General features: G+C 62.6%; 190 protein-coding genes, 3 tRNA genes and 3 pseudogenes (2 of these 196 only partly in view). 99 read left to right on the top strand and 97 right to left on the bottom strand.

Annotated elements, in window-relative coordinates; translation table 11 throughout:
• Window positions 1–1,289 carry the 5' end (the start) of a TonB-dependent receptor gene (locus tag V6M87_RS08200; RefSeq protein ID WP_332876122.1) on the bottom strand. Its footprint begins 1,573 nt before the window's first position, so the window shows 1,289 of its 2,862 coding nt (coding positions 1–1,289); its start codon is at window positions 1,287–1,289; the stop codon falls past the left edge of the window.
• A 504-nt stretch (window positions 1,290–1,793) separates the two neighbouring features.
• Between V6M87_RS08200 and V6M87_RS08205 the strand changes: the two genes are divergently transcribed.
• The gene (locus V6M87_RS08205; protein WP_332876123.1) at window positions 1,794–3,644 is read left to right on the top strand and encodes a glycoside hydrolase family 13 protein; all 1,851 of its coding nucleotides are present in this window, start codon (window positions 1,794–1,796) and stop codon (window positions 3,642–3,644) included.
• A 230-nt stretch (window positions 3,645–3,874) separates the two neighbouring features.
• On the top strand, window positions 3,875–4,615 hold the full coding sequence (fnr, locus tag V6M87_RS08210) for a fumarate/nitrate reduction transcriptional regulator Fnr (protein WP_332876124.1): 741 nt from the start codon (window positions 3,875–3,877) through the stop codon (window positions 4,613–4,615).
• On the opposite strand, the gene hemN is transcribed toward fnr, so the two are convergent.
• From hemN to V6M87_RS08225, 3 genes are all read right to left on the bottom strand, one after another.
• The gene (gene hemN / locus V6M87_RS08215) at window positions 4,612–5,997 is read right to left on the bottom strand and encodes an oxygen-independent coproporphyrinogen III oxidase (RefSeq protein WP_332876125.1); all 1,386 of its coding nucleotides are present in this window, start codon (window positions 5,995–5,997) and stop codon (window positions 4,612–4,614) included. The two genes, fnr and hemN, sit on opposite strands and share 4 nt — an antisense overlap.
• A 144-nt stretch (window positions 5,998–6,141) precedes the next feature.
• Entirely contained in the window at window positions 6,142–6,336 is a 195-nt protein-coding gene (locus tag V6M87_RS08220; protein WP_332876126.1) for a YqaE/Pmp3 family membrane protein, read from the bottom strand.
• Between the two features lie 43 nt (window positions 6,337–6,379).
• Complete coding sequence (locus V6M87_RS08225) at window positions 6,380–7,105, bottom strand: haloacid dehalogenase type II (RefSeq protein WP_332876127.1); 726 nt, start codon at window positions 7,103–7,105, stop codon at window positions 6,380–6,382.
• Window positions 7,106–7,247: 142 nt separating this feature from the next.
• Between V6M87_RS08225 and V6M87_RS08230 the strand changes: the two genes are divergently transcribed.
• Window positions 7,248–8,420 (top strand): tetratricopeptide repeat protein, encoded by a 1,173-nt coding sequence (locus V6M87_RS08230; RefSeq protein ID WP_332876128.1) that lies wholly within the window; start codon window positions 7,248–7,250, stop codon window positions 8,418–8,420.
• On the opposite strand, the gene V6M87_RS08235 is transcribed toward V6M87_RS08230, so the two are convergent.
• Together V6M87_RS08235 and V6M87_RS08240 are read right to left on the bottom strand one after the other, a co-directional pair.
• Entirely contained in the window at window positions 8,392–8,925 is a 534-nt protein-coding gene (locus tag V6M87_RS08235; protein WP_332876129.1) for a GNAT family N-acetyltransferase, read from the bottom strand. The two genes, V6M87_RS08230 and V6M87_RS08235, sit on opposite strands and share 29 nt — an antisense overlap.
• Window positions 8,922–10,217, bottom strand: coding sequence for an amidohydrolase family protein (locus tag V6M87_RS08240; protein ID WP_332876130.1), 1,296 nt, complete (start codon window positions 10,215–10,217; stop codon window positions 8,922–8,924). The genes V6M87_RS08235 and V6M87_RS08240 overlap by 4 nt, the downstream gene beginning before the upstream one ends.
• A gap of 164 nt (window positions 10,218–10,381) precedes the next feature.
• Between V6M87_RS08240 and V6M87_RS08245 the strand changes: the two genes are divergently transcribed.
• The 4 genes from V6M87_RS08245 (at window position 10,382) to V6M87_RS08260 (ending at window position 16,991) form a co-directional block, all read left to right on the top strand.
• Entirely contained in the window at window positions 10,382–11,104 is a 723-nt protein-coding gene (locus V6M87_RS08245; protein ID WP_332876131.1) for a phasin family protein, read from the top strand.
• A gap of 90 nt (window positions 11,105–11,194) precedes the next feature.
• On the top strand, window positions 11,195–12,946 hold the full coding sequence (locus tag V6M87_RS08250) for an ABC transporter ATP-binding protein (protein ID WP_332876132.1): 1,752 nt from the start codon (window positions 11,195–11,197) through the stop codon (window positions 12,944–12,946).
• Complete coding sequence (locus V6M87_RS08255) at window positions 12,936–14,729, top strand: ABC transporter ATP-binding protein (protein ID WP_332876133.1); 1,794 nt, start codon at window positions 12,936–12,938, stop codon at window positions 14,727–14,729. Before V6M87_RS08250 ends, V6M87_RS08255 begins: the two co-directional genes overlap by 11 nt.
• A 183-nt stretch (window positions 14,730–14,912) precedes the next feature.
• Window positions 14,913–16,991, top strand: a complete 2,079-nt coding sequence (locus tag V6M87_RS08260; protein ID WP_332876134.1) for a tetratricopeptide repeat-containing diguanylate cyclase — start codon at window positions 14,913–14,915, stop codon at window positions 16,989–16,991.
• Window positions 16,992–17,257: 266 nt separating this feature from the next.
• On the opposite strand, the gene V6M87_RS08265 is transcribed toward V6M87_RS08260, so the two are convergent.
• The 6 genes from V6M87_RS08265 to V6M87_RS08290 form a co-directional block, all read right to left on the bottom strand.
• Window positions 17,258–17,587, bottom strand: a complete 330-nt coding sequence (locus tag V6M87_RS08265; protein ID WP_332876135.1) for a hypothetical protein — start codon at window positions 17,585–17,587, stop codon at window positions 17,258–17,260.
• Window positions 17,588–17,656: 69 nt separating this feature from the next.
• Window positions 17,657–18,589 carry a hypothetical protein gene (locus tag V6M87_RS08270; protein ID WP_332876136.1) on the bottom strand — a complete coding sequence of 311 codons (933 nt, stop codon included), beginning with the start codon at window positions 18,587–18,589 and terminating at the stop codon, window positions 17,657–17,659.
• Between the two features lie 12 nt (window positions 18,590–18,601).
• Window positions 18,602–22,219, bottom strand: a complete 3,618-nt coding sequence (locus V6M87_RS08275) for a tubulin-like doman-containing protein (RefSeq protein WP_332876137.1) — start codon at window positions 22,217–22,219, stop codon at window positions 18,602–18,604.
• A gap of 22 nt (window positions 22,220–22,241) precedes the next feature.
• A complete protein-coding gene (locus V6M87_RS08280) occupies window positions 22,242–22,703 on the bottom strand; it encodes a hypothetical protein (RefSeq protein WP_332876138.1) in 462 nt (153 codons plus the stop codon).
• 23 nt (window positions 22,704–22,726) lie between these two features.
• Window positions 22,727–24,211: a hypothetical protein gene (locus tag V6M87_RS08285; protein WP_332876139.1), complete on the bottom strand. Its 1,485-nt coding sequence runs from the start codon at window positions 24,209–24,211 to the stop codon at window positions 22,727–22,729.
• Window positions 24,208–25,686, bottom strand: coding sequence for a hypothetical protein (locus V6M87_RS08290; protein WP_332876140.1), 1,479 nt, complete (start codon window positions 25,684–25,686; stop codon window positions 24,208–24,210). The genes V6M87_RS08285 and V6M87_RS08290 overlap by 4 nt, the downstream gene beginning before the upstream one ends.
• 270 nt (window positions 25,687–25,956) lie before the next feature.
• Here V6M87_RS08290 and V6M87_RS08295 point away from each other — a divergent pair, with 270 nt between their 5' ends.
• The 4 genes and pseudogenes from V6M87_RS08295 to V6M87_RS08310 all read left to right on the top strand — a co-directional run bounded on the left by V6M87_RS08295 (window position 25,957) and on the right by V6M87_RS08310 (window position 33,484).
• The gene (locus tag V6M87_RS08295) at window positions 25,957–26,982 is read left to right on the top strand and encodes a hypothetical protein (RefSeq protein ID WP_332876141.1); all 1,026 of its coding nucleotides are present in this window, start codon (window positions 25,957–25,959) and stop codon (window positions 26,980–26,982) included.
• Window positions 26,983–27,296: 314 nt separating this feature from the next.
• Window positions 27,297–29,183 (top strand): hypothetical protein, encoded by a 1,887-nt coding sequence (locus tag V6M87_RS08300; RefSeq protein WP_332876142.1) that lies wholly within the window; start codon window positions 27,297–27,299, stop codon window positions 29,181–29,183.
• A gap of 66 nt (window positions 29,184–29,249) precedes the next feature.
• A complete protein-coding gene (locus V6M87_RS08305) occupies window positions 29,250–32,606 on the top strand; it encodes a hybrid sensor histidine kinase/response regulator (RefSeq protein ID WP_332876143.1) in 3,357 nt (1,118 codons plus the stop codon).
• A pseudogene (locus tag V6M87_RS08310) lies at window positions 32,581–33,484 on the top strand (response regulator). Before V6M87_RS08305 ends, V6M87_RS08310 begins: the two are co-directional and overlap by 26 nt.
• Window positions 33,485–33,522: 38 nt before the next feature.
• Here the strand turns inward: V6M87_RS08310 and urtE are convergent.
• The 5 genes from urtE to urtA all read right to left on the bottom strand — a co-directional run bounded on the left by urtE (window position 33,523) and on the right by urtA (window position 39,120).
• The gene (urtE, locus tag V6M87_RS08315; protein ID WP_332876144.1) at window positions 33,523–34,221 is read right to left on the bottom strand and encodes an urea ABC transporter ATP-binding subunit UrtE; all 699 of its coding nucleotides are present in this window, start codon (window positions 34,219–34,221) and stop codon (window positions 33,523–33,525) included.
• A gap of 15 nt (window positions 34,222–34,236) precedes the next feature.
• Window positions 34,237–35,025, bottom strand: coding sequence for an urea ABC transporter ATP-binding protein UrtD (gene urtD, locus V6M87_RS08320; RefSeq protein WP_332876145.1), 789 nt, complete (start codon window positions 35,023–35,025; stop codon window positions 34,237–34,239).
• The gene (gene urtC / locus V6M87_RS08325) at window positions 35,022–36,077 is read right to left on the bottom strand and encodes an urea ABC transporter permease subunit UrtC (protein WP_332876316.1); all 1,056 of its coding nucleotides are present in this window, start codon (window positions 36,075–36,077) and stop codon (window positions 35,022–35,024) included. Before urtC ends, urtD begins: the two co-directional genes overlap by 4 nt.
• Window positions 36,078–36,130: 53 nt before the next feature.
• Window positions 36,131–37,738, bottom strand: coding sequence for an urea ABC transporter permease subunit UrtB (gene urtB, locus V6M87_RS08330; protein WP_332876146.1), 1,608 nt, complete (start codon window positions 37,736–37,738; stop codon window positions 36,131–36,133).
• Between the two features lie 125 nt (window positions 37,739–37,863).
• A complete protein-coding gene (gene urtA / locus V6M87_RS08335; protein ID WP_332876147.1) occupies window positions 37,864–39,120 on the bottom strand; it encodes an urea ABC transporter substrate-binding protein in 1,257 nt (418 codons plus the stop codon).
• Between the two features lie 248 nt (window positions 39,121–39,368).
• On the opposite strand from urtA, the gene V6M87_RS08340 reads away from it, so the two are divergent.
• Together V6M87_RS08340 and V6M87_RS08345 are read left to right on the top strand one after the other, a co-directional pair.
• Window positions 39,369–40,208 carry a phytanoyl-CoA dioxygenase family protein gene (locus V6M87_RS08340; RefSeq protein WP_332876148.1) on the top strand — a complete coding sequence of 280 codons (840 nt, stop codon included), beginning with the start codon at window positions 39,369–39,371 and terminating at the stop codon, window positions 40,206–40,208.
• A gap of 985 nt (window positions 40,209–41,193) precedes the next feature.
• On the top strand, window positions 41,194–42,048 hold the full coding sequence (locus V6M87_RS08345) for a DUF3592 domain-containing protein (protein WP_332876149.1): 855 nt from the start codon (window positions 41,194–41,196) through the stop codon (window positions 42,046–42,048).
• Window positions 42,049–42,297: 249 nt separating this feature from the next.
• Here V6M87_RS08345 and V6M87_RS08350 read toward each other — a convergent pair whose 3' ends face one another.
• Both V6M87_RS08350 and V6M87_RS08355 read right to left on the bottom strand, forming a co-directional pair.
• The gene (locus V6M87_RS08350; RefSeq protein WP_332876150.1) at window positions 42,298–43,068 is read right to left on the bottom strand and encodes a class I SAM-dependent methyltransferase; all 771 of its coding nucleotides are present in this window, start codon (window positions 43,066–43,068) and stop codon (window positions 42,298–42,300) included.
• 172 nt (window positions 43,069–43,240) lie between these two features.
• A complete protein-coding gene (locus V6M87_RS08355) occupies window positions 43,241–44,371 on the bottom strand; it encodes an HD-GYP domain-containing protein (protein ID WP_332876151.1) in 1,131 nt (376 codons plus the stop codon).
• A gap of 159 nt (window positions 44,372–44,530) precedes the next feature.
• Here V6M87_RS08355 and V6M87_RS08360 point away from each other — a divergent pair, with 159 nt between their 5' ends.
• From V6M87_RS08360 to V6M87_RS08380, 5 genes are all read left to right on the top strand, one after another.
• A complete protein-coding gene (locus tag V6M87_RS08360; RefSeq protein WP_332876152.1) occupies window positions 44,531–46,918 on the top strand; it encodes a M1 family metallopeptidase in 2,388 nt (795 codons plus the stop codon).
• Window positions 46,919–47,122: 204 nt separating this feature from the next.
• Window positions 47,123–49,468: a M1 family metallopeptidase gene (locus V6M87_RS08365; RefSeq protein WP_332876153.1), complete on the top strand. Its 2,346-nt coding sequence runs from the start codon at window positions 47,123–47,125 to the stop codon at window positions 49,466–49,468.
• A complete protein-coding gene (locus V6M87_RS08370) occupies window positions 49,465–49,947 on the top strand; it encodes a DUF6702 family protein (protein ID WP_332876154.1) in 483 nt (160 codons plus the stop codon). The genes V6M87_RS08365 and V6M87_RS08370 overlap by 4 nt, the downstream gene beginning before the upstream one ends.
• A gap of 2 nt (window positions 49,948–49,949) precedes the next feature.
• Complete coding sequence (locus V6M87_RS08375; protein ID WP_332876155.1) at window positions 49,950–51,986, top strand: TonB-dependent receptor; 2,037 nt, start codon at window positions 49,950–49,952, stop codon at window positions 51,984–51,986.
• An 8-nt stretch (window positions 51,987–51,994) separates the two neighbouring features.
• Entirely contained in the window at window positions 51,995–52,729 is a 735-nt protein-coding gene (locus V6M87_RS08380; RefSeq protein WP_332876156.1) for a 2OG-Fe dioxygenase family protein, read from the top strand.
• Window positions 52,730–53,014: 285 nt separating this feature from the next.
• On the opposite strand, the gene V6M87_RS08385 is transcribed toward V6M87_RS08380, so the two are convergent.
• Together V6M87_RS08385 and V6M87_RS08390 are read right to left on the bottom strand one after the other, a co-directional pair.
• Window positions 53,015–54,253, bottom strand: a complete 1,239-nt coding sequence (locus tag V6M87_RS08385) for a DUF1501 domain-containing protein (protein ID WP_332876157.1) — start codon at window positions 54,251–54,253, stop codon at window positions 53,015–53,017.
• A gap of 13 nt (window positions 54,254–54,266) precedes the next feature.
• A complete protein-coding gene (locus V6M87_RS08390) occupies window positions 54,267–55,736 on the bottom strand; it encodes a DUF1800 domain-containing protein (RefSeq protein ID WP_332876158.1) in 1,470 nt (489 codons plus the stop codon).
• A 194-nt stretch (window positions 55,737–55,930) separates the two neighbouring features.
• On the opposite strand from V6M87_RS08390, the gene V6M87_RS08395 reads away from it, so the two are divergent.
• Both V6M87_RS08395 and V6M87_RS08400 read left to right on the top strand, forming a co-directional pair.
• A complete protein-coding gene (locus V6M87_RS08395) occupies window positions 55,931–57,064 on the top strand; it encodes an efflux RND transporter periplasmic adaptor subunit (protein WP_332876159.1) in 1,134 nt (377 codons plus the stop codon).
• A 19-nt stretch (window positions 57,065–57,083) separates the two neighbouring features.
• On the top strand, window positions 57,084–60,206 hold the full coding sequence (locus V6M87_RS08400; protein ID WP_332876160.1) for an efflux RND transporter permease subunit: 3,123 nt from the start codon (window positions 57,084–57,086) through the stop codon (window positions 60,204–60,206).
• Window positions 60,207–60,226: 20 nt separating this feature from the next.
• On the opposite strand, the gene V6M87_RS08405 is transcribed toward V6M87_RS08400, so the two are convergent.
• The 6 genes and pseudogenes from V6M87_RS08405 to V6M87_RS08425 all read right to left on the bottom strand — a co-directional run bounded on the left by V6M87_RS08405 (window position 60,227) and on the right by V6M87_RS08425 (window position 66,866).
• Window positions 60,227–62,716 carry a sensor domain-containing phosphodiesterase gene (locus V6M87_RS08405; RefSeq protein WP_332876161.1) on the bottom strand — a complete coding sequence of 830 codons (2,490 nt, stop codon included), beginning with the start codon at window positions 62,714–62,716 and terminating at the stop codon, window positions 60,227–60,229.
• Between the two features lie 230 nt (window positions 62,717–62,946).
• Window positions 62,947–63,156, bottom strand: a pseudogene (locus tag V6M87_RS27235) (hypothetical protein); the annotation flags it as partial.
• Between the two features lie 282 nt (window positions 63,157–63,438).
• The gene (locus V6M87_RS08410; protein ID WP_332876162.1) at window positions 63,439–64,353 is read right to left on the bottom strand and encodes a hypothetical protein; all 915 of its coding nucleotides are present in this window, start codon (window positions 64,351–64,353) and stop codon (window positions 63,439–63,441) included.
• 83 nt (window positions 64,354–64,436) lie between these two features.
• Window positions 64,437–65,003 carry a hypothetical protein gene (locus V6M87_RS08415; protein WP_332876163.1) on the bottom strand — a complete coding sequence of 189 codons (567 nt, stop codon included), beginning with the start codon at window positions 65,001–65,003 and terminating at the stop codon, window positions 64,437–64,439.
• Between the two features lie 128 nt (window positions 65,004–65,131).
• Window positions 65,132–65,875 carry a hypothetical protein gene (locus V6M87_RS08420; RefSeq protein WP_332876164.1) on the bottom strand — a complete coding sequence of 248 codons (744 nt, stop codon included), beginning with the start codon at window positions 65,873–65,875 and terminating at the stop codon, window positions 65,132–65,134.
• A gap of 46 nt (window positions 65,876–65,921) precedes the next feature.
• Window positions 65,922–66,866, bottom strand: a complete 945-nt coding sequence (locus V6M87_RS08425) for a LysR family transcriptional regulator (RefSeq protein ID WP_332876165.1) — start codon at window positions 66,864–66,866, stop codon at window positions 65,922–65,924.
• A 99-nt stretch (window positions 66,867–66,965) separates the two neighbouring features.
• Between V6M87_RS08425 and V6M87_RS08430 the strand changes: the two genes are divergently transcribed.
• The gene (locus tag V6M87_RS08430; RefSeq protein WP_332876166.1) at window positions 66,966–67,619 is read left to right on the top strand and encodes an NAD(P)-dependent oxidoreductase; all 654 of its coding nucleotides are present in this window, start codon (window positions 66,966–66,968) and stop codon (window positions 67,617–67,619) included.
• Window positions 67,620–67,666: 47 nt separating this feature from the next.
• On the opposite strand, the gene V6M87_RS08435 is transcribed toward V6M87_RS08430, so the two are convergent.
• Entirely contained in the window at window positions 67,667–68,716 is a 1,050-nt protein-coding gene (locus V6M87_RS08435; RefSeq protein ID WP_332876167.1) for an NAD(P)-dependent alcohol dehydrogenase, read from the bottom strand.
• A gap of 160 nt (window positions 68,717–68,876) precedes the next feature.
• Here V6M87_RS08435 and V6M87_RS08440 point away from each other — a divergent pair, with 160 nt between their 5' ends.
• The 5 genes from V6M87_RS08440 to V6M87_RS08460 are packed head-to-tail and all read left to right on the top strand — an operon-like array spanning window position 68,877 to window position 76,207.
• On the top strand, window positions 68,877–70,256 hold the full coding sequence (locus tag V6M87_RS08440; RefSeq protein ID WP_332876168.1) for an SWIM zinc finger family protein: 1,380 nt from the start codon (window positions 68,877–68,879) through the stop codon (window positions 70,254–70,256).
• Window positions 70,253–71,803: a DUF5691 domain-containing protein gene (locus V6M87_RS08445; protein ID WP_332876169.1), complete on the top strand. Its 1,551-nt coding sequence runs from the start codon at window positions 70,253–70,255 to the stop codon at window positions 71,801–71,803. Before V6M87_RS08440 ends, V6M87_RS08445 begins: the two co-directional genes overlap by 4 nt.
• Window positions 71,800–72,885, top strand: a complete 1,086-nt coding sequence (locus V6M87_RS08450; protein WP_332876170.1) for an ATP-binding protein — start codon at window positions 71,800–71,802, stop codon at window positions 72,883–72,885. The genes V6M87_RS08445 and V6M87_RS08450 overlap by 4 nt, the downstream gene beginning before the upstream one ends.
• Complete coding sequence (locus V6M87_RS08455) at window positions 72,882–75,077, top strand: DUF5682 family protein (protein WP_332876171.1); 2,196 nt, start codon at window positions 72,882–72,884, stop codon at window positions 75,075–75,077. The genes V6M87_RS08450 and V6M87_RS08455 overlap by 4 nt, the downstream gene beginning before the upstream one ends.
• A complete protein-coding gene (locus V6M87_RS08460) occupies window positions 75,074–76,207 on the top strand; it encodes a VWA domain-containing protein (protein ID WP_332876172.1) in 1,134 nt (377 codons plus the stop codon). Before V6M87_RS08455 ends, V6M87_RS08460 begins: the two co-directional genes overlap by 4 nt.
• A gap of 72 nt (window positions 76,208–76,279) precedes the next feature.
• Here V6M87_RS08460 and V6M87_RS08465 read toward each other — a convergent pair whose 3' ends face one another.
• The 10 genes from V6M87_RS08465 to pepN all read right to left on the bottom strand — a co-directional run bounded on the left by V6M87_RS08465 (window position 76,280) and on the right by pepN (window position 88,509).
• The gene (locus V6M87_RS08465) at window positions 76,280–79,438 is read right to left on the bottom strand and encodes a type I restriction endonuclease subunit R (protein WP_332876173.1); all 3,159 of its coding nucleotides are present in this window, start codon (window positions 79,436–79,438) and stop codon (window positions 76,280–76,282) included.
• Window positions 79,439–79,739: 301 nt separating this feature from the next.
• Window positions 79,740–81,059: a restriction endonuclease subunit S gene (locus V6M87_RS08470; protein ID WP_332876174.1), complete on the bottom strand. Its 1,320-nt coding sequence runs from the start codon at window positions 81,057–81,059 to the stop codon at window positions 79,740–79,742.
• On the bottom strand, window positions 81,049–82,614 hold the full coding sequence (locus V6M87_RS08475; RefSeq protein WP_332876175.1) for a class I SAM-dependent DNA methyltransferase: 1,566 nt from the start codon (window positions 82,612–82,614) through the stop codon (window positions 81,049–81,051). Before V6M87_RS08475 ends, V6M87_RS08470 begins: the two co-directional genes overlap by 11 nt.
• 130 nt (window positions 82,615–82,744) lie before the next feature.
• Window positions 82,745–82,897, bottom strand: a complete 153-nt coding sequence (locus V6M87_RS08480; RefSeq protein ID WP_332876176.1) for a hypothetical protein — start codon at window positions 82,895–82,897, stop codon at window positions 82,745–82,747.
• A gap of 15 nt (window positions 82,898–82,912) precedes the next feature.
• The gene (locus tag V6M87_RS08485; protein ID WP_332876177.1) at window positions 82,913–83,290 is read right to left on the bottom strand and encodes a hypothetical protein; all 378 of its coding nucleotides are present in this window, start codon (window positions 83,288–83,290) and stop codon (window positions 82,913–82,915) included.
• Window positions 83,291–83,300: 10 nt separating this feature from the next.
• On the bottom strand, window positions 83,301–83,759 hold the full coding sequence (locus tag V6M87_RS08490; RefSeq protein ID WP_332876178.1) for a hypothetical protein: 459 nt from the start codon (window positions 83,757–83,759) through the stop codon (window positions 83,301–83,303).
• A gap of 10 nt (window positions 83,760–83,769) precedes the next feature.
• On the bottom strand, window positions 83,770–84,261 hold the full coding sequence (locus V6M87_RS08495) for an Hcp family type VI secretion system effector (RefSeq protein WP_332876179.1): 492 nt from the start codon (window positions 84,259–84,261) through the stop codon (window positions 83,770–83,772).
• A 289-nt stretch (window positions 84,262–84,550) separates the two neighbouring features.
• Window positions 84,551–84,626, bottom strand: a tRNA-Thr gene (locus V6M87_RS08500).
• 210 nt (window positions 84,627–84,836) lie between these two features.
• Window positions 84,837–85,841, bottom strand: a complete 1,005-nt coding sequence (locus tag V6M87_RS08505) for a class 1 fructose-bisphosphatase (protein WP_332876180.1) — start codon at window positions 85,839–85,841, stop codon at window positions 84,837–84,839.
• Between the two features lie 22 nt (window positions 85,842–85,863).
• Window positions 85,864–88,509 (bottom strand): aminopeptidase N, encoded by a 2,646-nt coding sequence (gene pepN, locus V6M87_RS08510; RefSeq protein ID WP_332876181.1) that lies wholly within the window; start codon window positions 88,507–88,509, stop codon window positions 85,864–85,866.
• Between the two features lie 194 nt (window positions 88,510–88,703).
• On the opposite strand from pepN, the gene V6M87_RS08515 reads away from it, so the two are divergent.
• Entirely contained in the window at window positions 88,704–89,339 is a 636-nt protein-coding gene (locus V6M87_RS08515; RefSeq protein WP_332876182.1) for a DUF4136 domain-containing protein, read from the top strand.
• Window positions 89,340–89,513: 174 nt separating this feature from the next.
• Here the strand turns inward: V6M87_RS08515 and V6M87_RS08520 are convergent, their stop codons facing one another.
• Genes V6M87_RS08520 through V6M87_RS08530 form a run of 3 tightly spaced genes read right to left on the bottom strand, consistent with a single transcriptional unit; the run spans window position 89,514 to window position 91,585 of the window.
• Window positions 89,514–89,660: a hypothetical protein gene (locus tag V6M87_RS08520; protein ID WP_332876183.1), complete on the bottom strand. Its 147-nt coding sequence runs from the start codon at window positions 89,658–89,660 to the stop codon at window positions 89,514–89,516.
• Window positions 89,657–90,643 carry a quinone oxidoreductase family protein gene (locus V6M87_RS08525; protein WP_332876184.1) on the bottom strand — a complete coding sequence of 329 codons (987 nt, stop codon included), beginning with the start codon at window positions 90,641–90,643 and terminating at the stop codon, window positions 89,657–89,659. Before V6M87_RS08525 ends, V6M87_RS08520 begins: the two co-directional genes overlap by 4 nt.
• A 9-nt stretch (window positions 90,644–90,652) precedes the next feature.
• Entirely contained in the window at window positions 90,653–91,585 is a 933-nt protein-coding gene (locus V6M87_RS08530) for a DMT family transporter (RefSeq protein WP_332876185.1), read from the bottom strand.
• 119 nt (window positions 91,586–91,704) lie between these two features.
• On the opposite strand from V6M87_RS08530, the gene V6M87_RS08535 reads away from it, so the two are divergent.
• Window positions 91,705–92,430: a YebC/PmpR family DNA-binding transcriptional regulator gene (locus V6M87_RS08535; RefSeq protein WP_332876186.1), complete on the top strand. Its 726-nt coding sequence runs from the start codon at window positions 91,705–91,707 to the stop codon at window positions 92,428–92,430.
• Window positions 92,431–92,443: 13 nt separating this feature from the next.
• Entirely contained in the window at window positions 92,444–93,712 is a 1,269-nt protein-coding gene (gene purD, locus V6M87_RS08540) for a phosphoribosylamine--glycine ligase (protein WP_332876187.1), read from the top strand.
• 64 nt (window positions 93,713–93,776) lie between these two features.
• Here the strand turns inward: purD and V6M87_RS08545 are convergent, their stop codons facing one another.
• A complete protein-coding gene (locus V6M87_RS08545) occupies window positions 93,777–94,070 on the bottom strand; it encodes a GIY-YIG nuclease family protein (RefSeq protein WP_332876188.1) in 294 nt (97 codons plus the stop codon).
• Between the two features lie 185 nt (window positions 94,071–94,255).
• On the opposite strand from V6M87_RS08545, the gene hemF reads away from it, so the two are divergent.
• From hemF to V6M87_RS08590, 9 genes are all read left to right on the top strand, one after another.
• Window positions 94,256–95,158 (top strand): oxygen-dependent coproporphyrinogen oxidase, encoded by a 903-nt coding sequence (gene hemF, locus V6M87_RS08550; protein ID WP_332876189.1) that lies wholly within the window; start codon window positions 94,256–94,258, stop codon window positions 95,156–95,158.
• Window positions 95,155–95,802, top strand: coding sequence for a nicotinate-nucleotide adenylyltransferase (locus V6M87_RS08555; RefSeq protein WP_332876190.1), 648 nt, complete (start codon window positions 95,155–95,157; stop codon window positions 95,800–95,802). The genes hemF and V6M87_RS08555 overlap by 4 nt, the downstream gene beginning before the upstream one ends.
• Window positions 95,802–96,485, top strand: a complete 684-nt coding sequence (gene rsfS / locus V6M87_RS08560; protein ID WP_332876191.1) for a ribosome silencing factor — start codon at window positions 95,802–95,804, stop codon at window positions 96,483–96,485. Before V6M87_RS08555 ends, rsfS begins: the two co-directional genes overlap by 1 nt.
• Window positions 96,486–96,491: 6 nt before the next feature.
• Window positions 96,492–96,962, top strand: a complete 471-nt coding sequence (rlmH, locus tag V6M87_RS08565) for a 23S rRNA (pseudouridine(1915)-N(3))-methyltransferase RlmH (RefSeq protein WP_332876192.1) — start codon at window positions 96,492–96,494, stop codon at window positions 96,960–96,962.
• A gap of 17 nt (window positions 96,963–96,979) precedes the next feature.
• A complete protein-coding gene (locus V6M87_RS08570) occupies window positions 96,980–97,597 on the top strand; it encodes a Maf family protein (protein WP_332876193.1) in 618 nt (205 codons plus the stop codon).
• Window positions 97,598–97,657: 60 nt separating this feature from the next.
• On the top strand, window positions 97,658–99,121 hold the full coding sequence (rng, locus tag V6M87_RS08575) for a ribonuclease G (RefSeq protein WP_332876194.1): 1,464 nt from the start codon (window positions 97,658–97,660) through the stop codon (window positions 99,119–99,121).
• A 52-nt stretch (window positions 99,122–99,173) separates the two neighbouring features.
• Window positions 99,174–99,749, top strand: a complete 576-nt coding sequence (locus V6M87_RS08580; RefSeq protein WP_332876195.1) for a YdcF family protein — start codon at window positions 99,174–99,176, stop codon at window positions 99,747–99,749.
• A gap of 9 nt (window positions 99,750–99,758) precedes the next feature.
• Window positions 99,759–100,760 (top strand): ImmA/IrrE family metallo-endopeptidase, encoded by a 1,002-nt coding sequence (locus V6M87_RS08585; protein WP_332876196.1) that lies wholly within the window; start codon window positions 99,759–99,761, stop codon window positions 100,758–100,760.
• 173 nt (window positions 100,761–100,933) lie between these two features.
• Complete coding sequence (locus V6M87_RS08590) at window positions 100,934–101,596, top strand: DUF4124 domain-containing protein (RefSeq protein WP_332876197.1); 663 nt, start codon at window positions 100,934–100,936, stop codon at window positions 101,594–101,596.
• A gap of 30 nt (window positions 101,597–101,626) precedes the next feature.
• Here the strand turns inward: V6M87_RS08590 and V6M87_RS08595 are convergent, their stop codons facing one another.
• Entirely contained in the window at window positions 101,627–102,844 is a 1,218-nt protein-coding gene (locus V6M87_RS08595) for a YeeE/YedE family protein (RefSeq protein ID WP_332876198.1), read from the bottom strand.
• Window positions 102,845–102,944: 100 nt separating this feature from the next.
• Between V6M87_RS08595 and V6M87_RS08600 the strand changes: the two genes are divergently transcribed.
• The 3 genes from V6M87_RS08600 (at window position 102,945) to V6M87_RS08610 (ending at window position 105,149) form a co-directional block, all read left to right on the top strand.
• Complete coding sequence (locus V6M87_RS08600; RefSeq protein ID WP_332876199.1) at window positions 102,945–103,604, top strand: hypothetical protein; 660 nt, start codon at window positions 102,945–102,947, stop codon at window positions 103,602–103,604.
• A gap of 191 nt (window positions 103,605–103,795) precedes the next feature.
• Window positions 103,796–104,677, top strand: a complete 882-nt coding sequence (locus tag V6M87_RS08605) for an ice-binding family protein (RefSeq protein ID WP_332876200.1) — start codon at window positions 103,796–103,798, stop codon at window positions 104,675–104,677.
• A 49-nt stretch (window positions 104,678–104,726) separates the two neighbouring features.
• A complete protein-coding gene (locus V6M87_RS08610) occupies window positions 104,727–105,149 on the top strand; it encodes a lysozyme inhibitor LprI family protein (RefSeq protein WP_332876201.1) in 423 nt (140 codons plus the stop codon).
• Between the two features lie 64 nt (window positions 105,150–105,213).
• On the opposite strand, the gene V6M87_RS08615 is transcribed toward V6M87_RS08610, so the two are convergent.
• A complete protein-coding gene (locus tag V6M87_RS08615) occupies window positions 105,214–106,866 on the bottom strand; it encodes a M28 family metallopeptidase (RefSeq protein ID WP_332876202.1) in 1,653 nt (550 codons plus the stop codon).
• 117 nt (window positions 106,867–106,983) lie between these two features.
• Between V6M87_RS08615 and V6M87_RS08620 the strand changes: the two genes are divergently transcribed.
• The 7 genes from V6M87_RS08620 to V6M87_RS08650 all read left to right on the top strand — a co-directional run bounded on the left by V6M87_RS08620 (window position 106,984) and on the right by V6M87_RS08650 (window position 114,520).
• Window positions 106,984–108,243 (top strand): O-antigen ligase family protein, encoded by a 1,260-nt coding sequence (locus V6M87_RS08620; RefSeq protein WP_332876203.1) that lies wholly within the window; start codon window positions 106,984–106,986, stop codon window positions 108,241–108,243.
• Window positions 108,240–109,343 (top strand): glycosyltransferase family 9 protein, encoded by a 1,104-nt coding sequence (locus tag V6M87_RS08625; RefSeq protein ID WP_332876204.1) that lies wholly within the window; start codon window positions 108,240–108,242, stop codon window positions 109,341–109,343. The genes V6M87_RS08620 and V6M87_RS08625 overlap by 4 nt, the downstream gene beginning before the upstream one ends.
• Window positions 109,340–110,320: a glycosyltransferase family 8 protein gene (locus V6M87_RS08630; RefSeq protein ID WP_332876205.1), complete on the top strand. Its 981-nt coding sequence runs from the start codon at window positions 109,340–109,342 to the stop codon at window positions 110,318–110,320. The genes V6M87_RS08625 and V6M87_RS08630 overlap by 4 nt, the downstream gene beginning before the upstream one ends.
• Before the next feature lie 92 nt (window positions 110,321–110,412).
• The gene (locus tag V6M87_RS08635) at window positions 110,413–111,210 is read left to right on the top strand and encodes a sensor histidine kinase (protein WP_332876206.1); all 798 of its coding nucleotides are present in this window, start codon (window positions 110,413–110,415) and stop codon (window positions 111,208–111,210) included.
• 100 nt (window positions 111,211–111,310) lie between these two features.
• Window positions 111,311–111,730: a hypothetical protein gene (locus V6M87_RS08640; protein ID WP_332876207.1), complete on the top strand. Its 420-nt coding sequence runs from the start codon at window positions 111,311–111,313 to the stop codon at window positions 111,728–111,730.
• Complete coding sequence (locus tag V6M87_RS08645) at window positions 111,727–113,181, top strand: ATPase domain-containing protein (protein ID WP_332876208.1); 1,455 nt, start codon at window positions 111,727–111,729, stop codon at window positions 113,179–113,181. Before V6M87_RS08640 ends, V6M87_RS08645 begins: the two co-directional genes overlap by 4 nt.
• Window positions 113,168–114,520 carry a class I adenylate-forming enzyme family protein gene (locus tag V6M87_RS08650; RefSeq protein WP_332876209.1) on the top strand — a complete coding sequence of 451 codons (1,353 nt, stop codon included), beginning with the start codon at window positions 113,168–113,170 and terminating at the stop codon, window positions 114,518–114,520. The genes V6M87_RS08645 and V6M87_RS08650 overlap by 14 nt, the downstream gene beginning before the upstream one ends.
• Here the strand turns inward: V6M87_RS08650 and msbA are convergent.
• Together msbA and dnaE are read right to left on the bottom strand one after the other, a co-directional pair.
• The gene (gene msbA / locus V6M87_RS08655) at window positions 114,500–116,275 is read right to left on the bottom strand and encodes a lipid A export permease/ATP-binding protein MsbA (protein WP_332876210.1); all 1,776 of its coding nucleotides are present in this window, start codon (window positions 116,273–116,275) and stop codon (window positions 114,500–114,502) included. The two genes, V6M87_RS08650 and msbA, sit on opposite strands and share 21 nt — an antisense overlap.
• 82 nt (window positions 116,276–116,357) lie before the next feature.
• Window positions 116,358–119,867 carry a DNA polymerase III subunit alpha gene (gene dnaE, locus V6M87_RS08660; protein ID WP_332876211.1) on the bottom strand — a complete coding sequence of 1,170 codons (3,510 nt, stop codon included), beginning with the start codon at window positions 119,865–119,867 and terminating at the stop codon, window positions 116,358–116,360.
• Between the two features lie 86 nt (window positions 119,868–119,953).
• Here dnaE and V6M87_RS08665 point away from each other — a divergent pair, with 86 nt between their 5' ends.
• The 3 genes from V6M87_RS08665 to V6M87_RS08675 are packed head-to-tail and all read left to right on the top strand — an operon-like array spanning window position 119,954 to window position 123,985.
• Complete coding sequence (locus tag V6M87_RS08665) at window positions 119,954–121,333, top strand: glycosyltransferase family 4 protein (RefSeq protein ID WP_332876212.1); 1,380 nt, start codon at window positions 119,954–119,956, stop codon at window positions 121,331–121,333.
• 58 nt (window positions 121,334–121,391) lie between these two features.
• Window positions 121,392–122,276, top strand: coding sequence for a sulfurtransferase (locus tag V6M87_RS08670; protein ID WP_332876213.1), 885 nt, complete (start codon window positions 121,392–121,394; stop codon window positions 122,274–122,276).
• 17 nt (window positions 122,277–122,293) lie between these two features.
• Window positions 122,294–123,985 carry a hypothetical protein gene (locus V6M87_RS08675; protein ID WP_332876214.1) on the top strand — a complete coding sequence of 564 codons (1,692 nt, stop codon included), beginning with the start codon at window positions 122,294–122,296 and terminating at the stop codon, window positions 123,983–123,985.
• Window positions 123,986–123,997: 12 nt separating this feature from the next.
• On the opposite strand, the gene V6M87_RS08680 is transcribed toward V6M87_RS08675, so the two are convergent.
• Genes V6M87_RS08680 through V6M87_RS08700 form a run of 5 tightly spaced genes read right to left on the bottom strand, consistent with a single transcriptional unit; the run spans window position 123,998 to window position 132,291 of the window.
• Entirely contained in the window at window positions 123,998–125,443 is a 1,446-nt protein-coding gene (locus V6M87_RS08680; RefSeq protein WP_332876215.1) for a glycosyltransferase family 4 protein, read from the bottom strand.
• Window positions 125,440–128,664, bottom strand: coding sequence for a glycosyltransferase (locus V6M87_RS08685; RefSeq protein ID WP_332876216.1), 3,225 nt, complete (start codon window positions 128,662–128,664; stop codon window positions 125,440–125,442). The genes V6M87_RS08680 and V6M87_RS08685 overlap by 4 nt, the downstream gene beginning before the upstream one ends.
• Complete coding sequence (locus tag V6M87_RS08690; protein ID WP_332876217.1) at window positions 128,664–130,124, bottom strand: FkbM family methyltransferase; 1,461 nt, start codon at window positions 130,122–130,124, stop codon at window positions 128,664–128,666. The genes V6M87_RS08685 and V6M87_RS08690 overlap by 1 nt, the downstream gene beginning before the upstream one ends.
• Window positions 130,121–131,371, bottom strand: a complete 1,251-nt coding sequence (locus V6M87_RS08695) for an ABC transporter ATP-binding protein (protein ID WP_332876218.1) — start codon at window positions 131,369–131,371, stop codon at window positions 130,121–130,123. The genes V6M87_RS08690 and V6M87_RS08695 overlap by 4 nt, the downstream gene beginning before the upstream one ends.
• Window positions 131,368–132,291, bottom strand: a complete 924-nt coding sequence (locus tag V6M87_RS08700; RefSeq protein WP_332876219.1) for an ABC transporter permease — start codon at window positions 132,289–132,291, stop codon at window positions 131,368–131,370. The genes V6M87_RS08695 and V6M87_RS08700 overlap by 4 nt, the downstream gene beginning before the upstream one ends.
• 226 nt (window positions 132,292–132,517) lie before the next feature.
• On the opposite strand from V6M87_RS08700, the gene V6M87_RS08705 reads away from it, so the two are divergent.
• From V6M87_RS08705 to V6M87_RS08715, 3 genes are all read left to right on the top strand, one after another.
• Entirely contained in the window at window positions 132,518–134,842 is a 2,325-nt protein-coding gene (locus V6M87_RS08705; RefSeq protein ID WP_332876220.1) for a glycosyltransferase family 4 protein, read from the top strand.
• A 288-nt stretch (window positions 134,843–135,130) separates the two neighbouring features.
• Window positions 135,131–136,141: a glycosyltransferase family 2 protein gene (locus V6M87_RS08710; protein ID WP_332876221.1), complete on the top strand. Its 1,011-nt coding sequence runs from the start codon at window positions 135,131–135,133 to the stop codon at window positions 136,139–136,141.
• The gene (locus V6M87_RS08715; RefSeq protein ID WP_332876222.1) at window positions 136,138–136,518 is read left to right on the top strand and encodes a GtrA family protein; all 381 of its coding nucleotides are present in this window, start codon (window positions 136,138–136,140) and stop codon (window positions 136,516–136,518) included. Before V6M87_RS08710 ends, V6M87_RS08715 begins: the two co-directional genes overlap by 4 nt.
• Window positions 136,519–136,567: 49 nt before the next feature.
• On the opposite strand, the gene V6M87_RS08720 is transcribed toward V6M87_RS08715, so the two are convergent.
• Window positions 136,568–138,106 carry a DEAD/DEAH box helicase gene (locus tag V6M87_RS08720; protein WP_332876223.1) on the bottom strand — a complete coding sequence of 513 codons (1,539 nt, stop codon included), beginning with the start codon at window positions 138,104–138,106 and terminating at the stop codon, window positions 136,568–136,570.
• A 384-nt stretch (window positions 138,107–138,490) separates the two neighbouring features.
• On the opposite strand from V6M87_RS08720, the gene V6M87_RS08725 reads away from it, so the two are divergent.
• Entirely contained in the window at window positions 138,491–139,192 is a 702-nt protein-coding gene (locus V6M87_RS08725; RefSeq protein ID WP_332876224.1) for an EF-hand domain-containing protein, read from the top strand.
• Between the two features lie 28 nt (window positions 139,193–139,220).
• Here V6M87_RS08725 and V6M87_RS08730 read toward each other — a convergent pair whose 3' ends face one another.
• The 4 genes from V6M87_RS08730 to V6M87_RS08745 form a co-directional block, all read right to left on the bottom strand.
• A complete protein-coding gene (locus V6M87_RS08730; RefSeq protein ID WP_332876225.1) occupies window positions 139,221–139,997 on the bottom strand; it encodes a hypothetical protein in 777 nt (258 codons plus the stop codon).
• Between the two features lie 127 nt (window positions 139,998–140,124).
• Window positions 140,125–140,742 carry an LON peptidase substrate-binding domain-containing protein gene (locus V6M87_RS08735; protein WP_332876226.1) on the bottom strand — a complete coding sequence of 206 codons (618 nt, stop codon included), beginning with the start codon at window positions 140,740–140,742 and terminating at the stop codon, window positions 140,125–140,127.
• Window positions 140,743–140,802: 60 nt separating this feature from the next.
• A complete protein-coding gene (locus V6M87_RS08740) occupies window positions 140,803–141,174 on the bottom strand; it encodes a cupredoxin domain-containing protein (RefSeq protein WP_332876227.1) in 372 nt (123 codons plus the stop codon).
• Window positions 141,175–141,224: 50 nt separating this feature from the next.
• On the bottom strand, window positions 141,225–141,671 hold the full coding sequence (locus V6M87_RS08745; RefSeq protein WP_332876228.1) for a glycine zipper 2TM domain-containing protein: 447 nt from the start codon (window positions 141,669–141,671) through the stop codon (window positions 141,225–141,227).
• 446 nt (window positions 141,672–142,117) lie between these two features.
• Between V6M87_RS08745 and V6M87_RS08750 the strand changes: the two genes are divergently transcribed.
• The 5 genes from V6M87_RS08750 (at window position 142,118) to V6M87_RS08770 (ending at window position 147,337) form a co-directional block, all read left to right on the top strand.
• Window positions 142,118–142,660 (top strand): RidA family protein, encoded by a 543-nt coding sequence (locus V6M87_RS08750; protein ID WP_332876229.1) that lies wholly within the window; start codon window positions 142,118–142,120, stop codon window positions 142,658–142,660.
• A 114-nt stretch (window positions 142,661–142,774) separates the two neighbouring features.
• Window positions 142,775–145,246 (top strand): TonB-dependent receptor plug domain-containing protein, encoded by a 2,472-nt coding sequence (locus V6M87_RS08755; protein WP_332876230.1) that lies wholly within the window; start codon window positions 142,775–142,777, stop codon window positions 145,244–145,246.
• Between the two features lie 107 nt (window positions 145,247–145,353).
• On the top strand, window positions 145,354–145,959 hold the full coding sequence (locus tag V6M87_RS08760; protein WP_332876231.1) for a TetR/AcrR family transcriptional regulator: 606 nt from the start codon (window positions 145,354–145,356) through the stop codon (window positions 145,957–145,959).
• A gap of 88 nt (window positions 145,960–146,047) precedes the next feature.
• Complete coding sequence (locus V6M87_RS08765) at window positions 146,048–146,728, top strand: type 1 glutamine amidotransferase domain-containing protein (RefSeq protein ID WP_332876232.1); 681 nt, start codon at window positions 146,048–146,050, stop codon at window positions 146,726–146,728.
• A 51-nt stretch (window positions 146,729–146,779) separates the two neighbouring features.
• A complete protein-coding gene (locus V6M87_RS08770) occupies window positions 146,780–147,337 on the top strand; it encodes a cysteine hydrolase family protein (protein WP_332876233.1) in 558 nt (185 codons plus the stop codon).
• On the opposite strand, the gene V6M87_RS08775 is transcribed toward V6M87_RS08770, so the two are convergent.
• The 3 genes from V6M87_RS08775 to V6M87_RS08785 form a co-directional block, all read right to left on the bottom strand.
• The gene (locus V6M87_RS08775) at window positions 147,334–147,690 is read right to left on the bottom strand and encodes a hypothetical protein (protein ID WP_332876234.1); all 357 of its coding nucleotides are present in this window, start codon (window positions 147,688–147,690) and stop codon (window positions 147,334–147,336) included. The genes V6M87_RS08770 and V6M87_RS08775 overlap by 4 nt on opposite strands.
• A gap of 171 nt (window positions 147,691–147,861) precedes the next feature.
• A complete protein-coding gene (locus V6M87_RS08780) occupies window positions 147,862–148,266 on the bottom strand; it encodes a c-type cytochrome (protein WP_332876235.1) in 405 nt (134 codons plus the stop codon).
• Complete coding sequence (locus V6M87_RS08785) at window positions 148,263–149,891, bottom strand: flavin monoamine oxidase family protein (RefSeq protein WP_332876236.1); 1,629 nt, start codon at window positions 149,889–149,891, stop codon at window positions 148,263–148,265. The genes V6M87_RS08780 and V6M87_RS08785 overlap by 4 nt, the downstream gene beginning before the upstream one ends.
• A gap of 276 nt (window positions 149,892–150,167) precedes the next feature.
• Between V6M87_RS08785 and V6M87_RS08790 the strand changes: the two genes are divergently transcribed.
• The 7 genes from V6M87_RS08790 (at window position 150,168) to V6M87_RS08820 (ending at window position 157,218) form a co-directional block, all read left to right on the top strand.
• Window positions 150,168–151,952, top strand: a complete 1,785-nt coding sequence (locus V6M87_RS08790; RefSeq protein WP_332876237.1) for a thiamine pyrophosphate-requiring protein — start codon at window positions 150,168–150,170, stop codon at window positions 151,950–151,952.
• 174 nt (window positions 151,953–152,126) lie between these two features.
• Window positions 152,127–152,861 (top strand): SDR family NAD(P)-dependent oxidoreductase, encoded by a 735-nt coding sequence (locus tag V6M87_RS08795; RefSeq protein ID WP_332876238.1) that lies wholly within the window; start codon window positions 152,127–152,129, stop codon window positions 152,859–152,861.
• 139 nt (window positions 152,862–153,000) lie between these two features.
• Window positions 153,001–153,609, top strand: a complete 609-nt coding sequence (locus V6M87_RS08800; RefSeq protein WP_332876239.1) for an OmpW/AlkL family protein — start codon at window positions 153,001–153,003, stop codon at window positions 153,607–153,609.
• Between the two features lie 75 nt (window positions 153,610–153,684).
• Complete coding sequence (locus tag V6M87_RS08805; protein ID WP_332876240.1) at window positions 153,685–154,338, top strand: type VI secretion system-associated FHA domain protein; 654 nt, start codon at window positions 153,685–153,687, stop codon at window positions 154,336–154,338.
• Window positions 154,339–154,382: 44 nt separating this feature from the next.
• The gene (locus V6M87_RS08810; protein WP_332876241.1) at window positions 154,383–155,114 is read left to right on the top strand and encodes a PP2C family protein-serine/threonine phosphatase; all 732 of its coding nucleotides are present in this window, start codon (window positions 154,383–154,385) and stop codon (window positions 155,112–155,114) included.
• Entirely contained in the window at window positions 155,111–156,757 is a 1,647-nt protein-coding gene (locus V6M87_RS08815; protein ID WP_332876242.1) for a serine/threonine-protein kinase, read from the top strand. The genes V6M87_RS08810 and V6M87_RS08815 overlap by 4 nt, the downstream gene beginning before the upstream one ends.
• A gap of 14 nt (window positions 156,758–156,771) precedes the next feature.
• Window positions 156,772–157,218, top strand: a complete 447-nt coding sequence (locus V6M87_RS08820) for a TssQ family T6SS-associated lipoprotein (protein ID WP_332876243.1) — start codon at window positions 156,772–156,774, stop codon at window positions 157,216–157,218.
• A 287-nt stretch (window positions 157,219–157,505) separates the two neighbouring features.
• Here the strand turns inward: V6M87_RS08820 and V6M87_RS08825 are convergent, their stop codons facing one another.
• The gene (locus V6M87_RS08825; RefSeq protein WP_332876244.1) at window positions 157,506–158,444 is read right to left on the bottom strand and encodes a sugar kinase; all 939 of its coding nucleotides are present in this window, start codon (window positions 158,442–158,444) and stop codon (window positions 157,506–157,508) included.
• Between the two features lie 471 nt (window positions 158,445–158,915).
• Between V6M87_RS08825 and V6M87_RS08830 the strand changes: the two genes are divergently transcribed.
• Entirely contained in the window at window positions 158,916–159,467 is a 552-nt protein-coding gene (locus V6M87_RS08830; RefSeq protein WP_332876245.1) for a hypothetical protein, read from the top strand.
• A gap of 850 nt (window positions 159,468–160,317) precedes the next feature.
• Here V6M87_RS08830 and V6M87_RS08835 read toward each other — a convergent pair.
• The 6 genes from V6M87_RS08835 to rpsU form a co-directional block, all read right to left on the bottom strand.
• Complete coding sequence (locus V6M87_RS08835; protein WP_332876246.1) at window positions 160,318–161,172, bottom strand: Crp/Fnr family transcriptional regulator; 855 nt, start codon at window positions 161,170–161,172, stop codon at window positions 160,318–160,320.
• Between the two features lie 470 nt (window positions 161,173–161,642).
• Window positions 161,643–161,721 (bottom strand) — tRNA-Ile (locus tag V6M87_RS08840).
• A gap of 137 nt (window positions 161,722–161,858) precedes the next feature.
• Window positions 161,859–164,066 carry an RNA polymerase sigma factor RpoD gene (gene rpoD / locus V6M87_RS08845; protein ID WP_442920566.1) on the bottom strand — a complete coding sequence of 736 codons (2,208 nt, stop codon included), beginning with the start codon at window positions 164,064–164,066 and terminating at the stop codon, window positions 161,859–161,861.
• 292 nt (window positions 164,067–164,358) lie between these two features.
• A complete protein-coding gene (gene dnaG, locus V6M87_RS08850; RefSeq protein WP_332876248.1) occupies window positions 164,359–166,155 on the bottom strand; it encodes a DNA primase in 1,797 nt (598 codons plus the stop codon).
• A gap of 98 nt (window positions 166,156–166,253) precedes the next feature.
• Window positions 166,254–166,703 (bottom strand): GatB/YqeY domain-containing protein, encoded by a 450-nt coding sequence (locus V6M87_RS08855; RefSeq protein WP_332876249.1) that lies wholly within the window; start codon window positions 166,701–166,703, stop codon window positions 166,254–166,256.
• A 129-nt stretch (window positions 166,704–166,832) separates the two neighbouring features.
• Window positions 166,833–167,045, bottom strand: coding sequence for a 30S ribosomal protein S21 (gene rpsU / locus V6M87_RS08860; protein ID WP_008451879.1), 213 nt, complete (start codon window positions 167,043–167,045; stop codon window positions 166,833–166,835).
• A 316-nt stretch (window positions 167,046–167,361) separates the two neighbouring features.
• Here rpsU and V6M87_RS08865 point away from each other — a divergent pair, with 316 nt between their 5' ends.
• Together V6M87_RS08865 and V6M87_RS08870 are read left to right on the top strand one after the other, a co-directional pair.
• A complete protein-coding gene (locus V6M87_RS08865) occupies window positions 167,362–167,829 on the top strand; it encodes a cache domain-containing protein (RefSeq protein WP_332876251.1) in 468 nt (155 codons plus the stop codon).
• A 79-nt stretch (window positions 167,830–167,908) separates the two neighbouring features.
• Window positions 167,909–169,441 (top strand): methyl-accepting chemotaxis protein, encoded by a 1,533-nt coding sequence (locus V6M87_RS08870; protein WP_332876252.1) that lies wholly within the window; start codon window positions 167,909–167,911, stop codon window positions 169,439–169,441.
• Between the two features lie 37 nt (window positions 169,442–169,478).
• Here the strand turns inward: V6M87_RS08870 and V6M87_RS08875 are convergent, their stop codons facing one another.
• Both V6M87_RS08875 and ybiB read right to left on the bottom strand, forming a co-directional pair.
• Window positions 169,479–170,690, bottom strand: coding sequence for an NAD(P)/FAD-dependent oxidoreductase (locus tag V6M87_RS08875; RefSeq protein WP_332876253.1), 1,212 nt, complete (start codon window positions 170,688–170,690; stop codon window positions 169,479–169,481).
• A 50-nt stretch (window positions 170,691–170,740) separates the two neighbouring features.
• On the bottom strand, window positions 170,741–171,715 hold the full coding sequence (ybiB, locus tag V6M87_RS08880; RefSeq protein WP_332876254.1) for a DNA-binding protein YbiB: 975 nt from the start codon (window positions 171,713–171,715) through the stop codon (window positions 170,741–170,743).
• 104 nt (window positions 171,716–171,819) lie between these two features.
• On the opposite strand from ybiB, the gene V6M87_RS08885 reads away from it, so the two are divergent.
• From V6M87_RS08885 to V6M87_RS08895, 3 genes are all read left to right on the top strand, one after another.
• On the top strand, window positions 171,820–172,878 hold the full coding sequence (locus V6M87_RS08885) for a 3-deoxy-7-phosphoheptulonate synthase (protein ID WP_332876317.1): 1,059 nt from the start codon (window positions 171,820–171,822) through the stop codon (window positions 172,876–172,878).
• 177 nt (window positions 172,879–173,055) lie between these two features.
• Window positions 173,056–174,102: a tRNA (adenosine(37)-N6)-threonylcarbamoyltransferase complex transferase subunit TsaD gene (tsaD, locus tag V6M87_RS08890; protein ID WP_332876255.1), complete on the top strand. Its 1,047-nt coding sequence runs from the start codon at window positions 173,056–173,058 to the stop codon at window positions 174,100–174,102.
• Between the two features lie 67 nt (window positions 174,103–174,169).
• Entirely contained in the window at window positions 174,170–175,018 is an 849-nt protein-coding gene (locus V6M87_RS08895; protein WP_332876256.1) for an endonuclease/exonuclease/phosphatase family protein, read from the top strand.
• Here V6M87_RS08895 and V6M87_RS08900 read toward each other — a convergent pair.
• The 3 genes from V6M87_RS08900 to ybaK all read right to left on the bottom strand — a co-directional run bounded on the left by V6M87_RS08900 (window position 175,015) and on the right by ybaK (window position 176,919).
• Complete coding sequence (locus V6M87_RS08900; protein ID WP_332876257.1) at window positions 175,015–175,674, bottom strand: DsbA family oxidoreductase; 660 nt, start codon at window positions 175,672–175,674, stop codon at window positions 175,015–175,017. The two genes, V6M87_RS08895 and V6M87_RS08900, sit on opposite strands and share 4 nt — an antisense overlap.
• Window positions 175,675–175,730: 56 nt before the next feature.
• Window positions 175,731–176,357 (bottom strand): glycerol-3-phosphate 1-O-acyltransferase PlsY, encoded by a 627-nt coding sequence (gene plsY, locus V6M87_RS08905; protein ID WP_332876258.1) that lies wholly within the window; start codon window positions 176,355–176,357, stop codon window positions 175,731–175,733.
• Between the two features lie 70 nt (window positions 176,358–176,427).
• On the bottom strand, window positions 176,428–176,919 hold the full coding sequence (ybaK, locus tag V6M87_RS08910) for a Cys-tRNA(Pro) deacylase (RefSeq protein ID WP_332876259.1): 492 nt from the start codon (window positions 176,917–176,919) through the stop codon (window positions 176,428–176,430).
• 39 nt (window positions 176,920–176,958) lie between these two features.
• Between ybaK and V6M87_RS08915 the strand changes: the two genes are divergently transcribed.
• On the top strand, window positions 176,959–177,933 hold the full coding sequence (locus V6M87_RS08915; protein ID WP_332876260.1) for an endonuclease/exonuclease/phosphatase family protein: 975 nt from the start codon (window positions 176,959–176,961) through the stop codon (window positions 177,931–177,933).
• On the opposite strand, the gene V6M87_RS08920 is transcribed toward V6M87_RS08915, so the two are convergent.
• Entirely contained in the window at window positions 177,914–180,061 is a 2,148-nt protein-coding gene (locus tag V6M87_RS08920) for a putative bifunctional diguanylate cyclase/phosphodiesterase (RefSeq protein WP_332876261.1), read from the bottom strand. The two genes, V6M87_RS08915 and V6M87_RS08920, sit on opposite strands and share 20 nt — an antisense overlap.
• Before the next feature lie 277 nt (window positions 180,062–180,338).
• Here V6M87_RS08920 and V6M87_RS08925 point away from each other — a divergent pair, with 277 nt between their 5' ends.
• Both V6M87_RS08925 and V6M87_RS08930 read left to right on the top strand, forming a co-directional pair.
• Window positions 180,339–181,550 (top strand): efflux RND transporter periplasmic adaptor subunit, encoded by a 1,212-nt coding sequence (locus V6M87_RS08925; protein ID WP_332876262.1) that lies wholly within the window; start codon window positions 180,339–180,341, stop codon window positions 181,548–181,550.
• 4 nt (window positions 181,551–181,554) lie between these two features.
• Entirely contained in the window at window positions 181,555–184,668 is a 3,114-nt protein-coding gene (locus V6M87_RS08930; RefSeq protein ID WP_332876263.1) for an efflux RND transporter permease subunit, read from the top strand.
• 69 nt (window positions 184,669–184,737) lie between these two features.
• On the opposite strand, the gene V6M87_RS08935 is transcribed toward V6M87_RS08930, so the two are convergent.
• The 4 genes from V6M87_RS08935 to V6M87_RS08950 form a co-directional block, all read right to left on the bottom strand.
• Window positions 184,738–184,932: a hypothetical protein gene (locus V6M87_RS08935; protein ID WP_332876264.1), complete on the bottom strand. Its 195-nt coding sequence runs from the start codon at window positions 184,930–184,932 to the stop codon at window positions 184,738–184,740.
• A gap of 78 nt (window positions 184,933–185,010) precedes the next feature.
• Window positions 185,011–185,916, bottom strand: a complete 906-nt coding sequence (gene xerD / locus V6M87_RS08940) for a site-specific tyrosine recombinase XerD (RefSeq protein WP_332876265.1) — start codon at window positions 185,914–185,916, stop codon at window positions 185,011–185,013.
• Entirely contained in the window at window positions 185,889–186,413 is a 525-nt protein-coding gene (locus V6M87_RS08945; RefSeq protein WP_332876266.1) for a methylated-DNA--[protein]-cysteine S-methyltransferase, read from the bottom strand. The genes xerD and V6M87_RS08945 overlap by 28 nt, the downstream gene beginning before the upstream one ends.
• 440 nt (window positions 186,414–186,853) lie before the next feature.
• A complete protein-coding gene (locus tag V6M87_RS08950; protein WP_332876267.1) occupies window positions 186,854–187,858 on the bottom strand; it encodes a TRAP transporter substrate-binding protein in 1,005 nt (334 codons plus the stop codon).
• A 128-nt stretch (window positions 187,859–187,986) separates the two neighbouring features.
• On the opposite strand from V6M87_RS08950, the gene V6M87_RS08955 reads away from it, so the two are divergent.
• Window positions 187,987–189,993 (top strand): two-component system sensor histidine kinase NtrB, encoded by a 2,007-nt coding sequence (locus V6M87_RS08955; RefSeq protein WP_332876268.1) that lies wholly within the window; start codon window positions 187,987–187,989, stop codon window positions 189,991–189,993.
• 9 nt (window positions 189,994–190,002) lie between these two features.
• On the opposite strand, the gene V6M87_RS08960 is transcribed toward V6M87_RS08955, so the two are convergent.
• On the bottom strand, window positions 190,003–191,001 hold the full coding sequence (locus V6M87_RS08960; protein WP_332876269.1) for a DctP family TRAP transporter solute-binding subunit: 999 nt from the start codon (window positions 190,999–191,001) through the stop codon (window positions 190,003–190,005).
• Window positions 191,002–191,147: 146 nt separating this feature from the next.
• On the opposite strand from V6M87_RS08960, the gene V6M87_RS08965 reads away from it, so the two are divergent.
• Window positions 191,148–191,732, top strand: coding sequence for a response regulator transcription factor (locus V6M87_RS08965; RefSeq protein WP_332876270.1), 585 nt, complete (start codon window positions 191,148–191,150; stop codon window positions 191,730–191,732).
• A 10-nt stretch (window positions 191,733–191,742) separates the two neighbouring features.
• On the opposite strand, the gene V6M87_RS08970 is transcribed toward V6M87_RS08965, so the two are convergent.
• Window positions 191,743–192,735 (bottom strand): DctP family TRAP transporter solute-binding subunit, encoded by a 993-nt coding sequence (locus tag V6M87_RS08970; protein WP_332876271.1) that lies wholly within the window; start codon window positions 192,733–192,735, stop codon window positions 191,743–191,745.
• Window positions 192,736–192,958: 223 nt separating this feature from the next.
• Between V6M87_RS08970 and V6M87_RS08975 the strand changes: the two genes are divergently transcribed.
• Window positions 192,959–193,339: a DUF3052 family protein gene (locus V6M87_RS08975; protein WP_332876272.1), complete on the top strand. Its 381-nt coding sequence runs from the start codon at window positions 192,959–192,961 to the stop codon at window positions 193,337–193,339.
• A 108-nt stretch (window positions 193,340–193,447) separates the two neighbouring features.
• Window positions 193,448–194,293, top strand: a complete 846-nt coding sequence (locus V6M87_RS08980; protein WP_332876273.1) for an alpha/beta fold hydrolase — start codon at window positions 193,448–193,450, stop codon at window positions 194,291–194,293.
• On the opposite strand, the gene V6M87_RS08985 is transcribed toward V6M87_RS08980, so the two are convergent.
• Window positions 194,290–195,045, bottom strand: coding sequence for an SDR family NAD(P)-dependent oxidoreductase (locus tag V6M87_RS08985; RefSeq protein WP_332876274.1), 756 nt, complete (start codon window positions 195,043–195,045; stop codon window positions 194,290–194,292). The genes V6M87_RS08980 and V6M87_RS08985 overlap by 4 nt on opposite strands.
• 145 nt (window positions 195,046–195,190) lie before the next feature.
• On the opposite strand from V6M87_RS08985, the gene V6M87_RS08990 reads away from it, so the two are divergent.
• A complete protein-coding gene (locus V6M87_RS08990) occupies window positions 195,191–196,063 on the top strand; it encodes an AraC family transcriptional regulator (protein ID WP_332876275.1) in 873 nt (290 codons plus the stop codon).
• On the opposite strand, the gene V6M87_RS08995 is transcribed toward V6M87_RS08990, so the two are convergent.
• Complete coding sequence (locus V6M87_RS08995) at window positions 196,060–196,833, bottom strand: SDR family oxidoreductase (RefSeq protein ID WP_332876276.1); 774 nt, start codon at window positions 196,831–196,833, stop codon at window positions 196,060–196,062. The two genes, V6M87_RS08990 and V6M87_RS08995, sit on opposite strands and share 4 nt — an antisense overlap.
• Window positions 196,834–196,932: 99 nt before the next feature.
• On the opposite strand from V6M87_RS08995, the gene V6M87_RS09000 reads away from it, so the two are divergent.
• Window positions 196,933–197,841, top strand: a complete 909-nt coding sequence (locus V6M87_RS09000; RefSeq protein WP_332876277.1) for an AraC family transcriptional regulator — start codon at window positions 196,933–196,935, stop codon at window positions 197,839–197,841.
• On the opposite strand, the gene queG is transcribed toward V6M87_RS09000, so the two are convergent.
• Window positions 197,829–198,908, bottom strand: a complete 1,080-nt coding sequence (queG, locus tag V6M87_RS09005; RefSeq protein ID WP_332876278.1) for a tRNA epoxyqueuosine(34) reductase QueG — start codon at window positions 198,906–198,908, stop codon at window positions 197,829–197,831. The two genes, V6M87_RS09000 and queG, sit on opposite strands and share 13 nt — an antisense overlap.
• 41 nt (window positions 198,909–198,949) lie before the next feature.
• On the opposite strand from queG, the gene tsaE reads away from it, so the two are divergent.
• From tsaE to V6M87_RS09020, 3 genes are read left to right on the top strand one after another with little or no spacing between them, the layout of a single operon-like run.
• Complete coding sequence (tsaE, locus tag V6M87_RS09010) at window positions 198,950–199,453, top strand: tRNA (adenosine(37)-N6)-threonylcarbamoyltransferase complex ATPase subunit type 1 TsaE (protein WP_332876279.1); 504 nt, start codon at window positions 198,950–198,952, stop codon at window positions 199,451–199,453.
• Window positions 199,399–200,805, top strand: a complete 1,407-nt coding sequence (locus V6M87_RS09015) for an N-acetylmuramoyl-L-alanine amidase (protein ID WP_332876280.1) — start codon at window positions 199,399–199,401, stop codon at window positions 200,803–200,805. Before tsaE ends, V6M87_RS09015 begins: the two co-directional genes overlap by 55 nt.
• The gene (locus V6M87_RS09020) at window positions 200,802–201,590 is read left to right on the top strand and encodes a D-hexose-6-phosphate mutarotase (protein ID WP_332876281.1); all 789 of its coding nucleotides are present in this window, start codon (window positions 200,802–200,804) and stop codon (window positions 201,588–201,590) included. The genes V6M87_RS09015 and V6M87_RS09020 overlap by 4 nt, the downstream gene beginning before the upstream one ends.
• Before the next feature lie 176 nt (window positions 201,591–201,766).
• Here V6M87_RS09020 and V6M87_RS09025 read toward each other — a convergent pair whose 3' ends face one another.
• Together V6M87_RS09025 and V6M87_RS09030 are read right to left on the bottom strand one after the other, a co-directional pair.
• Entirely contained in the window at window positions 201,767–202,834 is a 1,068-nt protein-coding gene (locus V6M87_RS09025) for a carbonic anhydrase (protein WP_332876282.1), read from the bottom strand.
• Window positions 202,835–202,928: 94 nt separating this feature from the next.
• Complete coding sequence (locus V6M87_RS09030; RefSeq protein WP_332876283.1) at window positions 202,929–203,570, bottom strand: VTT domain-containing protein; 642 nt, start codon at window positions 203,568–203,570, stop codon at window positions 202,929–202,931.
• Window positions 203,571–203,710: 140 nt separating this feature from the next.
• On the opposite strand from V6M87_RS09030, the gene V6M87_RS09035 reads away from it, so the two are divergent.
• From V6M87_RS09035 to V6M87_RS09060, 6 genes are all read left to right on the top strand, one after another.
• Window positions 203,711–204,610, top strand: coding sequence for a peptidylprolyl isomerase (locus V6M87_RS09035; RefSeq protein ID WP_332876284.1), 900 nt, complete (start codon window positions 203,711–203,713; stop codon window positions 204,608–204,610).
• 156 nt (window positions 204,611–204,766) lie between these two features.
• Window positions 204,767–206,626: a DNA mismatch repair endonuclease MutL gene (gene mutL / locus V6M87_RS09040; protein WP_332876285.1), complete on the top strand. Its 1,860-nt coding sequence runs from the start codon at window positions 204,767–204,769 to the stop codon at window positions 206,624–206,626.
• A complete protein-coding gene (gene miaA, locus V6M87_RS09045; RefSeq protein WP_332876286.1) occupies window positions 206,626–207,579 on the top strand; it encodes a tRNA (adenosine(37)-N6)-dimethylallyltransferase MiaA in 954 nt (317 codons plus the stop codon). Before mutL ends, miaA begins: the two co-directional genes overlap by 1 nt.
• 81 nt (window positions 207,580–207,660) lie before the next feature.
• A tRNA-Met gene (locus tag V6M87_RS09050) sits at window positions 207,661–207,737 on the top strand.
• 165 nt (window positions 207,738–207,902) lie between these two features.
• The gene (locus V6M87_RS09055) at window positions 207,903–209,231 is read left to right on the top strand and encodes a tyrosine-type recombinase/integrase (protein WP_332876287.1); all 1,329 of its coding nucleotides are present in this window, start codon (window positions 207,903–207,905) and stop codon (window positions 209,229–209,231) included.
• A gap of 136 nt (window positions 209,232–209,367) precedes the next feature.
• Window positions 209,368–209,613 carry a hypothetical protein gene (locus V6M87_RS09060; RefSeq protein ID WP_332876288.1) on the top strand — a complete coding sequence of 82 codons (246 nt, stop codon included), beginning with the start codon at window positions 209,368–209,370 and terminating at the stop codon, window positions 209,611–209,613.
• Between the two features lie 50 nt (window positions 209,614–209,663).
• On the opposite strand, the gene V6M87_RS09065 is transcribed toward V6M87_RS09060, so the two are convergent.
• From V6M87_RS09065 to V6M87_RS09080, 4 genes and pseudogenes are all read right to left on the bottom strand, one after another.
• On the bottom strand, window positions 209,664–210,233 hold the full coding sequence (locus V6M87_RS09065; RefSeq protein ID WP_332876318.1) for a DNA-primase RepB domain-containing protein: 570 nt from the start codon (window positions 210,231–210,233) through the stop codon (window positions 209,664–209,666).
• A gap of 5 nt (window positions 210,234–210,238) precedes the next feature.
• The gene (locus V6M87_RS09070; protein ID WP_332876319.1) at window positions 210,239–210,736 is read right to left on the bottom strand and encodes an IncQ-type mobilization protein MobB; all 498 of its coding nucleotides are present in this window, start codon (window positions 210,734–210,736) and stop codon (window positions 210,239–210,241) included.
• A 328-nt stretch (window positions 210,737–211,064) separates the two neighbouring features.
• Window positions 211,065–211,478 (bottom strand): annotated as a pseudogene (locus V6M87_RS27240) (relaxase/mobilization nuclease domain-containing protein); the annotation flags it as partial.
• Window positions 211,468–211,860 (bottom strand): plasmid mobilization protein, encoded by a 393-nt coding sequence (locus tag V6M87_RS09080; protein WP_332876289.1) that lies wholly within the window; start codon window positions 211,858–211,860, stop codon window positions 211,468–211,470. The gene V6M87_RS09080 and the pseudogene V6M87_RS27240, both read right to left, overlap by 11 nt.
• An 834-nt stretch (window positions 211,861–212,694) precedes the next feature.
• Here V6M87_RS09080 and V6M87_RS09085 point away from each other — a divergent pair.
• From V6M87_RS09085 to V6M87_RS09105, 5 genes are all read left to right on the top strand, one after another.
• Window positions 212,695–213,891, top strand: coding sequence for an SIR2 family protein (locus V6M87_RS09085; RefSeq protein WP_332876290.1), 1,197 nt, complete (start codon window positions 212,695–212,697; stop codon window positions 213,889–213,891).
• A complete protein-coding gene (locus V6M87_RS09090; protein WP_332876291.1) occupies window positions 213,881–215,638 on the top strand; it encodes an ATP-binding protein in 1,758 nt (585 codons plus the stop codon). Before V6M87_RS09085 ends, V6M87_RS09090 begins: the two co-directional genes overlap by 11 nt.
• Window positions 215,639–215,647: 9 nt before the next feature.
• Window positions 215,648–215,860, top strand: a complete 213-nt coding sequence (locus V6M87_RS09095; protein ID WP_332876292.1) for a KTSC domain-containing protein — start codon at window positions 215,648–215,650, stop codon at window positions 215,858–215,860.
• Window positions 215,861–216,012: 152 nt separating this feature from the next.
• The gene (locus V6M87_RS09100; protein WP_332876293.1) at window positions 216,013–216,732 is read left to right on the top strand and encodes a hypothetical protein; all 720 of its coding nucleotides are present in this window, start codon (window positions 216,013–216,015) and stop codon (window positions 216,730–216,732) included.
• A gap of 936 nt (window positions 216,733–217,668) precedes the next feature.
• Entirely contained in the window at window positions 217,669–217,992 is a 324-nt protein-coding gene (locus V6M87_RS09105) for a DUF3761 domain-containing protein (protein WP_332876320.1), read from the top strand.
• Window positions 217,993–218,308: 316 nt separating this feature from the next.
• On the opposite strand, the gene V6M87_RS09110 is transcribed toward V6M87_RS09105, so the two are convergent.
• Both V6M87_RS09110 and V6M87_RS09115 read right to left on the bottom strand, forming a co-directional pair.
• Window positions 218,309–219,928, bottom strand: coding sequence for a sensor domain-containing diguanylate cyclase (locus tag V6M87_RS09110; RefSeq protein ID WP_332876294.1), 1,620 nt, complete (start codon window positions 219,926–219,928; stop codon window positions 218,309–218,311).
• Window positions 219,929–220,381: 453 nt separating this feature from the next.
• Window positions 220,382–221,221: a transposase gene (locus V6M87_RS09115; protein ID WP_332876295.1), complete on the bottom strand. Its 840-nt coding sequence runs from the start codon at window positions 221,219–221,221 to the stop codon at window positions 220,382–220,384.
• A 312-nt stretch (window positions 221,222–221,533) separates the two neighbouring features.
• Between V6M87_RS09115 and V6M87_RS09120 the strand changes: the two genes are divergently transcribed.
• Window positions 221,534–221,815: a Rap1a/Tai family immunity protein gene (locus V6M87_RS09120; RefSeq protein ID WP_332876296.1), complete on the top strand. Its 282-nt coding sequence runs from the start codon at window positions 221,534–221,536 to the stop codon at window positions 221,813–221,815.
• The gene (locus V6M87_RS09125; RefSeq protein WP_332876297.1) at window positions 221,812–222,276 is read left to right on the top strand and encodes a T6SS effector amidase Tae4 family protein; all 465 of its coding nucleotides are present in this window, start codon (window positions 221,812–221,814) and stop codon (window positions 222,274–222,276) included. Before V6M87_RS09120 ends, V6M87_RS09125 begins: the two co-directional genes overlap by 4 nt.
• 467 nt (window positions 222,277–222,743) lie before the next feature.
• Here the strand turns inward: V6M87_RS09125 and V6M87_RS09130 are convergent, their stop codons facing one another.
• Both V6M87_RS09130 and V6M87_RS09135 read right to left on the bottom strand, forming a co-directional pair.
• Complete coding sequence (locus V6M87_RS09130; RefSeq protein ID WP_332876298.1) at window positions 222,744–223,166, bottom strand: hypothetical protein; 423 nt, start codon at window positions 223,164–223,166, stop codon at window positions 222,744–222,746.
• Window positions 223,167–223,195: 29 nt separating this feature from the next.
• On the bottom strand, window positions 223,196–223,492 hold the full coding sequence (locus V6M87_RS09135) for a hypothetical protein (protein ID WP_332876299.1): 297 nt from the start codon (window positions 223,490–223,492) through the stop codon (window positions 223,196–223,198).
• 299 nt (window positions 223,493–223,791) lie between these two features.
• On the opposite strand from V6M87_RS09135, the gene V6M87_RS09140 reads away from it, so the two are divergent.
• A complete protein-coding gene (locus V6M87_RS09140) occupies window positions 223,792–224,370 on the top strand; it encodes a cupin domain-containing protein (protein WP_332876300.1) in 579 nt (192 codons plus the stop codon).
• A 161-nt stretch (window positions 224,371–224,531) separates the two neighbouring features.
• Here the strand turns inward: V6M87_RS09140 and V6M87_RS09145 are convergent, their stop codons facing one another.
• The 6 genes from V6M87_RS09145 to V6M87_RS09170 form a co-directional block, all read right to left on the bottom strand.
• Window positions 224,532–225,680 carry a Gfo/Idh/MocA family protein gene (locus V6M87_RS09145; RefSeq protein WP_332876301.1) on the bottom strand — a complete coding sequence of 383 codons (1,149 nt, stop codon included), beginning with the start codon at window positions 225,678–225,680 and terminating at the stop codon, window positions 224,532–224,534.
• Between the two features lie 29 nt (window positions 225,681–225,709).
• Window positions 225,710–226,765: a sugar phosphate isomerase/epimerase family protein gene (locus V6M87_RS09150; protein WP_332876302.1), complete on the bottom strand. Its 1,056-nt coding sequence runs from the start codon at window positions 226,763–226,765 to the stop codon at window positions 225,710–225,712.
• 227 nt (window positions 226,766–226,992) lie between these two features.
• Window positions 226,993–227,946 carry a substrate-binding domain-containing protein gene (locus V6M87_RS09155; RefSeq protein ID WP_332876303.1) on the bottom strand — a complete coding sequence of 318 codons (954 nt, stop codon included), beginning with the start codon at window positions 227,944–227,946 and terminating at the stop codon, window positions 226,993–226,995.
• Window positions 227,947–228,002: 56 nt separating this feature from the next.
• On the bottom strand, window positions 228,003–228,947 hold the full coding sequence (locus V6M87_RS09160; RefSeq protein ID WP_332876321.1) for an ABC transporter permease: 945 nt from the start codon (window positions 228,945–228,947) through the stop codon (window positions 228,003–228,005).
• Between the two features lie 52 nt (window positions 228,948–228,999).
• Window positions 229,000–230,487, bottom strand: a complete 1,488-nt coding sequence (locus V6M87_RS09165) for a sugar ABC transporter ATP-binding protein (RefSeq protein ID WP_332876322.1) — start codon at window positions 230,485–230,487, stop codon at window positions 229,000–229,002.
• A gap of 28 nt (window positions 230,488–230,515) precedes the next feature.
• Window positions 230,516–230,686, bottom strand: the 3' portion of a protein-coding gene (locus tag V6M87_RS09170) for a LacI family DNA-binding transcriptional regulator (protein ID WP_332876304.1). Its footprint extends 858 nt past the window's final position; only the last 171 of its 1,029 coding nucleotides appear in the window; its start codon lies beyond the right edge, outside the window; the stop codon is at window positions 230,516–230,518.

Consider the following 230,686-nt stretch of genomic DNA (forward strand, 5'->3'; position numbering starts at 1 on the left):
CCGTTGCGCACGGCGGTGTTGTACGACAGGTCGACGCTGGCAGTCCAGTCGTCGTTCAATTTCAGCTTGTTGTTCCAGCCGACCGACTTGGAGGTATCCGAGAAGCTCGTTGCCTCGTTGCGCACCACGGCGCGCACATTATTGAAGCTGCCGGAGGTGGCAACGCCATTGACGACGGTCGCGTTGATCAACTCACCCGGCTTGTCGAATGCGTTGTTGGTCGTGTCGTTCAGCGGCACCTGGATGCCGTGGGTTGCCTTGTCGTTGTCGAACTTCGAATAGAACAGGTCGAGCGTGCTCGAGAAGTTTTTGTTCGGACGGAACTGGAGCACGGCCATCGCGCCATCGCGCTTCTGGCTTTCGACGTCGGTGAAGGCGTTGAAGCCGTTGTACGGCACCTGGACGGTGTTATCGACGCCGTTGGTCTGGCCCAGGCTGACGCCATTGACCGACTTGACCGTGCCATTGCCCCACGATTCGAAGCGGGTGCGCTCGCCTGACTTGCTGTCCAGGCGTGCGAAACCGAGCGCCACACCAATGGTGCGGTCGGCGAACTGGTCGATGTACGACAGGCTGTAACGCTTGCCGTCGCCATTTTGGGTCAGGCCCAGGCTGTTCTTTTCCTTGCGCGCGTTGACGGCGATGGTGCGCTTCGAGAAATCGAGCGGACGCACCGTCTGCATGTCGACGGTGCCCGACAAGCCCTGGCCGACCAAAGCACCGTCAGGGGTTTTGTAGATGACCACGCTTGAGAGCAGCTCGGACGGGTACTGGTCGAATTCGACGCCGCGGCTGTCGCCGGTCGACACCTGTTCGCGGCCGTTGAGCAGCGCGGTCGAGAAGTCGGGCGACATGCCGCGAATCGAGATGGCCGATGCACGGCCGGCGGTACGCTGGGCGGTCACGCCTGGCAGGCGCGCGATCGATTCGGCGATGCTCGAATCGGGCAGCTTGCCGATGTCTTCGGCCGAAATGGCTTCGACGATGGAGTCGTTGTTTTTCTTGACGGAGATGGCTGCCTCGATACCGCGGCGGATACCGGTCACTTTCACCGTCTGGATGGCTGGCTCGGTCGCGGCATTCGCCTGCGACGTGGTGTCAGCCTGATTCAAACCTGGATTCTGTACTGCGGTTTGCTCGGTCGGCGCGGCTGGTGCGGCCACTTCCGTCTCGGCGTAAGCGCTGCTGGCGAACGCGGCCAGGATGGCGGCGCCGGCGGCGACTGGATGCAACCGGAAGGCGATGCTATTGGACGCGCTTGCGACGCGCTTGCTTGCGAAAATTTTCATGTGTCCCCTCAATTATCTGAACCATTAATTGCCCGCAACTACAGCTCTTGAGCCTACAACACGGGTGCATGCAAACGCTCTAAAAGACGTTCTATTAGGAATTTTGTACTAAAACTAGATGCACTGTCAACGTGACTCGCACCAAGTCGACGCAGCATGGCATTTTCATCCGTTTCAGCCAGAATTCGACCAAATCTCGTTGTAAATCAGTCACAATTACCTTCATTTTGACTTGTAGGCTGACTACATTTCACTGTGTTGCACCATTCCCGGAGGGTAAATGCACCGATTTAGGGCGTATTTATGCCCGCAAGTCACAATACCTGGCTAAACATGCAGGTGTAGCTAGACTAAAATTGCCGATCTTGTCCGCTGCGCTACCGATCGGTTATTCTTGCGCCCATCCAGCCAGTTGGGGCACGTTTTTCGACTTGCCACACCGCATTTTCGTAGTCTGACTACAGTATCGACTGACCTTCCTAATCACATAAAATGGAGACAACCATGAAGACTTTTGCCCTCGCGATGTTGCTGGTAATAACGGCCTTGCAGCCGCAGGCCGTCCTTGCCGCACCTGCCATCGAGCACCTCGAGCCGCCGTTCTGGTGGGCCGGCATGGCCAGCAACAAGCTGCAATTGATGGTGCACGGCGCGCGTATCGCCGAGCTGCAACCGACGCTCAATTACCCCGGCGTGCGCATCGCCGGCGTGACCCGCGTGGCCAATCCGAATTACCTGTTCATCGACCTGGACATGGACAAGGATGCGGCGGCTGGCGCCTTCGACATCGCCTTCAAGGGCAATGGCCGCACGGCGCAATACCGCTACCAGCTGCGCCAGCGCGCGCCAGGTTCAAGCCAGCGCCACGGCTTCGACAGTAGCGACGTGATTTACCTGCTCATGCCCGACCGCTTCGCCAACGGCGACCCGTCCAACGACACGGTGGCCGGCATGGCCGACAAGGGCAACCGCCAGCTCGGATACGGTCGCCACGGCGGCGACATCCAGGGCATGATCGACCGTCTCGGCTACATCAAGGACATGGGCTTCACCCAGCTGTGGCCAACCCCGCTGGTGGTTAACGACATGCCGAACGCGTCCTATCACGGCTACGCGGCCACCGACCACTACAAGATCGATCCGCGCTACGGCAGCAATGACGACTATCTGCGCCTGTCAAACAGCGCACGCACGCAAGGCATTGGCCTGATCCAGGACGTGGTGCTGTCGCACATCGGCATTGGCCACTGGTGGATGAAGGACAAGCCGACGCCGGACTGGGTCAACCACGGGGCCAAATTCGTCGCCACGCAACACCATCACACCGCGGTGCAGGACCCGTACGCATCGACCGAGGACAAGGAGAACTTCACCACCGGCTGGTTTGCACCGGGCATGCCCGACCTGAACCAGACCAATCCGCTGGTGGCCAATTACCTCATCCAGAACAATATCTGGTGGATCGAAAACGCTGGCTTGTCGGGCCTGCGCATCGACACCTTCGGCTACTCCGACGGCGCCTTTTTGACCGACTACACGCGGCGCGTGATGGCCGAGTACCCGAACATCAACCTGGTCGGCGAAGAGTGGCACAAGCAGCCGGCCGTGGTGGCGCACTGGCAGAAGGGCAAAGTCAATCCGGACGGGTACGTCAGCTCGATGCCGAGCATGATGGACTTCCCGATGACCGAAGCGATGCGCGACGGCCTGGCCGACGCCAATGGCGGCAACGTCTTCTCGAATGTCTACGAGACGCTGTCGCTCGATTACCTGTACCCGAATCCGGGCAATCTGGTTGTCTTCGCCGGCAACCACGATACCTCGCGCATCTACAGCGTGGTGGGTGAAGACATGGGCAAGTACAAGATGGACATTGTGTTCCTGATGACCATGCCGCGCATTCCGCAGTTCTACAGCGGCGACGAAATCCTCATGACCAGTTCGACCAAGGAACGCAACGACTCGAGCTACCGCACCGATTTCCCGGGCGGCTGGAAGGGCGACAGCATCGACGCTTTCAGCGGCCGCAACCTCGGCGCCAAAGAAGCCGAAGCGCAGGCCTTTGTCAAAAAGCTGGTCAACTGGCGCAAGACGCAGCCGCTGATCCATCACGGGAAAATGATGCATTACGGGGCCGAAGAAAACACCTACGTTTACTTCCGCTATGACGGCAAGAAGAAGGTGATGGTCGCCTTCAACAACAACCCCGGCGAGAAGGTACTCAAGGCTGAGCGCTTCCGCGAGATGCTCGCTGGCGTCAGCGGCGGGGTCGATGTGTTGACCGGCGCGCGCTTTGATTTGCGGACCGAGGTGAAATTGCCGGCGCGGTCGGCGGTGGTGCTGGAGTTGAACTGAACGACGCCGGGTTGGTGCTGCAAATTCAGCATGGATCCCGGCCTGCGCCGGGATGACGTTTTCAAGGCCAGCGCTCTCAGATACGTCATTCCCGCGCAGGCGGGAACCCATACCACTTCGACAAAATCGATAACGCTCGCGCGGCAGCGCCGCAAAGCGCCGCCGCGCCGTCTACCGCTAAAATGCCCGTTTCGCACCATGAGCCAGCACGAAGCAGTAGAATCGGCGCCATGACAACTTCCCCCCTCCCCGCCATCAAAGCCGGCTGCGCCACCTGCAGCATGCACCAGCTGTGCCTGCCCATGGGCCTGTCCGACAACGACATGGCCCGCCTCGACCAGGTCATCGGCCGCCGCCGCCGCATCGCCAGCGGCGAACGCCTGTACCAGATGGATGCGCCATTCAAGTCGCTGTACGCGATCCGCTTCGGCCATTTCAAGACCTCCCAGATCAACGCCGCCGGCGGCCAGCAGATCACCGGCTTCCAGATGGCCGGCGAACTGCTCGGCATGGACGCCATCAGCAGCGAACGGCACCAGTGCGACGCGGTGGCGCTGGAAGACAGCGAAGTATGCGAGATTCCCTTCGATACGCTCGAAGGCCTGTTTGGCGAGATGCCGAATCTGCTGCGCCACTTCCACCGCATGATGAGCGGCGAAATCACGCGCGAGCAGAACGTCATGCTGCTGCTGGGGAATATGCGCGCCGAGCAGCGCTTCGCGGTGTTTCTCACCAACCTGGCGGCCCGCTACGCCGCGCGCGGCTACTCCTCGACCCAGTTCGAGCTGCGCATGTCGCGCGAAGACATCGGCAATTACCTGGGCCTGACCATCGAAAGCGTCAGCCGCCTGCTGTCACGCTTCAAGACGCTCGGCCTGCTGGCAGTGACCAAGCGCGCCATCACCCTGCGCGAACCGGCGCGCCTGCAGGCGCTCGCGGCCGGCACGGAGCAGTGCAGCCCACTCGTTTAGACCGTGGCGGAATGGCGCTGGCCAGACTCGAGGTAGCGGTCGAACACCATGCAGATATTCCGGATTAACAGGCGCCCTTTCGGCGTGACCGTGATCCAGTCGGGCGTAACCGTGGCCAGGCCGTCGGCCTCGAGGTCGGCCAGCGCCGCCAGCTCCTGCGCGAAATAATCGGCAAAGGCGATCGGAAACGCCTGCTCGAAGGCGGCCACCGACAGCTCAAAATGGCACATCAAACTCCCGATCAGGGAGCGCCGCAGCGCGTCGTCCATGGACAGCGTCACGCCCCGTTCGATGGGCAGCGTGCTGGCGTCGATGCCGGCATAGTAGGCCGTCAGGTGCTTGGCGTTCTGGCTGTAGGTGGCGCCCACGGCGCCGATGGCGGACACGCCGAACGCGACGATGTCGGCGTCGGCATGCGTCGAATAGCCCTGGAAGTTGCGGTGCAGCCGGCCCTGGCGCTGCGCCACCGCCAGCTCGTCGTCCGGCTTGGCGAAATGGTCCATGCCGATATACACATACCCCGCCGTAGCCAGCCGTTCGATGGCCAGGCCCAGCATGGCCAGCTTGGCGTCGGCGCCGGGCATGTCAGCGTCCTGCAGCATGCGCTGCGCCTTGAACAGGTGCGGCATGTGGGCGTAGTGGTACAGCGCGATGCGGTCCGGGTCGGCCGCGATCACCCGCTCGAGCGTGGTCGCCATCGTCGCAAGCGTCTGCAGCGGCAGGCCGTAGATCAGGTCGATGTTCACCGAGCGGTAGCCAAATGCCCGGGCGGCGTCGATGATCGCCTGGGTCTGCACCTCGGGCTGGATGCGGTTCACGGCGCGCTGCACCCGCTCGTCATAATCCTGCACGCCCAGGCTCAAACGATTGAAGCCTTGCCGGCGCAGGCTGGCAATGCGCTCCACCGTGACCGTACGCGGATCGATTTCGATGGCATATTCGCCCACCGCGTCGGGCGCGAATTGAAAGTGGCTGCGCAGGTGCGCCATCAGCTCGTCCATTTGCGCGTCCGACAGATAGGTCGGCGTGCCGCCGCCCAGGTGCAGCTGGTCGACGCGGTTCATGCCGTCGTAGAGTGCCGCCTGCATGGTGATTTCACGCTTCAGGTAATCGAGGTAGACGGCGGCCTTGTCGCGCTCGCGCGTGACGATCTTGTTGCAGGCGCAGTAGTAGCAGATCGACGCGCAGAACGGGATGTGCACGTACAGCGACAGCGGCGTGCCGCTCTGGCGCGTGCGGCGGTGGGCCACGGCGGCGAGATAGTCGCGGTAGCCGAACCCGTTCTGGAAGCGGTCGGCGGTGGGGTACGAGGTGTAGCGCGGACCGGGGCGGCCGAGTTTGCGCAGCAGCGGCGCATCGAACGTGGGAGAAACTAAAGACATGGACACTTCCTGCTGATGGACCGCCCGGGCTTGAGCAAGATCCTGTTGCAGGGAGTGTAGAAAGACGGCTCTTTAAAATCTTTGCGCTGCATCAAATATGCCCCAGCCAGCTGTGATAGCGGCGGAGGCAGATGCTGGGGCAAATCAACCGCGCTGGCGCATCGCCTCGTCGATTTTTTTGTCAGTGTTGTACTGACTGAGTGCATACACGGCCCAGATGGCGGCCGGCAGCCAGCCGATCACGGTGATTTGCAGGATCAGGCAGATGACGCCGGCGATGGGGCGGCCGATCGTGAAGAAGGTAAGCCAGGGCAGGATGAGAGCGATAAGCAGGCGCATGAAAACTCCTTGAGGGGTGAATTAACGTCCATGATACGTGAGCTCAGCAGCCAAGTGCATGCGCCACGTCCAGCATGCTTTCGGCGACGACATCCCACGCGTGGTCGGGCGCCAGGTCGGTGCTTTGCTGCGGCCCGTGCTCGTGCGGCCGGCGCAGGAAAATGGTGCGCAGGCCGAGGGCGCGCGCAGCGAGCAGGTCGTTGTTGTGGGCCGCCACCATGCACACTTCGGTGGGGGCCAGGCCAGCCGCCTCGCAGGACGCCAGGTACACCGCCGGCTGCGGCTTGTAGGCATGGGCGATTTCGGCGCCAAGGATGACGTCCCACGGCAAGCGGCCGTAGCGCGCCAGGCGCAGCATGCCGGCGATGTGGCCGTTCGAGAAGGGCGCGATGGCGAAGCGCTGCTTGAGGCGCAGCAGCCCTTCGACCGCGTCGGGCCACGGGTCGAGCCGCTCCCAGCAGCGGTTCAGATCTTCCAGCGCGATGAAGGGGATATCTTCTGCCCTCACGCCATGCTGCTGCAGCACCGTTTGCAGGTTTTCGAGGGTGAGGATATCGAGCTTGACCCAGGGCCGGCGGTGGCTGCGCACTTCTTCCATGGCCGGCTGGTAGCCGGCGCGCCAGGCGTCGGCAAAGGCCAGCGGATCGGCTGCGATGCCGTGCTTGCGCAGGAACGGCTCGCAAGCACGAGCGACGCTGGTGCGCCAGTCGACGACGGTGCCGAAAACGTCGAAGCCGAGCATGCCGATGTGTTCAAATGAAGCGCTCATGAAAGTGCCCCTTCCGGTTGACGACGATGCCGGTATCCTACACCGATGGCATGCTGCCGTCCTTTTACCTGCGCGTGACAATTGGAGAGACACCGGCGCATGCGCGCGCGGTACGATGGCTTTTTAATTCCGAGCGGACACTATGCGAATTGCGACACTTGCCTTGACCCTGGCCTTGGCCACACCATCGGCCTGGAGCGCCACACCCTGCGTCGATGTCTGCCTGGCGCTGGTCGATGAAGGTACTCTGCTGTCCTATCAAGGCAAGAAGCAGCAGGCCTACGAAAAATTCAAGGCGGCCATCGCAGCGGCGCCTGAAGCCACCTGGCCGCTGGTGTCGGCCGCCACCATGCTGATCGACATGTCCTGGCACAGCGAGCAAGCGCAGGCTGGCAAGCTGCGTGATCAGGCCGAAGCGCTGACGCGCCAGGCGCTGCGCCTGGAACCGGCCAACCCCATGACCCAGGACGTCCTGCGCCAGATTCTCGACGGGCCGGTAGTCACAGCGCACGTGCCGCCTCCCGCGGCTCGCGCGGCGATGCAGCAGGCCGAAGTGCTGTTCACGCAACGCCAGTTCGACGCAGCGCGCGCGCAATACGAGGCGGTGATGGCGCTCGACCCGCTCTGGGAGCTGGCCTGGATCGGCGCGGGCGACTGCTATTTCGCGCAGCAGGACTGGGCGCACGCCGAGGCGCAGTTCCGCCGCGCGACCGAGATCGCGCCAGAAAATGCCCAAGGGTGGCGCTTCCTGGCCGACAGTCTCGCCCGGCAGGGCAAGCGCGAGCCGGCTGCACAGGCGCTGTACCGCGCCGTCATGGCCAATCCGGCCGACCGCAATACCTGGAACCACCTGGCCAGCCTGCGCGCGGCGCAGCAAAGGCCGCTGCGCTCCCTGCACCTGGAACGTGGCAGCCACGTGTCGGTGGGGGCGGACGGCAAATACAAGGTGAACCTGGATAACACGGGGGTGCGCAAGGACAGTGCGCCGGATCTGGCGTTTGCGCTGTCGCTGGCGCTGGCCGAAGTGAATGCGCGCACTGCCGACAGCGGGAAAGTCAAAACGGTGTATGCGATCGAACTGGAAGCGTGGCGCACGGCCCTCAAAATTGCGGACCAAGCCAGTGCAGCATCAGGCAAGACCCTGACCGATCCGGCGCTGCTGCAAATGCAGGCCATGCAGCGCGACGGCCAGCTGGAACCGGCCTTGCTGGTGCTGAGCTATCGGCCACCTTACCGGGCCGCGTTCGACACATGGCTGGCCGCCCATCCCGACGGCGTGAAAGATTTTATTGACCGCTACGGCCTGCAGCCATAATCGCACCCAGTTCGGCCAGATACACATTGCTGTCGGTCGTGTACGGCGCGATGGTCTGCACGCCCTGGTACCGCAGGCCGCATTTTTCCAGCAGGCGGATCGACGCAATATTGTCCAGCGACGTGATGGCCATGATGCGCGCCATCCCGAGTGCCTGCGCATGCTGCAGCACCGCGCAGGCGGCTTCCCAGGCGTAGCCGTTGCCGCAGTGGGCGGCGAGGAAGGCGTAGCCGATGTCCGGCTCGGGCAGCGCATCACGCTTGATCAAGCCGCTCATGCCGATGGGCGCGCCGTTCAATTCGACCACGTACATCGAATGGCCGCGCGCGGCCTGCATGGCGATGGGGCCATCCTGCAGCGACTGGCGGGCGGCGTCGACGGTGCGGACGTTGCGGTCCGCGATGTGGGTGATGAAGCCGGGGTCGTTGAGCAGTGCGAGGTAGAACGGCGCGTCGTCCAGGGTCGCGGTGCGCAGGATAAGCCTTGCGGTTTCAGCGATCTTCATTGGCGCGCCTCTGGCACGCGGCGCCCCAGCCGGAAATCGACACTGCCCGGCCGCCCCGGCAAATTGAGCGTCGCGGCCGCGCGCGGCGCCTCGCTGATCACGACACCGCGCCGCACCACGGCGCGACGGGCGGCGCGCAGCCGGATCGCCTCCACCGTGCTGCCCGCATCGAGCAGCACGAAATCGGCGTGGCAGCCCACCGACAAGCCATAACCCTGCAGGCCGAGGATGCGCGCGGGCGTCTCCGTCACGGCCAGGAAGCATGCATGCATCGCGGCCTGCCCGGTCATCTGCGCCACGTGCAGTCCCATGTGCGCCACTTCCAGCATGTCGCCGGAGCCGAGCCCGTACCACGGGTCCATCACGCAGTCGTGCCCGAAGGCGACGTCGACGCCGGCCGCCATGAGTTCCGGCACGCGGGTCATGCCGCGCCGCTTCGGATAGGTGTCGTGGCGGCCCTGCAGCGTGATGTTGATGAGCGGGTTGGCAATCGCCGCGACACCCGCTTCGGCGATCAGCGGCAGCAGTTTGCTCACATAATAATTGTCCATCGAGTGCATCGAGGTCAGGTGCGAGCCGGTGACGCGTCCGTGCAGGCCGAGGCGCTGGGTCTCGTACGCCAGTGTTTCGATATGGCGCGACATGGGGTCGTCCGATTCGTCGCAATGCATGTCGACCATCAGTCCCCGTTCAGCCGCGAATTCGCACAGCAGCCGCACCGATTCGGCGCCCTGCGCCATGGTGCGCTCGAAATGGGGAATCCCGCCGACCACGTCGACACCCATCGCAATGGCCCGCTTCAGGTTGGCGAACGCGTTGCGGCTGCGCAGGATGCCGTCCTGGGGAAAAGCCACTAGTTGCAGGTCGATGTACGGCGCCACCTGGCGTTTCACGTCGAGCAGCGCTTCGACCGCCAGCAGGCGGTCGTCGCAGATGTCGACGTGGGTGCGGATGGCAAGCAGGCCGCGCGCGGCGGCCCAGTCGCAGTACTGCAGCGCGCGTTCGACCAGCGCCTGCTGCGTCAGGTCGGGTTTCAGCTCGCCCCACAGCGCGATCCCTTCGAGCAGCGTGCCGGACGCGTTCACGCGCGGCAGGCCGTAGCTGAGGGTGGCGTCCATGTGGAAGTGGGCGTCGACGAAGGGCGGCGTGACCAGGTCGCCGGCGGCGTCGATTTCACGCGCGCCGGTGACGGCCAGGCGCACGCCGACGGCGGCGATGCGGCCGTGCTGCACCGCGATATCGATGTGCTGGGTGCCATCGGGCAGCGTGGCGTTGCGAATGACGAGGTCCATGCGTACTCCTGTCTAGAGGTGAAGTGATTGTAGCGCCGCTTGCAGCGTTTTAGTGCCGCAATGGAAGAAGTTAGCGGCAAGATTCCTCTTTCCATCATTGCCGTTCCTCGCTACACTTCCCATCATATATTGCAGCGCGCCATACACCACTGAGAGGAAGAAGCATGACATTTCCAGACAAGTTATCCGACGCGGGAAAAGAACAGCTCGCAAAACAGATCGATTATTTTCAGGCCTTCAGCGCGCGCGCCTTCGAGAACGCCGAGCGCATCCTGGCCCTGAATCTCCAGACCACGCGCGCCGCGCTCGACCACACCGCCGGCGCCGTGCGCCAGCTGGCTGACGTGCGCGATCCACGCGACCTGATGGTATTGACCAGCCAGACCCAGACGCAGGTCGAGGCCGCCATGGCCTACAGCCGCAAGCTGTTCGAGATCGCCAACCAGCCAGCAGTGGCGCCGGCCGCTGCACCGGCGCCCGCGCCCGAGGAACACATCGTGACGGCGGCACCGGTCATGGTCAGCGAACCGGTGGCAGAAGCCGCACCGGCGCCAATCGCCGCGACGCTGGACGAGCCGGCCGAACCGGCCGCCGCCCCGTCCGCGTCCGCCATCCTGCCCAGCACGCACCCGCTTGGCGAAGCGGACCCTGAACCGGCGCCGGCCATTGCGGCCCGTGCCAGGCCAATCGCCAGGGCGGCCAGCAAGGTCGCCGCCGCACCGGTCGAGGCGCCCCACCCGGCCGCGTCACCGATGCCGGAAGCCGGGCCGATCGCCATGCCGGCCATCGCGCCGGTCGATGCCGTGGCGGCGCCCCTCGAAGCGGCCGCCGCGCCGCAGCCGAAACGCGCCGGCGGCAGCGCGGCCAAGGGCAGCCGAAAACGCTAGCCCGGCGGCGTCATCCACTTAAACAGGGTAAATTAGCGGGCTTCGGCCCGCTTTTTTCATCGCGGGCAGCCCCATTTCAAGGATGTTGTAATGAGTTTATCGCGCCTGATCGGCGGATTTGTGCGCCGCCATAGTCGCGCCTATGTGTCATCGGCCTTCATGCTGGTCGGCGTGGCCGTCTGCACTGTCTGGGTTCCGCGTACTGTCGGCGCCACCATCGATGGCCTGGCTGCCCACGCCCTCGACCGCGACGCCCTGTTGCTGAAACTGGCCGAGCTGGTCGCGCTCGGCGTGGCGATCTACGTGCTGCGCGTCGGCTGGCGCCTGCGCCTGTATGGCGCCGCCTACCAACTCGGGGTCGAGTTGCGCACGCGCCTGTACGCGCGCCTGACCGCCCAGGGTCCCGCCTTTTATCAGCAGCAGCGCACCGGCGACCTGATGGCGCTGGCCACCAACGACGTCGACGCCATCGAAATGGCCGCCGGCGAAGCGATGCTGGCCGGCTTCGACGGCCTGCTCACGCTGGTCATGGTGCTGGCCATCATGGTGCTGGGCGTCGACTGGCGCCTGGCCGCCGTCGCCCTGCTGCCGTTTCCGCTGATGGCGGGCGCGTTCTGGTACATCTCGCGCCACATCCACGTGGCCGCCACCGATTCGCTGACGCGCTTCTCGAAATTGAACGACCATGTCCAGGAAGCCCTGTCGGGCGTGCGCACCTTGCGCGCACTGGGGCTGGAAGAGCGCAGCAGCAAACAGTTCAGCGAACTGGCCGCACGCGCCGCCGACAGTTCGCTGAGCGCGCAAAAATGGGAAGCCGCGTACGAACCGGCAGTGGGCCTGACCCTCACCGCCGCCAGCGCCCTGACGCTGGGCCTGGGCGGCTACCTGATCTGGCAGCAGCAGCTGACCATCGGTGCGCTCACCAGCTTTACCATGTACCTGGGCCAGCTGATCTGGCCGATGTTTGCGTGCGGCTGGGTGCTGTCGCTGATCCAGCGCGGCAAGGCAGCCCTGCAACGCCTGCAGCCGCTGCTCGACGCGCCGCTGTCGGTCGATGACCACGGCGCCCTCACGCGCCTGGCAGACGGCCCGCTGGCGCTGCACGCGGTGCGCTATGCCTATGCAGGGCAAAGCCGCCCGGCTCTGGATAACGTCAGCATCAGCTTGCCACCGGGCCGCACGCTCGGACTGGTCGGCCCCACCGGGTCGGGCAAGTCGACGCTGCTGCGCGTGCTGCTGCGACAGGCCACCCCGCAAGCGGGCGACGCCACCTGGGGCGGGCAGCCGCTGGCCGCCTACACGCTCGAAACACTGCGCGCGGCGATCAGCTGGGTGCCGCAGGAATCGTTTCTGTTCTCGGCCACGATCGCCGAGAACATCGCCCTGGCCCGACCCGACGCCACGCGCGCGCAGATCGAGCAGGCCGCGCACATGGCCGCCATTCATGACGACATCCTGCGCTTCCCGGCCGGCTACGACACCGCGGTCGGCGAGAAGGGTGTGACCCTGTCCGGCGGCCAGCGCCAGCGCGTGGCGATTGCCCGCTCGCTGCTGGCCGAATCGACGCTGCTGCTGATGGACGACGCGCTCTCGGCGGTCGACACCGGCACCGAAACCCGCATCCTCGACCACCTGGCCGAACTGCGGCGCGCGCGTCCAGGGCTGTCGGCCATCATCGCCAGCCACCGCCTCTCGTCGGTCGTCAATGCCGATCTGATCGTGGTGCTGAAGGACGGCCACATCGTCGAATCGGGCAGCCACGACGACTTGCTCGCCAAGGACGGCTGGTACGCCAGCCAATGGCGCTATCAACAACTGGAGGCCAGCCTCGATGCCATCTGAACCAAAACCCGCCATCACCCCGATGCGCCAGGCAACCAGCCTGCTCACGCGCGCCGCCCGTCCCGATGCGCGTCACCTCGGCTGGGCCACCTTCTGGCTGGTCATTGCCGCCGGCCTGGAAGTACTCGGCCCCTTGCTCGGCAAGGCGCTGATCGACGACCACCTGCTGCCGCGCCACCTCGACTGGCAGCGCATGGGGCTGCTGCTGGGCGGCCTGCTGGTATCGGGCTGGATCGCGTCCTGGCTGCGCTACCTGCAGCTGGTGCGCCTGTCCGGTCTGGCCATGCGATCGGTGCAGCGCCTGCGCGAATGGGTGTTCGGCCACGTGCTGCGCCTGCCGATGTCGTTTTTTGATCGCGCCATCACGGGTCAGCTGGTCAGCCGCGTCACCAACGACACGGAGGCGGTCAAGACGCTGTACATCCAGGTATTGTTCGTGATCCTCGACAGCAGCATCGTCCTGGTCGGCACCATGATCGCGATGGCGTGGCTGGACTGGCGCCTGATGCTGATCGTGCTGTGCCTGGTACCGGCGGTGGTCGGCATCGTCTGGCTGTACCAGCGCCTGTCCGCGCCGGCCGTCACGCGCGCGCGCGCACTGCGCAGCGAAATCAATGGCCAGATGGCCGAATCGATCGGCGGAATGAGCGTGCTGCAGGCGAACAATGCGGCCGGCCGCTTTGGCGCGCGCTTCGGCGCCACCAACGACAAGCACTACACGGCGCGCCTGGCCGAGCTGCGCGCGAATGCGTTTTTATTGCGGCCAGCGCTCGACATGCTCAACGTCGTTCTGCTGGCGGTTGTCCTGTTCAGTTTTGGCCTGCGCGAGATGAGCGCCATCGAGGTGGGCGTGCTGTACGCCTTCGTCAGCTACATCGCCCGCGTGGTCGAACCGATGATCCAGATTACGATGCAGTTCAGCGGCTTGCAACAGGCCGTGGTGGCCACCGCGCGCGTGGCAACGCTGCTCGACGAACCCGGTGCAACTGAACACGGCGTCAGCCGTCACTTTGATGCCGAGCCCGCCCCCGCAGCGCGGGCGCCAGCGGATGCGCCGGCCGTCTCCATGCACGACGTCGTGTTTGGCTATGTGCCCGGCCAGCCGGTCCTGCACGGCCTGTCGCTCGACATCGCCCAGGGCGCGTTCATCGGTATCGTCGGCCACACCGGCAGCGGCAAGTCCACCCTGCTGTCGCTGCTGCTGCGCTACTACGACGCCGACAGCGGCAGCATTGCGATCCTGGGCGAGCCGCTCGCGACGATCGGCAATGCGCGCTTCCGCAACGAGGTGGGCCTGGTGCCGCAAGACCCGTTTTTACTGGCCGCCAGCGCGCGCGAAAACATCGACATGGGGCGTGGCCTCTCCGACGCGCAGATCGAAACTGCCGCGCGCGCGGCGCATGCCCATGATTTCATCGTGGCGCTGGAACAGGGTTATGCCACCGAGCTGGGCGAAGGTGGCTCGCGCCTGTCCACCGGCCAGAAGCAGCTGATGGCGATCGCCCGCGCCCTGGCCGGCGCTGCGCGCATCCTGCTGCTCGACGAGGCGACATCGCACATCGACAGCCAAACCGAGCAGATCGTGCAGGAGGCCTTGAGCGAACTGCGCGGACGGGTGACGGTGATCGCCATCGCGCACCGCCTGTCGACCATCCGCGACGCCGATCGCATTATTGTGCTCAACCATGGTCGCATCGCCGAGTCAGGACCGCACGACACGCTGATGCAAATCGATGATGGCATCTACCAGCGCTTATATATGTTGCAACAGTTAGCGGCTTGAATCAGCAGGTCGCTGCGCGCTGCACAGACAAATCACAATGTTGATGTTACTTACGCTTAATATTTAATAGGGATAAGATTAGTTTTTGTATCCAAAACCACACAATCTGATATTTCCCTGCTGCAACTCACTATAATGGAACGGACGCGCAGGACCATCCTGCCCTGCCATGGCCAAACAAATATGCGCACAGTCCCGCCCCGTCATTCACGTGTTCGCTGCAGCAATGTGCTGGCGGCGGCGCTATGCCTGGCGTGCGCGCTGAGCGCTGGCACGGCCCTTGCGCAAACCTTTTCACTGGCGGCGCGGCTGGAAGAATTGCGCGAGCTGGGCCGGTTTGTGCCGGACAAGGCGCTCGATACCCTGCTGCAGATGGAGCCGAAAGCGCGCGCGGCGCCCTTGCCGGAAAAGGCGGAATTCCTGTCGCAGGTGTGCCAGGCGCGCCTGAAAATCGGCCAGCACCAGCAGGCGCTGGCCGTTTGCGATGAACTGATCGCGTTGGCGCGTCAGCTCAACAACGACGTCGCGCTGGCCAAGGGTTTGCTGAGCAAGAGCTACGTCGTGTACGCGATGGGCGAGCAGACCGCCTCGCACCAGCTGGCGTGGGAAAGCGAAAAAATCGCTGCCGGTACCAAAGACGCGGGCCTCAAGCTGCGGGCGGCGATCACGGCAGGCGAGGCGTACGCCGAGGAAGGCAACTTCCCGATGGCCTTGACCCGCCTCGATGCCGCCGCCAACCAGGCGCGCCAGGACGGCCAGCCGGTGAATATGGTCATGGCGCTCAATGCCCTGGCCAGGCTGTACGGCAGAATGCGCGAATACGACAAGGGTTTTTCCACGCTGGCCGAAGCGATGCCGTTTGCCGAAATGAGCGATTCGCCGGGCCGCGTGGCCACCTTGCGCAGCGCCGAGTATGGCCTGGCGATCGATTCGGGCCAGCCGGCGCGCGCGGTCGCCGCACTACTGGAGGCGCTAAAGCTCGAGCGCAAGATCGGCGCGAGCGCAATGGTCGCCTACACCTTGTCGGATCTGTCGGACAGCTACCTGAAAGCCCACGATTATCCACGCGCCCTGCGCTACGCCGGCCAGGTCGTCACCGAGGCGCGCGCCATCGGCGACTTTCGGCTGGAAGCGACCGCGCGCGTGAATGTCGGCCAGGCCTACCTGGGCATGGGCAAGCTGGCCGAGGGCAAGCGCAGTTTCGAGGCCGGCCTGGCGGTGTTCGAAAAATCGGGCAACAAGCCGGACTTGCAGGGAGTACTGGTCGAATATGGCGCCGCGCTGGAGCGCGTGGGCGACCTGCAAGGCTCGGTGGAGGCCTACCACCGCGAACGCGCGCTGTCGAACGAGATGTTCGAACGGCGCCGCCAAAAGGCGATGATGGAGCTGCAGGCGCAGTACGAGGGCGACCGCAAGGAGCGCCAGATCGAACTGCTGCGCAGGGAAAATCAGGTGAAGAGCACGGAGCTCGAGAACCGCAACCTGCAACAGCGTATCTGGTGGCTGCTTGCGGCAGTGTTCGGCATGGGCGCGGCGATCGTCGGCACCTTGTACACCAAGATCCGCCACGCCAATTTCCAGTTACATCTGAAGAACCTGGAACTGAAGCAGCAAAGCGTGCGCGATCCGCTGACGGCCTTGTACAACCGGCGCCATTTCCAGGATTTCATGCGCGGCTTCGCGTCCAGTGAAAAACGCGGCGCCGGCGCCTCGGGCGAAGAAATGGTCGGCGCCCTGTTCCTGCTCGACGTGGACCACTTCAAGCAGATCAACGACGCCCACGGCCACGCCGCCGGCGACGCCGTGCTGAAAATGATTGCGCTGGCGTTGCAGGACATCCTGCGCGAGACGGACATGATCGTGCGCTGGGGCGGCGAAGAGTTCCTGGCGTTTTTGCCAGCCGTCCCGCGTTCGAGCCTGGAAGAGGTAGCGCGCCGCGTGCTGACCGGGATTGCCAGCTTGAGCGTCGAGTACCAGGGCGAGCCGCTGTCGGCGCATGTCTCGATCGGCTTTTCACCCTTCCCGCTGGCGCCAGGCGGCGTGGCGCTGCCATGGGAGCGCGCGGTGAACCTGGTCGACATGGCGCTGTACATGGCCAAGTCGCATGGGCGCAACCGGGCCTATGGCGTGAACGGCTTTGCCAATTTCGACCAGACCACGATGGAAGAGATCGAGGAAAACCTGGAGCAGGCGTGGCGGGCGGGGTATGTGGATTTGTCGGTGGTGCTGGGCGGGTGGCCGGAGTTGCGGGCGGCTAGCTAAGGACAGAGATGCAAGGCATCAGCCCGCGCCGCTTTTCACCGTTCGCTTAAAAACGTCATCCCGGCGAAGGCCGGGACCCATAACCCGTTAGCAGAACTCAGGTTCAGGCGCGGCGCAGCCGCAAAACCCGATGCGTCATTGGAATCACGGCTCCGCCGCGCAATGTGACTGGTACTGTTGGCGTGGTATGGGTCCCGGCCTGCGCCGGGATGACGGTCTTTAGGATGACGGTGAGAAGAAAATCACTGTTTATCCAGCACCCAATCCTACTGCGCCGCCTTCTGGATTTTCTCGCCCGCCCGCTCGACCTTCTTGCCCACTTCATTGGTCGCATCGTTCAAGCCCTGGCGCGCATCGTCGGTCGCTTCGGCGATATCGCGTTTCGCCTGCTCGCCCGCTTCGGCCATCTTGCGCTTGGCTTCTTCGGCCTTGTCGATCGGTGCATGCAGCGACTTGGCGACCCTGGCGCCGGCGTCGTCGACCGCTTTGCCGGCTTGCTGCGCCGGACCCGGGGCGCCGTTGTCCTGTTTCGGCTGGCATCCGGCCAGCGCCACCAGCGCCAGCAGCGCGGCCAATAAGGTTGTCATGTTGCGCATGCTAATCTCCTTCGGTTTATGTTGCCGACCAGCATACACCGAGTCGTGCGCGCACGGTGTGTCCAACTGTTACAGCCCCTGGTACAGGCGCTCGGCCTTGGCTTTGAGCGCCTTGCAGTCGCGGTTGCCCGCATCGACCATGGCGACACAGGTATCCATCTTGTCGATCGCGCCCTTGTAGTTGCTGCGGCTGATGTCGCGTTCGGCCTCCGCCATCAGCGCACGGGCCGATTCCTGCGCGCTTTCACGATCGGGCACGCGCGCCGGCACCGGCGTGGCTGCCAGTGCCTCGCGTTTGGCCGCTTCAATGCGACCTTTCACCGCTGCTGTCTCCATGTCCTCGCCCCAGCGCCGCGTGAACGTCGCCAGGCGCGTACGGGCGCGCTCGGGCGCGGACGATGCCAGCGCTGCGTCAATCGCGCTGCTGGCGTCGACCCAGGCCTTTTCACGCAGCCGCTTGCGCTCGCAGGCGCTGGCCGCCGTGTTCAAGGCCGTCTGCAAGCGCTGCAGCTGGGCCGGCGTGGCGCGCGTACCGCGCAGGGCGATCAGTTCCGACTGCGCCTGCTTGCCGTTGCACGCCTGCGCCGTCGCGATGGCCGCGTCAATCCGGCTGTCGAGTTTGTGCGCGGCCGGCCGGGCCACGACCCAAGCCAGGTACAGCAAAGCCAGCCCGGCCAGCCACCATATCCAGTGCAGCGGCTGGCGCTGCGGCGGCGCTGCCGCGCTCACCACCTTGACCACCGGCGGCGAGCCCACGGCGTGAGCTGCGGCTTGCACTGGCGGCGCCACGACAGGTGTCGGCCGGGCCGTTTCTGCCACGGGTTCCGGCAGGCTGACCGGCACCGGCACCGCTTTCACGGTAGATACCGGCGGCACTGGCGGCACCGGCCGCACCAGGCCCGCCTGCTGGGGCGTGCCGCAGTACGGGCAGAATGCCACCAGCCGCGGCAAAAGATGGCCGCAGGCGGGGTTGCTGCACTGGTAGGTGATTTGCTCTTGCACTGTCAAACTTTCTTAATCTGGATCGGGAATGGCGTCGTCGGGGTCGGGAATGGCAGCGCCGAACAGCGCGGCCAGCGCCGCCATGTCGCCCGCATGCTGCCACTTGCCGGTCTTTGGATCCCAGCGCATGTCCCACACGCGGGTATCGAACGCGATCTCGCCGCGCGCGGCCTGTGCGGCCAGTTCGGCTAGCGTGAACGGTCCGCGCTGGGCGCCCGCGACAAAGGTCTTGAAACGCTGCTCGACTGGCGCCAGCGCCACCGGTGCGGCGCGCCGTTCGAGTACCTCGGCCGCGCGCGCGTCGCTGGCCAGGAACTCGGGACGGAACACGCGCTTGTCGACTGGCCGCTCGACTTCCCAGTGATAGGCGTCGTTCGACGAATCGGGCACGCTGTCGGTCCACTGCGCCAGGCTGGCCAGTGCAGCGTCGACCTGCGGCGCGCCCAGCTCGGGCGAAAGCATGGCGGCGCGGCGCGACCATTGCTCGTACAGGCGCCGCGCCGTGATGTTCGGCAGCGACGGCGACGGCAGCTGCGCCCCGGTTTCGTCCGCCTCCAGGCGCGGCTCGTAGACGCGCAGCTGGTAGTGCCGCATCAGCGCCGCCAGCAACAGCAGCTGGTTCGGCCCGATGGCGGTAAGGCGCTGGCGCACCGCGCCAATCACCTGCTCGCGGTAATACGGCGGCAGCCCGTTGGAACGGATCGCGTACTCGTTCCCGATCTGCAGCCACTCGCCCGATCCCGGTTCGACTTCGAACAGGTACTGGCCGCGCGGCTGGAAACTCGCTTCGCGGTCGCCCAGGTCCGGCCGGCGTTTGATGACGCCCAGCGCGATCGCCCGCAGGAACCATTCGTAATCGTCGGCCAGGCGACCCAGTTCATCCATCGACGGGGAAATCGGATGGCGAAAACGCGTGGCGTCGAAGTGCAAATGGGTGGGAATGCGCGGGTTTTCGATCTGGTACGAGGTGCGCCAGGTGGGCAAGCCGCGCAGCACCGTCATCGGGTAGCCGGACAGTTCGATGTAGCAGACCGCCCGACCCGCGACGCCCGTGTTGACGATGGAAACCTGGTCGCCGTGGAACGAGCCGGTCGGCGCGGCGGCGCGCAGTTCCGCTTCCAGCCGGCGCCAGGCCTGCACGTCGCCGACGCCAATAAAACACTTGAACTGGTCGGCGCGCGGCGTGAACTCGGCCGAGAAGCGCGCATTCACCCACGGCATGGCGCTCTTGATCCATTCGGCGAAGACGCGCTGGCGCTCGGGCGCGGCCATGGTCGAGAGCACTTCCAGCAGCGGATCGACCGGTTCTGCCAATTCGTCCACGGACAACTGGGTCTGCGCGCGGCGGAATAGTTTGAGCAGCAAATCGCTGCGTAGCCTGTCGTCGGCCAGTTGCGGGAACAGGCGCGCCGAGCCGCCGAATTCGAGCAGCACTTCTTCGCTCCAGGCGCTGACATCACCCGTCAAACGCGCCGGCGCGGGCAGCACGTCGCTGGCCAGCTTGATGTAGGTGGCGTGATCCTGGCGCGCTTCGGCGCGCAGCTGGCTGATGCGGGTATCGACCGCGCCCAGCATGGATTGCACGAAGCGGCGACCCTCCTGGAATTCGCCGGCCACGCCGCTCCACTGCGCGTTGCCGTATTCATCAAGCGACTGCGGGTCGCCCAGCCAGGCCGACATCGTGCGCATCACGTCGATCGATTGTCCCGCCGCCACCGCCAGCAAGTGAAAGCGCAGGTAGTCGGCGATGTCGCGCTTTAAATGGCCCATCACCTCCCTGGCCTGCGCATCCTTGCCGAACAGGCGGTTGGCCGCCTGGCCCAGATTGCCCAGCGACTCCTCCACCTGGCGCGTGCGCAGTGCATCGCGAATGTCGCGGTACCTCTTGCTGTTGCGCTCCGCATGCACCAGGTCGCGCTGCTGCAGGCGCGCCTTGATTTGCTCCAGCAGCGACAGCACGAATTCCAGGCCGCCCTGCTTGCGGTCGTCCAGCAGCGCGTACAGGCGCGCACGCAAGGTGATCTTCAGGCGCGCCGTCAGTTCGGTGGTGTGGCGCTTGATGCGGTCTTCGCTGGTTTCGGCCACGGCGCCGGCTTCGCGGATGGCGTCGCGTTCCAGTTGCGGCAGCAGTTCGGCCACCTTTTCGCGCCACACCTTGACGTCGTAGGCGGCCATGATGCGGTCCATCTCGAGCTGCACCTTGCTCTCCACCCGTTCGAGCAGCGAGCGGCTGTCCTTGTCCAGCAGGAGCTGGTCGGTCAGGGCAAATTCCTGGAACGGCGTGATGTCGACCGTGCCCTTGCGGAAGTCGGGGAAGGCATCGAAGGCGTGTTCGTTCAGCGCCATCTGCTCGCGCATGAAGGCATCGCGTTCGCCGTCGCCGGCGCGGCGCGCGGCCGTGCCGTCGGCGCCCACCAGGCCGAAGAACGCTTTCACCATCAGCGCGGCCAGTTCATAGGCACGGATATCGTCGCGCAGGCTTTGCTGGGTGTCGAGCACCGACTGGCCGAACGCCGAATAGACTTTCGAGTACGACAGGCGCATGTCGCCGAAGCGCTGCTCCGGCACCTTGGGGTTGTACGGCCCCAGTTTGTGCTGCTGCTGGTTGACGGCCACCGAGCGCTTGCGATTGGCAAAATCGGCCGAGGCAAAATCTTCAAACAGCGTGTCGGCCACCATTTGATAGATGTCCTTCATGTCGGCGGTGGCCTTGTTGGCCAGATTGGCGTTGTCGACAAAATACACGTCGTCGAAGGGCGCGCCTTTGCCGACCACACTGTCCGGGTCCATCCAGCGTACTTGCGCATTCATGTCGCGCATGGCCGTTTCCAGCTCCATCAGCGTGGCGTAGGCATTCGCTTCGGTGCGTTCCTTGTTCGCTTTCGCAAACCCGGACGGCAGGAACATCATCAGGTCGACCTGGCTGTCCGACACCTCCTGGCGCGCGATGGCTTTCGCGATCCAGCCCAGGTCGATGGCCGTGCCTGCGCCGGTGCCGCCGGCGCAGGACGCGATGACGACGATACGGTATTTCGAGGTGTCGACCTGCAGGCCCAGGCGCTGGTAATTTTCTTTTCTCTCGATGCCGGCATTGCTGCCCAGTGCATTCAAGGCGCCCTTGATGCGGCCGCGCAGTTTCGGGTATTTGTCGAACAAATACAAGCGCGCCAGCGCGCGGATCTGGCCGGCGCCCTTGCTCGGGTCGATGCCCAGCGAGCGCAGTTTTTTGGGACGCAGCGGCATCCACTTTTCGATCAGCGGAAAACGCGCCAGGCTGTCGTCGGAGTCGTGGTATTGCGGCAGGTCGAGCGGTTCGACCAGGCGCTCTTCGTCGGTCAGGCGCACCAGCTCATACCAGGGATCGGTTTTTTGCGACTTGCCCTCGTCGATGATGGCGTGGCTGTCGAGGTCGAAATGCAGGAAGCGCGCGACCGGAAAATCGGCAATCGATTCCACCCTGGTCGGGTTGTGGCGGTTCCACACGGCGGACAGGATGCGGCGGCGGATGCGCAGCATGACTTCCATGCCGGTGCCGCCGGCGCCGATGAACAGCGTCGGGCGCAGGTCGACCTTGAGTTCGGCCTGAGCGCCGTTCGCTGTCAAGCTTGCCGCGTTGGGGAAATCTGCCATGTGGGTTCTCTTTCGGGTTTGGTTAGCGGCGGCCGGTGAACAGCGCCGCAATCAGGGCGATCACGCCCACGACGACCAGCGGGCCGGCCACGGCAAAGGTCAAAAATTTGCTGGCATTGACCAGCGCCAGCACAGCGGCCGAGGAGATGAAACCGAGACCCAGAAACAGCAGCCAACCCGCGCTGCCGGCCGACGACGGCGCCACGCGGCGCACCACCAGGTGGTGCACATACGCGTTGCGAATGAAGAAGAACACGACCAGCAGCACGATGAAGACGGCGCCGCCGATGGCCAGGTCGCGCGCCGACGTGTCGGTCACGGGTGCGCCGGCCACCGGTGCAATCTCGACCGGCTCGACCGCGGTTGGCGGCAGCGTTTTCGGCAGCGTATCCTGCGGCACACCGGGTGCGTCGGCCGGCAGCTTGAAGCCTGGATCGCCGGTGGGCGCGGCCGGCGCGGCGGGGGTGGATTGGGTGGCTTGCATCGTGTATTCCTTGTAGCGCGAGATTAGCGGCCGAGACGGACCTGCGCACCTTCGCGCAAGTCGATCAGCTGGTGGCCGAACAGGGTGGTTTTCAGTTGGGCGACCTGCTGGCCCGCCTTGTCGTAAATGGCTTGCGTAGTGCCGGCGCGTCCCTGCATGGTGCGCAGTTCACCTTCGACGGTCACAAAGGCCTTGCGTGGGCGGCCGTACAACGTGGCTGCCGCGGCAGCGCCGCCCAGCAAGGCCAGTGCCGCCGCGCCCAGCGCCAGCAGCGGCGCCATGCCGTAGTGGACCCGCACTTCCAGCGGCAGCACGGCGCTGGAGGCCTGAATATTCGCAGGCGGCGTAAAAATGTCCGGCAGCGGATCGCCCGGGAACAGTTCGGCCATGCGCTGGCGGAAGGCCTGCGACAAGATGAGTTTTTGCCCGCTCAGATTGAGCTCGATGCGGCCCGGCAGCACGTACGCCGCCCCCGCCGATTGCAGGGCGGCCAGCGACCAGTTCCCCGGCAATGCCTTGACCGGCAATGTCATTGTGGAGGGCAGCGGTTGCGACTTGCCAGGCGCAAGATCATTCACCTGCGTCGCGCCCAGCGCAATCGGCCGGTTTTCGCCACCCACGTGGGAGCTGGCCGTCAGCACGGCGCTGCTGATCGTGTACGGATACATGCGGTTTTCCAGTTGCCAGACGATGCTGGCGGTGGGCGCGCGCAGCGCCGCGTCGACATCGACGCGCAGCACGCCGCCAGGGCCCATCGAGAACGTCACGCCCTGCGCCCCTTCGACCTTGCGCGGTTTCAGGCCCACGGTATCGCGGTCGAGCGGTTTCAAACGCGCCGGCGGCTCGGTGATGACCTGTTGAATACGCCCGGTCGCCAGCAAGCGCTCGAGTTCACGCGCGCCCTCGGGCCGCACGCCAAAGGCATACACCATCAAGCCGCTGGCGCGGTAGTGCTTGTCCTGCACCGGCATTTTGAGCGGGAAAGCGAGCGCCCTGGCGATGGCGCCACCCTGGTGAATCAGCGTATAAAACTCGCGGTTGCGCGTGGCCGTGGCCTGGTCGTTGTTCGGGCTGTTACGGTTGTTGGTGAACAGCCAGACGATGCCGGGTTTGCCGGCCAGCGCGGTGACGATGGCCGCGTTGACCGCTTCGCCCAGGTCGGTGTCGGCCAGCGCAGCACTATTCGGCTTGTGCGCGACCTCCAGCGCGGCCAGCGCCGCAGCGGTGCGGGTTTTGACGGTGGCATCGGCCTTGAACGACAGCAGCGCTCTGGGCGACGGCGCGCCGGGCAGGCTCTGGTTGAACGAGGCCAGCACCACGGCGTCGCCGGGACTGGCGACCGCGCCCACCAGGGCCGTGACCAGCGGCTTGAAGGGTGACGCGGCATCGCTGTAAAACGGCGCCATCCAGCCGGAGTTCTGGACCAGGAACACCTGCGGCAGCGCGTGCGCGGTCGATGCGCACGCTGCCAGCGCCAGCGTCGCGGCGAAGTGGCCGAGGCGCCTCACGATGCGTCTTCCAGGCGCCAGCCGCGGATGCGGTTCCAGTCCGGATGGTGTAGCCACAGCGCGCCATCGTAGACCAACGCAGTGCATTCCTGCGGCCGCGCCAGACGGGCGATATCGTCGAGAATGACGTTGCGCCGGCCGATCCATTCGACGGTGGTACGCGCGATCACGCGCGTGGCCAGCGCATCTTCGGCGCGGCCGGTGTACTGGTGCAGGCGCAGCACCAGACCGCTCGGCTGGCTGCGGTGGTCGTTCAGCGCGCGCAGCAGCGGCAGCACCAGCGAATCGTCTTCGTGCGGGTCGTCGACGCGGGCGTCGGACCACGGCTCGTCGACCACCGCATGGCCGCGCCGGAACAGCAGGCTGGCGAAGCCGAGCCGGGCGCCGTCGAGGGCTTCCTGCTCCGGCGTGACGGTGCCCAGTTCCAGGAAGGTATAGGCCTGGCCGTCATGGCCGAGCTGCCACAGGCGGCCGTCGCGGCTCTGGGTGGGGCCACCCAGTTCCAGGCGCGGCTGCCATGGCGCCGGCCATGGCAGGTACTGCGGCGCCTGGCCCGGTTGCCAGATCAGCTGGCCGTCGCGGTGCAGCCAGTACAGGTGGCCGTCGTACGAAAATGGCGCGGTCCAGCCGGACGCCGGGGCGCCGGCGCAGGGGTAGTCGCGGGCCTGAGTGAAATCGGCCTCAACGCTCCACAGGCGCGTGACGCCGTCGCGGCCGACGAACAGCACGCCGATGTGGCGCCGCAGTGCGCCGGGTGCGCTGGCCAGTGTGGCATCGAACAGCATCTCGGTGCGCCAGGTTTCGGCAATGGGATTGAAGAACAGCCGGCGCAGGCCGTGCGCGGTCGGCACGATGGCCACTTCGCCGCGGCTCGGGTGCAGTGCGGGCAACCACGCATAGCCGGACGCGCTAAAGTCGAGGCCGGACGCTGGTTCTTCCGCCACCAGCACATGCCACTGCTGCGCCGCCGGATCGAAATACTGCAGCACGCCGCGCTTGGGCGCAAGCGCGAGCAGGCGCTGCTGCGCAAAGCCGAACGTGGCAGCGGCGAACACGCAATGGGCGTTCGGTGGCGGCGCCATCGACAGTTCCGCGCGCCCCACGCTTGGGGCGGCCGGGCGCCGCTCCAGGCTGTCGCCCAGTGGCAGGCGCGTGACAGGCAGACCGTGCGGCAACTGGCGCGGCAAAAACGGGTCGGCGGCGGCGCCCCACCAGTCGGCGTGCGGCGCGGCTGCGTCTGGCTGTTGCAAGGGGTTGCCGCAAGCGGGGCAATAGGCAAACCCTTCCGGATAGATGGACGCGCAATGGCAGGCGCCCGGCAAGGACGCGCCCAGCAAGCCGGCCACATCGCGCACGCGCGCCAACGCCGGCCCCTGCCAGTCGATGCGGCCCAGCCCGTCGCTACCAGTCAGCGCAAACTGGCCGTTGTTGTCTTCCAGCCAGTTGCTGGCTGCCGTATCCCACTTGTATGCCATTCTTTGCCCATCGTTGATATATGTATGTGACTTGCCATTTTTTTAGTGCGTCACATTGTTGCAAATCAAATCATAGCGCGCACCATGCGTCAACGGTGCCCCGATTGACATGGTAGCGTCTGGCAAGCCTTCGGGGAGCGACGCTTGCACCTCTTACTCTGCGGCGGGGCCGACCGCCGCGTTTGCGCCACATTAAATGAACCAAGCTTGCGCGGGCGCATGCCGAGCGGCACGTATAATTGCGCCCTCCCCGCACGTTTCCTTCAGACCATGTCCAACGACCTCCCCCAGCACGCCATCGACGCCGCCACCAGCCACCTGCGCGACGTGCTGGATATCGCCATCGAACACGGCCCGGAACAAAGGGCGCTGGTGGTGTTCGATGCCCGCACAGGCTTGTCGCGCGCCTTGACGCAGGCGTACCGCGCCAACCTGCCGGATGCGCAGTTCGTCGATTTCGACACGATGGCGCATGACGACGTGCTGGCGGCCTTCAAGTCCATGGCAGCCGGCGACCTGGTGGTGCTGGTCCAGTCGACCAATTTCCGTCTGGAGGCGTTCCGGATTCGCGTGGAGCTGTTCAAGCTGGGCCTGAAAGTGATCGAGCACGTGCACCTGTCGCGCATGCCGGGCGTTCAGGGCGAGCACTATATCGAAGCGCTGGCCTACGATCCGGCCTATTACCGCGGCGTCGGCCAGAAGCTCAAGTCACGCATTGATGCGGCGCCCGGCGCGGTGGTGCATGGCGGCGGCGAACAACTGGTGTTTGGCTCGCCGCTCGAATTGGCCAAACTCAATATCGGCGACTACAGCGCGATGAATAACGTCGGCGGCCAGTTCCCCATCGGCGAAGTGTTCACCGAAGCGCAGGACCTGGAAGCCGTCAACGGGCGCGTGCAGGTCCACGTCTTCGGCGACACGTCTTACCTGGTCAACCGCCCGGAGACACCGATCACGCTGGTGGTGGAACGGGGCCGCGTGGTCGACGCCATCGGCAGCACGCCAGCGTTCGACCAGGTGCTGGCCAATATCCGCGCCGAGGAAGGCGAAGTCTGGCTGCGCGAACTGGGCTTCGGCATGAACCGCGCTTTTACGCGCGCGCGCCGCGTCGACGATATCGGTACCTATGAACGCATGTGCGGCATCCACCTGTCGCTGGGCGCCAAACACGGCGTCTATCAAAAGCCTGGCTTCAAGCGTAAGGACGCGCGCTTTCACATCGATGTGTTTGCCGTGACGGACGCCGTGTACCTGGGCGATGAGCAGGTGTATGCGGATGGGACCTGGACGGTCTGACCATCAGCCTGACGATCGCATCGCTCGTACGCGCTATGCGTTGAAGTCATGCAGCGTTGCTGCACGCTCAACTGGTCTTTGCGCAGCATCCGGCTTGGCCCCGCCCTCCTTCACGACCTGCATCAGGCTCCGCCCCACGTCGATGCGCATGATGCGATTCCATCGATCGTCATAGGAAGTTGACAGCACGGGCACAAGCGCGCCGCAAACGTGCGCATGATCAGGAACAAGTGCGGCGCCTTCCCGCCCCCCCTTTCTGGCGTAGCCTTGAAAACGTGAGCTATCCAGGGCTTGAACCACCGTCGAGGCGCGCCATGAGCGAAACAACGACCCCTCCTGAAGACCGCTACTGCGACCTGATCATGAAGGGCGGTATCAGCAGCGGCATTGTGTATCCCAAAGCGGTAGCGCTGCTGGCGCGGCGCTACCGGTTCCGCAGCATTGGCGGCACCTCGGCCGGCGCCATGGCTGCCGCGTTGACGGCAGCGGCGGAACTGAATCGACGACAAAACCATACGCTTGCGGGCTTCGACATGCTGTCCGCTCTGCCCGAAGACCTGCAAGGCATTCCCGGAAGCAAGCACAGCGCACTGCTTGAACTCTTCCAGGCGCAGACCAGGACCCGACGCCTGTTTTCGGTACTGCTTTGGGCACTGAATCGCGAAGGGACCGGGCGCAGGATCGGCGCATCACTCGTCGGACTCGTCCTGCAATATTGGCCGGCAACGGTGGCAAGCCTGGCGCTGGCAGGTTTGATTGGTCACTGCGTAGAATGGGTCGCAGGCATCCTCACATTGCTCTTGGCATTGCTTTCAACCATTGGCATCTGGGTCTACGTCGACCTTGTATGCGGCATGGTCAAAAACGGCTTCGGCCTGTGCTCGGGAATGCCGGCCGGCACTGGCAAGCCCGCCTTGACCCCGTGGCTGCATGAACAGATCCAGCGCATTGCCGGACTGAAACCGGGGGATGCTCCGCTCACCTTCGGACAACTCTGGAGTGCCGATGGTTTTCCACCGGCTTGGCTAGAAATTCCACCGCCACCAATGACGCGTTCGATCGACTTGCAAGTGTTTTCAACGAACCTCGGACTCGGCCGGCCATGCATTTTGCCGCTGTCCTCCAACGATCCACCAGACGGCCCGGCACGCGAACGCCTGTACTTCAATGCGGCAGAACTGGCACATTACCTCCCGGAAGAGGTGCTGAATTTTTTGACGATTACAGGCGCCGCCTACCAACCCACACCAGGCGCCGAACGGATAGATCCGCTTGAAGCCGACGCCCTGCGGCTTGGCTTGCGGGAACTACCCAAGCCAAAAGAATTCCCGGTCTTGCTTGCAGCAAGGATGAGCCTGAGTTTTCCGTTCCTGCTGTCGGCCATTCCGTTGTGGTCCATCGAGAGGAAGACCGGTATGGCGCGCGGGGCATTTCGCCGCTGCTGGTTCTCGGACGGTGGCATCAGTTCCAACTTCCCGATTCACCTGTTCGACAGCTTGCTGCCGATGTGGCCAACCTTCGGGATCAACCTGGAAGACTACGACCAGGACACTGGTAATGAAACGCCGCCACCGCCGCACCTTCAGGAGCGGGAAGAACAGTGGCAAAATTTCGATGAGCAATCAAGCGGAAGATCGCGGCTTGGCGGCTTTCTTGTGTCGATCGTCCACGCGATGCAGAACTGGAATGACAACGTGCTGGCGCACATGCCTGGCGTGCGCGACCGCATCGTGCAAGTGCCCTTAATGTCCGATGAAGGCGGACTGAACCTGGATATGCCGCGCGAGAAAATGAACCGGGTCAGCAAACGCGGGCAAAAAGCCGCTGCATGCATACTTCAGCATTTCGACGCCGCCGACCCGCGCAAGTCGCCTGCGCCGGGATGGGACGCCCAGCGCCTGGTGCGGCTGGCAGTTTTGCTGCAAGCGATCGAGGCCCGGATTCCGGGCCTGGCGCAGGCACTCGATCCGTTGCTCCCCTATGTGACCGATTACATCACCCTGATCAACCGCGCAGAGCCCGATCTGGACGCAAACAACCTAGCACGCGCGAAGCAAGTGTCCGGATTGACGCTGCAACAGATCCGGGACATTCGCCGCGCTTGGCGAACATGGCGGCGGCTGGCAAGGAGCGGCGCAAAACTGCACAACGCGCGTGACGCCGGAGCAAATCCGGAGCTGCGCGTCAGGCCACCGTTGTAACCGTTACCTGCCGATCGGCGTCCGCCATGCCTGCCTTCAGGCTCGATTCTTGCTTGAAATTCAGACATGTATACCAATGCCGCCACGCGCGAACCCACCCAACGCATCGTCAAGATCCGGCGCGACTACAACACCTTTGTCGCCGACGAAACGATCGAAGACTATGCCTTGCGCTTCACGCCGCGCGCCTTCCGCAAATGGTCGATCTTTCGTGTTGCCAACACAGCGTTCGGCGCGACCTCGTTCCTGGTGCTCGAAGCCATTGGCGGCACCATCGCCGTCAACTACGGTTTTACCAATGCGTTCTGGGCGATTGTCGCCATCGGGCTGATCATCTTCCTCACCGGCCTGCCGATCAGCTACTACGCGGCGCAGTATGGCCTCGACATGGACTTGCTCACGCGCGGCGCCGGCTTCGGCTACATCGGCTCGACCATCTCGTCCTTCGTCTACGCCTCGTTCACCTTCATCCTGTTCGCGCTGGAGGCGGCCATCATGGCCTATGCGCTGGAACTGTATTTTAATTTGCCGCTATCGCTCGGCTACCTGGTCAGCGCCCTGGTCGTCATCCCGCTGGTGACCCACGGCGTGACCCTGATCAGCCGCATCCAGATGCTCACCCAGCCGGTCTGGCTGGTGTTACTGGCCTTGCCCTTCATCGCCATCCTGATAAAACAGCCGCAGTTGTTCGCGCAACTGGGACAGTTCGGCGGCGGCAGCGGCACCCACCACGGTTTCGATGTGCTGCAATTCGGCGCCGCCACCGCGGTCGGCGTCGCCCTCATCACGCAGATCGGCGAGCAGGTCGACTTCCTGCGCTTCATGCCGGAGCGTACCAGCACCAACCGCGTGCGCTGGCACCTGGGCGTGCTGGCCGCAGGCCCCGGCTGGATCGTGCTCGGCATGGGCAAGCTGCTCGGCGGCGCGCTGTTGGCGCTGCTCGCCATCGAAGGCGGCGCCACGCTGGCGCAGGCGGTGAACCCGAATCAGATGTATTTGGCCGGCTTTCGCCAGGTGTTCGACTACCCTGCGCTGGCCATGCTGGCCACTGCAGTCTTCGTCATCGTCTCGCAGGTCAAGATCAACATGACCAATGCGTATGCCGGCTCGCTCGCCTGGTCGAACTTCTTTGCGCGGCTGACGCACAGCCATCCGGGCCGCGTGGTGTGGGCCGTCTTCAATGCGTTGATCGCCGTGCTGCTGATGGAGCTCGACGTGTTCCAGGCCATCGAGCAGGTGCTGGGCCTTTATTCGAACATCGCCATCGCATGGATCACGGCGGTGGTGGCCGACCTGGTGATCAACAAGCCGCTGGGCCTGTCCCCGAAGGGCATCGAGTTCCGCCGCGCCTACCTGTACGACATCAACCCGGTCGGCGTGGGCGCCATGCTGCTGGCCTCGACGCTGTCGATTGCCGCATTTGGCGGCGTGTTCGGCGCGCATGCGCAAGCCTTTTCCGCCTTCATCGCTCTGGGCACCGCACTGCTGGCGTCCCCGCTGATCGCCTGGATCACGCGCGGCAAATACTACCTGGCGCGGCCCGCCCACGGCTGGCCGAAGGGCGCCACGACCAGCACCTGCTGCATCTGCGAGAAAGAGTACGAGCTCGATGACATGGCGCACTGCCCGGCCTATCAGGGCCCCATCTGCTCGCTGTGCTGCTGCCTCGATGCGCGCTGCGACGACGCTTGCAAGCCGCACGCGCGCCTGTCGACCCAGTGGGAAAACGCTACCCGCGCGCTGCTGCCGGAAACACTGTGGCCGTACATGAGCAGCAGGCTGGCCCACTACCTGCTGCTGATGCTGGCCACCAGCACCTTTTTCGGCATCCTGCTCGGCCTTTTGTATGCGCACGAACAGAGTGTCACCGGGACGGTCCTGCTGCCGGCGCTGCGGGTCGCCTTCATCAAGGTATTTGGCGCCCTGGTGCTGGCCAGCGGTATTGTCGCCTGGTGGCTGGTGCTGACCGGCGAAAGCCGCCGCGTGGCGCAGGAAGAATCGAACCGACAAACCGGCCTGCTGACGCGCGAGATCGAACTGCACGCATCGACCGACGCCCAGCTCCAGCAAGCCAAGCAACAGGCCGACCACGCCAACCAGGCCAAGAGCCGCTACCTGGCCGCCATCAGCCACGAGATTCGCACGCCGCTGAACAGCATTCTCGGCTACGCCCAGCTGCTCGACAACGATCCGGCGATTCCCGTGCACCGCCAGCAGGCGATCCGCGTGATTCGCGGCAGCGGCGAGCACCTGCTGTCGCTGATCGAAGGCTCGCTCGACATCGCGCGCATCGAAGGCGGAAAATTCAGCTTCGACATCCGCGCCATCGCCTTCCCTGCCTTCCTCAGCCAGATCGCGCGCATGTTCGAACAGCAGGCGCAGGGCAAGGGACTCGATTTCCTGTATGAAGCCGACGCCTTGCCGGAGGTCGTGCGCGCCGACAGCAAGCGCCTCGGCCAGATCCTCATGAACCTGCTTGGCAACGCCGTCAAATTCACCGAGCGTGGCGGCGTCGCGCTGCGCGTGCGCTACGCGCGCGAGATGGCCACCTTCGAAGTGCGCGACAGCGGACCGGGTATCTTGCCGGACGAGGCCGAGCGCATTTTTGAGCCCTACGCGCGCGGCAGCGCCGGCCATGACACCGGCGGCACCGGCCTGGGCCTGCCGATCAGCCGCATGCTGGTGCAGCTGATGGGTGGCGAATTGACGCTTGCGACGACCCCTGCCGGCACCACGTTCACGGTGCGCTTGCAGCTGCCGCGCGTGCACGCGCCCGCGCACGTGGCGCACGCCTTTGCGCCAACCGGCTACAGCGGCCGGCGCCGGCGCATTTTGGTGGTCGACAACGAGCGCGTCGACCGCACGCTGCTGGTCGACATCCTGACCCAGGTCGGCTTTGAAACTCAGGAGGCCAAGACCGGGCTGGACGCCCTGCTGCGCTACACCGACTGGCAACCTGACCTGATCCTGATGGACCTGGCCATGCCGGAAATGGATGGCTGGGAAGCGGCCCGCATCCTGCGCCACGAACGCCAGGCGAGCGTGCCGATCCTGATCGTCTCGGCGAATGGCTATGATAAAACGCTGGAAAACCCGGCCGGCATCGCAGCCGCCGACTTCATCATCAAGCCGGTCAACCTGGCCGAACTGCTGGAACGGATCGGCGTGCGGCTGGCGCTTGACTGGACGGTGGTGGTCCCGATGCAGGTTGCGCCGCCGGTGCTGGTGTTCCCGCCGTCCGCGCAGCTGGACACGCTGCGCGAACATCTCGCGCTGGGCTACGTGCGCGGCGTGAAGAACGCACTCGACACGCTCGCGCCACACTACCCCGTGTTCGCCGACGCACTGCGCCAACTGGTCGCCAAATTTGACCTCGACGCAATGACTGCGTTTCTCGATGCAGGAGCCCAACATGATCAATAAACCGTTCGACCGCCATGCCGGCGGTGTCGTGCTGATCGTCGACGATATTCCCGAAAACCTGGCCGTGCTGCACGATGCGCTGGACGAATCGGGCTACACCGTACTGGTCGCCAACAATGGCCTTGCCGCGCTGGAGCGCGCGCGCCAGGCCGTGCCCGACGTGATCCTGTTAGACGCCGTCATGCCCGGCATGGACGGTTTCGACGTGTGCCGCCGCCTGCGCGCCGACAGCGCCACGCGCGCCATTCCGATCATCTTCATGACGGGTCTGACCGAAACCGAGCACGTGGTGGCGGCATTTTCCGCCGGCGGCACCGATTACGTGACCAAGCCGCGCGCGCATCGCCGCCCACGTGAGCACGGCGCGGCTGATGAACCAGGCGCGCAGCGCACTCGACGCCTTCGGCAACGCGGTGCTGGCGGTGACGCCGGACGATGGCCGCATCATCTGGCAAACGCCGCTGGCGCGCCAGTGGTTGCAGCAGTATTTCGGCAACGATGTCGACGCCGTCACGCCGGCGCCGCTGGCGGCCTGGCTGGCTGGCGCGACCGAAGCGCCCCTGACGATCATCCGCGGCGCCGCACGCCTGACGTTCACCGCGCCGGACCGGCGTGGCGGCGACCAGTGGATGATCGTGCTGCGCGAAGAATCGGATACGGCGCGGGTGAAGGCCTTGATGGCGCTGTTCAGGGTCACGCAGCGCGAAGCGGAGGTGCTGCACTGGGTCATCCAGGGCAAGACCAACCGCGACATCGCCGACATCCTCGGCATGAGCCCACGCACCGTGAACAAGCACCTGGAACACGTGTTCGAGAAACTGGGGGTGGAGACCAGGACGGCGGCGGCGACGCTGGCGACGAACCGCTTGCGGATGTAGCCTTCAACAACGGTTTTTAAGATATTGGCGCTAAGCGCTCACACCGCCAGATGCCTTCTCACATGCTCCCCATCCATCTCGTCCGCCGTCCCGCTGGCCACCACCTCCCCGCGCGACAGCACCACGAATTTGTCGGCCAGCACCCGCGCAAAATCGAAATACTGCTCGCACAGCAGGATGCCAATATCGCCGCGCTGGCGCAGCATCTGGATCACGCGCTCGATATCCTTGATGATCGACGGCTGAATGCCTTCGGTCGGCTCGTCCAGGATGATCAGTTCCGGCCGCTGCAGCAGCGCCCGCGCAATCGCCAGTTGCTGTTGCTGCCCACCCGACAAATCGCCGCCACGCCGTCCCAGCATCTGTTTGAGCACCGGGAACAGATCGTAGACTTCGCCGCTGATCTGCGCCGCCTCGCGGCCCGACAAGGTCGCCATGCCCATCGTCAGGTTCTCTTGCACCGTCAGGCGCGCGAAGATATCGCGGCCCTGCGGCACGTAGGCGATGCCGCGCGCCGCGCGCCGGTGCGGCTTGAGTTTCGTGATGTCGCGGCCGTTCCAGACCACGCTGCCGCGCGCCACCGGCAGCACACCCATCAGGCATTTCAGCAGCGTAGTTTTGCCCACGCCATTGCGGCCCAGCAGCGCCACGCACTCCCCTTTTGCCACCGACAGCGAGACGCCGCGCAGGATGTGCGCCGCGCCGTAGAACTGATTGACCTGTTCGACCTGCAGCATGTTATCTCCCCCGAATTACCTACCCAAATAAACTTCGATGACACGCTCATGCGCCTGCACTTCGTCCATGCGGCCCTCGGCCAGTACCGACCCCTCGTGCAGCACCGTCACCTTGCCCTGCTGCGCGATCTCGGTAACGAAGCCCATATCGTGTTCGACCACCACGATCGAGTGCTTGCCGCGCAATTCATTCAACAGTTCGGCAGTGCGCGCCGTCTCGGCGTCGGACATGCCGGCCACCGGTTCGTCCAGTAGAATCAGCTGCGGCTCCTGCACCAGCAGCATGCCGATCTCCAGCCACTGCTTCTGGCCGTGCGAAAGCAAGCCGGCCGGGCGGTACTCCTGGCCGCCGAGCCGGATCAGGCGCACGATGGCGGCAATGCGGTCCTGCTGTTCGGACGTCAAACGCGCAAACAGCGTGGGGCGCACGCGCTTGTCCATTTTCATGGCCAGCTCGAGATTCTCGAACACCGTGTGCTGCTCGAACACGGTGGGACGCTGGAACTTACGGCCGATGCCGGCGTGGGCGATGGCGTATTCCGTCATCGAGGCCAGGTCGTGCGACTGGCCGAACCAGGCGCTGCCCGACGTCGGCCGCGTCTTGCCGGTGATGACGTCCATCATCGTCGTCTTGCCGGCGCCGTTCGGGCCGATGATGCAACGCAGTTCGCCCACCGAGATGTCCAGATTGAGCTTGTTCAGTGCCCGGAAACCGTCGAAGCTGACGGTGATGTCTTCCAGGTAAAGGATGGCGCCATGCGTGGTATCGACCCCGGGGCGCTTGTTGACCATGCTGTCGCTCATGCCGTTTCCTCCTCGCTGACCGGTGCACGCCGCAGGCGCGCCAGTGCCGGCAGCACGCCCAGAATCCCCTGTCGCATGAACAGCGTGACGAGGATGAACAACAGGCCGAGCGCGAACAGCCACAGTTCCGGGAAGGCCGCCGTCAGCCAGCTTTTCAGGCCATTGACGACGAAGGCGCCGATGATTGGCCCGACCAGGGTGCCGCGCCCGCCGATGGCCACCCAGATGACCATCTCGATCGAGTTGGCCGGCGACATTTCGGACGGGTTGATGATGCCCACCTGCGGCACGTACAGCGCGCCGGCAATCGCACACAGCACCGCCGACAGGGTCCACACGAACAGCTTGAACGAGAGCGGGTTGTAGCCGATGAACATCAGGCGCGACTCGGCGTCGCGCACGCCCTGCAGCACGCGCCCGAGTTTCGAACCGACGATCCAGCGGCACAGCAGCAGCGCGCCGAGCAGCGCCGCCAGCGTGGCGAGATACAGCGCGGCGCGGGTTTCCGGCGCCGTGATGGCATGGCCCAGGATGCGCTTGAAATCGGTAAAACCGTTGTTGCCGCCGAAGCCGGTGTCGTTGCGGAAGAATAGCAGCATGAAGGCGTAGGTCATGGCCTGGGTGATGATGGAAAAGTAGACCCCCTTGATGCGCGAGCGGAACGCAAAATAGCCAAAGATGAAGGCGAGCAGCCCCGGCACCAGCACCACCAGCAGCAGGCAGTACGCGAAGTGATCGGTGAATGCCCAGTACCACGGGTAATCCTTCCAGTCGAGGAAAACCATGAAGTCGGGCAGCCGGCTGCCGTAGCTGCCCTCGCTACCGATGGCGCGCATCAAATACATGCCGTGGGCGTAGGCGCCCAGTGCGAAAAACACGCCGTGGCCGAGCGACAGGATGCCGGTGTAGCCCCATACCAGGTCGAGCGCCAGCGCGGCCAGCGCGTAGCACATGAATTTGCCGACCAGGCCCAGGAGATAGCCGGACACGTGCAGCGGGTGGCCGTCCGGCAGCGCCAGGTTCAGCAACGGCAGCAGCGCCGCACCCAGCATGCAGACGGCCAGCACGATCCAGCCGCGCCGGGTGAACAGAAAGGGTGTGTGATTCAATCGACGCTCCTGCCCTTCAGCGCGAACAGGCCTTGCGGGCGGCGCTGAATAAAAATGATGATGACGACCAGGATGCAGATCTTGGCCATCACGGCGCCGGCCACCGGTTCGAGGAATTTATTCAGTTCTCCCAGCCCCAACGCCCCGATCACGGTACCGGCCAGCTGGCCGACGCCGCCCAGCACCACCACCATGAACGAGTCGACGATGTAGGACTGGCCCAGATCAGGACCCACGTTGCCGAGCTGCGACAGCGCCACGCCACCGAGGCCGGCGATGCCGGAACCGAGCCCGAAGGTCAGCATGTCGATGCGGCCGGTGGGCACGCCGACGCAATCGGCCATGCGGCGGTTCTGCATGACGGCGCGCACGAACAGACCAAGGCGGGTTTTATTCAGGATCAGCCAGACCGCGCCGACCACCAGGAAGGCGAAGGCGATGATCACGATGCGGTTGTACGGCAACACCAGCGAACCGAGCACCGTCATCCCGCCCGACATCCAGGCGGGATTGCCCACTTCGACGTTCTGCGCGCCGAAGATCGTGCGCACGGCTTGCTGCAGCATCAGGCTGATGCCCCATGTGGCCAGCAGGGTTTCCAGCGGACGCCCATACAGCCAGCGGATCACGCTGCGCTCGAGTACCACGCCGACGCCAAACGCCACCAGGAAGGCGGCCGGCAGTGCGGCCACCAAATACCAGTCGGCGGCGCCCGGCCAGTAATGACGGAACAGCGACTGGCACAGATAGGTGGTGTAGGCGCCGATCATCAACAGCTCGCCGTGCGCCATGTTGATGATGCCCATCAGGCCGAAGGTGATGGCCAGCCCGAGCGCGGTGAGCAGCAGCACGCTGCCCAGCGAAATCCCGTAGAACAGGTTGGCGATGATGTCGTTGCGGGTGGCGCGGCCCTCGATGGCAGCCAGCGTGGTGGCGGCCGCGGCACGCAGGGAAGCATCGGCTTCGACATAGCTGCCATCAGGGTTCTTGGCCAGCATCGCCTGCAATTGCGGGCGCAAGGCCGGCGTGCCGTCGGCGGCCAGCGCCATCACGGCTGCCTTGCGCCGGGTGGGATCCGTCACCTGCAGGTCGGCGCTGGCGACCAGCTGGCGCAAAATGGTTTGAATGTCCGGGTCCTGCTCGGCTGCCAGCGCACGGCGCAGCAGCGGGGCCTGGGCGGGGTCTGGCCGCGCCGCCTGCAGTGCTGTGGCCGCGGCCAGGCGTTGATCACGTTCCGGCGCCAGCAGCGCCAGGCCGGACAAGGCCGCCTGGACCGCACCGCGCAGGCGGTTGTTGACGACGATGCCATCAAGGCCGTCGGGCAGCGCCAGCGTTTTGTCCGTGGCCGGATCGATGGCCTGGCCGTCGTGGACGATCAGGACCTGGCCAGTGGAGGTGGCCATCAGTTCGTCGTCGAGCAGCGCCTGCAGCACCTTGCGGGCATCGTTGGTGCCGACGGCGGCAATGCGGGCGACGGCGTCGACGCGGGCCTCGGCGTCGTCGCCGGACAAGGGCTGCAGCAGCGCGGGGTCGATGGCGGCGTGGGCCAGTGCGGGGAGGCACAGGGCCAAGGCAGTCAGGAGGCGTACGAACAGGTGCTTCATTATTTACCTTGTTGGCTCTCGAACGTCATTCCCGCGCAGGAGGGAACCCATAACCCGTTCGCCGAATCGTTGACGTTCGCGCTACTGCGACGGTGCTATGGATCCCCGCCTGCGCGGGGACTGCATCACAACTTCTGCTTCCCCTCATTGCCCTTGATATACGGGCTCCAGGGCTGCGCCCGAATCGGTTCCTTGCTCTTCCAGACCACGTTGAACTGGCCATCGGCCTTGATCTCGCCAATCATCACCGGCTTGTGCAAATGGTGGTTGGTCGCATCCATCGTGAGGGTGTAGCCCGACGGCGCCTTGAACGCTTGCCCGGCCATCGCCGCGATCACCTTGTCGGTGTCGGTCGATTTGGCCTTCTCCACCGCCTGTGCCCACATGTGGATGCCGACATAGGTCGCTTCCATCGGGTCGTTGGTGACGGCCGTGGCGGCGTTCGGCAGCTTCTTCGCGACCGCATACGCCTTCCACTTCTTCACGAACTCGGCATTGGTCGGGTTCTTGACGGACTCGAAGTAATTCCATGCGGCAAGGTGGCCCACCAGCGGCTTGGTGTCGACGCCGCGCAGCTCTTCTTCGCCCACCGAGAACGCCACCACCGGCACATCGGTCGCCTTCAGGCCGGCGTTGCCCAGTTCCTTGTAGAACGGGACGTTGGAGTCGCCGTTGATGGTCGAGATCACGGCGGTCTTACCGCCGCTTGAAAACTTCTTGATGTTGGCGACAATGGTCTGGTAGTCGGCGTGGCCGAACGGCGTGTACAGTTCCTGGATGTCGGCATCCTTGATGCCCTTGGTGGCCAGATAGGCGCGCAGGATCTTGTTGGTGGTGCGCGGATAGACGTAGTCGGTCCCGAGCAGCACGAAGCGTTTCGCGCCGCCGCCATCTTTGCTCATCACGTATTCGAGCGCCGGAATGGCCTGCTGGTTGGGCGCGGCGCCGGTATAGAACACGTTCTTTTCCAGCTCCTCGCCTTCGTACTGGACCGGGTAAAACAGCAGGCCGTTGAGCTCCTTGACGACGGGCAGCACCGATTTGCGCGACACCGAGGTCCAGCAGCCAAACACGGCGACGGCCTTGTTCCTGGCGATCAGCTCACGCGCCTTTTCGGCGAACAGCGGCCAGTTCGAGGCCGGATCGACGATCACCGGTTCGAGCTTCTTGCCCAGCACGCCGCCCTTGGCATTGATCTCGTCGATCGCCATCAGCGCCACGTCTTTCAACGAGGTTTCGGAAATCGCCATCGTGCCGGACAGCGAATGGAGGATGCCGACCTTGATGGTATCGGCGGCGTAAGCCGGCAAGCCGCTGGCCAGCAGCGCGGCGCCGGCGGCGATACGGGTGGCGCAAGTGAGGAAGGTGCGACGGTTCGACATGATGGCCTCGTGGTGGACGGTGGAAGGGTTCAATTCAATACTGGCGCTGCAGCGTGGCCAGTGCGTGTTGCCATCATCACCACCCGCGACCGCGCTGAACATACGTCAGCTTACGTAGTGGCGCGTTTGGCACAGCCCATCGACTGCCCCCTATCCCTGCCGTTGCAGCGCCGCTGCGGCGCTGGCAGTACGATCCGCGCGCCTTCTGACGTACAATTGCGCACTCGTTCACCCCACTTCGCCCCACCATGCTGACACCAGAACAGCGCGCCGCCTGGCAGCGCGACGGCTACATCATTCTTCCCGATTTCAAAAGCCCGGAAGACATCGCCGGCCTGCGCGCGCGCGCAGAACAGATCGTCGACGACTTCGACCCGAGTCAATCGCGCACCATTTTCACCACGCGCGACCAGGAAGCGGCCAGCGACGCCTGGTTCCTCGGCTCGGACAACAGCGTGCGCTGCTTTTTCGAAGAAGAGGCGTTCGGCCCGGACGGCCAGCTCAAGCAGGCCAAGGCGCTGTCGATCAACAAGATCGGCCACGCGATGCACGACCTCGATCCGGTCTTCGCCGCGTTCACGCGCGACCCGAAACTGGCCGAGCTGGCCGGCGACCTCGATTTGATCGATCCGAAAGTCTGGCAGGCCCAGTATATTTTCAAGCAGCCCGGCATCGGCGGCGAAGTGCGCTGGCACCAGGACGCAACGTTTTTCGACTCGACGCCGATCAGCGTGACCACCTTCTGGTTCGCGCTGGAAGACGCGACGGTGGACAACGGCTGCCTGTGGGCCGAGCCGGGCGGCCATCGCGGCCCCCTGCGCGAGCGCTTCGTGCGCACCGGCGACGTGATCTCAATGGAAAAGCTCGACACGACGCCGTGGCCGGATGACAGCGTGGCCGTCGCCTTGCCCGCCAAGGCCGGCACGCTGATCTGCTTTCACGGCTTGCTGCCGCACTACAGCGCGCCGAACCGCTCGCCGCTGTCGCGGCACGCATTCACGCTGCATGCCACCAATGGCACAACAGAATATTCCGAGAAGAACTGGATCCAGCGAACGCACGACTTCCCTGTGCGAGGCTTCATCTGACCGAACGGCGTTATCTGGTCGCACTAACGGCGCGCGTTTAAAAAAAGTCGTGCTCGCATTCAAGGCCGTTTTCAGCTCGAATTAATTGTATGTGAGGCAGCGCCCATGCTCGCGCTATCTGCAGATGCGCTTGCAATCGACGGCGCAGGCTTGCATTCCATGGTGGGCCGCCGTGCTGGCTGCAGATACCATAAGGCCATGGATATCGTCTCGCCGGCGTGTAGAAATCGGACGACCATGTTTCGAATGTGGCGTATCAGCCCATGCGAGACGCGAAAAGCGTCCCGGTGGCACAGCCTCGCGTGGTTGTACCTGTACCGTACGATCGTTCACAGGCAACTTCCGCTTTCGGCCAAAAGCGGACGTTCAGAAACGTCTGCATTAACGTACAACATCGACTCAGACTGACTCGTTAATGAATATTTATCCCTGCGAATCGAGCATCTTGATTTCGAACGATAGCGGCTCTCTCTCCTATGTCTCGATCGAGCCGTGGGGGGAGGAAGTCACACTTCAAAAAGGTGACCAACTTCGCATAGTTGGGCGTGGGCCAAAAAAAGTGGGCGTTATGAAATTGAGTTATGAGGGAAGCGCGTTGGTGGTTGAGGGTTGGCCCGGCTCGACACTAAGCTTCACGCTTAACGATGAGGTGCTCAATACTGCATCTAAAGTCATTTCGTGCCTCTGACAGCGGCAGGATGCCGATCGGCAAGCAGCTCATCACATTTGCACCAGCGCGACAGTGTGAACGTCTGCAATGGGTCGAAATCGGCCAGTCGCCATCCTCGGCTTCGTGGCCCGCGCCACCGCGCTACACGCGACCTTCTGGATGCTCGCTGGTTTGCTAGTACTGATGCAGCTCTGTGCGCGATGTTGACGTCTCGGCACAACACCGGCACCGATGTGGGACGTGATGCTGGCGTGACTTATTATTGCATTCATGCAATTATCGATTGCGTCGTTTCCGCCACCCGAGTCAGGTTTCATGCCATCCATTTCGAATCCACCGTCCCTGAGGGCGAAGGTCGTCTACGCCGTGTTATGTACAGTGGCGGCGGGCGTGTTGTTCATCGTGCAGGCCAACCGGACCAGGAACGGATATCTGTATGCAAGCGGCAGCGTCGAAGCGTATATCGGCGTGTTCGGTGCCATGGCATTCGCCTCTGGCATGGTCGGTATCTTTGCGCTTGGTTTGCTGGCTTTCAGGCGCATCAGGCCCGGTATTATCTGTCTGGCGTGCGCGATCGGGCTAATAGGGGCTGCGCAGTACGGCCGCGTTCCGTGCGCACCGGTAGCCGGGCTGGCGGGTTACCAGTGCGTCGTTCCCGGAACATCCATATGGAAGGGCAAGAGCATGGGCCGCGGGCACATTTCCAGGGAAGTGCAGTACGAGCGGATGACCGTGGTCATGCAGATCCTGTTCGGGCTTGGTGGCGCGACGACCATCTGGGCCATATTTCTTTGCCGCCAGGCGCGCCGCAGCCAGGATTGGCCAATGGTTCCCGGACTTGTCACCCACGCAAAGGTCAACCGCCGTGCCGCCCCGAGCGGCGAACCCGCCTGGATGGCGCGCTGGAACTGGCACGTTTGCTTCCTCTACAGTGTCGATGGGCAGGCGTACCAGGGAACGCGGGTTTATCTGGGGATGGATGTGCCGATTGGCGTGGCGCGCAATATCGTCGCGAAATTTCCCGCTGGGTCGGCGGTGAACGTGTATTACAACCCAGCGCACCATGGCCGCGCCTTGCTCATTTCCGGCATGAATAAATACACCTGGTTTGCATTTTTGCCGGGCCTCTTTTTTGGGATACTCGCAGTTGGATTCTGGCACGTGCGATGACGTGCGCCTGAAACAGACGATCAGCGAAGTCAAACCAGGGTCAGGTCTGGCATTCGTACACGAGCCCTGCAATTACGATCACACCGCAGGTTTTACGCTTCGTCCGGGATGACGAAGTTCGCCCTAAGGTTGAGTTCGTGTCGGAATGGCAGACCTGACCCCGGTTTAGGCATTCAGCGGCGGGAGGTGCGATGCCACTTCAGCCTTCGGGCCGCTACGCATCGATAGCAACGGCAAGAAAATCTGCGCTCAGGGCTTGCGAAACACGATTGCATGCTGGATCGGCAGCGATTCGATGCTGCGTTCCCACTTCAGGCCATGCGCCGTGGCTTCACGCCGTACCTGCTGCTCGCTCATCTTGTGCAGCGGCTTGATGGCGACTGCCGGATCCTCGGCCCGATATTCGACGAAGACGACGCGCCCGCCCGGCTTCAGGGCGCCGACGATGCTGTCGAGGACTTCCGCGGGATAGGCAAGCTCGTGATAGACATCGACCATGATTGCCAGGTCGACGCTGGCCGGCGGCAGTTTGACGGTGGTTTCGCTGCCCAGCACCGAGACCACGTTGCGCACGCCGCGCTTTGCCATCTGGCTGTCGAGCATGCTGATCATTTCCGGCTGCACGTCGACTGCATACACACGTCCGCCGGGCCCGACCTGTTGCGCCAGCTGCCAGGTGTAGTAGCCGGTGCCGGCGCCGATGTCGGCCACCGTCATGCCGGGCGCCAGCGCCAGTTCCCGCAGAAGCAATTCCGGCCGCTCCTCGCGTGCGCGGCTTTCGCGCTCGAGCCATTGCGCGCCCTGCCACCCCATCACGCCGGCAATCTCCCGACCCATGTAGCGCTTGCCGATGCCATCCGGGCTGGGTACGCTGCGTTCATAGCGCGTAGCCGCCGCCGCTGCCTGTGCCATGGCATCGATACTGGCGGATGACAGCAGCGTCAGAGCCGACAGGCAGGCCAGCAGGATGGGTAGCGTACGGTGGGGATGGCAGGTGCGGCAATTGCTCAAGCGGTGCATGATTGGTTTCCGGAAGAAGTCGCTGCCTGCAATGGCGCCTGCAGGCTTGCCGTGAATGGAAACGGTCAGTGTAGCGGCGTTGGCTGTTCGACGTGCGTTGGCGTGCCTATCATGCGCGCTATTGACAAGGGCGCTGCGGGCGCAGCGGGCGGCGTCGGTTCCAGGGCGCGCGTCAGCGCACCAGCTGCCTGCGCTCCCCGAACGGCAAGGGCTCGGGGGCCGCGATGTTTTCATAGCCCCCGGCCGCAATCGTCCGGAATTCGTTTTCCACCACCAGCAGCGCGTCGACGATGGCCGGATCGAAGTGTTCGCCACTGCCCTGACGGATCAGCTCGACCGCGGTTTCATGGGTGAAGGTCGGCTTGTAGACACGCGACGAAATGAGCGCGTCGTACACATCGGCGACCGCCATCAGGCGTGCCGACAGCGGAATCGCGGTGCCGGCCAGGCCGTCCGGATAGCCCGACCCATTCCATTTTTCCTGGTGCGAACCGGCGATTTCCTCGGCATAGCGCAAAAACCGGGTGTCGCCGCCGATGGCTTGCGCCACGCAGGCGATCGCATCGCGGCCATACACCGTGTGCTGCTTCATGACGTCGAATTCGTCGACCGTCAGGCGGCCCGGCTTGTTCAAAATGGCATCAGGCACGCGCAGCTTGCCGATATCGTGCAGCGGCACCGCCTGCGCCATCAGCGCGATGTCGATGTCACCCAGTTCAGCGCGGTAATTGCCGTGAAAGCGCAGCTCGCGCGCCAGCGCAGTGAAGTAGCGCTGGGTACGGCGCACGTGGCGCGCCGTGTCGCCGTCACTCGCTTCGGCCAGGCAGGCGATGGCCATGATGGCCGCATCACGCACTTCAACCACTTGCTTGGTGCGTTCGGCAACAAGGCGGTTCACCCGGCCCGATTCATCTTTGGAAGCGTTGCGTAAACGCCTCAATTCTATGTGCGTGGCTGCGCGCGCGAGCAACAATTCGGGCAAAACCGGTTTGCGCAGCACATCGGCCGCGCCCTCTTCCAGCGCGCGGCGCCCGCCAAACGTTTCGGCCGAGCTGCTCAGCATGAGCACCGGGATATCGACCGTCATGAAACTGTTACGCATTTCCTGCAACACGGCATAGCCATCCATGTCCGGCAAGGACTCGTCGAGCAGCACCAGTGAAGGGCGTGGCAGCTCTTCCATCTTCTGGAATGCCCCTTCACCGCTTGCCGCCATGCGCACCGTGTAGTGGGCGCGCAGCAAGTCTTTCATGGCCATCAAGTTTTCGGACGCACTGTCCACGATCAAAATAATTGGCTTCATGTCCATACCGGAAAACGCATTCATTCATTTGCTTATGGAAACGGTGAACATGATAGCGTGCCGTGCATGTTTCAGGTTTTTTACAAAGCCAAAAAACAATTGCATATGAACAAGCATTAAAATGTTTTTTCCATTACTGCATGTTTAGACTGGGTAAAGATGACTCGTTTGATATTTCGCGCTTCCTTCGGCCTGGCCGCCCTCGGGCTGGCCGTCTCCGCGTTGGCCGCCGAACCGGCCAACACCGGTTTCGACGACAAATTCCGCCAACTGGAAGAAATGCTACCGACGCCCACCACGATCCGCACCGCCTCGGGCGCGCCGGGCGCCGCCTACTGGCAGCAACGAGCCGACTACAGCATCCGCGCCACGCTCGACGAGAGCCGCCGCACGCTGAGCGGGTCTGAAACCATCACCTACCATAACAATTCCCCGGACGCCCTGTCCTACCTGTGGGTGCAGCTGGATCAGAACATCTACAAGCCGAACTCGGATACGCGCCTGACGGCCACCGTGCCGTCGCGTGAAGCCTGGGCGAATGCCAAGGATGCCGACGCCGGCCTGAAATTCGACGGCTTGCGCTCGACCCTCGAAGGCCAGGCCTTCGAAGGCGGCTTCAATATCGGCGCGGTGAAAGATGGCAGCGGCCGACCGCTACGCTACGTCATCAACCGCACGATGATGCGCATCGACCTGCCGCAGCCCTTGAAAGCCGGCGCCCGCGTGGCGTTTTCGATCGAGTGGAACTACAAGATCAACGAGCAGAAGGTGCTGGGCGGCCGTGCCGGCTATGAACAGTTCGACGACAAGAACGACCTGTTCGAAATCGCCCAGTGGTTCCCGCGCATGGCGGCCTATTACGATACCTACGGCTGGCAGCACAAACAATTCCTCGGCTCCGGCGAATTCACGCTGGAGTTCGGCGACTACGACGTGCAGATCACGGTCCCGGCCGACCACATCGTCGCCTCCACCGGCGACCTGCTCAACCCGGATGCCGTCCTGAGCGCCACCCAGCGCGAACGCCTGCGCCAGGCCAAAACCGCCAAGGCGCCGGTCATCATCGTCACCCAGGCCGAGGCGGAAGCCGCCGAAAAAGTACGCAGCACTGCCTTGAAAACCTGGCACTTCCGCGCGAAAAACGTGCGCGACTTTGCCTTTGCCTCGAGCCGCAAGTTCATCTGGGACGCGCAGGGCTACAAGAAGGACAGCACCGACGTGATGGCCATGTCCTTCTACCCGAAGGAAGGCAACCCGCTGTGGGAAAAGTATTCGACCCAGGCGATCATCCACACCATCGACCAGTACAACAAGTACTCCTTCGACTACCCGTACCCGACCGCGATTTCCGTGAACGGCCCGGTGGGCGGCATGGAATACCCGATGATTTCGTTTAACGGCCCGCGCCCGGTGAAAGACAAGAAGACCGGCGCAATCACGTACTCGAAGCAGTCGAAATATGGCCTGATCAGCGTCGTGATCCACGAGGTAGGTCACAATTACTTCCCGATGATCGTCAATTCCGACGAGCGCCAATGGAGCTGGATGGACGAAGGCCTGAACAGTTTTGTCCAGTACCTGGCCGAGCAGGCGTGGGAAGAGCACTACCCGCAATCGCGCGGCGAGCCACGTTCCATCACCGGCTACATGCGTTCGAGGAACCAGGTACCGATCATGACCAACTCGGAGTCGGTGCTGCAGTTCGGTTCGAATGCCTACGCCAAGCCGACCGCCGCCCTGATCGTGCTGCGCGAAACAGTGCTGGGCCGCGAACTGTTCGACTTCGCCTTCCGCGAATACGCGCAGCGCTGGAAATTCAAGCGCCCGACCCCGGCCGACTTTTTCCGCACGATGGAAGACGCCTCCGGCACGGACCTTGACTGGTTCTGGCGCGGCTGGTTCTACACGATCGATAACGTCGACGTCAGCATCGACGGCATCACCGAGATGAACCTCAGCAGCAAGAACCCGGAAGTCGAGCAGGCGTGGAAAAAGGCGCAGCGCGATGCGCAGCCGATCTCGATCACCGACCAGCGCAACAAGGGCACGCTGCCGCGCCGCCTCGACGCGCATCCTGAGCTGAAAGATTTTTATAACGAGCACGACGAATTCACGGTCACCAACAAGGACCGCAACAAGTACAACGAGTCGATCAGCGAACTGGAAGACTGGCAGAAAGCGCTTCTGGCGCAGGGAAAACACCTGTACCTGGTCGATTTATCCAACGTCGGCGGGCTGGTAACGCCGCTGGTGCTGGAGATCACGCTGGCCAGCGGCAAAAAAACCATCGAGCGCATCCCGGCCGAAGTGTGGCGCTATTCGTCGAAGAAGATCACCAAACTGATCGTCACCGACGAGCCGATGACGGGCCTGACGCAAGACCCGTACTGGGAAACCGCCGACACCGACACCAGCAACAACAGCTGGCCGCGCAAGGTCACGCCATCGCGCGTGGAACTGTTCAAGGGCCGTGCACCGGGCGGCGAGGACATGATGCGCGACTTCGGCACCAAGCTGAAACCAGCCGGCGAGAAGCCTGCTGAGTAAATACAACAAGCTAAACCGTTATTACCATTAACCTCAAGACCGTCACCCCGGCGCAGGCCGGGGCCCATACTGAACCTGCAGCACCTTACTCTCAACTCAGCATAGGCCCCGACTTTCGTCGGGGTGACGGCTCACAGGGCTGTAGCAACCGCCGGCAGCCGCGCCATCAGCGCCGCTGCCGGTTCTCATTTTGATCGACACCGCATGAAACTGACCACCCTCGCCGCCCTCTGCCTCGTCGCCGCCAGCGCCAACGCCGCCACCATCGCCGACGACAAGTTCCGCCAGCTCGAAGAATTGCTGCCCACGCCGACGACCATTCGCACCGCATCCGGCGCGCCCGGTCACGCCTACTGGCAGCAGCGCGCCGACTACAAGATGCGCGCCACGCTCGACGAAAGCGCGCGCGCCATCACCGGTTCGGGCACCGTCACGTATCACAACAATTCGCCCGACACCCTCTCATACCTTTGGGTGCAGCTGGACCAGAACATGTTCCGCGCCGACTCGGACAACCGCACCATCGCCACGCAACCCTCGCGCGACGCCTGGGCCCAGGCCAAAGGCGAAGCGGACGGCCTGAAGTTCGAGGCGCTGCGCTACATGCTCGAGACGCGCACCTTCGACGGCGGCGTCACCATCGACAGCCTCACATCAGGCGGGCGTCCGTTAAGACACATGATCAACCGCACCATGATGCGGATCGATCTCGATCGGCCTTTGAAGCCGGGCGCCACGTTTTCGTTCGACGTTTCGTGGCGCTTCAAGGTGCCGGAAACGACGGTGCTGGGCCGCCGCATGGGCTTCGAGCGTTTCAAGGACGGCAACGACATCTTCGAAATCGCCCAGTGGTTCCCGCGCATGGCGGCCTATTACGATACCTACGGCTGGCAAAACAAGCAGTACCTGGGCAGCGGCGAATTCACGCTCGAATTCGGCGACTACGACGTCGCGCTGACGGTCCCGGCCGACCACATCGTGGCCGCGACGGGCGAGTTGCAGAACGCCGGCGCGGTGCTGACCAGCACGCAGCTCGAGCGCCTCGCGCGGGCAAAGACGGCGACGGCACCGGTCGTCATCGTCACGCAACAAGAAGCGGAGGCTGCCGAAAAAGGTCGCAGCAGCGCCACCAGGACCTGGCATTTCAAGGCGAAGAACGTGCGCGACTTTGCCTTCGCCTCGAGCCGCAAATTCATCTGGGACGCCCAGGGCTACAAGAAGGACAGCACCGACACGGTGGCGATGTCCTACTACCCCAAGGAAGCCAATCCGCTGTGGGGTCAGTACTCGACCCAGGCGGTGGTGCACACCATCGACCAGTACAACAAGTATTCGCTCGACTACCCGTATCCGGTGGCCATCTCCGTCAACGGCCCGGTGGGCGGCATGGAATACCCGATGCTGTCGTTTAACGGCCGCCGTCCGACCAAGGACGAAAAGAGCGGCGCGCTGACGTATTCGAAGGCCACCAAATATGGTCTGATCAGCGTGATCATCCACGAAGTCGGCCACAACTATTTTCCGATGATCGTCAACTCGGACGAGCGCCAGTGGACCTGGATGGATGAAGGCCTGAACAGCTTTTTGCAGTACCTGGCCGAACAGGCATGGGAAGAGCACTACCCGTCCAATCGCGGCGACCCGAAGAACATCACGGCCTACATGCGCTCAAGCGACCAGCAGCCGATCATGACGAATGGCGAATCGGTCACCCAGGTTGGCCCCAACGCCTACGGCAAGCCGGCCACGGCGCTGAACGTGCTGCGCGAAACGGTCCTCGGGCGCGAGCTGTTCGACTTCGCCTTCCGCGAATACGCGCAGCGCTGGAAGTTCAAGCGCCCGACCCCGGCCGACCTGTTCCGCACGATGGAAGACGCCTCCGGCACCGACCTCGACTGGTTCTGGCGCGGCTGGTTCTACACGACCGACGCGGTCGACATCAGCATCGACGGCATCACGGAAATGCACATCGGCGCGAAAGATCCGGACCTCGACCAGGCGTGGAAAAAAGCCCAGCGCGATGCGGAACCGGTGTCGATCACCGACCAGCGCAACCAGGGCACGCTGGCGCGCCGCGTCGACGCGCACCCCGAGCTGAAGGATTTTTATAACCAAAACGACGACTTCACGGTGACCAACAAGGCGCGCAACAAGGCGGCGGATGAGGTCGCGGACCTGGAAGACTGGCAGAAAGCGCTGCTGAAACAGGGCAAGCACCTGTACCTGGTCGATATCTCGAACAAGGGCGGGCTGGTGTCGCCGCTGATCCTGGAAATCCAGCTGGCCAGCGGCAAGAAGCAGATTGAACGCATCCCGGCCGAAATCTGGCGCCACGATGCGCGTAAAGTGACGAAACTGCTGGTGCTCGACGATGCCATGACGGGCCTGCTGCAGGACCCGTTCCTGGAGACGGCCGATATCGACACCAGCAACAACGGCTGGCCGCGCAAGGTGGCGCCATCGCGGGTCGAACTGTTTAAAACGCGCACCCCGGACGACATGATGAAAGACTACGCCACGCCCATCAAAGCTGTGAAGGACGCCAAGTGAAGCTGCGTGCGCTATTGCTCGCGCTGGCACTGTGCTGCGCCGCGCCGGCGTGGGCGCACCGCTTCCACGTCGGCATCGCCGAGATCAGTTACAACGAGCGCACCGGCAGCACGGAGGTGGTCCACACCTATATGTCGCATGACGTGGAGGCGCTGCTGTCGAATCTGTACCAACGCCAGTTCGACATGGGCGACCCGGACGATCAGGCCGTGTTCCGCCAGTACGTGGAAAAGCAGTTCTGGCTCACCGGCGGCGGCAAGCGCCTGCCGTTGACGTGGGTCGGCATGACGGCGGACACGGAGAACATCACGGTATTCCAGGAGCTGCCGGCCACGCCGCTGGCGCAGGTGACGGCCATCCACCATGCCGTCATGAGCGATTTTTTAAGTGACCAGGTCAACACCGTCAACATCAAGGATGGCGCGAGCGCTCGTACGCTGACGTTCGACCGCAACCATCCAGACCAACCCATTCGTTAATCATGTTTAAGCTACACCCGCTGCACCTCGCTGTCCTCCTCGTTTGCAATGCCGCCCATGCCGACGATCCGATGATCCAGCGCGTGCTGGTCGAAGGCTCGCGCAACAGCCAGCTTGGCCTGGTCGATTCAGCCAGCGCCGGCAGCATCGACCAGAAGGCGCTGGCCGCGCGCACCGTCTACCGGCCCGGCGACGTGATCGAAGCCGTGCCGGGCCTGGTGGTCAGCCAGCACAGCGGCGAAGGCAAGGCCAACCAGTTTTATCTGCGCGGCTTTAACCTCGACCACGGCACCGACCTGGCCACCTTCGTCGACGACATGCCGGTCAACCAGCGCAGCCACGCCCACGGCCAGGGCTGGACCGACCTGAATTTCCTGATGCCGGAACTGGTGTCGAAACTCGATTACCAGAAAGGACCGTATTCGGCGCGCAGCGGCGACTTCGCCTCGGCCGGCGCGGCGCAAGTGGGCTATGTCAACCGGCTGGTGCGCGATGTGTTCTCGGTAACGGCCGGGCAGGACGGCTTTGGCCGCGTGGCACTGGCCGGTTCGCCGCAGCTCGGCACCGGCACGCTGTTATATGCGATCGAGGTCATGCACAACGACGGCCCCTTCACCAACGCGCAGGATTTCCGCAAGGCGAACGCGGTGCTGCGCTACAGCCAGGGCTATGCGAATAATGGCTGGAGCGTCACGGCGATGGGCTACCAGAGCAGCTGGAACGCCACTGACCAGATTCCCGAACGCGCGGTTGACAGCGGTGCGCTGGGCCGCTTCGATGCGGTCGATCCGACCGATGGCGGCGCCACAAAACGCTTCAGTTTATCCAGCGTCTGGCGCCGCACGGACGCCGAATCGGCATCGAAGGTGAGTGCCTATATTGTCCGCAACCAGCTGGCGCTGTACTCCAACTTCACCTACTACCTCGACGATCCGGTCAACGGCGACCAGTTCGCCCAACCCGACCGGCGCGTCACCACCGGCTTCAACGCGGGCCATACCTGGCATCGGCACCTGGGTGAACGCAGCTCCGACTGGACCGTCGGCGCCGAGGTCCAGAACGACAATATCTTCAATGGCCTGTACAGCACGCGCGCGCGCCAGACCATATCAACAACGCGCGCCGACCATATTCTCGAAACCAGTGCCAGCCTCTACCTGGAAAACCTGACGCGCTGGGCCGACTGGCTGCGCACCACCGCCGGCGTGCGCACCAACCAGTACCGCTTCGACGTGCAAAGCAGTCTGGCGGCGAACACGGGCAGCACGCGCGACCATATCACCAGCCCGTCGCTGAACATCGCGCTGGGGCCGTGGCGTGCCACCGAACTGTATGCCAACATCGGCAACGGCTTTCACAGCAACGACGCGCGCGGCACGAACACGACCATCGATCCGAAAACCGGCGACGCGACCGCGCGCGTGCCGGGCCTGGTGCGCGCGCAGGGGATGGAACTGGGCCTGCGCACCGAGATCGTGCCAAAGATGCAGACGGCCGTCTCGCTGTACCGGCTCGACTTCGATTCGGAACTGACTTTTGTCGGCGACGCCGGCACCACCGAGGCCGGGCGCCCGAGCCGGCGCACGGGCATCGAGGTTTCGAACTACTACAAGGCGGCCAGATGGCTGTCGATCGACGTCGATGCGGCGTTCTCCCGCGCGCGCTCGCGCGACCGCGACCCGGCCGGCCAGCACATTCCCGGCGCGGTGGAAGGGGTGGGCCAGCTGGCGTTCACGGTCGACAAGGTGGGCCCGTGGTCGGGCGCGCTGCGGCTGCGCTATTTCGGGCCACGCCCGCTGATCGAGGACAACGCGGTACGCTCGCATGCCAGCCTGACCTTCAACGGTCGCATCGGCTACAAATGGTCGAACGACGTGCGCATCGAACTGGAGGGTTTTAACCTGACCGACCGGCGCGATTCCGCCATCGATTATTATTACGCCTCGCGTTTGAAGGGAGAAGCGCTTGCGGTGGAAGATATTCACTTTCACCCGATCGAGCGGCGTTCGCTGCGCCTGACCCTGATGCGCAATTTTTAGGCATATCCATGACAATACCCGCACTGCCCACCACCGCGCCGGCGCAGCTGGCCGAGGCCCTGCGCGCCGACGGCTACGCAGTCGTGCGCCCGCAGGATGTGGCCCTGATGGCCGGCTGCACCCTCGACGATCTGAACGCACTGGCGCCGAGCTGGGACCGGCTCGAACTCGACCATTATCTGAAGGACGGCGGGCGCTACCGGCGCCGGCGTCACTCCTGCTTCGTACAGACCGGCGCGGCCCTGGCGCCGGCGCCACACCGGGCGCACTGGCAACCGATCGAGTACAACGCGCTGCACGGCGGCATGCGCCGCATGTTCGAGCCGGTCGAGCCGGCAATCGTCGCGCAACCGGCCTGGACGCAGTTGCTATGCGCGCTGGGCGACGTGTGTTCACAGGTGAAAGCGGCGCCAAGCTGGTTCGTCGAAGCGCACCAGTTCCGCATCGACACGGCGGACGGCATCGGCCGGCCGACGCCGGAAGGCGCGCATCGGGATGGCGTGGATTTCGTCGCCGTGCTGCTGGTGGGCCGCACCGGCATCAAGGGCGGCGAGACACGCGTGTTCGAGGCCGATGGGCCGCGCGGGCAGCGCTTTACGATGCTGGCGCCGTGGACGCTGTTGTTGCTGGACGATGCGGCGGTGATTCATGAGTCGACGCCGATTCAGCCCCTTAGCGAGGGGGGGCATCGGGATACACTGGTGCTGACCTGGCGGGCGGGGTCGTTTCAGGGTGACGATTAACATCGCGTGTGGTCATACTCAGTATGCGTCCCGACTTGCGTCGGGATGACGTTTTAACGCCGGTTGCCTAAAAACGTCACCCCGGCGAAGGCCGGGGCCCATAACCCGTCAGCACAAGCCCGACCAGAATCCCACACAAAAAAATGCCCGCTGCACCTAGAAGGTGAGCGGGCTTGAAGTCCAATTTTTTTTGAAAACTGGAGGAGACAGGTCCAATATAGACCGATTTATGGTGCAGTGCAATACGGTACAACTACGGTACATCTACGGTATTACAACAGTAGTTCAGCCCTGGATGAGCTCAAACCCCAGCGTTTTATGCGGCAGTGCGGGAAACAGCTTCACCAGCTGCTTGTCCCCCAGTCTCAGATGCTTTTCAGCAATCTGCGCCAGCACGGCCCGGAAGTCGGTCGTCACCGGCAAATCGCGCCCCTCGTTGAGCGCAGCATCGCCGACACCGGCCCATTCACCCAGCACTTTCCCGCCGCTGACGCCGCCCCCGAGCACCCACATCACGTTGCCATGTCCGTGATCGGTGCCGCCGTTGCCGTTCTCGCGCGCGGTGCGGCCGAATTCCGACATGACGACGATGGTGGTGTCCTGAAACAGGGGACCGAGTCGCTGCGCCAGCAGCGCCAGGCCCTGCGCCAGCGGCGCCAGGCGCCTGGCCAGCTGGCCGGTGGCGCCGCCCTGGCTGGCGTGGGTATCCCAGCCGCCCAGCGCGACGAACCCCAGCTGGATCCTGGCGTCGTTGCGCATCAACTGGGCCAGGCGCGCGGCGTCGTCGGGAAAGCCGTTCGGCAGCGGCGCGCCGTTGTCGGCGGCCTGCATTTCCTGCTTGTCGGCAGCGCTCATCACGTCGCGGTGGGCGGCCCTGCCATCGGCATACATTTTGGCCACCCGCGAGTCGCCGGCATACAACTGGTCGAAGGCGGCGCCGACGACCGGCTTGTCCAGCACATTCGCCTTGACGCCGGCCGCGCCGTTGGCCAGGTTCATGGCGGCGGCGGAACCCTGCAAGATGCGCGGCATGACCGGGCCGATCGACAACGCCCGGATCGTCGCCGGCGCCCCCGGTAACTGGCTCACCATGCGATTCATCCAGCCATCCGGCGTGTTCTTGCGGCCCGGCGTGGCTGACTCCATGTAGTCCTGCGCATCGAAATGGGAGCGGGTCGGATCGGGCGAACCGCTGGCGTGGATGAAGGCGAGTTTCTTTTGCTGCCAGAGCGGCGTCAAGGGCGCCAGCGCCGGATGCAGGCCGAAGTAGCCATCCAGGTCGATGGCGCCATTTTCAAGGCCGGGCAGGCCCAGGCCGATGGTCGGGCGCAGGCGCGCATAGTTGGCGTCGCCGACCGGGGCGACCACGTTCAGGCCATCGACCGCGCCGCGCAGCATCACCACGATCAGCTTGCTTTTGGTGGGACGGGCGTCGGCATTCGTTGCAGCCCAGGCGGACCGCCCCACGGGCACGACCAGCGCCGCGCTGGCGGCCAGCGCGTTGAGAAAGCTTCTGCGTTCCATCGTCATGTTCCTCTTAATACTGCATGAAGTCGGGGCTGCCGAGCAGCATCGAGGCGCGCAATGGCGCCGCCGTTTGCGCGACGATGTCCCGGGTGCGCTGCGACATCGTGCTGCCCAGCGTGGCGTCGAGCAGGGCCGCATCGAGCGGCACCGGCGGCACGGTCGACTGCCCGAGCCTGCCGCCGGCCAGCGCCGTGGCAAAGGCAATGCGGCGCGACAGCGCGTCGGGATTGAGCCACGCTTGCTGGGTGTTGGCATAGCCGTTCGGCGTCTGGCAACCGTACAGCGGCATGCCCAGCTGGCTCATCGCAGACAGCAGCGGCTGGACATTGACGACCGGCGTGGCGGCCGCGCGCGCCGCCGACAGCACGAAGTGGTACGGCGTCTTGAACTTGGCGCCCATGGCATGCGGGGACATGAACTCGGCGCTGTAGAACAGGGTCCGCAGCACGGTGCGGATGTCGCCGCCACTGTCCTGCCAGCTACGCGCCATGCGCTCGACCAACTCGGGCGGCGGCGCGTCCTGCACGAAATACTGGGCCAGTTGATAACTGATGTGGTGCGCCGTGGCCGGATGCATGGCCAGCACGTCGAGCGCCTGCTCGCCTTCGTTCTGCCCATCCGCGGCGATGTCCCGTCCCAGCCACCTCTTGGCGCCCTTGTCGTGGCGGCGCGCATCGAAGCGGAAGGTTTCATTGGTCTCGATGAGGCGGCGCTGGTCGAACGTCCAGCCGGTGAGCATGCGCGCCAGCGCGGTCACGTCCTGCTGGCTGTAGCCGGCATCCACGCCCAGCGTGTGCAGTTCCATCAGCTCGCGCGCGTAATTTTCATTCAGCCCCACCTGCTTGCCGTTCGGCTTCTGGTCCGGGGCCGACGACACCGCGTTATCCAGGTAGTACAACATGGCGGGATGTTTCGCGGTGGCGCCGAGCAGATCGCGGAAACTGCCCATGGCATGCGGGCGGATTGCATCTCGCTCATAGCTGGCCACCAGTGCACGGTCATTGCCCTTGCCGATGAACACATTGAAATGGTTGAACCAGAAGTCCACCATCACCTCTTCCAGCTGGCGCGGGCTGTCCAGGGCGCGCAGCACGCGCGCGTCCAGCGTATCGCGCGTGATTGTTTCATTCACCGCGCGCCGCTGCGCCTTCGACGCTTCCGATTCATCTTTTGCCTGCTTGTTCGCTGCGACGTGCTCGGCCAGCACCACGCCGGCCGGGCGGTTGACCGTGGCGATGGCGTCCAGGCGTGCCTGCAGCGGCGCCGGCAACGCCAGCGCCGCCGGTTCGAGCTGCTGGTCGATATAGCGCCGTACGCCCATCGCGGCCACCCGGTCGATGTCGCCGGGACGGGGGCCGAAACCGAGGCGGTTGAGAACGTGCGCAGCTTGCTGTTCGGTCGTGGCCGAGGTGACGGCTGACGCGGTAGTGGCATGCAGCAGAGCGGCGCCAGACAGCACCAATACGGAAAAAAGTTTCATGTAACCCTCCAGGACACCCATCTTTATACGCCTGCCGGGCCCGCACGACACAGGAAACCCCGTTTGTGTGGTGAGCAAATGTAACCGAGGAGGTCTTCCAACAATGGCAGATTTGCTACAGCAGGTGCAGCAGGTTTGCTAAACTCTCCGCTTGACTGCCGCCTTTGTACGCACTGCCTACCCGGATCCAGAACATGACTCGACCAGACTTCCTGCCCGTCCCTGCCCTGCTGGGCGCCATCGCATTCGGCGCGGCCTTGCTGTCCGCCAGCGTGCACGCCGCCGACAAGGACAAGGCCGCCGCACCGACGCGCCCCGCGCTGACCGTCACCAGCGTCCAGGCCACGTCGAGCAGCCTGCCGCTGCAGCTGACGGCCAACGGCAATGTGGCCGCGTGGCAGGAAGCGATCATCGGTAGCGAGTCAAACGGTTTACGCCTGGCCGAGGTGCGCGTGAACGTCGGCGACGTCGTCAAGCAGGGCGATGTGCTGGCGGTGTTCTCAAGCGATACGGTCGACGCCGACGTGGCGCAAAGCCAGGCTGCGCTGCTGGAGGCGCAGGCGAATGCTGTTGAAGCCATCGCCAACGCCAAACGCGCGCGCAACCTGGGCGACTCGGGCGCGCTGAGCCAGCAGGAAATCACACGCTACATGACGGCCGAAGGCGCGGCCAATGCGCGCATCGCGTCGGCCAAAGCCAGCCTCAGGGCGCAGCAGCTGCGCCTGAAATACACCAGGGTGGTGGCGCCAGACAGCGGCGTGATCTCGGCGCGCAGCGCCACCGTCGGCAGCGTGGTCGGCGTGGGCGCCGAACTGTTCCGCATGATCCGCCAGGGCCGCCTCGAATGGCGCGCCGAAGTCACGGCCACGGAACTGACCCGCATCAAGCCGGGCGCCAAGGTGCTGGTGAAAGCGGCCAACGGCAGCGAATTGACGGGCAAGGTGCGCATGATCGCGCCCACCGTCGACCTGCAGACGCGCACCGCACTGGTCTACGTCGACCTGCCGACCTCGCTGTCGGCCAGCGCGCCGTTCAAGGCCGGCATGTACGCCAGCGGCCAGTTCGACATGGGCGTCTCGAACGCCGTGACACTGCCGCAGCAGGCCGTCGTGATTCGCGACGGTTTCAGTTATGTGTTCCGCCTGAATGCGGACAGCCGCGTCAGCCAGGTGAAAGTGGTCACCGGCCGGCGCCTGCTGGACCGCATCGAAGTCGTCAAGGGCCTCACGCCGAATGCCACCATCGTGGTGTCCGGCGCCGGCTTCCTGAATGACGGCGACCTGGTCAAAAATGTCGCCGCGCCGTTGCCGGCCGTGGCCAGCCGCTAAGACACCCGAGGATACGACCATGAATTTTTCCGCCCTCTCGATCAAGAACCCGATCCCGGCGATCATGCTGTTCGTGCTGCTCACGCTGGCCGGCCTGCTGGCCTACAAGATGAACGAGGTACAGGACTTCCCCGACATCGAACTGCCCATCGTGACGGTCAGCGCAGTACTCGACGGCGCCGCGCCGGCCCAGCTGGAAACCGAAGTCGCACGCAAGATCGAAGACTCGGTCGCCACCCTGCAAGGCGTGAAGAACATCTATACCAAGGTGCTTGACGGCGCCGCCACCGTCACGGTGGAATTCATCCTCGAGAAGGATTTGTCGGATGCCGTGAACGACGTGCGCGACGCGGTCGCGCGCGTAAAAGCCGATTTGCCGGCCGAGATGCGTGACCCGAGCGTGACCAAGGCGACCACCGCGGGGCGCGTCGTGATGACCTTCACGGCCGCCGCGGCGCCGGCCAAAACCGGCGGCGTGGCGCTGGACGACCAGGAAATCAGCTGGTTCGTCGACAATGCAGTCTCGAAACGCCTGCTCAGCGTGCCCGGTGTGGGCGCGGTGAAACGCGTCGGTGGCGTCTCGCGCGAAGTGCGCATCGAGCTCGACGACGCGCGCATGGCAGCCTTGAAAGTGTCGGCGCTGGACGTGTCGCGCCAGTTGCGCAATGTACAGCGCGAGGAACCAGGTGGACGCGGCGACGTCAGCGGCGCCGAGCAGTCGGTGCGCACCATTGCCACCGTGCAGACGGCGCAGGAACTGGGCCGCCTCGATATTCCGCTCCTTGATGGGCGCCACGTGCGCCTCGACCAGGTCGCGACAGTGACCGACACCGTGGCCGAGCCGCGCGCGATTGCCGAGCAGGATGGCAAGCGCGTGGTGGCCATCGAAGTGTTCCGCACGCGCGGCGCCAGTGAACTGAAAGTGGCCGCCGGTTCGCGCGCGGCACTCGACGAGCTGCGCCTGAGCCACCCGAACATCGTCATCAAGGAAGTGATCGACAACGCCGCGCCGGTGCAGGAAAACTTCGACGTGTCGATGGAGATGCTGTACGAAGGCGCGATCCTGGCCGTGCTGGTGGTGTTCTGGTTCCTGCGCGACTGGCGCGCCACGCTGGTGGCCGCTGCCGCCCTGCCCTTGTCGGCCATCCCGGCGTTCCTGGGGCAGTACCTGTTTGGCTACACGCTCAACACGGTCACGCTGCTTTCGCTGGCGCTGGTGGTCGGCGTGCTGGTCGATGACGCCATCGTCGAGATCGAGAATATTTCGCGCCATCTGCGCATGGGTAAAACGCCGATGCAGGCCGCGCTGGAAGCGGCCGACGAAATCGGGATGGCCGTGATCGCCACCACCTTTTCTCTGGTGGCGGTGTTCCTGCCGACCGCCTTCATGGGCGGCATTCCGGGCAAATTTTTCAAGCAGTTCGGCTGGACCGCGGTGCTGGCAATTCTCGCCTCGCTGCTGGTAGCGCGCCTGCTCACGCCGATGATGGCGGCGTATATCATGAAACCTTCCAAGCACGGCGAAGAGAAGGATGGCTGGCTGATGCAGCGCTACATGGCATCCATGCGCTGGTGCCTGCAGCACCGCCTGGTCACCGTGATTGCGGCGGGGGTCTTTTTCGTCGCGTCGATCGGCCTGGTGTTCCTGCTGCCAACCGGTTTCGTGCCGGCCAACGACCGCGGCCAGACCCAGATCACGGCCGAGCTGCCGCCCGGTTCCACGCTGGCGGAAACCAGCTTTGTGGCCGAACAGGTGCGGCGCGAAGCGATGAAGGTGTCGGGCGTGACCAGCATTTTCAGCTCGATCGGCGGCGGCTCGTCCGGTGACGCGTTCGCCCCGGGCGCCGCGGCCGAGGCGCGCCGCGCCGTGCTGACCGTGACCACACTGCACCGCAGCAAGCGCAGTACTTCGCTCGAATCGATCGAATCGGCCATCCGCACGCGCCTCGAACAGGTGCCCGGTGCGCGTTTCTCGGTGGGCCCGCCCGACACCGGCGTCAAGATGCAGCTGGTGCTGCGCAGCGAAGACCCGGCCGCGCTCAATCTCGCCTCGCAAGCCGTGCTGCGCGATCTGCGCACCTTGAAAGGCGTTGGCAATGTCAACTCGACCGCTGCACTGGTGCGCCCGGAAATCATCGTGCGGCCCGATTTTGCCAAAGCCGCCGAACTGGGCGTGACGGCTGCATCGATCGGCGAGACGGTGCGCGTGGCCACGGCCGGCGACTACGACCTGGCCTTGACCAAGATGAACCTGACCGAGCGCCAGGTGCCGATCCGCGTCAAGCTGCCCGATGCCGTGCGCGCCGACCTCGACGCGATCGGCCGCCTGACCGTCCCGGGCCGCAACGGTCCGGTGATGCTGGCCAACGTCGCCTCGGTGACGATGGAAAGCGGCCCGGCCCAGATCGACCGCCTGAACCGTTCGCGCAATGTGACCTTCGACGTCGAGCTGTCGGGCCGCTCGCTCGGCGAAGTCAACACCGAGGCGCGCGCGCTGCCGTCGGTGGCGAACCTGCCGCCGTCCGTCAAAATCGCCGAACTCGGCGACGCGCAGGAGATGGCCAGCCTGTTTGCCAGCTTCGGCATCGCCATGCTGATTGGCGTGATCTGCATCTACTGCGTGCTGGTGCTGCTGTTCACCGACTTCATGCAGCCGATCACCATCCTCGCGGCGCTGCCGCTGTCGATCGGCGGCGCCTTCGTGGCGCTGCTGGTGACCGGCCGGGCGCTGTCGATGCCGTCGATGATCGGTCTGATCATGCTGATGGGGATCGTGACGAAAAACTCGATCCTGCTGGTCGACTATGCGATTCTGGCGAGGAAAGAAGGCATGAGCCGGTTCGACGCGCTGGTCGACGCCTGCCACAAACGCAGCCGCCCGATTTTGATGACGACGATTGCGATGGGCGCCGGCATGTTGCCGCTGGCGCTGGGCATTGCCGGCGACCCGAGCTTCCGCTCGCCGATGGCCATTGCCGTGATCGGCGGCTTGATCACCTCGACCTTGCTCAGCTTGCTGGTGGTGCCGGCGGTGTTTACCTACATCGACGACCTGGAGCACTGGCTGGGACGGATGGTGGGGAAAATGCGCGGTAAGGGACATGCGTCGGGCGTGGCGCCCAAGCCGGCGCTGGTGGAGTAATCCAGCGACAGGCGCCCGCTTCACCCCGCCAGCCGCAACTCGATCCGTTCGATGACATGCCGCACGTCGTCGGGCGGGACCGGCGGGCTGAAATAATAACCCTGGCCGACATGGCATCCATGGTCAAACAGCCAGTTCATCTGTTCGCGCGTTTCCACGCCTTCGGCCACGAGCGTCATGTTCAGCGCCACGCCCATGGCGATGATGGCCTGGGTCAGCTTCTCGGCATTCTTGTCCAGCAAAATATTCTGGGTAAACGATTTATCGATTTTCAGGCATTGCAAGGGTAACTGGCGCAAATAGCTCAAGGACGAAAAGCCGGTGCCGAAATCGTCCAGCGAGGTGGCAAAGCCGTGTTTGTTCAGCCCCTTCAGGACGGCCTGGGTGGTTTCGAGCTCGCGCATGAGGCAGGACTCCGTGACCTCGATCTCCAGTGCAGCGGGGGTGACCCGGTACTCTTCGATCAACTGGCTCAGATACGTGATCAGGTTGGGCGACAGGATATCGGCGATCGACAGGTTGATCGCGATCGGGAACGGCGCCATGCCCGCCTTCTGCCAGCGCGCCCATTCCGCAATGGCGTTGCGCATGACCCAGCGATCGATGCGAATGATCTGGTCACTGCGCTCCGCAACCGGGATGAACGCGTCAGGACTGCTCTGCCCGCGGGTCGGATGGTTCCAGCGCAGCAGCGCCTCCAGGCCGACCACTTTACGGCTGAGCAGATCGACCTTGGGTTGGTACACCAGCGCCAACTGGTTGCGGTCGACCGCCTCTTCCAGGTCGCGCTCGAGCAGGAAATAGTCGAGGTGGTCCGACGCCATTGCCAGTTCGAACACGGCGCTGCGCGAGCGGCCGCGCGATTTGGCCTCGCACAGCGCCAGGTGGGCATGGCGCAGCAATTCGCTCAGGGTGGTGCCATGGCCGGGAGGAATGGCGATGCCGACAGAGACGCCCAGGCGTAACTGGTGCTCCCTAACTTCAAAGGGGGCGGCGACGGCCTGGTGAAGGCGCTCGGAACAGATCAGGCTGGTGGCCGGGCTGGGATGCGGGATCTGCAGCAGCAGCAGGAACTCGTCGCCGCCAACCCGGGCCAGCAGATCGAATGCACGCGTGACTGCCTTCAGTCGCAGCGCCAGCTGCTGCAGTACCTGGTCGCCAACTTCGTGGCCGTAGGTATCGTTGATATGTTTGAAGTGGTCCAGGTCCAGCAACATCAGCGCGCAGTGAAACGCGTCTTCGTTCAGAAGGCGCGTGATCTCCTCTTCCATGGCTTGCCGATTGTAGAGGCCGGTAAGGTGATCATGCTGCGCGCGCCAATGCAGCTTTTGCTGGAGCCTGCGGGTCAGGTGCAGTCGCTGCACGTCGCTCACCAGGCGCAGCAGGTTTTGCAAGGCCTCGGCCTCGACCTGGGTCCAGGGCAGGGAATAGCCTCGCACCGATTGCTGCCACTCGGCAAATGAACGCCGGGGTTCCAGGCGCACCTGGCCATTCGGCAACACCTGCACATCGTCCTTGTCCGGCTTGCCACCCCAGCGTACTTCCTGCACATGTTCAGGGCGGCACATGAAGGCAAATATCGGCTCCTGTTCCGACCGTTGTGACAGCAAGATGCCGGCGCTGTCCGGCAGGCTGGCAAGGGCCGTGGTTTCCGACACCAGCAAGTCGTCCCACATCAGCACGACCGGATCGGGGCTGTCGTCGTCGAGCCGCGCGCGCATCTCGTCGAGTACCGCGAGCGCGCTGCCCTGCACGCGTCCAGGTCCGCCAAGATAAGACAGGCGGCCTGCGCGCACACCGAAATTGGTGGCGCCAAAGGCCTGCAGCAGTTTCGGCGTCCAGGCATCGAGTACGCCTGGCAAGTCGTTGCCCTGAATCATGGCCTGATGAAATTCGTTAAGCAAGTGATCCAGTGTCAGGCGATGCATCATGGCGTCCATGCCAGAGAGCGCCTCGATGCGCATATTCGTGATTTCCCCCAGCAAGCCACATACCTGACGCAAGCTCTCGCGGATTTGATGGGGCGGCGTCTTGGGCGTATTGTGGTGGCAGGCGATCAAGCCCCACAGCCTGGCGTCGCACACGATCGACATGGTCAGGGTGGCGCGCACGTCCATATTCTGCAGGTAAGCCAGATGGACCTCCGAGGGGCCGCGCAGCATGCAGTGGCTCTGGTCGAGTACCGTCCCGTCGGGCAAGGTCGGGGGCAGCAGCCGGTCCATGGGCGCCGCGACATCGGCCAGCACGCGCAGCTTGTTGGTCAGGTAGAGCTGGCGCGCCTGCGCGGGAATGTCAGAGGCAGGAAAGCGCAGCCCGAGGAATTTTGGGCTGGTCTGCGCAGAGGTGCGTTCGGCCACCACTTCGCCCGCGCCATCGGGCAAAAAACGGTACACCATGACGCGGTCGAACGACGTGAATGCCTGCACCAGCTGCGCGCATTCGTCGAAGAAGGCGCCGAGATTGCGGGCATGGCGCAAACGCGATAACACCTCGCCGAAATCGGCGAACATCTGGCTTTCGCGGGCCGATTCTTCGCTGCTCGCTTCGACCGGCAGCCACTCGAGCAGGGCCAGGCCGCCGCGCCGGTGCGCAAGGCATTCCCATCCGCCGCAGCCGGCTGTGGCACGGCTGCGCCGGTGCGTTCGAAGCGCAGGCGCCAGGGCAGAACCAGTGGCACAGCCTCCTCCCAGGCAGCGATTGCAGATGCACCGGCGTTGTCCGGGGTAGCCACCCAATCAGACACCGGCTGGCCGATGAGCGACCCGGCGTCCTGCAAGCCGGGCCAGTGGCGCACGATGCCTTCGGAAACCTGTACCAGAAGCCCGCTGGCGATCTCGACCACCATCAGGAAGCCATACGATTGTACGGTGCCCAACAGGTGAATCGGCTCCAGCGCGCACGATTGTTCAAGCTCTTTGGTGATCAAGCCGTTCAGGGGAGATTGATCCATGGTCCTTTGCCTCGCGTTGCGAGTACGCCCCTGCCCTGCTTGTTCAATGGCGCCGCGTAGTCGAAGCGAATTAGACCGGCGCCATTCTCGATAGTTCCAATAGGCGTCCCCGTCAGGCAAAAAGAAAAAGCCGTCCAGTTTGCACTGGACGGCTTCGGGCACTGCAGGCGGCGCACCGGTCCTGCCGTCAAATCAATGCACGAACAGGGCGATCAGGATAATGATCGGGATCGGCACGCCGACCATCCACAAAAGAATCGAACGCATCATCAGCTCCTTGAATTAATGGTGAAGTGGACGGGCGTGGGCCACGCCGTCACGCAGGCGCCCGCCGAACGTGGCAGCCAGGCTGGCCACGAACGCGCCCAGCAGCAGCGACACGGTCAGCCACAGCGCGGCGGTGGCAGCGGCCTTGCGGGCCTTGTCGGCCGCCTCTTTTGCCGCGGCCCTGGCTTTGACAGCGGCAGCACTCATGCGGGCATACACCTCGTCGACCCGCTTTTCGGCGTCAGGCGGGGCCATGCCGGTACGCGCTGCCACAGTTTGCGCCAGGTAGCCGCGGTCGTCGGCCGCCAGGCTGCCATTGGCCACGCTGGTGGCGAAGATACGGGCGGCTTCGGCACGCGGGTTGGCGTTCGCTTCGGCCAGCGGCTTGTCGCTGCGCATCAGCATGTCGGTGTAGTACTCGCCCGGATTCAGGTTCATACCCGTGTCGCCATTCGTTGCCGCAGTGGTGCCGACTGCGGCGCCAACGGTCGCAACCGTTTTGAATGCGCCGGACAGGGTCGAGCCGAGCGCACTGCCGAACAGGGCGGCGGTCAGCAAGGTAGCGACGGCCCAGGCCAGCAAACCGTGCGCCGTATCGCGGAAAAACACCTCGTCGTTGTGGACGCTGGCCCATTTCACGCGCAGGCGACCGGCCATGTAGCCGCCAATGCCGGACGCGATGATCGAGGTCAGCGATATCCAGAGGATGGCCGACACGCCCATGACCACGGCGCTGTGGTCTTCATATGGCGACAAGGTCGAAAAGCCGAGACCGGTGCCCAGCAGGGCCAGGATCAGCGACAGCGCGGCAGCCGACGCGGCACCGGCAAAAATGGCAGCCCAGGAGACCCCGGAGCGCCGCGTTTCGCCAGTGTCGTCGGCGCCCAGCGTCGCCGGATAGCCGGTGCTGTTGGGAGTTGCAGTAGTCATGATTTTCCCTGAAATATTTTTGTGATGGCGAAAAAAGAGCCGGTCCGCTTTTGGCTGACCGGCGTCTTCAATGCACTGCAGGATTACTTGCGGCCGCCCAGCAGCTTGGCCAGGATGAAGCCGGCGCCCACGGCCAGCGCGACCGCGGTGCCCGGGCTGGTGCGCACATAGTCGCGGCCGGTGGCGGTCAGGTTGCCGTAGGCGTCGCGCAGCTGTACGGTCTTGTCATTGAACGAACCGCTGGCGCCGGACAGGGCGCCGGAAATCTTGTCGACGCCGGCGTGGGCGCTGTTGGCCAGCTTGTCGACCAGCGGCTGGACGGTGCCGGCTGCCTTGTCGATCGTGCTGTGCACGTCATCGGCGTTCTTCGGCAGGTCGCGGGTCAGATTGCTGACCGTGTCCTTGGCGCTTTCCTTGGCATTGTCGATGGCTTTGCCGGCATCGGCTGCCAGATCTTTCGAGCCAGCCTTCATATCGGCGGCCGCTTTGCTGGCATCGTTCGACAGATCCCTGGCGGCATTGCCAACGCTACCTGAGCTGTTACCCTGATTGCCCGAGCGGCCTTGATTCAGGTCCTTGCCCATATTCGATCCGGCGCCTTCACGGCCAATGTCGCGTCCGGTACCTTCGTTTGGTTTTTGGCTGTCCATGATGTATTCCTTATAAAATTTTGGCTAAGGAATGCTGCTGGAGAGCAGGCATCCCGATTTGTTTGCATCGTGATACAAAAAATATAACAAAGCGGGAGGGAGGACTGTGCGCTGACTAACAGAATTCGCTAGCGCAGAAGGTGGCGGAAGGTCGGCTCGATATTCTTAGCATGCAGGAAGGCAACGATGTCTTCCAGGGTCGCATCCTTGAGCAGCAAGTCGGCGGGTGCGCCTGGCGCGGCCGGCGTGCTGCGGGCGGGCGCAGCAGGCGCCGGCGACTGCTTCTGGCGCAACACGGCCAGGGCTGCGTCGAACTGGGCCGCATCGATGCTGTGCAAGCCCTCTAGGAAGGCCACCTGCCCGCTTAGCGGCGGCGCCATCTCCAGGCCCGATTCGTCGGCAAACGACGCGCCCATGCCGGGATGGATGAAGGCCGCCCATTTGCCTGATTCCGGGTTCAGGCACGGCGGCAGCGCCACCAGCGTGGAAGCGGCATCCAGCGCCACTTTCACGTCCGAAAAATAGGCCTGGCGCAGCAAGGCGACAAATTCCTGCGCCAGCGCCGGCGCCACCGGGTTGGCCAGCGACAGCCACAAGCCATAGCCATCGGTGCCCGACACGCTGACCGCCGGCGCCGGCAAGTCCAGTTCGCTTTGCAGCGCATTCGCGACGTCGCACAGCAAGGTCCAGTGCGCGGCCTCGTCGCCGCTGCGCATCTTGCGAAATGGAATGACGATGGCGCGCACCGCGCCATCGGCGCCGGCCAGGTCGACCGCATCGACAGCGCTGCCGTCGATGCGCTGGGCAAGCCCGTCGATGGCGGCGCCCGGTGCGAGGTAGAGGCGAATCAGTTCCTTGATCAGTTTATGCATGGCGTCTTTCGAAAGCGTTGGCAGGCACGATACGATACATCGCGCCTCAGCGCAGAACATTTTCCCGGCGCGCCGGCCCGAGGGTCGAAAAATAGCGTTTAAAAGCGTCCATGGCCACGGCCACCTTGACCGGCTCGCCTTCGCGCCGCTGCGTCACCGCATTCACCGGCAGCGCGCCGAACTGCCATTGCGGCAGCACCTGCACCAGTACGCCGCGCGCGAGCAGTGGCAGCACGTCGGCGTGGCCCAGGCGCGCCAGGCCCAGGCCCTGCTCGCACATCTGCTGCAAGGACAGCTGGTTATTGCTGGCGATGCGCACGCGCACCTGCACCCGCTGCGTGGTCCCGGCCGCGTCCGTCACGTCCAACGGCATCAACGGCGCCGCGTCGGTCGCCCCGGCGTCCAGCGTGTGGCGCGCATTGGCCAGCCAGTGGTGGTGGGCGAGGTCGAACGGCACGGCCGGCACGCCGTGGCGCTCGAGGTAACCGGGCGCGGCGCAGACGATCCATTCGAAGTCGCACAGCGGCCGCGCCACCGCGGTGGAATCGGCCAGCTGGCCAACCCGGATGGCAATGTCGATGCGCGCGTCGATCAGGTCGATCAAGGCATCGTCGACCAGCAAACAAACTCGCAACTGCGGCGCCTCGGCCAGCAGCGGCGCCAGCGCCGCGGCAATGTGGACAGCAAAGCCCACGGGAGCAGCAATGCGCAGTTCGCCCGAAGGCGCGTCGCGCGCCAGCGCCAGCGCATCGGCGGCGGCAGCCGCCGCCTGCAACAGGCGCAGGCAATGTGGGTAGCAACGCTCGCCCGCTTCGGTGAGGGTCAGCTTTCTGGTCGACCTGTGCAGCAGCGTGACGCCGGCGTGCAGTTCGAGCGCGCGGATGGTCTGGCTGACCGCCGACGGCGTCATCCCGAGGCGGCGCGCGGCCGCGCTCATGGAGCCGGCCGCGACCGTCTCGGCAAACACGGCGAACGGTTTGAACGTATTCATTATGAAGCCTGACTTAAAAGTAATAGCGATTTTACGGGGCTTATCGCCGCAGCTGTTACCCGCTATTGTGGTGCACCACTTATACCTCAAGGAAATAACATGAAGATTGCCCTGATTGGCGCCACCGGTTTCGTCGGCGCCGCCGTACTGACCGAACTGCTGCAACGCGGCCACAGCGTCACCGCGCTGGTGCGCGACCCGGCCAAAGTGCTGCCACCGGGTGTAACCGGCGTGCGCGCCGACGCGTATGACGCCGCCAGCATCGCCGCCGGCGTGCGCGGTACCGACGCCGTCATCTCCGCCTTCAATCCCGGCTGGACTGCCCCGGACCTGTACAACACCTTCCTGCATGGCAGCGCCGCCATCGAGCGTGGCGTGGAAGCGTCCGGCGTGAAGCGCTTGCTGGTCGTCGGCGGGGCCGGCAGCCTGTTCGTGGCACCCGGCGTGCAGCTGGTCGATACGCCCAACTTCACCGACCACGTGCCGGCCAACGTGGTGCCGGGCGCCCTCGCCGCGCGCGACGCCCTCACGCGCCTGCGCGCCAACACGGTGCTGGACTGGACCTTCCTCAGCCCCGCCGCGATGCTGGCGCCGGGCGCGCGCACTGGCGCTTACCGTGTCGGCGGCGAAGAAGTGCTGATGGACGGCCCGGCGCCGGCCGGCATTTCGGTGGCCGACCTGGCCGTGGCGATCGTCGACGAAATCGAGCAGCCGCAGCATGTGAAAGCGCGCTTCACGGTGGCGTCAAAATAAAAAAAAAGGGAACGCCGCGGCGTTCCCTTTTTATCTCGTGGCGAAGCTTATTTCGCCAGCGACTTCATGTCGATCACGAAGCGATAACGCACATCGCTTTTCACCACGCGCTCGAAGGCTTCGTTGATCGCCTGGATGTCGATCACTTCAATATCGGCGGTAATGTCATGCTTGCCGCAGAAATCGAGCATCTCCTGGGTTTCCTTGATCGAGCCGATCATCGATCCGGCCAGGGTGCGGCGCGAGCCGATCAGGTTGAAGGCACTCACCGGCGGCGTGGCCGCATCGGGCACACCGACCAGCGTCATGACGCCATCGATTTTCAGCAGCTGCAGATAATCGTTCCAGTCGACCGCTGCGCCCACCGTGTTGATGATCAGGTCGAACTGGCCCTGCAGCTTGGTGAAGGTGTCCTTGTCGTTGGTGGCGTAGTAATGCGCCGCGCCGAAGCGCAGGCCGTCTTCCTGTTTCGACAGCGACTGGCTCAGTACCGTCACGTCCGCGCCCATGGCGTGGGCGATTTTCACGCCCATGTGGCCGAGGCCACCGAGGCCGATGATGGCGACTTTCTTGCCCGGACCGGCTTTCCAGTGGTGCAGCGGCGAATACAGCGTGATGCCTGCGCACAGCAGCGGCGCGGCCTTGTCGAGCGGCAGATTGGCCGGAATCGACAGCACATAGCCTTCCTTGACGACGATATGGTCCGAATAGCCGCCGAAGGTCGGCGTGACGCCATCGGCTTCGACGCTGTTGTAGGTCTGAACCAGGCCTGGCATGTACTGCTCCAGGTCTTCGTGGCGGTGCTCGCACTTGGTGCACGAATCGACGAAGCAGCCGACGCCGACGGCGTCGCCCACCTTGAACTTGGTGACGTTCGCGCCGACTTCGGTCACGAGGCCGGCGATTTCATGGCCAGGCACCATCGGGAACATGCCGCCGCCCCATTCGTCACGGGCCTGGTGGATATCGGAGTGGCACACGCCACAAAATTTGATGTCGATGGCGACGTCGTCGGCATTCAATGCGCGGCGTTCGAAGGTGAAAGGGGCGAGTTTTTCTTTGGCGGCAGTGGCCGCGTATCCGCGTACGAGAGTCATGGTGGGTTCCAAAAAGGGAGAAGTGAAAGGCAGCCGCGAGGGGCGCTGCGACCGAAGCGGCTTGGTTGCTGAGTATATAGCGAAATCAAAAACGCTGAATCGGGACGCCCAGAAACAAGCGCGCCGCTGCGCCGATAAAACTGTTGGTAATGTTTCCTGAATGCTAGAATCAGCCATCTTCTTTCGCCTGTTCGCGATGACACTTTCGGCCGACCAAATTCTTGCACTGGCACCCGATGCAGCCTCCGCCAAAGCGGGCAGCGCGCAATCGGGCGCAGCGAAATGGTCGGGCCTGGGCGGGCACGCGCAAGCGCTGTGGGGCCTGTGCCAGGGCAGCGGCAAGGAGCCCTACCGCGCCCAGATCGACCTGGCCGGCCCTTCTTTCAAATGCACCTGCCCGAGCCGCAAATTCCCCTGCAAGCATGGCCTCGGCCTGTACTTGCTGTACGCGCGCGACGCGCAAGCGTTTACCGACACCACCGCGCCGGCATGGGTCAACGACTGGCTGCAAAGCCGGGCCCAGCGCAGCGAACAGAAGGCGGCCAAGGTCGAACTGGCAACCCCGGAAGACGCCGCCGCGAAAGAGCAGCGCCAGCAAAAAACCCAGGACAAGCGCGCGTCGAGCGTCGAAGGCGGCCTGGCCATCCTCGACATCTGGCTGGCCGACCTGGCGCAAAGCGGCCTGGCAGGCCTGCGCAGCAAGCCGGCGCAGGACTGGGAAGCGATGGCTGCACGCCTGGTCGATACCCAGGCTGGTGGCCTGGCTGCGCGCCTGCGCCGCGCCGGCATGCGCATCTACGCGTCAAGCAGCAGCGGCTGGGAAACGGCCGTAGCGCGCGAGCTGGCGCAAATCGCCTTGCTCAGCCAAAGCTATCGGCGCCTGACCACCCTGCCCGCGTTGCTGCAACAGGATGTCAAAAGCGCGATCGGCTGGACCGTGAACCAGGACGATGTGCTGCTGGCGCCTGGCGTGCAGGATCACTGGCAGGTGTTCGGCAACCATACCGATCTGGACGCCCGCATCGGCCGCCGTGCCTGCTATCTGCGCGGGCGCGCTACCGGACGCTGGGCCATGCTGCTGCAATTCTCCGCTGGCGGACAGGCACTGCCACCACCGCTGCTGCCGGGCGCCGTCTACCAGGGCACACTGCATTTCTATCCCGGCGCGGCGCCCCTGCGCGTGGTGTTCGGCAGCGACGTGCAGATGACGCCTGCGACCAGCATGCCGCACAGCGAAACGCGTGATACCGGCACCCTGCTGACCGGGTACGCCGAGGCGCTGGCCGCCAACCCCTTCCTTGAGGCCTTTCCGATGCAGTTCGACGGCGCGGTGCCGCAGTTCGACGCGGGCCGCTGGTCGCTGCGCAGCGCCGCCGGTGCGCTTATTCCGCTGCAGGACGGGTTTCGCCATGGCTGGCAGCTGCTCGCCGTGGCGGGCGGCGCGCCTGCGAATGTGTTCGGTGTCTGGGACGGCATCGCCCTGCTGCCGCTGTCGATCGCATGCGGCGCGCGCCTGTACATTCTGGACGGCGCGCCATGAGTTTTTCGCCGGTCCTGCACAAGGCACTGCTGGCCGGCGCCGCCCGCGTGCCGCTGGGGGACGACAGCGTCGATGCGGCCCTGCACGGCGTGCTGGCCAATGCACCAGCGCCACTGCGCCTGTGGCACCTGGTCGCCGCGACCGACCTGTGGCAGCGCGCCGGCCTGACACCGCAGCATTCGCAGGCGCAGGCCGCGCCCTGCCCGCCCGGCCCCACCTGTCCACGCGCCGCCGAGCGGGTCCTGCAACTGATTTTAGCCGGCATGCACAGCGAGCAGCTGCCGCACTGGCTGGCACTCGCGCGCCAGCACGACATGAAGGTGCCGCATGGCTTGCTGGTGCCCCTGCTGGAACTGGGCATGCAAAAGCCGGCAGTGCGCGCCGACCTCGCGCCGCTGCTGGGCCAGCGCGGGCACTGGCTGGTGGCGCAGCACCCGGACTGGTCGGCCCAATACGGCGTGGCGGCCGACCTGGCCGCGCCCGAAACGCACTGGCAACTCGGTACGCTGGCCCAGCGCTGCGCCGCGTTGCTGGCCATGCGTCGGAGCGATCCGGCTGCGGCGCTGGCCACCTTGGCATCCGCCTGGGCCAGCGAGCCGCCGGAACAGCGCGTGGCGTTCCTGGCGGTGCTCTCCACCGGACTGGGACTGGCGGACGAAGCTTTCCTCGAGGGCGTGCTGGACGACAAACGCAAGGAAGTGCGCACCCTGGCGCAGCAGTTGCTGGCGGCCCTGCCGGGTTCCCAACTGGTGGAGCGCTGCAAAACACGCCTGGCAGGGATATTCCGTCATGCGCCGCCGGAACTGCTCCTGACGCTGCCGGACGCCTGCGACAAGGCGATGAAGCGCGATGGCATCGGCGTCGACGCGCAGCGCGGGCTGGGCGAAAAAGCCGGCTGGCTGTTCGACCTGATGCGTTCTGTGCCACCCGCGCACTGGCGCGCTGCCTGGCAGCTGGCACCAGAGGACGTCGTGGCGCTCTGCGCCCGGCACGAATTCAGTGTAGCGCTGCTCGGCGGCCTGGTGCAGGCTTGCGCCCGCACGCTGGGTGACCTGCCCACGCGCGAGGCGATCGAATGGTACGTACTGCTGGCCAGCGCCGAACTGCCCGCGGCAACCCGCATGATCAGTGCCGCCGTGCTGGCGCGCGACATGCAGCGCCTGCCGCTGCCCGACCAGGAGCGCATCGTGCTGCGCTGGCTGGCCGCGCCCGGCAATGCGCTGCGCGCCGACGCGCCCGCGCTGGAATGGGCCGAACGACGCGCCGGCGCCACCGCCGATCCGCTGCCGCTGGACCTGTCGCTGCGCATGCTGGCCGGCGCGCAGCACGCGATGCGCGCGGTCGCGCAGCCGGGCTATGAAGCACAACACGGTTTCAGGATATTGGGCCGCACACTCAACCCGGCCGTTCTCGCCACTGCGCAGGCCAACTGGCCCGCACCCGACTGGGAACACTGGCCGCGCTGGCGCGACCCGGTCGACCAGCTGGTCGATACGCTGCAATTTCGCTTAACGATGCACGCCGGTTTTTTGGAGATGGATGAATGAACACCACGAACGTCATGCGGCAGCACGCCGAGCAGCAGTACGCACACGAATTGGCCGCGTTGAAGGAAATCGACACGCGCCAGCGCCCGCCCAACTGGGAACTGTCGCCGTGGGCGGTGGCCATCTATCTGCTCGGCGGGACGCTCGATAACGGTGTCGAGATCACGCCCAAGTACATCGGCAAGCGCCGCATCATCGAGATTGCCATCGCCACGCTGGCCACCGACCGCGCGCTGCTGCTGCTCGGCGTGCCGGGGACGGCAAAATCGTGGGTCTCGGAGCACCTGGCCGCGGCCATCAGCGGCAACTCGACGCTGGTGGTGCAAGGCACTGCCGGCACGGCCGAAGAAACCATCCGCTACGGCTGGAACTACGCGCAGTTGCTGGCCAAGGGACCGAGCCTGGAGGCAGTCGTGCCGAGTCCCGTGATGCGCGCCATGCGGACCGGTAAAATCGCCCGCATCGAAGAATTGACGCGCATCCCGGCCGAAGTGCAGGACAGTTTCATCAGCCTGCTGTCGGAAAAAATCCTGCCGATTCCGGAACTCGACGACTACGTGCAGGCCGCCAAAGGCTTCAATGTGATCGCCACCGCGAATGACCGCGACCGCGGCGTGAATGAATTATCGAGCGCGCTGAAACGGCGCTTCAACACGGTGGTGCTGCCGCTGCCCGACAGCGCCGACGAAGAAGTGACCATCGTCGAGACGCGCGTGGCGAGCCTGGGGCGCGCGCTGGAACTGCCGGCCGAAAAACCGGCACTGGCGGAAATCCGCCGCATCGTCACCATCTTCCGCGAACTGCGCGCCGGCCAGACCGATGACGGCAAGATCAAGCTGAAGTCGCCCTCGGCCAGCATGAGCACCGCCGAAGCGATCTCCGTCGTCACCAACGGCATGGCGCTGGCCGCCCACTTTGGCGACGGCACGCTGCGCGGCGCCGACATGGCGTCCTCCCTGATCGGCGCGGTGGTGAAGGACCCGGTGCAGGACCGCCTCGTGATGCTGGAATACCTGGAAACCGTGGTCAAGGAACGCGACGGCTGGAAGGACCTGTACCGCGCCTGCCGCGACGTGTTGTGACGGTCCACTTCTTCGGCATCCGGCATCACGGGCCGGGGTGTGCGCGCAGCGTGGCGCAGGCGCTCGATCAACTAAGGCCAAGCCTGATCCTGATCGAAGGCCCGCCCGAAGCCGACGCCCTGCTGGCGCTCGCTGCGCTGGACACGATGCGCCCGCCGGTGGCGTTGCTGGTGTACGCGCCTGCATTGCCGCAGCATGCGGTGTATTACCCGTTCGCCGAATTTTCGCCCGAGTGGCAGGCAATCCGGCACGGCCAGGCGCACGCGGTGCCGACGCGCTTCATCGACCTGCCGCTGGCGCACGTGCTGGCCGGCGAGATGACAGTCGAAGAAGCTGTGGACCAGCCTGCACCGCGGCGCGGCGACGCGCTCGCCGGGCTGGCACAGGCGGCCGGCTTCTCCGACACCGAAACGTGGTGGGATCACCTGGTCGAACAGCGCGACGACAGCCTGGAACTGTTCGCAGCCATCGAAGAAATGATGACGGTGGCGCGCGCCGACATCAATGAACAGCTCGATCCACACGAAGCGCGGCGCGAGGCCCACATGCGCCAGATGATCCGGGCCGGCATCAAGGAAGGCCACCAGAACATCGCCGTCATCTGCGGCGCCTGGCATGTGCCGTCGCTGCGCACAATGCCGGCCGCAAAACACGACAAGGATCTGCTGGCCGGTCTGCCAAAAGCCAAAGTGGCGGCGACCTGGACGCCGTGGAGCTACGGGCGCCTCAGTTTCACCAGCGGCTACGGCGCCGGCGTGCAGGCGCCCGGCTGGTACCACCACCTGTGGCACACACCGCACAAGGCATCCGTGTATTGGCTGACCGATTGCGTGCGCCTGCTGAGAAAACACGGGCTCGATGCGTCGTCGGCGCACGTGATCGAAGCACTGCGCCTGGCCGACACGCTGGCCAGCCTGCGCGAGCGCTCGCGTGCCGGCTTGACCGAACTGCTCGACGCGCTGCAAAGCACGCTGTTTGGCGACAGCGATGCACCGCTGCGCCTGATCGAACGCGAACTGCTGGTCAACGACCGCCTCGGCAGCGTGCCGGACGAGACCCCGACCTTGCCGCTGACGCAGGACGTGCGGGCGCTGCAAAAACGCTATCGCATGGCGCCGCGCGCCGACCAGGTCGAACTCGATCTCGACTTGCGCCAGCCGCTGCATCTCGAAAAGAGCATCTTCCTGCATCGGCTGGCGCTGCTCGGTATCCGTTGGGGCCGGACCCGTGCCGTGCGCGGCAAGAGCGGAAGCTTTCACGAACATTGGCTGCTGGCGTGGGAACCCGACTTTGAACTCAAGCTGATCGAAGCGAACGTCTGGGGCGCGACGCTTGAACTGGCGTGCGAAGCGAGCCTGTGCCACCAGGCGCAGCAGGGCCAGCACCTGCCCGCCTTGACCGCGCTGGTCGAAGCGATGCTGCTGGCCGACGTGCGCCGCGCCGTGCCCGTGCTGATGGCGCGCATGCAGGCGCTGGCCGCCGGCACCCAGGACGCGGGCCTGCTGCTGGCCGCGCTGGCGCCGCTGGCCAATGTCCTGCGCTACGGCAGCGTGCGCGGCACCGACACGGCCAGCGTGGGCGCGGTGCTGGACGGCCTGGTGCTGCGCGCCTGCATCGCCCTGCCGGTGGCCGCACGCGGCATCAACGAAGAAGCCGCGCAGGTGCTGCTGGGGCAATGCATCCAGGCCGACGGCGCCATCCATCTGCTGCAGGTGGACGCGCACCAGGCGGCGTGGCACGCCGCGCTGGCGCAGTGTGCGGCGTCAAACCAGGTGCATCCACTCATTGCCGGGCGCGCCGTGCGCCTGCTGTTCGAGCAGGACGCGTGGAGCGTCGAACAAAGTGCGAGCGCCCTGTCGCTCGCATGCAGCAACCCGGTCGATCCGCTGGCCACGGCGGCGTGGCTGGAGGGCTTTTTGCGCGGCAGCGGCTTGCTGCTGGTGGTGAACGACCCGCTCTGGCACATCTTGAATGGCTGGGTCGCGACGCTGCCCGAGGACGCCTTCACCGAACTGCTGCCACTGCTGCGCCGCACCTTCGCCACGTTCGAAGCGCCCGAGCGGCGCCAGCTGGGCGAACGGGTCGCCAGCGGCGAAGTCGTGCTGGCCGCAGCGGCGGCGCACGATATCGATCCGGCACGGGCCGCGCTGGTGCTGCCAGTGCTGGCACTGCTACTGGGAGAGACGGCATGAATACCGACCAATTGCAGCGGCGCTGGCGCCTGATGCTGGGCAGCGACGCCGACAACCTGGCCTTGGCGCCGGCCGACGCAGCGCTGGAACGCACGCTGGGCGCGCTGTACGACAAGCAGGAAGGACGCGGCGGCTTGCAGGGCTCGGCCCCGAACGTGGCGCGCTGGCTGGGCGACATCCGCGAATATTTTCCGGCCAGCGTGGTGCAGGTGATGCAGAAAGATGCGATGGAACGGCTGGGCCTCGAGCAGATGCTGCTTGAACCCGAGATGCTGCGCAGCGTGCAGCCGGATATCCACCTGGTCGCCACGCTGCTGTCGCTGAACCGCCTGATGCCGGGTAAAACCAGGGAGACCGCGCGCCAGGTCGTGCGCACCGTGGTCGAACAGCTCGAGCGCAAGCTGGCCAACCCGCTGCGCCAGGCAATTAGTGGCAGCTTGAACCGGGCGGCGCGCAACCACCGCCCGCGCCACAATGAAATCGACTGGCTGCGCACCATCCGCGCCAACCTGCGTCATTACCAGGTGGACTACCAGAGCATCATCGCCGAGCGCCGCATCGGCTTTGCGCGCAAAAGCCAGAGCCTGCGCGACATCGTGCTGTGCGTCGACCAGAGCGGTTCGATGGCGCCGTCGGTGGTCTACGCCAGCATGTTCGCGGCAGTCCTGGCCAGTATCAAGGCGGTCAGCACGCAGGTGGTGGTGTTCGATACGGCGGTGGTCGACCTGACGCCGCTGCTGGCCGATCCGGTCGATGTCCTGTTCGGTACCCAGCTCGGCGGCGGCACCGACATCGACCGCGCGCTGGCCTATTGCCAGGGCCTGGTGACGCGGCCGCAAGAGACGATTTTCGTGCTGATCAGCGATTTGTACGAGGGCGGGAATGCGGCGCAGATGCTGTCACGGGCGGCGGCGCTGGTCGAGAGCGGCGTGCAGATGATTGCGCTGCTGGCGCTGGACGACAACGGCGCGCCCAGCTACGACCATCGCCATGCGGCGCACTTCGCCAGCCTGGGGATTCCGTGTTTTGCCTGCACCCCCGACAAATTCCCGGACCTGATGGCGGCGGCGATCAGGAAGCAGGACATGGGCGCGTGGGCGGCGCGCAACGAGATTGCGCTGGCGGGGTAGCTCGGGCGCGAAATGCGCGACCAACACTGCGTGTGAGGGACCTGGCGCCTGTTTTGTCCCTCTCCTTAATTTCTAAGCCCACTCCGCGCTCAGCGTCTCAGCCTGCTGCATAACCAAAGCAACGGCCGCCTCTTCCTTCACGGGAGGATATTTGTACTTGCGCAAGATTCGCTTCACCAACAGCCTCAGCTTGGCCCGCACGCTGTCGCGCACTGCCCAGTCCACGCTGACGTTATTGCGCAGGCTCTCGGCCAGCTCATGGGCGATCTTCTTGAGCGTCTCGTCCCCCAGCTCGCGCACTGACTCCTCATTGTTGGCGAGCGCATCATAAAAGGCCAGCTCGTCCGCATTCAGCCCGGCGTTCGCACCCCGCTCAGCCTCCTCCTTGAACTTCTTCGCCATTGCGATCAGCTCTTCCATGACCTGGGCTGTCTCGATTGATCGATTCTGGTATCGCTTGATCACGTTGGTCAGCATCTCGCTGAACTTGTTGTTCTGCACGACGTTGGTGGCGAACCGGGCCTTGATTTCACCTTCCAGCAGGCGCTCAAGCAATTCAACCGCCAGGTTACGCTCGGGCAGGTTGCGCACCTCGTTGAGGAAATCGTCATCGAGGATACCGATGTTCGGCTTTTCGAGGCCCGCCGCATTGAAGATGTCCACGACCTCATTAGACACCAGCGCCGATCCGATGATTTGCCTCACAGCCAGATCGCGCTCCTCGTCCGTGCGCTTCTTGCTGCTGATGTCCCTCTTGGTCAGCAGTACCTTGACGGCCTGGAAGAACGCGACCTCGTCGCGCACCGCTTTCGCCTCGTCGAGTGTGCAGCACAGCGTGAACGCCTTCGACATGGCCAGCGCGGTATCACCAAATCGTTTTTTGCCGTCTTTCAAGCCAAGGACATGGTTGGCTGCCTTGGCCAGCATGCCATGCCCGCCCGTCAGGAAGTCGCTGTAATCGATCTGGTGGAGCATGGCGCGCAACACGTCCAACTTCTCCTCCAGTACCGCGTATGCCTCGTACGCATCGACTGTGGGGCGTCCGCGGCCCTTGCTGGCGGTGTACTCCTTGAGCGCCTGTTTCAGGTCGCTGGCGATGCCGATGTAGTCCACCACCAGGCCGCCTTGCTTGTCGCGGAAAACGCGGTTGACGCGCGCGATTGCCTGCATCAGGTTGTGGCCCTTCATCGGCTTGTCCACATACATGGTGTGCACGCATGGCGCATCGAAGCCGGTCAGCCACATGTCGCGCACGATTACCAGGCGCATCGGATCATCGGGATCTTTGAAGCGCTTCTCCATGCGCTTCTTAACTTGCTTCGAATAGATGTGCGGCTGCAGGAGAGGCTTGTCGCTGGCCGAACCTGTCATGACCACCTTGATCACGCCCTTCTCAGGATCGTCGTCATGCCAGTCGGGCCGAAGCGCGATGATGGCGTTGTACAGGTGCGCGCAAATGTCGCGACTCATGGCGACGACCATCGCCTTGCCCGACTGCGCCTTGTCACGTTCCTCAAAATGCTGGACCAGATCAGCCGCGACCTGCTTGATGCGCGGTTCGGAGCCGACGACTTTTTCCAGCGCGGCCCAGCGGCTCTTTAGCAGCGCCTTTTGATCATCCTCCTCGTCCTCGGCCAGTTCGTCCACCTCGTCGTCGATGCCATCGAGCGATTCCTCTCTCAGCCCGAGTTTGGCGAGACGTGACTCGTAGTAGATCGCGACCGTCGCGCCATCGTCACGGGCCTGCTGCATGTCGTAGATGTGGATGTAGTCACCGAAGACCGCGCGCGTGTCCCGGTCCTCGCTCGACACTGGCGTGCCGGTAAACGCGACGAAAGTGGCATTCGGCAGCGCATCGCGCAGGTTCTGCGCGTAACCAACCTGATATCGCTCCAGATACTGGGCCGGCGCTTCTGCCGCTTCCACGAGCGATGCCGGACTCGTTCCAGTGCCAGGCACGAGCGGCTTCACCTTGCGGGATTTCAGCTTCGCCTCAAAACCATACTGGGTGCGATGCGCCTCGTCGGCGATCACGACAATGTTATGCCGGTCGGACAGGAGAGGAAAGGTGTCCTCGTCCTCGCCAGGCATGAATTTCTGGATCGTGGCAAACACGATGCCGCCTGACGGCCTGTTGGCAAGCTTGGCGCGCAGATCCTGCCTCGTCAAAGCTTGCACCGGCTGCTCGCGCAGCAGATCCTGCGACAGCGAGAAAACGCCGAACAATTGGCCATCAAGGTCGTTGCGGTCGGTGATGACGACAATGGTCGGATTCTCCATCGCTGCTTCGCGCATGACGCGCGCCGCGAAACAGGTCATGGTGATGCTCTTGCCCGACCCTTGCGTGTGCCACACCACGCCACCCTTCTGGGTGCCGCCAGGGCGCGAGGCGGCGACCACCTGCATGATCGCAGCGCGCACGGCATGGAACTGGTGATAGCCGGCGACCTTCTTGATCAGCGTGCCATCATCTTCAAACAGCACAAAGAAGCGCAGGAAGTCGAGCAGGTAGACCGGCGCCAGGACGCCGCGCACGAGTGTCTCAAGCTCGTTGAACTGCCCCAATGGGTCGAGCTCAACGCCGTCGATGGTTCGCCACGCCATGTACCGCTCGGCGTTACTTGACAGCGATCCCATGCGGGCCTCGGTGCCGTCCGCAATCACCAGCACCTCGTTGTACTGGAACACGTCCGGGATCTGCGCCTTGTAGGTCTCGATCTGGTCGTACGCCTTCCAGATGTCGGCGTTCTCATCGGCCGGATTCTTCAGTTCCAGCAGCACCAACGGCAGGCCATTGACGAACAAAATGACGTCTGGTCGGCGCGTATGCTTCGGCCCTTTGATTGAAAACTGATTCACAGCCAGCCACTCGTTCGCGGCTACCTCGGCGTAATCGATCAGGCGGACAAAGTCGCCGCGACTCTCGCCGTCTTTCTCATATTCGACCGCAACACCGTTGACCAGCAGACGATGGAAAAGTCTGTTCGCTGACAACAACACGGGCGTATCCAGGTTCAAGACCTGCTGCAGGGCGTCCTCGCGGGCGGAAAACGGTATGTGTGGATTGAGCCGACTGATGGCATCCCGCAATCGTTCGACGAGAACGACCTGGATGTAATTACTGCGCTCGGGGGAACCGCCGTCAACGGCAATGTCCGGGCCATATACATGGCTGTAGCCAGTGTCGATCAGCCATGCCAGCGTTTCTTGTTCGAGTTGGTCTTCAGTCATTGGCTCGCCCGGATCTGTCGATCCAATCGACACGTTGCGTCGATATGTTTAAAAAAGCAGTAAAAATCGACACGTTTATCGGATGTGTCGATCGCATCAACCTGTTGCTATCGAACCAACTCAGCCAGCAACGCGTCATTAATGTAGTACTTCTCCCGCCCGATTTTGTGCTCTCGCAAGACGCCCAGGCCCGCCAGCACTTCGGCGTTACTGGACAGAGAACCCATGCGGGCCTCGGTGCCGTCCGGGATCAACAGAACCTCGTTGTACCTATATAGCGTGATGCTTCGGGTAAAACACCTTACGCAGCTTTTTTTAAAATGTCGCCGTCTTCTCGTAGGCGCAACTGACCAGAGATCAAACGTGGGAGAAGAGTATCGCGAATCGCGACAAGGGATTGGCAGCGCGCTTGGTTGTCATGAATTTTGGCCCAAATTGGCTTTACAAGGACCTCAAACGCTAACTTGATATCATCAGGCGGATTTAGCACCGCATAGCTTGGAAAGTACTTCAACGCAAGCCGATTTACAGTTGCGCCTTGGATTGTGTGTTTCGCCAGGAGACGTTGGAATGGGGCAGCAATAAACTGATGGAACCAAAAATGGCCATACCCGTTGGTTGCACAAGGTCGAACTAATGCCAACCTACGACCTAGACAGCAACGTGTTGCGGGTGGGATCAGCGCGAAGAAACCAAGAGTCGCCTCGTAACTGAAGACAATATCGCCATGGCGGGGTTCGATCCTGCGAGTCCATTGACTCCATTGGTCTTCATGGATATGTCGAACCTCGCCAAGCTCCAGGCCAGTTCCAGTTAGGTTCCTGATGCCCAAGAAAATCGGCCCCGTATTAGCTTCCGGTGGCGTTGCATGGGGGCCATCGTAGACGCCTTCTACTACTTGCTCGATAGTGGCCGAGCGCCACCCCCGGGGAACCAACCCAAGCGCCGAGGTTTCAAAGCTATCAGGGAACAGCGCCGCCGTCGCCCCATCCATTCCATCGGGTACGCGCCCATCCTGTCTGCCGCCGACAGGATCGAAGTCTACGAACCACGACTTGAATATAGCTTGGGCGATGGATTCAAGGGTGGCGTTGGTTTCGCGCAGAAGCGCAATGCGGTCATCGACGGCTTTAAGTATTCCGACTATCTCCCGCTGAACGCGAAGTGGAGGGATCCGAATCGGAAAATTTCCAAACTCGATTAGTGGGATGCGATCTACCGTGCTTCCATGAATCGTTCGCTGTCGAATGACATCTTGAAATTCAGGGGCTAGAAATGCGTACAGAACATATTCAGGGATTGCCAGTGTCGGATTGATCCGCATTAATGCCATTCGGCGACCAAGGCAGCATCGAAGCCCTGCTGGGACAATTGCTGCCTGCCCTAACCTTGTTTCGTACGAAAAAACTACATCGCCCTCTTGAGGCGTCACGCGCTTAGTCCACTTGACGAAATCATCCTCGGACAAGAATTCGGTGGATGAAAAATTCAATCGTCCACTATTGAGGTTTGAGATTCCCAAGAAGACTGGGCCTTTATTGGTCTTCTTGGGAGTTGCATGTGGCCCATCGAAGATGGTACAGATGGAAGAAACAGAGACAATCGGCCATTCAGAACTCATACCCCAGCCCCCCCAGATTCTGGCGTATCAGCTGATCCAGCTCGGCGCCTTTGGACATCTGCTCGCCCAGGGCCTCAGTTAGCTTCTGCATTTTCTCGGCAAAGCCTTCATCGTCGTCCTCGACAGCTTCAGCACCGACATAGCGTCCCGGCGTTAGCACATAGCCATGTTCGGCGATCTCTGCCAACCTGACGCTGCGGCAGAAACCGGCAACATCCTGATATTCGCCCGAGTCCGCTTCGCCGCGCCATGACGCCACAGTGCCGGCAATCTTGTCGATCACTTCCTCAGTGAATTCGCACTGCACGCGGCTGATCATGCTGCCCAGCTTGCGCGCGTCGATGAACAAGACCTCGCCTTGGCGGGCGCGCTTTTCCTTGACCAGGAACCACAGGCAGGCCGGGATTTGCGTATTAAAGAAGAGTTGACCAGGCAGCGCGATCATGACTTCGACCTTGTCCGCATCGACCATGGCGCGGCGGATATCGCCCTCGCTGTTCTGGCTGGACGACATCGAGCCGTTTGCCAGCACGATGCCGGCGCGCCCCGTGGACTTGAGGTGGTACAGCATGTGCTGGAGCCATGCGTAATTGGCATTGCCCAGCGGCGGCGTGCCGTAAACCCAGCGCGGGTCGCCCTCAAGGCTGCCATGCCACCAGTCCGAAATGTTGAAGGGCGGGTTGGCCAGCACGAAGTCGGCGCGCAGGTCGGCGTGCTGGTCGCGCACAAATGTATCGGCCGGCTCCTTCCCGAAGTTGAAGTCGATGCCCCGAATTGCCAGGTTCATCGCGGCCAGTCGCCACGTCGTGGGATTGGCTTCCTGCCCGTAGATGGACACATCGCCGATTTTGCCGCCGTGTGCCTCGATGAAGCGCTCGGACTGGACGAACATGCCGCCCGAGCCGCAGCAGGGGTCGTACACCTTGCCGTGGTGTGGCGCCAGCACCGCGACCAGGGTCTTGACGATGGACGCTGGCGTGTAGAACTGGCCGCCGCGCTTGCCCTCTGCGCTGGCGAACTGGCCAAGGAAATACTCGTACACCTGCCCGAGCAGATCGCGCGCGTGGTTTTTGGCGGTGTCGCCCGACTCGCCAAAGCCGATGGTCGAGATCAGATCGACCAGCTCGCCGAGCTTGCCATCCGGGAGCTGCACCCGCGCGTAGCGCTTGTCGAGGATGCCCTTGAGCTTGGGGTTCTCGGCCTCGATCAGCGACAAGGCATCGTCGATGCGCTTGCCGATATCGGCCTGCTTGGCTTGCGCCCGCAGCGTCTCCCAGCGTGCCGCCTCGGGCACCCAGAAGACGTTGACTTCCTTGTAGTAGTCGCGGTCCTCCAGTTCGTCGGCCAGCATCTCGGCATCGACATCATGGAGGAAATAATCGTCCGCAGCATCGCCAAAACGCCGCGTCAGCTCATCGCGGCGGGTCTGGAAGGTGTCGGATATGTACTTGACGAAGATGAGGCCCAGCACGATGTGCTTGTATTCGGCGGCGTCCATGTTGGCGCGCAGCTTGTCGGCTGTGGCCCAGAGGGTTTTCTTGATGTCTTCAATCATGGGGATGCGGTCATGGGATTCTGTATGAGCGTGATCTTATCCCATGTTGGACGTTTCTAAAATGCAAACCTTTCCAATGACGGTAGTGCGTTGTACGGCGACGCGGCGTTTAACCGGCGCTGGGTGGGAATCAGGGCGCCATCCCGTGCGCCAGACTGACCAATTTTTCGCGGTCCGGTGGCGACATCCGGTGGAACACCACCAGCAGCCATGCGGCCTTATCATCCTTCCTGTGGAAGTAGAACTCCGTTACGTTGAGCACTTTGGCGATGCGCTCTACCATCGACGCTTGACTGATCTAGCAGGTTGCACCTGCCATGCTTTTTCCTTTCAGTAGGTCTATGCCAAAGTGACAGGTGTACGGGTCCTTTTCATCTTTGTCATAGGAACAGTCAACGTCACCTCGCTCCCGCTGACGCATTCCCAGTGTCGTGCCGCAAGCCAATTTCAGGTCCGGCCCGATGGCATCGAACATCTCCTTCGCAAGCTGGCCCTGGATAGCGAATGACAGGCGCCGCTCCGTTCGTTTCGGCGGCTGGCTGTCGCCCAGTTGGCCGGAATACATGAGGTAGTGAACCGTGTACGGGGCGAAAGTTCCATCCCAGGGCTTTGATGCTGCAAGTGCCACCAACGAACACAACATCGTCACCATCAGGATGACTACACGGGTCTTCATGATTAGCTCCTTAAAATTGGACGTGGAAGTGGTCGTTGTGCTTGTCCAGGGTGCGTGCGCCGGGAACCCGCGTATCGTTGAAGAAGATGACGAGCCTGCCCGGTGCACAGGTGTGGAAAAGCTCGATCAACAGGGCAGTGGCTTCGCGGTCGTAGTCGGGACTGACATACGTTACGCCGGTATGGTGCCCGTCCTTGCGCAATGGCCGAACGTCCATTTCCAGTCCCTTACGGTGGGACTTGTGACCGAAGTCCAGACCACCAGCTACGCTGATGTTGCCAACACCGAACTTGCGGCGTTCGATCAGCGCCCACTCCCTTTCGACGGCAAGCAGTAGCGTCATCATGGTGGGATGGGCGTACTGGGCAGCACCATCAGGCGGCGTGCCGTAGACGTAGTAACCGGCCCCTTCCGGTGCCTGCGGCAGCATGAATAACCCGCGTGAGTCTTCTGGTAGCGGTGCGTACATGATGCGCCCTTCAAGCGATGCGGTTGGTGGACAAGTCCCAGCCGCCTTGCGTATTGCCGCCAGCGCCACCACCGATCTTTTGTTGGCAGTACTTCCATTTCACTTTGCTGAACTTTAGCGAGAACGAGTCGTGTAAGCCGCTGCCTTCGTGCACCACTTGATCCATGCTTCCGATCAGGACGTTTTCCAGTTCAATTTCGTAGTACTTCACTGGCACGCCGTTGCCGTCAGCACGCATGAATTCAAGTTTGGCCTTTGGGATCGTCTTACCCGATGAACAGGTTTGCATGAGTACAGGTGATGCAAGGTCTGCAAGCTTCGTCAGTGCGATGCTCTTGTGTTCACAGCGTTCGGCGGTGTGTCCGCCGGCAGTGGAAGCTGTGGCACTTTTGGGCTGCTTCACACCCAACTGCATAGACGTGCATTCGATCCAGCCTTGGTGGGAAGAATCGGCGGATTCGCCTTTGATGCCGTCGATAGAAAGATAAACGTCGATTGCCATGATTGCCCCTATCGGTGTGGTCGAAAGGGTAAGTGTTGAGCGACTTAGATCGCGGCGGCTTGGGCAGCCTCAAGCGGACTGAAAAGACGGTAGTAAATCACACTTGGGACGACTTGAATAAAAAATGCCGGCGCCTTGCCGGTTTCGTGGGTGGCTAAACCCCGAAGTATTCGCAACTTTGTGTGCTTGCATCGGTTAACAGTAAAACACCATGCAACAACAAAAAACCCGCGCCTCCTATGGGAAGAGCGGGTTTTAGTGTGTCTCGAATCATCGTGACACCATGTACTGGTGCCGCTTGCCGGAATCGAACTGGCGACCTTTTCATTACGAATGAACTGCTCTACCAACTGAGCTAAAGCGGCGACGAGCCGTATTCTAGCAAAGAATCGGTGAAACTTGCTAGTACGAATCGCGGTCGGTGCGGTTTTTGTTGGACGGCCGTCCCCGCGCAGGCGCGGATCGTTACAACGCATGCGATTGCCGCACCCGCAAACGTGCTATTGGCCCCCGCCTGCGCGGGGGTGACGGTTTTTAGGGCTGCGGCATCAGCATGCAGCAGAGGTAGGTGTGACTTACCCTTGCGTGTGATACCCCGTCACCACATCCACTTCCGCCTTCGACCCCAAAAACACCGGCACGCGCTGGTGCAGCTTGTGCGGGACAATGTCGAGGATGCGCTGCTTGCCATCGGTGGCAGCGCCGCCGGCCTGTTCGACGATCATGGCCATCGGATTGGCTTCGTACATCAGGCGCAGCTTGCCCGGCATGGCAGTGTCGCGCGTATCGGCCGGGTACATGAACACGCCGCCGCGCGAGAGGATGCGGTGCACGTCGGCGACCATCGAGGCCACCCAGCGCATATTGAAATCTTTTCCGCGCGGGCCGGTGCTACCTGCCAGCATTTCGTCGACGTAACGCGTGACCGGCGGATACCAGTGGCGGCTGTTCGACATATTGATGGCGAACTCTTTGGTCGTCTCGGGGATCTGCATATTGCGCTGCGTGAGCACCCACGAACCCATTTCACGGTCCAGCGTGAAGCAATTGACGCCGTTGCCGGTGGTGAGCACCAGCATCGTCTGCGGGCCGTACACGGCGTAACCGGCGGCGACCTGCTCGCTGCCTGGCTGCATGAAGTCGGCTTCGCTCGGCTCGCCCATGCCTTCCGGCGCCTTCAGCACCGAGAAAATGGTGCCGATCGAAACGTTGACGTCGATGTTCGACGAGCCGTCGAGCGGGTCGAACAGCAGCATGTACTCGCCCTTCGGATAGCGGTTCGGGATCGGGTGGATCGATTCCATTTCTTCCGACGCCATGGCGGCCAGGTGGCCGCCCCACTCGTTCGCTTCCAGCAGGATTTCGTTGGAGATGATGTCGAGCTTCTTCTGCACTTCGCCCTGGATGTTTTCCGTGTTGGCGGTGCCGAGCACATCGCCCAGCGCGCCCTTGCCTACCGCGTGGCTGATGGTCTTGCAGGCGCGCGCGACCACTTCGATCAAGAGGCGCAGTTCGGCCGGAATGCTGTTGTTTTTACGTTGTTCTTCCACCAGGTACTGCGTGAGGCTGACGCGTTTCATGAACTTCCTTTGTAATAACTAATTAGTTGGCGAGTGCTTTGGAAATCACTTCGCGCACATCGTTCGACAGTTTCTTGCGGCCGGCAACTTGCTGCAGCGCTTTTTTCATGTGCGCCTGGAAGGCCGGCGCATAGCGGCGCCAGCGGTCCATCGCGCGCGCGAGTCGGCTGGCCACTTGCGGATTCAAAGCGTCGAGCGCGATGACCTGCTCGGCCCAGAACACATAGCCGCTGCCGTCCGCCGCGTGGAACTGCACCGGGTTGGCGGCACAGAACGTCGACACCAGGCTGCGTGCGCGGTTCGGGTTGCGCAGGCTGAAGGCCGGATGCGTCATCAAGGCGCGCACCGCTTTCAGGTCTGTTTTCGGCGACGAGGCCTGCATCGAAAACCATTTGTCGACGACCAGTGCCTCGTTAGAGAAATCGTCGTAGAACGCGGCCAGCGCCACGGCGGCGCCCGCAGCCTCGGCGTGTACCAGCGCGCTCAGGGCGGCGCTGCGGTCGGTCATATTGGTGGCGTTGTCGCACTGCGTTTGCGCCAGCGCGATGGCTTGCGCATCGTGCGCGGCGCACAGGTAAGCCAGCGCCAGGTTTTTCAGCGCCCGGCGGCCGCTCGATACGGCGTCCGGGCTGTACGCGCCTGGGGTCTGGTTGGCGTCGTACTGCGCCATCAGTTCTTCACGCAAGCGCGCGCCGATGGTGGCGCGCACGAATTGCCGCGCCGTGTGGATGGCTTGCGGGTCGACGCTGTCCATCTGCTCGGCCATCATGGTTTCCGATGGCAACACGATGGCTTGCTCGCGGAAGGCGGCGTCGAGCGATGCGTCCGTCAACATCTTGCGCAGACCTTCAATGAAGACCTCGTCCAGGGTCAATTCTTCGCCGGCAATAACAGCGCGCGTGAGCCGCAGCAGGCGCGTCATGGCCAGACGCTGGCCGGCTTCCCAGCGGTTGACCGGGTCGCTGTCGTGGCTGAACAGGTGCAGCAGGGCTGCGTCGCTGTAGTTATATTCGAGCACGATCGGCGCGGAAAAATCGCGCAGGATCGACGGGGTCGGCTCTTCCTTAATGCCTTCAAACACGAAGCTTTGCGCCGCTTGCGTCAATTCCAGCACAGCCGTGGTGCCTGCCCTGGCGCCATTCAGGGTTAAGGACATGTCCTGGCCTGCAGCATTGAGCAAGCCGACCGCGACGGGGATATGGAAGGGCAGCTTGGTCGGCTGGCCGGGCGTGGCCGGGCACGACTGCGCCAGCGTGATGGTGTAGGTCTGCGCGGCCGCATCGTACGCCGTTTCTGCTTGCACGATCGGGGTGCCAGCCTGGCTGTACCAACGCTCGAACTGGACGAAGTCGCGCTGGTTGGCGTCGGCCATGGCGGCGCGGAAGTCATCGCACTCCACAGCTTGCCCATCGTGGCGCTGGAAGTACAAATCCATGCCCTTGCGGAAGCCATCGCGGCCCACCAGGGTTTGGTACATGCGCACGACTTCGGCGCCCTTCTCGTACACGGTGACCGTATAAAAATTGTTAATTTCGACGAAGGAATCGGGACGCACCGGGTGCGCCATCGGGCCGGCGTCTTCCGGGAACTGGGCCTGGCGCAAGGTGCGCACCTGGTCGATGCGGCCGACCGCGCGGCCGCTGCTTGTACCGATCATGTCGGCGGAGAATTCCTGGTCGCGGAACACCGTCAGACCTTCTTTCAGCGACAACTGGAACCAGTCGCGGCAGGTGACGCGGTTGCCGGTCCAGTTATGGAAATATTCGTGGCCCACCACCGCTTCGATGCCGGCGAAGTCGACGTCGGTGGCGACGCGCGGATTGGCCAGCACGTATTTGGTGTTGAAGATGTTCAGGCCCTTGTTTTCCATCGCGCCCATATTGAAGTCGCCGACAGCGACGATCATGAAGCGGTCCAGGTCCAGTTCCAGGCCAAAACGCTGTTCGTCCCAGCGGATGCTGTTTTTCAGCGACTGCATGGCGTAGTCGGTTTTATCCAGGTTGCCGTCTTCCACCCAGACTTGCAGCAGCGCATCGCGGCCGTCGGCGAGGCGGAACGTTTCTTCCTGGCAGACCAGTTTGGCCGCCACCAGCGCGAACAGATACGAGGGCTTCTTGAACGGGTCTTCCCACTTGGCGTAATGGCGGCCGTCGGGCAAATCGCCCTCGTCCACCAGGTTGCCGTTCGACAGCAGCACCGGGTACTGCGCCTTGTTGGCGCGCAGCATGACGGTGTAGGTCGCCATCACGTCCGGGCGGTCCGGGAAATACGTGATGCTTCTGAAACCTTCGGCTTCGCATTGCGTGAAAAAGTTGCCGTTCGAGCGGTACAGGCCGCTGAGCGAGGTATTCAGCTCGGGCGCGCACAGCGTCTCGATTTCCAGCGTGACTTCTTCGGGCGCGTCCGGGATGCGCAGCATATTCCCGTCGATGCGGTAAGCACGCTTCGGCAGCACCGCACCGTTCATGCGGATAGCGACCAGGTTCAGCTTGTCGCCATACAGCTCGATCTCGCGCTGGGCACTGGCAGGATTCCTGCGCATGCTCAGGCGGCTGGCGACGATGGTGCGCAGCGGGTCGAGGTCGAAGCCCAGTTCGACGGTATCGACCAGGTAGCTTGGCGGCGTGTAGTCCTGGCGGTAGATGGTCTGGGGTGTGTCTGTACGCATGAGAGTGTCCGCATCGACAAGGGAGAAGGTCCCATTTTACCAAGTGACGGGGCGCGCGCTGACGTTTCCTACCAATTTCACACCGTGTATCGCACTGTACGTCGGGTGAGAAGGTGTAAGCGAACGAGCAAGAATTCCTCCCAGGTAGTAATCTGAGCATAGGCAAGTACCGTCCATAGAAGGAGTAAGCGACCATGAAACGCGTTATACGAAACTTGATGATCACCGGCGCCGCGGCGCTGACGCTGGTGCTGGGCGGTTGCGCCACCACCGTGCGCAGCGACGTGACCACCTTCCAGCAATGGCCTGCGCAAATGCAGGACAAGAGTTACAGCTTCACAGCGCCGTCGGCGCAGGACGACACGCTGGAATTGCGTGCGTACCAGAACCTGGTGCGTGGCGAACTGACCAAACTGGGCTTCAGGGAAGCGACCGGGGCGCCTGCCCTGCACGTTTCCATGCGCTTCATGACCACCGATATTCCGGTGCAAGTCGTCGAGCCCGCCTTTCCCGGCTTCTACCCCTACGGCGGCTTCTACGGCCCACGCCGCTTTGGCGGCTTCTACGGCGGCCCGTTCTTCGGCAACCCGTATTTCGGCGGCTATGGCATGCCGGCGTATGACGTCCGTGAAGAACACCGTTACCAGCGCCAGCTGCAAATCCTGATTGCCTCCAGCACCGGGCAACCCCTGTTCGACGTCACGGTGAGAAATACCAGCCGGTCGGCGTCGACGCCAGCCATGATGCCGGCCCTGGTGCAGAGCGCGTTCGAAGGCTTCCCGGGCCCGAACGGCGCCGTGCGCAGAATCGAATTAAAGCAGAACAGCTAAGTGCCTATCCCAGTAGTGCGGAGTCGCTGCTGCCGCGCCTGACAAGCGTGGACTGCGTTGCTCGTCGTAGCATGGCTAGCCATGCGTCCTCCTCTCGCCTTGCCCACACTCGCCATGCATCGCGGACGCGCATGTCGGCATCCGCTTCCTCCTACCTACTGGGATAGGCACTAATTACGAGTAGTACGCTTCCGACCCCACCGTAATCAACACCACCAGCAACACCGCCAGCACCAGCACGATCAGCAGCCGCCCGAACCGGGGGCTGCTCGTCGTTTCTGGCTCGCCTGGCCCATCGTTGTCGTCGCTGAACTCTCTCATGACGCTACACCCGGCAGCAAAATCGTGGAGCCGGTCGTTTTACGTGCTTCCAGCGCCCGGTGTGCATCGGCTGCCTGCGCCAGCGGGAAACGCTGCCCAATGTTAATTTTTACGGCACCACTAGCCACGATGTCGAACAGGTCCTGCGCCGTCGCTTCCAGTTCTGCGCGCGTGGCCGTGTAGCTGACCAGCGTCGGGCGCGTGATGTACAGCGAGCCGCGCGAGACCAGTTCGGTCAGCGAGAACGGCGGCACCGGCCCGGACGCATTGCCGAAGCTGACCATGGTGCCGCGCGGCGCCAGGCAATCGAGCGAACCGATGAAGGTGTCCTTGCCGATGGAATCGAACACCACCGGCACCTTCGCGCCCCCGGTAATTTCCTTGACCCGTTCCACGAAGTTCTCCGTGTTGTAGTTGATGACGTGCGCCGCACCATGCGCCAGTGCCAGCTCGGCTTTCTCGTTGGACCCCACGGTGCCGATCAGGTTCACCCCCAATGCACGCGCCCATTGACATGCAATCAGGCCGACGCCGCCCGCTGCCGCGTGAAACAGGATGGTGTCGCCCGCCTTCACGGGATACGTGCGTTTCAACAGGTACTGGACCGTCATGCCCTGCAACATCATCGCAGCAGCTGTGTCGAAATCGATGGCGTCCGGCAAGCGCAGCAGGATATCGGCCGGCATCACCCGCACTTCGCTGTAGGACCCGTTCGGGCGCGCGGCATAGGCCACGCGGTCGCCTATGGCCACGTGCGTGACGCCCTCGCCCACCGCCTCGACCACGCCGGCCGCTTCCTGGCCCAGGCCGCTTGGCAGATCGAGCGGATACAGGCCGGTGCGAAAATAAACGTCGATGAAATTGATGCCGATGGCGTGGTGGCGCACGCGCGCCTGGCCCGGGCCCGGTTCGCCCACTTCCACGTCGACGTACTCGAGTACTTCAGGTCCGCCGGTGCGGGAAAACTGGATTGCCTTGGACATCGTGATCTCCTATTTTTTAAGTGACAGCATATAACTACCGGCCAGGACCAGCGCAGTGCCGGCCAGTTGCACCGCGGTGATCGGCTCGCCGAGGATCAGCGCGCCCAGGAACAGTGTCGAAATCGGCCCGACCATGCCGGCCTGCGACGCGGTCGGCGCACCGATGCGCTGCACGGCCATCATGGTCATGAAGACCGGGACGACGGTACAAAAGATGCCGTTGGCCAGCGACAGCCAGTACACCGGCGCCGGCTGGACCAGCATGCTCACTGGCCGCAGCAGTAAAAACTGGCCGATGCAGGCGACGCTCGAGACGCACATTGCGTAAGACACCAGCCGCAGCGAGCCGATCCGGCGCACCAGTTCGCCCGAGCCGAGCAAATAGATCGAATACGAAATGGCCGAACACAGCACGAAGGTGGCGCCGAGGACGGTCGAGCCTGCCCCGCCATGCAAATCGTGCAGGAACACGAACACAATGCCGCAGTAGGACAGGCCCAGCGCCATCCATTCAAGCCGGCTGATGCGGCGCTTGAAAAACACCGCAGTAATGAGGAGCACGAAACTGGGCGTGAGGAACAGGATCAGCCGTTCCAGGCCGACCGAAATGTATTGCAGCCCGAGGAAATCGAAGTAGCTCGACAGGTAGTAACCGACCAGGCCGAGGCCGACCAGGCGCCAGCGGTCGGCCTGGGACAGCGGCGGGCCAACGCGCATCTGCCACAGCGCGACGATGGCGAACACCGGCAGCGAAAACAGCATGCGAAAACCGAGCAGGGTGACGGCGTCGATCTGGTAGCGGTAGAGCAGCTTGGCGACGACCGCCTTCATGGAAAACAGCACGGCGCCGATGATGGCGATGGCCAGGCCCTGCACCAGGGCGGGCCGGCTGAGGGCGTGGTAGGGGTCGGCGTGCGGCACGGCACTTGCAATTTTGGTCATCAAGCGATTGTAATTGGAATCGTCGCGGCTGGCTTGCGAGGGTAATGCGTAGCAATTTTGAAATGAGGCCTATGATAAAATGTCGGCCACTCGTGCATACCGTCTAAGGAATTTCAGTCATGGCTGGACACAGCAAATGGGCCAATATCAAGCATAAAAAGGCCGCTACCGATGCCAAACGCGGCAAGATCTGGACGCGTCTGATCAAGGAAATCACGGTCGCAGCCCGAATGGGCGGCGGCGACGTCGACGCCAACCCGCGCCTGCGCCTGGCAGTCGACAAGGCAGCCGACGCGAATATGCCGAAGGAAAACGTGACACGCGCCGTGCAGCGCGGCTCCGGCACGCTGGACGGCGTCAACTATGAAGAAGTACGCTACGAAGGCTACGGCATCGGCGGCGCGGCGATCATCGTCGACTGCATGACCGACAACCGGGTCCGTACCGTGGCCGAAGTGCGCCACGCCTTCAACAAGAACGGTGGCAATATGGGCAACGAAGGCTCGGTGGCCTTCATGTTCCAGCATTGCGGCCAGTTCCTGTTCGCGCCCGGCGTGAATGAAGACAAGTTGATGGAAGCGGCGCTCGAAGCCGGCGCCGACGACGTGGTGCAGGATGAAGAAGGCGGCTTCGAAGTGCTGTGCGACCCGTTCGCGTTTTCCAACGTCAAGGACGCGCTGGAGAAAGCCGGATTCAAGGCCGAAGTGGCCGAGATCATCTGGAAGCCGGCGGCGGAAACCGTGTTCACGGGCGAAGACGCCGTCAAAATGCAGAAAATCCTCGACGCGCTGGAAAACCTGGACGATGTCCAGGCAGTGTTTACCAACGCCCTGATTGAAGATTAACGCGGAAAACCCCATGAAAATCCTGGTAGTCGGCGCTGGCGGCCGTGAACATGCCCTGGCCTGGAAACTGGCCCAATCGGAACGCATCCAGATGGTCTACGTTGCCCCTGGCAACGCCGGCACCGCGCGCGATACGCGCCTGGTCAACGTCGACATCACCGATCCGGCGCAACTGGCCGACTTCGCCCAGGCCGAACACATCGCGCTGACGCTGGTCGGCCCGGAAGTGCCGCTGGCAGCGGGCATCGTCAACATCTTCCGCGGCCGCGGCCTGAAAATTTTCGGTCCGACCAAAGAAGCGGCGCAACTCGAAAGTTCAAAAGACTTCGCCAAGGCGTTCATGGAGCGCCATGGCATTCCGACCGCGAAGTACCAGACTTTTTCGGACGCGGCCCCGGCCCACGCCTACATCGACGCGATGGGTGCGCCGATCGTCATCAAGGCCGACGGCCTGGCTGCCGGCAAGGGCGTCGTGGTTGCCGTGTCGCTGGAAGAAGCGCACGGCGCGGTCGACCACATGCTGGCCGATAACGCCTTCGGCGACGCCGGTGCACGCATCGTCATCGAAGAGTTTTTGACCGGCGAGGAAGCCAGCTTCATCGTCATGTGCGACGGCAAACATGTGCTGCCGCTGGCCACCAGCCAGGACCACAAGCGTTTGAAGGACCACGATGAAGGCCCGAACACGGGCGGCATGGGCGCGTATTCGCCGGCTGCCATCGTCACGCCGGAAATGCATGCACGCGTGATGCGCGAGATTATCAACCCGACCATCGCGGGCATGGCGCGCGACGGCATCATTTTCACGGGCTTTTTGTATGCCGGCCTGATGATCGATGCGGCGGGCAATCCGCGCACGCTGGAATTTAACTGCCGCATGGGCGACCCGGAAACCCAGCCGATCATGGCGCGCTTGAAAAGCGATCTGGTCGGGGTGCTGGAACATGCCTGCAACGGCACGCTCGACACCGTGGAACTGGAGTGGGATCGGCGCACGGCCGTGGGCGTGGTGATGGCCGCGGCCGGGTATCCCGATGCGCCGGTCAAGGGCGCGGTCATCGACGGCATTCCGGCCGAGACGGCGGAATCGATGGTGTTTCATGCCGGGACCACGCAGGCGGGCGGGCAGTTGCTGACCAATGGCGGGCGGGTCTTGTGCGTGGTGGGGCTGGGCGACAGCGTCAAGATGGCGCAGAAGCAGGCGTATGAGGTGGTCGAGCAGATTCACTTCGATGGGGCGCAGTACCGGCATGATATTGGCTGGCGTGGGATCAAGCAGTAAAAACAATTAGTACCGCCGCCCTCCAGACCGTCATACCGGCGAAAGCCGGTACCCATACTGAGCATCACCCACAGATATCAGAAAACAAATCGCGCCAGTGCGGATTTGTTTTCTGGATCAGTTCAATTTTCCAGGCGCGCTGCCATTCCTTCAGCTGCTTTTCGCGCGTGATCGCAGCCATGATGTAGCCGTGCATTTCATACCAAACGAGCTGCTTGACGTTGTACTGCTTGGTGAAACCGCTGACAAAACCCTCGCGGTGCTCCCAAACGCGTTTGATCAGGTCGGACGTGACGCCGATGTACAGCGTTCCGTATGGTCGGCTGGCAAGCAGGTAGACGTAGCTGTATTTGTCCATCGAGCGATGATGGGCTTGCGCTGATTGGCGCGGATGCGCTGGCGCAAACGCGTTCCGACACTCAGTATGGGTACCGGCTTGCGCCGGTATGACGGATCTGGCGGTAGTGGTGATAAATACGACCCGGTTCTGTCATCTGTCCGTAGTGTACAATCCACCCTCAATTTTTCCCCCTTCATTCCCGAATGTCCTCCCCCTCCCCATCCACCGTCAAAACCTGGCTCCTGGCCCTGCAAGAACGCATCGTCAGCGCGCTCGAGCAGGCTGACGGCCAGCCGTTTTTGCGCGATGCCTGGGAACGCCCCGAAGGCGGCGGTGGCGTATCGCGACTGATCGAGGAAGGCAATGTCATCGAACGCGGCGGCGTGAATTTCTCGCACGTGATGGGCGCGGCCCTGCCCCCGTCGGCCACCGCGGCACGCCCGGAGATGGCCGGCCGCGCCTGGGTCGCGATGGGTGTCTCGCTGGTGCTGCACCCGCGTAATCCGTACGCCCCGACAGTGCACATGAACGTGCGCTTTTTTGAAGCGGTCGCCGAGGGACAAGACCCGGTCTGGTGGTTCGGCGGCGGCATGGACCTGACACCCTATTATGGCAACGCGGATGACGCGCGCCACTTTCACCAGACCTGCGCCAACGCCGTCGGCCCCGACCTGCACCCACGCTTCAAGTCCTGGTGCGACGACTACTTCACGCTCAAGCACCGCAAGGAGCCGCGCGGCGTGGGCGGCATCTTTTTCGATGACTTCCATGAAGGCGGTTTCGATGCAGCCTTCGCCATGGTGCAGCAAGTGGGCGACAGTTTTATCGACGCCTACTTGCCGATCCTGCAGGCGCGCAAGGACACCCCGTACGGCGAACGCGAACGCGATTTCCAGTGCTACCGGCGCGGGCGCTACGTTGAGTTCAATCTGGTCTGGGACCGCGGCACGCTGTTCGGCCTGCAGTCGGGCGGGCGCACGGAAGCGATTCTGATGTCGATGCCGCCGCTGGTGAAATGGCGCTACGACTGGCACCCGGCAGCGGGCACGCCGGAAGCGGCGCTGTACACCGACTTCCTGATCCACAAAGACTGGCTGAGCGCGTGAGGAAGTGCATTGCCCTGCTCGGCGGCAGTTTCGATCCGGTCCACCTCGGCCACCTTGCACTGGCCGACACCTTCGTCCAGCTGTTACAGGCCGATGAACTGCGCGTGATTCCCGCACGGCCGTGGCAAAAATCGACCCTGCAGGCCAGCGATGCGCAGCGCATCGACATGCTGCAACTTGCCTTCGCGGCCAGCCGTGTACCTGTGGTGATCGACACCCAGGAACTCGAGCGCGATGGCCCAACCTATACCGTCGATACGCTGCGCGCGCTGCGCGCCGAACTGGGAGACGACGTTTCGCTCGTGTTCCTGATCGGCGCCGACCAGCTGCAGCGGCTCGACACCTGGCGCGACTGGCACGCGCTATTTGAACTGGCGAATCTTGGCGTGGCTGCGCGCCCGGGATTTAGCCTCGCCGACGCTGCTCTGCCCCCTGCCGTGGTGCAGGAACTGGCGCTGCGTCGTGCGTCCCCGGAGCAGCTGCGCGCCACACCGTGCGGCCTTGTCAGCGTCGCGCCATCACTGGCTGTGGACGTCTCCGCCACCGAGATCCGGTCGGCGCTATGCCAGGAGGATAAGACAAATGCGCTTCTTCCTTCGGTAGTGCTAGACTACATTCAACAACATCATCTATACAAGAACTAATGGATATCAAAAAACTGCAAACGCTCGTCGTCGACGCGCTCGAAGACGTCAAGGGCCAGGACATTCAGGTGTTCGACACCGTTCACCTGACCAGCCTGTTCGACCGCATCGCTGTCGTGTCGGGTACCTCGAACCGCCAGACCAAGGCGCTGGCCGCATCGGTACGTGACAAGGTCAAGCTGGCCGGCGGCGACGTCATCGGCATGGAAGGCGAGGACACCGGTGAGTGGGTGCTGGTCGACCTGGGCGACATGATCGTCCACATCATGCAACCGGCCATTCGCCAGTACTACCGCCTCGAAGAAATCTGGGGCGACAAGCCGGTGAAACTGGGCGCCGCCAAGCGCAAGTCGACCCCGGAAGGCGAAGACGTCGCACTGGCCAAACCGAAGTCGAAGCACCTGGCCTCGACCCAGCCGGCGCCGGAAGTGAAACCTGTGCGCGAAACGAAGGCACCGGCCGCGAAAAAAGCTGCCGCCAAAACACCGGCCGCGAAGAAGCCTGCTGCTTCGAAAGCGATCGGCAAGGTCGTCAAGGTTGCACCATCGAAAACCGAAGTGGCAGCCGTCGCCGCGCTCAAGTCGCTGCCGCCGAAACGCGTGCGCGCAGCTGCTGCACCGGCCGACGCCGTGCCAGTCAAGAAGGTCATCAAGCGCAACGTCAAGAAGACCGACGAAGAGTAAGCGTCCATGCAGCTCATCATCGCAGCGGTGGGCCACAAGATGCCGGCCTGGATCGAAACCGGGTTTTCCGAGTACACCAAGCGCATGCCACCCGAGCTGCGCATCGTGCTCAAGGAAATCAAGCCGGTCGACCGGTCCGGCAGCAAGACCGCCGCCACCGCCATGGCGCTCGAACGTGAGCGTATCGAGCAAGCGCTGCCGAAAAACGTGCGCATCATCGCGCTCGACGAACGCGGCAAGGATTTGACCAGCGTGGGCCTGGCCCAGCAGCTCGAGACATGGCAGCAGGAGGGACGCGACACTGCGTTCCTGATCGGCGGGGCCGACGGGCTCGATCCCGCACTGAAGGCAAAAGCCGAAGGGCTGATTCGTATCTCCAGCATGACACTGCCGCATGGGGTAGTGCGTGTGATGCTGGCCGAACAACTGTACCGCGCCTGGTCGATCACCCAGAATCATCCTTACCACCGCGTCTGACGTCACACTCCCCTATCGTGAAACTGCTCGACCGAAAAATCTACCTCGCCTCAAAAAGCCCGCGCCGGCGCGAACTGCTGCGCCAGGTCGGCATCGATTTTGAATTGCTCATGTTGCGCAACGATCCAAGCCGCGGCGTGGACGTGACCGAAGACGTCAACGCCCAGGAAAGTCCGGAAAATTACGTGGCCCGGGTAGCGCTCGAAAAAGGCGCCTTCGCCTGGAACATGGTGATGACGCGGCGCCTGACGCCGCGCCCGGTGCTCAGCGCCGACACCACCGTCACGATGGATGGCGTCATCCTCGGCAAACCAGCAGGACAAAAGGAAGCGGTGGCGATGCTCGAACAGCTGTCGGGCCGCACGCACGAGGTGCTGACGGCCGTGGCCGTGCACTACAAGGACATGGCCGAGCAGATCACGCAGGTGTCGAAAGTGCGCTTTGCCACCCTGTCGCCGGCCGCCATCCGCGCCTACTGCGCCACCTCCGAGCCCTACGACAAGGCCGGCGGCTACGGCATCCAGGGCCTGGCGGCCCTGTTCGTCGAGCATATCGAGGGCAGCCACTCCGGCATCATGGGCTTGCCGCTGTTCGAAACGGCGCAGCTGTTGCGCCGCGCCGGCGTCCCGATATAGCGCTCACTGCCCGGCGTTGAACGGGTATCATGTCAGCCTGAACAACCTAGCTGGCGCCTCATGAACGAAGACATCCTGATCAATATCACCCCGCAGGAAACGCGCGTCGCGCTGATCCTGCAGGGCGCAGTGCAGGAGTTGCACATCGAGCGCACGCTCACGCGTGGCCTGGCCGGGAATGTCTACTCGGGCAAGGTCGTGCGGGTGTTGCCGGGCATGCAGTCGGCCTTCATCGACATCGGCCTGGAACGCGCCGCCTTTTTGCACGTGGCCGATATCTGGGAAGCGCGCACCCATGACGGCACCGCCAGCACGCCGGCACCCATTGAAAAAATCCTGTTCGACGGCCAGGTGCTGACGGTGCAGGTGATCAAGGACCCGATCGGCACCAAGGGTGCACGCCTGTCGACGCAGATCTCGATTGCCGGGCGCATGCTGGTCTACCTGCCGCAAGACAAACACATCGGCATCTCGCAGAAAATCGAAAAGGAAGCCGAGCGCGAACGCCTGCGCACGCGCCTGCAAAGCCTGTTACCAGCGGAAGAAAAAGGCGGCTACATCGTGCGCACGATGGCCGAGGAAGCTAGCGACGCCGACATTGCCGCCGACGTCGACTACCTGCGCAAAACCTGGAGTGCCATCGTCCACGGCGCCCGCACCCGTCCCGCCACCAGCCTGCTGTACCAGGATCTGAACCTGGCCCAGCGCGTGCTGCGCGACTTCGTGCACGACGAAACGGCCACCATCCAGGTCGACTCGCGCGAGAACCACGCCATGCTGGTGGAATTCGCCAAAACGTACACCCCGAGTGTACTGGCGCGCCTGCAGCACTACACCGGCGAGCGCCCGCTGTTCGACCTGTATGGCGTGGAAGAAGAGATCCTGCGCGCGCTGGGCCGGCGCGTCGACCTGAAATCGGGCGGCTACCTGATCGTCGACCAGACCGAGGCCATGACCACCATCGACGTGAACACGGGCGGTTTTGTGGGCGGGCGCAATTTCGCCGACACGATTTTCAAAACCAACCTGGAAGCGGCGCATGCCATCGCGCGCCAGCTACGCCTGCGTAACCTGGGCGGCATCATCATCCTCGACTTCATCGACATGGACAACAACGAGCACAAGAACACCGTGCTGGCCGAGTTGAAGAAGACGCTCTCGCGCGACCGCACCAAGGTCTCGGTGAGTAATTTCTCGGCCCTGGGCCTGGTCGAGATGACGAGGAAGCGCACGCGCGAGTCGCTCGCCCACATCCTGTGCGAACCGTGCCCGGCCTGCAGCGGCAAGGGCCAGGTCAAGACCTCGCGCACGATCTGCTACGAAATCCTGCGTGAACTGATGCGCGAAGCGAAGCAGTTCAACCCGCGCGAGTTTCGCATCCTGGCCTCGCAGGAAGTGGTCGATCTGTTCCTTGAAGAAGAGTCGCAGCACCTGGCCATGCTGGGCGACTTCGTGGGCAAACGGATTTCGCTGCAGGTCGAGACCGGCTATCACCAGGAACAGTACGACATCATTTTGATGTGATGTGTATTCGCGCAGGGTATCAATATGGCATGCTTGAAGAGGATCGCCTGACATGCGCCTGATCGTCAGAAGCGGCCTGGTACTGCTACTGGCGCTGGCCGCAGCGACCGCCCTGCTGGTTGGCGCCGGCTTGCGCGACGACGTCCAGGTCAGTGACGTCGGCGTCGTACTCGGCTCGAAAGTCATGCCCGACGGCACGCCCTCGGCGCGCCTGCGGGCCCGCCTCGACCGGGCCGCCGACCTGTACGGGCAAGGCATGTTTGCGCATCTGATCGTCAGCGGTGGAACCGGCGTCGAACGCTTCAGCGAAGCCCGGGTCATGGCGCGCTACCTCGCTGAACAGCGCGGGGTCCCAGCCGCAGCCATCCTGCTCGATGAGCATGGCGACGACACCGACGCGACAGCCCGCAACAGCGCTGCCATCATGCGCGCGCACGGCTTCGCCAGTGCGCTGGTCGTCACCCAGTATTTCCACATTCCGCGCAGCCGGTATGCGCTGCGGCGGGCGAATATCGCCACTGTGCACGCCGCGCATGCGCATTTCTTCGAGGCGCGCGACATCTATTCGACGGCGCGGGAAATCGTCGCACTGCCGGCGTACTGGATCAACAGCCTGCGCACAAGCTAGGCGACACCCATGCGCACATCGCTGTTCACCGAATTCAAGGAAGGCACAGCGCTGGCGCGTACCGATTTGGCGCTGACCAGACAACTGCTGCGGCATTACCAGACCAGCACATTGCTGCCGGCCCGGCGCGGCCTGTGTCGCTCGACCTGCGTCGTGCTGGCCTGGAACATCCAGCAAGCCCGCGTCGTCTTCCCGCACGATCCGGCACTGATCCGCGGCGTCATCTCGGGCGCCCCCTGCGCCAACGCACTCGCCGCCTGGGGCGACCAGCAACGGCACTGGATCGTCGTCACCGAAGGACTCATGCGTGCGCTGCACGACGCTGCCGAAGCGCATGCGGCGCGCCTGCTGGCCGCCTTTCCCGCAGCGTTTGCCTCGGTTCCCGGCCAGCGCCTGCTCGCGGCGACACCGCTGCAAGGCTTCGACACCATGCTCGGCGCCTTGCTGTACTTCGGCGCCATGTCGTTCGTGGCATCGCACGAACTCGGGCATCACCTGGCCGGGCACGGCGCCTATTTCAGTGGCCAGGCGCACAAGGGCCGCTGGGACGTTCCCCAGGCCCTCGAGCGCCAGGCCGATGCGATCGGGGTGGCGGCGGCCCTCCTGTCGGTCAGCAAACTAATGCGGCGACTGTTCACGGCCGCGGGCCTGCCGCCGTCCGGGCGCCAGCAGCAGCAGGCGCTCATCGCCATCGTCTTCACCGCTGGGGTGCTCACCAGCGCCGCGCGGCTGCTGCCGGCGGGCTTCGATTTCAACGGGGCGCATTCGCCCAACGCCTACCGCATGCTCAGGATTGCCGCAACCTTGCTGCGGCCGCTGCGCTCCCTGCTGCTGCTCGATGATGCCACACGCAAATCGATCCGGCGCCAGTGCCTGGAAGCCGTGCTCGGCCCGGCCCAGCATGTACGCGGCATGCAGCAGGCGCTGCACGCCCCGGCCTTCCAGGCCTACACCTCGCAGCTCGATGCCGGCTTTCGGCTGTTCAAGGACAACCTGCCCGAGCCGTCCTGAGCCTGGCAACCGCGTCACGCTGCGCTTCTGACTCAGCCATTGACGAGAGACAATATTGCCCACGCGCATCTGCATAAACGCTATGCTGTGCATGCCCGGCGTTCTGCAGCAGAACCTGTCTTTGCAGTGCGCACCGACGGCAGCTTCACCATCGACCTTACAAGGAGCGTCCATTGAAATCCAGTCCGGCCAGGTATGTCATCGCTATCAGCTTGTGCACGCTCGCGCTTCAGGCCAATGGGCAGATTTCAAAATGTATTGATCCGAAAAGCGGGGCGACGACGTATTCCAACACGGGTTGCGCCACGCACGAACAAATAACCACCATCAGGACCGCCCCCGCGCCGACGCAAGCGGCACCCGCCGCCGCACCTGTAGCCGCACCTGTAGCGGCATCTGTTGCGGCAAGCCCCGCCAATTTGCCACCTGTGCTGCCGGACAAAGCAGCGACAGATCGCCTTGTCCAGGCTGAGCTGGCCCGATTGTCCAGAGAAGCGGACGCGGCGCGCAACAAGGCGAGCTCGTTCGAGTGCGAGCAGGCAAAAAGGGCACTGGCTGTTCGGCGAAGTCGGGTGACCAGATTCCAGTCCGATGCCCGGGAGCCTGCCATCGATGTCGACGGCGCCTGTGGGTACGAGCGAGCGCCGAATGCGCGACCTGAGCCGGTTGCGGGCGCCGATGCGGCGCGCAGCGGCGACCAGGCCCAGCTGGTCAATTGTGATCCGGCCGGGTGTTGGGACACGCGTGGTCGTCGTTATCCACGCGCCGGAAACGTACTGCAACGGCCATTTGGCGGCGTCTGCAATCTCGAGGGCAAGAAATGGAACTGCCGTTGATTCATAGCACCAAATAAATGTGCCAAAGGCTCAGCAGGCGGTGGGCCGCGCATGTTCGACTTCGAGGCCGAACAGCGGCCGCAAACGCGTGCCCAGCACATTGCCGATGAATGCGGCGACCAGCCACAGCCAGCCGTGCAGGCTGCCCGACACGATGCCGCTGAAGAAGGCGCCGATATTGCAGCCGTACGCCAGGCGCGCGCCGAAGCCCAGCATCAGGCCGCCCAGCACGGCAGCGAACAGCGAGCGCATCGGCACGCGCCACACCGGCGCATAGCGGCCGGCCAGCGCGGCGGCCAGCATGGCGCCGAGCACGATGCCGATGTCCATCACCGACGTCACATCCTGCGCAATGGGCGCGGCCAGCGCAGCCGCATTGGCCTTGGTCGACCAGTAGGCCCATTTGGCGGTATCGATGCCGAACACCGATGCCGCCTTCGCACCCCACAGCGCAAACGCGGACGTCACGCCCCACGGCCGGCCCGACAGCGCCATGGTGGTGAAATTGAGGACCACCAGCGCGAGGGCGCCGGCCACCAGCGGCCACGGGCCGTGCAGCCAGCGCGAGCCGTGGGCCGGCCGCAGTTGCGCGTTGAAGAGTTTGCCGTGACGGCGCTTCTCGACCAGCACCGTGAGCGCGGCGATCGCAGCAAACACGACCCAGTTCAGCGCCAGTGCCGGGGCCAGGCCCAGATCCTTGACCAGGGAAATCGGTTCCAGATGGGGCAGCGCGGCCCAGAACGGCATGTAGGCGGTACCAATCAGGGAACCGACCACGAAGGCGATCAGGGTGACAATCATGCGCGTGCTGCCGCCGCCCACCGTGTACAAGGTGCCGGAGGCGCAACCGCCGCCGAGCTGCATGCCGATGCCGAAGATGAAGGCGCCCACGATCACGGAGGTGCCGGCGGGCTGGATCAAGCCTGCCACGGGCGTGCCGAACAGCGTGCCGGCGGACAGCGCCGGGAAAAACAGCGCCACGCCGACCGCCAGCATCAGCATTTGCGTACGTAAGCCCTGGCCGCGCCCGTCGGAAATGAAGACCCGCCAGGCCGAGGTGAAGCCGAAGGCCGCGTGATACAGTGACACGCCGAGCAGCGCACCGACGACATATAAAGCGCTCCGGCGCGCACCGGCAACCTGGGCCAGATACCATGCGCCGCATACAAGGAACAGGAGTGCGACGCCAAGCGGGGTTGGATTCATGCCCGCGAACGGGCGCTGGGACAGCGATGCTGAAGTGGACATGTGGGAGGCTGACCGAAAGTAGATAGCCAGCCATTCTGGCCTCTTTTACGCATTCCTGTCGCTCACCCTGGCAGACACCCTCAATTCGCTACAAGGCTTCATGAAAAATCGCCTGCTGTTTGCCGCCACACTGGCCGCCGCCCTCCTCCTCGGCTGGTACGCCGCCCGTTATGCCGACCGCACGCGCGACGCCCAAGCGCAGCAACTTCAGTCGCTGGTTACGACCACGCAACAGGAACTGGCAGGCCACACCAGTTACACCTCTTACCTCACGGCGGGCAAGCAGACGCTGGGCGGACAAGTGAAGCTGCTGACCGCGACCTTGGTGCGCGAAGAAGGCCTCACGCAAATCATCCACCGCACCATCCTGCCGCACCTGGGTTCCAGCGGGACCGTCGCCATCTGGTACGCGGCCGAATATGCCTTCGGTTTCGATTTGCGGCCCGACCAGTTCGAGCTGCGCGCCACGTCGTCCGGCATCGAAGTGCGCGTCAAAAAGCCGGCGCTGGTGGCGACGCCGGCGGTCTCGAAGCTGACCTATAAAGTGCTCGAAGGCGGCGTCCTGGTCGACGAAAAAGCTGCCGTACTCAAACTGTACGAAGAGGCTGCCGGACGCGCCCGGCGTCAGGGCGCCGCGATGGCGAGCGACCCGGCGGTGGTGGCGCTGTGCGAGAAAAAGCTGCTCGAATTTTTGTATGGCTTTATCGAACAACAGCCGGGTGTCAAAGTGGTGCCGCGCATTACCGTGGTCTATCGCTAGCGCCGGCATCGCGGTGGCGCTGCGCATGGGCCGATTCACCACGAATATAATTTCCTTTGAGAATTTTCTCAATTAATTCATGGACTTGGACGAATTCACCTGCCGCGTCATCTACACTAATGCTTACTCGGGCGTGAAAATTCCATCAAGAATGATTGTGTGTCCTGAATAAATTCTGGTGCAGGATACCTATGTTCGCTGTTCATCAAACCGCTGTGCCGGCCACGCTGGCGCGCGCCAGCGCCGGGCGCAAGATCGCAATTGCATGCCTGCTGGCACTCGGATGTTCCAACGCCGCCTGGGCTACGCCCATCCTGGGGGCTGCACAATCGTTCACCGTGCTGGGCGGATCCACCGTGACCAACACCGGGCTGACCACGGTGAACGGCGACGTCGGTGTGGCGCCCGGCACGGCGCTGACGGGTTTCGGGTCGGCCACGCTGCTCGGCACGCTCCACAGCGATGACGCTGCCGCGACGCTGGCGCACGGCGACGCGCTTGCCGCCAACAACTACCTGGCCAGCCTGGCGTTCACGCGCGACCTGTCCGGCCTCGACCTGGGTGGCATGACGCTCGGCGCCGGCATCTACCGCATCGCCTCGAGCGCCCAGTTGACCGGGACGCTGGTACTGGATGCGCAAAACATGGCCAACGCGCTGTTTGTCTTCCAGATCGGCACCACCCTGACCACGGCCACCGCCGCGGCCGTGAACGTCATCAACGGCAGCGCGGACACCGGCGTGTTTTTCGGCGTCGGCACCTCCGCCGTGCTCGGCGCGGGCAGCATGTTTGCCGGCAATATCATTGCGAACGACAGCATCACCCTGAGCGCCGCAGCGTCGCTCTTGTGCGGCCGCGCGCTGGCCCTGAACGGCGCGGTGACGCTCGACACCAACCGGGTCTCGAACGATTGCAGCGCGGGCGGCGCGCTCGGCACCACCAGCCTCGACTATGGCAGCGAAGGCTTTGCCGGTATCGCCGCCGGGCAGGATCTGCCGGAGCCGGCCAGCGCGCTGCTGCTGCCACTCGGGCTGGCGGCGCTCGCGTACGGCCGCAGGCGCCGGGGGGCGTAAGACAGAGGCCGCCTATTCCTGGCGTGATCAAGAATCGAAAGGATGCAGTATGCGCATCATCGCTCTGATTGTTTTAGGCGCTGTTCTTGCACAGATGCCTGCTTCATTTGCTGCCGGTGCTGCCAAACGTGACGAATGTGCAGCAGGTTCCCAAGCCGAGATGCGCCGCTGCCTCGAAAAGACATCACTGGCAAGTGCAGCGACACTCGCCGCCGCCGAAAAAGCCGCGCTCTCGGCACTCTCACGTTGGGACGAAGATGACAAATATCGCCAAGCCGCAGCCGCTGCGCTGAACAAATTGTCCAAATCATTTTCAGGATTTCGACAAGTGCAGTGCGATTTCGTCTCCGCGCTTGGCGGAGGCGCAATCGGCAATGCCCTCGCGCTGCGCAGGCTGAGATGCATCAGCGACTTGAACCAGCGGCAAGCCGAGATGCTGCGTCTTGCAACGTCGGATCTGCCAGAAAAATAGCAAATGGGGGGCGCTCAGGCCCCCTGGCGGCCGATCGACGATCGTCGGCCGCCGCCATCGTGCATCACTTGTTGCGCTTCTCAGCGCTCGCGTCGCGCGCCTTTCTGAACTCCGAATCGGCCGACCAGTTCGGCCACGCAGCCGAATTGGCCAGATTCAGTCCCAGCTCATACAGCATCGCCACATCGCGCGCCATGCCGCCGAAGGTCCACCTGGGATCGAACTGGTCGGCAGGCTGATGATAGGCGACGGCCGTGTAGCGGTTCTTGTCGCCCTGCCCCGCCGCCACGCCACCGTCGATCCAGTCGTTGCCGGAACCGAAAGAGATCGCCGGCACGCCGCGCTTGGCCAGCGAGAAATGGTCGGAGCGGAAGAATTTTCCGGCTTCCGGTTGCGGGTCGGGCGTGTAGGTCAGGCCGCGCGCCCTGGCTTTGGCGCTGAGCAGATCCAGCAAGTCCAGTCTGGCGTTGCCCGAAATGGTGAAATTGCGCGCCGGGCCCTGCGGGCTGAGCGCATCCATATTGATCAGGCCGACGGTCTGGTCGAGCGGATACAGGGGATTGCTGGCGTAGTATTCCGACCCCAATAAACCTTTTTCTTCTGCCGTCACGGCCAGGAACAGCACGCTGCGCTTGGGCGCCGGATGCGCACCATACGCGCGGCCCAGCGCCAGCAAGGCGGCCAGGCCGGTGCCGTTGTCGACTGCGCCGTTGTAGATGGCGTGACCGGTGGCGTCGGGCTGGCCGATGCCGAGGTGGTCCCAGTGGGCGCTGTACATCACGTACTGGTCAGGATGCGCGCTGCCACGGCGCAGCGCCGCCACGTTCTTCGATTTGATGACGCGGGCATCGACCGCAAAGCTGGCCGAGAACGTCACGCCAGGCAGCGCCAGCGGCTGGAAGGCGCGCAGCTGTGCCTGTCTTTTTGCGGCGGCGAAGTCCAGCCCGGCGCGCTGGAACAGGCCCGCCGCAGCGTCAGCCTGGATCCAGGCTTCGAGCAGGCTGTGGGCCGAGGCCGGATCCTGGCGCGCGATGTCGTACATGACGTTGGTATTTGAGTTCTTGACCGTCGCCCAGCCGTACGAGGCCGGCGCCGTTTCGTGGACGATGAGGGTGCCCAGCGCACCGCGGCGTGCCATTTCCTCATATTTATAGGTCCAGCGGCCGTAATAGGTCATGGCCTTGCCGCCGAAGTCGCCCTCGCCGCCCTCGACATCGGGGTCGTTGATCAGCACCACGGCGATCTTGCCCTTCAAATCGACACCCTTGAAGTCGTCCCAGTCGCGCTCCGGCGCCGTGACGCCGTAGCCGACGAACACCAGCGGCGCGTTCTCAATGGCCACCTGGCGCGCGCCGTTCATGGCGGCGCGCACGGCGATCTCGCTGCCCTGGGTCCAGCTTTGCGTGGTCTTGCCGTCGCCCACCGACATTGCCATCGGTCCGGTGATCTCGAACCGTCCCAGCGGCACGTCCTGGGTCCACGCGCGCTTGCCCTTGACCAGGTCGCCCGCCGGCTGCAGGCCGGCCGCCTTGAACTGGGCGACCAGGTAGGCGATGGTTTTCGTTTCGCCGGGCGTGGCGACGGCGCGCCCTTCATAGGCATCGGACGAGAGAACCTGCACATCCTGCGCCAGCCGTCTGGCATCGAAAGCAGGGGCATCGGCCGCGTGCGCAGTGGCCACGGCGGTGAGTAACACAAGCGCGGAAGGTTTCAACAAGGCGTCTCCATCGAGATGAAATAGTGAGCAGAAATAGTACTGCCTTTTTCCAGCATCCGGCGAAATGGATGGGCTCCTTGCGCAGAGGCGGGGGGCGCCAGCGTATGGTTTACAATCGTGCCTCCTTCAACCCGCCTGCATGCTTTCCGCTTGGTCGCCTACACCTCATTTGCCGTCTTTATTTCATTCGCCCTGGCGCTGGTGCTTACCAGCGGCTCTTCATATGGCGCCGCGTTGCTGTTCCTGGCTGGCGCCGTGCTGCTGTGGAAACGGCCGGCCCTGCACCTGACCCGCGACGACCGCGTGCTGTGCTGGGTGTTCGCCGGCTACTTCCTGCTGCACACGCTGGACAACGGCCTGCAGCATGCCGCTCTGCGCGACTACGATGCGCCGGCGCGCTTCCTGTTTGCCGTGCCGGTGTTACTGGTGCTGTGCGCCTGGCCGGCCCGCGCCGCCGCCTTATGGAGCGGCGTGGCCCTGGGCGGCATCGGCGCCGGCATCTTTGCCGCCGTTCACCACACCGAGGTACGCCAGCTGACCCTGGGCGGACTGACCAATCCTATCCAGTTCGGCAACATCGCGATCCTGCTGGGCATGCTGGCGCTGGCCGGTATTGGCTGGGCACTGCAGCAGCCGCGCCGCTGGTGGTGGCTGACCCTGCTGGCGCTGGGTGCGGCCGGCGGGATCGTCGGCAGTATTCTCAGCAGCAGCCGCGGTAGCTGGCTGGCCCTGCCCTTCTGCCTGTGCATCATCATCGTCCACTACGCCTTGACGCATCGGCGGCGCGTGCTGTTTGCCAGCGTGGGCGCCGCGCTGATCCTGCTCGGCGGCCTGTACGCACAACCCGATTCCGCAGTACGCCAGCGCAGCCAGGAGGCCCACCAGCAACTGCAGGCTTACCTCAACGGACGCAGTGCGGACAGCACCGGCACCTCGATCGGCCAGCGCCTGGAAATGTGGCGCGCCGGCGTGACCATGATCCCGGGCCACCTGCTGCTGGGTGTGGGCAAGGCGGGCTACATGGCACGCAAGCAGGCCCTGATCGACGCCGGCCGCGCCAATCCCCTCATCGCCCAGCACACCCACCTGCACAACGATTTTCTCGATGCCCTCGTCAAGCGCGGCCTGCCCGGCTTGCTGGCCACGCTGGTGGTGCTGTTCACGCCCCTGTGGCTGTTCGGCCGCCACCTGAACGGCCCACGGGCAGTGCAGCCCTACGCGCTGGCCGGGGTGCTGCTGGTCACCAGCTACCTTGCCTTCGGCCTGACCCAGGCATTTTTTACGCACAATAATGGCGTCATGGTGTTCGCATTCTGGACCGCGATGCTGTGGACCTTGCTGCGCCTCCACCTTCCTTCTGCAACCCGCGCGCCATGAACCACCTGCCACTGATCCCTGCACCACTGTTGCGCACCTCCAACAAGATCCTGTTCATCGCGCACCTGGCGCTGGGCGATTTCACCTACCTGCAAAACTGCTTCGCCGCCTTCAAGCGCGCCTACCCGCACCTGGAAGTGCACATCTGGGTCGACGAAGTGCGCCGCACCACCGACGCAAGACGATGGCCGCAGCTGGAAAAATACGCGCTGTACGACTGGCTGGCGGCCTGCCCGTTTTTCAGCAAGGTCTACAGCAAAACCTACAGCCCGCAATTGTTCGACGCGTCGCTGCAGGAAGCGCGCGCCGAGCAATACCCGATCGTCGTCTCGCTGGCCACCTTGCGCCCGCACATGTACGCCGGCATCGCGCGCGCCATTGCGCCAGCCGGCTTCGTGGTGGGCATGCGCGCGCCCTTCAGCGTGCTGGCCCCGCACCACCTGCTGGCCTGGCGCAAGCTCGATGCGACCCTGTCGCCCAATCCGTTGCACGGCGTGCCGGGCCACCACATCAGCGATGTGTATGCCGACTGGTTCCACACCCTGAGCGGCATGCAGATCTCACCAGAGCAGCGGCTGCCGTTCGTGCTGGTGCCCGACGCCTGGCAGCTTGACGCGCGCACGCGCCTGGCAGACTGGGGATTCGCCGGCAAGGGCCCAGTGGTGTTCGTCAACCCGTTCGCCAAGACCAAAAAACGCTGCTGGCCGCTGGAACGGGTGGCCGCGCTGATCGCGGCCATGCAGCAGCGCGCCGAATGGGCCGAGGCCTGCTTCATCGTCAACGCCATGCCGCATGAACTGGAGAACGCGCGCGCGGTCGTGTCGTCGTTTGGCCTCGCGCGCACGCAGTTTTTCAGCGCCACGGATAATTTTTTCCAGCTGCCGGCGATGCTGGCCGAGTGCGACCTGATCGTCTCGGTGGAAACGGCCGTGATGCACCTGGCCAATGCCGTGCACGTGCCGGTGGTGGCGCTGATGCGCCAGAAGAACCCGGAGTGGGTACCGGTCGACCGCGCCCACAGCACCGTGATCACGGCCGCGCATCGGCGCGACTGGGTCAAGGAAATCCAGGTGCAAGCCGTGCTGGACGCGCTGCCATGATGCTGTCCGCCGCCCGCATCGCCCCAGCGCCGTCGAACGGGCGACCGACCTTTCACATCGCGTTTTGCGCGGACGACAATTACTGCCGGCCGATGGGCGCGACCATCGCTTCGCTGATCGCCAACAACCCGGGCCAGCATTTCACCTTCCACCTGCTGGCCATTGCCCTGTCCGAGGACAACCAGGCGCGCTTCCGGCGCGTGGCAGAGATGGGCGCCGCCACCCACATCCACCTGCTCGACGCCGCCCAGTTCGCGCCGTTTGCCAGCTTCCTCGGCCACTCGCACTACTCGCTGTCGATCTTCACCCGCCTGGTGATTCCCGACATGCTGGCCGGCGTGGCCGACCGGGTGTTGTACCTGGACGCCGACATCCTCTGCCTGGGCGGGCTGGATGAATTGTTCGACATCGATTTCGACGGCAAGCTGGCCGTGGTGGTGCCGGACGCGCCCATCACCACGCGCCGCCGCGTCGCCGCCCTGGGCTTGCCGCACAATGAATACTTCAATGCCGGCGTCATGCTGATCAATGTGGCGCCGTGGCTGGCCGCGGGCGCCACCGCGCAGGCGGTCGACACGCTGGTCAACTCGACACTCGACCTGCGCTTCAATGACCAGGATGCGCTGAACATCGTGCTCAACGGCCGCGCGCGCTACGTCGACCAACGCTACAACACGCTGTACGACCTGATCCACGACCTGCAGGTCAAGCGCACCACCCTGCGCGACCTGAATGGCGCGCGGCTGGTGCACTTCGCCGGCTCCGTCAAACCGTGGGCGGCCTGGAGCGGGCACGCCGCGGCGGCGCTGTTCGCCGCTTACCTGGTGCAGTCGCCGTGGGGCGACCTGGCGCTCGACGCCGCGCCGAAAAACACCAAGGAAATGCGCATGCACTCGCGCTTCCTGCTGCGCCAGGGAAAACCCCTGCAAAGTCTCGCCTGGTATGTGCGCTACCTGCGCAAGCGCCGCCGCAAATAGCACCCTGAAACCGCACCTGGCGCGGTATGACGCGCATCCGAATTGACTTATACTGGAGCCGCACTTCCCTCGCAGTCTGACCGGAGCGGAACATGAATTCGACCAGTACATTCAATCAGGAAGTGGCATGGGCGGCGGCGCAGTTGCGGCAGGACCAGACCGACGTCAACGAAGCACTGGTGCAAAAAATCTTCCAGTGCGAACGCGCCGAGGAAGCGCTCCGGGTGTCGGAAGGCAAGCTGCATGCGCTGCTCGCGCACCAGCTGAGCAATCGCGAAGACGAACGGCGCCGCATCGCCATGGAAATCCACGATACCCTTGGACAAAACCTGCTGGCCCTGCGCCTGGATGTGGCAGCGCTGTACCAGCACACCTCCGCGCGCCAGGCCCGCCTGCACGACAGGGTGGGCGCCGCCTTGCACAATCTCGACGACACCATTTACTCGGTGCGACAACTGATCGCCCACCTGCGGCCGTTCCAGCTCGAACTGGGCTTGCAGGCCGCGCTGGAGTGGGAAATCAATAAATTCCAGCGCGATCACGGTGTCGCCTGCAAGGTGGTGGGCCTGGAAGCGTTGCACGCGCTTGCCATGGACGAGGTCCAGCTGCTGACGCTGTACCGGGTGCTGCAGGAATGCCTGGCCAATATTGCCCGTCACGCCAGTGCGAGCGCGGTCAGCATCACCGCTGTGGCTATTAAAAAGATACTGAACATCACAATAAGCGATAACGGTATCGGTATTGACCCGGCCAATCCCCCCCCGCCCGCGTTCGGATTGATGGGCATGCGCGAGCGCTTGCGCGATGCTGGTGGCGGGTTTTGTCTCGCGCCGGCGGCGCCGCATGGCACCACGGTCACCATCACCATTCCCTTGTTCGCACAGAAATAAATTACACCGAAAGTAACGCTCGGCTAAAATGTCAGCTTGCTAATATGGATGGCGAGCAATGTGACGTGCGAGAATTTGGAACCAGGCTGAAAGTGCCTTCATGACAATCAAGGATGAGCTGCTGCTGTCGTTGATGGGGCATGCCACGGCCAGCCGAAGCCCGGCGCTGGCCGATCAGATCAGCTTGTGCTGGCTAAAGATCGTGCGCAAGTTCAGCCCCCTGATCGGCGCCAACAGCGTGCGCCTCATTTTCGAGCGCAGCCTGGAAAACAATCTGGCCATCTTCGACTGGCTGCCGGCGCTGGTGTTGCCATCGCAGCCAGACACGGCGGTCGAGCGCCTGCGCACCAGCATGACGGGCCGGCCGTCGAGCGACATCCTGGCCGCCCACCGCGCCATCCTGATTACTTTTATCGATTTGATGACGACGCTGATCGGCGCGCGCCTGACCATTCAATTCCTGCAAGCGGCATTCCCTGTCGATGGCGCAGGCAGCAATACTGAGGAGAACCCCGGATGACCGACAAACTGGACCTGACACTGCTCGCCACGGGCGTGCCGGGACTCGACACCATTTTGGGCGGCGGCTTGCCCGAGCTGTCGTTCAACATCATTGGCGGCGCTCCCGGCAGCGGCAAGACCACATTTTGCCAGCAAATCATGTTTGCGCTGGCGTCGCCAAGCTGCAAGGCACTGTTTTTCACGGCCATGGGCGAGCCGCCGGTCAAAATGCTGCGCTACCAGCAGCAATTCGAATTCTTCGATTTCGACAAGGTCGGCACCGCCATCAACTTCATCAGCCTGGCGCCCGCCGTCGAGACGGGCAACTACGATGCCGTGCTGACCCAGATCCGCGAAGAAGTACGCGCCCATTCGCCCTCGCTGGTGTTCATCGATTCCTTCCGCTCCTTTGTCCAGGGCGCCAAGGGCGACCAGACCCAGGTGGCGGCACTGCAGCTGTTCGTCCAGCAGCTGGTCACGCACATGACCGGCTGGAACGCCACCACCTTCCTGATCGGTGAATACCTGGCCAACGAAGCCGACCAGAATCCCATTTTCACGGTGGCCGACGGCATCATCTGGCTGAACCAGGATGTGCAGCGCAACGCCATGGCGCGCAAGATCCAGATCATCAAGATGCGCGGCCGGCGCCAGCGGGCCGGCCTGCACGCCTTCCGCATGACCAATGCCGGTATCGAGGTGTTCCCGCGCGTGCTGGCGGCCAGCGAACCGACCGGCAGTGGCCTGGTGTCGCGCGCGCCGGCGGGACGCATCTCGATGGGCTTGCCGGTACTCGACGAGATGCTGGGCGGCGGCTTGCCTGCCGGCTATTCCGTGCTGGTGGTGGGACCGAGCGGCTCCGGCAAATCGATGCTGGCCACCGCATTCGTGGCCGAAGGCGTGCGCCAGAATGAAACCGCGGTCATCGCCCTGTTTGAAAAGACGCCAAGCCAGATGCTCAACAACCAGCTCGACCTGCTGGTGCAGTCCGGCAAGGTCGCGGTGCTGAACATGCGCACGCTCGACCTGTCGGTGGACGAAACGCTGCACGAGCTGGAAACCATGATCGACAGCATCGGCGCGACGCGGGTGGTGATCGATTCGCTGTCCGGTTTCGAGCTGGCGCTCTCGCCCGAATACCGCGAAGACTTCCGCGAGTCGCTCTACCGCATGACCACGGTGCTGAGCGAAAAAGGCGTGTCCCTGTTGATGGCCAGCGAACTGGAAGACCGCGCCAACGAGTTGCGCTTCAGCCCGCAGGGCAGCGCCTTCCTGGTCGACGCCATCATCATGCAGCGTTACGTGGAGTCGGACGCGCAGCTGCACACGGTCATTTCCGTCATCAAGGTGCGCGGCAGCCAGCACAGCCGCCAGTTGCGCGAATTCCGTATCACCGACGCCGGCATCGAGATCGAGGCGGGGCCGGCGCGCTTCAGGAACATGCTGCGCATGGGTGATGGCGCCAGCTGAGGACACCCTTGGCAGTTTGCTGCAACGGGGTGCACCCGACGCCACGGCATTAATCGACGGCGCTGTCACCTGGACCTACGCCGACCTGCGCGCCGAAGTGGCCACGCAGGCCGCGCTGCTGCTGGCCGCGGGTGTGCGGCCGGGCGACCGCGTGATGGTCGTCAGCGAAAATTGCGCGGCGCAGGTGGCGCTGCTGTTCGCCATCGCCGGCGTCAACGCCTGGATCGTCAACCTCAACGCGCGCCTGACCAGCGGCGAACTGGCCACCATCGAGGCGCATTGCGGCGCGCGCCTGGTCGTCACCATCGACGCCGGGGTGGCCAGGTTCGGCGCGCGCAATCCCGATTGCGTGCCCGAGCCTGACCGCACCATCGCCGCGCTGATCTATACCACCGGCACCACTGGCGCGCCCAAGGGCGTGCTGCTCACGCACGCCAATCTGCTGTTCGTGGCCAAGGCGTCGAGCACCCTACGCGCGGTGGTTGCCAGCGACCGCGCGTACGGCGTGCTGCCGATCTCGCACGTGTACGGCTTCACCTCGGTGCTGCTGGGGACCTTGTATGCGGGCGCCTGCGTGGTGTTGGCGGCGCGCTTTGCGCCCGCCGCCCTGCTGGCCGCGCTGCCGCAATTGACGATCCTGCAGGGCGTGCCGGCCATGTATGCGCGCCTGCTCGAGGCCTGCGCGGACGCGCGCATCGCCTCGGGGCTGCGTTTTATTTACGCCGGCGGCGCGCCGCTCGACCCGGATCTGAAAGCGCGCGTCGAACGGGCATTCGGTTTGCCTCTGCATAACGGTTACGGTTTGACCGAGACCGCGCCCACCATCAGCCAGACGCGGCTCGATGCGCCGCGTGCCGATGCATCGGTCGGCTTCGCGATTCCCGGCGTGCAGGTAAAGCTGATGGGGGCCGCGAGCGAACTGTGGGTGCGAGGGCCAAATGTCATGCGCGGCTATTACAAGGGACCGCCAGCGGTCGATGCCGACGGCTGGTTCAACACGGGCGACATGGCGCGCATCGACGTCGATGGCGCCATCTTCATCACCGGGCGCACCAAGGAACTCATCATTCGCGGCGGCTTTAATGTCTTTCCGCTGGAAGTGGAAACGGCCATCAATGCGCACCCCGAGGTCGCCCTGTCGGCGGTGCTGGGACGGCCGCTGGCCGATGGCGACCAGGAAGTGGTGGCCTACGTGCAGCCGCGCACGGGCTGTGTGCCGGAGCTGGCCGACTGGCTTGCTGCGCGCCTGGCGCCCTATAAACGGCCGGCGCGCATCGTCCTGGTGGATGCATTGCCGGCCGCGCCCAATGGCAAAGTCTTAAAGCATCGGCTTGATTAAGGCCGGCGTGGCGACGCCCGGCGTGGCGACGCCCGGCGTCTCGGCAAATTGCAGGCGGTACAGATTGGCGTACATGCCGCCGGCGGCCAGCAGTGCGTCGTGCGTGCCCTGCTCGACGATGCGGCCATGTTCCAGCACCACGATGCGGTCGGCCCGTTCGATGGTCGACAGGCGGTGCGCGATGACCAGCGTGGTGCGGCCGGCCATCAAGGTATCGAGCGCGGCCTGGACGGCGCGTTCCGATTCATTGTCGAGTGCGGAAGTCGCTTCGTCGAGGATCAGGATCGGCGCATCCTTGTAGATGGCACGCGCGATCGCCACGCGCTGGCGCTGGCCACCCGACAGGCGCATGCCGTTTTCACCGATCGGCGCCTGCAGGCCTTCGGGCAGGTTGGCCACCACGTCCGTCAAATGCGCCGCCTTTACCGCATTCGCCAGCCGGGCCTGGTCGATTGTCTTCACCCCGTAGGCGATGTTCGCCGCCAGCGTGTCGTCGAACAGGATCACGTTCTGGCTGACCATGGCCAGTTGCTCGCGCAGGCTGGTCAAGGCGATGTCCTGGTACGCCACGCCGTCGAGCAGCACAGTGCCGGCTTGCGGATCGTAGAAGCGCGTTACCAGGTTCACAAAAGTCGACTTGCCGCCGCCGGACATGCCGACCAGCGCCACCGTCTGGCCGGGTTGCACGTCCAGCGTGACGCCATTCAAGGCCGGCGCATGCGTGCCGGGATAGCTGAACGTGACGTCCTGCAATTGCAGGTGGCCCTTGCTGCGGCCCAGTACCCGGGTACCGGTGTCGGCTTCGACGGGCGAGTCGATCATCGCGAACACGGTTTCGGCTGCGGCCATCCCGCGCTGCATCGGGCCGTTCACCTCCGACAGAGACTTCAAGGGGGTCAGCAGCATCAGCATCATTGCCACGAATGCAGAGAACTCGCCTGCGGTCATGTCGGCCTGGATGGCCAGCACGATCACCACCGACAGCGCGATGGCCGTGGCGATTTGCGTGATCGGGGTGGTGGCGGCAAAGGCCACGGTCATGCGCTGCGAGAAGCCGCGCAGGGCTTCGCTGCGCGCACCAAAGCGGCGCAGCTCATACTGTTCCCCCGAAAAAACGCGGATCACCTGGTGGCCGCGCGCGGCCTCGTCGACGACCTGCGTCATTTCCTGAGTCACGCGCTGGTTCTCCCGGTTCAGGTTGCGCAGGCGCTTGGTAGTGGCGCGCACGATCACGGCGGTGAGCGGCACCACCACCAGGGCGACCAATGTCAGCTTCCAGTTCATCAACAAGAGGCCGACCAGCAACCCGGCAACGACCAGCACATCCCGTACGTAGGCCACGAACACGGAATTGATCATGTCGACCACTTGGCGCACATCGCCGATCACGGTGTTGATGACCTTGCCGGTCGACTCTTCGTGAAAACGCGCGACAGGTAAGCGCAGCAGGCGCGCGAATGCGAGCGCGCGCAGGTCATTCAGGACGCGGCTCATGACCCAGTTGTTGAAGTAGGCGGTGGCAAACGTACAAATGCCGCGCACGACAAAAATCGTGACCAGCACGCCCGGAACCAGCCACAGGCTGAAATCGACGCGATTCGGGCCGACGCCTTTGTCGAGCAGCAGTTCCAGCGCGTGTGACAGCGCCGGCTGCGTGGCGGCGGTGCCGGCCATGGCCAGCAGCGAAAAAAAGGCGCGGGTGCGGTAGGGTTTGACGAGGGCCAGCAGGCGTTTGATGATGGTGCTATTTTCCAAGGTGTGCTTTCATGGTGCGGTGCGTGCAGTTACCTGCGACCGAAAAACCGTCATCCCCGCCTGCACGGGGATGACGTATTAACTAGTATTCGACAGCGACGTCTTTGGCCCCCAGCTGCTGCTCCAGCGCCAGCTGCAACGCCTCCGACGGCGCCACCCGCCAGGCGTCGCCCAGCTGCAGCTTGCATTCGACACCCTGCGGTTTGATCCGCAGCGACACCGGTAAACCATCCGGGTGCACATACGGCTGCAGCACCGCCGCCAGTTTCGCGTCGCTCACATCGCATGACATCGCCATCTCCAGCTTGTGCCCGTACTGGATGCGCGAGGCGGCCAGGTCGAACACTTTTTCGGCCGTGATGCGCAAGCCGCCATTGAACCGGTCTTCCGACACCTTGCCCACCACCAGCAGGAATTCGTCTTCCTTGAAGATGTTTTTATGGGCGTCGAACACCTCGTTGTAGACGGTCACTTCGACCACCGCCGTCTTGTCGTCCAGCGACACGATGACGATCTTGCCGCGCTGGGTCATCTGGGTGCGCACGCCCATGATCACGCCGCACAGCATGCGCGGCTCGCGCGACGGGTCGAGGTCGCACAGCTTGGTACGTGCGAACCTGCGTACCTCGGTCGCGTAGGAATCGAACATGTGGCCGGACAAATAAAAGCCCAGCGCGATTTTTTCTTCCGACAGTTTTTGCTTGTCGGTCCACGGCGTGGCTTTCACGTACTCGGGCGGCGCCACCATGTCGCTGTCGTCGCCACCGAACAGGCTGACCTGGTTGGCCGACGCCAGCGCCTGGTCGGCCACTTCCACCGCGAACGATACCGAGGCCAGCAAAATGGCGCGGTCGACCTTGAAACAGTCCATGGCGCCGGCGCGGATCAGCGACTCGATGGTGCGGCGGTTGATCTGCTTCTTGTCGACCCGCTTGCAGAAGTCGAACAAATCCGTGAACGGGCCGCCGGCGGTGCGCGCGGCGACGATCGCTTCGATCGCGCCCTGCCCCGAACCTTTTACGGCACCGAGGCCATAGCGGATATTCGTGACGCGTTTTCCCGTGACAGACGGCGCCGGGCCTTCCGGCGTAAACCGGTACTGCGACTCGTTGATATTCGGCGGCAGCAGGGTCAGATTGCAGACGTCGATGCTGTCTTCGACCAGGATTTTGATCTTGTCGGTGTCTTCCATCGCCAGCGACATATTTGCTGCCATGAACGCGGCCGTGTGGTGCACTTTCAGGTAAGCCGTGTGGTACGACAGCAGCGCGTAGGCGGCAGCGTGCGATTTATTGAAACCGTAGCCGGCGAATTTTTCCATCAAGTCGAAAATCTCGTCGGCCTTCTGCACCGTCAGGCCGCCTTCGGCCGCGCCCTTGCGGAAAATTTCGCGGTGCTCGGCCATTTCTTCGGCCTTCTTTTTACCCATCGCGCGGCGCAGCATGTCGGCGCCGCCGAGCGAATAGCCGCCGATGATCTGCGCCATCTGCATCACCTGCTCCTGGTACACCATGATGCCGTAGGTTTCGGACAGGATGCCCTCGGTGCGCGGATCGGGATAGTCGAATTTTTCGCCGTGCTTGCGCTTGCAGAAGTCGGGGATCAGGTCCATCGGCCCCGGACGATACAAGGCGACGAGCGCAATGATGTCTTCAAAACGGTCGGGCCGCGCGTCTTTCAGCATGCCCTGCATACCGCGCGACTCGAGCTGGAAGATGGCGACGGTTTTCGCCTTGGTCAGCAAATCGTACGACGCTTTATCGGTCAGCGAAAGCGTGGCCAGGTCAAAATTGGCCTGCTCCGGATCGAGCGCGCGGATGTAGTTCACGGCGCGGTCGAGAATGGTCAGTGTGGTCAAACCCAAAAAGTCGAATTTCACCAGGCCGACGGCTTCCACGTCGTCCTTGTCGTACTGCGACACCACGCCGGCGTCGCCGCCCTGCGTATAGAGCGGGCAGAAGTCGGTCAGCTGGCCCGGTGCGATGAGCACGCCGCCGGCGTGCATGCCGATGTTGCGGGTGATGCCCTCGACCTGCTGCGCCAGCTCGAGCAGCTGCTTGACCTCTTCCTCGTTTTCCAGGCGCTCCTTGAGCAGCGGCTCTTCCTCGATGGCTTCGGCAATCGAGACCTGTTTGCCCGGCTTGAACGGAATCAGTTTTGAAATACCGTCGCAGAAGTTGTAGCCGAAATCGAGCACCCGGCCGACGTCGCGGATGGCGCCCTTGGCGGCCATGGTTCCGAAGGTGGCGATCTGCGACACGGCGTCGCGGCCGTACAGATCCTTCACGTGCTGGATCACGCGGTCGCGGTTTTCCTGGCAAAAGTCGATATCGAAGTCGGGCATCGAGACGCGTTCGGGATTCAAAAAACGCTCGAACAGCAGGTTGTAGCGCAAGGGATCAAGGTCGGTGATCAACAGGCAGTAGGCCACCAGCGACCCGGCGCCCGACCCCCGGCCCGGACCGACCGGCACGCCGTTGTCCTTGGCCCACTGGATGAATTCGGCCACGATCAGGAAGTATCCCGGGAACTTCATGTTGTTGATGGTATCGGTCTCGAAGCGCAGCCGTTCGGCGTAGCGCGGGCGCGCCTGTTCGCGCTTGACCGGGTCCGGATACAGGTGCTCGAGGCGAATCTCCAGCCCTTTTTCGGACTCTGCCACCAGAAAATCTTCGATGGTCATGCCGGGCGGCGTCGGGAAGTCGGGCAATTGCGGTTTACCCAGCGTGAGGATGACGTTGCAGCGCTTGGCGATTTGGACCGAATTGGCCAGCGCGCCCGGCAGGTCGGCGAACAACTCTCCCATCTCGGCCTGGGATTTGAAGCACATCTCTTCGTTGAACTTGCGCACGCGCTTGGCATTGGCCAGCATCTCGCCCTCGGCGATGCAGGTGCGCGCTTCGTGGGCGATGAATTCGCCCTTGGTCAAAAACTGCACAGGATGGGTCGCCACCACTGGCAAGCCCAGGCGGCCGGCCAGCGCCACCGAATGGCGCACCTGCGCTTCCTGGTTCGGCTGCCCGGCGCGCTGCACTTCAATATAAAAGTGATTCGGGAAGATGCGCGCCCAGCGCAGCGCGGCTTTCTCCGCGCGCACCACGTCGCCCTGGTCGATGGCCGCGCCTATGTCGCCGAACTGGGCGCCGGAGAGCACGATCAGGCCATTCGCCTGGTCGTGGTCGGGGTGCAGTTTCGAGCTGCTGGTGGCCAGGCCTTCGAGCCATTCGACGCGCATTTCGGCGCGGCCCTTGTACTGATTGGTCAGCCAGGCTTTCGACAGCAAGTCACACAACTGTAAATACCCGGTGTGGTTCTTGGCCAACAGCAGCAGGCGGTACGGTTTTTCGCGGTTGTCGTCGTTGCTGATCCAGGCATCGACGCCGATGATGGGTTTCACACCCTTGCCGCGCGCGGCCTTGTAGAAACGCACCATGCAGAACAGATTGGCCAGGTCGGTGACGGCCAGCGCCCCCTGCTTGTCCTTCGCGGCAGCGGCCACCACGTCGTCGATGCGCACCAGGCCGTCGACGATGGAGTATTCGGAGTGCACGCGCAGGTGCGTAAAAGTCGGGGAAAGTGTCGAGGCGGTCATGGCGCCATTTTAACCCGCCACGCGGTCGCGGGCCGAGGACGGCCGCGAAGTCGGAATGGCGCGACGGACCACCTTATAATAGCGCCATGCTCCAATCTCCGGCCAGACGGCACCTGAAGGACCTGGCCACACGCGCCAAAAACAGTAACGCCGCACGCCGCGTGGTCATGCCACTGCTGGTGCGCTTTCCCACGCTGCCAGGACGCATCCTGACACTGGCGCAGCGCTTGCTCGGCCACCGTGCGCACCGGGACTGGGTAACGGCATGCGCAGCCAGTCGGCCACCCTTGGGCCAGCGCCAGTTGCTGGTCGATATTTCCGCTGTGGCCCAGAACGATATCAAGACCGGCATCCAGCGCGTGGTGCGAAGCATCCTGCTGGCCCTGATCAAACATCCCCCCGCCGGCTTTTGCGTGGAGCCGGTGTATGCCAGCGGTGTGCAGCGGCGCTACCGCTATGCGCGTGGTTTTACCCATGCATTGCTAGGGTTGGAAGGCACGGCGGCGGCCGATACCCCGATCGCCTACCAGGGCGGGGACAGTTACCTGGGGCTCGACCTGGCCGTCTTCAGCACCATGAACAACCGGGACATGCTCGACGACATGCGCAGCAAGGGCGTGGCCGTCCATTTCGTGGTGTACGACATCCTGCCGCTGCTGCAACCCGAGGTCTTCCTGTACGGCTCCCCCAAGTATTTCGGCAGCTACATCCTGGCCATTGCGCGGCATGCCGACGGCATCGTTTGCATTTCGCGTGCCGTGGCGGACGAACTGGCGGCCTGGCTCGAGGTCCACGCTGCGGCGCGCACGACGCCCTTGAAAATTGGCTACTTCCACCTGGGTGCCGATCTGGCTGCCAGCGCGCCATCGTCGGGCTTGCCGGCCGACGCGGCGCAGGTACTGGCGTCGATGAAAGCGCGCCCGTCGCTGCTGATGGTCGGCACCCTCGAACCCCGCAAGTCGCACGCGCAGGCGCTGGCCGCGTTCGAGCTGCTGTGGCGCGACGGCGTCGATGTCAACCTGGTTATCGTTGGTAAGCAGGGATGGGCGGTCGATGCCGTCGCGGCGGCACTGCGCGCGCATCCAGAACTTGGCAAAAAGCTGTTCTGGCTTGCGGGCGCGTCCGACCAGATGCTGACCGACGTGTACAGCCATGCTTCCGCCCTGCTGGCGGCGTCGACCGGCGAAGGTTTCGGCCTGCCCTTGATCGAAGCGGCGCAGCACGGCGTGCCGATCCTCGCGCGCGGCCTGCCCGTATTTCGCGAAGTGAGCGGCGCGCATGCATTCTATTTCGACGGAACCGACGCGGCGCAGCTGGCCACCGCGGTCAAGGCATGGCTGGATCTGCACCGGCAAGGGCTGGCGCCCTCCTCTGCCGGCCTGCCGTGGCTGACCTGGTCGCAGAGCGCGCAGCAGTTGGTCGACACCGTCGTGCATGCGCATTGGTATCGCCAGTTGCCAAAGTAATTTCTGGCAAGCCTCGCGGCTTATAATAGCGGTTGACCCGCTTCTGCTTTCAACTACCATGCATACCAGTCCTCACCAGCCCATCGCGGCCAGCTTCGTCAACATCGCCGCGTACAAATTCATTACTTTCGACGACACCGAAGCGATGCGCCCGCAGTTCCAGGCGCTGTGCGCCGAGCTGTCATTGAAAGGCACGATCCTGCTCACGCCGGAAGGCATCAACCTGTTTTTGTCCGGCACGCGCGCCAACATCGACAGTTTCATGGCCTGGCTGCGCAGCGATCCCCGCTTTACCGACATCGAAGTGAAGGAAAGTTTTTCGGCCGAACAGTCGCACAAGCGGATGCTGGTGAAGATCAAAAAAGAAATCATCACGATGCGCATGCCGCTCATCAAACCGGAGCTGGGCCGCGCCCCGGCAGTCGCGCCGCTGACGCTCAAGCGCTGGCTCGACCAGGGCCATGACGACAACGGCAAGCCGGTGGTCATGGTCGACACGCGCAACGATTTTGAAGTCGACGTCGGCACGTTCGATAACGTCGTCGATTACCGCATCAGCAAATTCACCGAATTCCCTGACGTGATCGCGGCGCACAAAGAAGATTTCGCCGGCAAGACCGTGGTCACCTTTTGCACTGGCGGCATCCGCTGCGAAAAGGCCGCCATCCACATGCAGGAAACCGGCTACGACAATGTGTACCAGCTCGAGGGCGGCATCCTGAAGTATTTTGAAGACGTCGGCGCCGCCCACTACACGGGCGACTGCTTCGTGTTCGATTACCGCACCGCGCTCAATCCCAAGCTCGAACCGACCGTGACGACGCAATGCTTCGCCTGTCGCGCCGTGGTCACCCCGCGCGAGCAACTCTCGCCGCTGTACGTGTACGAAGTATCCTGCCCCCATTGCGCATCAACGCCGGCTGACGCGCCCGTACCCCGATAGGAAAGGTCCATCCATCCATGCAACGTTTTCGCGCGCCCTTGATCGGCGCATGGCGGCGCCTCGACCAGCCCGGCGCAATGCGCCTGGCCATGTTCCTCGTGCCCCTGCTGCTCGGCCTGTCATCGGTCGTCATGCGGCAGGATGACAACTGGGATCTGCGCAACTATCACCTGTACAACCCATTCGCGCTGCTCAACGGCAAAATCGGCTTCGACCTGGCCCCCGGCCAGTGGCAAAGTTATTTCAATCCGACCATCGACCTGCCCTACTACGGCATGATCCGCACCCTCCCCGGCCGGCTGGTCGGGTTCCTGATGGGTCTGCTGCACGGCCTGAACTTCATCCTGCTGGTGCAAATCATCCGGCACCTGTTCGCGCAGGACAGCCGCACCGGTTACCGCCTGCCCATCCTGCTCGGCGTGGCCGGTATCTTCGGCAGTGCCTTCCTGTCCGAGCTGGGCAACACCATGGGCGACAATCTGACCGCGCTGTTCGTGCTCGGGTCCGTGCTGATCGTCCTGCGCGGCTGGCCGGCAGTCAGCGGCCAGGCACCTGGCCAGGGCAAGACGCTGCTGTGGGCCGGCCTCGTGATGGGGCTCGGCACCGGCCTGAAACTGACCAATGCCACCTACGCGCTGGGCCTGTGCCTGACGCTGATGCTGATCCCCGGCGCGTTCGGTGCGCGTTTGAAACGCGCCTTCACCTTCGGCCCCGCCGTGTTGGTCGGCATCGCCATCACCAGCGGCTGGTGGTTCTGGCTGATGTGGACCCAATTCGGCAATCCCCTGTTCCCGCAATTTAACAATATCTTCCACAGCCCGATGGCGGCGCCTATCGGCATCGGCGACACCCACTGGCTGCCGCAAGGCTGGCTCGAATACCTGCTGTGGCCCTTCAAGTTTGCGGCCAATCCAAAGCGCGTCACGGAAATTGGCCTGACGCTGTTGATCTGGCCGATGCTGTACGTCGGGTTTCTGCTGCAAACGTTCAACCTGGCGCAAGCGCGTCCGGCCGAGCAGGTCAACGATGGGGATAGCGCGTTGCTGCAGCGCCAGCGCCTTCTGTTGTCTTTTTTTGCCATTTCCTACCTGCTTTGGATGTGCTTGTTCAGCATCTACCGCTACCTGATTCCCCTCGAATTGCTGGCGCCAGTGGTTCTGTTGCTGCTGGCCCAGCGCCTGATGCCAGCGCCGCTGGCGCGGCGCGCGGTCAGCGTGCTGTTAGCCATTGTGGTGGTGTCGACCATTCCGGCCGCTTCATGGGGACGTGCGCCGTTCAGCGCCAACAGTTATGCAATGGTGGGGCCGGTGATTGCCGATCCCGAACAAAGCATGGTGTTCACCGTCCACGGCGACCCGCCGATGGGCTGGCTGGTGACGCTGTTCCCGGTGCGCCTGGCGTTCGTCGCGCTCGGTTCCGGCTTCCCCGAATCGGACGCCTTTAAGGCGCGGGTCGCCGCCATGATCGCGGCGCGCAGCGGACCGTTGTACGTGATGGTCCAGGCCGCAAAAGGCAGTGCCGATCCACAAGCCGAACAAGCGCTACGCGACGCCGCACCGGCTACCAATGCGCGCGTCGTCGTCACGGCCGCCGAAGTACTGGGTCGCTACGGTCTTGCGGTCGACCCGGCCAGCTGCCGCAGCCATGCCGCTTTCCGCGGCAAGAACCACAACGATTTCCAGTTCTGCGTGGTGACGCCCGTACGCTGATCCAGCGCCGGATTAGCGGCCCGGTCCGGCTTGTGCGCGCTGCTGCAAGGCCTCGGCCGCAGCGACCAGCGTGGCGCCGGTCGCATGCCAGCTCGGCGCCCGATACTGATCGCGGATGGCGGCGCTGCGCTGCGCCACCGCGTCGGGGTTGGCGATATACCACTGCAGGCGCTCGGCCCAGCGCGGTACATCCCATGGATCGATGTATTCGACCAGGTCGCCCCCCACTTCGGGCAGCGACGCCGCATTCGAGACCAGGCAGAATTTACCGTAAGCGAGGCTTTCCGCCACCGGCAAACCCCAGCCTTCATACAGCGATGGGTAGACCGTGAAATAGGCGTGCCGGTACAACAGCGCCAGGTCGCCATCGGACACATGGTTCAGAATGCGCAGGCATGACCGGATCCTCGGGTCACGTGCCAGGTCGGCCATCAGCTCGGCCTGGCCCCAGCCCGCCATGCCGACAAAGACCAGCACCGGCAAGTCCTGCACGCCGGCATCGACCAGGCGGGTATAGGCGCGGTAGACGGTTTCGTGGTTCTTGCGCCGCTCGATGGTCGAGACGAACAGGATATATTGCTGGCCGAGCAATTCGGCGACCGCGGGCGCCACCGGCGCCTGTGCCGGCGCCACCGGCCCGATCTCGCAGCCCAGGCGTACCAGGCTCAGCTCCGGTAGCGCTACCTGGCATTCCTCCAGATAGGCGCGCAGATCCTGGCGCGAATACGCCGAGATGCACACCACCTCGTCGGCGCAGCGGGCGACATCGAGGAAATAGCCGGGAAACTTGCGCGCCACGTCGGCAACGCAGAGATGCGGAAGGCGAATCGGGATGATGTCGTAGCACATCAACAGGATGTGCAGGTCGAGCGCTTGCCGCAATGTATACAGGTAGGGCAAATCCTTCTGGTCCCAGTCGAGTCCCAGAGACACCACCACGTCACCACGCCCGAACAACAAATCAGGCTTGACCAGCGCCGGCGCTGGTGCCGCAGCAGGTGCGCTTGCCGGCAGCGGTGGCCGGCCACGCACGAACAGCATGGCGGCACTGCCCACGGCCCGGAGCGACGCGCGCAGCGCGCGCGCGCCATCCATGCGCACGCGCGCAAATTGCAGCAGCGGTTGCTGCAATTCGCGCGGCAAGCGGGCGACGGCGCGCAGCACGTTGCCACGCCAGCCTGGTTGCGGCGCCATCTGCTCTGGCGCCGGCAGGCCAGCCGCCGCGGCCGCAAGACTGGCAGGATGCACGCCGCCGGCGTCGATGCGTTCGAGTGCGAACTGGAGTTCCTCCGGCCCCACCTCGAAGTAGGCCTTGTAAGCCAGGTCGAAGCGGCAGAAACGGATGGCACCGTCGCGCCGGGCCAGGAACTGGCGTGCAGTTTCGGCCTCGACGCGCACGATGCCCAGCGCCGGCCGGTGCCAGCCGCGCACCGTGGTGACATCGAGCCAGATGGTCATGGCTGCAGCGTGCCGCTGTCGAGCAGCTCACGCACCGCTTGCGGGACGCCGGCCAGGCATGCCTCCCAGGTCAGACTGTGGCGCAGTGGCGACGGCACCGCGCTGTGAGCAGGCGCTTGCAGTGCCGCCTTGATCGCCTGCTGGAACGCTTCCTGGGTTTCGGCCACCGTGACTTCGGGCAGGTCGGCAAAATGTTCGAAACCACGCAGCGCAGTGCGGGTACAAATCACCGGCCGTGCGGAATACAGGGCCTCGGCGGTCTTGATGTTGGAGCCGCCCCCCGCGCCGATCGGCAGCAGGAAGACATGGGCCAGCGACTTGACCGCGGCCAGGTCGGCGTCGTCGAGCACGCCCAGGATCTGCAGGCGCGACATGTTGAAAGCGCCCAGCGGCGATTTGCGCAGCGCCCGCTCCAGGTGCGGTCCGACGCCGCCGGCCACGACCAGCTTCGAGTCTTTCGGGATGCAGGCCAGAGAATCGCCGATCGCGTCGAGGAAGCCGGTAAAGTTGGGCGGATGGGCGCTGGCAATGAAGATCGGCCATGGCCTGGACGGCAAGCGCTTGCGCCACTTGTCGAGGTGGGCCGGATCCGCACGCCATGGGCTGATGCCGTTCGGCGCGTGCAGCGCGCGCAGCGCACCGTATTCACGCAACACGGCAGCGTCATCGACCGTGACACCCAGCGACAGCACTGCCTCGCGGGTCAGGTCGCGCTCGATGGCGTCCATGTCTGCGACCATCTGGTCGATCAGCGAGTCACTGAACTGGCCAGCCAGCATGGCCCGTTTCATGGGCGCTTCAATATTGTTGGTGCTGTTGACCAGCAAGGCGCCGCGGCATTGCGCAGACTGGCGGCGCAGCGCCGCGGCCAGCGGGTACAGCCATGGCTGTTCGAGCTGGATCACATCGACCGGACCGGGCAACTGATCGATCACCTGGCGCAGGATGCGTTCGTGCGAGACAGAAAACGGCCCCATCAAAAAATCCGACAGGATCGGCATCGGCGTGTTCAGGTAGTTCCTGTATGGGCTGTCGGCCGGAAAGGCCACATCGAAGCGGCCAAGATCGGCCGCCTCGTAGGCTTCGGCCTGGTAAAACGCCACGCTGTGCACCTCGAAGCCGGCGCTCTTGTACGCCCGCGCCATTGCAGCGGCACGCAGCTGGCCACCATGGCGCGGGCGCCGGATCGGAAATGGCACCAGCAACAACACCCGCGGAGGGCGCGGCACGGGTGCAGCCGGCGCCACCAGATGCGCGGCGGCGCCGGGCAGCGCCAGCGTCACCTGCATCAACTGGTGCGCACTCTCCGCCCACGTCAGCCGTGGCAGAGCGCTAGACGATGGCACGGCTTGATCGGCCAGCAGCGCCAGCCAGTGCGTCAGTGCAGCGGCCAGATCGGCTGGCGCGAAACCGGAAAAATAATGCAGGTGCTCGCCACCGACTTCGCGAAATACCGGCAAATCGCGCGCGATGACCGGCACCTGGCGCCGCGCCGCCTCGATCAGCGGCAATCCAAAACCCTCGCCGGCAGAGGCGGCAATGAGTCCGTCGGCAGCGCCATACACCAGCTGCAGGTATTCGTCGCTGATGCCTTCCAGCCAGAACAGGCGCCGGCCGGCCTCGGGGTGGCGCCGCAGGCGCCGCACCAGCGCGTCGACCATCCAGCCCTCCTTGCCGACGATGACGAGATTGGCCTCGGTGCCATCGCGCCAGAGTTGCTCGAATGCAGACACGGTCTGCTCATGATGCTTGCGTGGCTCGACCGTCCCGACCATCAGCAGTGTCGGCCGCTGCGCCAGTTGCGCCAGCACCTGCGCGGCGTCGGCGGGCAGACCCGACGACGGAACCGAATTGTCCACATCGGAACCCAGATGAAACCAGCCGACCTGGCGCGGCACCAGGCTGGCCGGAAGATGTTGGCTTTGCCAGTCGAGCAGTTCGCGTGCAACCGCGCGCGAAATGCAGAGCGCCCCATCGAAGGCGCTGATACAGCGCAGCCACTCGGCATGGCTGGCGTCGGTATTTGGCGGAAAGTGCTGCGGCATCAACACCGGCAGCAAGTCGTACACCACCATGCAGACGCGCACGCCATCAAGCCGCAATGACTGAAGAAAGGGCATGACGTCGGGCAAAATGTGGGGCAGCAGGTCGAGTCCCAGAAACACGTCGCCGCGCTGGTGATCGATGGGCGCATCAGGAGCGCGCGCGGCGGTGCCGAGCAACGTTGCCGTGTACGCGTGCGCGTAGCGATACATGCCGTCGCGGGCGTTGCCGTACACGGCGCAGACCTCGTATCCGGCCGGGGGCGTGCGCAACAGTTCGCGCAGGATGCTGCGGGTAACCCGCTGCACGCCGGTGCGCGCGTCGCGCTGCACCAGTTCGGAAATGTCGACGAACAGCTGACGTGGCGCGGACGCGTCCGGAAACCGGCTAAGCGTCTGCGCCCAGTGCGCGGCCTCTGCTGCGTCGCCGGCGGCCACCATGGCAATGCGTGCGCGCCCGACCAGGCGCGCCAGCAATTGCGCCGCAGAGTGGCCCGGTGGCACGCCGGCCGGCAGCATCACCCCGGCGCAGGCCGCCAGCGCCTGCTGCGCCATGCGATCCCATCCGTGACCGGACTGCGGCTGTCCCGGATCGCGTTGCAGTGCAGTGACCTCGACACCGAGCAAGGCGCGCGCTTCCTGCACCGGACCGGCGTCGAGCGCGAGTACCAGCGCCGCGCGTTCCAGCTGAGCCAGCTGTTCGAGATAAAAATCGGACAAGCCGGGCACCGCGCCCAGGAGTGCGGGATCGCGCAGGGGGCGCAGGTCGTGCAGCACGACCACGACCGGCTGCGCCATGACGAAGCTGCCGATACTGGTCACGGCGTCATCGGCGAAGCCTTCGAACATGTTCGCCAACAGCACCACATCCGGCGCCTGCGCCGCCAGGAAGGCCTCACGCACGTCAGCGGCCATGGCACGGCGATGGCTGCGCCCGTTGCGCTGCGCGACCCCCTCCATGCCGGGCCAGACGCGCACATTTTGCGCTGGCAGCAAGCCGTCGAAGGCGGCGCGCAGGCCGTCGATGGTATGCGGAAAAGCGCCATTTAACGCAATGATGACCTCGTCGTCGCTGCCGCGCTGACGGGCCAGCGCTTGCGCCAGGGCGAGCGCGTGGCGGCCAGCCTGATGAAAACGGTGCTCGGTCTGGGCAGCCTGGAGGTCGATCACAATACGCATTATGGGACTTTCGCGTCGAAAACTTTCTGCATATCAGCCAGGATCGCCGCGGCACGAGGCGACAATTCGCGCGCGCGCCGTTGCGGCAAGCTTGCCGGACCATGTTCGGCCGATGCACTGCCCGGCGCCCCGCCCTGCGTGCCCGCCGCGCCACCGCCCGGGGTGCCGAGCAAGCGGCGCGCGCGCGGTGCCAGTCCGGGCACCAGCCGCAGCACGGCAAGGCCCGCGGATTTCACCAGCGGCTGGCGCACGGCAACACGCAGTACCCTGCGCACAAAACCCTTGAGCGCGGAGGCCTTGAGCACGGAGTCCTTGCGCGGCGCCTTGGCCCGCACGTGGGGAGGCGACTGGCTCAATTCCTCGGTTTTGGCTTTGCAGGCAGCGAGCTGACCTTCCATCCAGGTAATGTGCGCAAGCAGGCGTGCTTCCTCGTGCACAGCATCGTCATGATTTCGCCGCAACAACTCGATCTCCAGCGCCGACTCGCGCTGTTTTCCTTCGGCTTCGACCAAGTCCTGTCCAATGCTGCTGATGTCGCGCCATGCAGAATCGAGTTCACTACGGGCATTGTCGCGTTCGGCGATTGCCGTGTTGCGTTCGTCCCGCGCAAGGTCGCGTTCCTGGACGGCAGTCTCCCGCTCGGCCACATCGCTGGCGCGCTGGGCCGCAGCACGCTCGTGCAAGGCAGCAAGCTCGGCCTGGGCGGCACGCTGCATGACATCGCGCTCGAGGTCGTGGGCAATCATCACGCCACGGCATAATTCCGAGCTGGCCAGGCCGCTCAGGCGAACTGCATCAAAAACATTCGGCGGACTGGTAAATGCCGCCAGCAATTCTGCATGCTCGTTGGCGACATAGAACCGGTTCAGTCCATCGAACCAGGCAAACGTATAATTTGCCGTGAGCAAAATCGGATCCCAGCCCGCGAAATCGGTTTCGGCACTCGCGGGGACGGTCGCCTCGATGACCATGATCCACGGCCGCAACAACTGGCTATCCCAGCCCCGCAATACCTGTTCTTCAAAACCTTCCACGTCGATCTTCAGCCAGTGGACGTCCTTGCCTTCGAGATTGCGCAACGCCGAGCGCAAGGTCAGCACCGGCACCGTGACCGTGCTGTGCGCGGCGCTGTGCTGCTGCTGGTGGAGCGCTGAGTAGCGATCGACCGCGGTGCTCAGGCCGGTATCGGCGAACACATTCAGTTCCAGCACGCCTTCGGTCTGTGCCAGCGCGACCTGGAGCACCGTTTCACCCGGCCGGTCGGCGCGCAGCAGACTGGCATACTCGGCCACCGGCTCGATGTGGATGCCGCGCCAGCCGTGTTCATAAAATGCCTTGCTGACCGAGTCGACCACTGGATGCTGGGCGCCCACGTCGACGTAGGTGCCGTTCGGAATATGCTTGAGCGCGCGCCAAAGCATGACGTCTTCAAAATTCTGGGCGTACGAAACAAAACTCATGCTGCTGCTCCACCGGGATGCCGGGTAATGTCGAACTGCGCATCGAGCGCATTGGTGCCAAGGAAGAAATCGCGGGTCGTGTTGAGTACGTCGAAGACCAGCAAATTGTCGATCCATTCATAGTTGTCGCTCAAGTGCGTGTCACCGCTGACCAGCGCCGGCGACACGGAGTACGAGCCCGGACCGAGCGTGCAGATGAAGCGCAAGTCGTAGACCACCTGCTCGCCCGGCGTCACGCCTTCCTGGATCTGGTGGGTATGCCAGGTATTGCTTCCCCACACCACGTGGCCTTGCTTGTCTCGAATCATGTATCCCAGCACCAGCTGGGGCGTGGCTTGATGCACGGTCGCGACCAGCCGCAGGCGCAAGGCCTGGCCAACTTGCGCCAGGGCAATCTCGGCGCCGGTGACGTCATCATACAGGCGCAAGGTATCGACCCGCACTTCGCCGGTCCCGCTCCTGGTCAGCATCCAGCCGTTGCTGGCGCGACGCTGCTCCACCGACAACTGGGCATTTTCTTTCTGGGCAATCAGGGCATTGTAGAAATCGACGATCTCGTCAGGCAAACCGTCCTTCAGGATGCGGCCATTGTCGATCAGGATCACGCGATCGCACAGGGTGCGGATGTCGGTCGGGCTATGGCTGACGAACATGATCGACACGCCGTCTTCCTTGAACTGGCGGATCCGGTCGAAGCTCTTGTGCTGAAAATAGCTGTCGCCGACAGACAGGGCTTCATCGACGATCAGCAGGTCGGGCCGGAACGCTGTTGCTACGCTGAAGGCTACGCGCATCTGCATGCCGCTCGAGTAGGTGCGTACCGGCTGGTCGAAGTATTCGCCGACCTCGGCAAATGCTTCGATTTCCGGCATGACGCGCTCGATTTCGGCGCGTCCATATCCCATCAGGCCGGCCGAATGGAAGGCGTTTTGACGACCGGTCATGTCGGGCGTAAATCCCATGCCGAGTTCAAGGATGGCCGAGACGCGGCCACGCATGTGCACCGCGCCCTCGGTGGCCTGTACCGTACCGGTGATGAGCTTGAGCAAGGTGCTCTTGCCGGCGCCATTCTGGCCAATGATACCCACCGCTTCGCCGGGACCGACGGAAAAGCTGATGTCGCGCAGCACCCAATGTTCTTCCAGCGGCGCGACGGACGGCGAAAACCAGGAACGGAAGCGGCGTAGTTCACCGCCCCATTGGCGGTATGACTTGCCCAGTTTGCTCACCTGCAGTTCACCGCTCATAATTGATCGACCATTTCCGGGCTTGCCTTGCGAAATAAAATAAGCGAAAACGCCGACAGCAGGACGCCGACCAGCAGGGTACCCCCAAGCGCGGCCCAGTCCGGCGCGCGATTGTAGAGCAGGACATCCTGGTATCCGGTGATGATCGGGATGAGGATATTAAATTTCATCCAGACGCGGTACTGTTCAGGAATGATATGCACCATGTAGACCACCGGCGTAAACCAGTAGACGAACTGCATCACCACGGGCACCACTTGGCCAATGTCGCGCATGAACACGTTCAGCACGCCCACGGTCAGGCCAAAGCCGATGGCCAGGATGATGGTGGTGAGCATCAATGCCGGCAGATACAACAGGGCCAGGCCGGGCATATGGCCGAGCAATCCGAAAATGACGAGGATGGCGACGAACAGCAGAATATTGTTGACCAGCGCGCTGCCGATCACGATCAGGGGCAAGGCGATTTTGGGAAATGCAAGCTTCTTGAGGATGTTGCCGTTGTCGATGAACAGGGTCAGGCAGCGATTCACAATTTCGGCAAACAGCGTCCAGCCCAGCGTGCCGGACATCAGGTAAATCGCATACCCGTAACGGTTGTCGATGCCTTCGAGCTTGGCAGAGAGCACCGCCGAGAGCACGAACGCAAAAATGACGACCTGGGCCAGGGGATTGAGAATCATCCAGAGCCCTCCCAGGCGGCTGCGGATGAACTTCGCGCGCAATTCAGTGTGGACCGACGAGAGAATGAAAAATCGGAAGCGCCAAGCGCTCAAAAGCATGCCAAACATGTTCACATTTCTTTCATAAACGTCGTACTGGCGTCCACCGTGCAGACGCAGGTCGTCGGGCACCACAAACGTTGATAGTCGCACAACACACCGCCCAGTGCGGCCGGGGCAAGGCACCATCCGGCGCATTTTTATTACATCGACAACTTGTTATTATCGTGCGCCGCCAAGGCGACGGATTATACATTGCCGCTCAGTTCGAAGGGTATCGCGCCCGGGCCTGCAACTTGCCGATGCTATAATCTTGCATGGATCGAACGCGCGATTTACGCGGTGCGCAACGGTCCCGATGCGCTCCCTTTCACTGCCAATATCCAGCCGCAGCAGCGCCATTTGGCTATACCAGAAATCGACAATGCGTATTCTGATCGACTTGCAGGGCGCTCAATCCGAAAGCCGTTTCCGCGGGATCGGCCGCTATTCCCTCGCACTCGCACTGGGCGTTGCGCGCAATGCCGGCGAACATGAAATCTGGATCGTCCTCAATGGCGGGCTGCCGGGTTCGATTGCCGACCTGCGCGCGGCCTTTGACCCACTGGTGCCACCGGAACGCATCCGCGTATTCGACATTGCCGCACCAAGCGCCGAAATCGATCCTGCCAACAGCGTGCGCTGCCGCGCGTCGGAACTGCTGCGAGAACACTTTATCGAGCAACTGGCGCCGGACGCCGTGCTCGTCACCAGCCTGTTCGAAGGTTACATCGACGATGCCGTGGTCTCGGCCGGCAGGTTTGCCGGTGCCGCGCACACTGCCGTGGTGCTGTATGACCTGATTCCTTTTCTGAATCCCGCCGCCTACCTCGGTACGCCGGCCCAGCGCGACCACTACGCCGGCAAGATCGCATCGCTCAAGCGTGCCGGCCTGTTACTCGCCATTTCCGATTACACCCGCCAGGAAGCGATCGGGGCGCTCGGACTGGCCCCGGAGCGCGTCGTTGCCATTTCGACGGCGGTGGATGACAGCTTTATCCCGGCCGCGCCTGGCCCGGATCTGGCGCCACTGCTTGCGCGCCTGGGCATTACGCGGCCATCGATTCTGTATGCGCCGGGCGGCTTCGACAGCCGTAAAAACCTGGATGGCCTGATCATTGCCTACAGCTTGCTGACGCCAGAATTGCGGGCCTGCCACCAGCTGGTCATCGTCAGCCGACTGGGCAGCCACGACGCCCAGGTTCTGCGCAAACTGGCAAACAAACATGGCCTGCAGCCGGATGAACTGATCCTCACCGGCTATGTCAGCGATGTCGACCTGATCGCGCTGTATCGCTCGACCGCGTTGTTTGTGTTCCCGTCAAAGCATGAAGGCTTCGGCTTGCCGGCGCTGGAAGCGATGTCTTGTGGCGCGCTTGTGATCGGCGGCGACAACACCAGCATTCCCGAGGTGATTGGTTGCCGCGAAGCGCTATTCAATGCAGCGTCGCCAGCATCGATTGCGGCCAAGATCATCGACGTGCTGGAACAGCCCGTCCTGCGCGAACGGTTGCGCGAACACGGGCGCCAGCAAGTGGCAAAGTTTTCGTGGGATGCAACGGCATGCAAGGCCTTGCGTGCCATCGAGGCACATGCCGCCCGCGCCGAGGTGGCGCCGCGGGCACGGCGCCACCTCGGCGTGGTCGCAGCGCCGTCCGGCAGCCGCTTCTGGCAGCTGGCGCCGGCCTTGCTGGACGCGTTCGATGTCGCATTTATTTTACCGATCGGCGACAGCGCGGTAGCGCCAGAGCTGGCAGGCTACACCTTCCATCCGCCGGCCTGGTTACTGGAGCATGGCCACAGCCTCGACCAGCTCATCTATGTGTTCGACCGGCACACGCCGCAGGAAGTGGCCGGCGCCCTGTTCCAGCGCATGCCCGGCATCGTGCTGCTTGACGGGTTCAGCGCGATCGCCGCGCCAGGCCAGCCCGGCACCGCACAAGGTCAATTCCGTGCCCACGGCTATCGTGCGCTCGCCGGCGCCGCGTCGCGCAACCCAATCGACGATCCCGACAAGCTGGCACTGCTCGCCACTGCCACCCAGGTCATCACGACGTCGCAGGAAATGTATGCCCAGGCGCTGCACGCGTACGGCGCCGCCGCGGTACATGATTGGGAAGTCTTGCCGGCGGACCAAGGCGCGTCTGCACTGATCGTCGCACTCGATCGCGCCGACGAGCGCGCCCGCCATGGCCGGCGCGCGTTGCTGCACGCACTGGCAGACGTGCCTGGCCTGGAAGCCGATCCGGCCGCCTTGTCCGACATCGCGCTGGCGCTGGCGCGCACGCCCGCGGCCATGCATCAGCGCCAGCTGATGATCGATCTGAGCGCGTGCCGTACAGACAGTGCACCGCCCGGACTGCAAGCCTGGTTGCTGGCGCTGATCGCGCACAGCGGTGCCGGTATCCGGGTCGAGCCGGTGTTCCTGGAACAGGACAGTGAAGGCGGCCAGCTGCGCTATGCACGCACGTTGACGACAGCGCTGCTGGCGCCAGGCGTGGCAGCGCCGGCCGCCGACGCACTGGTGGACTGGGCGGCAGGGGATGTGTTGTTAGATCCGCTGCCGGACTTGCACACCGGCGCTGACGGCGATCTGCGTGCACAGTGGCATGCATTTTTGCGTGGTCGCGGTGTGCGCGTTGACAACACCGTCGGATTCACGGCGCGCGATCCGGCCCAGCTTCTGGCCTGGTTCTCCGGACCAGCTTGACCCCACCAAGCGTTAGGGAGTGCCCGATTTTTGCGCGGCCGCCGGACAGGGCCGCGCTTTTCTGCTGCGCTGCCTCCGCTCGCAAGACCTGCGGTTTGCCGGCACTCAGTTAAAATGTTGGCTGAGTAAAATTTTTTTCGGTCACTATCGTCTAAATAATTCCGGTCACACCGATGTTCTGACCAGAAAGGCGCGCGCTGTCCTGCCATGAATCGGACATGCACCGCCTTGTGCGGCCCGGACCGGGCTGTCAAACCGGCGCCACACCTACCATCCAGGAGCTTGAGCATGCCAACCCAACACGCCGATCCGGCGCCGATCTCTACTGTTCGACCTGGCCGCTTCGGTTCGCTTGACGTGGTGGTCATCCTGCCTTGTTACAACGAGGAGGCCGCCATCGCGACCGTCGTCGCCGATTTCCGTAAGGCTCTGCCGGAAGCGCGCATTTATGTCTACGATAATAACTCGAAGGACCGCACGGCGGCGGTGGCCGCCGCAGCGGGCGCCATCGTCCGGACCGAAACGCTGCAAGGCAAAGGCAATGTGGTGCGGCGCATGTTTGCCGATATCGACGCCGATATTTACCTGATGTGTGACGGTGATATTACCTACGACGCGGCCAGCGCGCCCGCACTCGTGGACAAGCTCATCAACGAAAACCTCGACATGGTCGTCGGCTGCCGCGTCGACCAGGAAGTGGCCGCCTACCGCGCGGGCCACCGTTTCGGCAATGCCCTGTTCACCGGCTTCGTCGCGAACCTGTTCGGCAACCGCTTCACCGATATTCTGTCCGGCTACCGCGTCTTCTCGCGCCGCTACGTGAAATCGTTCCCGGCGCTGTCAAACGGTTTCGAGATCGAGACGGAGTTGACCGTGCACGCGCTGCAACTGCGCATGCCGATCGGCGAAATGAATACGCCATACGGTGCGCGCGTGGAAGGCTCGACCAGCAAACTGTCGACTTACCGCGATGGCTACCGCATCATGATCATGATCCTCAAGCTGTTCAAGAACGAACGCCCACTGGTATTCTTCGGCCTGATTTTTGCCACCTTCGCCCTGCTGTCGGTAGGCTTGTCGGTGCCCTTGATCATCACCTACCTGCACACCGGACTGGTGCCGCGCCTGCCCACTGCCGTGCTGGCCACCAGCACCATGCTGCTTGGCTTTTTGTCCATGACCTGTGGCCTCATTCTCGACACCGTCACGCACGGCCGCCGCGAGATCAAGCGCCTCGCTTACTTGACAGTGTCGTCCACCAGCGCACAAGTCGAGCGCAACGGCAACGCACGACCTTGAACCAGTTTCAGCGGTTTTTATCGGTGGGTGCGCTCGGCTTCGTCGTCGACTTCTCGATCCTCTACCTGGCCGTCAATGTGGGCGGCCTCGGCCCGGTCGGTGGGCGCGTGCTGTCGTTCCTGATCGCCGCCAGCGTGACCTGGAAGGCCAACCGACATTTCACATTTGCCGCATCGCAGGCCGACGCCACGCGGCAATGGATACGTTATCTCTGCACGACGGCGATCGGCGGCGCCATCAACATCGGCATCTACCGGCTCTGGCTGATGTTCACAGCGCATGACAACCTGAACCTGTTTGCCGCGGTCGTGGCCGGATCGGCAGTGGCGCTGATCTTCAACTTCGGGCTGTCCAAGTACGTCGTGTTCAAACGCTGAGCACATGCCTGGCGCATGCGGCCGCGCCGCGACGGCCTACCGAAACAAATCAGGTGAGCGATTTCGGTTGTCCGCCAAGCAGCACGGCAACCTGGTGCCGCGCTGTTTTTGGCGCGGCCGAACCTGGCAAGGACGCGACCGCAGTCGGTGCGACCGCGGGCTCATAGGGTTTCAGGAACCACGGGTCGACTTTCTCGCGGCGCGGAAACGGTGCGCTGGAACGCGCATAGCGATCAGGGCGCTCGCTGCTGTCGGTGCGCTCCGGGCGCGCAGCACGCTCGGCAGGTCGATCGCTGCCCTCGCCCTCGGGCCGGCGCGGGCGCGCTGCGACCGAGCGCTCGCCCGTATCGCGCGGCGGACGCGCCGCTGCGGCCGGCTGGAACCCCGTCAATTCACCGCGCGTGATGGTCTGCTTGATGAGTTTTTCGATATCCACCAGCAGGCGCTCGTCTTTATCCGAATACACAGATAAGGCATCGCCCGAGGCACCGGCGCGGCCGGTGCGGCCAATCCGGTGCACATAGTCTTCGGCGTTGTAGGGCAAATCGTAATTGATCACGCACGGCAGGTCGGTAATGTCGAGCCCGCGCGCGGCCACATCGGTGGCCACCAGCACTTCGATTTCGCCGCGCTTGAAGGCGTCCAGCGCCGCCATGCGCTCCTGCTGCGTTTTGTCGCCGTGAATCGCCGACGCCTTGATGCCGCTCTGCTCGAGGAAGCGCGACAGTTTCGAGGCGCCGATCTTGGTGTTCGAAAAGACGATGACCTGCTTCAAGCCGCGCTGGCGAATCAGGTGCTCGACAACGGCATCTTTCTGGCTGTCGGCAATTTTATAGACGATCTGCGTGACCTTGTCGGCGGTGGCATTGCTGCGCGCCACTTCAATGGTCACCGGGTCGTTCAGGAAGGTGGCGGCCAGGCGCTTGATTTCCGGCGAGAAGGTGGCCGAGAACATCAAGTTCTGGCGCTGCTTCGGCAGCATATTGATGATGCGTTGCAAATCTGGCAAGAACCCCATATCGAGCATGCGGTCGGCTTCGTCCATGACCAGCATCTGCACCTGGCCCAGGCTGACGTTTTTCTGTTCGACGTGGTCGAGCAGGCGGCCTGGCGTGGCAATGACGATCTCGATGCCGCCGCGCAGCAGCACGGTTTGCGGCTTCATGTCCATGCCGCCGAACACGACGGTCGTGCGCAGCGGCGTGTGTTTCGCGTAGGCCTTGACGTTTTCGGCCACCTGCACCGCCAGCTCGCGCGTGGGCGTGAGGATCAGCGCGCGCACCGGGTGGCGCGCCGGCGACATGCTGGCGCTGGCGTGCTCCAGCAGCAACTGGATAATCGGCAGCGAGAAGCCGGCTGTTTTGCCGGTGCCAGTCTGCGCGGCGCCCATGACATCGCGGCCTTGCAGCACGATCGGAATGGCTTGTTCCTGGATCGGGGTCGGATGCACATAACCCTGGTCGGTCAGCGCGCGCAGGATTTCCGGCGCCAGGCCGAAATCGGCAAAGCGCACGGGCGCCGCAGCGGACGCCACCTCGGCGGCAACGGTGGCAGCGCCGGTATCGGGTTGGATCGGTGTTTCTGACATGGTTGCCTTCCGGGCGAATGATGGGGTTCAGCGCTACAGCCGGGCGCGCGGCCAGCCCCGCCGATAGAGGCGAAACGGAACGCGAATGTGACGGGGACCGAGCCGCCGCCAGGGCAAGGCCCGCGGCCGGCTCATTGCCTGGCGTCGCAAAAAAAAGCGGACGCACGGACGTAGACGCACTAATAGTCCATGAAGGTTACCCTAAATCGATGCCCCTGTATATGGCGGACGTGTTTCAGCCGAACGGCGCTGCCATCCGGAGCGCCTGTTGCGCAAGAAAATCTCACGCTTGCCGTCGCTTTACACGGCTTTACATCTGGCACCCTGTTGCTGTCCGGTATCTCGCCGATAACAGTACCAGACCCCACTGCAAAGGAACACATCATGGTTGCATCGATTAGCAGCAGCACCGTCAGCAATTGGTCGGATTCGCTGTTCAACAAGCTCGATACGAAGAAACAAGGCTACGTCGACCAGTCCGACCTGGCGGCCGCGCTCGGCACCGACGAAACCGGCTCGACCACCAACAGCGACGACGCCGCCACCATGCTCAAGCAGTTCGACGGCGATAGCGATGGCAAGATCACCAAGAGCGAACTGTCGAGCGCGATCAGCAAGGTCGCCGATGAACTGAACGCACAGTTCGACAGCAGCCGCGTCGACAAGTCGCAAGTTGCGGCGGCCGGTGCCGCCGGCGTTGCCGACACCGACGACGCCAGCAGCACAGACGAAGACGACAGCACCGTGTCTGCCACGGCTTCGGCCAGTACGGCCAGCAGCACCAAGGCTGCGCCGGCCGCTGGCGGCGGTACGGCAACAGCGGCCAGCAGCACCGAGTCGACCAACAAGTATGTGCAAGCGGCCGACACCGACACCAGCGGCGACGTCAGCGATGACGAAGCAGCGGCCTACAAGAAATTGATGGCCAAGCAAGCGGAGGCCAAGGCCGGTCCGAAGCCAAGCGAAGCGGCCGACAGCGACAAGGACCTGGCGCGCGCGCTGGACATGCTCAAGCAGTATGTCGACAACAGCGGCGCAGCCGGTAGCACCAGCTCCGCCACCAGCACCGTCGATACCAGCGCCTGAGCTGGCACCTGCGCTGGCACCTGAACGATCAGCGCTGCCACCCCAGGCGCAGCGCGATCTGTTCACCGCGGGAGTCGAGCACCCCGCCGACGATGCGCGCGTCGATCGCCTGGACCACTTCGGTCGGCGTGGCGTTAAAAATCAGGCGCGCCGAGCCAGGCGCGCGCTGGGGCGTCTGCACCAGCAGCGCCAGCTGCCAGCGCTTGGCGTTGCGGCACGCCAGGCCGGCGGCCCGGTCCAGTTGAAAGCTGCGGCAATAGTTGCCGTCTTTCGCAACAAAACTCAAGCCCATCCTGACCGGCCCATCCTGGGACAGATTCGCCAACTGTTTCGACAGCGCTGTATCGAGCGCGCCGGATGCGACCAGGGCGCCGTCGATGCCGCCGACCTGGGCCAGCGTGACGGTATCGTCCGACGCCAGCAGCGCGCTCGCGCCCAGCACGCCGCCCAGCGCCAACGCCGCCGTCAGGCTGGCCCAGCGGTGCCAGCGGCGCGGCACGCGCGGTGGCATGACCGGCAACATCTGGCTGGGTAAAGTGGGCAGCGTGTGACGCGCCGCCCGTTCGGCAGCCATGTCGATGACCTTCGGTCTTGCGGCGCCGGCGCCGCCGCCCACGCTGCGCAACAGGGGCGCTTCCTTGGCGCCACCGCCAAATGCACCCACCTGGGCGCGCACCGCCTGGTGGCGCGCCAGGCGCGCGGCCACCTGCGGATCGGCCAACACAGCGCGCGCCACTTCGCTGCGCACGGGCTCGGCCAGTTCGCCGTCGGCGTAGGCGATCAAGACTTCGTCCGAAAAGCTCATGGTGTGGTCCTCGATTGATCGGATGGCGCACGCTGCACAAAACAGCGATTGTCCACGTCAATCCATATAATATCACCGCCCAAGCAGCCCTTGCTCACCGTCGTTCCTGCTAATTCATCAGGCCAGTTCAAGAGGTCAGCATCCCGTGCTCGTCGAGCACATCGTGCAGCAGCTCGAGGCGAATCAGGGGGTTATCGAGCATCAGCATCTGCTGTTTCTGGCTGTCGGGCAAGGGCAGCAATTCGCACCAGCGGTTCGACACCCAACTGCAATCGTCGAGCTGGAACGGCGGCAGCACGGGCCAGCGGTGGCGCGGTACATCGGTGAGCGTCGCCAGCACGCGTTCGAGCGCTTCTGCGGCACCGCGCAATTCGGTCGGGACAGGCACGGCGCGGTCGTGTTCGACCAGTTCCGCTTCGCCCATCCACAAGCCATTCGCGCGCTGCACGGTGGAATGCAGCTCGAAGCGCGCGCCGCCGCGGCACACCACCTGCAGCAGGTTGGCGCTCGAGCCGGTGGTGTCGATCACGGTCGCCAGCGTACCGGCCTCCTCGAACCGCTCGCGCGCCTCGGGCGTGCGGACTTCGCCGCCTTTGGTCAGCAGCACCACGCCAAACGGCGATTCGTCGGCAATGCAGCGCGCAATCATGTCGAGATAGCGGACCTCGAAGATTTGCAGAGGCAGCAAGCCGCCCGGAAACAGGACCGTGCTGAGGGGAAACAGGGGGATGGATATTCTCGCCATGGCGTCGATGATGCCAGAATCGCCGCCCCAATGGCGGCACGATTGCCGCACAAGGGCGGTTCAGGAAGACAAGGGCGCGATGGTGGGGAGGTAGCGCAAGGCGTCAACCAGCCCGGCGAAGCGCCAGCGCAGGCGGTCGAAGCCGGGGTCGGGCGGCACCACCACCTGCACGATCAGCTGCCCAGCTGGATGGTTGCTGCAGGCGAAACCAAATTCTCCCGCCTGCTCGAACGGCAGGCGCACGGCGCGTCCCGGCAACACCCGCAACGGCCCGAAGACCTGCGCCGCCGGGCTGCCGTTATGCAGCACCAGCACGTCCTGCACGCCCAGGGTCAGGCGCAGGACCGACGGGACCACACCAGTACCCAGTTCCAGCAGCTTTTCACGGGTGGTATCACGCAACGGCGACAGGCATGCCCACAGGAACAGCATTAGCAACGCCAGCAGCAACCAGGCCGCCGGCCGGCGCGCCCAGCTGCTGCTTATCGACGCACCAGGCGATCGTTGTCGATGCGCACCTTGGCGCCATTGCGGTAGCTGCCCTGGTTGGTGAACGTGCGGATCGAACCATCGCTCATGCGCACGCGGGTTTCGGTGACCATTTTGGTGTTGCGGCTGCGTTCAATGTTATTGCCCGCGTACCCGCCGGCTGCCGCGCCCGCCACCGTGGCCAGCGTACGGCCATTGCCGCTGCCGACCTGGTTGCCCAGCAAGCCGCCAACCACCGCCCCGCCGACCGCGCCCAGGCCGCTGGCTTTCTGCGCCTGTTCTACCGTGCGGCTCGATACGACGGTGCCGCAATCGCGACAGCCATGGTCGCGCGGCTGCGCCTGGACGGCCATTGGCGCACTGCCCATGGAGGTGACAAAAGCGGCGATCAGCAAAGCGGACTTGCGCGAGGTCGCCTGGAATGGGGTAGCAAATTTCATGTTAGGCCTCTGTTCTTGTATATACCGCAAGGCGGCGAACGACCAGCATAGCCGGAATCGACTTTTCGCGCGGCACGGATCCGTATCAGGTGCAAGGAGTTGTAACAAGAACCACGTTCCGGTTCACCCGCTGCTTTACCTTTGGTTACGCTCCATCTACCTGAAATCGCCATTATGGTGCGGTATTTACACCGCATGGTGCATTTTCGGCATCGGAACGGGCCATGGTGCAGACGCACCATCTGCGCGCCGCGTCCTGTTTGTGACACGCCGATGACATTCCCCCTCGTGAGAACTGGTTTAGACAGATTCATCGACCCTGCCGCCAGCAGCTGTAGGGACACTGGCATACCTCTTGCTTTATAGACATTTGACGGCACCACATCTGAAGGTGCCGTGCGGTGAAGCTCTGTTGTTCCGATCAAGTTCGACTTCAAGGAATCCGTATGCGTATGTCCGCTCTGCTGAAACAGCTCTTCGCAACCGCACTGTTTGCGGCCCCTTTCGTGTCACCTGTGTTGCATGCGCAAGAAATCAGGCGCACCGGTGTGCCAGGCTCCACCTTCCCGATCTCCCTCACCGTCGCCGTGCCTGCCAACACGCGCCTGGTGTTTGTCAGCGGCACGCTGGCCGACGTGGCCAATCCGGACGCCCCGAAAGGGTCGATCGAAGCGTATGGCAACACCCAGACCCAGACCACGTCGATCCTGCAAAAGATCGACAAGCTGCTGGCCGCCGAGGGCATGAGCCTGGCCGATGTCGTGAAGGTCAACGTGTTCATGGTGGGCGACCCGAAACTGGACGGCAAGATGGATTTCGCCGGCCTGAACGCGGCCTATGGCCAGTTCTTCGGTAGCAGCGCACAACCGAACAAGGCGGTCCGCACCGCCCTGCAGGTGGCCGGACTGCCGATGCCCGGCGGGCTGATCGAGATCGAGGCGACTGCGGCCAAGGTCATGGCGCCTGCGCCAAAAACGCCTAAAAAATAAAGGCTGGCCGGTGTAAGCCGGCGTTTCACACAACGAGAAGACCAACCCGCCCAGCGTGGCGGGAGGAACCGCTGCATCCAAAATTTAACGATGTCCATCCCAAGGAGCTTCACCATGCCTACCGCGAACCTTCGCCGCACCGCACTCTCACTGGCTGTGGCCAGTGCCTGCATCGCCCTGCTTCATGCAGCCCCGGCGATGGCACAGGAACTGGCCATGGCCGCTGCCGCCCCGGCCGATCTGAACGAAACCAAAATGACCTCGGTGATCGTGACCGGTACCCGCACCTCCGGCCTGCGCGCCATCGACAGCGCCTCGCCCGTGCAGGTGCTCGATTCGACCTCGCTGGAACGCACCGGCCAGCCCGACCTGATCCAGGCCATGGCGCAGAACCTGCCGTCGTTCACGGCCCAGGCGTTCGGCGGCGATGCCGCCGCGCTGACGCTGTCGGCGCGCCTGCGCGGCCTGTCGCCGAACGACACCCTGGTGCTGGTCAATGGCAAGCGTCGCCACACCACCGCCAACCTGGCCGTGCTGGGCGGCCCTTACCAGGGCGGCGCCGCAGCCGACCTGAACTTCATTCCCGTGGCAGCCATCGACCACATCGAAGTGCTGCAGGACGGCGCTGCCGCCCAGTACGGCACCGACGCGATTGCCGGCGTGGTCAACATCATCCTCAAGAAAGACACCGGCACCAGCACCATCACCGGTTCCGGCGGCAAATATTTCGACGGCGGCGGCCGTACCGGCGACGTGTCCTTCAACACCGGCTTCGCACCAACCGACAAAAGTTTCGTGAACCTGTCGCTGGAGCAGAAATACCATGGCCACAGTGACCGCGGCGCCATCGACCCGCGCGTTGTCGACGCCGCCAACCTGGCCGCCATGCCGATCCTGAAAACGGTGCCGGGCTACCCGTATGTCAACAAAATTTCGGGCGATGCGGCGTACCACCTGACCATCGCGTCGATGAACGCCGGCATCGACCTGACGCCGGACTGGTCGCTCTACAGCGTGGCCACCTACGGCAAGAAAAAGGCCGAAGCGTACGAAAACTACCGCATGCCGAACCGCCTGCCGAAGCTCTATCCGCTGGGTTTCAATCCGAAGGAAGCCATCGATGAAGATGACTACCAGTTCACCATCGGCGCCAACGGCAAGCTGGCCGACTGGAACCTCGATCTGTCCTCCACCTACGGCAAGGACAAGGTCGACATCATGAATATACAGAGCGGCAACGTGTCGCTCTACAACGATACCGGCAGCACGCCGACGAATTTCCACAATGGCCAGTTCGTCGCATCGCAATGGACCAGCAACGTCGACCTGTCGCGCGGTTTCGACATCGGCTGGGCCACGCCGTTGAACGTCGCGTTCGGCTACGAGCACCGCGAAGACACCTATGAAATCGGCGCCGGCGACGCCGCCTCGCGCTACAAGGAAGGTTCGCAAGCCTATCCGGGCTTCCTGTTGACCGATGCCGGCCACCACAGCCGCAACAACAATGCCGCGTATGCCAACCTGGCCGGTTCGCCGGTTGCCGGGCTGAAACTCGACGCGGCCGTGCGCTACGAGCGCTTCAGCGACTTCGGCAGCACCACCGTGGGCAAGCTGACCGGCCGCTACGACTTTTCGCCGGTCGTCGCCGTGCGCAGCACCATCAGTAATGGCTTCCGCGCGCCGACGATGGCCGAGCAGTACTACTCGGCCACCAACGTGTCGCCCACCTCGGCCTTCGTGCAACTGGCCCCGAACTCGGTGGGCGCAGCGCTGGTTGGCGTGAACGGCCTGAAGCCGGAAAAATCGCGCAACTACAGCGCCGGCCTGGTGCTGCACCCGGCCAACGACGTCGCCCTGACGTTCGACGCCTACCAGATCGAAATCCGCGACCGCATCGTCGGCTCCGGCGCCATCTACGGTTCGGGCGGCTCGACCAATTCGCCTGCCGTGGTTGCCGCCATCCGCGCCAACGGCAACGTTCTCGACCCGACCGTCACGCAGACCGGCATCAACATCTTCTCGAATGCGGTCGATACACGCACGCGCGGCATGGAAGCGGTGTTCACCACCAACTCCGACTTCGGCGCCAACGGCCGCGTGGCATGGTCAGCAGCGGCCAGCTACAACACGACGTCGGTCATCAAGATCAACCAGGCCCCAACCCAGTTGCAACCGCAAACCCTGCTCGACCAGGCCGCCATTTCCGACCTGGAAACGGCGTCGCCGAAGTTCCGCCTGAACCTGGGCGCGCTGTGGAAAATGGGCATGTGGTCGGTCAACCTGCGTGAATCGTTCTATGGTTCGGCGTCGGAATACGGCACCGAAGACGGCGGCGAGTACTTCGAAACCAAAATCAAGTCGAAAGCGACCACCGACCTGGAAGTGTCGGCCCGCCTGACCAAGGCATTGACCTTCTCGATCGGCGCCAACAACCTGTTCAATCAGTATCCGGACAAGGTCAACGCGCAACTGGTGGCAGCGCAGCGCGCGGCACTCGATAACGCGGCAGTCACGCAGTATCCGAGCTTCTCGCCGATCGGCATCAATGGCGGTTACTACTATGCACGGGCCAGCTACACGTTTTAATTGACCCGCGCTGTTGCATCGCCAGAAAGGCTGCTCGATGAGCGGCCTTTTTTTCGCCTGAACGCAGGGAACTAGACGACTGGTCTAGTTTGGTGTAAAGTGGCGCCATGGCCAAAGCATATCCATCCGAAACCTCCGACGTCCGCGCGAACATCCTTGCGGCGGGCCAGCGCATCATGTCCGGCAAGGGTTTCTCGGCCGTGGGATTGAACGAAATCCTGGCGGCGGCCAGTGTGCCCAAGGGCTCGTTTTACCATTATTTTGGTTCCAAGGACGCGTTCGGTGTAGCGCTGCTGGACAGCTATTTTGCTGCTTATCTCGCCGAGATGGACGAGGTGCTGGGGCAGTCCGGCGTGGCAGTGGCGCAGCGCCTGATGCAGTATTTCGACAGCTGGCAGGCGAACCAGTCTTTTGCCGATTGCCAGGGCAAGTGCCTGGCAGTGAAACTGGCGGCGGAAGTGGCCGACCTGTCCGAAGCGATGCGCCTGGCGATCGACCACGGGACAGCGGGCATCGTTACCCGGCTGACGGCGGCGCTGGAGGCGGGCGTGCGCGACGGTTCGCTGGCCATCGATGGCAATGCGGCGCAGCTTGCTGCTACCTTGTACCAGCAGTGGCTGGGCGCCAGCGTGATGGTCAAGATCATGCGCAGTACCGCGCCGTTCGACGCGGCCCTGGCAGTCACGCGCCGGCTTTTGCACTTGCAGCACTGATTTTTTCGGCACGCCATCCGGCGCGCTTTTTTGGGCCACGTTTTAGACGACCGGTCTATTTATTTTGAATAATTGAGGAGCACTACCCATGAAAATCCTGATGATCCTGACGTCCCACGACCAACTCGGCAGCACCGGCCGTAAGACCGGCTTCTGGCTGGAAGAGCTGGCAGCACCCTACTACGCGTTCAAGGACGCTGGCGCCGAGATCGTGCTGGCGTCGCCATTGGGCGGCCAGCCGCCGCTCGATCCGAAGAGCGACGAGCCGTCCTCGCAAACCGAGGCCACGGTACGTTTCAAGGCCGACGCCGCAGCCAATGTTCAGCTGGCCAACACGGTGCGTCTCGACAGCGTGTCGCAAGCCGATTTCGACACCGTGTTTTATCCGGGTGGCCACGGCCCGCTGTGGGATCTGGCCGAAGATGCGTCCTCGATCGCGCTGATCGAAGCGTTCCTGGCGGCGCACAAGCCGGTGGCGCTGGTGTGCCACGCACCGGGTGTGCTGCGCCACGTAAAAAATCCGGATGGCTCGCCGCTGGTGCAGGGCAAGCAGGTTACCGGATTCACGAATAGCGAAGAAGAAGCGGTCGGCTTGACGGACATCGTGCCGTTCCTGGTGGAAGATGAACTGAAGGCCAAGGGCGGCATTTTTTCGCGCACCGATGACTGGGGCGTGCATGTCGTCACCGACGGTTTGCTGACCACTGGCCAGAACCCTGGGTCGTCGACGGCGGCGGCAGAAAAACTGTTGCAGCAATTGCAGAAATAAATAAAAAAGGCAGCCTGAACCGGCTGCTTTTTTTCGCATAAAATTGATGCCATGCAAAACACGGCACTCATCCTCATCGACATGCAACACGGTATGCAGACCTGGCGGCCTGCATACCGCAACAACCCGGGCGCAGAGGCGCAGATGGCGGCGCTGCTGCACGCCTGGCGCGGCGCTGGCCTGCCGGTGGTGCACGTGCGCCACATCAGCCGTGATCCCACTTCCGTATTCGCACCCGGTCAGCCCGGCGCGGCATTCCAACCCGCGTTCGCGCCATTGCCGCTTGAACACGTCGTCGAAAAAAATGTCCCCGATGCATTCATCCAGAGTGGCCTGGAGCGCTGGTTGCACGTGCGCGCCATTCGCGATGTCGTCATCGTCGGCGTGGCCACCAACAACTCGGTCGAATCGACCGCCCGCTCGGCCGGCAACCTGGGGTTGATTGCAACCGTGGTGGCCGATGCGACCTACGCGTACGCCCAGGCCGACTATGCCGGCGTCGAGCGCAGCGCGGAAGACGTGCACTCGATGTCGCTGTCGAATTTGAACGGTGAATATGCCACAGTGCGCAGCAGCGCGGACGTGCTGCGGGCGTTAAAACAAGGCTAGTCGCCGTGCACGACGCCATCCCAGCCTGGCGGCGCCGCGTTGCCGGGCCAGCGCGCATCGACCTGCGGCATCTTCGCGCACAGGGATGCCATCACAAACCAACCGCTCGGCACGGCCCGACACTCCCAGCGCAGCTGACCGCGGTGGCCGATCTGGTCCCAGGCCACACCGACGTCGGTTGGCGCCGGCAAGCGGGTGCGTGCGCGATCCGGCGCGCTAAATGACGATCCATCGCTTGCCTGCGCAGTCCATGGCGCGACGACAGCGTGCGCATCCGTCGCAACGGGCGGCGACGCACCCGCCATGCCAGCAACCAGCGCCAGCGCGCCCAGGCTTTTCATCCGTACTGACATGCCCATCCAGCTTACTCCACACGCCGAAAATACCAAAAAACATTGCCCAAAAATTAGGGTCAGAGTCAAATTAATCAGCAATTTTATGAAATCGAAGCGTTCGCGATTCACAAAATTACCAAACAATTCTACTCTGACCCTAATTGTTGGGTAAGAACTTTGGGGCAATGATTAGTGGATGATGGTGGCTTTTTCGTGCATCGCCGGTGCGATGCTGGCGGTGCTGCGGACGGTGGTGACGTCGGCGGGGGTGACGGCGGCGGCCTTGTTGCCCCAGGCGGCGCGGACGTAGGTGATGATCGTTGCCAGTTTTTCATCGTCCAGCGACCCGCCAAATGCCGGCATGCCTGCACGACCTTTGAGGATCGTGGCGATGACAATGGTTGGATCGCCCTGGGCGAAGACATTGCCTTTCAAGGCAGGAAACGCGCCGGGGATGCCGAGGCCGGTGGCCTGGTGGCAGGCGGCGCAGTTTTTGGCGAACAAGGTCTTGCCGTCCAGCGCTTGCGCCTGCACGACCGATGCAGCCAGCGTCAAGGCCAGCGCGGTCAGCGTCAGTTTTAACGTCGGGTTCATGCTGCGGCTCCCTGCGTGCTCAGGCGTTGGTGGATGCGCTCCATCTGCTGCCACGCCGATTCGATGGCGCCGGCTTGCCAGCCGCCCAGGTAGCTCATGTGCTCGCCTGCCAGCAAGGTGCGCTGCTCGCCTTCGACCAGCACCGGATAGGCTTGCGCGCGCGCCTCCTCGCTCCATTCGGCCCAGCCGCCCATATTGTATTTGACCAGGTGCCACGCCACCGAGAACGAGGATTCGTAGTTCTTCCGATACGCGCCCGGGAAGATCTTTTCGCCCGCCGCCACGGCATACTCGGCCCGTTCGGCCGGCGACAAGGCCGACAGTTCGGCCGCATCGGCGCCAAAGCTATAGTAGCCGAGCAAGGTGCCCTTCTTGCCTTGCCAATTCCCGGAAGGCAGCGAGATCAGGTTGATGCCCTTGGTATCGGTATAGACGTGGCCGCCATAGATCTGGTCATCCTCTTCCCAGAAGCGACGCCCCATCTGCAGGCCGATCTTGCACACCGGCGCGTATGCCGCGGCGGCCAGTGCCGTCTTGAACTTGGGTGAGAAATCGGCGTCGACCATGCGCAGCACGGACAGCGGCATGGCGCACAGGCAGAAGTCGCCCTTGACCACCGACATGGCGCCCGTATGCGTATCCTTGACGGTGACTTCCACCCCATTCGGCAGGTTGCGCAACTTCTGCACTTCGCTGTGATATTTGATCATCTTGCCGACGCGCTTCTCGAACGCCTTGGCGATCGCATCCATGCCGCCGACCGGCTGCAACATCGTCGATTGCTGCGTGAATTCGTGCACCGAATGATAGAAATGGCCCAGTTTCGATTCCAGCAAGCCGGAAAACGCCAGCGGATCGGACGGCACCCCCGGGCCAGGCTGCATGCCCGCCCCCGGATTCACCTTGAAGCCGCGCCCCTCGGTACCGCGATACGTCAAATCCTTTTTCGACAGGTAACCTTCACCGACCAGGTAATCGATCAGCAAATCCTTGTCGGTCGCATTCACCTGCTGGTCCATGACGCCACTTTTCAGGCTCTTGGCCAGCAACTCGTCGACGTAGCCGCGCATGTCGGCCTTGACTTCGAACTGGCGCAGGCGCTTGCCTTTCAATGGTCCGGCGGCATTGTCGTTGTAGATGTAGGCCGCATCGTTATCGTTATTAAACAGTTCCAGCGGCACACCGAAGGCGCTGGTGTAGTGCAAGGTCGAGCGATGGTTGAACGGAATGCGCCACGGGCCAAAATTGATGTACTGGCCGCGGTCGAAATTGCACACCTGCTTCGCGCCGCCCAGTTCTTCCAGCACGGTGCCGCTGCGCGCCGTCTGGCAGCGACCGCCGGCGAAATCGCGCGCTTCCAGCACTTTGCAGGTGTAGCCCAGTTTGCTTAATTCATAGGCCGCCGTCATGCCAGCCAGGCCCGCGCCGAGGATGACCACGGTTTTACCTTTGCCACTGCCGGAAAGCATCGGCGGTGCATCGCGGGTCGACGCGATGTCCATGCCCCAGGCTTTCATACTGGCCAATAAGAACCCGCTGCCGCCGACGGCGAGCGCTTTACCGAGGAAATCACGGCGGGTGGGAATACCTGAAGAGTGAAGCGGAATGGCGGGCGTCTTGATCATGATTACCTGGACGAAGTGAAGGAAGGTTCAAGTATTCGTTCAGCAAGACGCATGCCATGGCTTGTTGCCCGGGCACACCCCGGCCTGCACTGTGGCGGTGCGGTTTTTTCGTCAGAAAATGGTGCAAACTGCATAACGATATGAAAAACGCGACATTCGCATGCTGCGCTTCATCTGGCGCCGCGCTGCTGTGTTTACCCGGCCTGCGGTGCGCCGCCTCCAAGTGCCTGAATGCTAAGGTGGGCCAAACGATCAACACGCGGATGAGGCAAACAAATGGGTCAAACAGTCGGTGATTTTTTTGTCGGGCGCCTGCTTGAATGGGGCGTGCGCCGCATCTACGGCTATCCGGGCGACGGCATCAACGGGGTCATCGGCGCGCTCGACCGGCTGGAAGGCAAAATCGAATTCATCCAGGTGCGCCATGAAGAAATGGCGGCCTTCATGGCGGCCGCGCACGCCAAGTTCACGGGAGAATTGGGCGTGTGCCTGTCCACCGGCGGCCCCGGCGCCACCCACATGCTGACCGGCCTGTACGACGCCAAGCTCGACCACATGCCGGTGCTGGCCATCTGCGGCCAGGCCGCGCGCAGCATCCGCGGCGCCCACTACCAGCAAGAAATCAACCTCGACCGCGCGTTTGCCGACGTGGCCGAATATGTCCAGGAAGTGGCCGTGCCCAGCCAGGTGCGGCACGTGCTCGACCGCGCCATTCGCATTGCCGTGTCGCGGCGCGGCGTGGGCGTGGTGATCCTGCCCAACGACTTGCAGGAACTGCCGTACGAAGATCCGCCGCGCGAGCATGGCAGCGTCTTTTCCGGCACCGGCTACAGCCTGCCCAAAATCGTGCCGTTCGAGGCCGACCTGCAGCGCGCCGCAGACGTTCTCAACGCGGGCACGAAAGTCGCGATCCTGGTCGGCGCCGGCGCGCAGAACGCGCTCAGCGAAATCATCGGTGTGGCGAACAAGCTGCAGGCGGGCCTGGCCAAGGCGCTGCTGGGCAAGGCGGCCGTGCCCGACGACATTGCCTGGGTTACCGGTTCGATCGGCATTCTCGGCACCAGGGCCAGCTGGGACATGATGAACGCGTGCGATACCTTGCTGATGATCGGCACCGCCTTCCCGTACGCCGAATTCCTGCCCAAGGAAGGCCAGGCGCGCTGCGTGCAGATCGACATCGATGCGGCCATGCTCAGCATCCGCTATCCGGCCGAGGTCAACCTGCACGGCGACAGCGCGCTGACGCTGGCCGCCCTGCTGCCCCTGCTCGAACAAAAAACCGATGCCACCTGGCGCGACCAGATCGTCGCCTCCATGCTCGACTGGTGGAAAGTCGCCGAAGCGCGCGCCATGCAGCACGCCAACCCGATCAATCCGCAGCGCGTGGCATGGGAACTGTCGCCGCGCCTGCCGGCCAACGCCATCATCACCAGCGACTCCGGCTCGTGCGCCAACTGGTACGCGCGCGACGTCAAAATCCGGCGCGGCATGCTGTGCTCACTTTCCGGCGGCCTGGCCTCGATGGGCGCGGCCGTGCCCTACGCCATCGCCGCCAAGTTCGCGCACCCGGCGCGCAGCGTGGTCGGCATGGTAGGCGACGGCGCCATGCAGATGAGTAATATGGCCGAGATGATCACGGTGGCCAAGTACTGGCAAGGCTGGGAAAATCCCACCCTGATCATCTGCGTGTTCAACAACGAAGACCTGAACCAGGTAACGTGGGAACAGCGCATCATGGAAGGCAATCCGAAATTCGAGGCGTCGCAGCGCATCCCGAATGTGCCGTATCACCAGTTTGCCGAAATGATCGGCCTGGTCGGCATCTATTGCGACAAGGACGAGGACGTGGCCTCGGCGTGGGAGCGCGCGTTTGCCGCCGGGCGCCCGGTCATCCTCGAATTCAAGACCGACCCGGAAGTACCGCCGCTGCCCTCGCACATCACCTTCGAGCAGGCGAAACAGTTCATGACCAGCGCGCTCAAGGGCGACCCGAGCGAAGGGTCAATGCTGCTGGGCGCGGCCAAGCAACTGCTGAGCAGCATCTTGCCGCATAAATCCTAGCTTTCCCACGTATCAAGCTGGCCCGCCAGAGGCCCGGTTTGTTGCATCACACTGATATGCGCCCATGCCTGCATGTGCCAGGCATGGGCGGCACTGTCCTACATGTTGCCGGCGCGAAAGACGATGTTGCGATGATGAAGCGCGCAGTATGCTGGTATTTTTCCAGGAGGCAATATGTCGCGTCAATTCAAATCACTGTCGGGCCAGGTCATCGTCATTACCGGCGCCACCAGCTGCATCGGTCTGAGCACGGCGCGCATGTTGGCCAAACGCGGCGCCGCGCTGGTGCTGGCGGCCAGCCATGTCAGCACGCTCGACCGCCTGGCCGGTGAAATCCGCCAGGACGGCGGGAGCGTGCTGGCCGTGCCCGTCGATGTCACCGCCCTCGACCAGGTGCAAGCGCTCGGTCACAGCGCGATCCGGTATTTTGGCCGCATCGATACCTGGATCAACGCCGGCATGGCGATGGACGACCTCGACGACGTCAAGCCGGCCCCGGTCGCGGCACGCCTGTTCAGCGCCCACTACTGGGGCGCCAACCACGGCGCGCGCGTGGCGCGCAACCTGATGGCGCAGCAAGGCGGCAAGATCATCAACCTCGACTCCGATGCCTGCGCCCGCCATGGCGTCAAGGGTTTGACCGATACACTACGTGCCGATCTCGAAACCGATGGCGTGCCGATCGCAGTCACGCTGGTGCACGCCGCCGGCCGCAACGACATGCACAACGCGCCGCGCCTGGTGGCCGAAGCGATCCTGCGCGCGGCGCAACATGCGCAACGCGACATCGTGGTCAGTGGCGCGACCCCCATGCCGGCGCGTGGCGTCAGCACCAGCACGCCCGGCTTGCTCGAACGGGTGCGGGAAATACTCGCGCTGCGCCATACGCACAAAGCCTCGCACACCTGATGTGACCCGCCGCGCTAGCCGGGCTGGCGCGGCCCTAAAATGGCACTTGTCCGGGGTACTTGATCCACATCAATGATTTTTATGATGTGAATCAATAAACTTCTCTTCGTTAAATACCAAAACGAAGAAAGGCAACACCATGAACAAGTCCATCCTGGCCCTCCTGATCGCATCTTTTAGTTTGTCCGGCGCCGCCATGGCGCAGGAGTCGCCCTGGTTGGTGCGCGTGCGCGCCGTGCACATCGATCCGGCCGACAAGTCCGACCCGGTCGGCGGCGTGGGCGCCAGTGACCGCCTGCACGTGAGCGACAAATGGATCCCCGACGTCGACATCTCCTACTTCTTCACCCCGAACTGGGCGGCGGAACTGGTCCTGACGTATCCGCAAAAGCACACCGTGACGCTGGACGGCGCCAGCATCGGCACCTTCAAGCACCTGCCGCCGACGCTGACGGCGCAGTACCACTTCCTGCCCGGCGCGAAGGTCAACCCTTACCTGGGCGCCGGCGTGAATTACACCCTGATCTCGAAAGTGCAGCTGCTCAATGGCGCAGCCCGCCTGGAACATGACAGCCTCGGCCTGGCACTGCAGGCCGGCTTCGATGTCCGTATTGACAAGCATTGGTCGTTCAATGCCGACATCAAGAAGTTGCAGTTGCGTAGCGATGTCATGATTGGCGGCGCCCGCGCCAGCCGCGTCAAGGTCGATCCGGTGTTGTTGGGCTTTGGCTTTGGTTACGGTTTCTAACATCAAAAAAGTGCGCAGCGGCAACAACTCTGGCATCATTGGTTTAAGTAAATACCAAAGCCAATGGTGCCCATCATGTCCAGTCCAGAACTCTCCGCCGTCCCCACCCCTGATGAATCAGCCTCGCCGCTGCTGCAGCTAAAGCTAGCCTTCCTGCGGGGCGCGGGCTTGCGCAGTGCGGCGATGGCATCCGAGCTGACGCCGGAAACCATGGAATTACTGGGCAAGTTGCTGGCCTCTTCGTTACAGGGGACCATCGACTTGCTGGCGCTGCGCTCCCTGGTGAAGCAGGAAGTGAATGCCGATGTGACCACCGTGTTGGTGCGCAACAACAATCCCCTCAAGTTTTTTACGGACAGCCAAACCGTCCTGACGCAGATGATGCGCAAGAAAATGCCAGGCTTCATGGAGCCGCTGGAAGCGCTGGAGGATGCCCAGAGCGACCTCCACGCGCACCAGCACGGCATGACGGCGGGCGCGCGCGCGTGCCTGGTCGCCACCCTCGAACCACTGGCCGGCGAGCAGGTCAGTGCGGTACTGCCGCCGCCCGGCTTCGCCGACAAGCTGCTGCCGCACCGGCGCGGCCTGGTGCAATGGCACGAATACCTGCGCCGCCACCGCGCCGCTGTCATCGGCATCGACGCGCAGCTGCATGGCCCCGCCTTCCTCGCAGCATACGACGCCGCCGTCGTCAAATCGTTGGCCGGCAGCCGAAAGCGCGCCGCGTGAGCGGCGCGGTGCGTCTGTCGTGGGCAGAAGTCAATGATATCGGTATGCGTGCCGAAAACCAGGACGTCGTCGGGATCGCGCGCAGCGGCGCGCTGTCCTGCTTTGTGGTGGCTGACGGCACCGGCGGCCACACCGGCGGCGGCGTCGCGTCGCGGCTGGTCGTCGATGCCCTGCTGGACGCTTTTTGCAAGGCGCCCGGGTGCGACACCGATTTTCTGCTCGCCTGCGTCGACGCGGCCAGCAGCAGCGTCGCCCAAGCGCGCGGCGCCGACCCGGCCCTGGCCGATATGAGTTCCACGATGGCCGCCGTGGTGATCGACGCCGCCGCCGCGCGCGCCGTGTGGGCGCACCTGGGCGACAGCCGCGTCTACCTGTTCCGTGCCAACCTGCTGCACAGCGTGACGATCGACCACAGCATGGCGCGCCAGCTGATCAACAGCGGCTATGGCGGCGGCGGTACGGTCGACGTGCGCGACCACCCCCAGCGCCACATCCTGCTGGCCGCCATCGGCGCCGAAAACGAGACGCAGGCCGGCACCAGCAATGGCGCCGTGGCGCTGCAGCCGGGCGACGCCCTGCTGCTGTGCAGTGACGGCCTGTGGGAATGGATCGCGGAAGCCCAGATGGAAACGGCGCTGTCGATCACCACCGGCGTCGAAGACTGGCTGAGGGGCATGTGCGCCCTCGCCGCCCGGGCCGCGACCGCGTCGACCAATGAACGCGACAATTTTTCTGCCTGTGCGATTCGCGTGCATGCAGTCGAGGAGCAGGCATGAAGACGGCAGGCACGCGACCCAACACGCACGCGCCGGATCTGGCGCACGCATCGGAAAACTGCCTGCCGATTGGCACGCGCCTGAAGGACTTCGAAATCGTCGGCGTGCTGGGCGAAGGCGGTTTCGGCATTGTCTATCTGGCGTTCGATCGCGCCCTGCGGCGCACCATCGCCATCAAGGAATTCATGCCGTCGGTGCTGGCCATGCGCGGCGCCGACGGCGCCGTCATCCCCAGGGCCGAGCGCCACAAGAACACCTTCCGCAGCGGCCTGAAAAGCTTCATCAACGAGGCGCGTCTGCTGGCGCAATTCGACCATCCGGGGCTGGTGAAAATCCACCGCTACTGGGAACAGAACGGCACCGCCTATACGGCGATGCAGTACTACGAAGGCCGCACCATCAAGGACATCGTGTCCCACAGCCCTGAGCTGATCAACCAGGCCTGGTGCCTGAAGATGCTGGCCCAGGTGCTGCAGGCACTCGAGATACTGGGCACGATGCAGATCGTGCACCGCGACGTTTCGCCCGACAACATCATCGTGCAGGACAACGGCGAAGCAGTGCTGCTCGACTTCGGCTCGGCACGCGAAATTATCGGCGACATGACGCGTGCCGTCACCGTCATCCTCAAGCCCGGTTATGCGCCGGTCGAACAGTATGCCAACGACACCTCGCTGGAACAGGGCGCGTACACCGACATTTATGCACTGTGCGCCGTGGTCTATTTTGCGATTACGCGCAAGGCCCCGTCGAGTTCGATCGCGCGCATGGTGCAGGACCCGATGGTGCCGCTCGCGAAGCTGGCGCCAGGTGGCTACAAGCATGCCTTCCTGGCCGCCATCGACCAGGGCCTGGCGGTGCTGGCAGAAGAGCGTCCGCGTTCGATTGCCGCGTTCCGCACCCTGCTCGGCATCGCTCCCGTCGACGTGACGGCGCTGCGCCCGGCCGCCGCGACCAAGCGCTTCGCGCCGGCGCCTGCGGCTGGGGCAGCGCTTGCGCCAGGCGTGGTGACTGCGCCGCCGGTGGTAAAAAAGACCCAGCGCAAGACGCTGATCGTGCCGAAAACGTCGCCGTTTGCCCCGGAAGTGGTGCTCACGCCGACCCGTTCGCACAAGCTGGCGCGCCTGGGCGCGCTGGTCGGCACCCTGGCGGCGGTATTGGCCTGTGCGCTGGCGTTCGAGTGGCAAGCGCGGCGCCAGGACGAAGCCATCAAGCTGGCCGCCTCCGCGCCGCGCCGCACGGTGGTGTCGGCCAAGCAGTTGCTCGAGACCGAAGAGATTTTGCCGGTCACGGCTGCGACGATGGCCATGGCAGTGCCGACGCCGCCAGAGCCTGCCGCAGCGCCAGCAGTGCCTGACGCCGTACCGGCAGAGACCGTGGTCGCGCAAAACGCAGCGGCGCCGGACCCCGTGCCGGCTGTCGTGATGGTGCCGGTGACGTTGGCCGTCAAACCGTGGGGCACGGTGTTCATCGATGGCCGCGAGCGCGGCGCGAGTCCGCCGCTCAAGCGTCTGATGTTGCCGCCCGGTCCGCACGAGATCCGCATCGTCAATCCGGTGTACCCGGCCTACACGACCAGCATCATCGTCAAGAAAAATGGCCCGGCCAGCGTCGAACACGATTTTGGCCCGGCGCCGCAATAAACACTGGAATTTTGATGAAACAACCCCTTCTCATCGCACTGTGCGTGGCCCTGTCGGCATGCGCCGACACCAAGCCCGGCGCGCCGAAAGCGGCGCCGCCGCGTGTTGCGGTCGCCGTTGCCAAACCGGCGCCTGCGCCCGACACGATGGCGCCGGCGATCCTGCCTGCAGCGCCGGTGTCGGTGCTGGCAGAAGGCATCGCACTATATGAAAAGGGCGATTACAACGGGGCCGTCAAGAAGCTGGCTGTGGCCAATGTGGCGACTGCACCGAAGGCGACGCAGTTGAGCGCGCTGAAGTACACGGCGTTCAGCTACTGCCTGACATCGCGCCAGGCGCTGTGCCGGCAGCAGTTCGAAAAAGCCCTCAAAATCGATGCGAGCTTTGACCTGGAGCCGGGCGAAAAGGGGCATCCGATGTGGTGGCCAGCGTGGCTCAAGGCGAAGAAGGGCAAGGTCTGAGCGGCGCTGCGGCCTGAGCGCGGGGTGGATGCTGGCGTAGCCGGCTGCACGCATACCGCGCCAGGGCACGCTGTTGAATATATCAATAGAATTGTATGGATTAACTAATTCCATACAATTCTATTTTTATTTATGCGCCATCGCCGTTCGGTTGCCTGCGCCGCGGCCGCCTTTTCGATGATGGCGAACGCCATCACATTCCTGACCAGCATGTCTTCGTCGCGCGCATCGAGCGGGATGCGCGCGACGAAGGTGCCCGAGCGCCGATCAATGATCGTGTCGCGAAACTAGACGAAACCCGCGCCGGGCATGGCAGACAGGGGGATGATCGCGCCGCGCTGGCCGATCACGGCGCCGGCCAGGCGATGCCCCGCCGCTGCCGCCAGCGCGCCACTGGCGCCCGCGATGCGCGCGGCCAGGTAGGCGGCGCCAAACGAGTCGCCGGCAGCCGTCGTGTCGACCACGTGGGCCACCACAGGCGCGGGCACCACGTCGAGGCGTTCGTCGGCCCAGACCAGGCACGGCGCGGCGCCGCACTTGATGACCACCTCGGCCAGGCCCAGCGCGCGCGTGCGCGCCAGGACCGCCTCGGCATCGCATGCGCCATACAGCGCCACTTCGTCGTCGAGGGTGAGCAAGGCGATGCTGGTGAGCGCCAGCACCTGGCCGTACGCCGCGCGCGCCGCCTCGACGCTTTCCCACAGCCGCGCGCGGTAGTTATTGTCGAACACGACCTTCCCGCCAGCGGCGCGGCACTGCGCCAGCGCCGCCAGCAGCAGCGCGCGGTCGTCAGGGGACAAGATCGCCAGGCTGATGCCCGACAGGTACACCATCGGTGCGCCGGCCAACTGGCGCAGTACGGTATCGGCGCCGGGTGCGCGCAGCCAGTGGCGCGCGGCCGAATCGTTGCGCCAGTAGTGAAACCGGCGCTCGCCGGCGGCGTCCGTTTCGATCAGGTACATGCCGGGCAGCTTGTCGGGCAAGCGCTGCACCATGGCCGTATCGATGCCCTCACCGTCCCAGGCATCGCACATCTGGTCCGACATGCCATCGACGCCGAGGCCCGTCACGTAAGCCACGCGCCCGGGTCCGAGCAGGCGCGCCAGGTACAGCGCCGCGTTAAGCGTGTCGCCGCCGAAGCGGTAATCCAGCGTGGCCGGGCGCTCGACCGGGCGCTGTAGCTCGATCATGCACTCGCCGACCACGCAGACCGTTGCTGCTTCCATTCAAACACTCCTCGTAAATCATCCACACGCCTGGCATGCCCGCGTCCGCCCCGCGGGCGCGGGCCGGTGCCTTCATGGTAGCGCAGGTCAGCGCAGCGTTGGTACTGCCCGCCTCAGGTCGAGCCGAAAAGATTCGACACGCCGGAGCTGACGTTGCTGTTGTCGAGCCCATGGTACGCACGTTTTCCAGCGTGATGTCATGGAAGATCGGGAACAGGGAACCTGCCGTCGGCAAGGTCTTGGTGCCGTAGAAGGTCGTGAACAGCAGCGCGTTGCGGGCGGGAATAGCCCACGCGCCTGGCCTGGGCCGCCATCGGCGATGCAGTGAAACGTGGGCCGTCGGGCGACGGATATTGCCAACGTCAAACTCGCGAGGATCGGCAAGGCTTTCAATCATCGTCACGGCATCCGCTGCAAAAATTGACCCTGATCGTTTTGTTCGTTATTCTCAGAATACGTGAGGGTAAGTTGATGAAAAATAAACTAGCTGCATTCATCGTTTCTGCAACTGCGTGCTCAGCGATTGCGCAAACCGACAACAAGCTGACGCCATTCGGCTTTGAGATCGGCAAACCGCTGGATTTGCCGGTTTGCCAGTACACCACCGCTGACAAAATTGTGGGAATTCAACAGTACACCTGCCTCGAACCAGCGAGTCAATCTTCGCACAACCGCATCCTTGTGCATTTCGGACTCAAAGAAGTACCGCCAATCGTCAAGGGGCTCTCCATCACTGTGCAGTTGGTCGACGACAATCTCGAATCGTTGGAGTTTGCAACGCCGGGACTCGGAAGCCAGGAAAAGCTCCTTCGTATTTTTACTGAGAAATATGGCGTCGCAACGAGATTGACAAAACAGAATTTGCAGGACGCTGAAGGCGTCAAGTACGAGACATTCACTGCAATCTGGGATCTGCCAAGTCTGTATGTGGAATACAGGCCTTCAAACGGGAACGTTAAGGAGGGATTTGCGCGCATCGAAACCCAACACGCCCGACAAATTCGCATTGACGCTCAGAAATAGTTTGCTCGAAAAATCTGAGACAAGCCATCGTCCGAAATACATTCACGTAACTCGCCGCCCGCTGGGACCGGTACACCAACTGTGTGCATAACAGCGTTGATGCTCAGCCTCCAACCGCACCACAAACGCGCCTTTTAATGCTGGCGCATGTGCACGGTGCCGCCGGTAACTGAGGAAGGCTTTGACGGTAGTGGCGCCTGATCGCGGCCGTATGTACCGTGACGGATATGCCGCAATAGGGAGGTATCTTCCCACTGACTGCAGCCACCGGTTCGGACTTGACTACCGTAAGCCTGCTAGAACGAAAAACTTTGCTGAGCGAGGAACGACAATGTCTAGAGAAAATAGTTCAAAAATGTCGGATCGTCAGACCTGACCCCGGCTACGCAAAGTAGCCAAAACCGCTGGAACCCGCATGGATGCTACGTCTTACTGGCCTGCCCAACAGGAATCGAACCTGTGACCCTCAACTTAGAAGTGTTGCCGTCTTCAAGCGGGGTAGGTCCGAAGTGCAGCGCATCATGGGCGCTTGCAGGCACGCAACCGGACGCTCTGTGGACGTTCTCGTGGCGCGTGAGGCGGCCCTGGTCGGCAGGACCGCAAGAAAAGGAGAATTCTTTTTATTGCTGCATTGCAACATAAGTCACTCGTGACTTATCAGCGTCACTCGGGCGCAAAAAGCCGATGTCTTAGGATAGGCGAACCATGCGGATGGGGCGCTAATCATCGGCTTCGAGTGTTTTGGAGGCAATCCTTATAGAGCCTGCAATCGGGGTGCGGCTCAACTATCTTGGCCGTTGAAGCGATGGCTAGGCGGACTAGGGCACCCGAATTAAATAAGCGTAGATTGTCAAGAGAATAAAAGCTCGCCCTGCCTTCCGTCGTTATCATCCTCTTCATGCGAAGGTGCTACGTGGCGCTCATCGGCATCAAAATGAAACGGTGGTAAGGCGCCGCTAGTTCTCCAGGCGCTATTAATCGTTGCCCTCGCTGGCGTCAATTCAGGCAGAAGGTTTGACGTAACGTGGCGCACGATGTCGTAGCACTCGCAAACGTGTTCTAGCAGGCCCGTGCGACTGTGGATCTCTACATGGCCGCGTCGCCAGCTGATGAGGCCCAGTTGCTGCAACCACCGGGCGGCATCAGTAACTCCCTCTCGGCGTACACCGATGATAGCCCCGATCTCTTCCTGCGTGACGACCATCTCGTTCGAAGACGAGCGGTCCAGCATCTGTAGAAGGTAGCGGCACAGCCGTTGCTTAGTCGTATGATGGGTGTTGCAAGCCGCTAGCTGTGAAACCTGTATCAGGCGCGCCTGCGTGTAGCGCAACAGAAGCCGCAGCAAAGGACCCTTGCGATAAAACTCTTCCATAAGGCGCGCAGAGCTGAGCCGGTAGGCGTAGCCGGCCGACTGGACCGCAGCGCGGCCGACCGAGCGCCCGCCGCCCATAAACAGCGACACGCCGAGCATGCCCTCGTTGCCGATGCGTGAAATTTCAGAGGTACCGCCGTCTTCGAGCAAGTAATCGATTGAGATAGTTGCAGTGACGGGAAAGTACGCGTACACCATCTTTCCATCGGCCTGATAAAGCACGTCGTGGTGTGCGAGCGAAATTAGTTCCAAGAAGGGGGTCAAGCGATGAAACTCGGCGCGGGCCAGTTCTGCAAGTAGGCGATTTTTTAATGGATGAAGAGGGTTGAGCATGGGGAAGCTCCTGTTTATGACTAGCGCATACCGCAAGGGGGTCCACTATGTTCCCGAAATGCTCGTAAGTCTATGTTATTGCTCCCTTTTTTTACATCCACAATCATACGGTTCACATTGTTTCTGTGTGGAGACACACAAAGGAGATTTCATGCAAGTATGACAACCAAGGAATTGAAACGAAGCCGATGTTCAACTTCAAATTTTTCCGCGCCGCTGGCTCCGTGCTCGCCTACGTCGAGCTGATCCACACGATCGCACGCCTCAAGGTGTCAGGTTGCACGAAGGTTTTCGCCGAGTAGGTACGCACATTGCGCGGCCCCCTCGCCCACCGCTTTGGCGAGGATGCAACAGGCCGCAATTATTTATCGAATCAGGTTACACACAGGTTACATGGCGCGACAAGGATGCTAAAACGAAAAAAGACCCGCAAGCGGGAGCATGCAAGTCTTTGATTTTTATAAGGATTCTGGTAGGCCTCCCGTGAGTCGAACACGGCACCAACGGATTATGAGTCCGCTGCTCTAACCAAGCATGAGCTAGAGGCCCAGAAATCGTTGCAACGAACTTCTCGCTGCTTCGCCGGGGTGACCGCTGAGCGGTGCTGCCGGTAACGAAGTGGCGAGAGGATATTGCTTATGAGGTGGGGCGTCAAGGCTTGATCCGCCTGACGCCCCAGTTCGCTGTTAGTTCCCTGCTTCCAGGAAGCTTTTCAGCTTGTCGGAGCGCGATGGGTGGCGCAGCTTGCGCAGCGCCTTCGCTTCGATCTGGCGGATCCGTTCGCGGGTCACGTCGAACTGCTTACCCACTTCTTCGAGCGTATGGTCGGTCGACATTTCGATGCCGAAACGCATGCGCAGCACCTTCGCTTCGCGTGGCGTCAGTGAATCGAGCACATCCTTCACCACGCCGCGCATCGAGGCGTGCAGGGCCGCGTCCGATGGCGCCAGGGTGTTGTTGTCTTCGATGAAATCGCCCAGGTGGGAGTCGTCATCGTCGCCAATCGGCGTTTCCATCGAGATCGGCTCTTTGGCGATCTTCATGATTTTCCGGATTTTGTCTTCCGGCATTTCCATCTTGATTGCCAGCGTGGCCGGATCCGGCTCCGCGCCCGTTTCTTGCAAGATTTGACGCGAGATGCGGTTCATCTTGTTGATCGTTTCGATCATGTGCACGGGAATGCGGATCGTGCGCGCCTGGTCGGCGATCGAACGGGTAATGGCCTGGCGGATCCACCACGTAGCGTAGGTCGAAAATTTATAACCACGGCGGTATTCGAATTTATCCACCGCCTTCATCAGGCCAATATTGCCTTCCTGGATCAGGTCGAGGAATTGCAGACCGCGGTTGGTGTATTTTTTCGCGATCGAGATGACCAGGCGCAAGTTGGCCTCGGTCATTTCGCGCTTGGCTTTGCGGGCCTTCATTTCTCCAGCCGCCATCTGGCGGTTGATGTTGCGCAGGTCCGGCAGCGGCAGCACGACGCGCGCCTGCAGGTCGATCAGGCGTTGCTGCAACTCTTTGACGGTCGGAATGTTGCGGCCCAGGATGGCGCTGTAAGCGTGGGCAGCCTTGACTTCGCCGTCGACCCAGTCGAGGTTGGTTTCATTGCCCGGGAACACCTTGATGAAGTGGGCGCGCGGCATGCCGCAGCGGTTCACGGCCACATCGAGAATCTGCTTTTCGATGTGGCGCACTTCGTCGACCTGGCCGCGCAAGGTGTCGCATAGCTTTTCGACCACCTTGGCCGTAAAACGGATCGCCAGCAGTTCGTTGGAAATAGTTTCCTGGGCCTTGGTGTAGGCTTTCGAGCTGTAGCCGTCTTTTTCGTAGGCCTTGCGCATCTTGTCGAACTGCACCGAGATATTGTCGAACTTGGCCATCGCGGCCACTTTCAAGGCTTCCAGTTGCTCAGCCGAATAACCTGCGGCGCCGCCGGCAGCGGCCCCGTCTTCTTCCTCTTCGCCCTCTTCCTCGTCACCCTCTTCCTCATCCTCGTCGTCGTCGCTGGCCACCGGTGGTGGCGGCGCGACTGGCGCGTCGTCGGACTCGACCATGCCGTCGACGATTTCGTCGATCTTGGTTTCGTCTTTCTTGATGCGCTCGGCGGCGGAAATGATTTCGGCGATGGTGACCGGGCACGCCGAGATGGCCTGGATCATGTCCTTCAGGCCGTCTTCGATACGCTTGGCGATTTCAATTTCGCCTTCGCGGGTGAGCAGTTCCACCGAGCCCATTTCGCGCATGTACATGCGGACCGGGTCGGTGGTGCGGCCGAAGTCGGAATCGACCGTCGACAGCGCAGCCTCGGCCGCAGCCTCGGCTTCGTCGTCGCTGGTGACGGTGGCGACATTGTCGGACAGCAGCAGCGTTTCGGCATCGGGTGCGTGTTCGTAGACCGCGATCCCCATGTCGTTGAAGGTGCCGATGATGCCTTCGATGGCTTCCGGATCGACGATGTTTTCCGGCAAGTGGTCGTTGATCTCGGCGTACGTGAGGAAGCCGCGATCTTTACCGTTCTTGATCAGGGTTTTCAGCTTGGTGCGGCGGCGCTCGAGCTCTTCTTCGCTGGCATCGGTGTCCGACGAGAACGCGTCTTTCAGCAGCGCCTTTTCTTTGGCTTTGCGGTCCTTGGCCTTGGCCTTGTCGACCGCCTTCAGCTCGGCGCGCTCGACCGCATTCAGGGCGGCGACTTCGTCGTTTTCAGGCGTGAATTCTTTGGGCTTGCGGCCGCGCCGTCCCGGAACCTTGACCGACGGCAGCACGTAGCCGGACGTGTCGATGGCGGCCAGGGTGGCGGCATCGGTGGTCTGGCTGACGGCAGGTGCGTTGGTCGCAGGGTTGCCACTACGGACGTCGGCTTTGTCTTGGGCATTGTCCGCCTCGGCAGGCAATGCGCGGGCTGGCTTAACAGCCGTATCGGGTTCGGAATGTTTGATTGGCACAGGCGCTTTCGATGTCACGACGACAAGCTCTACGATGGTTAAAGATAAAGTGTTTTGATACCTTACATCACCTTGCAGGCACGAATCCGTAGCCTCGCCAACAGAAAACGACATGGCGATGGCGGCGCAATAAGCGTTACCATCTATGCAATTGTTAGCGTTTTATTATAGCACGCAGCCTACTATTTTCCAGTCGCAAAGACCGGGTGACCAAGGCCGCAACAGGCGGGCAACGATCACGTCAGCGTGGCACCAAATCTGCCATTTGCTCGCGCTCCAGCAGGTCTTGCCGGGCAGTGATTTCGCGGTAGCGCAGCGGAAACGAATCTGAGGTCGTCCCTGCTGAAATCAACTGCTGGAGTTCCTGTTTAAGTGCTTCAACCTTGATCTGCCTCACGGCACTGATCATCAATGGGCGCTCTGTGTCGATGTCAGTTTCCGGCTCGGCAGCGATCTCAGATATCAATTGATCGTAATCAGCACCTATTTCTTTGAGCTGCTGCGACATCGCGGCAAAACCGCCGAATTCGCCCAGTTCCTTGCCGAGCGCCACCAGGTCGCACAGGCGCTCGCAGGCTTCTTCGCCAAAGAACGCAAAGGCCTGCAAATCTTCTTCGTTCAGTTCCAGCGTCAATGGCGGATGCGCCACCAGCAGGCGCGCCAGCTTCAGTTCCAGCGCCACCGGCTGCGGCCGCCCTTGGCGCGGCGGCGCCCGGCGCGCCACCGACACAGGCTTCGACAACTCGAACAACGTTTCAATCTCGGACGGGGTTGACTGCGTCAGGCTGGCCAGGCCGCGCACGATCTGCAAACGCAGTGACGACGGCGCCATCGACTGCAGCAGCGGCTTGGCGTCGAACTGGGTGCGCGCACGCCCTTCCGGCGTTTCCAGGTCGTGTTCAACATTGACTTCGCGCAGCAGGAATTGCGACAGCGGCATGGCGTCGTCGATTTCGGTGGCGAAGGCATCGGCGCCCCGTTCACGGACGAAACTGTCGGGGTCGTGCTCTTGCGGCAGGAACAGGAATTTGATGGTCTTGTCGTCGGTCACCTGCGGCAGACACGCTTCCAGCGCGCGCCGGGCAGCCTTGCGACCGGCTTTATCGCCGTCGAAACTGAAGATCACAGTGTCGGTTTGGCGCAACAGTTTTTGCACGTGGGTGCTGGTGCATGCGGTGCCGAGCGTGGCGACGGCTTGCGGGAAGCCGAGCTGGGCCAGCGCGACCACGTCCATATAACCCTCCGTCACCAGCACATAGCCGGCGTCGCGGATGGCCTGGCGCGCTTCGAACAAACCGTACAGCTCCAGGCCCTTCTGGAACAGCGGCGTCTCGGGCGAGTTCAGGTATTTCGGTTCGCCGCTGTCCAGGACGCGCCCGCCAAAACCGATGACCTGGCCTTTGACGTTGCGGATCGGGAACATGATGCGTTCACGGAAACGGTCGTAGCGTTTTTTGTTGCCGCCGTCTTCGTCGACCTTGTCGATGACCAGGCCCGATTCGACCAGCGCCAGCGCCTCGTAGTCGGGAAACACCTTGCGCAGATTGTCCCAGCCGCTGGGCGCATAGCCCATGCCGAAGCGCGCCGCCACTTCGCCAGTCAGGCCGCGGTTCTTTAAATAGGCGATCGCCTCTGTGGCGCCGCGCAATTGACCGCGATAAAAGTCGCAGGCGGTGCTCAGGGCGTCGGACAGCGCCAGCGTCTGCGCTTGCTGCGCGGCACGCTGGGCCGGCGGAATCTTGTCGTCGGCGTCCGGCACCACCATGCCCACGTTCTGGGCCAAGTCCTTGACGGCATCGACAAAACCCATGCCCGAGTATTCGATCAGGAAACCGATCGATGTACCGTGGGCGCCGCAACCGAAGCAGTGATAAAACTGCTTGGTGGGGCTGACCGTGAAGCTGGGGGACTTTTCGTTGTGAAAAGGACACAGCCCCATGAAGTTGGCGCCGCCCTTTTTCAGCTGGACGTACTTGCCCACCACGTCGACGATGTCGACACGATTGAGCAAATCGGTAATGAATGATTGCGGGATCACAGGGCGTCAGGAATGTTTGGCTAAAATCAGACTATACCGCAGCGCCCGCCACAGATTGATCTATGACAAGGCGGCGGGATTGCCGGGGTTATAAACCCTCAGGCCGGCGTCAACGCCTTCTTGACCAGCGCGGATACAACGGTCATATCGGCACGGCCAGCCAGTTTCGGCTTGACGATGGCCATGACCTTGCCCATGTCTTGCGGACCGGCAGCGCCGGACGCGGCCACCGCTGCGGCGACTTCGGCAGCCACTTCTTCGTCCGACAGGCCGGCTGGCATGTAGTCGGTCAGCACCACCAGTTCGGCTTTTTCGATATCGGCCAGGTCCTGGCGGTTGCCTGCTTCAAACTGGCTGATGGAATCCTTGCGCTGTTTGATCATTTTTTCGACGATGGCGAGCACTTGCGTATCGTTCAGTTCGATCTGCTCGTCGACTTCCTTGCGCTTGATATCGGCCAGGATCAGGCGGATCGTGCCCAGCTTGCCCGCTTCCTTGGCACGCATGGCGGCTTTCATGTCGTTGGTGATTTGTTCTTTCAGGCTCATGGCATCCTCGATTTTTATTAGTCGTTAAACGGCAAAACCCGCTGCGGCAACAACCGGAGCGGGTCTGCAAAACACAGGCAGGTCACCGGCGCCGCATAAAAAGCGAACCGGAGCAAGCGACTGTATTATTTAGAACAATTTCTTTGGCAGTTGCTGGCTGCGGATGCGCTTGTAGTGGCGCTTGACAGCAGCGGCGAGCTTGCGCTTGCGCTCAGCCGTTGGCTTTTCGTAGAACTCGCGTGCGCGCAGTTCGGTCAGCAGACCAGTTTTTTCGATGGTGCGTTTGAAGCGACGCATTGCGACTTCGAACGGCTCGTTTTCTTTAAGGCGAATAGTGGTCATGTAAAAAAATTAAACCGTTAGATTTGGGGAAGAAGGAGAGTGTAGCAGGGTTTCGGCGGGGATGGAAGGGATTGATGGTGATCTTGGGTTTTGGGTGGAATTTGTCGCTGCGGCGTGCCGCTCGATGTGGGCTGTTGGCGCGCCGGTGAAACGGGTCCGCGACCTTGTCAATCCGCCCCCACACAAAAAAAACATTTTGAGCATGATCATATGATCGCAGGCATCGCGCTACTATTCAAAATGGGTATTTCGAAGGCGCCACCTCGTCGCGCCGGCCTGCGCCGGCGTTCCAATACGCACAATGAAGGAAACTGCAATGTCCAAGTTAGCCCCTGCTTTTTGCCTGTCGCTGATCCTTGCCAGCGGCGCCCTGCCGCAAGCCGGCACGGCCGCTGAAGGCGGCGCCACGCGCGTCGATGCCGAAGCCATGGTCAAGAAAGGCGTGGCCTACATCAAGAGCGCTGGCGATGCCAAGGCCTATGCCGAGATCACCGCCAAGACGCCGCAATTCATCCTGCATGACCTGTATCTGGTGGTCTACAAGCTCGACGGCACCGTAGCCGCCCATGGCGCCAACGCCAAGATGGTGGGCAAGAATTTAATTGATCTGAAGGATATCGATGGCAAGGCCTTCGTCAAGGAGCGGGTTGACCTGGCCAAGAGCAAAGGTAGCTTCTGGCAGGAATACAAGTTCACGAATCCCGAAAGCAAGAAGATCGAACCGAAGGTGATGTACTGCGAAAAACTGAACGAGACCGTCGTCTGCGGCGGCATCTACCTGTAACTGGCCACGGCGCCGTCCTTGCCGGTATCACGCACAACGCGTTCAGGAATATGGGTCTCCTGTGAAAATTGCACACAAGATGTTTATCGTTCCCGTGGTGGCGCTGGCTTGCCTGCTCGCCATGGGCGCGATGTCGTATTTGGCCATGCAGCAGAACGAGCGCCGCATGCACGAATTGAACGATGTCACCCTGACGGCGGAACGGCTGGCCAACCGGCAAGCCATCGCCCTGGGTCAGGTGCATGCCGGGGTGTATGCCAAGATCGCCATCGCCGCCAGTCTTTCCGAAGCCCAATTCAAGCAGTTCGGCACGCAAACCGATAGCCAGCTGAACACTATTACCAAAAGTTTGACCGAGCTGAAAAGCTATGCCGGCGCCGCGACCGAAGCGGCCCAAGCGCTGCCTGCGGTCGAACGTTATCGGGCCAGCGTCGCGCAGGCGTTGGATCTGGCGTCGATGGACCCCAACACGGGCGTGGCGGCCATGCAGAGCGCGACCACGCACTATCAGCTGGTGCGCAAGCAGCTCGATCAGGTGTTGCTCAACCTTGATCAGCGCACGGGCGATGCGCTGCAAGAGACCAAGAACGCGGGCCAGCGCGCCGCCTTGATGTCGCTGGGCACGATGGCCATCGGCTTTGCCGTGCTGGCGGCGATCGCCACCTGGGTGGCGCGCGCCGTGGTGCGGCCCATCGACGACGCCTGCCGCGCGGCCGAGTCGCTGGCCGCAGGCGACCTGACCATGCGCCTGCATGCCGTGAGCGACGACGAAGTGGGCAAGCTGTCGCGCGCGCTGGTGACCGTCGTGCAGAACTGGAATACCCTGCTGAGCGACATCAAGCAGGCCGGCTCCACCATCACGGTGGAGGCGAGCGAGATCGCGCTGGGCAATGCCGACCTGTCAGCACGCACGGAATCGCAAGCCCAATCGCTGCAGGAAACGGCAGCATCGATGCATCAGTTGACCGATACCGTGCGGGAAAATGCCAGCCATGCGCACCAGGCCAACCAGATGGTGCTGTCAACCTCGGGCGTGGCGCTGGAAGGCGGCCGCGTGGTCGGCCAGGTGGTCGAGACGATGGGCTCGATCAAGGCCAGCTCAGGGCGCATCGTGGACATTATCGCCGTCATCGACGACATCGCGTTCCAGACCAACATCCTGGCCTTGAACGCGGCCGTGGAAGCGGCGCGCGCCGGCGAGCAGGGGCGCGGCTTCGCCGTTGTCGCCACCGAAGTGCGCGGCCTGGCCCAGCGCTCGGCCACGGCGGCGCGAGAAATCAAGCAGCTGATCGAGGATTCCGTGGCCAGGATAGAAACCGGCAGCCAGTTGGCCGACAGCGCCGGGCGCACCATGGGCGATATCGTCGCCTCGGTCAGGCAGGTGACGGAGATCATGAACGACATCACCGCAGCCAGTCAGCGCCAGAGCAAGGGCATCGAAGAAGTCAACAGTGCCATCACTGAAATGGATGAGCTGACGCAGCGCAATGCCGCCCTTGTCGAGGAATCGGCCGCCGCCGCGCAAAGCATGCACGACCAGGCCCACGAACTGCTCAGGGTGGTGGGCGCCTTCCGCCTGCGTGACGGGGCGCCGCAGTTGCTGCAGAAGTGAGCGACGGCGGCCCGCGCAAAATCGGGCGCCAGTCAAATCAGGCGACGCTCGACCCCGCCGCAAACCCCGACGCCCACGCCCACTGGAAGTTATAGCCACCGAGCCAGCCGGTCACATCGATCGCTTCGCCGATGAAATACAGCCCCGGCACCTTGGTCACCATCATGCTTTGCTGCGACAGCTCGCGCGTATCGACGCCGCCCAGCGTGACCTCGGCCTTGCGGTAGCCTTCCGAGCCGGTCGGCACGATCGCCCAGCGGTTGATGGCATCGCCCAGCGCGCGCAGCTTGGCGTCGGGCAAGTCGGCGATGCGCGCATCCGGCGCCAGGCCCTGCGCCTGCAACAGGCGCTCCACCAGGCGCGCCGGCAGCCACTGGCCAACGACATTGCCCAGCTGTTTCTTTTGCGTGCCCTTGGTCGAAATGAGTTCGTCCGCGACATCGAGCTCCGGCAACAAGTTCACCACGATCGGCGTGCCGGGCTGCCAGTAGCTGGAAATTTGCAGGATGGCCGGGCCGGACAGGCCGCGGTGCGTGAACAACAAATCTTCGCGGAATTTGCCTTTCACGGCGCCCTTGCCTTTGCCCGTGCCGGTTTCCACTTCCACTTCCAGTGCAATGCCCGCCAGCGGCGCGAACGCCTCCCAGCTCGGGCCGTCGAAGGTCAGTGGCACCAAGCCAGGCCGGGTTTCGACGATCTTCAAGCCGAACTGTTCCGCGATGCGATAGCCGAAATCGGTGGCGCCGATTTTCGGGATCGACAGGCCGCCAGTGGCGATCACTACACTGGTCGCTTCGATGTCGCCGGTGTCGGTGGAGATCAGGAAATTGTCGTCGAATTGCTCCAGCGCTTCGATCTTGCACGGCATGCGCCAGGTCACGTCGCCGTCGGCGCATTCGGCTTTCAGCATGGCGATGATCTGCTCGGCCGAGTCCTTGCAAAACAATTGACCGCGATGCTTTTCCTGGTGGCTGATGCGGTGTTTTTTGACCAGCGCGAGGAAGTCCTGCGGTGTGTAACGCGACAGCGCACTTTTGCAAAAGTGCGGATTCTGCGACAGGAAGTTGGCCGGCGTCGTGTTGATGTTCGTGAAATTGCAGCGGCCGCCGCCGGAAATGCGGATTTTTTCGGCCAGCTTCTCGGCGTGATCGATCAGCACCACCCGTTTGCCGCGCGCTGCGGCCACGGCCGCGCACATCATGCCGGCGGCGCCGGCCCCGATCACTGCTACATCATATTGTTTTGCCATGGGGCCACTCGACTTTCGCGCGCACAAAAGGAGCGATTGTACCGGACGCCTTAACGCGCCCCTAACGCTTTCGATACCCGCACGCAATGCGCCACCTGCGCCGCAATCGGCGCCGGCACCGGCACCTCGCCGTCAAGTGCGCGCGCGATCCACTCGGCGGTGGCGGCCGCATCGCGCGCTTCCGGGGCCGGCGCGACATGGTCGGTGGGCGCGTCGCGCTCGGCGATCAGTAAGCGCTCGCTACCGTGGAACCAGTCGATGGCCTGAGCGCGGTTGGCATTGGCCACCGTCTCGCCCTCGGTGCCGCGCATCAGGAAGGCATCGCCGCGCCCCTTTGGCGCTGCCGTGACGAAATAGGCGGCCAGCGTTTCCAGATACTCGGGGTGGGTGTACGAGACCAGCCGCAGCGCCGGTCCGGCGAAGGGCTGCAGGATCTTGGCCAGCGTGTGCGCCGAGTTGCGCACGCCCAGGATGCGGCGCAGCGCGAGCTGGTGCGCCAGTTGCGGCGCCAGGTCTTCGATCGGCATGAACGCCGGCTGTTTCCACGAAAACACTTCGGCCGCTTCCATGGCGGAGCGCGACGGCGACAGGCCCATGGCCGCGAAAATTTCGGCGCTGGTAACGCGGCCCGGATCGGTCGACACGCCATGCACCAGCACAGGCACGCCTTCGCGCGCGAGCAGCAGCGCCAGCAGCGGCGTCAAATTCGCCATCTTGCGCGCACCGTTATAGCTGGGAATGAGGACCGGCGCAAATTCTCCCGGCGGCATGGCCAGCGGGGGGAACGAGGCCTCCGCCGCCGCCAGGAAACCGGCGATTTCGTCGACCGACTCGCCCTTGATGCGCATGGCCAGCAGCAGGCCGCCCATCTCCAGGTCGGACACGCGCCCGGCCAGCATGGCCGTGTACAGGGTGTTGGCGTCCACGCGCGACATGCTGCGCGCGCCTTTGACGCCACGGCCGACCTCCTTGATGAAGGGGGCGGCCAGGAAGGGTTCGAGCGGGAGTGAGGTGTCGATCTGCATGGCCGTAGCTTATCATTCCACGGTCATTTTAACGGCGCCGGCAGCATGCGCTGCTGTTTAGTAATACACTGACCCTCCCCCGGAAAGAATTTTGCAGAACCATGATCATTACTAAAGACATCGAAAACAGCAACGTCAGCTCGTTCGCGCTGATGCCCACCCCTGCCGAATTGCACCAGCGCCTGCCGCTGACCGATCTGGCATTCGACACCGTCATGCGCGGGCGCGAAGCGCTGCGCAACATCATCGACCGCAAGGACAAGCGCCTGTTCGTAGTGGTGGGACCGTGCTCGATCCACGATCCGGAAGCGGGCCTGGACTACGCGCGCCGCCTGAAAGCGCTGCAGGAAGAACTCGCCGACACCATGCTGCTGGTCATGCGCGTGTATTTCGAAAAGCCGCGCACCACCACCGGCTGGAAGGGCTATATCAACGATCCCGACATGGACGATTCCTTCCGCGTCGACGCCGGCATGGAAAAAGCGCGCCAGTTCCTGCTCGATGTCTGCGAACTCGGTTTGCCGACCGCCACCGAAGCGCTCGATCCGATCTCGCCGCAATACCTGGGCGATTTGATCGCCTGGACCGCAATCGGCGCGCGCACCACCGAATCGCAGACGCACCGCGAAATGTCATCGGGTTTGTCGACGCCGGTCGGTTTTAAAAATGGCACCGATGGCGATATCAGCATTGCGATCAATGCCGTGCTGTCGTCTTCGCATCCGCATTCCTTCCTGGGCATTAACGACCGCGGCACGGTATCGATCGTGCGCACCAGCGGCAATGCCTATGGCCACGTGGTGTTGCGCGGCGGCGGGGACCGGCCGAATTACGACTCGGTGTCGGTGGCCATTGCCGCGCAGGCGCTGAAGAAAGCCGGACTGCCGGCCAATCTGGTGGTCGATTGCTCGCATGCGAACAGCTATAAAAAGCCGGAATTGCAGCCGCTGGTAATGTCGGATGTGATCCAGCAGATCCGCCACGGCAACGATTCCATTGTCGGCGTGATGATCGAATCGAATATCGTCAGCGGGAATCAGCCGATTCCGAAGGATTTGACGCAGCTGAAATATGGCTGTTCGGTGACGGATGGGTGTATCGGATGGGAAGAGACGGTGGCGATGCTGCGCAGTGCGCACAAGGAGTTGTTGCAGCGGCCTTGAATGCCTTCTGGTGTCGATTTAGATGGTATGGGTCCCCGCCTGCGCGGGGATGACGTTTTTAAGATCGTTGGCCTGAATGCCGTCATTCCCGCGCAGGCGGGAACCCATAACCCTCCCCCGAAGTAGGCGTTCTCCGCGTCGTACAATACCCGCCTCAACTTCAAAGCAAACAAAATCATGATCGTTCTCGGCGTCGAATCCTCCTGCGATGAAACCGGCCTCGCCCTGTATGACACCGAGCGCGGCCTGTTGTCGCACGCGCTGCATTCCCAGGTGGCCATGCACGAAGAGTACGGCGGCGTCGTCCCCGAACTCGCCTCGCGCGACCATGTACGGCGCGCCATTCCCTTATTAAAAGAAACGTTGGCCCGCGCCGATCTGCCGATGTCGGCGATCGACGCCATCGCCTACACGCAAGGCCCGGGCCTGGCCGGCGCACTGCTGGTTGGCTCCTCGATTGCGAATGCCCTGGCGCTGGCGCTCGATAAACCCGTGCTGGGCGTGCACCATCTGGAAGGCCATTTGCTCTCGCCGCTGCTGGCGACCGAGCGCCCGGCCTTTCCCTTCATCGCCCTGCTCGTCTCCGGCGGCCACACGCAATTGATGCGCGTCGACGGCGTCGGCAAATACACGCTGCTGGGCGAAACGCTCGATGATGCCGCCGGCGAAGCGTTCGACAAATCGGCCAAATTGCTGGGCCTCGGTTATCCGGGCGGTCCGGCCATCTCAACCCTGGCCGAATCGGGCGACCCGACCGTCTACAAATTGCCGCGCCCGATGCTGCATTCAAAAGACTTCAATTTCAGTTTTTCGGGCCTGAAAACGGCGGTGCTGACGGTCGTGAAAAACCATGAAGAAAAAGTGGTGGCGAATATCTGCGCGCAGGACAAGGCGAATATCGCGCGCGGCTTTGTCGATGCGATCGTCGACGTACTGACCGCCAAATGCGTCAGTGCGCTGCGCCATACCGGCCTGCACCGGCTGGTGATCGCCGGCGGGGTCGGCGCCAATACGCAGTTGCGCGCCTCGCTCAATGCCGCTGCCGCCAAAAAGAACTTCAAGGTGTATTACCCGGAGCTGGAATTTTGCACCGATAACGGCGCCATGATCGCGTTTGCCGGCGCCCTGCGTTTGCAGCAAAATCCGGGCGCCGCCAAGCGCGAATATGGCTTCAATGTCAGGCCACGCTGGCCGTTGGACCAGATCGATACACCTGCAACGTGACTACGGTGTGACCACCGACTGTTAATTAATGGCACACTCCCTGCGTTGTGTATCACGGAGGTGCTTCATGCGTGTAGTGAGTTGGAACATCCATTGGGGCTGTGGCAAGGACGGACGCATCCGCATCCACGCCATTATCGACGTCTTGCGCAAGTTGAATGCCGACGTCATCTGCCTGCAGGAAGTGGCAGCGAATCACCCCGAACTCGAAGGCGGCGCCAGTGCCAACCAGTTCAAGCAGTTGTCCGGCGCACTCGGAACCTATCAGGCGATCGAACACGCACCCAGCGAGATCTATCGTCATAACACGCCGCGCCTGTTCGGCAATTTGCTGTTGTCGAAATACCGCATCACGCAGGTGCAGCGTCACATGCTGCCGTGGCCGGCCGATCCGGTCAGCCCGGCCGGCATGCCGCGCGGCGCCATCGAAGCCGTGCTGGACGCACCTGGCGGCAGGGTGCGCATGCTGACCACGCACCTGGAATATTATTCAGCCGTCCAACGCGCCGCCCAGGTGCAGCAGCTACGCCGCCTGCATGGCGAAGCGTGCGCACGCGCCAGCGCACCAGGCATGGACGGGCAGCTCGACGCGCCCTTCCAGCTCGGCCCCCGCCCTGCTTCCGCGATCTTCTGTGGCGATTTTAATTTTGCACCGGGCTCAAGCGATTACGATGCCATGCTGGCGCCGCCTGGCGACACGCCGACACTGCCGCTGGTCGATGCCTGGCAAGCCGCGCGCGACGGCCAGACGCGCGCGCCCACCGTCGGCCTGCACGGCTACAAGTGGCCGGACCAGGCGGCTTGCCTGGATTATTTCTTCGTGACGGAGGACCTCGCGCCGCGCGTGCGGGCCGTGGAAGTGCAGTCCGAGACGGCTGCCTCGGACCACCAGCCAATTGTGCTGGACCTGGATTAGGCTTCGGCTTCGGCTTCGGCTGCGATCTGGCGCAGCGCCTTCTCGAACACGTCGGGAGTCTGGCCACCGGAAATCAGGTGGCGCTCGTTGATGATGATGGCGGGCACCGAACTGATGCCGGCGCGGCGATAGAATTCTTCCTTTTCACGCACTTCACCAGCAAACTCGTTCGAGGCCAGTACATCGGCCGCTCTGGCCGGATCGAGACCGACTTCGGTGGCCACGCGCAGCAACACCTCGTGCGACGCGGGGCTTTCACCCTTCGTGAAATAAGCGGTGAACAGCGCGTGTTTCAGTTCGCTTTGCAGGCCTTCTTCGTCGGCCCAGTGCAGCAGGCGGTGTGCGTCGAAGGTATTCCAGATGCGGTCGCGTGCGCCCATTTCAAAACGGAAGCCGACCGACTCGCCGCGCTGGCGCAGCATTTCCTGCGACTGCTTGCGCTGCTCCGGCGTGGAGCCGTATTTTTTCGTGATGTGTTCGCCGATGTCCTCGCCTTCGGGGGCCATTTGCGGGTTCAGTTCAAACGGCTGGAAGTGGATGGTGGCGCTGACGGCATCGCTGGCGTTGGCAAGCGCCTGCTCGAGGGACTTCAGGCCGACGATGCACCACGGGCAGGAAACGTCGGAGACGAAGTCGATTTTGATGGGTTTGGTCATGATGGTCGCCTTATAAAACATGCAGGTGGGGCTGCGCGGGCGAACATCAAGGTGGCTTAGTTCTTTTTGACAGCCCCGGCCGATGCCTTGCTGCCGATCTTGGACTCTTTACCTGCCAGCAAATTGGAAATATTGCTCGCGTGCCGGTACAGCAGCAGCGCGCTCATCACCACGATGGCGGCCAGGATCGTATCGGCCCCCAGCGCGATGCCGTAGTACACCGGCGCGAGTACAGCGGCGACCAGGGCGGCCAGCGACGAGTAGCGCGAAACGTAGGCCACCAGCAGCCACGTCACCAGCACCGCCAGTCCGAGCAGAGGATGAATGCCGAGCAGCACGCCCAGCGCGGTGGCCACGCCCTTGCCGCCAATGAAACGGAAGAACACCGGCCATAGGTGACCGAGGAAGACGGCGATCGCCACCAGCGCAATCCCGGTCTCGTCGACGCCGTAGCGGTCGGCCAGGCGCAGCGCCAGCCAGACCGCGAACCAGCCCTTGGCGCCATCGCCGATCAAGGTTGCGATGGCGGCTTTCTTGTTGCCGCTGCGCAGGACGTTGGTGGCGCCCGGGTTTTTCGAGCCATAGGTGCGCGGATCGGAAATGCCGAAGGCGCGGCTCATGACCACGGCAAAGGAAATCGAGCCGATCAGGTAGGCGACGACGGTAAAAATCAGGGTGTTCATGCAGGCTCTCTTCTTGTTGGGCAACCATCCGGGTGCGTGAATATACACCAGCCGGTGCAGCCGGCGATAGTCAGTCTTCCAGCGCGCACTGAACCGGTTTGGCTTGCACCAGCCCGGCGGCCACGCGCGGGTCGAGCGCCACCAGGTAGCCGCGCCGGCCGCCATTGATATAGATCGTTTCCAGCTCGAGGATGCTGGCCTCGATGTACACCGGCAGCGCCTTGCGCGTGCCGAACGGCGAGGTGCCGCCGACCTGGTAGCCGGAGTGGCGCTGCGCCACCTCCGGCTTGCACGGTTCGACCGACTTGCAGCCGATCGCGCGCGCGAGATTCTTGGTCGATACCTTGCGGTCACCATGCATCAGCACGATCAGCGGCCTGGCTGCCTCGTCCTGCATGACCAGCGTCTTGATGACGATGTGCTCATCCACGCCGAGGGCACGCGCCGAGGCCGAGGTGCCGCCCTTTTCTTCATAGGAATAAGGATGATCGGCAAACACCGCCTGGTGCTTGCGCAGGAACTGGGTGGCCGGCGTTTCGGACACGTGCTCTTTCTTTGCCATGCGTGGTACGCTTCAAACTAAACGGAGGAGTTTCTGATTATGCAGCAAGAGCTTCGCTTTGCCACCTTTAATGCGTTCAACCTGGCCCCGCCCGGTGTGAAGCTTTACGACAACCTGGTGCCCTCCACGCCCGAACAATACGAAGCAAAACTCGACTGGACGGCGCGCCAGATCGACCTGATCGACGCGGACGTCATCGGCTTCCAGGAAATTTTTTCGCAAGCCGCCCTGCGCGCGGCGCTGGCACGCACCACGAAATATTGTCACGCCGCCCACATCGGCTTCGACCCGGACCCGGACGCGCCGCGCCTGACCCCCAGCGTGGCCCTGGTGACGCGCTTTCCGCAGGCCCAGGCGGCGTCCCAGCTGGTCGATTTTCCGTCAGGTATCGACATGCCGCCCGGCAGCCGCGACGCCGAACGTTTTACGCGCGCGCCCCTGCACGTGGCGCTGCAGGTGACGCCCGACCTGGTCATCGACGTGGTGGTGGTGCACCTCAAATCGCGCCGGCCCGATTACCGCAACGGCGACTCGGGCGACGACCCGCAACTGTATGCACTGGCCTGCCTGCGCTCACTGGTGCGGCGCGGTACCGAGGCGGCGGCCCTGCGCGTGCTGCTGGCCGACATGGCGCGCAGCCAGAAGCGCCCGCGCATCGTCATGGGCGACTTCAACGATGTGTCGGACGCCGTCACCACCGGCATCGTGATGGGCGTCGGCGCGCCGCTTGGCGAGCGCCTGTTCGATGCCTGCCAGCTGCAGCGCCGCTTCGACTGCCAGCGCGATGTGGCCTTCTCCTGCGTCCACGACGGCCGCTACAGCACCATCGACCACGTACTGGTGTCCGAAGATTTCCACCGCGATTTACCGAATGCCATCGGCGAAGTGGTCGACGTCATCAGCCTGAACGACCACTTGCTGCTGGGCTTGCCGGAGGCGTCCGACCATGGCCAGGTAATTGCGCGCCTGCGCCTGTTCGACGAGAGTCACGGCTTCATCGAAGCCGGACTGTAAAGTTCGGCACCAGCGCTGGCGGGGCGGCAATATATCCCTGGTATTCATCGCAGCCGTGTTCCACCAGGAAGCGCAGCTGCTCATCGGTTTCCACGCCCTCGGCCAGCACTTTCAATTTTAAACTGCGCGCCACCGCGATGATGGCCGGAATCATGCCGGCTTCGTTGGGGTCGCTGACGATGTCGTCGACGAAGCTGCGGTCGATTTTTAATTTGGACAAGGGAAAGCGCCGCAACCAGGACAGGCTCGAGTAGCCGGTGCCGAAGTCGTCCACGGTCAGGTGCACGCCCCGCTCGGTGAGCGCGGTCATGGTGGCGCCGGTGGCGGCATCGCCGCGCATGATGACCGCCTCCGTCACTTCCAGCTCCAGGGCGTCTGCCGGCAGCCCGGTACTGAGCAAGGCATGGTCGACCGTGTCGATGAAGAGATGGTCGATGAACTGGCTGGCCGACAGGTTGACCGCCACCGTCATGCCAAGGCCGCCGTCGCGCCACACTTTGGCCTGACGGCACGCTTCGTGCAGCACCCAGTTGCCGATGGGAACGGCCAGACCACAGTCTTCGGCCACGGCCAGAAAATCGCCAGGCAGCAGCAAGCCGCGCTGTGGATGGCGCCAGCGGATCAGCGCTTCCGCCGCCACCACGTGCCCGCTGGCCATGTCAATCTCGGGCTGGTATTCCAGGACGAACTCGCCATTGATGAGTGCGGCGCGCAACTGGTTTTCGAGCTGCACGCGCGCTTGCACGTGGGCATTCATGTCGGCGCTGAAGAACTGAAATGCGCTGCGGCCATTTTGCTTGGCATGGTACATCGCCGCATCCGCATGGCGCAGCAGGGTGTCCTCGTCTTCGCCGTCGTTGGGACAAATGGCAATGCCGATCGATACCGTGAGGCGCAGTTCCTGGCCGCTGGCGTGCATGGGCTGGGCCAGCGCGCCCATGATGGTGGTGGCCACGTGGGCGGCCTGGTCGGCGCCGCCGCTGTCGGCCAGCAGCACCACGAATTCGTCGCCACCCAGGCGGCAGACGGTATCGACACCGCGCACGCATTGCGTGAGGCGCAAGGCGACCTGCTGCAGCACGGCGTCACCGGCGTGGTGGCCGTGGTTGTCGTTGATGCCCTTGAAGTTGTCCAGGTCGAGGAACATCAGCGCGAAGCGGTTGTGCTGGCGTTTCACCTTGGCCAGCGCTTGCTGCAGGCGGTCGAGGAACAGCACGCGGTTTGGCAAACCGGTGAGTGCGTCGTGTTCGGCCTGGTGGCGGGCGCGCTGTTCGACCGCCTTGCGTTCGCTGATATCGGTGAGCACGGCGACATAACTGTTGACGATGCCAGCCGGTTCGCGGATGGCGGTCAAGGCCAGCCATACCGGGCTGGACTGGCCGTCGCCGCGCACCACTGCCAGTTCGCCTTCCCAGTGGCCCTGGCTGGCGGCGCTATGCCAGACCCTGCGCAGTTGCGCTGCTTCGGCGCCGGCTGCGGTTTTTGCGTCGGTACGCGTTTCCGCGCGCTCGTCGATGATGCCAAACAGCCCTGGGGCCGGCTTGCCCACGACAGCATCCTTCTGCAACCCACTCAGCTCGGTGAACGCGCGATTCAGCGCCAGCACGTGCTGGTCGGCGTCGAGCACCAGCATGGCATTGTGGGCGTTGTTGAAAACGCGGCCGGCGTGCTGCAGCGAGTCTTCCAGCATGTGGCGGTCGCTGATGTCGAACTCCATGCAGAACACTTGCTGGGTGACGCCGTCGTGCACCACCGGAAAATGGCTGGAATACATCCAGCGCCGGCCGCCGTCGCGCAGGCGCACTTCCCAGTCGCGTGGCGCGGGCGCGACGCCGGTGCGCCAGATTTGTTCGATCATGCTGTCGAAGTCGCCGTTGCCGACGTGCTCGACCAGCTTGTCCAGCGGCTGGCCGAGCGCCTCGGGGGTAGGCACGCCGAACACAGCGGCACAGGTGCTGTTCCAGAAGCGCACGCGGCCTTCGCGGTCCTGACAGTGCACGGCCACCGAGGGGGTCAGTTCAATCGCGGCAACGAAGCTGTACAGCGCGTCCAGTGCCTGGAAGCCGGTCGCGGAAGCGGCGCCGTCGCCGACGGTGGCACCGGGAAAGACGAGCGATTCCTTGTACACAGAAAAACCCCTTTCACAACGTGCTGCGTGGCGGGCGAGCAGGCCCGGTAAGCCCCATCTTGTGCCGCCAACGCGATCACTACTTGCGCACTCGCAAACGAGATATTGGACAGCCGCCCGGCCTGCGCAATGTGCATTTCAGTGCGCAGAAAGCACCGCCTGTCGCAATCCTGACCCGTTAGACAACCCGCGTACTTATAGTTTCACCATGCGCGTGGAGCTCCATCTTTGCCCTAGACGGAGCACAGGCGCCCCGCCCTCCCAATAAGAAAAGACCATGAAACGCGAACCCATGCCCCAGCCCTTCGTCCTGAACCTGTCCACGCCTGCCGCGCCGCCGCAGCACAAGCGCCGCTGGCGCAAACCTGCCGCGGCGCTGCTGGTGCTGCTGCTGGCCGGCGGTGGCTGGGCCTATATGCAGGCCGGCGCCAAACCGGCCACCGCTGCGGCCGCAGCCAACGATAAGCCCAAGGCCCCGGTCTATGAACTGGCGGCCGGCGACGTCGCCACGATCGGTGCGCGCGCGCTGAGCATCAAGCTGCCCTTGTCGGGCTCCTTGATGCCGCTGACCCAGGCCACGGTCAAAGCCAAAGTATCCGGTGTTGTACTGGAAACGACGGTGCAGGAAGGCATGATCGTCGCCGCCGGCCAGGTCATCGCGCGCCTCGACGGCGCCGAGTTGCGCGCCCGCGCGGCCCAGCAACAAGCCGCGCTGGACGAAGCCAGCGCGCGCCTGGCGCTGGCCAAAAAGAACAATCTCAACAGCGAAGCATTGCTGCGCCAAAACTACATTTCCCGCAGCGCCTACGACACCACCCAGAACAGCGTCGAGCTGGCCGTGGCGTCGGTCGCAGCCGCCCAGGCCCAGCTGGACATGGCGCGCATCGCGCTGGCCGACACCACCCTCAGGGCGCCGCTGGCAGGCGTGGTCAGCAAGCGCTACGTGCAGGCCGGCGAAAAGCTGGCGCCCGACATGCCGGTCATGGCCATCGTCAACCTCAGCCAGCTGACCCTGGAAGCGCAGGTGCCGGCATCCGAAATTCCGCGCATCCGCGTGGGCCAGGACGTGCAGTTCAAGGTCGACGGCTTCGACCAGCGCGCCTTCCTGGGCAAGGTGGCGCGCATCAATCCGACCACGGAAGCCGGCTCGCGCGCCATGCTGGTGTATATCAGCGTGAACAATGCCGACGGCGCCCTGCGCGGCGGCATGTTTGCCAAAGGCCAGATCACCACCGAAAAAAACGCCCCGCGCCCGCTGTTGCCAATGGCGGCCCTGCGCAAGGATGGCACCCAGGATGTCGTCTACCGCGTCGAAAATGGCAGTATCAAGTCGCAGCCGGTGAAACTCGGTGTGCGCAACGAAGATGAGGCCCTGGTCGAAGTGCTCGACGGCCTGGCACCAGGGGCCATTGTGCTGGCCGCGCCGCTCGACGGCGTGAAACCCGGCAGCAAGGTGAAACTGCTGGCCGCACCAGTCGCGAAAGGCTGACACCATGTGGATCACCAAAGTCAGCATCAAGCATCCGGTATTTGCCACCATGGTCATGATTGGCATCATGGTTCTGGGCCTGTTTTCGTATAAATCGCTGGGCCTGGAAAGCATGCCGAACGTGGAGTTGCCGTACGGCTGGGTCGAAGTGCAGTATCCGGGCGCGTCGCCCGAGCAAGTGGAAAACGACATCACGCGCCCGCTTGAAGACGCCATCAACACGGTCAGCGGCATCAAGACCATCCGCAGCAATTCATGGGAAGGCCGCAGCGGCGTGTCGCTGGAATTTAATATCGGCACCAACATGGACAAGTCGATGCAGGAGTTGCGCGACAAGATCGCGCGCGTGCGTCCGGGCTTTCCGAAAGAAGCCAAGGAACCGTTCATCGTACGCATGGAAGGCGACAACCAGCAGCCGATCATTCAAATGAGCCTGCTCGCCGGCGCCCACACGCTGCGCGAACTCTCGACGCTCACCGAACAGGTCATCGTCAAGCGCCTGCAAGGCGTTGCCGGCGTGGGCGAAGTGCGCGTCAATGGCCGCACCAACCGCCAGGTGCTGGTCAACCTGAAGCCGGAACAGATGAACAGCCTCAAAATTGGCGTCGATGAAGTCATACGCGCCATTCAGGCCACGAATGCCAACCTGCCGGCCGGGAATGTCAGCCTGGGCGCCAGTGAACGCCTGGTGCGCGTCGAAGGCAAGATGAAACATGCGCGCGATTTCAACCGCATCATCGTCGCGCGCCGCGCCAGCGGCCCGGTCTACCTGAGCCAGGTGGCCGAGGTCATCGACGGCGAGCAGGAAGAGCTGTCCATTTCGCGCATCAATGGCCAGCGCGCCATTGCATTGGAAGTGACCAAAGTGCAGGACGCGAATACCGTGGAAGTAGGCACCGGCATCAAGCGCGTCGTCGCCGACCTGCAAAAGACCATGCCGGCCGACATCAAGCTGCGCATCATGGACGACCAGTCCGAGCGCGTCCAAAGCCAGCTCGACAACGTGAAGCACACCATCCTCGAAGGCGCGGCGCTGACCATGCTGATCGTGTTCCTGTTCCTGCACTCGTGGCGCAGCACCATCATCACCGGCCTGACCTTGCCGATTTCCGTCATGGCCAGTTTCGTCGCCATGAAACTGTTCGGTTTTACGCTGAACTTCCTGACGCTGATGGCACTCTCACTGTGCATTGGACTGCTCATCGACGACGCCATCGTGGTGCGTGAGAACATCGTCCGCCACCTGCACATGGGAAAAAATCACATCCGTGCCGCCTTTGACGGTACCAATGAAATCGGCCTGGCGGTGATGGCAACGACGTTCGCCATCGTCGCGGTGTTCGTCCCGATTGCATTCATGAAAGGCATGATCGGCCAGTTCTTCCTGCAGTTCGGCATCACGGTGGCGATGGCTGTGCTGGTGTCGCTGTTCGTCAGTTTTACGCTCGACCCGATGCTGTCGTCGGTCTGGCCCGACCCGGTCCAGGACCGCTTCAAGTATCTGCCATGGCTGGGACGCCTGATGGACCGTATCGAACTGGGCATCGACCGCGTGCACGGCTGGTATGCACGGGTTCTCGACCTGGCCCTGCGCTGGCGCAAGGTCACCCTGGCGTCGGCGTTCGCGTTGTTCGTTGGCAGCCTTGCGCTGATGCCGCTCATCGGCGGCGAAATGATGCCGCAGACCGACGACGGTTTTATCAATCTGCGTTTTAAAACGGCAGTCGGCTCCAGCCTCGATTACACCGACGGCAAGGTGCGCCAGATCGAAGCGGCGCTCAAGGAATTCAAGGAAATCGACAGCGTCAGCAGCATCGTGGGCACCAATGAAGGGCGCAACGTGGCCCAGGTCAACGTCAAACTCACCGATGTGAAGAAAACCCACCGCCGTTCCCAGCAGGACATGGAAAAAGCCATCCGCGAGCGGCTCGCGCCGATTGCCGGCATCACCATGTCGGTCGGGAACAAGCCGATTTTCATCGCCATCCTCGGCCGCGACGAAGCCAAGCTCGATTACGTGGCGCACAAGCTGATGGACAAGATGCGTGCCGTCAAAGGCCTGGCCGACCTGGAATACAGCCAGGAAGGCGCCAACCCCGCCACCATCGTCAAGATCAACAACGAACTAGCCAGCGACCTGGGCCTGTCGGTGCAGCAGGTCGGCGCGGCGCTGCGGCCATTTGTCGCAGGCGACCAGGTCGGGCGCTGGCTGGCGCCGGACGGCCAGAACTACGACGTGAATGTGCAATTGCCCAAATCGGGCCGGCGCAAGATTGCCGACCTGGCCGAGTTGTCGCTGGCGTCCAGCAAGCTCGATGAAGCCGGCAACCCGATCATGGTGCCGCTGCGCCAGGTGGTCGAGTTCGTCCCGTCCACCAGCCCGCAGGTGCTCAAGCGCCAGGCGCTGGAACGCCGGGTGGCCATTTACGCCGGGGTCGAGGGCCGTCCGGCCGGCGACGTCGATGACGACGTCCAAAAGCTCATGAAAGCAATCGACTTGCCCGATGGCGTGCGCTTCGATGTCGGCGGCAACGCGCAGCAAATGGCTGAAACCATGGGCGGCTTCCTGGCGGCCATTGCGATTGCCATCATCTTTATTTACCTGGTGCTGGCGTCGCAGTTCGGCAGCTTTCTGCAACCGATCGCCATCATGGTGTCGCTGCCGCTGTCGATGATCGGCGTGCTGATCGCGCTGCTGGTCACGCACACCACGCTGAACATCTTTTCCGTCATCGGCATCGTCATGCTGATGGGCCTGGTGACCAAGAACGCCATCTTGCTGGTCGATTTTACCAACCACGGCCAGCGCGAAGGCAAGTCGCAGTTCGACGCCATCATGGATGCAGGCCAGGTGCGGCTGCGCCCCATCCTGATGACCACGCTGGCGATGATTTTCGGGATGCTGCCGATGGCCATCGGCATGGGCGACGGCGGCGAAACGCAGGCGCCGATGGGCCGCGCGGTGATCGGCGGGGTGATTACCTCAACACTGCTGACCCTGGTGGTGGTGCCAGTCGCATACACCTACCTCGACAACCTGGGCAAGCGCGCAACGCGCTGGTTCAAGGGTAAGGAGCATGATGCGGGGCATGCGGAGGCGTTGGCGGAGCTGGCGTAAGCCAAACAGCTTGAACGAGCAAGGGGCGAGGTTTAACGTCAGCACTGCTCATCAATAAAAAAACCCGGCTCAGGCCGGGTTTTCTTGTGCTGGGGTCGCGTCGGAGGCGGGTTCAGCGTCTGCTTCTTCCGTACCGTCATCCTCATTCACGCTGCCATCAGGATTGGTTTTTGCTTCAAGCTTGCGGCGGGCTTTTTCGTCCGCTTTTTTCTTCTTTTCCAATTCGCGCTGTCTCTTTTCGTACTGGAAATTTGTTTTTGCCATGGGTCACCTCGGTATGGAAAGGGATGCTACCACGCCATTATGACGCACTTGGCCAATCTGCATTTGATGCAATGCGAATTAGCCCCGCGGATGGTGGGCTGCGTGCAGGTTTTTCAGGCGCTCGCGCGCCACATGTGTGTAAATTTGGGTGGTGGAAATATCGGCATGGCCCAGCAGCAGTTGTACCACGCGCAGGTCGGCACCGTGGTTCAGCAAATGCGTCGCGAAGGCATGGCGCAAGGTGTGCGGCGACAGCGGCCCGGTAATCCCGGCGCGCGCCGCATGTTTTTTGACCAGTATCCAGAACATCTGGCGCGTCATGGGGCCCCCGCGCCCGGTGACAAACAGCGCATCATCCATCTGGCCGTTCAGGATGACCGCCCGCGCCTCCTTGACGTAGCGCTCGATCCAGGTCCGGGCCGGCGCGCCGAATGGCACCAGGCGCGTCTTGGCGCCCTTGCCGGTAATCCGGACCACGCCATCGTTCAAGCTCAATTCGACAATTTTCAGGTCCACCAGTTCCGACACGCGCAGGCCGCTGGCGTACATTAATTCGAGCATCGTGCGCTCGCGCAAACCCAATGGCGTGTTCACGTCGGGCGCTTCGAGCAAGGCTTCCACCTGCGCCTCGGTCAGCGTGTGCACCATCCGGGTCGCTTGTTTGGCGCTGGGCAAGCGCAAGCAGGGGTCGCTTGCAACCTGGTGCTGACGCAGTGCCAATTGATAAAAGCGCCGCAGCACCGACAGGCGCCGGTTGGCCGAGCTCGGTTTCGATTCAGCGTGACGGGCGGCAAAATAGGCGCCGATATCGCCCGCCTCCACGGCATGCAGGCTGGCGCGCTCCGGCACCTTCAATTCCAGCCACTGGACGAAGCCGCGCAGGTCGCGCCGATAAGCGTCGAGCGAGTTTTTCGACAAGCCATGCTCCAGCCACATGCCGTCGCAAAAGGCGTCGATCAGGGCCAGATTGCTTGTTGTTGCCATGGGGATGCGCTGGCGCCTTCGTGGCGCAGCAGCCAGCGTTTGACCGATAAGTGGAAACCGTGTTCGTCGGCATGGTTGGCAAAGCCGCCCAGTCCGCCGGCGGCCGTGACACGGTGGCAGGGAATCACCAGCGGGAACCAGTTCGCACCGCACGCCTGCCCCACCGCACGCGGGGCCGAGCCGATCTCGCGCGCCACCTGGCCATAGGTGCGCACGGTGCCGCGCGCGATCGCGCTGATCGCCGCCCAGACGCGTTGCTGGTAGGCGCTACCGGCTGGCATCAATGGCAGGCTGAAGACGAAATCGGGGTCGGCGAAATACTGCGTGACCTGGCGCGCTGTCAGCTCGGCGGCCGCGTCCAGCGCATCCTTTTCGGCAAAGCGCGGCGGCAAATACACCAGCTCGCGCACGCTGCCCGCCTCCCTGCGGATGCCCACCGAACCGAATGGTGCCGCGATGATCGCGCTGAAGAGTTCGCTGCCTTGTTGTGGATGCATGGTGCCAGTTTACTGCGTCGGCACAGCCTTTGCGCGAAAATCTCGGAAGTGCACCAATTTGGGGCATTGGAAGTACGCGCATCCCGATGCACAAGGTAAATGCGCGAAAAAAAAGCGCACCATGCGGTGCGCTCCAATTTGCCACGTTTTCGGCTGCTTGGCAGTGCCAGCAACATTCTATAAAACGTGAGTCTCCTCAATGTATCTACGGTATTAACTACCGTGTTCTTGTCGCTCCCCAAAACCGTATGCTGTCTTGCCTCGCACCTTATCAGTGCTTGGCAAGTGCCCCATCATAACGCATCTGCTGGGGCTGAATGTAGCTTTTCGGACACGTTTAGCAAATATTTCAACTCTAAAGCATCTTTTACAACGATTGCTGTGGAAGCGGCAAGCCGGGAGGCGATGTGGCTATGCACATGGCATTCACATGGCGCCGATTACTTTGCCGCCTTGACCACTGACTGGAAAAACTCTTTGCCAATCTTGGCTTCCATCTCTTGCTGGACAGGCAACATCGCCTTGCGGAATGCGGCCGACTCAGCGGCGGTCGGCGTATAAATCGTGGTTTTCCCGGCTTTTTTGATGGCATCCAGCGACCTGTCGTTGTCCACTTGGGAAATCGCCTTTTCGTACATCGTGGCATCTTTCAGCGCAATTTCGATCTGGGTGCGGATATCGGCTGGCAGGCCATCCCAGAATTTTCTGTTGACGATGACCGCGTAGCCGATATAACCATGATCGGTGATGGTCATGTGACTTTGTACTTCATGCACTTTTTGCGAGTAGATATTCGATGGCGTATTCTCGCTACCGTCCACGGCGCCCGTCTTCATTGCCTGGTACACCTCGGAGAACGCCAGCGGCAGCGGATTGGCGCCCAGCGCGCGCATTTGGGCGTCCAGCACTTTCGACGACTGGATCCGCATCTTGAGACCCTTGAAATCAGTCGTCGCATGAATCGGCCGGTTGGCCGACATGATCTTGAAGCCGTTGTCCCAATACGCCAGGCCGAGGAAGCCTTTGGTGTCGAGTTTCTGCAACAAACTGGCGCCGATCGGTCCTTCGATGACGTTGGACAATGACTGCTTGGTGGGGAACATGTACGGGACGTCGAAGATTTCGAATTCCTTCACGCCGAGTGGACCGAATTTGGCCAGCGAGGGCGCCAGGATCTGTACCGAACCCGCCTGCAAGGCCTCCAATTCATCCTTGTCCTTGTACAGCGTGCTGTTCGGGTAGACTTCAACCCGTACCCGCCCTTTGGTCAATTTTTCCGCCGTCGCCTTGAAACGCTCGGCAGCCTGGCCCTTCGGCGTATCCATCGCGACAACGTGGCTGAACTTGATGACGATCGTTGTATCTGCGGCGGCGCGCTTCTCGGCAGCAACAGCGCTAAAGCTGGCAACAACGGCCAGCGCGGCGGCCAGGTGCTTGATTTGCATGGTGTTCCTTGTGATGGTGGGGAGAATGGCGATTCTTGACGATCGATCAGTGTCTGCTACATGTTTCCACGCGGATACTGTGAAAAACCACAATAGCGTTTAGCTTAAAATAATTCAACTTTGTTGCAATGAAATTTCCCTTTATTGACACACTTGAGGAGCGCAGCCTCCAACTCAATCCCGCCCAGCCGGCACGGCGCTGGCGCTGGCTGCTGCCGGTCCTGCTGGTGCTGTTATTCCTGGCGGTCCTGCTCTGGCTGCCGTGGCAAGCGCGCGAAATGGAAGCCAATGAGCGCCAGGAGCAGTTGATCGCCGATACGCTCTGGGTCGAACAGACGCTGCGCTTCGAGCTGGCGCGTGACGAGGAAGCGCTGGCCAGCCTTGGGGCCGACCTGGTGATTTCTGCGCCTGCCGCGCCCGCGCTCCAGGCCCGCCTGGCACAGATGTTCAAGAATGGACACGAACTGAGCCGCGTCCTGTGGCTGGACGCGGAGGGCACCACCCTCGCCACCCGCGGCGTCGAGGCCGCGGACACCACGCTGACGGCGGCCTCCTTGATGGCCGGCGACAATGCGCGCCGGACACGCAGCGGCCGCTACAGCGATCCCTACCGGGCTGGCGGCGCCGCCACGATCGATTATCACCTGCCGTTGTTCCGCAACAGCGTCTATGTCGGCAGCCTGGTCGCCAAGTTCAATCTCAAAGTGTTGCTCGACGAAACAGTCCCATGGTGGTTCGCGCACGACAACGCCCTGAGCATCCTGGACCGCGACGAACGTCCATTGGCCCAGCGCACCGATGGCGGCTCGGGCCGCGGCGTGTATACCCACAAGCACGCGCTCGACCTGCCCGGTGCGATGGTCGAGCTGGCCACTGATTCGGTCAAGGGTGCGCCGCGACTGCTGCCGAATTTACTGGTCGGTTCGGTCATTGCGCTGGCGCTGGGTTTACTGGTGTCGCTGGCCACCCTGTGGCGCCATATTGCGCGCACGCTGGCAGCCGAAGGCGCGCTGCGCCAGCAGATGGCGTTTCGCACGGCCATGGAAAATTCGCTGGTCACGGGCTTGCGCGCGCGCGATCTGGAAGGCCGCGTCACCTACGTCAATCCGGCATTCTGCGAGATGGTGGGCTTGCCGCCCGACGAGCTGCTGGGCAAGGTACCTCCGATGCCCTATTGGGCGCCGGAAGCCATGGCCGAATACGAGCAGCGCTTCGCGAACGTGTTGGCCGGCAATATCACGCCCCAGTTCGAAACCGTGTTCCAGCATTCGAGCGGCCGGCGGGTACCGGTGCTGGTCTTCGAGGCGCCGCTGGTCGATAGCAACGGTAAACAGACCGGCTGGATGAGTTCGATTCTCGACATTTCCGACCGCAAAAAGGCCGAAGACCTGAACCGGCGTCAGGAAGAAAAGCTGCAGCAAGGCGCGCGCCTGGCCACGATGGGAGAAATTTCATCGATGCTGGCCCATGAACTGAACCAGCCGCTGGCGGCCATTTCCAGCTACACGGCCGGCGCCCTGAACGTGCTCGGGCGCGCGGTCGACAGCGGCAGCGCAGTCGACGCCCTGCTGCTGCAGCGCGCCCTCGAACAGGCCAGCACCCAGGCCCAGCGGGCCGGGCAGATCATCAAGAGCGTGCACGAATTCGTGCGCAAGCGCGAACCGGAGCGCAAGGAAGTGGCGATGCCCAGCGTGATCGAAGGCATCCGCGCACTGATCGACCTGCAGGCGCGCCAGGCCTTCGTGTCGGTGAAAGTCCATCTGCCGCCAGACTTGCCGCCAGTGCACGCCGACCGCATCCTGCTCGAACAGGTGTTGCTGAACCTCACCCGCAACGCCATCGAGGCGATGGCGCAGATTGCCCCCGAGCGGCGCGTGCTGCGCATCGTTGCCGAAAGCAGCCAGGGACACGTGGCCGTGTCCGTTATCGACCACGGCCACGGCATTCCACCGGACGTGGCCGAACGGCTGTTTTCACCGTTCTTTTCGACCAAGGCCGAAGGTATGGGCATGGGTCTGTCGATTTGCCGCACCGCCATCGAGTTTCATGGCGGCACGCTGACCCACACCGGCAATCCTGGGGGCGGCACCGTGTTCACGTTCACGCTGCCTCAGCAGGCCGAGGCCTTGGCCTGAGCAGGAAAATTAATTGGCGACCTTGCTGATCGACATCAACAAATCCTTGCCGATGCGGTTTTCCACCTGCAGCTGGACCGGCGCCAGCGTCTTGCGGAAAGCGGCGTCCTCGGCCGCGGTCGGCACATAGATCGTGGTTTTGCCGGCTTTCTTCATGCCATCGATCGAGCGGTCGTTGTCCACCTGGGACATGGCCTTCTGGTACGCGGTGGCTTCACGCAGCGCCACGTCCAGCTGGGCGCGGATATCAGCCGGCAAGCCATCCCAGAATTTTTTATTGACCACGATGGCGTAACCCATATACGCGTGATTGGTCACAGTCACGTGCTTTTGCACCTGGTGCATATTCTGGGTGTACATATTCGAAGGCGGGTTGTCGGCGCCGTCGATCGCGCCGGACTTCATGCCCGGGTACACGTCCGCGAAGTTGGTCACCAGCGGCGTCGCACCCAGCGCACGGGTCTGGGCGTCGAGCACTTTCGAGGCCGACTGGACCCGCATTTTCAGGCCCTTGAAGTCGGCCACGGTATGCAGCGGCTTGTTGGCCGACATTACCTTGAAACCATTGTCCCAGTATGCCAGCCCGAGAATACCCTTCGGCTCGAGCTTGGCCAGCAAGCTTTTGCCGATCGGGCCATCGGTGACCTTGTACAACGCTTCCTTGGTCGGAAACAGGTAGGGCAATTCGAACAATTCGAATTCGGTGACGCCGAACGGGCCAAGCTTGCCCAGCGACGGGGCCAGCATTTGCACCTTGTCGTCCTGCAAGGCTTCCAGCTCATCCTTGTCTTTATACAAGGAACTGTTCGCGTAGACTTCCACGCGTACACGCCCTTTGGTCAACTTTTCGGCGCGCGTTTTGAACAGTTCGGCAGCCTGGCCCTTGGGCGTTTCCATCGACACGACGTGGCTGAATTTGATGACGATCGGGCCGCTGCCAGGGGCTTGGGCGAGGGCTGGGGCGCTAAGGGCTGCAACCAGGGCTGCGGCCAGGAATTTGATGTGCATGGGGGAAAGGTGGCAAGTAATGTGAAATGGCGGAGGACGATAACGGCCAGTTTGTCACACATATTGCTTTGGGGCAAATATGAAAAGCCACACTTGTTGCGTTGCGCTCGCTAGAATATATATCTTGCAAGAGGAAAGAGAAGCCGATGCTGCACATAGTCGACGACGAAGACGTGATTCGCGATGCCCTGGCCTGGCTGGCCCAGTCGCGCGGTATTGCCGCGCGCGGCTACAAGGGCGGAGAAGCGTTCCTCGATGGCATCGAAACGCGCATCGACATCGCCGGCGACTGCGTCTTGCTCGACGTGCGCATGCCGGGCATGAACGGTGTGGCCGTGTTCGACCAGCTGGTGGCGCGCGGTTTGCTGGCGCGCATGCCAGTGATTTTCCTCACTGGCCACGGCGACGTGCCGATGGCGGTCGATTCGCTGAAACGCGGCGCCTTCGATTTTTTTGAAAAACCGTTCAACGACAACCAGCTGATCGACCGCGTCGAGCAAGCCATGACCGCCTCGCGGACGGCGCACGCGGCGGCCGAAGTGCAGCTGCGGCTGGCCTCTCTGTCGGCCCGCGAGCGCGAAGTGCTCGATCTGATTTTGGCCGGCAAGATGAACAAAGTCGTCGCCGACAAGCTGGGCATCAGCATGCGCACCGTGGAAGTGCACCGCGCCCACATTTTCGACAAGATGCAGGTCAAGACCGCAGTCGAACTGGCGGGCTTGCTGAAATAAACGTGCCTGCTTATTTAGCGGTTTTGTTGATCGAATCGATCAAACCCTTACCAACCCGGGCTTCCATTTGTTGCTGGACTGGCAGCATTGCCTTGCGGAATGCGGCGTCCTCGGCGGCAGTCGGGGTATACAGGGTGGTCTTCCCGGCTTTCTTCATCGCATCGGTCGAGCGATCATTGTCCAGCCCTGCGATGACTTTCTCGTAGTTGGTGGCGTCGCGCAAGGCGGTCACCAGCATATCGCGGATATCGGCGGGCAAGCCGTCCCAGAATTTTTTGTTGGCGACCACGGCGTAACCCGCATAGGCGTGGTTGGTGTACGTCACGTTCTTTTGCACCAGGTCCATCTTCTGCGTGTAGACATTCGAGGGCGCGTTTTCCGAGCCATCGATGGTGCCGCTTTTCATGCCCGCATAGCTTTCCGTAAAGTTCATCTTGACGGGTGTGGCGCCGAGGGCGAGAAACTGGGCATCGATCACTTTCGAGGCCTGAGCACGCATCTTCTGGCCTTTGAAATCGGCCGGGGTACGGATCGGCTTGTTGGACGTCATGACCTTGAAGCCATTGTCCCAATACGCCAGGCCGACGATGCCCTTGTCTTCGAGTCTTGCCAGCATGCCTTTGCCGATCGGTCCTTCGGTGACGGCATACAAGGATTCCTTGTTTTTGAAGATATACGGCATATCGAATACTTCAAAATCCGTGACGCCGATCGGGCCAAACGTGGCCAGCGAGGGCGCCAGCATCTGGACCGTGTTGGCCTGCAAGGCTTTCAGTTCTTCATCACCCTTGACAAGGGTACTCATTGGATACACCTCGACCCGCACGCGGCCCTTGGTCAATTTTTCAGCCGTCGCCTTGAAGCGCTCGGCCGCTTGTCCTTTTGGTGCATCCATCGACACCACGTGGCTGAACTTGATGACGATCACCGGCGGCGGGGTATCGGCAGCGGCGTTAAAGCTGACGAAAGTCGCCAAAGCGGCGAACAAAAATTTATTATACATAATTGTTTTTAAATAAAAGTTTTAAAGATGGGTGGCGCGAATTGTTTACAAGTGTCGCATGCTAATTTCCACCAGGCAATCTTAATGTGATTATTCACATAAAAACTTGTAACAAAAAAACTCGCTGTATTACGGAGATTCGGACGTGCAGGGTGATCTGTTCTCTTGGCGGTAAAATAAAACGCATCCCGGACCGCCCCGCCCCTTTTCAAAAGGAACTCCGATGAGCGAGAAGACAATTGCCGACAAGATGTTCTTACAGAATGCCAAGTCGATGCTGGTCATCAATGGCAAAGCCCACCCGGCGCTGGTGAACCAGTTGCCGGCCGAGCTGATCAAGGAAGATGCCGCCACCGTCGACGTGGTGCTGCTGCTCGCGCTGAATCAAAAGGAGCTGGAGCAGTACCTGCCCGAGGCGCTCGCGCGCGTGGGCGAAAAAGGCGCGCTCTGGATCGCCTACCTGAAACAAAGCGCCTCGAAGGCCACCGACCTCCACCGCGACACCATCGATGCCTACGCGCAGCAGCATGGCGCCACCGCGGTGGCAATCATCTCGGTGGACCTCGACTGGTCGGCGCTGCGGCTCAAACGCATGACGGCGTAGCCTGCGGATACGGCAGCCTGTCCTGTGCATCGGCGGTTTGTCGCAAGGCCGGGCAATGCGACCTGCTTGCCTGCAAAGATGGTGTCTTCTCACTGACCAAGGACACCGATGAAACGCCTTCTGCACAGCCTTGCTGCCACGACCATTCTGTTCGCTTCCCTGCACGCCAGCGCGGCGCCGGAAACGTCACTGCTGCCAGACAAGCTGGCGGTCGGCCCCTGGCAGGTGCAACTGGCCAGCGCCGGCAGTGGCAAGTACACCGTGATCTTCGAGTCGGGCTTCGGCACCGACCTGCGCACCTGGCGCAAGGTGGCGCCGACCGTGGCGCAGTCCGCCCGCGTGTTCAGCTATTCACGCGCCGGCTACGGCGCCTCCGATGCCAGGCCGCAAGAGCGCACCCTGCTCCAGAGCAGCCTCGAACTCGATCAACTGGTGCTTGCAGCCGGCCTGCGCCCACCCTTCATCCTGGTCGGCCATTCGTACGGCGGCCTGCTGGTGCGCGCCTTCGCGGCGCGCCATCCGGACTGGGTGGCCGGCATGGTGCTGGTCGACCCCGGCGATGAAAAATTCAATCCCGCCTTGCGCAAGCTCGACGCTGCGCGCGTGGACCAGGATGACGCCCGTTTCGCCACCATCGTCCCGCCCAAATTCAAGCCGGAACTGGCGGCCCTGCAACCCGTACTCGACAGCGGCGTGTTTCCAGTCGCAGGCGCCCTGCCCGACGTGCCCGTCGTCGTAATCAGTTCGATGCAGCGCGTGGACGCGCCCGAATTTTTCCTCGAAACGGCGCCCGCCCGCGCGATCCTGTCCGGCCTGCACGCCGACTTCGCCAAGCAATTTCGCGATGGCACCCACATCGTCACCGAACGCAGCGGCCACAGTATCCAGCTCGATGAGCCGGAACTGGTGGTGGCGGCCGTGCAGCAGGTCATCCGGCAGGCCGATGCCCGTTAAATCCCCTGCCCGCCCGATACCTCGATGCGCTGACCATTGACCCAGCGGTTCGCCGGCGCCAGCAGGCTGGCGATCATCGGGCCGATGTCGTCCGGCACGCCGGCCCGGCCGAGTGCCGTCATACCGGCAAACAATTGATTGACGTCCGGATTGTCGCGCACCGCGCCGCCGCCAAAATCCGTTTCGATGGCGCCCGGCGCGACCGTGTTGACCGCAATGCCGCGCGCGCCGAGTTCCCTGGCGAGATAGCGCGTCAGCACTTCGACCGCACCCTTTACGCAGGCATAGGCGGCGTAACCCGGAAAGCAGGCGCCGGTCAGGCCGGTCGAGACATTCACGATGCGACCGCCATCGGCCAGCAGCGGCAGCAGCGCCTGGGTCAAAAAGAACACGCCCTTGAAATGCACGTTCACCAGGCTGTCGAACTGCGCTTCGGTGGTATCGGCAATGAGCGCGTAATCGCCGTGGCCGGCATTGTTGACCAGGTGGTCAAAGCAGGTCGCCGACCAGTGGGCCGACAAGGCTTGCCGCACAGTGCGCGCGAAGGTCGCGAAGGACGCCACGTCGGCCGTATCGAGCTGCAACGCGATTGCGCGGCGGCCGAGTGCGGCAATCTCGGCCACCACCGCTTGCGCCTCGGATTCCTGGGCGCGATAGGTGAGGATGACGTCGCCGCCGGCGCGGGCAATGTGCAGGGCGGCATTGCGGCCGAGGCCGCGGCTGGCGCCGGTAATCAGGGAAATCGTGGTCATGCTGGGCTCCTGTTGTTGGGTAGGCCTGCATGGTGCGGCCGGCGCGATCGCGCAGGTTGCCGGAACCGCCGCCGCTCTTGCCCGATCCTCCAGCACGATGCGATGCCATCCCACGCGCTGGCGCGACACAGGTAAGCTGTACGGTATGAAAAAATTACTGCACGCGGTCCGGCGCCATACCGAGGCGCATGGCAATGCCGAGGGCGTCGCCCACACCGCCATCCCCGGCTTGACCACCGTGCGCGCCACGACACCCACCGAATTGCTGCACGCCATCCCGCGCCCGCTGCTATGCCTGGTCCTGCAGGGCAGCAAGCATGTCGCCATCGGCCAGCAAGGCACGCATTACCAGGCCGGCGACGCGCTGTTGCTCACGGCGGACGTCCCCACCGTCAGCCAGATCACGCAGGCCAGCCTGGCGGCGCCGTATCTGGCGCTGGTGCTGGAACTGGATGCGGCGCTGGTGGCCGAGCTGGTCGATGGCGGCGTGGCGCCGGCCGGCGCGACCGAGGCCGACGTGGCCGATGCCGCGCTACGCATAATGCGCTTGCTCGATCGTCCGGCTGCGCTGCCGGTGCTGCATCCCCAACTGGTGCGTGAACTGCATTACTGGCTGTTGTGCGGACGCCATGGCGCCGCCGTGGGCCGGCTCGGCGTGACGCATGGCTACGCGCAGCAAGTCGGGCGCGCCATCGCGCTGGTGCGGGCCGAATTCGCCCGCCCGCTGCCGGTCGCCGAACTGGCGGCCGTGGCGGCCATGAGCGCGTCGTCACTGCACCACCACTTCCGGCAACAGACTTCGCTGTCGCCGCTACAATTTCAAAAACGCCTGCGCCTCATCGAGGCGCGTCGCCTGATGCGCTTCCAGGCCGCCAGCGCCAGCAGCGCGGCGTTTGCCGTCGGTTACGAGAGCGTGCCGCAATTTACGCGCGACTATGGCAAGCTGTTCGGCGCGCCGCCCGTGCGCGACGCCCGCAGCCACCTGCAAACTCAGGAAAATCGCTTGAATGCCACTTAGCGCGGCGTGACGAAACGCGCGTCGCCGCTGTCTTTGGCCCACGCCACTGCATCCGCACCCCCTGCAATTTTCAGGGGCGACGTCGGATCGGTGGCAGCGCGCCACACCGCTTCGGCCACGTCGACGCCGTGCGTCACTTCCCCTCCTGCATCCTTCATCCCGGCAAACACCTTCTCCTTGAACGCGACATAGGCTTCGGGAAAGCCGCCCTGCATGCGCTCACTGGCATTCGCGCCGAAACGGGTGGTGGGCGAGCGGCCCGGCAGCACCAGGCTCAGGCGAATCCCGAACGACGCCAATTCCACTGCCAGGGATTCCGTGAACGCATTCACCGCCGCCTTGCTGGCCGTGTAGACCGACAGGAACGGTAATGGCACCACAGTCACGGTCGACGTCACATTGATGACCACGCCGGCACGGCGCGCGCGGAACTGCGGCAACACCGCCTGGGTCATGGCGATCGTGCCCAGGGTATTGGTTTCAAAAACTACGCGGGCGACGTCGATCGGCGTGCCTTCCAGCGCGGCCAGCATGCCGATGCCGGCGTTGTTGACCAGCACATCGATCGGGCCGGCGGCCGTGATCGCCTGTTCGATGCTGGCCGGATCGGTGACGTCCAGCGCCAGCAATCTCAGCTTGGGCGAGGCCGGCAACAGGCTGGCGTCGACCGTGCGCATGGTGGCGATCACGTTCCAGTCGCGTTCCAAAAAGTAGCGGGCGGTGTCGAGGCCGAAACCGGACGAGCATCCGGTAATGAGGATGGTTTGCATGGTGAACTCCTGCGTTGTTTGGTGGTGCAGCGATGATAGGCCGGCCGCCCCAAGACTGCTACAATCGAAAGTCCACAATGCATTCGCAGGAGTCCTGTCGTGATCGACCCGCTGGCGCAAGCCGTCACCCTGCTGGCGCCGCGCGCCTCGTACTCCAAAACCGTCAGTGGTGCCGGATCATGGCGCGTGCGCCGCGCCCACGGCGGCGATCCCGGCTACTTCGTGATCCTCGATGGCGCCTGCCGTTTAAGCATCGACGGCGAAGACCGGATCCTGCAAGCCGGCGACTTCGTGCTGGTGCCGGCGGCGCACGGCTTTGCCATGTCGAGCCTGACGCCGCCGCCCGCAGAGGCGCCCGACGATGTGCCGGTCAATCTGCGCCCGGGCGAATTCCGACTCGGTCATCAGGACGGCCCGGCGCAGGCGCTGTATCTGGTCGGCCACTTCGTCTTCGATGCGCCCGATGCAGCCCTGCTGGTGTCGCTGCTGCCGCGCGTGGTGCTGGTGCGCGGCCAGCCGCGCCTGGCGACGCTGGTGCAACTGGTCAACGACGAATCGCGTGCGGCACGCCCGGCGCGCGACGTGGTGCTGTCGCGCCTGCTGGAAGTGTTATTGATCGAAGCGCTGCGCTCGACCGCCGACGAGGCCGCCGCGCCCGGCCTGTTGCGCGGCATCGCCGACGACCGGCTGGCGGCTGCTATCCGTTGCATCCACGCCCAGCCCCAGCAGCCCTGGACGGTGGTCCAGCTGGCCAAGCAAGCAGCGCTGTCGCGCTCGGCATTCTTTGCCCGTTTTAACCGCGCGGTCGGGATGGCGCCGATGGCCTATCTGCTGACGTGGCGCATGGCGCTAAGCAAGAAGCTGTTACAAGAAACCGGTAGCGGGATTGCCGAGGTGGCCCGGCAGGTCGGCTACAGTTCGGCCAGCGCGTTCAGCGTGGCGTTTACCCGACACGTGGGCATGGCGCCGACCCGCTACGCGCGCGCGGAACTGGCTCAGGCGGCGTGACGCGCCAGCGCCCACGCCACGTGTTCGCGCACCAGCGCCGACGGATGGTCCTGGCGGGTTTGCAAGGCAGCGACAATCGCGGGGTCGCCCGCCGTGGCATTGCCCAGCCCCACGGCGAGGTTGCGCAGCCAGCGTTCGTGGCCGATGCGCCGGATCGGGCTGCCTTCCAGTTTGCAGTCGAACTCCGCCTCGCTCCAGCCGAACAGTTCCACCATTGATGCGCTGCCGAGCGCGTTGCGCTCGTCGAAATCGCCAACCGTACTCGCCTGCGCGAACTTGTTCCACGGGCAAGCCAATTGGCAATCGTCGCAGCCATACACGCGGTTGCCGATCAGCGGGCGCAGTTCTTCGGGAATCGCGCCCTTGAGTTCGATGGTGAGATAGGAAATGCAGCGTCGTGCGTCGAGCCGGCCCGGCGCCGTGATGGCCTGGGTGGGACAGGCCACGATGCAGGCAGAACAGGCGCCGCAATGGGCGCCGGTGGGCGGGTCGACCGGCAGCGGCAAATCGACCAGCAATTCGCCGATAAAGAACATCGAGCCGGCGTTGCGGGACAATAACAAGGTGTGCTTGCCGCGCCAGCCGAGGCCGGCTTTTTCGGCCAGCGGCAACTCCATCACGGGCGCCGAATCGGTGAACACGCGGTAACCGAATTCGCCGGCGGCGGCGCGGATGCGCTCGGCCAATTGCTGCAGCCGCTGGCGCAGCACCTTATGATAATCGCGCCCCCGCGCATACACCGACACCACGGCGGCGGCCGGGTCACGCTGGCGCGCCAGTTCGCGCGCGCGCCAGTCGGGCGTGGTGGCCTGCGGCAGATAATCCATGCGCGCGCTGATCACGCGCACGGTGCCGGGCACCAGTTCGGCGGGCCGGGCACGCTTCATGCCGTGGCTTGCCATATAATCCATCTCGCCGTGGTTGCCTGCGTCCAGCCACGCCTGCAAGCCGGCCTCGAGGTGCGCCAGGTCGATATCGGCGATGCGCACTTCGGCGAAACCCAGCTCTCTCCCCCACGCCTTGATGGCGCGCGCAAGGGCTGGCAGATCGGGTTCGGCAGTAGGCATGCGGCGACACGTTTGTGAAATTCAATCCACCATTTTATGCGATGCAAACAGTAACAGCTTTCCTCCCCGACGAAGCCGCCACCGACGCACTCGGCACCGCCCTCGCGCGCGCGCTGGTGCGCGGGCTGGTGATCTATCTGCATGGCGACCTGGGCGCCGGCAAAACCGCGCTCACCCGCGCCCTGCTGCGCGCGGCCGGCCACCAGGGTACCGTCAAAAGTCCCACTTATACCTTGTCGGAGCCGTACACCGTGGTATTGGATGGCGCGCCCGTCAACGTCATCCACTACGACCTGTACCGGATGTCCAGCCCGGAAGAATTCCTCGACGCCGGTTTCCGGGAAGATTTTGATGGTGACAACATTTGTATTGTCGAGTGGCCGGAAAAAGGCGAACCGGTGTTGCCGCAGCCAGATTTGCACATTACGTTACATGTCGCCGGGCTGGGCCGTGAGGTAGAATTGCAGCCGTTGTCTCCACTGGGTCTGCTATGCCTCGACCGCCTGAATTTTCGCCCGACGTTACCGAATCTCCCACCACGCTGAAGCGGCGGCGCCGAATCCTGCTCAAAGCGGGCGGCACCTTGCTGCTGTCCGTGTTCGCGCCGCTGCGCGCCGGCGCCGCCCAGATCATGGCCGTGCGCGTCTGGCCCGCGCCCGACTACACGCGCGTGACGCTGGAAAACGACAGCAATCTGAAAGCCTCGCACTTCATCGTGCCCGATCCGCCGCGCCTGGTGGTCGACATCGAAGGGCTGGAATTAAACCCCACGCTGAAAAGCCTGGTGGCCAAGATCCAGTCGAATGACCCGTACATCAAGCAGGTGCGCGTGGGCCAGAACCGGCCGAACGTGGTGCGCCTGGTGTTCGACCTGAAAGAAGAAGTCAAGCCGCAGGTATTCACCCTGGAACCGGTGGCCGGCTACAAGCACCGCCTGATTTTCGACCTGTATCCGGTGCAGCCGGTCGACCCGATCGCGCGCATGATCGAGCAAGGCGACTGGAACAAGGATGGCGCCGTCGCCGTCACACCGGCGCCGCCGGCCGCCGTGCCTGCCCCGCCGCCGGCCATCACGCCGCCGCCGATTGAACCGGGCGTGCGCCTGGAGCCGGAAATTGCCGGCACCAACCAGACCACGGCCCCGGTGCCGCGCCGCGACAGCAAGCCGGCGCTGCCGGACGTCTCGCGCCTGATCACCGTCGCGCTCGATCCGGGCCACGGTGGTGAAGACCCGGGCGCCACCGGCGCCACCGGCCTGCGCGAAAAAGACGTGGTGCTGCAAGTGGCCAAGCGCCTGAAAGCCAAGCTCGAAGCCTTGCCCAACGTGCGCGTGATGCTGACCCGCGATGGCGATTATTTTGTTCCGCTGGGCACGCGCGTTGAAAAGGCGAGAAAAGTGCAGGCCGACCTGTTCGTCTCGATCCACGCCGACGCCTTCGTGGTGCCAAGCGCGCGTGGTTCCTCGGTGTTCGTGCTGTCCGAAAAGGGCGCCACCTCCACCGCGGCGCGCTGGCTGGCCAACGACCAGAACAAGGCCGACCTGATCGGCGGCATCAATATGGGCACCCATGACCGCCAGCTGGCCGGGGTGCTGTTCGACCTGTCGACCACGGCGCAGATCAACGACAGCATGAAGCTGGGCAAAGCCGTCCTGGGCCACATCGGCGGCATCAACCGGCTGCACAAGGGCGCGGTCGAGCAGGCCGGCTTTGCGGTATTGAAAGCGCCGGACATTCCCTCGATCCTGGTCGAGACAGCGTTCATCTCGAACCCGGAAGAAGAAGCCAAGCTGCGCGACGGCAGTTACCAGGACAAGCTGGCCGACGCCATCACCAGCGGCATCAAGAATTATTTTGCCAACAACCCACCGCTGGCCAAGAGCCGGATGACGTCATGATCAGCGAGACCACCTTCGGCCAATTGCCGGCCGTACTGCTGCGCGCACCCGATGGCGCCGAAGCCATCGTCACCTTGTTCGGCGCCCACCTGGTGTCGTGGAAGGGCACCGATGGCCGCGAGCGCCTGTTCTGCAGCGCCGCGTCCGTGCTGGACGGATCGAAAGCGATCCGTGGCGGCGTGCCGGTGATTTTTCCGCAGTTTGCCGAACAGGGCAAGGGCATGCGCCACGGCTTTGCACGCGTGAGCGACTGGCATTTACTGGACAGCGGCGTCGAGGACGGCGAGGCGATTGCGCTGTTCACGCTGGCCGAGGAAGATCTGAAACCGGAATACGCGCGCGCCTGGCGCCACTCGTTTTCGCTGGCGCTGCGCATCGGCATCAAGGGCAATACGCTGGCGATGGACCTGGAAGTGCGCAATACCGGCGAGGAGCCGCTGGCGTTTGCGGCGGCGCTGCATACGTATTTTGCGGTGGCCGATGTTGCCAAGGTGCGCATCTCTGGCGTGGCGGCGGATGCACTGTCGATCGACGGGAATGTCGACGAGATCTACAGCAAGGTCGCGGGCGAGATGGCGATCGATACGGGCGCGATCACCTTGCAGGTGAAGCAGTCGGGGTTTACCGATGCCGTGGTCTGGAACCCGGGCGCGGCCGATGCTGCGGCTTTATCGGATATGGAAGACGACGAATATCAGCGCTTTGTTTGCGTCGAGCCGGCGGTGCTCAAGCTGCTGACGCTGGAAGAAGATGACGTTTGGCGGGGCAAATACAGCGTGCGCTGAGACGGCGCTCATTTCCTGTTGACTTAAAAACCGTCACCCCGGCGAAGGCCGGGGCCTATAACCCGTACGCGTTTGTGGCGCTATTCGCGGGTTCTAAAGAGCAAATCGGGCTTGCTATGGACCCCGGCCTGCGCCGGGGCGACGGTTTTGGGTGTGGCGGCAAAAACCGCGCTACCTCAATTCGACTCTTTGACCACCCGCCCATTGGTCGGCTGCACCGGCCGTGCATTGAACGGATACAAGCGCGAAAATAAGGCCATCTGCGCCGGCGACGCCTGCATGGTCTGCTTCATGACGATATACAGCACCCCCTCGGTACATGGCGGCTCGCTAAGCGAGCCCATGAAGGTGAAGTAATCGCGCCTGGCCGGCAGCGCTTCCATCAAATCGAGCACCACCGTCGGCGACACCGATTCCAGTTTTTCCAGCGGCAGGTTGTTCCACACGGTCTGCATCAGCGGATGCGCCTTGCCGCGTTCGAGCAGAACAGCCACCACAGCGAGTTTACCCTCCGCGCTCTTGTGCACCAGGTGCATCACCATCTCCGTGCCCTTGCCGGCGATTTTCTCTTCGGAGGGGCGGTGAAAGTGAAACTGCTGCAACTCGTAAGTCTGGTTGTTGACGGTAATAAAATTGCCGCCGCCAACGGTGACCATGATCGTGTGGCCATTGTCGACTTCCCTGAAGGAACTCTGGTGATAGTCGAAGGTGATCTGTTCCAGGTCGACCTTGATGCCGTCGCGCAGGTCGATCGGCGACTGGCGCGTGCCCGTGCTGCACTTGCCCCAGTCGACGTTGATCTTGCTCCAGTTGCCCGGGCCGCTTTCGCCGTCATAGGTCCAGTGGGTGCCGCGCGCCGGTGGCGGCGGTGGTGGTGGCGTGGCGGCGATGATCGCGGCTTCGCGCTTCTTCGCCTCGGCGATTTTTTGGGCCTTGGCCGCATTCGCGGCGCGCGCGGCTTGCGTGGCGCGCATTTCGGCCAGGCGCACGGCGATGCGCTCGGACAGGTCGAGCTCGGCCTCGTCTTCCTTGGCGCGGTCGGCTTTCGCGGATTTTTCGGCAACGGCAGGCTTGCCGAGCACCGGCTTGATCGATGGCTCTTTGGCCGCGGCAGTGGCGGACGCCGAGGCAGACGCCGCCGCAGCCGGTTTGGCGGCCACGGCCTGTTTGGCGGCGGGAGGTTCGTTCGCGCCGGCGACTGACATCACCAGGCTGCAAGCGAACAGGACGATCAGGTTGCGCATGAAATTCCAAAGAAGAAGACTAACTTCCTTGTTTATCGGCGCAAACCGGGTAAAACTTGAGGCTGGCAGAGTGGCAAGCCGGTAAAAACCGCAATCAGCGCATCATGCTGCGGCCAAATTTCCACAGGCCGCCCACCATGATCGGCACCACGGCGGCGCTGACGCCGACCAGCACGATGATGGTCAGGTGGTCGCGGATCACCGGGATATTTCCAAAGAAGTAACCGGCCGTGACCAGGCTGACCACCCACGCCAGGGCGCCGGTGATGTTGAACAGCTGGAAACGCGTATGGGTCATGTCGGACACGCCGGCCACGAACGGCGCGAAGGTGCGCACCACCGGCACGAAGCGCGCCAGGATGATGGTCTTGCCGCCGTGTTTTTCAAAAAAGTTGTGGGTTTTGCGCAGCGCGTCCTTGTTGAGCCAGCGGTAATCGTGGGTGAACACGCGCTGGCCGATCTTGGCGCCGATCCAGAAATTGAGCGTATTGCCCATGATGGCCGCGGCCACCAGCAGCGCCGTCAGCAGCGGATAACTCATTTCGCCGGTGGCGCAGAACGCGCCGGCAATGAACAGCAAGGTATCGCCCGGAAAGAAAAACAGGACCACCAGACCAGTTTCACAGAACACAATCGCAAACAACACTGCGTAGACATACACGCCGTACTCGTTGAGCAACATGCCCATGGTTTTATCGACATGCAGAATCAGGTCGAAAAAGTGCGCAAAATCCATAAATTTTCCTAAAAGGGTGCCGCGCATCATACCACCTGTCCGCGCCCGTCAAGACGCAAAAACGGCGGCCAGTTCGCCCAGTGCGAATGCTATATTCCAGTCTACAAGCTGAGACGACCCATCCACAAGAGGAGACCTGCATGCATCGTGTTAAATGGACCTGCATCGGCGCGCTACTGGCGCTAAGCAGCGCCCGCGCCGCCGAGTTGCCGCCGCGCCCCACCGTCGCCGACGTTGTCAAAGGATCAAAGCCGGCCGACTGGCGCGCGCTCGATCCTGTCAACACGCTGTACATGGAGGTACCGGGCGGACGCGTGGTCATCGAACTGGCGCCAAGCTTTGCACCCAAGCACGCCGCCAACATCCGCCTGCTTGCGCGCGAGAATTATTTCGACGGCCTGGCGGTGATCCGCGCGCAGGAAAATTACGTGGTGCAGTGGGGCGACGCCGACGAAAAGACCCCGCGCCCGTTCAAGACGGCCAAGGCCACCCTGCCGGCCGAGTTCACCATTCCCGCAAGCAGCGCGCCGGCGTTCGTGCGCCTGCCGGACGGCGACGTGTATGCGCCGGAGGTGGGCCACGCCAACGGCTTCCCGGTGGCGCGCGACCCGAAAACCGGGCTGGCGTGGCTGACGCACTGCTACGGCATGGTGGGCGTGGGGCGCGATACGGCGGCCGACTCGGGCGGCGGCAGTTCGCTGTACGTGGTCATCGGCCACGCACCGCGCCACCTCGACCGCAACATCACGGTGGTAGGGCGGGTGGTGGCCGGGATGTCGCTGCTGACCACGCTGCCGCGCGGAACCGGGCCGCTGGGCTTTTATGAGCAGCCGTCGCAGCACGTGCCCATTGCCACTTTCCGCGTGGCGGCCGATGTGCCGCTCGAGCAGCGCAGCCGCCTGGAAGTGATGCGCACCGACGGCGCCACCTACCAGGCCGTGCTGGACGCGCAGCGCAAGCGGGGCGGGCCGTGGACCAAGTATGCGGTGGGCAAGGTGGACTTGTGCAATGCGCAGATTCCGGTGCGGGCGGTGCCTTAGCGTGCTTACACCACTGCATCCGAGACCGTCATGCTCGCCATTGGCGAACCTGACGGTTTTGCGGACGAAGGTGATTGAGATTGCATCACAGATTCACGATTAATTTCAACATTCTCACCGCGCTTTGCGCGATCCCCCGACGGGTATAATCGCCCCATGAACGCCCCCGTCCCCACTGTCCGCCCGATCCAGGCCCTGCCCGACCAGCTCATCTCGCAAATTGCGGCCGGTGAAGTGGTCGAGCGCCCGTCCGCTGTCGTCAAGGAGCTGCTGGAAAACGCCCTCGACGCCGGCGCCACGCAAATCACCATCCGGCTGGAAGAAGGCGGCGTCAAGCGCATCGCCATTACCGACAACGGCCGCGGCATCGCGCCCGAGCAGTTGCCGCTGGCACTAGCGCGCCACGCCACCTCGAAGATCGCCTCGCTGCACGACCTGGAAAACGTCGGCACGTTGGGCTTTCGCGGTGAAGCGCTGGCCTCGATCGCCTCGGTGGCAGCGGTGGCCATCACCTCGCGCACGGCCGATGCGCCGCACGCGTTTGAAATCGTCGGCTCGCATGCGGGCACGGTGGCGCCCTCGTCGGGCGCGTGCGGCACCACCATCGACGTGCAGGACCTGTACTTCAGCACCCCGGCGCGGCGCAAATTCCTGAAATCCGAGCAGACCGAATACGGCCACTGCGCCGAAGTCGTGCGCCGCATTGCGCTGGCGCGCCCGGACGTGTCGTTCAACCTGACGCACAACGGCCGCACCATCGACCACTGGATGGTGACCGACATGGCGCGCCGCAGCGCCCACATCCTCGGCAGCGATTTCGCCGAAGCGCGCATCGACATTGACGAAGCCGCCGGCCCCTTGCGCCTGCAGGGTTACGCTGGCTTGCCAACGGCCTCCAAGGCGCGCGCCGACGGCCAGTTCTTTTACGTGAACGGCCGCTTCGTGCGCGACAAACTGCTGGTGCACGCGGTGCGCGCCGCCTACCAGGACGTGCTGCACGGCGACCGCTTCCCGTCGTACGTGCTGGCGCTGGAACTCGACCCGGCGCTGGTCGACGTCAACGTCCACCCGTCTAAAATCGAAGTGCGCTTCCGCGACAGCCGCGCGGTCCACCAGTTCGTGTTCCACGCGGTGCAGCGCGCGCTGGCGCAGACCTCGGCCACCGCGCACGGCAGCGTGCCGGCGCCCTTGTCCGCCGCCCAGCTGCCCGGATCGGAGCCGCGCCGCGCGCATGAACAGGTCAGCTTCGGGAATGCCTTGTCGCCGACGTTCTCTCCGTCGCCGTATGCGCCGGGCAGCCGTTGGGATGCCCAGCCGAGCGGCGTGGCGCAAAAGATGGAAAGTTATGGCGCGCTGTTTAATGCGGCGTCGTCGCCCGTGATGTCGTATGCAGAACCTGTGCAGCCGCTGTCGAACGACGCCTTCCCGCTCGGCTTCGCGCTGGCGCAGCTGCACGGCATCTACATCCTGGCGCAGAACGAGCGCGGGCTGGTGCTGGTGGACATGCACGCCGCGCACGAACGCATTTTGTACGAGCAGTTGAAGAATGCACTCGATGCCCAGGTCGATGGACAACAGATGCAGGTACAGCCACTGTTGATCCCGGTGACCTTCTTTGCCGACGCCGTGGAAGTGAGCACAGCCACCGAACACGCTGACACGCTGACGGCGCTGGGCTTCGACATCGGCGCCTTGTCGCCGACGACGCTGGCGGTGCGCGCCGTGCCAACCTTGCTGAAAAACGCCGACGCCCAGACGCTGGCGCGCGACGTGCTGCGCGACGTGCGCGAATACGGCGGCTCGCGCGTGCTGATCGAGCGCAGGAATGAACTGCTCGGCACCCTCGCCTGCCACACGGCGGTGCGCGCCAATCGCATCCTGGCCGTACCCGAAATGAACGCGCTGCTGCGCCAGATGGAAAGCACGGAGCGCGCCGACCAGTGCAACCACGGCCGCCCGACCTGGGTGCAGCTGGAAATCGGCGCGCTCGACAAACTGTTTCTGCGCGGCCAGTGATGTCAGCCATGCAGAAACCCCTGGCGGTGGCCATCATGGGCCCGACCGCGTCCGGCAAGACCGCCGCCGCGCTGGCGATTGCGCGCACGCGCAAAGTCGAAATCATCTCGGTCGACTCGGCGCTGGTCTACCGCGGCATGGACATCGGCACGGCAAAACCGTCGCCGGAAGAACTGGCCAGCGCACCGCACCATCTGATCGACATCATCGACCCGCTCGACGCGTATTCCGTGATGCAGTTCCGCACCGACACCTTGCGCCTGGTCGCCGAGATCGCCGCCCGTGGCGCGCTGCCGCTGCTGGTCGGCGGCACGATGATGTATTTCAAGGGCCTGACCGACGGCCTGGACGATTTACCGACCGCCGACGCCGCGCTGCGCGTGCGCCTCGACGCCGAAGCCGCGCGCGACGGCTGGCCGGCGCTGCACGCGCGCCTGGCGCTGCTCGACCCGATCACGGCAGAGAGGCTAAAACCAAACGACGCCCAGCGCATCAACCGGGCGCTGGAAATTATCGAATTGACGGGCCAGCCGATGTCGGCGCTGCTGTCGGGCCGCAGCAAGCTGGAATTGCCGTTCGAGCTGGTGTCGTTTGCGCTGGAGCCGTCCGACCGGGCGGTGCTGCACAAGCGCATCTCCGTGCGCTTCGACCAGATGCTGGGAACCAGCGATAACACGGGCCTGGTGGCCGAGGTGGCGCGCCTGCGCGCGCGCGGGGACTTGCACCCAGCGTTGCCGTCGATGCGTTGCGTGGGCTATCGGCAGGCGTGGGATTACCTCGACGGCACGGTGGACCGCCCTGCGCTGCGCGAATTGGGCATCATCGCCACGCGCCAGCTGGCCAAGCGTCAGCTGACCTGGCTGCGATCCATGCCGGAACGGATCGTCATCGATTGCCTGGCGCCGGATGCAACCGAGACGCTGGTCGCGCGGGTGGCGGCGCTGCAGGTTTGAGAGTGTGCGTCTTGCGCCTCAACAAGTTCACGCGGAGTGCTTGACAGGAAAAATCAGGATCTCTATAATCTTGGTCTGTTCGGTGATATAGCTCAGTTGGTTAGAGCACAGCATTCATAATGCTGGGGTCGGTGGTTCAAGTCCACCTATCACCACCAAGAATTCATCTTCCAAGGTACCAGGAAGTCCAAGAAGCCGCAGTTCTCCCTATGAGACTGCGGCTTTTTTGCGTTTGGTCGTCCCGGAACGTCCCGCACCGTCCGAACTTTTTGGAGCCAGCCAGCGTCGAACTTGGCCCTACCAAAAAACCGGATGGCCCTATCATGCCCAGAAACGTCCAACCCCTCACCGATCTGCGGATCAAAACCGCCAAGCCCCGCGACAAAATCTACAAGCTTTCCGACGGCGGCGGCCTCTACCTCGAAGTCACCCCGCTCGGCAGGAAGTACTGGCGGATGAGCTACACGCAGACCAACCACAAGAAAACCCGTCTCTCCTTTGGCGCCTACCCGGTCGTCAGCCTGGCCGACGCACGCGAAAAGCGGTTGAACGCCAGGAAGATGATCGCCAACGACATCGACCCTGCCGCGGCACGGCGCGCCACCAAATACAATCGCAACGTCGCCAATGCCAACACCTTCGAAGTCATCGCGCGGGAGTGGCACGCGCACATGAAATCCAGCTGGAAGGAGAGCACTTCGAAGAACGTCTTGCAACGGCTTGTGAACGATATTTTTCCGGCCATTGGCAACCACCCTATCACCGCAATCAAGGCGCCCCAGATGCTGACCGCCCTGCGCAGGATCGAGGAGCGTGGCGCCCCCGAGATGGCGCGCCGCTGCGCGCAGTTCTCGGGGCAGGTCTTCCGGTATGCCATTGCGACCGGGCGGGCTGACTACGATCCTATCCCACACCTGCGCGGTGCGCTCAAGCCCAGGAACAAGGGCCACCATCCGGCCATCACCCCGGACGAGTTACCCGAGTTCCTGCAAGCGTTGAACAAACACGAGTTCACCATGTTCATGCAAACGCGGATCATGCTGCGGCTCATGATTATGGTGTTCGTGCGCACCAGTGAATTGACACAGACGCCGTGGTCCGAGATCGATTTCGAGAACGAAGTCTGGATCATCAAATGGGATCGCATGAAGATGGGCAAGAAGAAGATCAACCCGCGCAAGGTCGATCACCACGTGCACCTGCCGCGCCAGGGCTGGGTGCTGCTGCGCGAACTGCACACGCTCACTGGCCGCGGCGAGTATCTGTTCCCGAACCGGAATGACCGGCGCCGCCCGACCAGCAATTTCGGCATCCTCGCGGCGCTCAAGCGAATGGGCTACGCGGGCAGGATGACGGGGCACGGGTTCCGGTCGCTGGCCATGGGAGTGCTGAAAGAGCGGCTGGGGTACCGTCATGAAGTGGTGGACCGGCAGCTGGCGCACCTCTCGGGCGACACCTACGGCGAGGCGTACGACAGGGCGATGTTCCTGCAAGAGCGGAAAGTCATGATGCAGGAATATGCGGACTACCTGGACGTTGTCGCAGGCAGCCCGGTCGTCGCGGCCAGCCCGGTTGTCGCAACCCTCCCGGTCGCCGCAGAAGCCCCGGCGCCACCGGCAAGCCCTGAGGTGATTGGCCTGGACTGGATTTGATGGGACCAGCAATTGACCGGCGGCTTCCAGGAAACTGCCGGTCGCCGGAACGCCCCCACGTTTCCCGTCCGTCAATGCCGCGTCAAAGCGGCAAGGGGCTATGCTAGGATTGCTTTTTCAACATCGAAGGAACAGCATGCCCAGCATTCAACATCAGGATTACAAGGGCTACGCGATAGTCGCCATGGCAACACCCGCTGGCAGCGGAAAATACCACAGCATTTTCTCTGTTCAATCGGCCGGCCAGTCCGCGCAGACGAACCACGGTTCGCCTGCCCATCAAGAGAACATCACTGAAAGCCCCGCGTTCGCTACCGAAGCAGAGGCGGTCGACGCCGCGCACGATCGGGCGAAAGCGTGGATTGACGCGCAGGCGACATAACAACAATTCAAGTCAGGTTGGGGTGTAGCATACCGCCGCGGCAAGATTACTTATCGGGAGCGGCTGCGGCTATCTGGCCGTCTCGCAGCACCCTGCTCGCGTTGTTTATCCAACTGGTCTCGGCTCTTCTGGTGAAGGTCAGCCAGATATTGCTTCACTGCCGGCGCCACCTGTCCAGTGGCGTTATGCAGTAACGCAAAAGGTTGTCGACCTGTCGCGTTGGCTTCGGCTTGCTGATTGGTGAATCCGGCGAGACGGCCGTACTGCGCGGCCTCGCCAAAACCATGCATCAGGCGCGCCAGCAGCACATCACGCAGCGCTGGCGATAACGGCTGATCGGCCAACTTCATCCACGCGTCAAACTGTCCGGTGCGGGTTTCGACTATGACCGCCGGTGCCAGGCCCCGGCTGCGTAACTTGTTCAAACCATCAGCATCAAGCGATGCAATCAGGCGCAGTTCAGTACCGCCAAGCGGACGGACGAGGATGTCGCCACCGCGGGCGTTCAGTCGTTTCAACCACTGCACGCCAGCCATCAATTCGGCGGCGCTCCATTCCCGCTTCGTTTGCTGGCCCGTCTTGGCATGGGTGATGACGACTTCGTATCGTTCCGCGCCCATCGCCGCTATCTGCCTCTGGACGGCTTCGCGGGTGCGATCTCGGGGCGCAGTATGTCCACCACTTCCTTGGCGTCCAGGTGGTTCTGCACCGTGGGTGGCGCCAGCCAGAGCCAGAATGCGCTCACGAGCAGCGCCGTCATCAACCCGGTCGTTACCGCTAACGTGTACTGGCGCCATTCCGTTTGTCGGGTCGCTGCTTCCAGGTTCTGCGCTACCTGCTGCGCTTCTGACGACGCCTTGCTCCAGGCGCTCGATGCCGTTTCGATCTGCATCCTCAGTTGGTCGCCCTGCTCCCTGCCTTGCCGCGCCATCACCGACATCGTCTCGCGTGTTTCGTCCGTCAGCGCCGCCATTGCCTGTGCCAGAGGTTCCAGCATCGACGCCAACTGGTCCGCGCTGGCTATTTTCGCTGTCCGTAAGGTTTCGATCCCCTGCCCCAACTCGCTCAAGCGCGCTGCGTTCGATGCAGCGGCCAACTGCTTCATAGTCTCGCTCTTTGACATAGCTCACTCCATGTTTGGCTAATCCAACCGGGCTGTATCGCTTGCCCAGGTCACTTCCTTTCATCATCACGCCGTCGAGTCGGTAGGACAGACCAGACATCTTTGTGCCGTCAAGCTGCGTCACCGGCACCAGGTCCACACCCGCCGCGTTTAAGCGTTCGGCGTAAAGTGTGAAGGTGTCGCAGTCACTTGCCGCCGCATCGCAAAGCTGCTGGAGTTGCTGGCGGGTAGATGGCTTCCCGGTGCGAAGCCCTTCTTCGATCTCGCCTTTTGTCGCGGCGCGGCGCTCGGTTTTCGTCGAGCTTTCAATCTGGCGTAATCCGAGGTCACGTTCAAGTGCGCGCATCAAAAATTCCTGGCGGCGGTAATCGTGGCTGTCGCTGGTGACCTTGCCATCGAACTGGATGCGGTTGATGACCATGTGAATGTGTTCGTGTTCGGTGTCAGTGTGGCGAGACATGACGTACTGGTTTTGGTTCAGGCCCATACCGTTTATATAGTATTGACCAATTTTTACCCATTGGGCGTCGGTCAGGTGTTCGCCTGGGGATGCTGCCAGCGACACGTGCAATACCGCTTTGCCAAGGTTGGGTCGCAGCTTGCGGATCTCGCCAAATTCGGCGGCCAGTTCGCGCGGTCCGCGGCCGTCCATATTGGTGTCGATGATACGGCCCTGCTCTTTCTTAAGGTCGTATTCGAGGGCGCCGCGGAAGCCTTTTCCTTTGATGGCTTTAGCGATCATTGTCGTGTCCTTCGATGCCAAGGAGTGCGAGACGCAGGCGGCGGGTTTCGGTTGCCACGCGTTTTAATAAGCCATCGTCGACTGTTACGCGGTCACCTTCATTGGCCAGGCGCGCGAGCTGGTTCAGGTTGGCCGAGAGGCGGGCCAGTTCGGCGTATTGCTCGCGGTTGATGGGGGCGACTGGGGGTGGTGGCAGGTTGCGGGTTAATGCCGCTTCGCGCAGCCATTGGGCGGGGGGCATGTGCATCATTGCCGCCTTGGTTCGCAGGGCGGCGTATTCGGTGGCGGAGACGCGCACGCCGATGGTTTCGTTACGGCGTAACGCGGGATCGCCTTTTGGGCGGCCGCCGGTTGATCTGCGTTTTAGATTGTCGGTAGGCATGCGCTGGCTGCAGGCTGTGCTGGGTTGGTGACGAGCGGAGCGAGATGGCCCCGCAGGGCAAGCCGTTTGAGCGAAGCGAAAACATGGCTTGCTCCGAATCGGCGACTATCCGCTTACCAATTTATGCACCTTGCACCTACTTACGCTGCGCGCGCTCAAACCTCGGATTAAATTGCAGCTGAGCAAAAAACTGCCCATCCAATACCTGGAATTGGACTGAATCCGCTAACGTCCACGTACGTCCTAGCTCATCCGAAGTTGGCCCGCGGAGGTACCTCAGGCGAACTGGGCCGCGTCTAGTTTCCGTTGCTACTGCCAAACAATTATGTCGCATCCCCGCAACTGAACCTAGCAAACCAAAAGAGAAATTACGGAGGCTATGCAACCGCCGCAGCTCTCAAGCGCAGTGCGCCAGGTGAGAGTGGTGCGCCTACGCTGAACGGTAAAAATAAACCAAGCCCATAGATGGTCTTCCGAGGGCCTCGCTATCACGATGTTGTGGCCTTATTCAAGAGGGCCTTCTTTGCTCCGTTCCTAAAAATCAAAGTACTTGGTGGGTTACAGCACTATTTCTAAACAAATGAAGCCCGCTCGGGCTGTCGGCACTCGTCACGTCTCGATGGTGGCTTAAAAAAACACGCCGTTAGCGGAGAGTTCAGAGTCCATTGCCATAATTTTCAACTTTACCAATAATCGAGAAAAATATTTCGAACGAACATATCGATAATCCGTGTTAATCTTTACAGCATGAACCAAATAAGAAGACTTACGCTGTCCGTGTAATTATGCCGATGGCATATTATTGCAAAATAGAAACCTTTGTGAGGGTAATGAATGCAAGATTTTGACGTTATTAGAGAGGCACGAGAATTAAAGACTCAGCTATCTTACTCGAAGAATATCGGTTTCTTTATGGGTGCTGGGAGTTCTTGTGCGCTGGGATTGCCAAATATAGCGCAGCTAACAGGAAAGATAGAGCAAGAGCTGACAGAACCCTTACTTGGTCTTTTTAAACGAGTGAAAAAAGATCTTGAAATTAAGTATCCAAGTGAAAAAATTAGTATTGAGGATATATTAAATCAAACACGTCGCATTCGCGAGATAACTGCAGAGCGAGAAGATAGTAACTTTGATGGAATTACTGGCATCGAATCTAGGCAGCTTGATGTGCAAATCTGTCGGATTATCTACAATATACTCACTGATGCGGAAGCAATAGCTGATTTGACGGTACCAAAGCGCTTTCTATCATGGCTAAGCATGCAAAATCGTGAACAATCGAAAGAAATATTTACTACCAACTATGATTTATTAATTGAGCGATCGCTGGAGTCAATACGTGTTCCGTATTTTGATGGGTTCGTAGGATCATACGAACCCTTTTTTTGGCAGGAAAGCGTCGAACGTTTTGTACGAAAAGCGGATCTAACCGAAAACTGGATAAGACTTTGGAAGATCCACGGCTCTCTGAGTTGGTTTTGGAAAAAGAGTTCGTCTGGTTCTCACAAAGTGGTTAGGCTAGGAAAAATAGAAAAAATAGAGGAAGAGAAAAGCGAGATAGTGATTTATCCGTCCAAGGATAAATATGATTCGTCTCGCCGCCAGCCATTTTTAGTGTACTTTGATCGTTTGCGAAATTATCTTCTCTCTGGCGAGTTGCTATTTATATTTACCGGGTATTCGTTCCTCGACCAGCATATAAATGAAATTATATTTAATTGCTTACGCCAAAATAACAGATTAAGCATAATCGTCTTCTTTTATGCAGATTATGAAGTTGAACGACTACATCAAATAGCAAGCGGATATCTTAACTTAACGGCATTCGGCCCGACAAAAGCAATAGTAAATGGTGTACTTGGCAAGCTAAACTTTGTCGAGGCGAACTTAAAATTAAAAGAAAATACCAATACGTATTGGGATAATGAAAATGGAAAGATGCTTCTGGGGGACTTTAACCATCTAGTAAATTTCCTTGTTGAAAACTCTGGTCGCAGCGGTGAAATCGAGGTTGCAGTCAATGAAAACTGATTCTACCTATCTAGGTCAAGTTATTCGTGTCGATTCTAACATTGTAGAGGTCGAACTTTCTAGCGAAATACCTTCGGCGGCGCCAATCATAAAAGGACGAATTTATAAGATCGGACAAATTGGAACGTTTGTTAAAATGCCAATGGGGAATATAACTATTTACGGTATAGTCGCAGCTGTGAGTGATCGCCCAGGTAGTGAGATAGTACAGATAGAAAAATCGGCGTCGAGGTACCTATCCGTGCAACTTATCGGCGAAAAAGTAGGTGACAACGAATTTGAGAAAGGAGTTGGCACTTACCCTACAATAAATGATGAAGTTCACCTGGTCATCGAAGCCGATTTATTAGATATATATGGCGTAAGTGATACTGGATCTATAGAAATCGGAAAACATTCATCTTCCGAAAATTTGGGTGTCTATGTCGACACTCACAATTTGGTTCTTCGCCACTGTGGGATATTAGGTTCCACTGGAAGTGGAAAATCGAATACGACGGTTAGTATTCTGAAGTCAATTTTGAACGGGTATGCCGGATCGCGAGTGATATTAGTCGATCCTCACGGCGAATATGCGACGGCATTTCCCGATGCAAAGGTTTTGAGAATTTCAGATGCGGCATCCCCGCTTGTCATTCCGTTCTGGTTAATGACATTTGAGGAACTTGCTTTCTTCCTTGTTGGCGCGGACAGCCGTGATGAACAAAAAGTAGAGTATCGGATGCTTAGAGACCTAGTGACAAATTTAAAAAAAGAAAACCTCAATCTAAAGTCTGGGATTGTTAACAGCGATTACGTCACTGCTGATTCGCCTATTCCTTTCTCAGCGCGCAGGTTGTGGTTTGAGATGAACTGGAGATTGAATGCCACTTTTTCCACTGCCGCAAAAGATGAGCAAAATGACGTAACGGCCGAAATGATCTCAGAAGGCAGTTGTGAAGAATTAATCGCTGCAAGCTTTACACCGTACGCAATGAACAACGCAGCACCCTATAAATCTAAGCATATCGAATTTTTTTCGTATGAACGGAAGATTTTGTCTCGTCTACGCGACTCAAGGTTTGATTTTTTATTTGACCCAGGAGAATATAAAACCGCCGAATCTGGTAAGGATTTGCACGATTTACTTACTGATTGGATTGGAAGCCAAAATAAATTAGCAATCTTAGATTTAAGCGGCGTCCCTTTTGAAGTTTTGGATATTACCATAGGGCTTATCACGCGTTTTGTTTATGACAGTATGTTTTGGGGTAGGAACGAACCCTACACTGGAAAAAAACGACCTTTACTGTTAGCGTTTGAAGAAGCGCACACCTATCTTGGCAAGGATGACAGAAGTTCCTACTCCAAGGCGGCAGTCGAACGAATATTTAAGGAGGGCCGAAAGTTCGGTGTAGGGGCATTGGTGATATCACAAAGGCCATCTGAACTATCTGAGACGATCCTAGCTCAAATCGGTACTTTTATAGCTCTCCGACTTACAAATTCGAGCGATCAGTCGATTGTAAAGTCTGCGGCACCAGATAATCTCAGTAGCCTGATGGATCTACTTCCTTCGCTACGAATTGGCGAAGCGGTTATTTCAGGTGAGGCCATTAAGATTCCTTCTCGTGTAAGGTTAAAGTTGAATAATCCACGTCCAACAAGCGAGGATCCGAAGTTAGTGGCATGCTGGAGTCAGACACACGCACCGAGCCTAGAAAACTATAAATTAGTAGTGACTAGAATTCGTGAACAGAAATTATAAAGGATTAATATGGAACGTAGGAGCGTTACGTCATCAAATATTGCAAGCATTGGATATGACTTACAAAATTCGACCCTCGAAATCGAATTCAAATCGGGAGCGGTATGGCAATATATGAATTTTCCGGAATTTTTTTGGAGTGAATTCGACAGTTGCGAATCGCATGGAAAATATTTCCATGCGAATATAAAAAATCAGTACCCTGAAAGTCGAGTTGGATAAATATTGAGTACCTAAAATAATCAAGGAAGAGGTTGCTGCAGGAAAATTTTTAAATAGCTCCACCCAACAATTCCCGCCGTCAAGAAGTTAGGGCAAATTCATAGAATCAGACGGTAGCGGACTTCATTGATAGCAGTATATCAGGAGAAGATTTGAACGATCGAGAACGATTTGAATTTTATGAAAAATTATATTTTCACGAATTAGAAGCCCGTGAGCAAATGCATACACGGGTTCAGATTCCGATAACATTAATTACAGCAACCATCGGTGCCCTTGGCTTTATGGGTCAAAACATTGACCGAGATTTATCCAGTTTATGGGTGACCTCTTTCTACATTTTATTTTTTATTGCTGCCATTTTCATAATAACGAGCGGATATTTTTGCGGAAGATCTGCATGGGGTTATTTCTATAGCAAAACCGCATTAGCAAAAACGTGGGATGATTATCACCGGGAATGTGTTGTGACATATGAAGGCGAACCAGTTGCAGACCAGGAAAATCTTGTTCATAGTGCAATAAAAAACAGCGTTCAGGAAAGGTATATTGAATGCGCGACAACAAATTCCGAGATAAACGAAAAAAGGTCGTACTATTATAGCAACACCATATACTGGTTATTTTTTGCCGTAGGTGCGACATCTCTTGCTTTTATTTTCTATTTCCTTGGATCACTTGACAAGTCGTTGCATAGTAAACCATCAGAGATTAAAATCCTGTCATCCATTCCGTTGAAAGGAGAAACTATGAATCAGCCATCGGTGACCTCACCACCTCCTGCGCCACCGGCGCCGCCTGTGAGAGTAGTTCGTGACGCTCCTATAACCCACAAACAACCGCCTCCGCCACCTCCTCAACATGGCCACTAACCCAACACGCCCGCCACCGCCTCCGCCGCCACCAGCGCCTCCATCTAGGTCAGTGAAAACGGAGATTCCCCCGGTGAAACATAAGTAAAATTCGTTGCTAAACTTAAATAGCGGTTAGATAGGAATGTTCTGTTGGCAATGAATTTGTCGCTACGCCAAATGGAGAGACAGGGCATTAGGAAGGAGTCGGTGGGCAAAAATTGCACAGGCCCTTGCATTCTATTCCGACTAGCCTGCGGGCCTCGCGCACTGCATGATAGTCGGAATTCTTTCTGTCTAGGGCCAAACAGGAAATTGCCGTTAATTGCCCTGCTTGCTCGATACTTTGCTCGTCGCTTCGTTGCTGTCATTACCATCGCTATCTCCTTGAACGTCGTTTTAATCATCGTCTGAGTTCCTGTTACAGCGTAACGTAGGACGAGCGTGGATAATTTAAGGTGCATCCTGGGATTGTTGCATTAGGCGCGGCTCCGCCTAAGCCATGGATACACCTGTCTTTCAGCAAGCTCGTCGGATAATACATACACATGAGTTCGCCAGGTCGACAAAAATATTCCGGGAACTAGCGTTGGGAATTCGCTTCCAATTTGTTAGAGTTAATCAATTTTCATTGATTTGTTACGCCGTAACGCGCACTTTTTAGCCGATCTCTACTGATATCAATAGTAGAGCCAATTTCTGTTAACTGAGCAGCTAGAACCCAGCACCCATGCGGCTTCCAGCTGTTCCGAATCGTTCACCTATCCCACCAAGAATTCAGCAGTACCGAAAGAGCCGCAGCCCTCACCAAGAGTGCTGCGGCTTTTTTGCATTGAACTGCAGCCATACTTCCACGGCGCACCGAAGTTGACAATCAGATAGTGTTTTTCCGAACTGCAAGGGTATGATGAATTTGTCGCGGCGCACGTGGACGACGCTCCGAGCGAGATCCTGCTGATGCTGATGAAGTTGCTTACCGCCGCCGTCTTCGCACTCGCGGTTGCAATACCGACAGCACATGCTCAGCGCCAATCAACGCCCCCGTCACTAGCAACGTCAACCTCCGCGCCAGTCAGTCGCGCGGAACCGGACGAACGCGCGTTGCAATCTCACGACCATTACCAGAACACGGACGGGCAAACGGTTCACTCACCCGCAAAGGCAGTGGAAAACCAGATTCCAGACGGCGCCAGCGCCAAGTGTCGTGATGGGACGTATAGCTTCAGTCAACACCGTCGGGGCACCTGCTCACACCATGGCGGGGTTAGCAGCTGGCTATAAATAGCTGCGCGGCGTAGTTGGCGACGCGATCAGTACGCTCAAGCTTTGTATCGACAAAACCTCATCGAAGTAATTCAAAAATGTCGTTTTGCCGGACCTGACACCCTACCGTGCGTGGCATTTTTTCGAGAATGCATCTTCTTCGAAGCCAGTAATGGTCATAGATCCAGCATGAATAAATAGCACTAGGGCGTCACGCAGCGGGGCAGAATGTCGGCGCGAACGCGACCACAGTGGAGCAGGCGGAACGTCGGCTGGTCTTCCGGCGCGTCCTGGCCGACGACCTGCGCGCGCTGGACAGGTTGGCGGCTGGCGGCTAGACCATCGCCGGCTGCGCCGCGCTGCCCACGGCTTGGTTGCGCCCGGACGTTTTGGCCGCATACAGGGCCTGGTCGGCGTGCGCAAACAGCGTGCTCGCGTCGATGCTGGTATCGGGCACGCAGGCGTAGACGCCGGCGCTGATGGTGACGATGCCAAAGTCACTGGCACGGTGTGCTTCCCTGAGCACCACCACGGCGGCGCAGATGCGGCGCGCGACGGCCATGCCGCCTTCCAAGTCGGTGTTGGGCAGCATCACCGAAAACTCTTCGCCGCCGTAGCGCGCCGCCAGGTCGCCTGGGCGCCGGGTAGCGTCGTCGATCGCCGCGCTGACTAGTTTCAGACATGCGTCGCCGGCAATGTGGCCGTAGCTGTCGTTGTACTTCTTGAAGAAATCGATGTCGATCATGATCATAGCCAGCGGGGTGTGCTGGCGGCGCGCGCGCGCCAGTTCGGTGTCGACGCGCTCGCCCAGACAGCGCCGGTTCGACAGCCCGGTCAGCCCGTCGGTGCGGGCCAGGCGGTCGAGTTCCAGCACGCTTTCTTCCAACGCCTGGTGCATCTGGCGCAGTTCGCGCTCCATGCCGTCGCGGATCAGAATCTGGCGGAACAGCCGCGACCCGATGAACAGCAGGATAACCAGCAGCAGTGCCACCACCGCGCATTCGCGCCAGGTTTCGGCCCACCACGACGCAAAAATCTCATCCTTCGCCAATGCCGCCGAGACGACCAGCGGGGACGCCGCCAGCTTGCGATAGCTGTACTGGCGCTCGACGCGATCTAGCTTGGCAATGCGCATTCCGGAACCGTGGTCGCCCAGTTCGCGAAACATCGTCATGACCGCGCCATTGGCAATGTTGGTACCAATGGCATTCGCGATATATGGCCGGCGCGCGATCAATGTGCCGTCGGCCAGAGCCAACAGCATGGCGCCATTACGGCCCAGGTCGAAGCTGGAGTAATAGTCCTGGAAGTAGCGGATAGGCACCGTAGCCAGCGCCACGCCTGAAAAATTTCCCGCCTTGTCCTGCAGGCGGCGCGACATTGGCACCACCCACACGCCCGACGATCGGCTGATGATGGGTTTGCCAATACGCATGCCCCGATCGACATGGGACTGGTGATAGCGGAAGTAGTCCCGGTCGGCGTTATTCGCGTTGGCCGGCGTACTGCCAGCGGACGAAATGAGCCAGTTGCCGGTGGCGTCGTAGACGAACAGCCCCTGTAAGGCCGGAATTTTGTTGACGCGTTCTTCGATCAGCGTCTGTAAGCGCGGCTGGTCGAGCGCAATGCCGTCGTTGTTCACCCGCTCGACAACGCCATACAGGATCGCATCGATTAACTCGACCGTCTTCTCCGCGTGCTGCGCCGCCGCATTGGTGATATTGAACGTCGCAACCTGCGCTTGTTCGAGCTCGTTGTAATAGGTGCGGTAGAGCGACATTCCTTCCAGGCACACCATGGCAAATGCCACCAGCCCGATGAAGAGCAAGGAACCAAATGTCATCGGGCGCTTCTTGCCTTCAAGCAGGCTGATGCGCGTGGTGGGGGCGCCATCGGCGCCGGGCAGCTGGGCGCCGGCGCGGCGCAGGAAAGAAAATAACGGTATAGCGCGCATGTAAGTTCCTGCAGTCGCTTCAGATGGGCGCGGCACCCTCGCCGAGCCCGTCTGCTGGCCGCTCTAGCAATGGTGCCGCAATAGCCCATAGTACTAGATCGCGTACCTTTCGGCATTTGAATTGCATAAAGGAAATTATTTACCCTTTGCCGCCTTTGCCAGCGCCGCCTCAGCGATTCCGTCTAATGCCGCTACACGCCTGAAAAAATCCTTGGGTATCGAGTCGCGAAAGTTGAGCATGGGCGGCCCGTGGATGTGGTTCTAATTCACGGGGTCAGTGCCCACATTCCAACACAGGCTCGTCAGTGATTGATCGCCCGTGGAAATTCACGGGGTCAGTGCCCACATTCCAACACAGGCTCGTCAGTGATTGATCGCCCGGGATCGTTGGTCGAGCTACCGATGCATTCATCTAGTCGAAATTCGTGCAGAAGCATCTCAAGCTCGGCGCAATCAGGCTTTTTCAAAGCGCCTGATCGCTCGACTTACGGTTTGGTAGCTGACGTGGAAATGGTCGGCAATCTTAACCATTGTAAACGCGGTAGAGAAATATGCTTCCGCCATCGCCTGATCACGCTCCGGAAATTTTGTCGCATACTGGTCGAGACTTAGTGCGGCGACGCGGCGCTGCTCCCTGCAGACCGCGATCAGTTCATCAGGGCCAGGCGGTTCGAGGAATCGCTCGACGAATGCTTGGTCGCCCAGCAGAAGTTGATACTGAACGCATCGCAATGGACTTGCGGCATTGACGCCATTGGCCACGAATTTTTCATAGGCCGCGCAGGCGTCGTTCCTGACGCTGCTAAATTGCCCAAGCAGCCAATCGGAATCGAGCCACGGTGGAGCGCTGGCCATTCCCAATGTGCTTCGATAGCTGCTCCACGCCCATTCGATCGCTGACTGAACGCATCTTGCACGCACCGGGTTTAAGACGATGTAACGTGCGAGTTCGAGTAAATAGCTTTCTTTCTGAACGAGTATTCCCTTGAATCGCCCTTGGAAGACATGACCAACTTGGCGATGGCGGCGGTTGAAATACAGTGAATAAACGCTGTTTAGTTGCCGCATTCCTTGGCTGAGGTTACCTTCTGGCGTTTCGACCATAAGGTGGTAATGGTTTCCCATCTGGCAATAGGCCGGAATGACAAAATTAAACCGTGTGCAAACTTTCGTCAGGACGCGCAGCCATTCGAGCCTATCAGCCTCATCAACGTAAATGACGCTTCGATGGTCGCCACGAGCGGTGACGTGATAGAGAGCTCCAGGAAATTCAATACGCAGGGGTCGTGTCATGCTCTCAGCGTACGGATCGTCTAGGCGCCGACCATGGCGGCAGTCAACGTAACGCCAATCTGCCCGAGAATTCGCGTTGCTTCATCGAAAGCCATGATGCTCCGCTCAGCGACTGATGTACCTGTGTTGGAATGTGGGCACTGACCCCGCGCCGCTAGCATTGGAATGTGGGCACTGACCCCGCGCCGCTAGCACGCGCCGCTAACTGACCCCGCGCCGAGCACTAACTCAGCGACTGATGTGCCTGTGTTGGAATGTGGGCACTGACCCCGCGCCGAGCAGGCCGTTGGCGCGGCCACCTACCGGCCGAGCATGACGGGCAAAGAACTGGTGCGCGACATGATGGCCGATCCTGCCGTGACGCTCAATGCGGTCAAGCGCGAGCGGGCCATGGGCTATCTGGACGGAATTATGGACGCCACCGTCGGGTCGCGTTGGTGCCCCGACCGCAAGGCCGTACCGCACGAACTGAACTACCTCGTGACCGAGGCGCTCGCGAATTTAAGCGCCAAAGAACTCGACGGCAACGCCATGCCTCTGGTCACGGCGGCGTTGGGCAAGCGTTTTCCTTGCGCCGCAGAGAGCAAGTCATGAGCCGCCCTCGGTTCAGTGCGCTGATGGGGCAATATCCTCGCGCGACCAAGCGCGACGAGCTTTTCGCCGACATTGGCTGGAAGGATTTGGTCAACAATCCGGCTTACGAAGACACGTGCGCGATTCGCATGAGCTACGCCCTGCTGAAAGTGGGCGTGATGCTGCCAGGCGCTCGAATGAAAGCCAAGGGCGGATCGCTCAATGGGCGCCGCATCGAGCCCGGGCAAGCCAAGCTGTCCAACATCCTCAAAAAAATATGGGGAACCCCGGAGGTCTACCGCAACGAGGCCGCGGCGCGGACGGGCATCGGGAAGCGCACGGGCGTCGCGTCGTTCTTCCGCATCAGCGGCGGCGATGGCGGGCACATCGACTTGATCTGGATGGGAAAGCACGGATTTCAACGGTGCGCCCGGAGCTGCTACTTCTCTGCGCTGACAGTATGGTTCTGGCCGCTTAGCTGAGGCGATTGCTTGGGGCGATGGTCGGTCCAGGTCGGCGATCGCCCTGAATCGTCTCCAAGTCCATCGACGTCGGCGTTACGCGTCGACGTCACAAAATCCGCGACTTTTATATCGCACTGCTGCTCTTTTTTACCCATGGGCGCCGGGTCAGTTCCCACATCCCGACACTGGCGATAAAGACCAGATCTGCTATTCACTCACAACCACAGCAGTGCAAATTTTGGAAATTTGCTGATATACGAATAGCTGAGACCGTGTCGGAACGGCAGACCTGACCCCGTTCGCCGACCCCGTTCGCCCAGCGGATACCGCTCTGGACGACAATGATCGGAAAACGCATTCTCAAAACTGAGCACTACGGCGGATAGGCAGTGTTGAGTGCGCATTTTACTTGATCAGGTCGCATGCTCAGTTAGCGCGACAGCACCTTTTGATCAAGCGTCGGGGCAGCGAACGATATGCGTGGGTTACTTTACATCTGGTCCTTCAGGTTTTGGGAAAGCTACCACTCGTGCAATAGCACATTTCTTGCACCCGCTACAATATGCGCCGCCTCCACGCGCGAAGTCATCGAGGGTTTTTTTCTGAATTATTTCTTTGATTCCAGGAATGAGATTTGCAGCGACGCGAATTTCTGAACTAAATACAAGTTGGTTGTGGGAAGGCGCTGAATCAGCCGGATAGAGGACTCCATCGTAATGAACGTGGAAGTGTAGCCCTGTTTTCATTTCTTCCGGGCCGAGCGCAGCTTCCATATATTCATCAGGGTTTTTGACGAAATTAATTAAGGCACTCTCGTTTTTTTCCAGAGCAGAATAAGCAGCTAAAATATTCTTAATATTAGCGCGGTTAAATTCAAAATCGTCATCCGGTGAGATGTTTACATCCATTTTATTCCCCTCTATATAATTTTACCAAGTTAACCAAAAGTAACTTCACCGGAGCGGATCTTTTTCTCGCCCGGTGACAGGTTGTGAAATCCAATACTGTGCTCTCCATATAATCCAAGTGAAGGTAGATGGATACTTGTCCAGCCACCACCGTCATGCGGTACATTTTTCACAACGGTTCCTTTCGCGTCAGCAACTACCCACTCCCACTTTCCTGCAGTCAAGAATTCCACGTCTACAGAAATTAAATTGTTGAAAATCTTCTTTCCTCCAATCCATAGTTCATTTTTAAAGCTTCCCGCTTTGAATTCATATGTTTGCGACATAGCAAGTCCAAAAAAGAGTAAGAATTATAAATGCTAAACCAGATTTCATCTCCTTGGGTGTTGTATTTACAGCATACGAGTCTAAAGAAGCGCTAGTTCACTGGCTTTCTAAAAATCTATTCTCTGAAAAATCAAGTAGTTGCGACGCGCCTTGTTTCCCAAATAGAAGTTCTTGCGCACCGAATCTTCTGCGCGAGTATCAAAAGAAATCGACAGTCCATATAAAATATTGTAAATTAAACAGTGCACCGAAAAGTTTCAATTTAATATTTAAATTATTGGCCAAAAAGGGGATAGACATGGATATTGATGCTAATTTTTCACTCAGCGATTGTGAACACGAGACATTGAGGCGAGCCGCCCAACAAAGGGCGATGCCATTCGACGAAGAAAGGCGTGAATATGCCGCATCCGAGCTTGAGACCTTTGGTCTCGTGCGGGAAGGATACAATCGTCGAGAAATGCATAAGGCCGGCGTGAAACCTGAGCGCGTATCATGCTTTGATGAAATAGCTATGCTGGCCGAGCGTACGATGCCATTAGACACTCCTTTTGGAAGCAACATTCGTAAATGGCAACTCCCAATCGACATGATGCCGATCCGCGTTGCAAAAACAATTTTCCCAAAAAATTCTGTCGTCCAACCGCACATTCACCCGGAAGGCGAAGTTGGAAATCCCGGCGGAGGTCTGCGCGTTGTGACAAAAGGCTGTATTACATTCGATGGAAAAGCATATGGTCCTGGTGACTGGTTCTTCGTCCCAAACGGGGTACCATACGAATTTTCGACATCTTCAGAAGGAGATACAGAAATGATCTATACCTACGCGTTCTTTGCGGCTGCTGAGGGAAATCGGTTCTCTCATCCTCACGCTTAATTTTCCGTAAGAGAGGGCGGTGCGGGGTCACAAATTGATGAGCGCGAAACGGGCCAACTAGGGCACTTACCGGAGTCGGTAGTGTAGCGACATTTGCATACGACCGTCGATACCTCTTAAAGCAAACTCATCATTAAGGTAGACATGCCTCGTAACAAATTTCAACACGTGGCCGGCACATCGGTCCAGACGCCGCCATTCTGATGGCTGGCCAGCACCGCCTCGATGAAGGCCATGCCGTCGACGCCGTCATCGACGGTCGGCAGCCACAAGGCTTCCAGCGGCACGGCCAGGCCGGCGTCGAGTGCGATGATGTGGCGCGCCGCATCGCTATACAATTGCGCGAACGCTTCCAGATACCCTTCCGGATGCCCGGCCGGCACCCGCGTCGCATGCGCGGCGGCGGCGCTGCCGACACGGCCCGGCGTCAGCCGCTGCGGATTGCCGCCCTGCGGCGTGAACCACAGTTCGGCTGGTGTTTCCTGATTAAAATCGAGTTGCGCCTTGCTGCCGAACAGGCGCAACCGTACCGTGTTTTCGCAGCCGGTCGCCACCTGGCTGGCCCACAAGGTGCCGCGCGCGCCATTCGGATAGCGCAACATCGCCTGCACATGGTCGTCCAGCGGCCGGCCCGGCACAAAGGTGCTCAATTCGGCCAGCAGACTGGACGGCTTTTGGCCGCTGACGAATTGCGCTAGATGATATGCGTGCGTGCCGACATCGGACAAGGTGCCGCCCGGACCTGCGCGCAGTGGATCGTTTTTCCAGTTGTCGACCGCGCCGGTGGCGATCGACGCGGCCAGCCAGTCTTGCGAATATTCAACCTGCACCAGGCGCAACTCGCCGATCTCGCCAGCCTCGACCATCGCCCTGGCCTGGCGCACCATCGGATAACCGGTGTACGTATGGGTCAGCGCGAACAACTTGTTGTGGTGCCGCGCCAGCGTCGCCAGCGCCTGGCCTTCGGCCAGCGACATGCCGAGCGGCTTGTCGCAAATCACGTGAATGCCCGCTTCCAGGAAAGCGGTGGCGACCGGTGCGTGCAAATGATTCGGCGTGACGATGGCGACAACGTCGATGCCATCGTCGCGCGCGCTTTCGGCGCGCGCCATTTCATGGTAGCTAGTGTAGCTGCGTTCGGGTGCGATGCGCACGTCGGCGGCGCTGGCCACGGCGCGCGCCGGGTCGCCCGACAAGGCGCCGGCCACCAGTTCGTAATGATCGTCGAGCCGCGCCGCGATGCGGTGCACCGCGCCGATGAAGGCGCCCTGGCCGCCGCCCACCATGCCCAATCTTAAACGTCGCTGCATCGCTGTCTCCTCGCTGTCTCCTGTGATGCTCAGCCTGTCAGGCCAAGCAAATCATTGATTTGTTCCTGCCTGACGGCGCCACCGGCGAAATCGTCGAAGGCGCGTTCGGCGACGCGGATGATATGACGCCGGATAAACTCGGCGCCTTCAGCCGCGCCGTCTTGCGGATGCTTCAGGCAGCACTCCCATTCCAGTACCGCCCAGCCGGGAAAATCGTATTGCGCCATCTTTGAAAAGATCGCGCCGAAATCGATCTGGCCATCGCCAAGCGAGCGGAAGCGCCCGGCCCGGTCTTGCCAGTCAGAAAAGCCGCCATACACGCCTTGCCGGCCATTCGGGCGGAACTCGGCATCCTTGACGTGGAAGGCCTTGATGCGCTGATGATAAATATCGATGAAGGCCAGGTAATCGAGCTGTTGCAGCAGGAAATGGCTGGGGTCGTACAAAATGCTGGCGCGCGGGTGCTGGCCGACGGCGTCCAGGAAGCGCTCGAACGTCACGCCGTCATGCAAATCTTCTCCCGGATGCAGCTCGTAACACAGGTCGACGCCAGCAGCGTCAAACGCATCGAGTATCGGCAGCCAGCGCTTGCCCAGTTCGGCAAAGGCGGTCTCGACCAGACCTTTCGGGCGCTGCGGCCACGGATACAGATACGGCCAAGCCAGCGCGCCGGAAAACGTCACGTGGGCCGACAGGCCGAGGCGCTGCGAGGCGGTGGCGGCGAACAGCAGTTGTTCGGAGGCCCAGGCGGTGCGCGCGGCCGGATTACCGCGCACATGGGGTGCGGCGAAGTTGTCGAACAGCGCGTCATAGGCCGGATTCACGGCGATCAGCTGGCCCTGCAAATGGGTCGACAATTCAGTGATCTGCAAGCCGTGTTCCCTCAGCATGGAGGCGATATCGTCGCAATAGCCCTGGCTGGCGGCGGCTTGTTTCAAGTCGAACAGGCGCGGATCGGTCGGCACCTGGATACCCTTGTAACCGAGTCCGGCAGCCCAGCCGGCCAAATGTTCGAGGCTGTCGAAGGGGGCCTCGTCCCCCATGAACTGGGCCAGGAAAATGGCTGGCCCATGAATGGTTTTCATGGTGGATTCCTTTAGAACGCCTGACAAGACCGTAGCGAGCGGCCGTCAATTGTGAACAAGAAGCGGAACTGTGCGCATGCACAATGAGCATCGCGGGCTGCAAATCGCGACGCGCAGCAGGTGATGTTAGGTGTCTTGGATAACACCGGGGGAGAGGCCACAATTACAAAGCAATGAATTGCCTCATAATCGTGAGCTCGACGCCCTCGTCCGTCCCCAAGGCGAAATTAAAACGGCGAATCAGGGAAGTAGAATTGCTTGGCGTTTTCACGCGTGATCAGCACCGATGGAATGATGGTGTTGGCCGGCAATTTGGCGCCTTTCAAGCGCGCTTCCGTCGTCAGTTTAATGGCGTCGTACATGAACTTCGGCGAATACGATACGTTGGCCGTGATTAATGGATCGGAACCGTCCATGATTTTCTTGACCGCACCTTTGGCGCCGGCGCCGCCGAACACTTGCTTGATATCGGTGCGTTTGGCCTGGGTGATGGCTTTTTGCACGCCAATCGCCATATCGTCATCGGCCGCCCAGACCGCGTCGATCTGCTTGAAGCGGGTCAGGTAATCCTGCATCACTTTGAAGGCGTCGTCGCGGTTCCAGTTGCCGTATTTGGCGTCCAGCACTTTGATGCCCGGATTGGCTTTCATCACGGCGGTAAATGCATCGTAGCGCTCGTTGTCCAGCGTCGTCGGCATGCCGCGCAATATCACGATATTGCCCTTACCATTCATCGTTTTGGCAAGATACTCAGCCGGAAGCTTGCCGAACGCGGTGTTGTCGCCGGCGATGTAGGCGTCTTGCGCGTCGGTCGTCGTCAGGCCGCGGTCGACGACGGTCACGTAGACGCCCTTGTTTTTCACTTGCGCGACCGGCTGCGTCAGCGACGCCGATTCTATCGGGAATATAACCAGCGTGTTGATCTTGTTGACGGTCAACATATCTTGCAACTGGTTCGCCTGTTCCGGCGCCGTGGCAGCCGTCTTGACGATGATTTTCAAGCCCGGATGGGCTTTTTCCAGATCGGTCTTGGCCTTGTTGGCCCACCAGACAATGCCGGATGTAAAACTGTGCGTCGCGGTCGGGATCGCCACGCCGACCACCAGCTTTTCAGCCGCTTGCACGGACAGTGCGCTCATTGCCAGAACGCCGGCGCCTGCTACTCGGGTAATGCTGTTCATGGTGCTCTCCTCCAAGTGATGGGCGGCTTGGCCACCCGTTATAAAACCGCGAATCGCTATTTCCGGCCGCGCTGCAGGAAGGCCACCGCGATGATGACGATGCCTTGCACAGCGGCATTCAGGTAGACGCTGATGATGCTGGTCAAATTCAGGATATTGCTGATCACCGACAACAAAATCGCGCCAATGACGGTGCCGATGATGCGCCCTTCGCCCCCTTTGAGCGCGGTACCGCCGACGACAACGGCGGCGATCGCTTCGAGTTCCCACAGCAATCCGGTGGTCGGTGTCGCCGAACCGAGGCGCGGCACGTACAACACGGTGGCGATGCCGACGCAAATGCCCAGCAACATATAGGTCGACAGCTTGACGAAGTCGACGCGGATCGCCGCGTAGCGCGACACTTGTTCATTCGAACCGATCGCCTGCACATGGCGCCCGAACGTGGTGCGGTTCAGAATCACGGCGCCAGCCACGGCGACCAGCAAAAAGATCCAGATCGGAAACGGCATGCCCAGCACGGTGGCGTAGTACACCGGGCTGTACAGGTCGGCCAGCGTGCCGTCCAAGGTCAGCGCGCCGCCGTCGGCCAGATAGGTCAGGAAGGCGCGGAAAATGCCCAGCGTGCCGAGCGTGACGATGAACGGTTCGATATTGCCCTTGGTGATGAGCAAGCCATGCACCAGGCCAAACACGGCGCCCAGCACGATGGCCATGCAGATACCCAGCACCACAATGGTCAGCGGCGCCAGCATGACACCGCCGACACCCATGGCCAGCTTGTTCATGAAATAAATCATGCAGCCGGCAATCAGCGCCGCCATCGAACCGACCGACAGATCGATGCCGCCGGAAATGATGACAAACGTCATGCCGACGGCGATGATGCCGATGAAGGCCGTGCGCGTCAGCACGTTCATCATATTGTCGACGGTGGCGAATTCGCCGTTGAGCAAGGTGCCGGCGATGCACAGGGCGATCAGTCCCAGCAGCGGCCCCATACCTTTGATGGTGCTCAATAATATCAACAGGCCATTGCCCTTTGTATTGCTGTCAGTGCGTACCGGTTGCATGAGCAATCAACTCCTCTTCGGTCAGGTGCTCGATGCCGAGCGTGGTTTGCAAAGTGCCGCCGCGCATCACCGCGACGCGGTGGCACAGGCCGATCAATTCGATCAATTCGGATGAAATGACAATCACCGCGCGGCCCTGGGCGGCCAGGCTGTGGATCAGGAAATAAATATCGCGCTTGGCGCCGACGTCGACGCCACGCGTCGGTTCGTCAAGGATGACGACACGCGGATCGGCGTGCAAAAACTTGGCCAACGCCAGCTTTTGCTGGTTCCCGCCGGATAACATGCGCGCCTTGCTGTCGAGGTCGCGGGTGCGGATAGTGAACTCGTCGACCGCCTTGCCCAGCGCCTGCTTTTCCGCCTTCAGGTCCAGCCACGGATGGGCGTAGCGCTCCACCGTCAGCAAGGTCAGGTTTTCACGCAAACCCAGGTTCACATGCAAACCCTTGCCCTTGCGGTCTTCGCTCAGATAGGTCATGCCGTTTTGCATGGCCTGGCGTGGATTGCGCACGTCAACCGGCCTGCCGTTCAGGTGGATGGCGCCGCCAGCGCGTGGACGCAATCCCAGCAGCGCTTCGAACGACTCGGTGCGGCCGGCGCCGACCAGGCCGGCGAAACCGAGGATTTCTCCGGCGCGCACTTCGAACGACAGGTCTTTTGACCAGCCCGGCACGTTCAAGCCTTCAACCTTGAGTAACACCGGCGCGTCCGGCGCCGGCACGTTCTTGGCCGGGAACATGTCGGACAATTCGCGCCCGACCATCAGATTGGCCATTTGCTGGCGCGTCAGACCTGCGGTCGGCTCGCGCGTGATGAACCGTCCGTCGCGCATGACGATGACTTCATCGGTGTTGCGCTCAATTTCATCGAGCTTGTGCGAAATATATAAAATCGTCGCGCCATCGGCTTTCAGTTGCGCCATCACCGAAAACAGGCGATGCGTTTCGGCCGACGTCAGCGTGGCGGTCGGCTCGTCCATGATCAAAAAGCGCGCCTTGCGCGACAAGGCCTTGGCGATTTCCACCAATTGCTTCTCAGCCACGATCAACTGGCGCACCTTGGTGTCCGGACTGACATCGAGGCCGACCTGCTGCAAATAACGCGCCGCCTCGCTATTCATCGCGGCGTCATCGAGCAGCCAGCCCTTGCGCTTTTCATGGCCGAGGAACATGTTTTGCGCGATCGTCAAATGCTCGGCCAGGTTGAATTCCTGGTGGATCAAAATGATGCCGCAAGCCTCGGCGCCTCGCGAATTGGCAAAGCGCTGTGGCTTGCCGTCGATCAGCAACTGGCCTTCGCTGACGGACTCGTAACCGGCCAGTATCTTCATCAATGTCGACTTGCCGGCGCCATTCTCGCCGAGCAAGCCGTAGACCCGCCCCGGCGCCAGATCGAAACTGACGCCGTGCAAGACCCGCACCGGACCGAAGTCCTTGCAAATACCCTGGAAACTGACGGCGACACTCATCATTTCACTTTCATGGTTCAGCTTTCACTCAGGTACTCCCCCGCAACACCAATTGATGATCCAGCAGCACGCCCGGCACATGGGCTTGCGGATCGGCGAGGCGCTGCAGCAGCAGGCGCGCCGCCGTCTCGCCCAGCGCGCGCATCGGCTGGGCGATCGTGCTCAGGCCCGGATCGATCTGCGCGGCGATATCGATGTC

The sequence above is a fragment of the Massilia sp. S19_KUP03_FR1 genome, assembly GCF_036688685.1.
Classification (GTDB): domain Bacteria; phylum Pseudomonadota; class Gammaproteobacteria; order Burkholderiales; family Burkholderiaceae_D; genus JALYUM01.

Bases quoted from the DNA above. Each gene is read 5' to 3' on its own strand.
- V6M87_RS08470 (WP_332876174.1), bottom strand. From the start codon at position 81,059: ATGAGTTCTGAATGGCCGATTGTCTCTGTTTCTTCCATCTGTACCATC.
- V6M87_RS08465 (WP_332876173.1), bottom strand. From the start codon at position 79,438: ATGACTGAAGACCAACTCGAACAAGAAACGCTGGCATGGCTGATCGAC.
- V6M87_RS08280 (WP_332876138.1), bottom strand. From the start codon at position 22,703: ATGCAAGCCACCCAATCCACCCCCGCCGCGCCGGCCGCGCCCACCGGC.
- V6M87_RS08415 (WP_332876163.1), bottom strand. From the start codon at position 65,003: ATGGACAGCCAAAAACCAAACGAAGGTACCGGACGCGACATTGGCCGT.
- V6M87_RS08855 (WP_332876249.1), bottom strand. From the start codon at position 166,703: ATGAGCCTGAAAGAACAAATCACCAACGACATGAAAGCCGCCATGCGT.
- V6M87_RS08830 (WP_332876245.1), top strand. From the start codon at position 158,916: ATGAAAAATAAACTAGCTGCATTCATCGTTTCTGCAACTGCGTGCTCA.
- V6M87_RS08650 (WP_332876209.1), top strand. From the start codon at position 113,168: ATGGCGCCAGCTGAGGACACCCTTGGCAGTTTGCTGCAACGGGGTGCA.
- V6M87_RS08360 (WP_332876152.1), top strand. From the start codon at position 44,531: ATGACTCGTTTGATATTTCGCGCTTCCTTCGGCCTGGCCGCCCTCGGG.
- V6M87_RS08625 (WP_332876204.1), top strand. From the start codon at position 108,240: ATGAACCACCTGCCACTGATCCCTGCACCACTGTTGCGCACCTCCAAC.
- V6M87_RS09120 (WP_332876296.1), top strand. From the start codon at position 221,534: ATGACGGGCAAAGAACTGGTGCGCGACATGATGGCCGATCCTGCCGTG.
- V6M87_RS08440 (WP_332876168.1), top strand. From the start codon at position 68,877: ATGCTAGAATCAGCCATCTTCTTTCGCCTGTTCGCGATGACACTTTCG.
- V6M87_RS08775 (WP_332876234.1), bottom strand. From the start codon at position 147,690: ATGTCAGTACGGATGAAAAGCCTGGGCGCGCTGGCGCTGGTTGCTGGC.
- ybiB (WP_332876254.1), bottom strand. From the start codon at position 171,715: ATGCAGATCGACACCTCACTCCCGCTCGAACCCTTCCTGGCCGCCCCC.
- V6M87_RS08410 (WP_332876162.1), bottom strand. From the start codon at position 64,353: ATGACTACTGCAACTCCCAACAGCACCGGCTATCCGGCGACGCTGGGC.
- V6M87_RS08375 (WP_332876155.1), top strand. From the start codon at position 49,950: ATGTTTAAGCTACACCCGCTGCACCTCGCTGTCCTCCTCGTTTGCAAT.
- V6M87_RS08705 (WP_332876220.1), top strand. From the start codon at position 132,518: ATGCGTATTCTGATCGACTTGCAGGGCGCTCAATCCGAAAGCCGTTTC.
- V6M87_RS08305 (WP_332876143.1), top strand. From the start codon at position 29,250: ATGTATACCAATGCCGCCACGCGCGAACCCACCCAACGCATCGTCAAG.
- V6M87_RS08380 (WP_332876156.1), top strand. From the start codon at position 51,995: ATGACAATACCCGCACTGCCCACCACCGCGCCGGCGCAGCTGGCCGAG.
- V6M87_RS08515 (WP_332876182.1), top strand. From the start codon at position 88,704: ATGAAACGCGTTATACGAAACTTGATGATCACCGGCGCCGCGGCGCTG.
- V6M87_RS08610 (WP_332876201.1), top strand. From the start codon at position 104,727: ATGCGCATCATCGCTCTGATTGTTTTAGGCGCTGTTCTTGCACAGATG.
- V6M87_RS08870 (WP_332876252.1), top strand. From the start codon at position 167,909: ATGTTTATCGTTCCCGTGGTGGCGCTGGCTTGCCTGCTCGCCATGGGC.
- V6M87_RS08630 (WP_332876205.1), top strand. From the start codon at position 109,340: ATGATGCTGTCCGCCGCCCGCATCGCCCCAGCGCCGTCGAACGGGCGA.
- V6M87_RS08945 (WP_332876266.1), bottom strand. From the start codon at position 186,413: ATGCATCCACAACAAGGCAGCGAACTCTTCAGCGCGATCATCGCGGCA.
- V6M87_RS09135 (WP_332876299.1), bottom strand. From the start codon at position 223,492: ATGTCGCAAACATATGAATTCAAAGCGGGAAGCTTTAAAAATGAACTA.
- V6M87_RS08265 (WP_332876135.1), bottom strand. From the start codon at position 17,587: ATGCGCAACATGACAACCTTATTGGCCGCGCTGCTGGCGCTGGTGGCG.
- V6M87_RS08960 (WP_332876269.1), bottom strand. From the start codon at position 191,001: ATGCACATCAAATTCCTGGCCGCAGCCCTGGTTGCAGCCCTTAGCGCC.
- V6M87_RS08385 (WP_332876157.1), bottom strand. From the start codon at position 54,253: ATGGAACGCAGAAGCTTTCTCAACGCGCTGGCCGCCAGCGCGGCGCTG.
- V6M87_RS08695 (WP_332876218.1), bottom strand. From the start codon at position 131,371: ATGAGCGGTGAACTGCAGGTGAGCAAACTGGGCAAGTCATACCGCCAA.
- dnaE (WP_332876211.1), bottom strand. From the start codon at position 119,867: ATGACCGCCTCGACACTTTCCCCGACTTTTACGCACCTGCGCGTGCAC.
- V6M87_RS08240 (WP_332876130.1), bottom strand. From the start codon at position 10,217: ATGGACCTCGTCATTCGCAACGCCACGCTGCCCGATGGCACCCAGCAC.
- V6M87_RS08930 (WP_332876263.1), top strand. From the start codon at position 181,555: ATGTGGATCACCAAAGTCAGCATCAAGCATCCGGTATTTGCCACCATG.
- V6M87_RS08605 (WP_332876200.1), top strand. From the start codon at position 103,796: ATGTTCGCTGTTCATCAAACCGCTGTGCCGGCCACGCTGGCGCGCGCC.
- V6M87_RS08720 (WP_332876223.1), bottom strand. From the start codon at position 138,106: ATGTCAGAAACACCGATCCAACCCGATACCGGCGCTGCCACCGTTGCC.
- V6M87_RS08645 (WP_332876208.1), top strand. From the start codon at position 111,727: ATGACCGACAAACTGGACCTGACACTGCTCGCCACGGGCGTGCCGGGA.
- V6M87_RS08390 (WP_332876158.1), bottom strand. From the start codon at position 55,736: ATGAAACTTTTTTCCGTATTGGTGCTGTCTGGCGCCGCTCTGCTGCAT.
- V6M87_RS08400 (WP_332876160.1), top strand. From the start codon at position 57,084: ATGAATTTTTCCGCCCTCTCGATCAAGAACCCGATCCCGGCGATCATG.
- V6M87_RS08820 (WP_332876243.1), top strand. From the start codon at position 156,772: ATGAAACAACCCCTTCTCATCGCACTGTGCGTGGCCCTGTCGGCATGC.
- V6M87_RS08295 (WP_332876141.1), top strand. From the start codon at position 25,957: ATGTCCAACGACCTCCCCCAGCACGCCATCGACGCCGCCACCAGCCAC.
- V6M87_RS08900 (WP_332876257.1), bottom strand. From the start codon at position 175,674: ATGACCAAACCCATCAAAATCGACTTCGTCTCCGACGTTTCCTGCCCG.
- V6M87_RS08750 (WP_332876229.1), top strand. From the start codon at position 142,118: ATGCGTATGTCCGCTCTGCTGAAACAGCTCTTCGCAACCGCACTGTTT.
- V6M87_RS08425 (WP_332876165.1), bottom strand. From the start codon at position 66,866: ATGAATACGTTCAAACCGTTCGCCGTGTTTGCCGAGACGGTCGCGGCC.
- V6M87_RS09160 (WP_332876321.1), bottom strand. From the start codon at position 228,947: ATGGGGCCGCTGCTGGGACTGATCGCCCTGTGCATCGCCGGCACCTTG.
- V6M87_RS08505 (WP_332876180.1), bottom strand. From the start codon at position 85,841: ATGAAACGCGTCAGCCTCACGCAGTACCTGGTGGAAGAACAACGTAAA.
- urtA (WP_332876147.1), bottom strand. From the start codon at position 39,120: ATGTCGAACCGTCGCACCTTCCTCACTTGCGCCACCCGTATCGCCGCC.
- tsaE (WP_332876279.1), top strand. From the start codon at position 198,950: ATGCAAACAGTAACAGCTTTCCTCCCCGACGAAGCCGCCACCGACGCA.
- V6M87_RS08740 (WP_332876227.1), bottom strand. From the start codon at position 141,174: ATGCTGTTCCTGTGGGCATGCCTGTCGCCGTTGCGTGATACCACCCGT.
- V6M87_RS08260 (WP_332876134.1), top strand. From the start codon at position 14,913: ATGCGCACAGTCCCGCCCCGTCATTCACGTGTTCGCTGCAGCAATGTG.
- V6M87_RS08895 (WP_332876256.1), top strand. From the start codon at position 174,170: ATGCGTGTAGTGAGTTGGAACATCCATTGGGGCTGTGGCAAGGACGGA.
- V6M87_RS08230 (WP_332876128.1), top strand. From the start codon at position 7,248: ATGCGAATTGCGACACTTGCCTTGACCCTGGCCTTGGCCACACCATCG.
- V6M87_RS08600 (WP_332876199.1), top strand. From the start codon at position 102,945: ATGAAAAATCGCCTGCTGTTTGCCGCCACACTGGCCGCCGCCCTCCTC.
- V6M87_RS09115 (WP_332876295.1), bottom strand. From the start codon at position 221,221: ATGACACGACCCCTGCGTATTGAATTTCCTGGAGCTCTCTATCACGTC.
- V6M87_RS08990 (WP_332876275.1), top strand. From the start codon at position 195,191: ATGAAAAAATTACTGCACGCGGTCCGGCGCCATACCGAGGCGCATGGC.
- ybaK (WP_332876259.1), bottom strand. From the start codon at position 176,919: ATGGCAAAGAAAGAGCACGTGTCCGAAACGCCGGCCACCCAGTTCCTG.
- V6M87_RS09150 (WP_332876302.1), bottom strand. From the start codon at position 226,765: ATGAAAACCATTCATGGGCCAGCCATTTTCCTGGCCCAGTTCATGGGG.
- V6M87_RS08480 (WP_332876176.1), bottom strand. From the start codon at position 82,897: ATGGTAGAGCGCATCGCCAAAGTGCTCAACGTAACGGAGTTCTACTTC.
- V6M87_RS08535 (WP_332876186.1), top strand. From the start codon at position 91,705: ATGGCTGGACACAGCAAATGGGCCAATATCAAGCATAAAAAGGCCGCT.
- V6M87_RS08760 (WP_332876231.1), top strand. From the start codon at position 145,354: ATGGCCAAAGCATATCCATCCGAAACCTCCGACGTCCGCGCGAACATC.
- V6M87_RS08490 (WP_332876178.1), bottom strand. From the start codon at position 83,759: ATGTACGCACCGCTACCAGAAGACTCACGCGGGTTATTCATGCTGCCG.
- V6M87_RS08765 (WP_332876232.1), top strand. From the start codon at position 146,048: ATGAAAATCCTGATGATCCTGACGTCCCACGACCAACTCGGCAGCACC.
- V6M87_RS08800 (WP_332876239.1), top strand. From the start codon at position 153,001: ATGAACAAGTCCATCCTGGCCCTCCTGATCGCATCTTTTAGTTTGTCC.
- V6M87_RS08810 (WP_332876241.1), top strand. From the start codon at position 154,383: ATGCGTGCCGAAAACCAGGACGTCGTCGGGATCGCGCGCAGCGGCGCG.
- V6M87_RS09015 (WP_332876280.1), top strand. From the start codon at position 199,399: ATGCCTCGACCGCCTGAATTTTCGCCCGACGTTACCGAATCTCCCACC.
- V6M87_RS09155 (WP_332876303.1), bottom strand. From the start codon at position 227,946: ATGAACAGCATTACCCGAGTAGCAGGCGCCGGCGTTCTGGCAATGAGC.
- V6M87_RS09070 (WP_332876319.1), bottom strand. From the start codon at position 210,736: ATGTCAAAGAGCGAGACTATGAAGCAGTTGGCCGCTGCATCGAACGCA.
- V6M87_RS08460 (WP_332876172.1), top strand. From the start codon at position 75,074: ATGAATACCGACCAATTGCAGCGGCGCTGGCGCCTGATGCTGGGCAGC.
- V6M87_RS08875 (WP_332876253.1), bottom strand. From the start codon at position 170,690: ATGGCAAAACAATATGATGTAGCAGTGATCGGGGCCGGCGCCGCCGGC.
- V6M87_RS08205 (WP_332876123.1), top strand. From the start codon at position 1,794: ATGAAGACTTTTGCCCTCGCGATGTTGCTGGTAATAACGGCCTTGCAG.
- V6M87_RS08730 (WP_332876225.1), bottom strand. From the start codon at position 139,997: ATGAGCTTTTCGGACGAAGTCTTGATCGCCTACGCCGACGGCGAACTG.
- V6M87_RS09060 (WP_332876288.1), top strand. From the start codon at position 209,368: ATGCCCAGCATTCAACATCAGGATTACAAGGGCTACGCGATAGTCGCC.
- queG (WP_332876278.1), bottom strand. From the start codon at position 198,908: ATGCCTACTGCCGAACCCGATCTGCCAGCCCTTGCGCGCGCCATCAAG.
- V6M87_RS09065 (WP_332876318.1), bottom strand. From the start codon at position 210,233: ATGGGCGCGGAACGATACGAAGTCGTCATCACCCATGCCAAGACGGGC.
- V6M87_RS09085 (WP_332876290.1), top strand. From the start codon at position 212,695: ATGCAAGATTTTGACGTTATTAGAGAGGCACGAGAATTAAAGACTCAG.
- V6M87_RS08345 (WP_332876149.1), top strand. From the start codon at position 41,194: ATGCCATCCATTTCGAATCCACCGTCCCTGAGGGCGAAGGTCGTCTAC.
- V6M87_RS08815 (WP_332876242.1), top strand. From the start codon at position 155,111: ATGAAGACGGCAGGCACGCGACCCAACACGCACGCGCCGGATCTGGCG.
- rpsU (WP_008451879.1), bottom strand. From the start codon at position 167,045: ATGACCACTATTCGCCTTAAAGAAAACGAGCCGTTCGAAGTCGCAATG.
- V6M87_RS08450 (WP_332876170.1), top strand. From the start codon at position 71,800: ATGAACACCACGAACGTCATGCGGCAGCACGCCGAGCAGCAGTACGCA.
- V6M87_RS08585 (WP_332876196.1), top strand. From the start codon at position 99,759: ATGCGCACATCGCTGTTCACCGAATTCAAGGAAGGCACAGCGCTGGCG.
- urtE (WP_332876144.1), bottom strand. From the start codon at position 34,221: ATGCTGCAGGTCGAACAGGTCAATCAGTTCTACGGCGCGGCGCACATC.
- V6M87_RS08435 (WP_332876167.1), bottom strand. From the start codon at position 68,716: ATGACTCTCGTACGCGGATACGCGGCCACTGCCGCCAAAGAAAAACTC.
- V6M87_RS08950 (WP_332876267.1), bottom strand. From the start codon at position 187,858: ATGCAAATCAAGCACCTGGCCGCCGCGCTGGCCGTTGTTGCCAGCTTT.
- V6M87_RS09030 (WP_332876283.1), bottom strand. From the start codon at position 203,570: ATGGATTTTGCGCACTTTTTCGACCTGATTCTGCATGTCGATAAAACC.
- V6M87_RS08735 (WP_332876226.1), bottom strand. From the start codon at position 140,742: ATGGCGAGAATATCCATCCCCCTGTTTCCCCTCAGCACGGTCCTGTTT.
- V6M87_RS08485 (WP_332876177.1), bottom strand. From the start codon at position 83,290: ATGAAGACCCGTGTAGTCATCCTGATGGTGACGATGTTGTGTTCGTTG.
- V6M87_RS08770 (WP_332876233.1), top strand. From the start codon at position 146,780: ATGCAAAACACGGCACTCATCCTCATCGACATGCAACACGGTATGCAG.
- V6M87_RS09095 (WP_332876292.1), top strand. From the start codon at position 215,648: ATGGAACGTAGGAGCGTTACGTCATCAAATATTGCAAGCATTGGATAT.
- V6M87_RS08745 (WP_332876228.1), bottom strand. From the start codon at position 141,671: ATGAAATTTGCTACCCCATTCCAGGCGACCTCGCGCAAGTCCGCTTTG.
- V6M87_RS08250 (WP_332876132.1), top strand. From the start codon at position 11,195: ATGAGTTTATCGCGCCTGATCGGCGGATTTGTGCGCCGCCATAGTCGC.
- miaA (WP_332876286.1), top strand. From the start codon at position 206,626: ATGTCAGCCATGCAGAAACCCCTGGCGGTGGCCATCATGGGCCCGACC.
- V6M87_RS09105 (WP_332876320.1), top strand. From the start codon at position 217,669: ATGCTGATGAAGTTGCTTACCGCCGCCGTCTTCGCACTCGCGGTTGCA.
- V6M87_RS08825 (WP_332876244.1), bottom strand. From the start codon at position 158,444: ATGGAAGCAGCAACGGTCTGCGTGGTCGGCGAGTGCATGATCGAGCTA.
- urtD (WP_332876145.1), bottom strand. From the start codon at position 35,025: ATGAGCGACAGCATGGTCAACAAGCGCCCCGGGGTCGATACCACGCAT.
- V6M87_RS08710 (WP_332876221.1), top strand. From the start codon at position 135,131: ATGCCAACCCAACACGCCGATCCGGCGCCGATCTCTACTGTTCGACCT.
- V6M87_RS08220 (WP_332876126.1), bottom strand. From the start codon at position 6,336: ATGCGCCTGCTTATCGCTCTCATCCTGCCCTGGCTTACCTTCTTCACG.
- V6M87_RS08595 (WP_332876198.1), bottom strand. From the start codon at position 102,844: ATGTCCACTTCAGCATCGCTGTCCCAGCGCCCGTTCGCGGGCATGAAT.
- rsfS (WP_332876191.1), top strand. From the start codon at position 95,802: ATGGATATCAAAAAACTGCAAACGCTCGTCGTCGACGCGCTCGAAGAC.
- V6M87_RS08725 (WP_332876224.1), top strand. From the start codon at position 138,491: ATGGTTGCATCGATTAGCAGCAGCACCGTCAGCAATTGGTCGGATTCG.
- V6M87_RS08665 (WP_332876212.1), top strand. From the start codon at position 119,954: ATGCTCCAATCTCCGGCCAGACGGCACCTGAAGGACCTGGCCACACGC.
- V6M87_RS08970 (WP_332876271.1), bottom strand. From the start codon at position 192,735: ATGTATAATAAATTTTTGTTCGCCGCTTTGGCGACTTTCGTCAGCTTT.
- V6M87_RS09035 (WP_332876284.1), top strand. From the start codon at position 203,711: ATGCATCGTGTTAAATGGACCTGCATCGGCGCGCTACTGGCGCTAAGC.
- V6M87_RS08700 (WP_332876219.1), bottom strand. From the start codon at position 132,291: ATGCGCCGGATGGTGCCTTGCCCCGGCCGCACTGGGCGGTGTGTTGTG.
- V6M87_RS08430 (WP_332876166.1), top strand. From the start codon at position 66,966: ATGAAGATTGCCCTGATTGGCGCCACCGGTTTCGTCGGCGCCGCCGTA.
- V6M87_RS08805 (WP_332876240.1), top strand. From the start codon at position 153,685: ATGTCCAGTCCAGAACTCTCCGCCGTCCCCACCCCTGATGAATCAGCC.
- plsY (WP_332876258.1), bottom strand. From the start codon at position 176,357: ATGAACACCCTGATTTTTACCGTCGTCGCCTACCTGATCGGCTCGATT.
- V6M87_RS08795 (WP_332876238.1), top strand. From the start codon at position 152,127: ATGTCGCGTCAATTCAAATCACTGTCGGGCCAGGTCATCGTCATTACC.
- V6M87_RS08790 (WP_332876237.1), top strand. From the start codon at position 150,168: ATGGGTCAAACAGTCGGTGATTTTTTTGTCGGGCGCCTGCTTGAATGG.
- V6M87_RS08915 (WP_332876260.1), top strand. From the start codon at position 176,959: ATGCAGCAAGAGCTTCGCTTTGCCACCTTTAATGCGTTCAACCTGGCC.
- V6M87_RS08405 (WP_332876161.1), bottom strand. From the start codon at position 62,716: ATGTTCGCCGATTTCGGCGAGGTGTTATCGCGTTTGCGCCATGCCCGC.
- V6M87_RS08690 (WP_332876217.1), bottom strand. From the start codon at position 130,124: ATGAGTTTTGTTTCGTACGCCCAGAATTTTGAAGACGTCATGCTTTGG.
- pepN (WP_332876181.1), bottom strand. From the start codon at position 88,509: ATGCGTACAGACACACCCCAGACCATCTACCGCCAGGACTACACGCCG.
- urtC (WP_332876316.1), bottom strand. From the start codon at position 36,077: ATGCTGGGTGCGGCGCTGCTGCCGTTGCTGAACCTGGCGCTGCCGGAC.
- V6M87_RS08275 (WP_332876137.1), bottom strand. From the start codon at position 22,219: ATGGCAGATTTCCCCAACGCGGCAAGCTTGACAGCGAACGGCGCTCAG.
- V6M87_RS08525 (WP_332876184.1), bottom strand. From the start codon at position 90,643: ATGTCCAAGGCAATCCAGTTTTCCCGCACCGGCGGACCTGAAGTACTC.
- V6M87_RS08755 (WP_332876230.1), top strand. From the start codon at position 142,775: ATGCCTACCGCGAACCTTCGCCGCACCGCACTCTCACTGGCTGTGGCC.
- V6M87_RS08640 (WP_332876207.1), top strand. From the start codon at position 111,311: ATGACAATCAAGGATGAGCTGCTGCTGTCGTTGATGGGGCATGCCACG.
- V6M87_RS08965 (WP_332876270.1), top strand. From the start codon at position 191,148: ATGCTGCACATAGTCGACGACGAAGACGTGATTCGCGATGCCCTGGCC.
- V6M87_RS09130 (WP_332876298.1), bottom strand. From the start codon at position 223,166: ATGGATGTAAACATCTCACCGGATGACGATTTTGAATTTAACCGCGCT.
- V6M87_RS08580 (WP_332876195.1), top strand. From the start codon at position 99,174: ATGCGCCTGATCGTCAGAAGCGGCCTGGTACTGCTACTGGCGCTGGCC.
- purD (WP_332876187.1), top strand. From the start codon at position 92,444: ATGAAAATCCTGGTAGTCGGCGCTGGCGGCCGTGAACATGCCCTGGCC.
- V6M87_RS08865 (WP_332876251.1), top strand. From the start codon at position 167,362: ATGTCCAAGTTAGCCCCTGCTTTTTGCCTGTCGCTGATCCTTGCCAGC.
- V6M87_RS08685 (WP_332876216.1), bottom strand. From the start codon at position 128,664: ATGCGTATTGTGATCGACCTCCAGGCTGCCCAGACCGAGCACCGTTTT.
- V6M87_RS09055 (WP_332876287.1), top strand. From the start codon at position 207,903: ATGCCCAGAAACGTCCAACCCCTCACCGATCTGCGGATCAAAACCGCC.
- V6M87_RS08520 (WP_332876183.1), bottom strand. From the start codon at position 89,660: ATGAGAGAGTTCAGCGACGACAACGATGGGCCAGGCGAGCCAGAAACG.
- V6M87_RS08785 (WP_332876236.1), bottom strand. From the start codon at position 149,891: ATGATCAAGACGCCCGCCATTCCGCTTCACTCTTCAGGTATTCCCACC.
- V6M87_RS09080 (WP_332876289.1), bottom strand. From the start codon at position 211,860: ATGCCTACCGACAATCTAAAACGCAGATCAACCGGCGGCCGCCCAAAA.
- rlmH (WP_332876192.1), top strand. From the start codon at position 96,492: ATGCAGCTCATCATCGCAGCGGTGGGCCACAAGATGCCGGCCTGGATC.
- mutL (WP_332876285.1), top strand. From the start codon at position 204,767: ATGAACGCCCCCGTCCCCACTGTCCGCCCGATCCAGGCCCTGCCCGAC.
- tsaD (WP_332876255.1), top strand. From the start codon at position 173,056: ATGATCGTTCTCGGCGTCGAATCCTCCTGCGATGAAACCGGCCTCGCC.
- V6M87_RS08365 (WP_332876153.1), top strand. From the start codon at position 47,123: ATGAAACTGACCACCCTCGCCGCCCTCTGCCTCGTCGCCGCCAGCGCC.
- V6M87_RS08235 (WP_332876129.1), bottom strand. From the start codon at position 8,925: ATGAAGATCGCTGAAACCGCAAGGCTTATCCTGCGCACCGCGACCCTG.
- xerD (WP_332876265.1), bottom strand. From the start codon at position 185,916: ATGGCAACAACAAGCAATCTGGCCCTGATCGACGCCTTTTGCGACGGC.
- V6M87_RS08395 (WP_332876159.1), top strand. From the start codon at position 55,931: ATGACTCGACCAGACTTCCTGCCCGTCCCTGCCCTGCTGGGCGCCATC.
- rng (WP_332876194.1), top strand. From the start codon at position 97,658: ATGAACGAAGACATCCTGATCAATATCACCCCGCAGGAAACGCGCGTC.
- V6M87_RS08530 (WP_332876185.1), bottom strand. From the start codon at position 91,585: ATGACCAAAATTGCAAGTGCCGTGCCGCACGCCGACCCCTACCACGCC.
- V6M87_RS09140 (WP_332876300.1), top strand. From the start codon at position 223,792: ATGGATATTGATGCTAATTTTTCACTCAGCGATTGTGAACACGAGACA.
- urtB (WP_332876146.1), bottom strand. From the start codon at position 37,738: ATGAAGCACCTGTTCGTACGCCTCCTGACTGCCTTGGCCCTGTGCCTC.
- V6M87_RS08545 (WP_332876188.1), bottom strand. From the start codon at position 94,070: ATGGACAAATACAGCTACGTCTACCTGCTTGCCAGCCGACCATACGGA.
- V6M87_RS08780 (WP_332876235.1), bottom strand. From the start codon at position 148,266: ATGAACCCGACGTTAAAACTGACGCTGACCGCGCTGGCCTTGACGCTG.
- V6M87_RS08670 (WP_332876213.1), top strand. From the start codon at position 121,392: ATGCATACCAGTCCTCACCAGCCCATCGCGGCCAGCTTCGTCAACATC.
- V6M87_RS08495 (WP_332876179.1), bottom strand. From the start codon at position 84,261: ATGGCAATCGACGTTTATCTTTCTATCGACGGCATCAAAGGCGAATCC.
- V6M87_RS08340 (WP_332876148.1), top strand. From the start codon at position 39,369: ATGCTGACACCAGAACAGCGCGCCGCCTGGCAGCGCGACGGCTACATC.
- V6M87_RS08675 (WP_332876214.1), top strand. From the start codon at position 122,294: ATGCAACGTTTTCGCGCGCCCTTGATCGGCGCATGGCGGCGCCTCGAC.
- V6M87_RS09025 (WP_332876282.1), bottom strand. From the start codon at position 202,834: ATGCGCAACCTGATCGTCCTGTTCGCTTGCAGCCTGGTGATGTCAGTC.
- hemF (WP_332876189.1), top strand. From the start codon at position 94,256: ATGTCCTCCCCCTCCCCATCCACCGTCAAAACCTGGCTCCTGGCCCTG.
- V6M87_RS09165 (WP_332876322.1), bottom strand. From the start codon at position 230,487: ATGAGTGTCGCCGTCAGTTTCCAGGGTATTTGCAAGGACTTCGGTCCG.
- V6M87_RS08635 (WP_332876206.1), top strand. From the start codon at position 110,413: ATGAATTCGACCAGTACATTCAATCAGGAAGTGGCATGGGCGGCGGCG.
- V6M87_RS09020 (WP_332876281.1), top strand. From the start codon at position 200,802: ATGATCAGCGAGACCACCTTCGGCCAATTGCCGGCCGTACTGCTGCGC.
- V6M87_RS08975 (WP_332876272.1), top strand. From the start codon at position 192,959: ATGAGCGAGAAGACAATTGCCGACAAGATGTTCTTACAGAATGCCAAG.
- V6M87_RS08935 (WP_332876264.1), bottom strand. From the start codon at position 184,932: ATGGCAAAAACAAATTTCCAGTACGAAAAGAGACAGCGCGAATTGGAA.
- V6M87_RS08955 (WP_332876268.1), top strand. From the start codon at position 187,987: ATGAAATTTCCCTTTATTGACACACTTGAGGAGCGCAGCCTCCAACTC.
- V6M87_RS08290 (WP_332876140.1), bottom strand. From the start codon at position 25,686: ATGGCATACAAGTGGGATACGGCAGCCAGCAACTGGCTGGAAGACAAC.
- V6M87_RS09125 (WP_332876297.1), top strand. From the start codon at position 221,812: ATGAGCCGCCCTCGGTTCAGTGCGCTGATGGGGCAATATCCTCGCGCG.
- V6M87_RS09145 (WP_332876301.1), bottom strand. From the start codon at position 225,680: ATGCAGCGACGTTTAAGATTGGGCATGGTGGGCGGCGGCCAGGGCGCC.
- V6M87_RS08445 (WP_332876169.1), top strand. From the start codon at position 70,253: ATGAGTTTTTCGCCGGTCCTGCACAAGGCACTGCTGGCCGGCGCCGCC.
- V6M87_RS08300 (WP_332876142.1), top strand. From the start codon at position 27,297: ATGAGCGAAACAACGACCCCTCCTGAAGACCGCTACTGCGACCTGATC.
- V6M87_RS08355 (WP_332876151.1), bottom strand. From the start codon at position 44,371: ATGAAGCCAATTATTTTGATCGTGGACAGTGCGTCCGAAAACTTGATG.
- V6M87_RS08925 (WP_332876262.1), top strand. From the start codon at position 180,339: ATGAAACGCGAACCCATGCCCCAGCCCTTCGTCCTGAACCTGTCCACG.
- V6M87_RS08255 (WP_332876133.1), top strand. From the start codon at position 12,936: ATGCCATCTGAACCAAAACCCGCCATCACCCCGATGCGCCAGGCAACC.
- fnr (WP_332876124.1), top strand. From the start codon at position 3,875: ATGACAACTTCCCCCCTCCCCGCCATCAAAGCCGGCTGCGCCACCTGC.
- V6M87_RS08985 (WP_332876274.1), bottom strand. From the start codon at position 195,045: ATGACCACGATTTCCCTGATTACCGGCGCCAGCCGCGGCCTCGGCCGC.
- V6M87_RS09090 (WP_332876291.1), top strand. From the start codon at position 213,881: ATGAAAACTGATTCTACCTATCTAGGTCAAGTTATTCGTGTCGATTCT.
- V6M87_RS08225 (WP_332876127.1), bottom strand. From the start codon at position 7,105: ATGAGCGCTTCATTTGAACACATCGGCATGCTCGGCTTCGACGTTTTC.
- V6M87_RS08475 (WP_332876175.1), bottom strand. From the start codon at position 82,614: ATGATTGAAGACATCAAGAAAACCCTCTGGGCCACAGCCGACAAGCTG.
- V6M87_RS08420 (WP_332876164.1), bottom strand. From the start codon at position 65,875: ATGCATAAACTGATCAAGGAACTGATTCGCCTCTACCTCGCACCGGGC.
- V6M87_RS08980 (WP_332876273.1), top strand. From the start codon at position 193,448: ATGAAACGCCTTCTGCACAGCCTTGCTGCCACGACCATTCTGTTCGCT.
- V6M87_RS09110 (WP_332876294.1), bottom strand. From the start codon at position 219,928: ATGCGCGCTATACCGTTATTTTCTTTCCTGCGCCGCGCCGGCGCCCAG.
- V6M87_RS08245 (WP_332876131.1), top strand. From the start codon at position 10,382: ATGACATTTCCAGACAAGTTATCCGACGCGGGAAAAGAACAGCTCGCA.
- V6M87_RS08350 (WP_332876150.1), bottom strand. From the start codon at position 43,068: ATGCACCGCTTGAGCAATTGCCGCACCTGCCATCCCCACCGTACGCTA.
- hemN (WP_332876125.1), bottom strand. From the start codon at position 5,997: ATGTCTTTAGTTTCTCCCACGTTCGATGCGCCGCTGCTGCGCAAACTC.
- V6M87_RS08835 (WP_332876246.1), bottom strand. From the start codon at position 161,172: ATGCTCAACCCTCTTCATCCATTAAAAAATCGCCTACTTGCAGAACTG.
- V6M87_RS08680 (WP_332876215.1), bottom strand. From the start codon at position 125,443: ATGACCATCTGGCTCGATGTCACCACGGTGCGCGGCTGGCACCGGCCG.
- V6M87_RS08995 (WP_332876276.1), bottom strand. From the start codon at position 196,833: ATGCAAACCATCCTCATTACCGGATGCTCGTCCGGTTTCGGCCTCGAC.